General features: G+C 70.3%; 203 protein-coding genes, 7 pseudogenes and 1 riboswitch (2 of these 211 running past the window's edge). Of the genes and pseudogenes, 130 read left to right on the forward strand and 80 right to left on the reverse strand.

From position 1 onward, the window contains the following. Nucleotides 1-165: the 5' portion of an ATP-dependent helicase gene (locus tag AB5J53_RS35065; RefSeq protein ID WP_369249609.1), read on the reverse strand. It extends 4809 nt beyond the left edge of the window; the window shows 165 of its 4974 coding nt (coding positions 1-165); it begins with the start codon at nucleotides 163-165; its stop codon lies off the left edge, out of view. A 364-nt stretch (nucleotides 166-529) separates the two neighbouring features. Between AB5J53_RS35065 and AB5J53_RS35070 the strand changes: the two are divergent. The 3 genes and pseudogenes from AB5J53_RS35070 to AB5J53_RS35080 form a co-directional block, all read left to right on the forward strand. Continuing rightward, nucleotides 530-1426: pseudogene (locus AB5J53_RS35070) on the forward strand (AraC family transcriptional regulator); the annotation flags it as partial. Next, on the forward strand, nucleotides 1396-2232 hold the full coding sequence (locus tag AB5J53_RS35075) for an AzlC family ABC transporter permease (protein WP_369249610.1): 837 nt from the start codon (nucleotides 1396-1398) through the stop codon (nucleotides 2230-2232). The pseudogene AB5J53_RS35070 and the gene AB5J53_RS35075, both read left to right, overlap by 31 nt. Continuing rightward, nucleotides 2229-2537 carry an AzlD domain-containing protein gene (locus AB5J53_RS35080; RefSeq protein ID WP_369249611.1) on the forward strand — a complete coding sequence of 103 codons (309 nt, stop codon included), beginning with the start codon at nucleotides 2229-2231 and terminating at the stop codon, nucleotides 2535-2537. The genes AB5J53_RS35075 and AB5J53_RS35080 overlap by 4 nt, the downstream gene beginning before the upstream one ends. A 108-nt stretch (nucleotides 2538-2645) precedes the next feature. On the opposite strand, the gene AB5J53_RS35085 is transcribed toward AB5J53_RS35080, so the two are convergent. Next, nucleotides 2646-2969: a hypothetical protein gene (locus AB5J53_RS35085; protein WP_369249612.1), complete on the reverse strand. Its 324-nt coding sequence runs from the start codon at nucleotides 2967-2969 to the stop codon at nucleotides 2646-2648. Nucleotides 2970-3042: 73 nt separating this feature from the next. On the opposite strand from AB5J53_RS35085, the gene AB5J53_RS35090 reads away from it, so the two are divergent. After that, complete coding sequence (locus tag AB5J53_RS35090) at nucleotides 3043-3894, forward strand: PucR family transcriptional regulator (RefSeq protein ID WP_369249613.1); 852 nt, start codon at nucleotides 3043-3045, stop codon at nucleotides 3892-3894. 32 nt (nucleotides 3895-3926) lie between these two features. Here AB5J53_RS35090 and AB5J53_RS35095 read toward each other — a convergent pair whose 3' ends face one another. Then, nucleotides 3927-4880, reverse strand: coding sequence for a hypothetical protein (locus AB5J53_RS35095; RefSeq protein WP_369249614.1), 954 nt, complete (start codon nucleotides 4878-4880; stop codon nucleotides 3927-3929). 80 nt (nucleotides 4881-4960) lie between these two features. Between AB5J53_RS35095 and AB5J53_RS35100 the strand changes: the two genes are divergently transcribed. Then, nucleotides 4961-5155: a DUF3046 domain-containing protein gene (locus tag AB5J53_RS35100; protein WP_189188176.1), complete on the forward strand. Its 195-nt coding sequence runs from the start codon at nucleotides 4961-4963 to the stop codon at nucleotides 5153-5155. Nucleotides 5156-5215: 60 nt separating this feature from the next. After that, nucleotides 5216-6430 carry an AI-2E family transporter gene (locus AB5J53_RS35105; RefSeq protein ID WP_369249615.1) on the forward strand — a complete coding sequence of 405 codons (1215 nt, stop codon included), beginning with the start codon at nucleotides 5216-5218 and terminating at the stop codon, nucleotides 6428-6430. A 3-nt stretch (nucleotides 6431-6433) separates the two neighbouring features. Here the strand turns inward: AB5J53_RS35105 and AB5J53_RS35110 are convergent, their stop codons facing one another. Next, nucleotides 6434-7234 carry a hypothetical protein gene (locus tag AB5J53_RS35110; protein ID WP_369249616.1) on the reverse strand — a complete coding sequence of 267 codons (801 nt, stop codon included), beginning with the start codon at nucleotides 7232-7234 and terminating at the stop codon, nucleotides 6434-6436. A 347-nt stretch (nucleotides 7235-7581) separates the two neighbouring features. Between AB5J53_RS35110 and recA the strand changes: the two genes are divergently transcribed. The 4 genes from recA to AB5J53_RS35130 all read left to right on the forward strand — a co-directional run bounded on the left by recA (nucleotide 7582) and on the right by AB5J53_RS35130 (nucleotide 13111). Continuing rightward, a complete protein-coding gene (recA, locus tag AB5J53_RS35115) occupies nucleotides 7582-8706 on the forward strand; it encodes a recombinase RecA (protein ID WP_369249617.1) in 1125 nt (374 codons plus the stop codon). A gap of 3 nt (nucleotides 8707-8709) precedes the next feature. Beyond that, a complete protein-coding gene (gene recX, locus AB5J53_RS35120) occupies nucleotides 8710-9561 on the forward strand; it encodes a recombination regulator RecX (protein WP_369249618.1) in 852 nt (283 codons plus the stop codon). A 332-nt stretch (nucleotides 9562-9893) separates the two neighbouring features. Beyond that, the gene (locus AB5J53_RS35125) at nucleotides 9894-10580 is read left to right on the forward strand and encodes an ArsR/SmtB family transcription factor (RefSeq protein ID WP_369249619.1); all 687 of its coding nucleotides are present in this window, start codon (nucleotides 9894-9896) and stop codon (nucleotides 10578-10580) included. Further along, nucleotides 10577-13111 (forward strand): ABC transporter permease, encoded by a 2535-nt coding sequence (locus AB5J53_RS35130; protein ID WP_369249620.1) that lies wholly within the window; start codon nucleotides 10577-10579, stop codon nucleotides 13109-13111. The genes AB5J53_RS35125 and AB5J53_RS35130 overlap by 4 nt, the downstream gene beginning before the upstream one ends. 123 nt (nucleotides 13112-13234) lie before the next feature. Here the strand turns inward: AB5J53_RS35130 and AB5J53_RS35135 are convergent, their stop codons facing one another. From AB5J53_RS35135 to AB5J53_RS35170, 8 genes are all read right to left on the reverse strand, one after another. Continuing rightward, nucleotides 13235-13639 (reverse strand): rhodanese-like domain-containing protein, encoded by a 405-nt coding sequence (locus AB5J53_RS35135; RefSeq protein ID WP_369252650.1) that lies wholly within the window; start codon nucleotides 13637-13639, stop codon nucleotides 13235-13237. After that, the gene (locus AB5J53_RS35140) at nucleotides 13630-14157 is read right to left on the reverse strand and encodes a cysteine dioxygenase (protein ID WP_369249621.1); all 528 of its coding nucleotides are present in this window, start codon (nucleotides 14155-14157) and stop codon (nucleotides 13630-13632) included. Before AB5J53_RS35140 ends, AB5J53_RS35135 begins: the two co-directional genes overlap by 10 nt. Before the next feature lie 75 nt (nucleotides 14158-14232). After that, nucleotides 14233-14568: a putative leader peptide gene (locus AB5J53_RS35145; protein WP_369249622.1), complete on the reverse strand. Its 336-nt coding sequence runs from the start codon at nucleotides 14566-14568 to the stop codon at nucleotides 14233-14235. Between the two features lie 192 nt (nucleotides 14569-14760). Continuing rightward, the gene (locus AB5J53_RS35150; protein ID WP_369249623.1) at nucleotides 14761-16437 is read right to left on the reverse strand and encodes an FAD-dependent monooxygenase; all 1677 of its coding nucleotides are present in this window, start codon (nucleotides 16435-16437) and stop codon (nucleotides 14761-14763) included. A 175-nt stretch (nucleotides 16438-16612) separates the two neighbouring features. Further along, the gene (locus AB5J53_RS35155; protein WP_369249624.1) at nucleotides 16613-17521 is read right to left on the reverse strand and encodes an amino acid ABC transporter permease; all 909 of its coding nucleotides are present in this window, start codon (nucleotides 17519-17521) and stop codon (nucleotides 16613-16615) included. Beyond that, nucleotides 17518-18186: an amino acid ABC transporter permease gene (locus AB5J53_RS35160; protein ID WP_369249625.1), complete on the reverse strand. Its 669-nt coding sequence runs from the start codon at nucleotides 18184-18186 to the stop codon at nucleotides 17518-17520. The genes AB5J53_RS35155 and AB5J53_RS35160 overlap by 4 nt, the downstream gene beginning before the upstream one ends. 96 nt (nucleotides 18187-18282) lie before the next feature. Next, nucleotides 18283-19125: a glutamate ABC transporter substrate-binding protein gene (locus tag AB5J53_RS35165; protein WP_369249626.1), complete on the reverse strand. Its 843-nt coding sequence runs from the start codon at nucleotides 19123-19125 to the stop codon at nucleotides 18283-18285. A gap of 82 nt (nucleotides 19126-19207) precedes the next feature. Further along, on the reverse strand, nucleotides 19208-19984 hold the full coding sequence (locus AB5J53_RS35170; RefSeq protein WP_189188190.1) for an amino acid ABC transporter ATP-binding protein: 777 nt from the start codon (nucleotides 19982-19984) through the stop codon (nucleotides 19208-19210). A gap of 285 nt (nucleotides 19985-20269) precedes the next feature. On the opposite strand from AB5J53_RS35170, the gene AB5J53_RS35175 reads away from it, so the two are divergent. Then, nucleotides 20270-20956, forward strand: a complete 687-nt coding sequence (locus tag AB5J53_RS35175) for a response regulator transcription factor (protein ID WP_369249627.1) — start codon at nucleotides 20270-20272, stop codon at nucleotides 20954-20956. A 9-nt stretch (nucleotides 20957-20965) separates the two neighbouring features. Then, nucleotides 20966-22372, forward strand: a complete 1407-nt coding sequence (locus AB5J53_RS35180) for a sensor histidine kinase (RefSeq protein WP_369249628.1) — start codon at nucleotides 20966-20968, stop codon at nucleotides 22370-22372. Between the two features lie 83 nt (nucleotides 22373-22455). Here AB5J53_RS35180 and AB5J53_RS35185 read toward each other — a convergent pair whose 3' ends face one another. Then, nucleotides 22456-23451, reverse strand: a complete 996-nt coding sequence (locus tag AB5J53_RS35185) for a TAXI family TRAP transporter solute-binding subunit (RefSeq protein ID WP_369249629.1) — start codon at nucleotides 23449-23451, stop codon at nucleotides 22456-22458. Nucleotides 23452-23546: 95 nt separating this feature from the next. Here AB5J53_RS35185 and AB5J53_RS35190 point away from each other — a divergent pair, with 95 nt between their 5' ends. Genes AB5J53_RS35190 through AB5J53_RS35205 form a run of 4 tightly spaced genes read left to right on the forward strand, consistent with a single transcriptional unit; the run spans nucleotide 23547 to nucleotide 26581 of the window. Further along, the gene (locus AB5J53_RS35190; RefSeq protein WP_369249630.1) at nucleotides 23547-23951 is read left to right on the forward strand and encodes a MazG nucleotide pyrophosphohydrolase domain-containing protein; all 405 of its coding nucleotides are present in this window, start codon (nucleotides 23547-23549) and stop codon (nucleotides 23949-23951) included. 40 nt (nucleotides 23952-23991) lie between these two features. Next, nucleotides 23992-25515, forward strand: a complete 1524-nt coding sequence (miaB, locus tag AB5J53_RS35195) for a tRNA (N6-isopentenyl adenosine(37)-C2)-methylthiotransferase MiaB (RefSeq protein WP_369249631.1) — start codon at nucleotides 23992-23994, stop codon at nucleotides 25513-25515. A gap of 36 nt (nucleotides 25516-25551) precedes the next feature. Continuing rightward, nucleotides 25552-25821: a hypothetical protein gene (locus AB5J53_RS35200; protein WP_369249632.1), complete on the forward strand. Its 270-nt coding sequence runs from the start codon at nucleotides 25552-25554 to the stop codon at nucleotides 25819-25821. Nucleotides 25822-25855: 34 nt separating this feature from the next. Continuing rightward, a complete protein-coding gene (locus AB5J53_RS35205) occupies nucleotides 25856-26581 on the forward strand; it encodes a class III extradiol dioxygenase subunit B-like domain-containing protein (protein ID WP_369249633.1) in 726 nt (241 codons plus the stop codon). Between the two features lie 237 nt (nucleotides 26582-26818). Here the strand turns inward: AB5J53_RS35205 and AB5J53_RS35210 are convergent, their stop codons facing one another. Continuing rightward, nucleotides 26819-27082: an antitoxin gene (locus tag AB5J53_RS35210; RefSeq protein ID WP_369249634.1), complete on the reverse strand. Its 264-nt coding sequence runs from the start codon at nucleotides 27080-27082 to the stop codon at nucleotides 26819-26821. A gap of 24 nt (nucleotides 27083-27106) precedes the next feature. Continuing rightward, complete coding sequence (locus AB5J53_RS35215) at nucleotides 27107-27391, reverse strand: hypothetical protein (RefSeq protein WP_369249635.1); 285 nt, start codon at nucleotides 27389-27391, stop codon at nucleotides 27107-27109. A gap of 183 nt (nucleotides 27392-27574) precedes the next feature. Between AB5J53_RS35215 and miaA the strand changes: the two genes are divergently transcribed. The 6 genes from miaA to hflX all read left to right on the forward strand — a co-directional run bounded on the left by miaA (nucleotide 27575) and on the right by hflX (nucleotide 36389). Beyond that, entirely contained in the window at nucleotides 27575-28513 is a 939-nt protein-coding gene (miaA, locus tag AB5J53_RS35220; RefSeq protein WP_369249636.1) for a tRNA (adenosine(37)-N6)-dimethylallyltransferase MiaA, read from the forward strand. 107 nt (nucleotides 28514-28620) lie between these two features. Then, entirely contained in the window at nucleotides 28621-29148 is a 528-nt protein-coding gene (locus AB5J53_RS35225; protein WP_369252652.1) for a hypothetical protein, read from the forward strand. 443 nt (nucleotides 29149-29591) lie between these two features. Further along, complete coding sequence (dapF, locus tag AB5J53_RS35230) at nucleotides 29592-30461, forward strand: diaminopimelate epimerase (RefSeq protein ID WP_369249637.1); 870 nt, start codon at nucleotides 29592-29594, stop codon at nucleotides 30459-30461. 440 nt (nucleotides 30462-30901) lie between these two features. Then, nucleotides 30902-33079, forward strand: a complete 2178-nt coding sequence (locus AB5J53_RS35235; RefSeq protein ID WP_369249638.1) for a bifunctional (p)ppGpp synthetase/guanosine-3',5'-bis(diphosphate) 3'-pyrophosphohydrolase — start codon at nucleotides 30902-30904, stop codon at nucleotides 33077-33079. Between the two features lie 121 nt (nucleotides 33080-33200). Further along, nucleotides 33201-34697, forward strand: a complete 1497-nt coding sequence (locus AB5J53_RS35240) for a M1 family metallopeptidase (RefSeq protein ID WP_369249639.1) — start codon at nucleotides 33201-33203, stop codon at nucleotides 34695-34697. 195 nt (nucleotides 34698-34892) lie between these two features. Beyond that, nucleotides 34893-36389 carry a GTPase HflX gene (gene hflX, locus AB5J53_RS35245; RefSeq protein ID WP_369249640.1) on the forward strand — a complete coding sequence of 499 codons (1497 nt, stop codon included), beginning with the start codon at nucleotides 34893-34895 and terminating at the stop codon, nucleotides 36387-36389. A gap of 90 nt (nucleotides 36390-36479) precedes the next feature. Here the strand turns inward: hflX and AB5J53_RS35250 are convergent, their stop codons facing one another. Together AB5J53_RS35250 and AB5J53_RS35255 are read right to left on the reverse strand one after the other, a co-directional pair. Next, the gene (locus tag AB5J53_RS35250; protein ID WP_369249641.1) at nucleotides 36480-37664 is read right to left on the reverse strand and encodes a serine protease; all 1185 of its coding nucleotides are present in this window, start codon (nucleotides 37662-37664) and stop codon (nucleotides 36480-36482) included. 189 nt (nucleotides 37665-37853) lie between these two features. After that, nucleotides 37854-39083, reverse strand: coding sequence for a serine protease (locus AB5J53_RS35255; RefSeq protein ID WP_369249642.1), 1230 nt, complete (start codon nucleotides 39081-39083; stop codon nucleotides 37854-37856). Nucleotides 39084-39389: 306 nt separating this feature from the next. Between AB5J53_RS35255 and AB5J53_RS35260 the strand changes: the two genes are divergently transcribed. The 5 genes from AB5J53_RS35260 (at nucleotide 39390) to AB5J53_RS35280 (ending at nucleotide 48560) form a co-directional block, all read left to right on the forward strand. Further along, nucleotides 39390-40874, forward strand: coding sequence for a diaminobutyrate--2-oxoglutarate transaminase family protein (locus AB5J53_RS35260; RefSeq protein ID WP_369252654.1), 1485 nt, complete (start codon nucleotides 39390-39392; stop codon nucleotides 40872-40874). 365 nt (nucleotides 40875-41239) lie between these two features. Continuing rightward, nucleotides 41240-43567, forward strand: a complete 2328-nt coding sequence (locus tag AB5J53_RS35265; protein WP_369249643.1) for an IucA/IucC family protein — start codon at nucleotides 41240-41242, stop codon at nucleotides 43565-43567. A gap of 39 nt (nucleotides 43568-43606) precedes the next feature. Further along, nucleotides 43607-44470, forward strand: coding sequence for a GNAT family N-acetyltransferase (locus AB5J53_RS35270; RefSeq protein ID WP_369249644.1), 864 nt, complete (start codon nucleotides 43607-43609; stop codon nucleotides 44468-44470). A 57-nt stretch (nucleotides 44471-44527) separates the two neighbouring features. Continuing rightward, on the forward strand, nucleotides 44528-46495 hold the full coding sequence (locus AB5J53_RS35275) for an IucA/IucC family siderophore biosynthesis protein (protein ID WP_369249645.1): 1968 nt from the start codon (nucleotides 44528-44530) through the stop codon (nucleotides 46493-46495). Between the two features lie 88 nt (nucleotides 46496-46583). Next, nucleotides 46584-48560 (forward strand): ATP-dependent DNA helicase, encoded by a 1977-nt coding sequence (locus AB5J53_RS35280; protein ID WP_369249646.1) that lies wholly within the window; start codon nucleotides 46584-46586, stop codon nucleotides 48558-48560. A 588-nt stretch (nucleotides 48561-49148) separates the two neighbouring features. On the opposite strand, the gene lexA is transcribed toward AB5J53_RS35280, so the two are convergent. Next, on the reverse strand, nucleotides 49149-49925 hold the full coding sequence (lexA, locus tag AB5J53_RS35285) for a transcriptional repressor LexA (RefSeq protein WP_189188217.1): 777 nt from the start codon (nucleotides 49923-49925) through the stop codon (nucleotides 49149-49151). 518 nt (nucleotides 49926-50443) lie between these two features. Between lexA and nrdR the strand changes: the two genes are divergently transcribed. Beyond that, nucleotides 50444-51007 carry a transcriptional regulator NrdR gene (gene nrdR, locus AB5J53_RS35290; RefSeq protein WP_369249647.1) on the forward strand — a complete coding sequence of 188 codons (564 nt, stop codon included), beginning with the start codon at nucleotides 50444-50446 and terminating at the stop codon, nucleotides 51005-51007. A gap of 150 nt (nucleotides 51008-51157) precedes the next feature. Next, nucleotides 51158-54052 carry a vitamin B12-dependent ribonucleotide reductase gene (locus AB5J53_RS35295; protein WP_369249648.1) on the forward strand — a complete coding sequence of 965 codons (2895 nt, stop codon included), beginning with the start codon at nucleotides 51158-51160 and terminating at the stop codon, nucleotides 54050-54052. A 138-nt stretch (nucleotides 54053-54190) separates the two neighbouring features. Here the strand turns inward: AB5J53_RS35295 and AB5J53_RS35300 are convergent, their stop codons facing one another. Next, complete coding sequence (locus tag AB5J53_RS35300; protein ID WP_369249649.1) at nucleotides 54191-54724, reverse strand: TerD family protein; 534 nt, start codon at nucleotides 54722-54724, stop codon at nucleotides 54191-54193. Nucleotides 54725-54878: 154 nt separating this feature from the next. Here AB5J53_RS35300 and AB5J53_RS35305 point away from each other — a divergent pair, with 154 nt between their 5' ends. The 4 genes from AB5J53_RS35305 (at nucleotide 54879) to AB5J53_RS35320 (ending at nucleotide 59242) form a co-directional block, all read left to right on the forward strand. Further along, nucleotides 54879-55484: a DUF4937 domain-containing protein gene (locus AB5J53_RS35305; protein WP_369249650.1), complete on the forward strand. Its 606-nt coding sequence runs from the start codon at nucleotides 54879-54881 to the stop codon at nucleotides 55482-55484. Nucleotides 55485-55589: 105 nt separating this feature from the next. Next, nucleotides 55590-56249, forward strand: a complete 660-nt coding sequence (locus tag AB5J53_RS35310) for a histidine phosphatase family protein (RefSeq protein WP_369249651.1) — start codon at nucleotides 55590-55592, stop codon at nucleotides 56247-56249. 12 nt (nucleotides 56250-56261) lie between these two features. Further along, nucleotides 56262-57191, forward strand: coding sequence for an ADP-ribosylglycohydrolase family protein (locus AB5J53_RS35315; RefSeq protein ID WP_369249652.1), 930 nt, complete (start codon nucleotides 56262-56264; stop codon nucleotides 57189-57191). 278 nt (nucleotides 57192-57469) lie between these two features. Continuing rightward, on the forward strand, nucleotides 57470-59242 hold the full coding sequence (locus tag AB5J53_RS35320; RefSeq protein WP_369249653.1) for a DUF4153 domain-containing protein: 1773 nt from the start codon (nucleotides 57470-57472) through the stop codon (nucleotides 59240-59242). A 119-nt stretch (nucleotides 59243-59361) separates the two neighbouring features. Here the strand turns inward: AB5J53_RS35320 and AB5J53_RS35325 are convergent, their stop codons facing one another. Next, on the reverse strand, nucleotides 59362-60909 hold the full coding sequence (locus tag AB5J53_RS35325; protein WP_369249654.1) for an MFS transporter: 1548 nt from the start codon (nucleotides 60907-60909) through the stop codon (nucleotides 59362-59364). A 172-nt stretch (nucleotides 60910-61081) separates the two neighbouring features. On the opposite strand from AB5J53_RS35325, the gene AB5J53_RS35330 reads away from it, so the two are divergent. The 3 genes from AB5J53_RS35330 to AB5J53_RS35340 all read left to right on the forward strand — a co-directional run bounded on the left by AB5J53_RS35330 (nucleotide 61082) and on the right by AB5J53_RS35340 (nucleotide 63184). After that, complete coding sequence (locus AB5J53_RS35330; protein ID WP_369249655.1) at nucleotides 61082-61705, forward strand: TetR/AcrR family transcriptional regulator; 624 nt, start codon at nucleotides 61082-61084, stop codon at nucleotides 61703-61705. A gap of 82 nt (nucleotides 61706-61787) precedes the next feature. Next, the gene (locus AB5J53_RS35335; protein ID WP_369249656.1) at nucleotides 61788-62489 is read left to right on the forward strand and encodes a ribonuclease HII; all 702 of its coding nucleotides are present in this window, start codon (nucleotides 61788-61790) and stop codon (nucleotides 62487-62489) included. 68 nt (nucleotides 62490-62557) lie between these two features. Then, nucleotides 62558-63184, forward strand: coding sequence for a hypothetical protein (locus tag AB5J53_RS35340; RefSeq protein WP_369249657.1), 627 nt, complete (start codon nucleotides 62558-62560; stop codon nucleotides 63182-63184). A 334-nt stretch (nucleotides 63185-63518) separates the two neighbouring features. Here AB5J53_RS35340 and AB5J53_RS35345 read toward each other — a convergent pair whose 3' ends face one another. Both AB5J53_RS35345 and AB5J53_RS35350 read right to left on the reverse strand, forming a co-directional pair. Continuing rightward, nucleotides 63519-64154: a hypothetical protein gene (locus tag AB5J53_RS35345; protein ID WP_369249658.1), complete on the reverse strand. Its 636-nt coding sequence runs from the start codon at nucleotides 64152-64154 to the stop codon at nucleotides 63519-63521. Nucleotides 64155-64377: 223 nt separating this feature from the next. Continuing rightward, the gene (locus tag AB5J53_RS35350; RefSeq protein ID WP_369249659.1) at nucleotides 64378-66558 is read right to left on the reverse strand and encodes a RecQ family ATP-dependent DNA helicase; all 2181 of its coding nucleotides are present in this window, start codon (nucleotides 66556-66558) and stop codon (nucleotides 64378-64380) included. Between the two features lie 133 nt (nucleotides 66559-66691). On the opposite strand from AB5J53_RS35350, the gene AB5J53_RS35355 reads away from it, so the two are divergent. The 7 genes from AB5J53_RS35355 to AB5J53_RS35385 all read left to right on the forward strand — a co-directional run bounded on the left by AB5J53_RS35355 (nucleotide 66692) and on the right by AB5J53_RS35385 (nucleotide 77653). Then, nucleotides 66692-68452: a DUF4192 domain-containing protein gene (locus AB5J53_RS35355; protein ID WP_369249660.1), complete on the forward strand. Its 1761-nt coding sequence runs from the start codon at nucleotides 66692-66694 to the stop codon at nucleotides 68450-68452. Nucleotides 68453-68979: 527 nt separating this feature from the next. Then, nucleotides 68980-70941 (forward strand): glycogen debranching N-terminal domain-containing protein, encoded by a 1962-nt coding sequence (locus tag AB5J53_RS35360; RefSeq protein WP_369249661.1) that lies wholly within the window; start codon nucleotides 68980-68982, stop codon nucleotides 70939-70941. Nucleotides 70942-71072: 131 nt separating this feature from the next. Continuing rightward, entirely contained in the window at nucleotides 71073-71831 is a 759-nt protein-coding gene (locus AB5J53_RS35365; protein ID WP_369249662.1) for an NUDIX domain-containing protein, read from the forward strand. A 122-nt stretch (nucleotides 71832-71953) separates the two neighbouring features. Then, on the forward strand, nucleotides 71954-73714 hold the full coding sequence (locus tag AB5J53_RS35370) for an ATP-binding cassette domain-containing protein (RefSeq protein ID WP_369249663.1): 1761 nt from the start codon (nucleotides 71954-71956) through the stop codon (nucleotides 73712-73714). A gap of 162 nt (nucleotides 73715-73876) precedes the next feature. Next, a complete protein-coding gene (locus tag AB5J53_RS35375) occupies nucleotides 73877-74764 on the forward strand; it encodes a FadR/GntR family transcriptional regulator (RefSeq protein ID WP_369249664.1) in 888 nt (295 codons plus the stop codon). Nucleotides 74765-75167: 403 nt separating this feature from the next. Then, the gene (locus AB5J53_RS35380) at nucleotides 75168-76703 is read left to right on the forward strand and encodes an RNA polymerase sigma factor (protein ID WP_369249665.1); all 1536 of its coding nucleotides are present in this window, start codon (nucleotides 75168-75170) and stop codon (nucleotides 76701-76703) included. A gap of 131 nt (nucleotides 76704-76834) precedes the next feature. After that, nucleotides 76835-77653 (forward strand): serine protease, encoded by an 819-nt coding sequence (locus AB5J53_RS35385; RefSeq protein ID WP_369249666.1) that lies wholly within the window; start codon nucleotides 76835-76837, stop codon nucleotides 77651-77653. Between the two features lie 241 nt (nucleotides 77654-77894). Here AB5J53_RS35385 and AB5J53_RS35390 read toward each other — a convergent pair whose 3' ends face one another. Next, nucleotides 77895-78125, reverse strand: coding sequence for a hypothetical protein (locus tag AB5J53_RS35390; RefSeq protein ID WP_121406526.1), 231 nt, complete (start codon nucleotides 78123-78125; stop codon nucleotides 77895-77897). Between the two features lie 440 nt (nucleotides 78126-78565). On the opposite strand from AB5J53_RS35390, the gene AB5J53_RS35395 reads away from it, so the two are divergent. From AB5J53_RS35395 to AB5J53_RS35420, 6 genes are all read left to right on the forward strand, one after another. Beyond that, nucleotides 78566-80689, forward strand: coding sequence for a type IIA DNA topoisomerase subunit B (locus AB5J53_RS35395; protein ID WP_369249667.1), 2124 nt, complete (start codon nucleotides 78566-78568; stop codon nucleotides 80687-80689). A 688-nt stretch (nucleotides 80690-81377) separates the two neighbouring features. Then, a complete protein-coding gene (locus AB5J53_RS35400) occupies nucleotides 81378-81902 on the forward strand; it encodes a DUF1453 domain-containing protein (RefSeq protein WP_369249668.1) in 525 nt (174 codons plus the stop codon). Further along, nucleotides 81899-83050: a sensor histidine kinase gene (locus tag AB5J53_RS35405; RefSeq protein ID WP_369249669.1), complete on the forward strand. Its 1152-nt coding sequence runs from the start codon at nucleotides 81899-81901 to the stop codon at nucleotides 83048-83050. The genes AB5J53_RS35400 and AB5J53_RS35405 overlap by 4 nt, the downstream gene beginning before the upstream one ends. Further along, complete coding sequence (locus tag AB5J53_RS35410; RefSeq protein ID WP_369249670.1) at nucleotides 83047-83736, forward strand: response regulator; 690 nt, start codon at nucleotides 83047-83049, stop codon at nucleotides 83734-83736. Before AB5J53_RS35405 ends, AB5J53_RS35410 begins: the two co-directional genes overlap by 4 nt. Before the next feature lie 104 nt (nucleotides 83737-83840). Further along, nucleotides 83841-84329 carry a DUF485 domain-containing protein gene (locus AB5J53_RS35415; protein ID WP_369249671.1) on the forward strand — a complete coding sequence of 163 codons (489 nt, stop codon included), beginning with the start codon at nucleotides 83841-83843 and terminating at the stop codon, nucleotides 84327-84329. Then, entirely contained in the window at nucleotides 84326-85918 is a 1593-nt protein-coding gene (locus AB5J53_RS35420; protein WP_369249672.1) for a cation acetate symporter, read from the forward strand. Before AB5J53_RS35415 ends, AB5J53_RS35420 begins: the two co-directional genes overlap by 4 nt. 62 nt (nucleotides 85919-85980) lie before the next feature. On the opposite strand, the gene AB5J53_RS35425 is transcribed toward AB5J53_RS35420, so the two are convergent. After that, nucleotides 85981-86673 (reverse strand): response regulator, encoded by a 693-nt coding sequence (locus tag AB5J53_RS35425; protein WP_369249673.1) that lies wholly within the window; start codon nucleotides 86671-86673, stop codon nucleotides 85981-85983. A 161-nt stretch (nucleotides 86674-86834) separates the two neighbouring features. On the opposite strand from AB5J53_RS35425, the gene AB5J53_RS35430 reads away from it, so the two are divergent. Genes AB5J53_RS35430 through AB5J53_RS35440 form a run of 3 tightly spaced genes read left to right on the forward strand, consistent with a single transcriptional unit; the run spans nucleotide 86835 to nucleotide 89630 of the window. Continuing rightward, nucleotides 86835-87650 carry an ABC transporter ATP-binding protein gene (locus AB5J53_RS35430; RefSeq protein WP_369249674.1) on the forward strand — a complete coding sequence of 272 codons (816 nt, stop codon included), beginning with the start codon at nucleotides 86835-86837 and terminating at the stop codon, nucleotides 87648-87650. Next, the gene (locus AB5J53_RS35435; protein WP_369249675.1) at nucleotides 87640-88515 is read left to right on the forward strand and encodes an ABC transporter permease; all 876 of its coding nucleotides are present in this window, start codon (nucleotides 87640-87642) and stop codon (nucleotides 88513-88515) included. The genes AB5J53_RS35430 and AB5J53_RS35435 overlap by 11 nt, the downstream gene beginning before the upstream one ends. Nucleotides 88516-88565: 50 nt before the next feature. Continuing rightward, a complete protein-coding gene (locus tag AB5J53_RS35440) occupies nucleotides 88566-89630 on the forward strand; it encodes an ABC transporter substrate-binding protein (RefSeq protein WP_369249676.1) in 1065 nt (354 codons plus the stop codon). Nucleotides 89631-89751: 121 nt separating this feature from the next. On the opposite strand, the gene AB5J53_RS35445 is transcribed toward AB5J53_RS35440, so the two are convergent. The 4 genes from AB5J53_RS35445 to AB5J53_RS35460 all read right to left on the reverse strand — a co-directional run bounded on the left by AB5J53_RS35445 (nucleotide 89752) and on the right by AB5J53_RS35460 (nucleotide 94722). Next, entirely contained in the window at nucleotides 89752-90432 is a 681-nt protein-coding gene (locus AB5J53_RS35445; protein WP_369249677.1) for a response regulator, read from the reverse strand. Then, nucleotides 90429-92186 (reverse strand): ATP-binding protein, encoded by a 1758-nt coding sequence (locus tag AB5J53_RS35450; RefSeq protein WP_369249678.1) that lies wholly within the window; start codon nucleotides 92184-92186, stop codon nucleotides 90429-90431. Before AB5J53_RS35450 ends, AB5J53_RS35445 begins: the two co-directional genes overlap by 4 nt. Before the next feature lie 183 nt (nucleotides 92187-92369). After that, complete coding sequence (locus AB5J53_RS35455) at nucleotides 92370-93314, reverse strand: sucrase ferredoxin (protein WP_369249679.1); 945 nt, start codon at nucleotides 93312-93314, stop codon at nucleotides 92370-92372. Nucleotides 93315-93462: 148 nt separating this feature from the next. Beyond that, nucleotides 93463-94722: a citrate synthase gene (locus AB5J53_RS35460; RefSeq protein ID WP_369249680.1), complete on the reverse strand. Its 1260-nt coding sequence runs from the start codon at nucleotides 94720-94722 to the stop codon at nucleotides 93463-93465. 96 nt (nucleotides 94723-94818) lie between these two features. On the opposite strand from AB5J53_RS35460, the gene AB5J53_RS35465 reads away from it, so the two are divergent. After that, on the forward strand, nucleotides 94819-95985 hold the full coding sequence (locus AB5J53_RS35465) for a citrate synthase/methylcitrate synthase (protein ID WP_369249681.1): 1167 nt from the start codon (nucleotides 94819-94821) through the stop codon (nucleotides 95983-95985). Between the two features lie 244 nt (nucleotides 95986-96229). Here the strand turns inward: AB5J53_RS35465 and AB5J53_RS35470 are convergent, their stop codons facing one another. Continuing rightward, nucleotides 96230-96466: a hypothetical protein gene (locus AB5J53_RS35470; protein WP_369249682.1), complete on the reverse strand. Its 237-nt coding sequence runs from the start codon at nucleotides 96464-96466 to the stop codon at nucleotides 96230-96232. A 133-nt stretch (nucleotides 96467-96599) separates the two neighbouring features. Next, entirely contained in the window at nucleotides 96600-97127 is a 528-nt protein-coding gene (locus tag AB5J53_RS35475; protein ID WP_369249683.1) for a DUF6082 family protein, read from the reverse strand. Nucleotides 97128-97548: 421 nt separating this feature from the next. Here AB5J53_RS35475 and AB5J53_RS35480 point away from each other — a divergent pair, with 421 nt between their 5' ends. Beyond that, nucleotides 97549-98628, forward strand: a complete 1080-nt coding sequence (locus tag AB5J53_RS35480; RefSeq protein ID WP_369252656.1) for a GTP-binding protein — start codon at nucleotides 97549-97551, stop codon at nucleotides 98626-98628. A 1-nt stretch (nucleotide 98629) separates the two neighbouring features. Here AB5J53_RS35480 and AB5J53_RS35485 read toward each other — a convergent pair whose 3' ends face one another. After that, entirely contained in the window at nucleotides 98630-101089 is a 2460-nt protein-coding gene (locus AB5J53_RS35485; RefSeq protein ID WP_369249684.1) for a DNA topoisomerase (ATP-hydrolyzing) subunit A, read from the reverse strand. A gap of 264 nt (nucleotides 101090-101353) precedes the next feature. Here AB5J53_RS35485 and AB5J53_RS35490 point away from each other — a divergent pair, with 264 nt between their 5' ends. From AB5J53_RS35490 to AB5J53_RS35505, 4 genes are all read left to right on the forward strand, one after another. Next, on the forward strand, nucleotides 101354-102700 hold the full coding sequence (locus AB5J53_RS35490; protein ID WP_369252658.1) for a M16 family metallopeptidase: 1347 nt from the start codon (nucleotides 101354-101356) through the stop codon (nucleotides 102698-102700). Continuing rightward, nucleotides 102697-104085 (forward strand): M16 family metallopeptidase, encoded by a 1389-nt coding sequence (locus AB5J53_RS35495; protein WP_369249685.1) that lies wholly within the window; start codon nucleotides 102697-102699, stop codon nucleotides 104083-104085. Before AB5J53_RS35490 ends, AB5J53_RS35495 begins: the two co-directional genes overlap by 4 nt. Nucleotides 104086-104319: 234 nt before the next feature. Next, nucleotides 104320-104480: riboswitch (cyclic di-AMP (ydaO/yuaA leader) on the forward strand. A gap of 12 nt (nucleotides 104481-104492) precedes the next feature. Continuing rightward, the gene (locus AB5J53_RS35500) at nucleotides 104493-105257 is read left to right on the forward strand and encodes a M23 family metallopeptidase (protein WP_369249686.1); all 765 of its coding nucleotides are present in this window, start codon (nucleotides 104493-104495) and stop codon (nucleotides 105255-105257) included. A 197-nt stretch (nucleotides 105258-105454) separates the two neighbouring features. Next, the gene (locus AB5J53_RS35505; protein ID WP_369249687.1) at nucleotides 105455-106150 is read left to right on the forward strand and encodes a GntR family transcriptional regulator; all 696 of its coding nucleotides are present in this window, start codon (nucleotides 105455-105457) and stop codon (nucleotides 106148-106150) included. Between the two features lie 216 nt (nucleotides 106151-106366). Here the strand turns inward: AB5J53_RS35505 and AB5J53_RS35510 are convergent, their stop codons facing one another. Further along, nucleotides 106367-106648 carry an HPr family phosphocarrier protein gene (locus tag AB5J53_RS35510; RefSeq protein WP_028802270.1) on the reverse strand — a complete coding sequence of 94 codons (282 nt, stop codon included), beginning with the start codon at nucleotides 106646-106648 and terminating at the stop codon, nucleotides 106367-106369. 177 nt (nucleotides 106649-106825) lie between these two features. Between AB5J53_RS35510 and AB5J53_RS35515 the strand changes: the two genes are divergently transcribed. The 4 genes from AB5J53_RS35515 to AB5J53_RS35530 all read left to right on the forward strand — a co-directional run bounded on the left by AB5J53_RS35515 (nucleotide 106826) and on the right by AB5J53_RS35530 (nucleotide 112279). Next, nucleotides 106826-109687 carry a GNAT family N-acetyltransferase gene (locus AB5J53_RS35515; RefSeq protein WP_369249688.1) on the forward strand — a complete coding sequence of 954 codons (2862 nt, stop codon included), beginning with the start codon at nucleotides 106826-106828 and terminating at the stop codon, nucleotides 109685-109687. A 121-nt stretch (nucleotides 109688-109808) separates the two neighbouring features. Then, on the forward strand, nucleotides 109809-110396 hold the full coding sequence (locus AB5J53_RS35520) for a DUF5998 family protein (protein WP_369249689.1): 588 nt from the start codon (nucleotides 109809-109811) through the stop codon (nucleotides 110394-110396). Further along, nucleotides 110396-111583 carry an alkaline phosphatase family protein gene (locus AB5J53_RS35525; RefSeq protein ID WP_369249690.1) on the forward strand — a complete coding sequence of 396 codons (1188 nt, stop codon included), beginning with the start codon at nucleotides 110396-110398 and terminating at the stop codon, nucleotides 111581-111583. Before AB5J53_RS35520 ends, AB5J53_RS35525 begins: the two co-directional genes overlap by 1 nt. A 48-nt stretch (nucleotides 111584-111631) precedes the next feature. Then, nucleotides 111632-112279, forward strand: a complete 648-nt coding sequence (locus AB5J53_RS35530; protein WP_369249691.1) for a thymidine kinase — start codon at nucleotides 111632-111634, stop codon at nucleotides 112277-112279. Nucleotides 112280-112300: 21 nt separating this feature from the next. On the opposite strand, the gene AB5J53_RS35535 is transcribed toward AB5J53_RS35530, so the two are convergent. Beyond that, nucleotides 112301-113104, reverse strand: coding sequence for a VOC family protein (locus AB5J53_RS35535; protein WP_369249692.1), 804 nt, complete (start codon nucleotides 113102-113104; stop codon nucleotides 112301-112303). 324 nt (nucleotides 113105-113428) lie between these two features. Between AB5J53_RS35535 and AB5J53_RS35540 the strand changes: the two genes are divergently transcribed. Continuing rightward, a complete protein-coding gene (locus AB5J53_RS35540) occupies nucleotides 113429-114256 on the forward strand; it encodes a sulfurtransferase (RefSeq protein ID WP_369249693.1) in 828 nt (275 codons plus the stop codon). Between the two features lie 133 nt (nucleotides 114257-114389). Here the strand turns inward: AB5J53_RS35540 and sepH are convergent, their stop codons facing one another. Continuing rightward, nucleotides 114390-115478 carry a septation protein SepH gene (sepH, locus tag AB5J53_RS35545; protein ID WP_369249694.1) on the reverse strand — a complete coding sequence of 363 codons (1089 nt, stop codon included), beginning with the start codon at nucleotides 115476-115478 and terminating at the stop codon, nucleotides 114390-114392. Between the two features lie 457 nt (nucleotides 115479-115935). On the opposite strand from sepH, the gene AB5J53_RS35550 reads away from it, so the two are divergent. Then, nucleotides 115936-116676 (forward strand): hypothetical protein, encoded by a 741-nt coding sequence (locus tag AB5J53_RS35550; protein ID WP_369249695.1) that lies wholly within the window; start codon nucleotides 115936-115938, stop codon nucleotides 116674-116676. On the opposite strand, the gene AB5J53_RS35555 is transcribed toward AB5J53_RS35550, so the two are convergent. The 3 genes from AB5J53_RS35555 to AB5J53_RS35565 form a co-directional block, all read right to left on the reverse strand. Beyond that, on the reverse strand, nucleotides 116600-117919 hold the full coding sequence (locus tag AB5J53_RS35555; protein WP_369249696.1) for a D-arabinono-1,4-lactone oxidase: 1320 nt from the start codon (nucleotides 117917-117919) through the stop codon (nucleotides 116600-116602). The genes AB5J53_RS35550 and AB5J53_RS35555 overlap by 77 nt on opposite strands. Continuing rightward, nucleotides 117879-119117, reverse strand: a complete 1239-nt coding sequence (locus AB5J53_RS35560; RefSeq protein WP_369249697.1) for an MFS transporter — start codon at nucleotides 119115-119117, stop codon at nucleotides 117879-117881. Before AB5J53_RS35560 ends, AB5J53_RS35555 begins: the two co-directional genes overlap by 41 nt. Nucleotides 119118-119267: 150 nt before the next feature. Next, nucleotides 119268-119540 (reverse strand): hypothetical protein, encoded by a 273-nt coding sequence (locus AB5J53_RS35565; RefSeq protein WP_369249698.1) that lies wholly within the window; start codon nucleotides 119538-119540, stop codon nucleotides 119268-119270. Between the two features lie 89 nt (nucleotides 119541-119629). Here AB5J53_RS35565 and AB5J53_RS35570 point away from each other — a divergent pair, with 89 nt between their 5' ends. Together AB5J53_RS35570 and AB5J53_RS35575 are read left to right on the forward strand one after the other, a co-directional pair. Beyond that, a complete protein-coding gene (locus AB5J53_RS35570) occupies nucleotides 119630-120757 on the forward strand; it encodes a ferrochelatase (protein ID WP_369249699.1) in 1128 nt (375 codons plus the stop codon). 8 nt (nucleotides 120758-120765) lie between these two features. Next, nucleotides 120766-121581 (forward strand): inositol monophosphatase family protein, encoded by an 816-nt coding sequence (locus tag AB5J53_RS35575; RefSeq protein ID WP_369249700.1) that lies wholly within the window; start codon nucleotides 120766-120768, stop codon nucleotides 121579-121581. A 95-nt stretch (nucleotides 121582-121676) separates the two neighbouring features. On the opposite strand, the gene AB5J53_RS35580 is transcribed toward AB5J53_RS35575, so the two are convergent. Continuing rightward, the gene (locus AB5J53_RS35580; protein ID WP_167459062.1) at nucleotides 121677-121850 is read right to left on the reverse strand and encodes a hypothetical protein; all 174 of its coding nucleotides are present in this window, start codon (nucleotides 121848-121850) and stop codon (nucleotides 121677-121679) included. Between the two features lie 414 nt (nucleotides 121851-122264). Here AB5J53_RS35580 and AB5J53_RS35585 point away from each other — a divergent pair, with 414 nt between their 5' ends. The 4 genes from AB5J53_RS35585 (at nucleotide 122265) to AB5J53_RS35600 (ending at nucleotide 125802) form a co-directional block, all read left to right on the forward strand. After that, nucleotides 122265-122918, forward strand: a complete 654-nt coding sequence (locus AB5J53_RS35585; RefSeq protein ID WP_369249701.1) for a response regulator transcription factor — start codon at nucleotides 122265-122267, stop codon at nucleotides 122916-122918. 6 nt (nucleotides 122919-122924) lie between these two features. Next, complete coding sequence (locus AB5J53_RS35590; protein ID WP_369249702.1) at nucleotides 122925-124175, forward strand: sensor histidine kinase; 1251 nt, start codon at nucleotides 122925-122927, stop codon at nucleotides 124173-124175. A 393-nt stretch (nucleotides 124176-124568) separates the two neighbouring features. After that, nucleotides 124569-124865, forward strand: coding sequence for a DUF4193 domain-containing protein (locus AB5J53_RS35595; protein ID WP_003997302.1), 297 nt, complete (start codon nucleotides 124569-124571; stop codon nucleotides 124863-124865). 13 nt (nucleotides 124866-124878) lie between these two features. Continuing rightward, a complete protein-coding gene (locus tag AB5J53_RS35600) occupies nucleotides 124879-125802 on the forward strand; it encodes a hypothetical protein (RefSeq protein ID WP_369249703.1) in 924 nt (307 codons plus the stop codon). Nucleotides 125803-126058: 256 nt separating this feature from the next. On the opposite strand, the gene AB5J53_RS35605 is transcribed toward AB5J53_RS35600, so the two are convergent. After that, a complete protein-coding gene (locus tag AB5J53_RS35605) occupies nucleotides 126059-126520 on the reverse strand; it encodes a DUF3093 domain-containing protein (RefSeq protein WP_369249704.1) in 462 nt (153 codons plus the stop codon). A 58-nt stretch (nucleotides 126521-126578) separates the two neighbouring features. On the opposite strand from AB5J53_RS35605, the gene AB5J53_RS35610 reads away from it, so the two are divergent. The 9 genes from AB5J53_RS35610 to AB5J53_RS35650 all read left to right on the forward strand — a co-directional run bounded on the left by AB5J53_RS35610 (nucleotide 126579) and on the right by AB5J53_RS35650 (nucleotide 135423). Next, entirely contained in the window at nucleotides 126579-127163 is a 585-nt protein-coding gene (locus AB5J53_RS35610) for a PaaI family thioesterase (RefSeq protein ID WP_369249705.1), read from the forward strand. Beyond that, entirely contained in the window at nucleotides 127160-127684 is a 525-nt protein-coding gene (gene dut / locus AB5J53_RS35615; protein ID WP_369249706.1) for a dUTP diphosphatase, read from the forward strand. Before AB5J53_RS35610 ends, dut begins: the two co-directional genes overlap by 4 nt. A 1-nt stretch (nucleotide 127685) precedes the next feature. Further along, nucleotides 127686-128450, forward strand: a complete 765-nt coding sequence (locus AB5J53_RS35620; RefSeq protein WP_369249707.1) for a DUF3710 domain-containing protein — start codon at nucleotides 127686-127688, stop codon at nucleotides 128448-128450. Between the two features lie 325 nt (nucleotides 128451-128775). Then, nucleotides 128776-129996 carry an alginate lyase family protein gene (locus AB5J53_RS35625; protein WP_369249708.1) on the forward strand — a complete coding sequence of 407 codons (1221 nt, stop codon included), beginning with the start codon at nucleotides 128776-128778 and terminating at the stop codon, nucleotides 129994-129996. Between the two features lie 113 nt (nucleotides 129997-130109). Then, on the forward strand, nucleotides 130110-130802 hold the full coding sequence (locus AB5J53_RS35630) for an ABC transporter ATP-binding protein (protein WP_369249709.1): 693 nt from the start codon (nucleotides 130110-130112) through the stop codon (nucleotides 130800-130802). A 146-nt stretch (nucleotides 130803-130948) separates the two neighbouring features. Then, nucleotides 130949-133495, forward strand: coding sequence for an ATP-binding protein (locus tag AB5J53_RS35635; RefSeq protein WP_369249710.1), 2547 nt, complete (start codon nucleotides 130949-130951; stop codon nucleotides 133493-133495). Further along, on the forward strand, nucleotides 133492-134175 hold the full coding sequence (locus AB5J53_RS35640) for a response regulator (RefSeq protein ID WP_369249711.1): 684 nt from the start codon (nucleotides 133492-133494) through the stop codon (nucleotides 134173-134175). Before AB5J53_RS35635 ends, AB5J53_RS35640 begins: the two co-directional genes overlap by 4 nt. A 90-nt stretch (nucleotides 134176-134265) precedes the next feature. Then, nucleotides 134266-134664: an OB-fold nucleic acid binding domain-containing protein gene (locus AB5J53_RS35645; RefSeq protein WP_365155931.1), complete on the forward strand. Its 399-nt coding sequence runs from the start codon at nucleotides 134266-134268 to the stop codon at nucleotides 134662-134664. Between the two features lie 3 nt (nucleotides 134665-134667). Then, nucleotides 134668-135423, forward strand: a complete 756-nt coding sequence (locus AB5J53_RS35650) for a DUF3159 domain-containing protein (protein WP_369249713.1) — start codon at nucleotides 134668-134670, stop codon at nucleotides 135421-135423. Between the two features lie 157 nt (nucleotides 135424-135580). On the opposite strand, the gene AB5J53_RS35655 is transcribed toward AB5J53_RS35650, so the two are convergent. Then, entirely contained in the window at nucleotides 135581-136258 is a 678-nt protein-coding gene (locus AB5J53_RS35655; protein ID WP_099506151.1) for a TrkA family potassium uptake protein, read from the reverse strand. Continuing rightward, entirely contained in the window at nucleotides 136258-136929 is a 672-nt protein-coding gene (locus AB5J53_RS35660; RefSeq protein WP_369249714.1) for a TrkA family potassium uptake protein, read from the reverse strand. Before AB5J53_RS35660 ends, AB5J53_RS35655 begins: the two co-directional genes overlap by 1 nt. A gap of 426 nt (nucleotides 136930-137355) precedes the next feature. Between AB5J53_RS35660 and AB5J53_RS35665 the strand changes: the two genes are divergently transcribed. Together AB5J53_RS35665 and AB5J53_RS35670 are read left to right on the forward strand one after the other, a co-directional pair. Continuing rightward, nucleotides 137356-139449, forward strand: a complete 2094-nt coding sequence (locus AB5J53_RS35665) for an APC family permease (RefSeq protein WP_369249715.1) — start codon at nucleotides 137356-137358, stop codon at nucleotides 139447-139449. Nucleotides 139450-139592: 143 nt separating this feature from the next. Further along, the gene (locus tag AB5J53_RS35670) at nucleotides 139593-140921 is read left to right on the forward strand and encodes a class I SAM-dependent RNA methyltransferase (protein WP_369249716.1); all 1329 of its coding nucleotides are present in this window, start codon (nucleotides 139593-139595) and stop codon (nucleotides 140919-140921) included. A 585-nt stretch (nucleotides 140922-141506) separates the two neighbouring features. On the opposite strand, the gene AB5J53_RS35675 is transcribed toward AB5J53_RS35670, so the two are convergent. Then, a complete protein-coding gene (locus AB5J53_RS35675) occupies nucleotides 141507-141800 on the reverse strand; it encodes a hypothetical protein (RefSeq protein WP_369249717.1) in 294 nt (97 codons plus the stop codon). Between the two features lie 71 nt (nucleotides 141801-141871). Continuing rightward, nucleotides 141872-142006: a hypothetical protein gene (locus AB5J53_RS35680; protein WP_369249718.1), complete on the reverse strand. Its 135-nt coding sequence runs from the start codon at nucleotides 142004-142006 to the stop codon at nucleotides 141872-141874. Nucleotides 142007-142116: 110 nt separating this feature from the next. Between AB5J53_RS35680 and AB5J53_RS35685 the strand changes: the two are divergent. The 3 genes and pseudogenes from AB5J53_RS35685 to AB5J53_RS35695 form a co-directional block, all read left to right on the forward strand. Beyond that, a pseudogene (locus tag AB5J53_RS35685) lies at nucleotides 142117-142986 on the forward strand (aspartate aminotransferase family protein); the annotation flags it as partial. 76 nt (nucleotides 142987-143062) lie between these two features. Beyond that, nucleotides 143063-143317 carry an SDR family NAD(P)-dependent oxidoreductase gene (locus AB5J53_RS35690; RefSeq protein WP_369249719.1) on the forward strand — a complete coding sequence of 85 codons (255 nt, stop codon included), beginning with the start codon at nucleotides 143063-143065 and terminating at the stop codon, nucleotides 143315-143317. Nucleotides 143318-143336: 19 nt separating this feature from the next. After that, nucleotides 143337-143384: pseudogene (locus AB5J53_RS35695) on the forward strand (hypothetical protein); the annotation flags it as partial. Nucleotides 143385-143543: 159 nt separating this feature from the next. Here the strand turns inward: AB5J53_RS35695 and AB5J53_RS35700 are convergent. From AB5J53_RS35700 to AB5J53_RS35715, 4 genes and pseudogenes are all read right to left on the reverse strand, one after another. After that, nucleotides 143544-143606, reverse strand: a pseudogene (locus AB5J53_RS35700) (hypothetical protein); the annotation flags it as partial. A 26-nt stretch (nucleotides 143607-143632) separates the two neighbouring features. After that, nucleotides 143633-144244: a cation:proton antiporter gene (locus AB5J53_RS35705; protein ID WP_369249720.1), complete on the reverse strand. Its 612-nt coding sequence runs from the start codon at nucleotides 144242-144244 to the stop codon at nucleotides 143633-143635. A gap of 22 nt (nucleotides 144245-144266) precedes the next feature. Then, nucleotides 144267-144638 (reverse strand): DUF2255 family protein, encoded by a 372-nt coding sequence (locus AB5J53_RS35710; RefSeq protein WP_369249721.1) that lies wholly within the window; start codon nucleotides 144636-144638, stop codon nucleotides 144267-144269. Nucleotides 144639-144727: 89 nt separating this feature from the next. After that, nucleotides 144728-145744, reverse strand: coding sequence for a zinc-dependent alcohol dehydrogenase family protein (locus tag AB5J53_RS35715; RefSeq protein ID WP_369249722.1), 1017 nt, complete (start codon nucleotides 145742-145744; stop codon nucleotides 144728-144730). A gap of 240 nt (nucleotides 145745-145984) precedes the next feature. Here AB5J53_RS35715 and AB5J53_RS35720 point away from each other — a divergent pair. The 7 genes and pseudogenes from AB5J53_RS35720 (at nucleotide 145985) to AB5J53_RS35750 (ending at nucleotide 151739) form a co-directional block, all read left to right on the forward strand. Further along, nucleotides 145985-146843 (forward strand): annotated as a pseudogene (locus AB5J53_RS35720) (helix-turn-helix domain-containing protein). A 132-nt stretch (nucleotides 146844-146975) separates the two neighbouring features. Continuing rightward, on the forward strand, nucleotides 146976-147575 hold the full coding sequence (locus tag AB5J53_RS35725) for a flavodoxin family protein (RefSeq protein WP_369249723.1): 600 nt from the start codon (nucleotides 146976-146978) through the stop codon (nucleotides 147573-147575). A gap of 36 nt (nucleotides 147576-147611) precedes the next feature. Continuing rightward, nucleotides 147612-148001: a nuclear transport factor 2 family protein gene (locus AB5J53_RS35730; protein WP_369249724.1), complete on the forward strand. Its 390-nt coding sequence runs from the start codon at nucleotides 147612-147614 to the stop codon at nucleotides 147999-148001. A gap of 20 nt (nucleotides 148002-148021) precedes the next feature. Next, on the forward strand, nucleotides 148022-148723 hold the full coding sequence (locus AB5J53_RS35735) for a type 1 glutamine amidotransferase domain-containing protein (RefSeq protein WP_369249725.1): 702 nt from the start codon (nucleotides 148022-148024) through the stop codon (nucleotides 148721-148723). A 37-nt stretch (nucleotides 148724-148760) separates the two neighbouring features. Beyond that, entirely contained in the window at nucleotides 148761-149099 is a 339-nt protein-coding gene (locus tag AB5J53_RS35740) for a MoaF N-terminal domain-containing protein (RefSeq protein ID WP_210584642.1), read from the forward strand. Nucleotides 149100-149193: 94 nt separating this feature from the next. After that, nucleotides 149194-150063 (forward strand): helix-turn-helix transcriptional regulator, encoded by an 870-nt coding sequence (locus tag AB5J53_RS35745; protein WP_369249726.1) that lies wholly within the window; start codon nucleotides 149194-149196, stop codon nucleotides 150061-150063. A 254-nt stretch (nucleotides 150064-150317) separates the two neighbouring features. Then, entirely contained in the window at nucleotides 150318-151739 is a 1422-nt protein-coding gene (locus AB5J53_RS35750) for an MFS transporter (protein WP_369249727.1), read from the forward strand. A gap of 61 nt (nucleotides 151740-151800) precedes the next feature. Here the strand turns inward: AB5J53_RS35750 and AB5J53_RS35755 are convergent, their stop codons facing one another. After that, complete coding sequence (locus AB5J53_RS35755; protein WP_369249728.1) at nucleotides 151801-152349, reverse strand: alpha/beta hydrolase; 549 nt, start codon at nucleotides 152347-152349, stop codon at nucleotides 151801-151803. Nucleotides 152350-152811: 462 nt separating this feature from the next. After that, the gene (locus AB5J53_RS35760; protein ID WP_369249729.1) at nucleotides 152812-153855 is read right to left on the reverse strand and encodes an NAD(P)-dependent alcohol dehydrogenase; all 1044 of its coding nucleotides are present in this window, start codon (nucleotides 153853-153855) and stop codon (nucleotides 152812-152814) included. Between the two features lie 404 nt (nucleotides 153856-154259). On the opposite strand from AB5J53_RS35760, the gene AB5J53_RS35765 reads away from it, so the two are divergent. From AB5J53_RS35765 to AB5J53_RS35785, 5 genes are all read left to right on the forward strand, one after another. Beyond that, entirely contained in the window at nucleotides 154260-154898 is a 639-nt protein-coding gene (locus AB5J53_RS35765; protein ID WP_369249730.1) for a (2Fe-2S)-binding protein, read from the forward strand. An 11-nt stretch (nucleotides 154899-154909) separates the two neighbouring features. Continuing rightward, complete coding sequence (locus AB5J53_RS35770; RefSeq protein WP_369249731.1) at nucleotides 154910-155890, forward strand: xanthine dehydrogenase family protein subunit M; 981 nt, start codon at nucleotides 154910-154912, stop codon at nucleotides 155888-155890. Continuing rightward, the gene (locus AB5J53_RS35775) at nucleotides 155887-158079 is read left to right on the forward strand and encodes a xanthine dehydrogenase family protein molybdopterin-binding subunit (protein ID WP_369249732.1); all 2193 of its coding nucleotides are present in this window, start codon (nucleotides 155887-155889) and stop codon (nucleotides 158077-158079) included. The genes AB5J53_RS35770 and AB5J53_RS35775 overlap by 4 nt, the downstream gene beginning before the upstream one ends. A 150-nt stretch (nucleotides 158080-158229) precedes the next feature. Next, the gene (locus AB5J53_RS35780; RefSeq protein ID WP_369249733.1) at nucleotides 158230-159381 is read left to right on the forward strand and encodes an XdhC family protein; all 1152 of its coding nucleotides are present in this window, start codon (nucleotides 158230-158232) and stop codon (nucleotides 159379-159381) included. 15 nt (nucleotides 159382-159396) lie between these two features. Continuing rightward, a complete protein-coding gene (locus AB5J53_RS35785) occupies nucleotides 159397-159651 on the forward strand; it encodes a hypothetical protein (protein WP_369249734.1) in 255 nt (84 codons plus the stop codon). A 223-nt stretch (nucleotides 159652-159874) separates the two neighbouring features. Here the strand turns inward: AB5J53_RS35785 and AB5J53_RS35790 are convergent, their stop codons facing one another. After that, on the reverse strand, nucleotides 159875-160462 hold the full coding sequence (locus AB5J53_RS35790) for a TetR family transcriptional regulator (RefSeq protein WP_369249735.1): 588 nt from the start codon (nucleotides 160460-160462) through the stop codon (nucleotides 159875-159877). A gap of 99 nt (nucleotides 160463-160561) precedes the next feature. Between AB5J53_RS35790 and AB5J53_RS35795 the strand changes: the two genes are divergently transcribed. Beyond that, the gene (locus AB5J53_RS35795) at nucleotides 160562-161500 is read left to right on the forward strand and encodes an aldo/keto reductase (RefSeq protein WP_369249736.1); all 939 of its coding nucleotides are present in this window, start codon (nucleotides 160562-160564) and stop codon (nucleotides 161498-161500) included. A gap of 83 nt (nucleotides 161501-161583) precedes the next feature. Here the strand turns inward: AB5J53_RS35795 and AB5J53_RS35800 are convergent, their stop codons facing one another. Together AB5J53_RS35800 and AB5J53_RS35805 are read right to left on the reverse strand one after the other, a co-directional pair. Beyond that, a complete protein-coding gene (locus AB5J53_RS35800; protein WP_369249737.1) occupies nucleotides 161584-162237 on the reverse strand; it encodes an N-acetylmuramoyl-L-alanine amidase in 654 nt (217 codons plus the stop codon). Nucleotides 162238-162378: 141 nt separating this feature from the next. After that, nucleotides 162379-163260 carry a helix-turn-helix domain-containing protein gene (locus tag AB5J53_RS35805; RefSeq protein ID WP_369252660.1) on the reverse strand — a complete coding sequence of 294 codons (882 nt, stop codon included), beginning with the start codon at nucleotides 163258-163260 and terminating at the stop codon, nucleotides 162379-162381. Between the two features lie 197 nt (nucleotides 163261-163457). Here AB5J53_RS35805 and AB5J53_RS35810 point away from each other — a divergent pair. The 3 genes and pseudogenes from AB5J53_RS35810 to AB5J53_RS35820 all read left to right on the forward strand — a co-directional run bounded on the left by AB5J53_RS35810 (nucleotide 163458) and on the right by AB5J53_RS35820 (nucleotide 165460). Beyond that, nucleotides 163458-164124 (forward strand): annotated as a pseudogene (locus AB5J53_RS35810) (SDR family NAD(P)-dependent oxidoreductase). A gap of 190 nt (nucleotides 164125-164314) precedes the next feature. Further along, entirely contained in the window at nucleotides 164315-164662 is a 348-nt protein-coding gene (locus tag AB5J53_RS35815; protein ID WP_369249738.1) for a cyclophilin-like fold protein, read from the forward strand. Between the two features lie 30 nt (nucleotides 164663-164692). Beyond that, entirely contained in the window at nucleotides 164693-165460 is a 768-nt protein-coding gene (locus AB5J53_RS35820; RefSeq protein WP_369249739.1) for a glucose 1-dehydrogenase, read from the forward strand. A 103-nt stretch (nucleotides 165461-165563) separates the two neighbouring features. Here the strand turns inward: AB5J53_RS35820 and AB5J53_RS35825 are convergent. The 8 genes and pseudogenes from AB5J53_RS35825 to AB5J53_RS35860 all read right to left on the reverse strand — a co-directional run. Further along, nucleotides 165564-165709 (reverse strand): annotated as a pseudogene (locus AB5J53_RS35825) (IMP dehydrogenase); the annotation flags it as partial. 35 nt (nucleotides 165710-165744) lie between these two features. Then, nucleotides 165745-166158 (reverse strand): cupin domain-containing protein, encoded by a 414-nt coding sequence (locus AB5J53_RS35830; protein WP_369249740.1) that lies wholly within the window; start codon nucleotides 166156-166158, stop codon nucleotides 165745-165747. A gap of 220 nt (nucleotides 166159-166378) precedes the next feature. Continuing rightward, nucleotides 166379-167065, reverse strand: a complete 687-nt coding sequence (locus AB5J53_RS35835; RefSeq protein ID WP_369249741.1) for a response regulator — start codon at nucleotides 167063-167065, stop codon at nucleotides 166379-166381. A 77-nt stretch (nucleotides 167066-167142) separates the two neighbouring features. Next, entirely contained in the window at nucleotides 167143-168324 is a 1182-nt protein-coding gene (locus AB5J53_RS35840; RefSeq protein ID WP_369249742.1) for a sensor histidine kinase, read from the reverse strand. A 112-nt stretch (nucleotides 168325-168436) separates the two neighbouring features. Continuing rightward, nucleotides 168437-170647, reverse strand: a complete 2211-nt coding sequence (locus tag AB5J53_RS35845; protein ID WP_369249743.1) for an MMPL family transporter — start codon at nucleotides 170645-170647, stop codon at nucleotides 168437-168439. Between the two features lie 209 nt (nucleotides 170648-170856). Then, complete coding sequence (locus tag AB5J53_RS35850; RefSeq protein WP_369249744.1) at nucleotides 170857-171900, reverse strand: zinc-binding dehydrogenase; 1044 nt, start codon at nucleotides 171898-171900, stop codon at nucleotides 170857-170859. 44 nt (nucleotides 171901-171944) lie between these two features. Beyond that, nucleotides 171945-172709: an SDR family NAD(P)-dependent oxidoreductase gene (locus tag AB5J53_RS35855; RefSeq protein WP_369249745.1), complete on the reverse strand. Its 765-nt coding sequence runs from the start codon at nucleotides 172707-172709 to the stop codon at nucleotides 171945-171947. Between the two features lie 33 nt (nucleotides 172710-172742). Continuing rightward, nucleotides 172743-173693: an SGNH/GDSL hydrolase family protein gene (locus AB5J53_RS35860; protein ID WP_369249746.1), complete on the reverse strand. Its 951-nt coding sequence runs from the start codon at nucleotides 173691-173693 to the stop codon at nucleotides 172743-172745. 409 nt (nucleotides 173694-174102) lie between these two features. Here AB5J53_RS35860 and AB5J53_RS35865 point away from each other — a divergent pair, with 409 nt between their 5' ends. Then, entirely contained in the window at nucleotides 174103-174618 is a 516-nt protein-coding gene (locus AB5J53_RS35865) for a MarR family winged helix-turn-helix transcriptional regulator (protein WP_369249747.1), read from the forward strand. Between the two features lie 79 nt (nucleotides 174619-174697). On the opposite strand, the gene AB5J53_RS35870 is transcribed toward AB5J53_RS35865, so the two are convergent. The 3 genes from AB5J53_RS35870 to AB5J53_RS35880 all read right to left on the reverse strand — a co-directional run bounded on the left by AB5J53_RS35870 (nucleotide 174698) and on the right by AB5J53_RS35880 (nucleotide 177820). Then, the gene (locus AB5J53_RS35870; protein ID WP_369249748.1) at nucleotides 174698-175468 is read right to left on the reverse strand and encodes an SDR family NAD(P)-dependent oxidoreductase; all 771 of its coding nucleotides are present in this window, start codon (nucleotides 175466-175468) and stop codon (nucleotides 174698-174700) included. A gap of 91 nt (nucleotides 175469-175559) precedes the next feature. Further along, a complete protein-coding gene (locus AB5J53_RS35875) occupies nucleotides 175560-177302 on the reverse strand; it encodes a hypothetical protein (protein ID WP_369249749.1) in 1743 nt (580 codons plus the stop codon). Nucleotides 177303-177400: 98 nt separating this feature from the next. Next, entirely contained in the window at nucleotides 177401-177820 is a 420-nt protein-coding gene (locus AB5J53_RS35880) for a molybdopterin-binding protein (RefSeq protein ID WP_369249750.1), read from the reverse strand. Between the two features lie 215 nt (nucleotides 177821-178035). On the opposite strand from AB5J53_RS35880, the gene AB5J53_RS35885 reads away from it, so the two are divergent. The 4 genes from AB5J53_RS35885 to AB5J53_RS35900 all read left to right on the forward strand — a co-directional run bounded on the left by AB5J53_RS35885 (nucleotide 178036) and on the right by AB5J53_RS35900 (nucleotide 180777). Then, the gene (locus AB5J53_RS35885; protein WP_369249751.1) at nucleotides 178036-178437 is read left to right on the forward strand and encodes a cell division protein SepF; all 402 of its coding nucleotides are present in this window, start codon (nucleotides 178036-178038) and stop codon (nucleotides 178435-178437) included. 127 nt (nucleotides 178438-178564) lie between these two features. After that, nucleotides 178565-179722 carry an ATP-binding protein gene (locus AB5J53_RS35890; protein ID WP_369249752.1) on the forward strand — a complete coding sequence of 386 codons (1158 nt, stop codon included), beginning with the start codon at nucleotides 178565-178567 and terminating at the stop codon, nucleotides 179720-179722. Between the two features lie 29 nt (nucleotides 179723-179751). Then, nucleotides 179752-180084, forward strand: a complete 333-nt coding sequence (locus AB5J53_RS35895; RefSeq protein WP_369249753.1) for a nucleotide pyrophosphohydrolase — start codon at nucleotides 179752-179754, stop codon at nucleotides 180082-180084. 213 nt (nucleotides 180085-180297) lie between these two features. After that, nucleotides 180298-180777 (forward strand): DUF6099 family protein, encoded by a 480-nt coding sequence (locus AB5J53_RS35900; protein ID WP_369252662.1) that lies wholly within the window; start codon nucleotides 180298-180300, stop codon nucleotides 180775-180777. Between the two features lie 166 nt (nucleotides 180778-180943). On the opposite strand, the gene AB5J53_RS35905 is transcribed toward AB5J53_RS35900, so the two are convergent. From AB5J53_RS35905 to AB5J53_RS35915, 3 genes are all read right to left on the reverse strand, one after another. Continuing rightward, nucleotides 180944-181108: a hypothetical protein gene (locus AB5J53_RS35905; RefSeq protein ID WP_369249754.1), complete on the reverse strand. Its 165-nt coding sequence runs from the start codon at nucleotides 181106-181108 to the stop codon at nucleotides 180944-180946. A 232-nt stretch (nucleotides 181109-181340) separates the two neighbouring features. Continuing rightward, a complete protein-coding gene (locus AB5J53_RS35910; RefSeq protein WP_369249755.1) occupies nucleotides 181341-182264 on the reverse strand; it encodes an LLM class F420-dependent oxidoreductase in 924 nt (307 codons plus the stop codon). Between the two features lie 97 nt (nucleotides 182265-182361). After that, nucleotides 182362-182838 carry a DUF5990 family protein gene (locus AB5J53_RS35915; protein ID WP_369249756.1) on the reverse strand — a complete coding sequence of 159 codons (477 nt, stop codon included), beginning with the start codon at nucleotides 182836-182838 and terminating at the stop codon, nucleotides 182362-182364. 185 nt (nucleotides 182839-183023) lie between these two features. Between AB5J53_RS35915 and AB5J53_RS35920 the strand changes: the two genes are divergently transcribed. The 6 genes from AB5J53_RS35920 to AB5J53_RS35945 all read left to right on the forward strand — a co-directional run bounded on the left by AB5J53_RS35920 (nucleotide 183024) and on the right by AB5J53_RS35945 (nucleotide 191625). Continuing rightward, nucleotides 183024-184010 (forward strand): alpha/beta fold hydrolase, encoded by a 987-nt coding sequence (locus AB5J53_RS35920; protein ID WP_369249757.1) that lies wholly within the window; start codon nucleotides 183024-183026, stop codon nucleotides 184008-184010. Between the two features lie 238 nt (nucleotides 184011-184248). Next, on the forward strand, nucleotides 184249-184611 hold the full coding sequence (locus AB5J53_RS35925) for a rhodanese-like domain-containing protein (protein ID WP_369252664.1): 363 nt from the start codon (nucleotides 184249-184251) through the stop codon (nucleotides 184609-184611). Nucleotides 184612-184724: 113 nt separating this feature from the next. Continuing rightward, nucleotides 184725-186902, forward strand: a complete 2178-nt coding sequence (locus tag AB5J53_RS35930) for an MMPL family transporter (RefSeq protein ID WP_369249758.1) — start codon at nucleotides 184725-184727, stop codon at nucleotides 186900-186902. Nucleotides 186903-187018: 116 nt separating this feature from the next. Then, nucleotides 187019-187285 (forward strand): metal-sensitive transcriptional regulator, encoded by a 267-nt coding sequence (locus tag AB5J53_RS35935; RefSeq protein WP_369252666.1) that lies wholly within the window; start codon nucleotides 187019-187021, stop codon nucleotides 187283-187285. Between the two features lie 333 nt (nucleotides 187286-187618). Continuing rightward, entirely contained in the window at nucleotides 187619-189082 is a 1464-nt protein-coding gene (locus tag AB5J53_RS35940) for a 3' terminal RNA ribose 2'-O-methyltransferase Hen1 (RefSeq protein WP_369249759.1), read from the forward strand. After that, on the forward strand, nucleotides 189079-191625 hold the full coding sequence (locus AB5J53_RS35945; RefSeq protein ID WP_369249760.1) for a polynucleotide kinase-phosphatase: 2547 nt from the start codon (nucleotides 189079-189081) through the stop codon (nucleotides 191623-191625). Before AB5J53_RS35940 ends, AB5J53_RS35945 begins: the two co-directional genes overlap by 4 nt. Before the next feature lie 194 nt (nucleotides 191626-191819). Here the strand turns inward: AB5J53_RS35945 and AB5J53_RS35950 are convergent, their stop codons facing one another. Both AB5J53_RS35950 and AB5J53_RS35955 read right to left on the reverse strand, forming a co-directional pair. Then, nucleotides 191820-192713 (reverse strand): hypothetical protein, encoded by an 894-nt coding sequence (locus AB5J53_RS35950; RefSeq protein WP_369249761.1) that lies wholly within the window; start codon nucleotides 192711-192713, stop codon nucleotides 191820-191822. Continuing rightward, nucleotides 192710-193792, reverse strand: a complete 1083-nt coding sequence (locus AB5J53_RS35955) for an SPFH domain-containing protein (protein ID WP_369249762.1) — start codon at nucleotides 193790-193792, stop codon at nucleotides 192710-192712. The genes AB5J53_RS35950 and AB5J53_RS35955 overlap by 4 nt, the downstream gene beginning before the upstream one ends. 163 nt (nucleotides 193793-193955) lie before the next feature. On the opposite strand from AB5J53_RS35955, the gene AB5J53_RS35960 reads away from it, so the two are divergent. The 3 genes from AB5J53_RS35960 (at nucleotide 193956) to AB5J53_RS35970 (ending at nucleotide 197936) form a co-directional block, all read left to right on the forward strand. After that, nucleotides 193956-195179 carry an arginine deiminase gene (locus tag AB5J53_RS35960; RefSeq protein ID WP_369249763.1) on the forward strand — a complete coding sequence of 408 codons (1224 nt, stop codon included), beginning with the start codon at nucleotides 193956-193958 and terminating at the stop codon, nucleotides 195177-195179. 71 nt (nucleotides 195180-195250) lie between these two features. Beyond that, nucleotides 195251-196258 (forward strand): ornithine carbamoyltransferase, encoded by a 1008-nt coding sequence (argF, locus tag AB5J53_RS35965; protein WP_369249764.1) that lies wholly within the window; start codon nucleotides 195251-195253, stop codon nucleotides 196256-196258. Nucleotides 196259-196484: 226 nt separating this feature from the next. Next, complete coding sequence (locus tag AB5J53_RS35970) at nucleotides 196485-197936, forward strand: amino acid permease (RefSeq protein ID WP_369249765.1); 1452 nt, start codon at nucleotides 196485-196487, stop codon at nucleotides 197934-197936. Here the strand turns inward: AB5J53_RS35970 and AB5J53_RS35975 are convergent. Next, the gene (locus AB5J53_RS35975; protein WP_369249766.1) at nucleotides 197896-198348 is read right to left on the reverse strand and encodes an ATP-binding protein; all 453 of its coding nucleotides are present in this window, start codon (nucleotides 198346-198348) and stop codon (nucleotides 197896-197898) included. The two genes, AB5J53_RS35970 and AB5J53_RS35975, sit on opposite strands and share 41 nt — an antisense overlap. A 394-nt stretch (nucleotides 198349-198742) precedes the next feature. On the opposite strand from AB5J53_RS35975, the gene AB5J53_RS35980 reads away from it, so the two are divergent. Continuing rightward, nucleotides 198743-199570, forward strand: coding sequence for an enoyl-CoA hydratase family protein (locus AB5J53_RS35980; protein WP_369249767.1), 828 nt, complete (start codon nucleotides 198743-198745; stop codon nucleotides 199568-199570). 146 nt (nucleotides 199571-199716) lie between these two features. Beyond that, nucleotides 199717-201984 (forward strand): bifunctional salicylyl-CoA 5-hydroxylase/oxidoreductase, encoded by a 2268-nt coding sequence (locus tag AB5J53_RS35985; RefSeq protein ID WP_369252668.1) that lies wholly within the window; start codon nucleotides 199717-199719, stop codon nucleotides 201982-201984. A 14-nt stretch (nucleotides 201985-201998) separates the two neighbouring features. Here the strand turns inward: AB5J53_RS35985 and AB5J53_RS35990 are convergent, their stop codons facing one another. The 5 genes from AB5J53_RS35990 to AB5J53_RS36010 form a co-directional block, all read right to left on the reverse strand. After that, nucleotides 201999-203210 carry a sulfate adenylyltransferase subunit 1 gene (locus AB5J53_RS35990; RefSeq protein WP_369249768.1) on the reverse strand — a complete coding sequence of 404 codons (1212 nt, stop codon included), beginning with the start codon at nucleotides 203208-203210 and terminating at the stop codon, nucleotides 201999-202001. A 2-nt stretch (nucleotides 203211-203212) separates the two neighbouring features. Further along, nucleotides 203213-204133, reverse strand: coding sequence for a sulfate adenylyltransferase subunit CysD (gene cysD, locus AB5J53_RS35995; RefSeq protein WP_369249769.1), 921 nt, complete (start codon nucleotides 204131-204133; stop codon nucleotides 203213-203215). Further along, on the reverse strand, nucleotides 204130-204681 hold the full coding sequence (gene cysC / locus AB5J53_RS36000) for an adenylyl-sulfate kinase (RefSeq protein WP_369249770.1): 552 nt from the start codon (nucleotides 204679-204681) through the stop codon (nucleotides 204130-204132). The genes cysD and cysC overlap by 4 nt, the downstream gene beginning before the upstream one ends. 113 nt (nucleotides 204682-204794) lie before the next feature. After that, complete coding sequence (locus AB5J53_RS36005) at nucleotides 204795-205637, reverse strand: PaaX family transcriptional regulator C-terminal domain-containing protein (RefSeq protein ID WP_369249771.1); 843 nt, start codon at nucleotides 205635-205637, stop codon at nucleotides 204795-204797. Between the two features lie 15 nt (nucleotides 205638-205652). Further along, nucleotides 205653-207329: an AMP-binding protein gene (locus AB5J53_RS36010; protein ID WP_369249772.1), complete on the reverse strand. Its 1677-nt coding sequence runs from the start codon at nucleotides 207327-207329 to the stop codon at nucleotides 205653-205655. Nucleotides 207330-207468: 139 nt separating this feature from the next. Here AB5J53_RS36010 and AB5J53_RS36015 point away from each other — a divergent pair, with 139 nt between their 5' ends. Both AB5J53_RS36015 and AB5J53_RS36020 read left to right on the forward strand, forming a co-directional pair. Continuing rightward, nucleotides 207469-208938, forward strand: a complete 1470-nt coding sequence (locus tag AB5J53_RS36015; RefSeq protein WP_369249773.1) for an acyl-CoA dehydrogenase family protein — start codon at nucleotides 207469-207471, stop codon at nucleotides 208936-208938. 22 nt (nucleotides 208939-208960) lie between these two features. Beyond that, nucleotides 208961-209359 (forward strand): RidA family protein, encoded by a 399-nt coding sequence (locus AB5J53_RS36020; protein WP_369249774.1) that lies wholly within the window; start codon nucleotides 208961-208963, stop codon nucleotides 209357-209359. 7 nt (nucleotides 209360-209366) lie between these two features. Here AB5J53_RS36020 and AB5J53_RS36025 read toward each other — a convergent pair whose 3' ends face one another. Then, nucleotides 209367-209561, reverse strand: coding sequence for a DUF5999 family protein (locus AB5J53_RS36025; protein WP_369249775.1), 195 nt, complete (start codon nucleotides 209559-209561; stop codon nucleotides 209367-209369). A gap of 275 nt (nucleotides 209562-209836) precedes the next feature. Between AB5J53_RS36025 and AB5J53_RS36030 the strand changes: the two genes are divergently transcribed. After that, nucleotides 209837-210277, forward strand: a complete 441-nt coding sequence (locus AB5J53_RS36030) for a DUF6299 family protein (protein ID WP_369249776.1) — start codon at nucleotides 209837-209839, stop codon at nucleotides 210275-210277. Nucleotides 210278-210384: 107 nt separating this feature from the next. On the opposite strand, the gene AB5J53_RS36035 is transcribed toward AB5J53_RS36030, so the two are convergent. Beyond that, complete coding sequence (locus AB5J53_RS36035) at nucleotides 210385-210732, reverse strand: VOC family protein (protein ID WP_369249777.1); 348 nt, start codon at nucleotides 210730-210732, stop codon at nucleotides 210385-210387. 219 nt (nucleotides 210733-210951) lie between these two features. Here AB5J53_RS36035 and AB5J53_RS36040 point away from each other — a divergent pair, with 219 nt between their 5' ends. Beyond that, nucleotides 210952-212298: an FAD-binding oxidoreductase gene (locus AB5J53_RS36040; RefSeq protein ID WP_369249778.1), complete on the forward strand. Its 1347-nt coding sequence runs from the start codon at nucleotides 210952-210954 to the stop codon at nucleotides 212296-212298. A 65-nt stretch (nucleotides 212299-212363) separates the two neighbouring features. Here AB5J53_RS36040 and AB5J53_RS36045 read toward each other — a convergent pair whose 3' ends face one another. Continuing rightward, nucleotides 212364-213584, reverse strand: a complete 1221-nt coding sequence (locus tag AB5J53_RS36045) for a cytochrome P450 (RefSeq protein WP_369249779.1) — start codon at nucleotides 213582-213584, stop codon at nucleotides 212364-212366. A gap of 231 nt (nucleotides 213585-213815) precedes the next feature. On the opposite strand from AB5J53_RS36045, the gene AB5J53_RS36050 reads away from it, so the two are divergent. Both AB5J53_RS36050 and AB5J53_RS36055 read left to right on the forward strand, forming a co-directional pair. Then, the gene (locus AB5J53_RS36050; protein WP_369249780.1) at nucleotides 213816-214976 is read left to right on the forward strand and encodes a cytochrome P450; all 1161 of its coding nucleotides are present in this window, start codon (nucleotides 213816-213818) and stop codon (nucleotides 214974-214976) included. 648 nt (nucleotides 214977-215624) lie between these two features. Then, entirely contained in the window at nucleotides 215625-215999 is a 375-nt protein-coding gene (locus AB5J53_RS36055; protein WP_369249781.1) for a helix-turn-helix domain-containing protein, read from the forward strand. Here the strand turns inward: AB5J53_RS36055 and AB5J53_RS36060 are convergent. Together AB5J53_RS36060 and AB5J53_RS36065 are read right to left on the reverse strand one after the other, a co-directional pair. Beyond that, a complete protein-coding gene (locus AB5J53_RS36060; RefSeq protein WP_369249782.1) occupies nucleotides 215966-217069 on the reverse strand; it encodes a hypothetical protein in 1104 nt (367 codons plus the stop codon). The genes AB5J53_RS36055 and AB5J53_RS36060 overlap by 34 nt on opposite strands. 127 nt (nucleotides 217070-217196) lie before the next feature. Beyond that, a complete protein-coding gene (locus tag AB5J53_RS36065; RefSeq protein WP_369249783.1) occupies nucleotides 217197-218810 on the reverse strand; it encodes a (2,3-dihydroxybenzoyl)adenylate synthase in 1614 nt (537 codons plus the stop codon). A gap of 217 nt (nucleotides 218811-219027) precedes the next feature. On the opposite strand from AB5J53_RS36065, the gene AB5J53_RS36070 reads away from it, so the two are divergent. From AB5J53_RS36070 to AB5J53_RS36105, 8 genes are all read left to right on the forward strand, one after another. Continuing rightward, nucleotides 219028-220713 (forward strand): AMP-binding protein, encoded by a 1686-nt coding sequence (locus AB5J53_RS36070; RefSeq protein ID WP_369249784.1) that lies wholly within the window; start codon nucleotides 219028-219030, stop codon nucleotides 220711-220713. A gap of 7 nt (nucleotides 220714-220720) precedes the next feature. After that, the gene (locus tag AB5J53_RS36075; RefSeq protein ID WP_369249785.1) at nucleotides 220721-220999 is read left to right on the forward strand and encodes an acyl carrier protein; all 279 of its coding nucleotides are present in this window, start codon (nucleotides 220721-220723) and stop codon (nucleotides 220997-220999) included. 108 nt (nucleotides 221000-221107) lie between these two features. Beyond that, nucleotides 221108-222076, forward strand: coding sequence for an ATP-binding cassette domain-containing protein (locus AB5J53_RS36080; protein WP_369249786.1), 969 nt, complete (start codon nucleotides 221108-221110; stop codon nucleotides 222074-222076). Beyond that, complete coding sequence (locus AB5J53_RS36085; protein ID WP_369249787.1) at nucleotides 222073-222864, forward strand: ABC transporter permease; 792 nt, start codon at nucleotides 222073-222075, stop codon at nucleotides 222862-222864. The genes AB5J53_RS36080 and AB5J53_RS36085 overlap by 4 nt, the downstream gene beginning before the upstream one ends. Next, nucleotides 222861-223676 (forward strand): ABC transporter permease, encoded by an 816-nt coding sequence (locus AB5J53_RS36090; RefSeq protein WP_369249788.1) that lies wholly within the window; start codon nucleotides 222861-222863, stop codon nucleotides 223674-223676. Before AB5J53_RS36085 ends, AB5J53_RS36090 begins: the two co-directional genes overlap by 4 nt. Before the next feature lie 96 nt (nucleotides 223677-223772). Beyond that, nucleotides 223773-224984 (forward strand): FAD-dependent monooxygenase, encoded by a 1212-nt coding sequence (locus AB5J53_RS36095; protein WP_369249789.1) that lies wholly within the window; start codon nucleotides 223773-223775, stop codon nucleotides 224982-224984. A 6-nt stretch (nucleotides 224985-224990) separates the two neighbouring features. After that, entirely contained in the window at nucleotides 224991-226421 is a 1431-nt protein-coding gene (locus AB5J53_RS36100; protein ID WP_369249790.1) for an NAD(P)/FAD-dependent oxidoreductase, read from the forward strand. An 81-nt stretch (nucleotides 226422-226502) separates the two neighbouring features. Then, complete coding sequence (locus AB5J53_RS36105; RefSeq protein WP_369249791.1) at nucleotides 226503-227336, forward strand: alpha/beta fold hydrolase; 834 nt, start codon at nucleotides 226503-226505, stop codon at nucleotides 227334-227336. Nucleotides 227337-227504: 168 nt separating this feature from the next. On the opposite strand, the gene AB5J53_RS36110 is transcribed toward AB5J53_RS36105, so the two are convergent. Continuing rightward, nucleotides 227505-228489, reverse strand: the 3' portion of a protein-coding gene (locus tag AB5J53_RS36110) for a class I SAM-dependent methyltransferase (RefSeq protein WP_369249792.1). It continues 125 nt past the right edge of the window; 985 of the gene's 1110 nt are visible here — the last part of the coding sequence; its start codon lies beyond the right edge, outside the window; the stop codon is at nucleotides 227505-227507.

A 228489-nucleotide genomic window follows, 5' to 3' on the forward strand; every position in this document is an offset into this window, starting at 1 on the left:
GGTCTTGCCGGAGCCGGTCGGGGCGACGACCAGGACGTCCGAGCCCGCGCCGATGGCCGCCCATGCCCCGGCCTGGGCCGCGGTGGGCGCGGAGAATGCCCCCGTGAACCAGCCGCGGGTGGCGGGGGAGAAGCCGTCGAGGGCTCGGTGTGCGGAGCTGACCATGCGTACATCCTGCACCCGGCCACTGACAATGGCTCTGACCTGCGGGGATGCGTTCGCCGGCGTGAGCTGTTGCGCCCGCGGTCGGGCGTGGGTCGGGTACGGGCCGGGGATGTCCGTCCTCGGGCCGGCGCGGAATCGGGCCCTCGGGGGAAGGCGGCGGCGGTGACGCGCCGGATGCTGCCGGCGGACATCCCCGGCCCGTCTCCTTCTGCCGGCCGGCGGCTGCGGGCCGGTGGGGGTGTCGCCAGTAGCCGGCGGGGTGGCGGGGTGCGTCCAGCGGTTGTGCCGGACGCGGTGCGTCATCGGCCGCCGGCCGGTGGGGCTTCATCGGCCAGGCCCTGTCGTGGTGGCGGAGAATGAGGGCATGGCAGGTTCGGGGAAGGAGCGGGCTCGGCACTGGCAGTACGCGGAACTGCCCGGCGTCGATCTGCTGCGGGCCAGCTATGTCGAGAAGATCTTCGTCCGGCACACCCACGAGAACTTCGTCATCGCCGCCATCGCCGACGGTGTCGAGGTCTTCCACCACGGCGGCGCCGACCAGTACGCGGGCCCGGGCGCCCTGGCGCTCGTCAACCCGGACACTCCGCACACGGGCCGCGCCGGGGTCCCCGAAGGCTGGCGGTACGGTGCCGTGTACCCGTCGCCGGAGCTGGTTGCCGAGATCGCCGCCGAGACGACCGCAATCCGCGGCACCCCCGGATTCACCAGTCCGGTGCTCGACGACCCGTACGCGGCGGGCCTGGTCCACCAGGTGCTGCGGGCCGCGGAGGAGGGCAACGCGCTCGCCGCCGACACCCTGCTGCGCGTTGCCGTGACCCGGCTGCTGCGCCTGAACGGAGGCCCGCTGCCGCAGCGGGCCGTGCGCACCGCGGGTGCCCGCACCGCCGCACGCGCGCGTGCCGTGCTGGAGGAGCGGATGGCCGAGCCCCCGACCCTGGAGCGGCTCGCCGCCGACCTCGGCACCAGCCCGTTCGCGCTGCTGCGCGCGTTCCGGGACGCCTATGGCATGCCGCCCCACACCTGGCTGACCGACGCCCGCGTACGCCGGGCACGCCACCTCCTGGACGCCGGTGCCGCACCTGCCGAGGCGGCCGTCGCCGTCGGCTTCACCGACCAGCCGCACCTCAATCGGCACTTCACCCGGATCGTGGGCGTGCCCCCGGGCGCCTACCAGCGCGAGCGCAAGAACGTACAAGACGGTGACGGGGGACTGCTCGTACCGTCCAGGGCGTGGCAGAACAGACAGCTCTCGCAGACATACGAGGTGAAGACGGCGGACGCCGTGAAGGCGGCGGAGGCGGTGGAGACGCCGGTCGCGGTGAAGGCGGCGGACGCCATGGAGACGTCGGACGCAGTGGAGACGTCGGAAAACCCGACGCCGTCGTCGTCCGGGACGCCCTAGGGGTCGGGGTCGCCGTCGGGCTGTCCGGTTTCGCGTTCGGGGTGACCTCGGCCGGCAGCGGGCTCACGCTGCTGCAGACCTGCGCGCTCAGCCTCCTGGTGTTCACCGGTGCCTCGCAGTTCGCGCTCGTGGGCGCGCTCGCGGCCGGGGGCAACCCGCTCACGGCGGCCGCGGGCGCCTTCTTCCTCGGGGTGCGCAACGCCTTTTACGGGCTGCGCCTGTCGCAACTGCTCGCCCTCCCGCGCGCGGTGCGTCCGTTCGCCGCGCAGTGGGTCATCGACGAGACCACGGCGGTCGCGCTCGCCCAACCCACCCGCCGCAGCGTCCGCATCGGCTTCACCGTCACCGGGCTCTCCCTCTACGTGCTGTGGAACCTCACCACCTTGCTCGGCGCCGTCGGAGCCGAGGCCATCGGCGACACCGACGCGTGGGGGCTGGACGCCGCCGGGCCCGCCGTCTTCCTGGCGCTGCTCGCGCCCATGCTGAAGACCACCACGGAGCGCGCCGCCGCGGGGATCGCGGTCCTCCTGATGCTTGGTCTGCTGCCCGTGCTGCCCGCCGGAGTTCCCGTACTGGTGGCCGCGCTGGCCGCTCCCGCCGTCCTCTACGTAGAGGGGCGCCGCAGTGTGAAGACCGCCAATGACGCACCAAGGGAAGACCGTTGAACATCTGGATCGCCATCGGCGCGACCGCATTCGGCTGCTACGCCGTCAAACTCATCGGGCTGCTGGTCCCCGCCGGCGTACTGGAGCGGCCGCTCGTCCAGCGCCTCGCCGCTCTGCTGCCGGTCGCCCTCCTCGCCGCGCTCACGGCCCAGCAGACCTTCGCCGACGGGCGCGTCCTGGTCGTGGACGCGAAGGCCGCGGGACTGGCCGCGGCGGCCGTCGCACTGATCCTGCGGGCTCCCTTCCTGCTCGTGGTCGCCGCGGCGGTGGTGGTGACCGCGGGGGTTCGGGCGATGACCGGCTGACGTCGGTACGTATTCGGGCGGTACGCGTGCGTGCGTACGGACCGATCGCCACAGAGGACCGATTGCCCTGTCCGAGGGCAGCACAGAGAGCCTGGGTACTGTGACGCGTCACAAGCCGCCCGTACGCCCGCAGGAGCCCGCCGTGACCCTCTCCGCAGCCGCCGGGTGCTCGCGCTGCGCTGTGAGCCCCGGGTCGACGAGCTGGCCCGGCGAATGGCCCGCGATTCCTTCGAGGCGCTCCCCGGTTATGCGGAGCTCCCGGACGACGTGAAGGACCTGGAGATCGCCGCGACGGCCCGGCACGGCATCCGCCTGTTCCTGCGCCGCGCCGGCGATCCGCACCTCGCGCGCGCCAACCTGCGCCTGTTCCGCGAGCGGGCCGCCCAGCGCGCCGAGGAGGGCATGCCGCTGCACCTGCTGCTGCGCACGCACGCACTCGCTCGGCGCGTATGTGCTGTGGCGGGCGCTGCGCGAGACGGCACAGCCCGGCGAGTAAGCCGCCCTCGTGGAGCTGGTCGACCTCCTCCTGGAGTCGCACCACAGGGTCGTGGGCGCGGTCGCCGAGACGTACGTCGACGAGCGCACCGCTCTGGAGGCCGACGCCCGCGCCCAGCGCCGCTCCCTGGTACGCGGACTACTGGACGGAGTGCTCAAGCCCGGCCACATCCTCCTGGACGAGTTGCGCCTGGAAGGCCCAGCCCTGGTGCTCGCCCTCGACCTCGGAGCGTCCGCCGAGGGTTCCGTGGGCGAACGGCGGCGACAGCGCAGGGCGCAGACCGTCCTGGACCACACCTTCGGTACGGAGGTGGCGGCGCTCCTGGACACCCGCCCGGGCCGTGCCGTGGTACCCAAGGAGTGCGAGCCGCCGGACGACCTCGCGCAGCGGCTGAGCAAGGCCCTGAGGACGTCGGTCAGGGTCGCGCACGTACCGGCCGCCGGGCCCGATGACATCCCGGAGGCGGCCCGCACCGCGACGGAGATCCTGCGCGTCACGCGCGCGTGCGGGTTGCCGCCCGGACTGCACCGCCTGGAGGACGTCCTTCTGGAGTTCCATCTCTCGCGCCCAGATCCCAGCAGCCACAAGATCGCCGCACTGCTCGATCCCGTCGCCGACCGCCCCGAGCTCCTGGAGACCCTGCGGACCCACCTCGCCCGCCGGCAGGACCGCAGGGCCACCGCGACGGCGCTGGGACTGCACCCGAACACCGTCGACAACCGGCTCGCCAAGATCGGCGAACTGACCGGCATCGACCTGTCGTCACCCCGAGGAGCGGCCCTGGCGATCGCGGCGCTGCTCCTCAGGGACACGAGGGACACCAGGGACACTCCGAGCGACGGCCCGTACCAACGTCCCTGAACGCCGCTCCGCGTCCCCGAACGTCAGGAACGTCAGCCGATCGACCGTCCGTACGCCCGGAGCGTGCGCAGCGCCTCGATCGTCACCATGGGGCGGCATTCCAGGGCGATGCCCGGCGCCCACTGACGCCAGCGGATAGGCCATCCGCCGTCCGCCTCCTGCTCGTCCGCCAGGTGGTCGAGCGAGCGTGCCATCTCCTCGTCGGTGAACCACGCGCGCGCGAGTGAGCCGGGAGTCTTCGCGTAGTCGTGCGGGAAGTGGTGCTCGCCCGGCGCGTAACCGGGCGCGACCGGAAAGGCCTCAAGGCGCTCCGGGTCCAGCGCCGCGAGCCGGTGCTCGCGCACCAGGCGGCCCAGACGGTCGGCGGCAGCCTCCGCGCGCGGGCGGTCGGGCGCGGAGTCCAGGAAGGCGACGGCGGCCTCGATCTCGTACGGATGGGACTTCTCCAGGGACTCCACCGCCTGCCAGCAGAAGTCGGTGGCCCGGAACAGCCAGGCGTGCCACACCTCGTTGCGGTGCAGCAGGCCCACCACGGGCCCGGTGGCGAGGAGTTCGCTCGGCGGGTCGTCGACGATCGGCACGAAGGGGGCCGTCGGATAGCCGCGTTGGCTGGGATGGATCGCCGGCAGCGCGCCGTCCGCCGTCGACACGGAGGTCAGATAGCGGCACACGCGCTCCACGCGCTGTCCGCCGCAGCGCCCGATCGAGTCCAGCACGCGCAGCGCGTGCCCGGTGTGCAGCGGCTGGCTGACCGGGCCGCGCAGATCGGGTTCGAGCGCGTGACCGTACCCTTCGTCCTCGTTGCGGTAGGCGGTCAGCGCGGTCTCCACCGCGTCGGCGCCGCCGACGCCGCTGTTCAGGAAGTGATATGCGAACCGGCGCTGCTCCAGTACGCGCGCGGTGAGCCAGATGAAGTGCTCGGCGCGCGAGAGCGGGGTGTGCGCCGGGGGCGTCGGGGGGAGTGGGGATGCTCCTGTTTCGGCCATGCGTCAGACCGTAGGACGGAAAGCGGTCTCGGCGAGCGGTCACGGCTCGGGCCCACTCTCAGGGGCGGGATACTGGAGTCATGCGGTTGACGGTCTTCTGGCAGCGGATGGCGGATCACTTCGGTGCGGGGTACGCCGACACCTTCGCGCGCGATCACGTGATGACGGAGCTCGGCGGGCGCACCGTGCACGAGGCGCTCAACGCCGGCTGGGAGGCCAAGGACGTGTGGCGCGTGGTGTGCACGGCCATGAACGTTCCGTACGAAAACCGCTGACGGGTCACGAAGATCGGGGGGCGGGGGTCGATTGTCGGTGGCGTGGGTGAGACTTGCACCGTGGCCCCGACAGACGAGACCGCGCAGGTCGCCCAGCAGGCATCACCGTTCGGCACGACGCCGCCCAGCGGCCCCCCGGCCGGGGACGCGGCCGCCCCGAGCGGGCGCATGCCGCGCTGGCTGCCGCGCGCCATGGTGCTCGCCCTCGCGCTCGTCGCCGTCTTCCAGCTGGGCAGTTGGGCGTTCCACCAGCTCACCAGCCTGCTGATCAACATTCTCATCGCGTTCTTCCTGGCACTCGCGATAGAACCCGCGGTGAGCTGGATGGCCTCGCGCGGCATGCGCAGGGGACTGGCCACCTTCCTCGTCTTCTTCGGCGCGATGATCGCGATCGCCGGATTCATCACGCTGCTGGGCTCGATGCTCGCGGGCCAGATCATCAAGATGATCGAGGGCTTCCCCGACTACCTCGACTCGGTCATCAACTGGATCAACACCCACTTCCACACCGACTTGAGACGGGTGGACATCCAGGACAGCCTGGTCCACTCCGACTGGCTGCGGAAGTACGTGCAGAACAGCGCCACAGGCGTCCTGGACGTGTCCGCGCAGGTGCTGGGCGGCCTCTTCAAGCTGCTGACGATCGCGCTGTTCTCGTTCTACTTCGCCGCCGACGGACCGCGGCTGCGGCGCGCGCTGTGCTCGGTGCTGCCACCGGCCCGGCAGGCCGAGGTGCTGCGCGCGTGGGAGATCGCCGTCGACAAGACCGGCGGTTATCTGTACTCACGTGGTCTGATGGCGCTGATCTCCGGCATCGCGCACTACATCCTGCTGGAGTCCCTGGGTGTGCCCTACGCGCCCGTGCTCGGCGTCTGGGTGGGCCTGGTATCGCAGTTCATCCCCACCATCGGCACCTATCTCGCGGGCGCCCTGCCGATGCTGATCGCCTTCACGATCGACCCCTGGTACGCGCTGTGGGTGCTCATCTTCGTCGTCATCTACCAGCAGTTCGAGAACTATGTACTGCAGCCCAAGCTGACCGCCAAGACCGTCGACATCCACCCCGCCGTCGCCTTCGGGTCGGTCATCGCGGGCACCGCGCTCCTCGGTGCTGTCGGCGCACTGATAGCCATCCCCGCCGTCGCCACCCTGCAGGCCTTCCTGGGGGCGTATGTGAAGCGGTACGACGTCACGGACGACCCCCGGGTGCACGGGCACCGGACAAGTGGCCAAGGCCGTTTCTTCGCGCGCGTGCGGGGGCTGTTCAGCCGGTGATGTTCACCAGGTGAGCACGGCCCACACACCGGCGCCGACGACGGCCGCCGCGTAGCAGCCGACCGCCGCGTACATGACTCGCTGCCTGATCCGGTCGCTCCAGGATGTACGGGACAGCAGCCAAGCCAGCGCGGGCAGCACCAGCACGGCGTGCAGGCTCACTCCGTGCAGCGGCTTGAGCGGGGCCGTCGAATGGTAGGCCGCATCCTGGTGGCCGGTGCGCGTGAGGACCACCCCGCGCGCGATCATCGCGGCGCCCGACAGCAGCGCGACAAGCAGGATCGCGAACCCGGAGCGCAGCGCGAGTGGCATGCCCAGGGGGCCTGCGGGCCGGTTGCGGAACGAGGCGACCGCGAACACGGAGAGCAGCACGACGAGAACCCCGCCACCCACCGCGAGCGTCATGGACACCGCCGTGTCGAAGCCGGTCTCCATGTTGAGATGCGAGGGCACCCGACGCCACGCCTGCAGGGTGATCCCGCCGACCTCCACCACACAGTCGGCGGCGAACACGACGAGCAGCGCGGTGCGCAGTCGCGTTCCGACGCGCAGATACGACGTGACCCACGTGACCGCGATCAGTGTCAGCCCGAAGGAGAGCCCGAAGGTGATGGGCTTGCGCCAGGACACGGGCCCGTCCCAGGGCCCGCCGTCGACGGCGAAGACCACCAGGTGCAAGAGTCCCGAGACGATGAGCAGAGCGCCCGTCGCGTAGCAGAGCCGCTCGGCCGGACGGAGCGTGAGCTTCAGGGGCGTCAGCGTGAGCTTCAAGGGCGCCAGGGACCGGGACCTCGTGGTTTCCATGGCTCAAGCCTCGCGGGCAGGCCCCACGCCGTCGTCGTACGGCCGAAGGCACCGGCAGTACGCCCGGGAGAGTAGCCCGGTGTCTGGCCCGTGCCTGTGGGAAATCCGGGGCGGTGTCGGACCGCGGACGTACTCTCGGGGATGCCGTGTGGTGCGCTTGACACGAAAATCGAACATCCATTCTTATGGAGGTTCCGGCGGGGCTCTCGACGGGGATTTCGTCAGGGTTTTCATGGAGATGTGCCCGAGTTATCCACAGGCCGGACGGGCGTCGGGGCGCATTGTCAGTGGCAGGCGTTAGCGTCTTTGACGTGAAGCGATCGACTCAAGCAAACCGGGTGGAACCCATGGCAGGAACCGACCGCGAGAAGGCGCTCGACGCCGCGCTCGCACAGATTGAACGGCAATTCGGCAAGGGCGCAGTGATGCGCCTGGGCGAGCGGCCGAATGAGCCCATCGAGGTCATCCCCACCGGGTCGACCGCGCTCGACGTCGCCCTCGGTGTCGGCGGCCTGCCGCGCGGCCGAGTAGTGGAGGTGTACGGCCCGGAGTCCTCCGGTAAGACGACCCTGACCCTGCACGCGGTGGCGAATGCGCAGAAGGCCGGCGGCCAGGTGGCCTTCGTGGACGCCGAGCACGCCCTCGACCCCGAGTACGCGAAGAAGCTCGGCGTCGACATCGACAACCTGATCCTGTCGCAGCCGGACAACGGCGAGCAGGCTCTGGAAATCGTGGACATGCTGGTCCGCTCCGGCGCACTCGACCTCATCGTCATCGACTCCGTCGCCGCCCTGGTGCCGCGCGCGGAGATCGAGGGCGAGATGGGTGACTCGCACGTGGGTCTGCAGGCCCGCCTGATGAGCCAGGCCCTGCGGAAGATCACCAGCGCGCTCAACCAGTCGAAGACCACCGCGATCTTCATCAACCAGCTCCGCGAGAAGATCGGCGTGATGTTCGGCTCCCCGGAGACCACGACGGGTGGCCGGGCGCTGAAGTTCTACGCCTCGGTACGGCTCGACATCCGTCGCATCGAGACGTTGAAGGACGGCACCGACGCGGTCGGCAACCGCACCCGCGTCAAGGTCGTGAAGAACAAGGTCGCGCCGCCCTTCAAGCAGGCCGAGTTCGACATCCTCTACGGGCATGGCATCAGCCGCGAGGGCGGCCTGATCGACATGGGCGTGGAGCACGGCTTCGTCCGCAAGGCCGGCGCCTGGTACACGTACGAGGGCGACCAGCTCGGCCAGGGCAAGGAGAACGCGCGCAACTTCCTGAAGGACAACCCCGACCTCGCCAACGAGATCGAGAAGAAGATCAAGGAGAAGCTGGGCGTCGGCGTGAAGCCCGTGGAGCCCACCGCGGAGCCGGGCGCGGACGCGGCAGTCTCGGCCGCCCCGGACGACGCCGCGAAGACGGTGCCCGCTCCGGCGGCCAAGGCCGCCAAGTCCAAGGCCACGGCGGCCAAGAGCTAGCCCGTGACGCGACGAACCGACTGGGCCGAGTACGCCTCCCCTGTCGCCCCGGAGGGGCCAGGGCAGGGGTACGACGGGGGCAACGGCGGCTCGGCCGGAGAAGGTGACAGGGGATACGGCGACGACGCGTTCTACGGCGGGGATCCGGACGGCGAAGGTGCGCCGGGCGGAGGCCCGCGGCGCGGTGACGGCCCGCCGGGTGATGGCTCGCGCCGAGGCGGTGGTCGGCGTGGTGACGGCGGGCCGCGTGGTGGACGAGGGCGTCGGAGGCGTGCCGGTTTCGGCGAGCCGTCCGGCGACCCACAGGACGGAGGCGCCCCTTCCTCGTCGAGGGCCGAGAAGGGGGAGCCCCCAGGGGACCCGGCTGAGCGGGCGCGGGCGATCTGTCTGCGCCTGCTCACCGGGACCCCGCGCACGCGAAAGCAGCTCGCCGACGCACTGCGCAAGCGCGAGATCCCGGACGACGTGGCGGATGCGGTGCTGTCACGGTTCGAGGAGGTCGGCCTGATCAACGACAGTGCCTTCGCGGACGCCTGGGTGGAGTCCCGGCACCACGGCCGGGGTCTGGCCAGACGGGCGCTCGCGCAGGAGCTGCGGACCAAGGGCGTGGACTCGACGCTGATCGACGAGGCCGTTGGACAGCTCGACTCCGAGCAGGAAGAGGCGACCGCGCGCGAGCTGGTCGCCCGCAAGCTGCGCTCCACGCGCGGCCTCGACCGCGACAAGCGACTGCGGCGTCTTGCGGGCATGCTCGCCCGCAAGGGCTACGCAGAGGGCATGGCCCTGCGCGTGGTCCGCCAGGCGCTGGAGGAAGAGGGCGAGGACACGGAGGGGCTCGGGGACGAGGGTTTCTGACCCTCTCGGGGACGATGGATTTCTGAACTCCCTCGGGGACAAGAGGGTCCGACCCTATGAGGGCCGGAGGACGTCGGCCCAGAGTTCCCGGCGTGCCTTCGGAACCCGGGAGCCCGGACCGCGGTAACCCAGAACCGGCTCGGCCGGGGCGCCGTAGTCCGATCGCGGGCCCTGAACACGGTAGACGCGCGGGGGCGCCGATCGCGTTCAGGGCCCGGACGGATGCCCGGGGAGCGGCTTAACTCCCGGTCGCAGGGGTGGGGTTAACCCCCGTCTGAAGACGCCGGGCCGCCGCAATGCACAGACACATGTGCACAGACGACTGTGTACGCATGGCACAGGAACCCGGCGCGGAAGCGGAAGTACCCCCGAAGGCATCGCATGCCCCCATAGAGCTCTCCGACCTCGCCGCGCTCAAGGCCCTCGCGCAGCCCCGTCGGCAGCGCATGCTCCAGCACCTCACCGTGCACGGCCCCGCCACGTCGGCGACGCTGGCCCGAGCGCTGGGACTCAACACGGGTGCCACCAGCTACCACCTGCGCGAGCTCGCGCGGTACGGCTTCGTGGAGGAACAGGTCGAGGGCAACGGCCACGGTCGGCAGCGCTGGTGGCGGGCCGTCCCCGGTGACCGGCGCTTCCCGCCGCGCAGCCGTCAGAGCCCCGAGATGCGGCTCGTCATGGACGAGTTGAACCACCACGCGTACGCCGCCGACCTCGAACTCTTCGAGCAGCTGCAGCTCCAAGGAGACGCAGGTGATGACCCCTGGGCCGACGCCTTTCCGTACTCGCGCGGCAGCATCCGGCTGACGCTCCCCGAACTCCGCGCGTTCTTCGAGGAGTACATCGCGCTCCTCAACCGCTACAAGCGCCCGGAAGCCGACACTCCGCCCGACGCGCGCACGGTACTCACCCGGTTCCTTGCCTTCCCGGCCCCTGACGCCGAGCCCGAGAGCCGTCCGGCGTCCCGCGGCGGAGACCAGAACGCACGTCACAACAGGAAAGAGAGCGACCCCTCATGATGCTGCGCTACGCCCTGCAGACCGTCCGGGCCCGCAAAGGCGGCTTCCTCGGTGCCTTCCTCGCCCTGATGTGCGCGGCCGCCCTCATCACCGCCTGTGGCACCCTTCTCGAGACAGGCTTGCGCGGGACGATCCGCACCGAGCGGTATGCCGCGACCCCCGTCGTGGTGTCGGCCGACCAGAACGTCCACCAGACCACCGTCAAGCACAAGAAGGGCAAGACCAAGGTCAAGCACAAGGCCAAGCCCATCGCCGAACGGGCCTGGCTGTCCGGCGACCTGGCCGCACGGCTCCGCCGGGCCCCCGGGGTGGACCGAGTCATCCCCGAACTGACGTTCCTGACCCAGCCGTTGACCCGCACCGGGAGCGTCGACAAAAACCGGCCCGCCTACGGTCACGCCTGGGACTCCGCCGCGCTGACGCCGTACACGCTCACCACCGGAACCGCGCCCAAGACTGACGGCGACCTCGTCGTCGACCGTCACTTCGCGGAGCGGGCCCACCTCAAGCCCGGCGATCGCCTCACCGTCCAGTCGACGCAGTCCCCGCGCGCCTATCGGGTCACCGGAATCGCCGAGCCCGCCAAGGCCGTACTCCACCAGACGTCCCTCTTCTTCTCGGCCGCCGAGGCCCGGCGTCTGGCCGCGCACCCCGGGCAGGTCACCGCCTTCGGCGTGCTGCCCGCCAAGGGCACGGACGTCGCCACCCTCGAGCAGTCCGTGGCCCAGGCGCTGCATGGCACCACCGCGCAGGTCAGCGCGGGAGACGAGCGTGGCCCGGTCGAGTTCCGGGACGCGGCCGCCGCCCGGACGAAGCTGGTCAGCATGGGCGGTGCGATGGGCGGCACCTCGTTGCTCGTGGCCGTCCTGGTGGTCGTCGGCACCTTCGCGCTCTCCGTGCAGCAACGTCATCGCGAACTCGCCCTGCTGCGCGCCATCGCCGCCACGCCGGGCCAGATCCGCGCACTCCTCGGCAGGGAGGCCCTGATAGTCGGGGCGGCCGCCGGAGCGACCGGCGCGCTCGCGGGACTGCCGCTGGGCAGCTGGCTGCACAGTCGGTTCGTCGCCATGGGCGCCGTCCCGGCCACGCTTCAGCACACCGTCAGCGTCTTCCCGCTGTTCGCCGCGGTCAGTGCCACGCTTCTCGGCGCCTGGGCCGCCGCGCGTATCTCGTCCCGACGTATCACCCGGATCCGCCCGGCCGAGGCGCTCGCCGAAGCCCGGGTCGAGGGCACTCGCCCCGCATGGGGACGCGTCCTCGCCGGTCTCGCGCTGCTCGCCGGCGGCGCCGTCCTTGTCGCCGTGCTCAGCGTGCTGCGCACCGAGCCCGCCTCAACCCCCGTGACCTTCCTGGCCGTTGTCGTCCTCGCCTCCGCCGTGGCACTGCTCGGCCCGCTCCTGGTCAAGGCGGCCGCGGTCGTACTCGCGGGTCCACTGCGGCTGACCGGTCCCGGCGGCCGTCTCGCACGCGCCAACCTCCGCGGCAACGCGGCCCGCATGGCCTCCGTCGTCACTCCCCTCACCCTCCTCATCGGTATGACCTGCACAGTCCTCTTCGTCCAGCCGACCCTCGGCGACGCGGCCCGGGCCCAGGCACGCGAGGGCATCCGCGCCGACTGGGTGCTCGCCGCCCAGGGCCCCGGCGTCCCGGCCGAGGCCGCGCGGCAGCTGCGTACGCACCACGACGTCGTCACCGAAGTGGTCCGTACGACCGTCCGGGTGGGCCTGGACAAGTACGCGGCTCAGGGCGTCACACCGGCCGGTCTGACCCGAACATGGGACCCGGACGTCACCGGGGGCTCCCTGCACGACCTCAAGGACAGCACCGTCGCCGTCAGTGAACTCGCCGCGGACCAGCTTCACTTGAAGCCCGGCAGCACCCTGAAGCTCACTCTCGGCGACGGCACGCCCGTCACGCTCACCGTCGCCGCCGTCTACGCCAAGGGTCTCGGGTTCGGCGACCTCACCTTCGCCCATGACCTTGTCGCCCGACACGTGGACAACCCGCTCGCCACCTCCGTCCTCGTCAGCACCGCCCGTACACAGACACAACTCGCGACTACTCTCCGTGAGTTCCCGGCGGTCCACGTCCTCGCTCCGGCCGCCGCCGATTCGATCCAGGCCGCGCGTCAGCAGGCGAATGCGGAGGTCAACTACCTCGCCATGGGGCTGGTCCTGGCCTTCACCGCCATCGCCGTCGTCAACACGCTCGGCATGTCGGTCTCCGAGCGGGTCCGCGAGTTCGCGATGCTCCGCCTCGCCGGGGCGACGCGCCGGCAGGTGCTGCGGATGCTGCGGACCGAGACGCTGTCGGTGCTGCTGCTCGCCACCGCGCTCGGCAGCGGCATCGCGCTCGCCGTCCTGACCGCCTTCAGTGTCGGAATGACGGGCAGCGCGGCTCCGGCGGTCACGCCACTGGTGTACGTGACCGTCGTCGCGGTCGCCGGAGTGCTCGCCCTCGTCGCCACCGCGCTGCCGGGCCGGGTCGCGTTGCAGGTTCGCCCCGTCACGGTGGCCACGGCCAAGGAGTAAGGGGCAGTGCGCAGTGGTGGGCGCCCCTTACGCCAAGGGGCGCCCACCACTACGTAGGACCTGAAGAACCTTCTGTACGACTTGAAGGACCCTCCGAACGGCCTGAGGAATTCTCTGTGCGGGCTAGGCTGCGGTCACCGGCAACCCGGCCGACTTCCAGGCCTGGAATCCTCCGACCAGATCGGTGGCCCGGTGCAGGCCCAACTGCCGCAGGGACGCGGCCGCGAGGCTCGACGCGTAGCCCTCGTTGCAGAACACCACGACCCGCAGATCGTGGCTCGTGGCTTCCTGGGTGCGGTGGCTGCCCTGGGGGTCGAGCCGCCACTCCAGTTCGTTGCGCTCGACGACGAGGGCGCCGGGGATCAGCCCGTCGCGCTCGCGCAGGGCGGCGTAGCGAGTGTCGACCAGGAGCGCCTCGCCCGCCTGCGCGGCTTCGTAGGCTTCCTTGGCCTCCACACGATCCAGACCCTCGCGGACCTGCTCCAGCAACTCGTCGATGCCCACGGGGCGTTGCGAGATCACTGCCAGTCCTCCGGACGCTCGACATGTTCCAGGCGCAGCACCTGGCCGGTGCGGCTGTAGCGGCGGATCTGCGGGAGCGGCGGGTAGTAGGCGTGGACCGAGATCGCGTGCTCTTCGGTGGACTCGTTGAGTACCTCGTGCACATGGTGGCGGCCGAAGGAGCGGCCCTTGCCCGCCGGAAGTGTTCGCTGCTGGTCGATGCCTTCGGAGAGTTCCAGGGTCTTCCAGCCGTCGGCGGGCAACCGCGCGGTGAGCGAGTTCTCCTTCAGTTCGCCCGACGCGGTGAGGAAGGCGCCGACCGATTCGGCGTGGTCGTGCCAGCCGGTTCCGGTGCCGGGAGGCCAGCCGATGAGCCAGGCCTCACTGCCGCCCGGGCCTTCGAGGCGCACCCAGGTACGGCCCTCGGGGTCGAGCGGGAGCGAGGCGATCAGCTCGACGTCGGCGGCCGTACGGCGTACGAAGTCGAGCAGGTCGGCCTGGGTGGGAGTTTGTGGGGGTGCGGAGACAGAGGGGGACACAGACACTCGTACCGTCCTGAGGGTTCGCGTGGGAGCGCGCGGCAGCACACAGGCGGCGCGCGGAGGTTATGGGATGCGAATTCAGCAGGACGGGCGACACACGCAGCCCGCATAGCGGACGAGGTCCATATGGACCCTCCGCCACAGGCGCACACAGGTGTCGGTCACGATCCGGAGTACACCATGGCGGTGCAGACCGGTCAACTCGCCGTCGCCATGTGGACGCACGGTGACCGTGCGCCCGGCCGATGGCCTTGGGCCCGGCCGGGCGTCGGGCCTCGACGCCCCGGGTCGCAGGCGGTCCGGACGGCGGACCGGGGACTCGGACACGCCGGATTCCGGGCGGTCCGGACCGTCACCCGGGCTGGTAAGCCCCAGTCTCGGGCGGCCGCCCGCACCGTCACCCCGGGCTGGCACGGCTCCGGTCTCGGGCGGCGGCTCGTACCGTCACCCCGGGCTGGCACGACCCCGGCCTCGGGCTCCTCGGACGTCACGGACGACGGTGATCTCCAGCGCCGGCCCGGACAGTCACCGTGGGCTCGGACGCCCTCGATTCCCGATGGCCCGGACCGTCAGCGCCGGCTCCGCCTGTACTCCGTCAGGGCGGGCTCAGCCCGTCCCCGCCGTGGCCTCCGCCTTCGTGGGTCCGCCGAGCGTTGCCTCGGCCGCCGCGTACAGATCGGCCGGGCGGACCCCGCTGAGCGCGGTGACCAGATGGCCGTCGGGGCGGACGAGGAGCACAGTGTGCGCGGCCGCGCCCGGGTAACTCTCGGTGACCAGCAGCTCGGCGTGGTGCGGCAGCGCGGTCACGGCGGCCGCGAGCCGGGGCATAATCCCGGCGGTCACCCAGTGTTTGCGCTCCCACACACCCGTACCCGGTGCGATGAGCACCACGAGCAGGACCCCGCGCCCGAGCCGCTCCCGCAGTCGGACGAAGGAGCCGTCCTCCGCGGTCACCCGCACATCGGTGACCGGCGCGCCGGGCGGCGTATCCACCGGGGCGGCCGACTCGGCGTACGGAGGCGAGAGTGGCGAATCGGCGTACGCCCCCGGCGCGCCGAGCGGGCCACGCCCCAGATGGCCGTCCGTGAGCAACGCGTCGTGGCCGCGAGCCGATCCGGGCACGTACGAGCGCAGGCCCCCGCCGCCGCGCAGCAGCGGCAGCGCCTGGTCGGCGGCGCGCAGGCGGGCGGCGACGACGGCGCGCCGCTCCACCTGGTAGCTGTCCAGCAGCGTCTCGTGCGGCCCGTGGTGCCAGGCCAGCGCCAGCTTCCAGGCGAGGTTGTCGGCGTCCCGCAGGCCCTCGTCCAGGCCCTGGGTGCCGAGCGCGCCGAGCAGATGCGCGGCGTCCCCGGCCAGGAAGACCCGGCCGACCCGCCACCGGCGGGCGAGGCGGTGGTGGACGGTGTGGACTCCGGTGTCAAGCAGCTCGTACGGGGGTGTGGAGCCCCCGCTCCAGCCCGCGAGGGTCTCCCGGATGCGCGCCAGCAGCAGATCGGGCGTGACCAGGTCCTTGCCGGGCGGCAGCAGCCAGTCGAGGCGCCACGCGTCGTCGGCGAGGGGGCGCGCGGTCACCTCCCCGGCCGAGGGGCCCGACGTCCGCCACGGCGGCATCCGATGCAACAACGCCTCGCCGGGCCACGGAAGTTCCGCACGCAGGGCCGCCACGGCGTGTCGCTCGACGGCCGTACGTCCGGGGAAGCGGATGTCCTGGAGTTTGCGCACGGTCGAGCGCGGTCCGTCGCAGCCGACGAGGTAACTGCCGCGCCACCACGTGCCCTTGGGGCCACGGGTGTGTGCGGTCACGCCCGACGTCTCCTGCTCGATGGAGTCGAGGCGGCTGTTCACGGCGACCTTGATCAGCCGCTCGTGCACGATGGCGTCGCGCAGGGCACCGGTCAGCGCGTGCTGGGCGATGTGCAGCGGGGCGGGGACGTCGGCGCGTTCGGACTCCGGCGCGCCGCTTCCCGAGCCGTGCGCGCTGTCCCGGGCGCCGTGCGTGGCGCCCTCCGCGCCGACCGCATCGAAGTCGATCTCGCGCATCACCTGCTTGCGACGCATCGACCGCCATCCGGCCCAACGGAAACCGGCCTCGGAGAGGGGAAAATCCGTCAGCCGCTCGACGAGCGCGGCCGTGTCCTCGCGCAGCACCACCGTCCGCGCGAGCCGCTGTTCGTCCTTGCCCGGACCCTCGTCGAGGACCACGGAGGGGACCTCCTGGCGGGCCAGGGCCAGGGCGAGCGTGAGCCCCACGGGCCCCGCTCCGACGATGATCACCGGGTCCACGGCGCGCTGCCCCCTGCCCGGAGCGGTGTCCTGAGGGACATACGGGAACAGGCAGTTGGAGCGGGGTGCACGATCACAGAACGTATGCAACCCATTGCCGGTGCTTGCGTCAAGTGACGGGGGCAGTGGCGATCATGCCACTGCCCCCGTGCCGTTCATGCCACTTGACTGTTCATCAGATGGTGCCGCCGGCGCCGGTGCCGAAGGAGCCCCTGACCTCCGCGGGGTTGAGCTCCACCGCGTCATCGGCGGCGAGGACCGCGCCCGTGCTCTTCTTGCTGCGCCGCAGCCTGCCCTCCAGCCAGCTCGCGAAGCTGGTGAGGAGGAAGTTCAGCACGATGTAGATGACCGCCACCACGATGAAGCTGGGGATGACGTTGGCGTAATTGGCCGCCAGCGTGCTGCGTGCGTTGAGCAGCTCGGGGAACGTCAGCAGCGCGCCGCCCAGGGCGGTGTCCTTCACGATGACGACGAGCTGGCTGACGATGGCCGGCAGCATGGCGGTGACGGCCTGCGGGAGCAGAATGCTGGTCATCGTCTGGCCCTTGCGCAGACCGATGGCGTAGGCGGCCTCCGTCTGCCCCTTGGGCAGGGCGAGGATGCCCGCTCGGACGATCTCGGCGAGGACCGACGCGTTGTAGAGCACCAGCCCGGTGACGACGGCGTACAGGGGCCGCTCGTCGCTGCTGATGTCCGTGGAGCGGACGTAGAACTCGTTGGCGAAGAGCATCAGCAGGAGCACCGGGATCGACCGGAAGAACTCGACCACCACACCGGCCGGGACCCGGACCCACCGGTGGTCGGACATGCGGGCGATGCCGAAGAACGCGCCCAGCGGGAGCGCGATGACCATGGAGAGCGCCGCGGCCTTCAGGGTGTTGCGGAGGCCCGGGAGGAGATATGTAGTCCAGGCGTCCGACGTGGTGAACGGCTCCCACAGGGACCACTTCAGCTGGCCCTTGTCGTCCATCGTCCGCCATATCCACCACAGGAACAGGGCGAGCAGGACGAAGAAGATCACCGAGACGACCATATTGCGCCGCTTGGCGCGGGGGCCGGGGGCGTCGTAGAGAACGGAGGTCATCGCTTCACCGCCAGTCGCTTCCCCAGCCAGCCCAGGAAGAGGCCGGTGGGCAGGGTCAGTACCACGAAGCCGAACGCGAACACCGCGCCGATGGCCACCGTCTGGGCCTCGTTCTCCATCATCGTCTTCATCAGGCTGGCCGCCTCGGCGACGCCGATCGCGGCCGCCACGGTCGTGTTCTTGGTCAGCGCGATCAGCACATTGGCCAGCGGCGCAATCACCGAACGGAAGGCCTGCGGGAGAACGACGAGCCCCAGCACCTGACGGAAGTTCAGCCCGATGGCGCGTGCCGCCTCGGCCTGCCCGACGGGCACGGTGTTGATGCCCGAGCGGACTGCCTCGCAGACGAAGGCCGCGTGGTAGGCCACGAAACCGAGCACCGCCAGCCGGAAGCCCTGGAGTTTGAAGTCGTCCGACGCGCCCATCGTCACACCGAAGATGTCGGCGAGGCCGAGCGAGGAGAAGACGATGATGACGGTCAGGGGGATGTTCCGGACGATGTTCACATAGGCCGTGCCGAACCCGCGCATCAGCGGGACCGGGCTGACCCGCATCCCGGCGAGCACAGTGCCCAGGACAAGGGAGCCGACGGCGGAGAGGGCGGCGAGTTTCACCGTCATCCAGAACGCCCCGAGGACGTCATAACCTTGAAGAAAGTCGAACACGATCTCCCGCGCTTCCGGGTGTGTGGCGTACGTGGAGGGCGCGGCGCGCCGCCGCCGTGATCGCGGCGGGCGGCGGCGCGCCTGTCAATCCCTGGGTTACTTGACGATGACGCCGATCTTCGGGGCGGGCTCGTTCTTGTAGTTGGCCGGGCCGAAGTTCTTGTCGACCGCCTTCTGCCAGGAGCCGTCGCTGACCATCTTCTCCAGCGCGGAGTTGATCTTGTTCACCGTCGCGGTGTCGCCCTTCTTGACACCGACGCCGTAGTTCTCGTTGCTCAGCTTGAGGCCGGCGAGCTTGAACTGACCCTTGTACTTGTCCTGTGCGGCGAAGCCCGCGAGGATCGAGTCGTCGGTGGTCACCGCGTCCACGGCGCCGCTCTGCAGGCCCGCGATGCACTCCGAGTAGCCGCTGTACTCACGCAGGTTGGCCTTCGGGGCGATCGTGTCGTGGATGTTCTGCGCCGAGGTGGAGCCGGTCACGGAACACAGCTTCTTGCCGTTGAGGTCCGTGGCCTTGGAGATGTCCGAGTTGGCCTTGACCAGCAGGTCCTGGTGGGCCAGCAGGTAGGGGCCGGCGAAGTCGACCTTCTGCTTGCGCTCGTCCGTGATCGAGTACGTGGCCGCGATGAACTTGACGTCGCCGCGGGCGAGCGCGTTCTCACGGTCGGCGCTCTTGGTCTCGACGAACTCGATCTGGTCGGGCTTGTAGCCGAGCTGCTTGGCCACGTAGGTCGCCACGTCCACGTCGAAGCCGGAGTAGGAACCGTTCGGCTCCTTCAGGCCGAGGCCGGGCTGGTCGAACTTGATGCCGACCTTGATCTTGCCGCCCCCGCTGGAGCTCGAACCGGAGTCCTTGTTGTCGTCGCCCCCACACGCGGTCGCGGTCAGGGAGAGGACGAGAGCGGTGGCGGCGAAAGCGGTGACCTTGCGGAGCTTCATGGTGAACATCCTTTGGCTGGTGAAGAGATGCGCGCCCGTCGCGGGCGGGTGACGCAGGTCGTCAGGGACGCGATGGGGGCCGTCAGTGGTGCAGGATCTTCGACAGGAAATCCTTGGCCCGGTCGCTGCGGGGATTGCTGAAGAACTGGTCCGGCACAGCCTCTTCGACGATCCGACCGTCGGCCATGAAGACCACTCGGTTGGCAGCCGAACGAGCGAAGCCCATCTCGTGGGTGACGACGATCATGGTCATGCCGTCGCGCGCGAGCTGCTGCATGACCTCAAGGACCTCGTTGATCATCTCGGGGTCCAGTGCCGAGGTCGGCTCGTCGAAGAGCATGACCTTCGGGTCCATCGCCAGCGCCCGCGCGATCGCGACGCGCTGCTGCTGGCCGCCCGACAGTTGCGCGGGGTACTTGTCCGCCTGATTGGCGAGGCCGACGCGGTCGAGCAGCGCGCGGGCCTTCTCCTCGGCGGCCTTCTTGTCGGCCTTGCGGACCTTGATCTGGCCCAGCATCACGTTGTCGAGCACCGTCTTGTGCGCGAAGAGGTTGAAGGACTGGAAGACCATGCCCACGTCGGCCCGCAGCCGGGCGAGCGCCTTGCCCTCCGCGGGCAGCGGCTTGCCGTCGATCGAGATGTCGCCCGAATCGATCGTCTCCAGGCGGTTGATGGTGCGGCACAGGGTGGACTTCCCGGACCCGGAGGGTCCGATGACCACGACGACCTCGCCCCGGGCGATCGTCAGGTCGATGTCCTGGAGCACGTGCAACGCGCCGAAGTGCTTGTTGACGCTCTTCAGGACGACCAGTTCGTCGGTCGCGGCCACAGCGTCCTTGGCCACCGATACTTCGGTCATCGCTCTTTGGCTCCGTCCTCCTCGGTTTCGGAGGACAGTAGTAACCCCGTACGACCAGCGTCATTACATCTGAGGGGAACTTGAGCATCACGATCCGGTAGCAATCGGACACGTGTCGTAGCAGCCGGTGCGCGACCGCGTACCGGCTGGGTAACGGAAGCCCTCCGCAACCCGAAGGCCCTTGACGCCATCCTTATCCATCGGCGTGACTTCCATGGTGCACCCGCGTGTGCATCGCGTTCTACAAGCCGAGACCGTACGACCGATGAACCGGAGGGGGCCGGAATGAGACTGCTCCTCGTCGAGGACGACAACCATGTCGCCGCCGCCCTGTCCGCGGTGCTGGCGCGGCACGGCTTCGACGTCACGCACGCCCGCAGCGGCGAGGAGGCCCTGCAGGCGCTGGTCCCCGAGGGCGACGGGTTCGGCGTCGTCCTGCTCGACCTGGGCCTGCCCGACCAGGACGGCTACGAGGTCTGCGGCAAGATCCGCAAGCGGACCAGCACTCCGGTGATCATGGTCACGGCGCGCGCCGACGTACGCTCCCGGATCCACGGCCTCAACCTCGGCGCCGACGACTACGTAGTGAAGCCGTACGACACCGGGGAACTGCTCGCCCGTATCCACGCCGTCAGCCGGCGCAGTGTCCCCGACGACGCCTCGGCCCCCGGCGACAGCGCGCTGAAGCTCGGCCCCGTGCACATCGAACTCCCCAACCGTCAGGTCACCGTGGACGGTTTGGTTGTCCAACTGACCCGCAAGGAGTTCGACCTTCTCGCGCTGCTGGCCCAGCGGCCCGGAGTGGTGTTCCGCCGGGAACAGATCATCAGCGAGGTGTGGCGCACCAGTTGGGAGGGGACCGGGCGCACCCTGGAGGTGCATGTCGCGTCCCTGCGCTCCAAGCTGCGCATGCCGGCGCTGATCGAGACCGTGCGCGGCGTCGGGTACCGGCTCGTCGCCCCTGCGTCGTAGCGGGCACGGGTGCGCACTCGCCTTCTCCCGCTGCTCATCGTCCTGATGGCCGCCGTGCTGCTCGCGCTCGGCATTCCGCTCGCCGTGAGTGTCGCGGCCGCCCAGCAGCAGCGGGTGGTCGTCGACCGTATCGACGACACGGCGCGCTTCGCGGCCCTCGCGCAGTACGTCACCGATTCGCCGACCGGCTCCCAGACGAACAGCACGGACGAACGCAAGGAGACCCTGAACAAGGAGCTTGCCCGCTATTACGACGTGTACGGCATACGGGCCGGCGTCTTCTACCGCAACGCCAAGCCCATGGCCAATGCCCCGACGAACTGGTTCCTGCCCAGGACCGGCGAAGGGCGCGACGCCTTCAGCGAGGCGCTCTTCAGCCGCCGCAGCCACGACCCGGAGCAGGTCTGGCCGTGGCAGCGCCACCGTCTCGTCGTGGCCTCCCCGGTCATCAGGGACGGCGACGTCATCGCCGTCGTCGTCACCGACTCGCCCACCGGGCAGATGCGTTCGAAGACCCTGCGCGGCTGGCTGCTCATCGGCGCGGGCGAGGTCGCCGCGATGCTCATCGCCCTCGGTGCCGCGCTGCGCCTCACCGGCTGGGTGCTCAGACCCGTACGCGTCCTCGACGCCACCACCCACGACATCGCCACCGGACGCCTCAAGTCCCGGGTCGCGGCGGCCGGCGGTCCGCCGGAACTCCGGCGCCTGGCCCGGTCGTTCAACGAGATGGCGGACAATGTCGAGGATGTACTGGAGCAGCAGCGCGCCTTCGTCGCCGACGCCTCGCACCAGCTGCGCAACCCGCTTTCGGCGCTGCTGCTGCGGATCGAGCTGCTCGCGCTCGCACTGCCGGAGGGCAATGAGGAGATCGCTTCGGTCCGCACCGAGGGCAAGCGCCTCGCCCAGGTTCTCGACGACCTCCTCGACCTGGCGCTCGCCGAGCACGCCGAGGCGGATCTGCGGCTCACCGACATCGGCGCGCTGACGGCCGAGCGCGTGTCGTCCTGGCAGCCGCTCGCCGAGAACAAGGGCGTACGGCTGGCGGGGACCTGCCCGGCCACCACCGCCTGGGTCGATCCGGTCACACTGTCCAGCGCCCTGGACGCGGTCATCGACAACGCGCTGAAGTTCACGCCCGAGGGGGAGAGCGTCGAGGTGAAGGTCGCCTCGAACGGCGAGGTCTCGACGGTCGTGGTCACCGACGGCGGCCCCGGCCTCAGCGACGAGGACCTGGCCCGCATCGGCGACCGCTTCTGGCGCAGCGCGGGCCACCAGAACATCAAGGGCTCGGGTCTCGGCCTGTCCATCTCGCGGGCGCTGCTCGCGGCGGGCGGCGGCTCCATCGCGTACGCCCATCACGAGCCGCACGGCCTGCGGGTGACGGTGACGGTGCCGAGGTCAGGGCCGACCGCTTGAGACCGTGGTCGGCGTCCTGAGAGGTCGGTTCCGTAGCTCCCGCGGCCGGGCCGCGGCCTATCGGACCGCTGACCGCCGAGCGGCTACGGCTTGATCGACCGGTAGTAGCGTCGCGCGCCCTCGTGCAGCGGCAGCGGATCCGTGTAGATGGCCGTGCGCAGGTCCACCAGCTGCGCCGCGTGCACCACGGCCCCGATGTGGTCGCGGCTGGCGATCACCGTGCGGGTGAGCTCCTCGGTGAGCTTCGCGTCCGCGTCCTCCCGTGTGATCAGGAAGTTGGCGACGGCCAGCGTCTGCACGGACGAGCCGCGCTGCGCCCTGGGGTAGGCGTCGGCGGGCATCACGGCGGCCCGGTAGTAGCGCGAGGCGCCGCCCTGCTCGTGCAGCTTCTTGATGAGGTCGCCGCCGATCGGCACCAGCCTGATATCGGAGGTCTTGGAGAGCTCCAGCACCGCACTCGTCGGCAGGCCCCCCGACCAGAAGAAGGCGTCGATCTTGTGCTGCTTGAGCAGGCCGGGCATGGTCGCGATGCCGTCGGCCAGCGGCTTGATGTCCTTGTCGGGGTCGAGTCCGGCCGCCTGGAGCACATGGGTCGCTATCAGCCGTACGCCGGAACCACTCGGTCCTACGGCGACCGTCTTGCCCCGCAGGTCCGCCACGGACTTCACGGACGACGAGCGCGGGACGACGAGGTGCACATAGTCGTCGTAGAGCCGGGCGCAGCCGCGCAACCGGCCCGCTCCCGGCTTGTTCTCCAGTATGTACGTCTCCACCGCGTCGGCCGCCGCGATGGTGTAGTCGGCCTTCCCCGTCGCCACACGCAGGACGTTGTCCTGCGACCCGTCGCTGTTCTGCAGCCGTACGTCCACGCGCGGCATGTCCTTGGCGATGGCGCCCTGAAGGAGCATGCCGTACTTCTGGTAGACCCCGGTCGGCGTGCCCGTGCTGAACGTGATCGTCCCGCTCGGGGACTCCTCGCCCGGCAGCAGCCACCACAGCAGCAGCCCGAAGACCGCGAAAGCGGCCGCCGAGCCGAGCAGCGCGCGGCGCCGGCCGATGCGGGGGAGTGCCTGGAACATGCGCGCGATCCTGCCAGCCCGGGGGCTGTCCTGACCAGGCCGGGCTCAATGCTCTGCGTTGTCGGGGGAGCGCAGCGGATCGATAGGGTCGGCGGATGCAGCCCTCTCCCGTCTCCCTGGTCCGTGAATTCCACCTTGCTTTCGGCCTCGACGCCCGCACCGTGCCGACGGAGGTCTCCCCGGAGCTGGCGGCCCACCGCGGCGAACTGCTCGCCGAGGAGGCCGCCGAGGTCGCCGAGGTCTCGGTCACCGGCCCGCTCGACCGGCTGGCACACGAACTGGCCGACGTCGTGTACGTGGCGTACGGGACGGCGCTCGTCCATGGGATCGACCTCGACGCGGTGATCGCCGAGATCCACCGGTCCAACATGACGAAACTGGGCCCCGACGGCAGGGTCGCCCGCAGGGCCGACGGCAAGGTCCTCAAGGGGGACCACTACCGTGCCCCGGACGTCTCGGAGATCCTCCGCCGCCAGGGCTGGACGGCCGCGGAGGCGTAGGGGGACCGGAGGTACTCCGGGCACCGCCTACCCTTGTCACATGAGCAGCGGCGACCGGAGTCAGGCAGTGGACGTTCAGCAATCCAAGACGTACGAAGTGCGCACCTACGGGTGCCAGATGAACGTCCATGACTCCGAACGGCTCTCCGGGCTCCTCGAAGACGCCGGTTACGTGCGCGCCCCCGAGGGGTCGGACGGCGACGCGGACGTGGTCGTCTTCAACACCTGCGCCGTACGCGAGAACGCCGACAACCGGCTGTACGGCAACCTCGGCCGCCTCGCCCCGATGAAGACGAAGCGCCCCGGGATGCAGATCGCCGTCGGTGGCTGTCTCGCGCAGAAGGACCGCGACACCATCGTGAAGAAGGCGCCCTGGGTGGACGTCGTCTTCGGGACGCACAACATCGGCAAGCTGCCGGTCCTCCTGGAGCGCGCCCGCGTACAGGAAGAGGCGCAGGTCGAGATCGCCGAGTCGCTCGAGGCGTTCCCGTCGACGCTGCCGACCCGCCGCGAGAGCGCGTACGCCGCCTGGGTCTCCATCTCGGTCGGCTGCAACAACACCTGCACCTTCTGCATCGTCCCGGCGCTGCGCGGCAAGGAGAAGGACCGCAGGACCGGCGACATCCTGGCCGAGATCGAGGCCCTGGTCGGCGAAGGCGTCTCGGAGATCACGCTGCTCGGACAGAACGTAAACGCTTACGGGAGCGACATCGGCGACCGTGAGGCCTTCAGCAAGCTGCTGCGTGCCTGCGGCCAGATCGAGGGACTGGAGCGCGTGCGCTTCACCTCGCCGCACCCGCGCGACTTCACCGACGACGTGATCGCGGCCATGGCCGAGACGCCGAACGTGATGCCGCAGCTGCACATGCCGCTCCAGTCCGGTTCGGACACCGTGCTGAAGGCGATGCGCCGCTCGTACCGCCAGGATCGCTACCTGGGGATCATCGAGAAGGTGCGGGCCGCCATCCCGCACGCGGCGATCACCACCGACATCATCGTGGGCTTCCCCGGCGAGACCGAGGAGGACTTCGAGCAGACCCTGCAGGTGGTCCGCGAGGCACGCTTCGCGCAAGCGTTTACCTTCCAGTACTCCAAGCGCCCTGGAACCCCGGCGGCCACCATGGAGGGGCAGATCCCCAAGGAGGTCGTCCAGGCGCGCTACGAGCGTCTCGTCGCTCTCCAGGAGGAGATCTCCTGGGCCGAGAACAAGTCCCAGGTCGGCCGCACCCTGGAGCTCATGGTCGCCGAGGGCGAGGGCCGCAAGGACGGCGCCACGCACCGCCTCTCCGGCCGCGCTCCCGACAACCGCCTGGTCCACTTCACCAAGCCCGACGAAGAGGTGCGCCCCGGTGACGTGGTCACCGTCGAGATCACGTACGCCGCCCCGCACCACCTGCTCGCCGAGGGCGCCGTACTGAACGTGCGCCGCACGCGCGCGGGGGACGCCTGGGAGAAGCACAACGCCGCCGAGGCCGCGAAGCCGGCGGGCGTCATGCTGGGGCTGCCGAAGATCGGGGCTCCGGAGCCGCTGCCGGTGACCACGGGTGGATGCGGGTGCGACTGAGTTCCTGGCACACTGCGTGACGGGAGGGAGCGCCACATGTTGCCGCACAGCGTTGAGTTCACCGAGCGGGCTGCCCACGCGCGTGACAGTCTGCCCGCGGAGCGGCGGGACCTGCTGGAGCGAGGCCTCGCCATACTGGTGACCGACCCGCGGCACAAGCTCTCGCACCCCGTCGGCGGCGATGAGGCGACCCGCGAGATAGCCCTGTCGCGGAACCTGTTCATCGAGTACGTGATCAGCGACGGCAAGCTCGTGGTGCTCGTCCTCACGCTCGTCGATCTCACGGACGTGCTGATCGAGGAGTGACGCTCGGCCTTCGCTCGGGGTTACGCTGCCGATCATGCTTGTAGCCGCCGCAGTCTGCCCCTGTCCGCCGGTGCTCGTCCCCGATGTCGCCGCCGGTGCGGCGCCCGAGCTGGACGCCGCACGGGCGGCGAGCAAGGACGCGTTGGGCGTGCTCGCCGCCTCCCGCCCCGACCTGCTGGTCGTCGTGGGTCCCGCCGAGCAGAGCGGACGCGGACCGTACCCACAAGGCACACGGGGGTCATTCCGCGGATTCGGTGTCGATCTCGACGTACGCCTCGGCGGAGACAAGCCGGGCCCAGTGGCCGCCGAGCGTTCGGAACGTGAGCTTCCGCCCTCGCTCGCCGTCGCCGCGTGGCTGCTGGAACGCACGGGCTGGTCCGACGCCCCCGTCGAAGGTCTCGGGGTGGAACTTCTCGAGGCCGAGCGGTGCATCCAAGTCGGAGGGGAAATCGGCGGCCGGGCCAAGAGGGTGGCACTGCTGGTGATGGGCGACGCCAGCGCGTGCCGGACGCTCAAGGCGCCTGGCTATCTCGACGAGCGCGCGGCGGGCTTCGACGCGGAGATCGCGCGTGCGCTCGGCGCGGCGGACGTGGCGGCCCTCAAGGCGCTGGACACCGAGCTGGCCCACGAGCTGAAGGTCTCGGGGCGAGCCCCCTGGCAGGTCCTCGCGGGCGCGGCAGAGGGTGCGGGGCTGGGCGGCGCGCTGCTCTACGACGATGCGCCGTACGGGGTGGGTTATCTCGTCGCGGCCTGGTCGTAGCGGGCCTTCTCAAGAATATTGAGGCTCCTTGGGCCGTACCGGTCCGAACACGGCGGCACGGATGAGCAGGCTTGGCCGTCTTGGGCCGTACCGGTCCGAACGCGGCCCTGAGCGGACTGGGCCCTTGGGCCTGAGAGCGGCCCGGAGCGGACTCGGCCCTCTGGGCTGCGGGGGACCTGAACACGGCGGACGGCCGGAGCCCTGGGCGCCCCGCGGCCGTCCGCCGAAGTGTGTCGCTCAGGAAGCCGGAGGCGGTGATGGCGTGTCCGGCGGAGGTGTGGCGCCGCCACTGTCCTTGTGCGCGAGTCGGTCCATGGCGCCCTTGGCCTTGCCTGTGCCCGTCTGGATCTTGTCGCTGTACTTGTGCTTGGTCTTCTCGTCGACCACCTTCGCGGCCTTGTCGAGACCGTGGCTGACCTTGTCCTCGTACTGGTGCGCGAGGTGCGAGACCTTGTCCTTGGCAGGCGCCAGCTTGGCTTTCAAATCGTGCAGGAGACGCATGGTCCACCTTCCCTCGCGGGGCAGTTACTTGCGGGCGCCCTCGCCGGCCTCGTTGTCGGCGGCCTTCTCGGCGGTCTGCTGCTGGGGGATGTCGACGTCCTCTGTGGTGGCGGCCTCGGCGGTCTCCTCCGCCGTCGCCTCCCGCTCGATCGGGGACGAATCCGTCGCTTCCTCCGCCGCGTCCGCCTCGGTCTCGGCCGTCAGTGTGTCAGCCTGCGCCTCGGCCGTCAGTGTGTCAGCCTGCGCCTCGGCGGTTGACGCCTCCTCCGCAGCCTTCGACCTCCGGAGAAGTCGTGCAAAAACGCCCATATCCACTCCATACGTTACTCGTGAGGGCGAAATCCCGCGTCACCCGGTGCGTCCCATTGCGTCGCCCGGGTCACCGGTCCTCGAAAACCGGCGGCTGGAACCTCGCAACAGGCAACGACCCCGGACCCGTGGCGTCACGTAACTCGTTCGAGGAGAGGCTGTGGGGTTTGCGAGACTGGCACAGTGAGTAGCGCACCCCCCGCCCCCCGGGTCATCGCAGTCGTCGGACCAACCGCGGCAGGAAAGTCCGATCTGGGCGTTTTCCTCGCCCAGCGCCTCGGAGGGGAGGTCGTCAACGCCGACTCCATGCAGTTGTACCGAGGGATGGACATCGGCACCGCCAAGTTGACACCCGAGGAGCGCGGAGGGATCCCGCACCACCTCCTGGACATCTGGGACGTGACGGTCACGGCCAGCGTCGCCGAGTACCAGCGGCTCGCCCGTGCCCGCATCGACGCGCTGCTCGCCGAGGGCCGCTGGCCGATCCTGGTGGGCGGCTCCGGGCTGTATGTCCGCGGGGCCGTCGACAACCTGGAGTTCCCCGGCACTGACCCCGAGGTGCGGGCCCGGCTGGAGGAGGAGCTCACCCTGCGCGGCTCCGGCGCGCTGCACGCGCGTCTGGCGATGGCGGACCCCGAGGCCGCCCACGCGATCCTGCCGAGCAACGGCCGCCGCATTGTCCGCGCCCTCGAAGTCATCGAGATCACCGGCAAGCCCTTCACCGCCAACCTCCCGGGCCACGACTCGGTGTACGACACCCTCCAGATCGGCGTCGACGTCGCACGCCCCGAGCTCGACGAGCGCATCGCGCGCCGGGTCGACCGGATGTGGACGGCGGGGCTCGTTGACGAGGTGCGCGCCCTTGAGGCACAGGGTTTGCGCGAGGGGCGCACGGCATCGCGCGCGCTCGGGTATCAGCAGGTGCTCGCGGCGCTCGCGGGGGAGTGCACCGAGGAAGAGGCGCGTGCCGAGACCGTACGAGCCACCAAGCGCTTCGCGCGCCGTCAGGATTCGTGGTTCCGGCGCGACCCTCGGGTGCATTGGCTCAGTGGGGCTGCGGCGGATCTCACGGAACTCCCCGAGCTCGCAATGGCGTTGGTCGAGCGACCGGTTACAGCCTGATCACGTCATGGCATCGGGACGCTCCGGCCGTCATCCCGGCCTCCGGCGGCGTGCCATCATCGAGCTTCGATCGACCAGTGAAGTCCGAGTTGGGAGGGCGCGTGGCGATGGAGGCCGGCCCTCGCGACACTGCACGAGACGCTGAGCACGGTACCGATCCGGACGGAGATCGTCTGAGCATCGATCCGGGCGACGAGCCAGGTCTGGACGGAGATCGTCTGAGCTCCGACGGACCCGAGGACACCCCGGGCGGGGTGACCGCCGACGGGCCCGAGCCCGGCGAGATGTCCCAGGGGCCGGAGGTCGAGGTCGAACTGCGCCCGCAGCGTCGCCTGCGCATCTGGCAGCTCGCGCCCATCGTGACGCTGGCGGCGACCGGCTCGCTGATGTTCGCCTTCCCGCTGGCCTTCGAGTTCGGTGACGGCGGTGCCGTGGTCGCCATGCTCGGCCTGCTGATCTGCTCCTGCGCCGCGGGCTGGGGCATGATGGCCGCCCGCCGGGTGGGCTACACCTGGCCGGGCTTCCCGCAGCGCGGCTCCGGCCGCCGCCCGGACTGGCGCGTGGTGATCGCGTACGTCGTGGTGGTCGCGGCGGTGGCGGTGCTCGCCGTGTGGCGCGTGGCCCGGCTGCGCTGACTCGGAGGCACAGCCCGGCTGCGCCGACCCCGAGTCAGGGCCCGGCTGCGCCGACCCCGAGTCAGGGCCCGGCTGCGCCGACCCCGAGTCAGGGCCCGGCTGCGCCGACCCCGAGTCAGGGCCCGGCTGCGCCGACCCCGAGTCAGGGCCCGGCTGCGCCGACCCCGAGTCAGGGCCCGGCTGCGCCGACCCCGAGTCAGGGCCCGGCTGCGCCGACCCCGAGTCAGGGCCCGGCTGCGCCGACCCCGAGTCAGGGCCCGGCTGCGCCGACCCCGAGTCAGGGCCCGGCTGCGCCGACCCCGAGTCAGGGCCCGGCTGCGCCGACCCCGAGTCAGGGCCCGGCTGCGCCGACCCCAAGGCGTGGCCCGACCCGTTGTCCTGGCCGTGCTCCGCAGACCCCCCACGTGGGCCGCAGTGTCGTACCGACCCCGTACGATCGAGGAATGAGCAAGCGGATCGCCTTCCTCAAGGGCCACGGGACCGAGAACGACTTCGTGATCATCCCGGACCCGGAGAACGTCATCGACCTGCCTCCGGCCTCCGTCGTGGCCCTGTGCGACCGTCGCGCGGGCATCGGCGGTGACGGTCTGCTGCATGTCGTACGGTCCGCTGCGCACCCCGAAGCGCAGGAGATGGCGGCCGAAGCGGAGTGGTTCATGGACTACCGCAATGGCGACGGCTCGATCGCGGAGATGTGTGGCAACGGAGTCCGTGTGTTCGCGCACTATCTCCAGCGTGCCGGTCATGTGGCTGAAGGGGACATCGCGATCGCCACGCGCGGGGGCGTGAAGAGCGTGCACCTCGCCAAGGAAGGTGACGTGACCGTCGGCATGGGCAAGGCGCTCCTCCCCGAAGGGGACGTCACCGTGAGTGTCGGCGAGCGCAGCTGGCCCGCGCTCAACGTCAACATGGGCAACCCGCACGCCGTCGCCTTCGTGGACGACCTCGCGCACGCCGGCAACCTGTTCGCGCCGCCGCCGTTCAGCCCGTTGTCGGCGTACCCGGACGGGGTCAACGTCGAGTTCGTGGTCGACCGGGGTCCGCGGCATGTGGCTTTGCGCGTCCACGAGCGCGGCGCCGGAGAGACCCGCTCGTGCGGCACGGGCGCGTGCGCCGTGGCCGTCGCCGCGGCCCGCCGCGACGGCGCCGACCCGGCCGTGACCGGGACTCCGGCGACGTACACCGTCGACGTACCCGGCGGACGCCTGGTGATCACCGAGCGCCCGGACGGTGAGATCGAGATGACGGGCCCCGCTGTGATCGTCGCCGAGGGCGAGATCGACGCGGAGTGGCTCGACGCCGCGCACCGCTGAGCGTTCCCGAGTACGACGCCGCGCTCCGCTGAGCGTTCCCTGGGGACGGCGTCGCGCACTCCCGAGCGTTCCCGGCGTATGACCCGCGTACTCCAGAGCTCCGCGAGACTCGGCGCCGTACCTCCAAGCCCCTCGATGCCGGTCGCCCCTGAGCCCCGGGGTTTGACGTCGCGCACCCTTGAACCTCTGTGGCGCCGTGCCCCGCTGCGCCTCCCCGGAGCCCGGTCCCGCACCTCCCGCCCTTCCAAAAGTTCGAAATCGTAAACCCCTGAACCTTCGCTCGAATGGGTGATCCGTTTCACGCTCGGCGAGAGGCGGTCAGCCGGGCGTGGTGGGCTCGGTAGCATCAAGCACCGGCCCGGACGGGGGATCGACGCCATCCCCTGAGCCGTGTACGCCATGGGGCACCCGTCCGCCGGTCTACGCAGCCGGAGGTGCCCATGAGTGCGGAGGCGACGAATCCCGCGACGCCAGGCCCTGCAACGCCCTCACCCAAGCTCTCGGCTTCGCTGGAGCAGGGGGTATCGCCGTCGCACCGCAGGAAGGGCCTTCCGCGGATCGATCTGCGTCGCCTGGGCCGGGCCGCGTTGCTCGGCCCCGCGGGCCGCGACCGGCTGCCGGACGCGATCGGCCATGTCGTCGAAGCCCACCGCGCCCACCACCCCGACGCCGGCCTGGAACCTCTGCGCCGTGCGTACGTTCTGGCCGAGTCCTCGCACCGCGGGCAGATGCGCAAGAGCGGCGAGCCGTACATCACGCACCCGCTTGCCGTGACCCTGATCCTCGCCGAACTCGGCGCTGAGACCACGACGTTGACGGCCTCCCTGCTCCACGACACCGTCGAGGACACGGAAGTGACGCTCGATCAGGTGCGGGAGGAGTTCGGCGACGAGGTCTGCTACCTGGTCGACGGCGTCACCAAGCTGGAGAAGGTCGACTATGGGGCCGCCGCCGAGCCCGAGACGTTCCGCAAGATGCTGGTCGCCACCGGCAACGACGTCCGTGTGATGTCGATCAAACTCGCGGACCGGCTGCACAATATGCGGACCCTCGGCGTCATGCGCCCCGAGAAACAGGCGCGCATCGCCAAGGTGACCCGGGACGTCCTGATCCCCCTCGCCGAGCGGCTCGGCGTCCAGGCGCTCAAGACCGAGCTGGAAGACCTCGTCTTCGCGATCCTGCACCCCGAGGAGTACGAGCACACCAGGGAGCTGATCGCCGACAACGCGGCACGCGAGGACGATCCGCTCGCGGAGATCGCCGAGGAGGTGCGCACGGTCCTGCGCGACGCCGGGATCCAGGCCGAAGTCCTCATAAGGCCACGCCACTTCGTCTCCGTGCACCGCGTGTCGCGCAAGCGCGGCCCCATGCGCGGGGCCGACTTCGGGCGGCTCCTGGTGCTCGTGAACGAGGACGCCGACTGCTACGGAGTGCTCGGCGAACTGCACACCTGTCTGACTCCGGTGGTCTCGGAGTTCAAGGACTTCATCGCGGTCCCCAAGTTCAACCTGTACCAGTCGCTGCACACGGCCGTCGCGCGCGGCGACGGCGAGGTCGCCGAAGTCCTCATCCGTACCCACCAGATGCACAAGGTCGCCGAGGCCGGAGTCATCGCGCTCGGCAATCCCTACGCTCCTCCTTCGGAGGAGCAGACGGACGACGACGGGGAGCGCCCCTTCGACGGCGAGCGCGCCGACCCCACCCGTCCCGGCTGGCTCTCCAGGCTCCTCGACTGGCAGGAAGGCGCCCCGGACCCGGACACGTTCTGGTCCACACTGCGCGAAGACCTCGCCCAGGACCGCGAGATCACCGTCTTCCGCGCCGACGGCGGCTCATTGGGCCTCCCCGAGGGCGCCAGTTGTGTGGACGCGGCGTACGCGCAGTACGGCGAGGACGCGCACGCCTGCATCGGCGCCCGCGTCAACGGCCGCCTGGCGACGCTGAGTACGGTCCTGCGGGACGGCGACACCGTGCAACTCCTCATGGGCCAGGACCCGGCCTCCGAGCCCTCCAGGGAGTGGCTGGAGCACGCGCACACGCCCGCCGCGCGGATCGCCATCCAGCGCTGGATGGCAGCACACCCCTCACCCAGCGGCACGGAGACCCCGGAGGCCCCCGCCGCCACTCCTCGGCCGGCCGCCGACGTGCGCGCCTCACGGCCCGCCGCGAACGCTGTCGTCGACCAGCCCGGCGCGTCCGTACGGCTCGCGGGATGCTGTACGCCCGTACCGCCCGACGAGGTGACCGGCTTCGCCGTGCGCGGCGGAGTGGTCACCGTCCACCGCGTGGAGTGCGCCGGAGTGGCACGCATGAAGAGCGGGGGGCGCGCGGAGGTCGGCGTGCGCTGGGGGGACACCACCGAGTGCCGCGTCACGCTGGTCGCCGAGTCCTTCGGGCGTCCGCATCTGCTCGCCGACCTCACCGAAGCCATCGCCCTGGAGGGTGTCGCCATCGTCTCGGCGACCGTCGAGCCCCCCAGCCAGCAGCGGGTACGCCACACGTACACGCTCCAACTCCCGGACGCGGCGCACCTTCCCGGGCTGATGCGGGCCATGCGCAACGTGCCCGGGGTGTACGACGTGAGCCGGGCGCAGCATCAGGCGGCGGCCGCGCAATAGGTCTCCGGGGGCTTGCCCAAGTCTCCCTGTCGACCCGTTGGCCTCCCTACCGACGACCCGTTCGGGTGGGCCCGGCGCGAGTCGTCACCGCAGGACGGGCGCGCGCTGGTAGCGGTGGTCCATGCTGCTCATCCCCCGCCCAAGGCCCCCACGCCCCCGGAGCCGCCGTATCAAGGCGGCCCTCCTCGCCTCGGCCGTGTCCGTCTGCCTGATCGCCGCGAGCGCCCCCAACCCGGCCGCGCCCCTCGGCGTCGGTGACCGCCTCTTCCCGCACCTGGGGAACCCCGGATACGACGTCGAGTCGTACGACCTCGCCTTCACCTATCCCGGCACCAACAGCAAACCGCTCGCCGCCGTCACCATCATCGACGCCGTGACGTCCTCCCGGCTCGAACGCATCAATCTCGACTACGCGCGCGGAACGGTGGGATCGGTCGATGTCAACGGGGCACCCGCTGCCTTCACGCGCGTCGGCGAGGACCTGGTCGTGACGCCCGAGGAGCCGGTGCCGGCCGGCAGCTGGATGCGCATCACCGTGCGCCACACCAGCGACCCGGTGGCCGCCAAGGACCAGGACGGCGGATGGGTGCAGACCAAGGACGGGCTCGCGATGGCCAACCAGGCCGACGCCGCGCACCTGGTCTTCCCGTGCAACGACCACCCCTCCGACAAGGCGATGTTCACCATCCACGTCACGGCGCCCAACGGGTACACGGCCGTGGCCAACGGTCTGCCGGCCGGAGTGGAACGTGCCGACCGGTCCACCACCTGGACGTACCGCACTTGGCACCCCATGGCCACCGAGCTGGCCCAGGTGTCCGTCGGACGCTCCACCGTGCTCCACCGGACCGGGCCGCACGGTCTGCCCGTACGCGATGTCGTGCCCACCAAAGACCGCGAGAAGCTCGAACCGTGGCTCAAGAAGACGTCCGACCAGATCGCCTGGATGGAGGGGAAGGTCGGCCGGTACCCCTTCGAGACCTACGGGCTGCTCATGGCCCAGGCCCAAACCGGCTTCGAACTGGAGACACAAACGCTCTCTCTCTTCGAGAGAGAGCTCTTCACCGAGTCCGTGTACCCGAAGTGGTACGTCGAGTCGATCATGGTGCATGAGCTGTCGCACCAGTGGTTCGGCGACAGCGTGAGCCCGCGCACCTGGTCCGACCTGTGGCTCAACGAGGGGCACGCCACCTGGTACGAGGCTCTGTACGCCGAGGAGAAGGCGCACAAGCCCATGGAGGCGCGGATGCAGGCGGCCTACCGCGCGTCCGACTCCTGGCGGGCGGCAGGAGGACCGCCCGCGGCGCCGAAGGCCCCCGAGCGCGGCCAGAAGATCAGCATCTTCCGGCCGAATGTCTACGACGGCGCGGCGCTGGCCCTGTACGCGCTGCGCCAGGAGATCGGGCGCCCGGCCTTCGAGCGTCTGGAACGGACCTGGGTGAGCGTCCACCGCGACGGTGTCGCCTCGACGGCCGACTTCGTGGACCTCGCGTCCGCCGTCGCCGCTCGCGATCTGAGCGGGTTCTTCAAGGCGTGGCTGTACGGCGAGAAGACACCGCCGATGCCGGGGCACCCGGACTGGAAGAGCGACGCCCCGAAAGCGCGTAAGGGCTCCTGACGAGCCCGTACGGGCCTCGGATAACTCGCGTGACGAGACGGGCCGTGCCGTGCGACCATCTTCGAGTCGGCGGCGCGGCCCCTCGGAGGGTTGGCCCGGCGGAAACCGGGAATCTCCCGGAGGCCTCGGACGTTGTTTTTTGTGACGGGCGACGTCCGTCGCCGCATTGCTGTCCCCCATCGACGTAAGGATCCAATGACCTCCTCTTCTTCCCCTTCCCAGGACGCGCAGAGCTTCGCGCAGAACTACCCCGAAGGTCTTCGGGCCGATGCCCTGATGGAAGAGGACGTCGCCTGGAGCCACGAGATCGACGGAGATCGGGACGGCGAGCAGTTCGACCGCTCCGAGCGTGCCGCCCTGCGCCGTGTGGCGGGCCTCTCCACCGAGCTCGAGGACGTCACCGAGGTCGAGTACCGACAGCTCCGTCTGGAGCGAGTGGTTCTCGTCGGTGTCTGGACCACGGGAACCATTCAGGACGCGGACAACTCGCTCGCCGAGCTGGCGGCCCTCGCGGAGACCGCGGGCGCACTCGTCCTCGACGGCGTCGTACAGCGCCGCGACAAGCCCGACGCGGCCACCTACATCGGATCCGGCAAGGCCAATGAGCTGCGGGACATCGTCCTGGAGACCGGTGCCGACACCGTGATCTGTGACGGTGAGCTGAGCCCCGGCCAGCTGATCCACCTCGAAGACGTCGTCAAGGTCAAGGTCATCGACCGTACGGCCCTGATCCTCGACATCTTCGCCCAGCACGCCAAGTCCCGAGAGGGCAAGGCGCAGGTCGCGCTCGCGCAGATGCAGTACATGCTGCCGAGGCTGCGCGGCTGGGGTCAGTCGCTGTCCCGTCAGATGGGCGGCGGCAAGGGCGGCGGCCTCGCCACCCGTGGTCCCGGTGAGACCAAGATCGAGACGGACCGGCGCCGTATCCGCGAGAAGATGGCGAAGATGCGCCGGGAGATCGCGGACATGAAGACGGGCCGCGAGATCAAGCGCAAGGAGCGCCGACGCAACAAGGTGCCTTCGGTCGCCATCGCCGGTTACACCAACGCGGGCAAGTCGTCCCTGCTCAACCGCCTCACGGGCGCGGGCGTGCTGGTCGAGAACGCGCTGTTCGCGACCCTGGACCCGACCGTCCGCCGGGCCGAGACCCCGGGCGGGCGGCTGTACACGCTGGTCGACACGGTCGGGTTCGTACGCCACCTGCCGCACCATCTGGTCGAGGCGTTCCGCTCCACCATGGAGGAGGTCGGCGACTCCGACCTGATCCTGCACGTGGTGGACGGTTCGCACCCGGCGCCGGAGGAGCAGCTGGCCGCCGTGCGCGAGGTGATCAGGGGCGTCGGCGCCACCGGCGTGCCCGAGATCGTCGTGATCAACAAGGCGGACGCGGCGGACCCGCTGACGCTTCAGCGGCTCATGCGGATCGAGAAGCGCTCCATCGCGGTCTCGGCCCGTACCGGCCAGGGCATCAACGAGCTGCTCGCGCTCATCGACAACGAGCTGCCGCGCCCCTCGGTCGAGATCGAGGCGCTCGTGCCGTACACGCACGGCAAGCTGGTCGCCCGTGCCCACACCGAGGGCGAGGTGATCTCCGAGGAGCACACCCCGGAGGGCACGCTGCTCAAGGTGCGGGTGCACGAGGAACTGGCGGCGGACCTGGCGCCGTACGTTCCGGCGCCGGCGCTCCGGTAGCGGCACACGTAGGCGCTCGCACGAACGTATGAAGGCCCGCCCCCCCTGTCTCAGGGGGGCGGGCCTTCATCATGCGCACGCGGACGGTGCCTACTGGCCGCCGTACTCCTTGCTCATGTTCTCGTAGAGCGCTTCGGCTCCCTTACCCAGCTGCGGTCCCGCCAGCCAGCTGTTGTTGGACGGGCCGATCGACGTGTTCGAGACGAGCTTCGTCTCGCCGTCGACGACACGGAACCAGCCGCCGCCCGACGAACCGCCGGTCATGGTGCACCCGATGCGGTACATCGTCGGCAGGGTCGGGTCCAGCGAGAGACGGCCCGGCTTGTCGACGCACTTGAACATGCTCAGACCGCTGTACGGCGGTGCGGCCGGGTAGCCCCAGGCGCCCATCGCGCTGACGTCCTGGGCGGACGGCGCGGAGAAGTCCATGTCCAGCGCGTTGCCGACCGTCTCCTCGAGCGACTTGCTGCCCTGCTCCGGCTTCACGTGCAGCACGGCGTAGTCGTACGGAGCGCCCGCGCCGCCCGTCTCGTCGCCGCTCGAGATCCACTCGTTGGAGGTGGCGGCCCAGTCCGCCCACCACTGGCCGAAGGGGGCGATCTGCGACGCCGTGGCGTTGCCCAGCTCGGACTCGGACTTGCCGAGGTCGTTGTAGGACGGTACGAAGGCGATGTTGCGGTACCAGCCGCCGCTGCCGCCGGCGTGCACGCAGTGGCCCGCGGTCCACACGAGGTTGGACTTGCCGGGGTGGTTCACGTCCTTGATGACCGTGCCCGAACAGACCATCGAGCCCTCGGGGGAGTCGAAGAAGACCTTCCCGACCGGAGCGGCGTAGTCGTGGTACGGAGTCTTCTCGGCCTTGGCCTCGACCGGCGCCGGTTCCGGGTCGCTGACGCCCTGGTCGGCCGCCGCGTCCTTCGCCGAGATCGTCTTGTTGGGGTCCTTGGCGGACTTCATCCGCTCAGGCTTCCACAGCCCCTCGATCACCGGGTTGACGAAGTCCTTGGCCTCACTGAGCCACTTGTCTTTGTCCCAGTTCTTCCAGCCGCCGTTCTCCCACTGATCGACATCTATGCCGTGCTCTTTGAGCTTGTCCTTGATGTCGTCCGGGATCTTGATCTTGTCGTCGTCGCTCTGTGAGCTCTGCGACGAGGAGGCGGTCGAATCGCCGCTCGCCTTGTCGCCGCCTGAGTTGCAGGCGGTGGCGGTCAGTGCCAGAACTGCCACCAGGCCGGTGGCGGTGAGGAAGGTGCGCCGGCTACTTGAGGAACGCATGGTGCTGTAACCCCCGTTGGAACTTTGTGTCATGTCCTTGTCAGGCGTGGGGCGGTGCTCTCCGCGAAACCCGCCCGGACGCGACACCCCACTATGCCTGCGCAGTTGGGGACGAACGGCGCTGGGCCGGTGAAGGTTCCTGCGAGCAGGCCCACCGCCGTCTGTCCGAACCCTGTTACGTCGTGTGCATCACTGTCCGGCGAACTTCTTGCTCACCGAGTCGTACACACCCTTGGCCACATCACCCAGACGCGGGCCCGCCAGCCAGCCGAACTTGACCGGCCCGATCGAGGTGTTGGACACCAGCGCGGGCTTGCCGTCCGAACCCGTGGCCACCCAGCCGCCGCCCGACGAGCCACCCGTCATGGTGCACCCGATGCGGTACATCGTCGGGTCGGACTGCGCCACCGACAACCGCCCTGGCTTGTCCGCGCACTGGTACAGCTTCTGACCGTCGAACGGCGCCGCGGCCGGGTAGCCGGTCGCCGTGATGCTCGACACCTTGGGCACGGCCGGGGCGTTGAAGTTCACCGGAAGCGCCGAACCGACCGTCTCCTCCAGGGACTTGCCGCCGCTGCCCTTCTCCGGCGTCACATGCAGCACGGCGAAGTCGTACGGGGCTCCCTGGCCGCCCGTGGAACCGCCCTGTTCGATCCACTGGTCCGAGGTCTGCGCCCAGTCGCTCCACCAGACACCGTACGGAGCGACCTCCTGGCGGGTGGCCTTCTCCAACTGGGCGGCCGCCTTGCCGGAATCGTTGTACGAGGGCACGAAGGCGATGTTGCGGTACCAGCCACCCTTCTTGCCGGCATGCACACAGTGGCCCGCGGTCCACACGAGGTTGGACTTGCCCGGGTGCGCCGGATCCTCGACCACCGTCGCCGAGCAGACCATCGTGCCTTCGGGGGAGTCGAAGAACACCTTGCCGGCCTCGGGCACGTTGGCGTGGTACGCGGTCTTCACGGCCTGTGCGGTCACGGGAGCCGGCTCGGGGTCGGTGACGCCCTGGTCACCGGAGAGGTCGTTGTCGTCGACGCCCTTGTTCTTGTCCGGGTCGTCGGCGCCGCGCATCCGATCCGGGTCCCACAGCCCCTTGATGATCGGGTTGATGAAGTCGTCGGCCTCGCGCAGCCAGTCGTCCTTGTTCCAGTTCTTCCAGGCGCCGTTCTTCCACTTGTCGATGTCGATCCCGTGCTGCTTGAGCTTGTTCTTGATGTCGTCCGGGATCTTGATCTTGTCGTCGCCGCTCTGGGTGGCGGACGCGGTGGGCTCACCGCTCGCCTTGTCGTCGCCCGAGTTGCAGGCGGTGGCGGTCAGCGCCAGCGCCGCCGTGAGGCCGACGGCGGCCAGCACGGGGGAGGTTCTGCGGCGCGCGCTCCTCCCTCGGCGAGCGGCGAAGGGCGGGCGTATCGATCGCATGGTGTAACTCCCCCTGGACGTAAGAGAACTGTGCGCTGTGGGCGCCGATCGGCCTTGATCATTCGGTACGGCTGAACGGCACCAAAGACTATGCGGTCGCTGTGGGGGACATCCGACGGAACGGCAACGGTTCCGTCACGGCAAGGATCTTCGGCCCACCCGCTTCCCCGCGCGGTCCGCGTCGTTGGTACGTACGGGGGGCCTGCCGCCTGCGTTCAGCCCCTGCCAACTCGCCTCTGGACAGCAGGAGGACCTGAAGTCGTGGCCGTGACCGAGTCTGCGGTGGTGCCGGTGGGGGCGCCCGGGGTGTCCGAGGGCGCGCGGGAGGCTGTTCCCGGCGCGTCGGAAGGGACGCGCGCGGCGCACGAGGGGATTCTGCGGCGCCAGTCGGCGCGCGAGTCGGCGGCGCGCACCTACGCGCGTGCCCTTCCGATCGTTCCGGTGCGGGCGCGGGGGCTGACGATCGAGGGCGCCGACGGGCGCCGCTATCTCGACTGCCTCTCGGGCGCCGGAACTCTGGCCCTCGGGCACAACCATCCGGTGGTCCTGGAGGCGATCAGAAAGGTCCTCGATTCGGGGGCGCCGCTGCACGTCCTCGACCTCGCCACGCCCGTGAAGGACGCCTTCACCACCGAGTTGTTCCGTACGCTTCCGCCCGGGTTCGCCGATCGCGCGCGGGTCCAGTTCTGCGGACCGGCCGGGACGGACGCCGTCGAGGCCGCGTTCAAGCTGGTGCGCGCGGCGACCGGGCGCATGGGGATGCTTGCCTTCACCGGCGCGTACCACGGGATGACCGCGGGGGCGCTCGAAGCATCCGGGGGCGCGACCGACGTACGTGTCGCGCGCCTGCCCTATCCGCAGGACTTCCGCTGCCCGTTCGGTGTCGGCGGCGCGCGGGGCGCGGAACTCGCCGCGCGCTGGACCGAGTCGGTGCTCGACGACAGCAAGTCCGGTGTCCCGCACCCTGCCGGAATGATCCTCGAACCCGTGCAGGGCGAGGGCGGGGTGATCCCCGCGCCCGACGACTGGATGCGCCGGATGCGTGAGATCACCGCGGCACGGGACATCCCCCTGATCGCGGACGAGATCCAGACCGGAGTCGGCCGGACCGGCACCTTCTGGGCCGTGGAACACAGTGGGATCACGCCGGATGTGATGGTCCTTTCGAAGGCCATCGGCGGCAGCCTGCCGCTGGCCGTCGTCATCTACCGCGACGACCTCGACGTCTGGCAACCCGGCGCCCACGCGGGCACGTTCCGCGGCAACCAGCTCGCCATGGCGGCCGGCGCGGCGACCCTCGCGTACGTCCGCGAGAACCGTCTTGCCGAGCGTGCCGGGACTCTGGGTGCCCGGATGCTGGCCCAACTCCGCAAACTCGGCGACGAGTTTCCCTGCGTAGGCGACGTACGCGGCCGCGGACTGATGATCGGCGTCGAACTCATCGACCCCGAAGCGCCCCCGCATCCGGCGGTCGACAGCCCCCGACCCGCCGCCCCCGAACTCGCCGCCGCCGTACAACGGGAGTGCCTCCGCCGAGGCCTGATCGTGGAACTGGGCGGCCGCCAATCGAGCGTGGTGCGTCTCCTCCCTCCCTTGACCATCAGCGACGAACAGACAACCGCGGTGCTCGATCGGCTGGCGGACGCGGTGGGGGCGGTGGCGAGTGGGGACTTGGGACGCGGCGGAAATGGGCCTTGCGGTGTCGGTGAGCCTCGCCGTGCCGATGGGGGCGGCGCTGAGGGCGAGCTTCACGGTGACGGTCGGGAGCTGGGGCGCCGGCGGACGCCGTAGTGCCGGGGGACCGGTCGGTGAGCGCCGCGCTGAAAGCGTCAGCTGGGAGTCCGGATGGGGTGTCGGCTCCGCAGTCCCGCGGACGGCCTTGGGCCACGGGACTTCGCTCTTGCCCAGCGGAGACAGCTCAGCGGAGACCTCCCCGCCCGGCACGAACTGGCCCGTCCGACTCGCGCCGCCTCCGCCCGATCGTGCTCCATCCCGATCAGCGCCCCCACGCCCTGAAACCCAGCCCTCACACACAGACCACAACCTCCACCCGAAGCACCCCCGTTCCCACCCGAATCAACCAGGAACGCCGAAGGCCCCGCGTACCGCCCAGGTTCGTCGCCGCACGAGCCCGAACGACCCCACAAGGAACTCTCGTGAACGCCACACCCGCACCCGATGGCCGTCCCCACGCGCACGAGCGAGCTGCCCATGGCACGCAGACCCCGCTCGTGCCGGGGGCCGAATCGGTCCCCCGGCAGAAGGAAGGGGCCCGGGAGTCCGAGCGGCTGCGCGGCGCCACCGCCGACCTGCTGGAACACCCCGATCCGCAGACCGCGGCCCAGGCGGCGGCCGTCGAGAACCTGCTGCGCTGCTGGGTACGGGAGAACAACCTGCCCGCCCCCGACGACGGCACCCTCCGTATCCCCCTCCCCGCCAGTGGCACGGCCCTCCTGGCCCCCGTCCACTACTGGTCCGCCACCGGCTGGCACCGCTTCGGCCTCCCCTACCTCGCCGACGCTCCCGACGAGGCACCGCCCGCCGACGCGGTCACAGTGGCGGCCCTGTTCGCACGCCAAGCGGCGACCGGCACATCGGCAGCCCCGACTGTCGGACTGGCACCCGCCGCCGTCGACCCGGCTCCCGCTACCGTCGGCCAGGCTCCCGCCGTCGACCCGGCTCCCGCCGTCGACCCGGCTCCCGCCGTCGACCCGGCTCCCGCCGTCGACCCGGCTCCCGCTACCGTCGACCCGGCTCCCGCTACCGTCGACCCGGCTCCCGCTACCGTCGACCCGACTCCCGCCACTGTCGATCAGGTGCCTGCAGCCGTCGACCAGGCTCCCGCCGTCGACCAGGTACCTGCCGCCGTCGGCCTGGCTCCCGCCACTGCTCACCCGGCGCTCAGCACCGTCGACCCGGCTCCCACCACGCCCCACACAACCGAGCCCGGCGGAGCTCCCCTCGGCGCCGCCGCGACTCGCCCCGAACCTCAGGCGACGCAGTACAGCCCGGCCGGTGACGGCGCCGACCTCGTCGGACGCGTCGCCGATTCCGTTCGGCGCACCGCAGTGTTCATCAGCGACCGCAGGGAACGCCCCGCCGACGAGCCCGACCTCTTTCTCGCCGCCGAGCAGGCGCTCTTGCTGGGCCACCCGCTGCATCCCACGCCGAAGGGCCGCGAAGGCCTCTCCGAGGCCGAAGCCCGGCTGTACTCACCCGAGTTGCGCGGCTCCTTCCCCCTGCACTGGATGGCGGTCGCCCCCTCGGTGCTGGCAGCCGACTCGGCGTGGACGGAGCGCGGCCGCCCGGTCTCGGCGGAGCAGCTCACCACACGGCTGGCCGGCGCGGGGCTGTCGCTGCCCGACGGGTATGCCGCCCTGCCGCTGCACCCTTGGCAGATGCGCGAGGTTCGCCACCGTAGGGAGCCCGCGGCCCTGCTGGATGCGGGGCTGCTCCAGGACCTCGGTCCGCAGGGCGCGCCATGGCACCCCACGTCCTCGGTCCGCACCGTCTACCGCTCCGGTTCCCCCGCGATGCTCAAGCTCTCGCTGGGCCTGCGTATCACCAACTCCCGTCGTGAGAACCTCCGCAAGGAGCTCCACCGTGGCGTGGAGGTCCACCGCCTGCTGCGCAGCGGCCTGTTCAAGCAGTGGCAGGCCGCCCACCCGGGCTTCGACATCGTCCGAGACCCGGCCTGGCTCGCCGTCGACGGCCCGGACGGCAGCCCCCTGCCCGGGCTCGACGTGATGATCCGCCACAACCCGTTCAGCCCGACGGACGACGCCGGCTGCATCGCGGGACTGGTCTCGCCCCGGCCGCACGCCCAGCCCGGCGCACGGAACCCGGCACAGGGTCGGCCCCTCATGCGGTCCCGGCTCACCGAGGTCGTCACAGGTCTCGCCGGACGCACCGGCCGCTCGCGCGGCGCGGTCGCCACCGAGTGGTTCCTGCGCTACCTGGAGCAGGTCGTACGCCCCGTGCTCTGGCTGGACAGCGAGGCGGGCATCGCTCTGGAAGCGCACCAGCAGAACACCCTGCTCCTGCTGGACCCCGAGGGCTGGCCCAAGGGCGGCCGCTACCGCGACAACCAGGGCTACTACTTCCGCGAGTCACGGCGCGCGGAACTCGACGCCCGGCTGCCCGGCATCGGCGAACACAGCGACACCTTCGTCTCCGACGAGGTCACCGACGAGCGCTTCGCCTACTACCTGGCCATCAACAACGTGTTCGGCCTCATCGGCGCGTTCGGCTCCCAACGTCTGGCCGACGAACGGCTGTTGCTCGCCGCTTTCCGCCGCTTCCTCGCCGATGTGGCCACCGGCCCGGCTCGGCTGCGTACGTCTTTGCCCGCCCACCTGCTCGACTCACCCGTCCTGCGCTGCAAGGCCAACCTGCTGACCCGGCTGTACGGCCTCGACGAACTCGTCGGTCCCGTGGACACCCAGTCCGTCTACGTCACCATCTCCAACCCCCTTCATTCCTGAGGAACATGACCCACCCCGTCTCCTGAGAGGAGCGTCGCCGTGCCTCCCACCGATGCGAGCACCGACGCCGGTACCGCCCCCGCCACCGAACTCGCCACCGACACGGGGCCCCGCTCGGGTCCCGGTTCGAGCTCCGGCACGAGCACGGACAGCGAGGACACCCTTGACCTGCGCCTCCCGGACGAGCTCATCGCGCTCTTCGCCGGGGAAGCCGGGACACGCGGCGGGGCGACAGGCGACGCCACAGCGGAGGCCATGGGCGACGCTTCGGGAGGGGCCAGAGGAGAGCGTCGGGGCATGGCGGAGAATCCCGCCGCCACGCCGGCCGACGACGACCTGCTCGACCACGTCGGGGGCTGGGGGCCGACCGCCACGCCCGTCGGTGTCTTCCACCTCGTCCCCGTGCGCGTCGAGCGCGATCTCCCGCTCATCGCTCGCTGGATGAACGACCCTGCCGTCGCGGAGTTCTGGGAGCTGGCGGGACCCGAGTCCGTGGCCGAGGAGCATCTGCGCCTCCAGCTCGACGGGGATGGACGCAGCGTCCCGTGCCTCGGGGTGCTGGACGGCGCGCCGATGAGCTACTGGGAGATCTACCGCGCGGATCTCGATGTCCTGGCTCGGCACTACCCCGCCCGACCGCACGACACCGGAATTCACCTCCTCATCGGCGGTGTCGCCAACCGTGGGCGCGGCCTCGGCTCCACCCTGCTCAGAGCTGTCGCAGACCACGTACTGAACAAGCGCCCGTCGTGCGCTCGCGTCGTCGCGGAACCCGACCTTCGCAACACCCCCTCCGTCTCCGCTTTCCTGAGCGCCGGCTTCCGGTTCTCCGCCGAGGTCGATCTGCCTGACAAGCGGGCAGCCCTCATGGTCCGAGACCGGGCCCTGCGCGATCTGTTGTAGCGCTATCACTCTTAGTACACCGCTCGTCCCGATCCGGTTCCCTGTCGAGGAGTCCCCGTGCCGAATCCATCCGTCACCCCGGCATCCGGAGAGCCGCCCAGCCTGTACGACCCGCCTGAGCTGCGCAAAGAGCGATGGGATCGGGCCGGCCGCCGCCTGCTCGCCAAGATGATCGGCGAGTTCGCGTACGAGGGGATCATCGAGCCGGAGCCGGAGCCGGAGCCGGAGCCGGAGCCGGAGCCGGAGCCGGAGCCGGAGCCGGGGCGAGACGTCATTCGGGCCTCAGCGTCGGCAGCCCCAGGAACGGACCTGTCGTCGGTCCCCGTCGCGAACCCGGAGAGGAAACCGACGGCGGCCGACAGCCGCCGTGCCCACTACACCCTCCGCCTCGACGCCGGCGGCAGCCTCTCCTTCTGCGCCCGCCGTACGGCGTACGACAGTTGGCGCGTCGATCCCGACTCGCTCATCCTCACCGAGGGAGGGGCGGAGCCTCGGCCCTTCACCGACCCCGTCGGCTTCCTCACCCGTGCCCGAGGCACGCTGGGACTCGACGGAGCGACGCTAGGTCATTTCATTCGCGAGCTGAGCACCACGCTCGCCGCGGACGCGCGCCTCGACCGCAATGCCGTCTCGGCCGCCGAGCTGGCCGAGCTGGGATACGCGGAACTGGAGGGCCACCAGACCGGGCACCCCTGGATCGTGCTCAACAAGGGCCGCCTCGGCTTCTCCGCGAGGGACGCCGCCGACTGGGCGCCGGAGGCCCGCCGAGCGACAGCTCTTCCGTGGATCGCGGTGCACACCACGCTCGCCACCTACAGGGGTGTGCGGGGCCTCGACACAGCAGAACACCTTTACGCCCGCGAGCTCGCCCCCGCCACGAGGGAGTCCTTCGACGGGGCACTCCGCGCGCGTGGGCTCACGCCGGAGTCGTACCTCTATCTGCCCGTGCACCCCTGGCAGTGGGACGACGTGGTGTTGCCGCTCTTCGCGTCCCACGTCGCCGCGGACGCGATCGTGCCGCTGCACTCGGACGGTGATCTGCGCCTGCCTCAGCAGTCGATCCGTACGTTCCTCAATGTCTCGCGGCCGGACCGGCACACCGTGAAGCTGCCCCTGTCCGTCCTGAACACGCTGGTGTGGCGCGGTATCCCGACGGAACGGACGCTCGCGGCCCCCGCCGTCACCGCCTGGATGCACGGCCTGCGTGACGCCGACCCGTTCCTGCGCGACACCTGCGCGGTGATCATGCTCGGCGAGGTCGCGTCGGTGACGGTCGGACATCCGGTGTACGACGGCCTCCCCGAAGTGCCCTATCAGTACAAGGAGCTGCTCGGAGCGATCTGGCGCGAGCCGATCTCCCGGCATCTGGCCCCCGGCGAACGCGCCCGCACCCTGGCCGCGCTCCTGCATACCGACCCGGAGGGTCGTGCCTTCACGGCTCAGCTGGTCGCCCGCTCGGGGCTGACTCCGAAGGTCTGGCTGCGCCGTCTCTTCGCGGCGCTTCTGCCGCCCCTGCTGCACTGCCTCTATCGATACGGCACTGTGTTCAGCCCACATGGAGAGAACGCGATCGTCGTCTTCGACGACCATGACGTACCCGTGCGGCTCGCGGTGAAGGACTTCGTGGACGACATCAATGTGAGCGCGGAGCCACTGCCCGAGCACGCCTCCATGCCGGACGACGTACGGCGTGTGCTGCTCACCGAGCCACCCGCGTTCCTGACCCAGTTCATCCATTCCGGGCTCTTTGTGGGGGTGTTCCGCTACCTCGCACCGCTCTGCGAGGAGCAACTGGGCGTGCCGGAGGACGACTTCTGGTCTCTCGTACGAGCGGAGATCATCCGCCACCAGACACGCTTTCCCGAGCTCAAGGAGCGCTACGAGATGTTCGACCTGCTCACTCCCCGCATCGAGCGCCTGTGTCTGAACCGCAACCGGCTGCACCTCGACGGCTACCGCGACCGCCCCGATCGCCCGCACGCCGCCGTGCACGGCACCGTCCCGAACCCCCTTCACCAGCCTTGATCACGCGGCCCGTACTCGTCTTGATCACGTCCGTCGTCGCCACCTTGATCGCCCGATTGTCAGTGGTGCCCCGTAGGGTGGCAGAGCTATGACACAGCCCTCACTCCCCGAACTCCTGCATGCCGCCGTCACCGCCGTCGGCGGTACGGAGCGCCCTGGCCAGGTGACCATGGCCGAAGCCGTCGCGGACGCCATCGACGACAGCTCCCACCTACTGGTCCAGGCGGGCACCGGCACCGGTAAGTCGCTCGGCTATCTGGTGCCCGCGCTCGCGCACGGGGAGCGCGTGGTCGTGGCGACCGCCACCCTGGCGCTGCAGCGGCAGCTCGTGGAGCGTGACCTGCCGCGCACTGTCGACGCGCTGCACCCCCTGCTGCGCCGCCGCCCCGAGTTCGCGATGCTCAAGGGCCGGTCGAACTATCTGTGCCTGCACCGCCTGCACGAGGGTGTGCCGCAGGAAGAGGAGGAGGGCCTCTTCGACCAGTTCGAGGCGGCCGCGCCCACCAGCAAGCTGGGCCAGGATCTGCTGCGGCTGCGGGAGTGGTCGGACGAGACCGAGACCGGCGACCGCGACGATCTGACGCCCGGCGTCTCCGACCGTGCCTGGGGCCAGGTGTCCGTGTCGTCCCGGGAGTGCCTGGGCGCCACCAAATGCGCCTACGGAGCGGAGTGCTTCGCCGAGATGGCCCGCGAGCGCGCCAAGCTCGCCGAGGTCGTCGTCACCAATCACGCGCTGCTCGCGATCGACGCGATCGAGGGCGCGCCGGTCCTTCCGCAGCACGAAGTGCTGATCGTCGACGAGGCCCATGAGCTGGTCTCCCGGGTCACCGGCGTCGCGACCGGCGAGCTCACCCCCGGGCAGGTCAACCGCGCCGTACGACGCGCCGCGAAACTCGTCAACGAGAAGGCCGCCGACCAGCTCCAGACCGCCGCCGAGGGCTTCGAGCGCCTCATGGAGCTGGCGCTGCCGGGACGGCTGGAGGAGATCCCCGAGGACCTCGGGTACGCCCTGATGGCGCTGCGCGACGCCGCCCGTACGGTGATTTCGGCGCTCGGCTCCACGCGCGACAAGTCCGTCCAGGACGAGGACGCGGTACGCAAGCAGGCCCTGGCCTCCGTGGAGACCGTGCACGACGTGGCGGAGCGCATCACCAACGGCTCCGAGTGGGACGTCGTCTGGTACGAGCGCCACGACCGCTTCGGCGCATCGCTCCGCGTCGCTCCGATGAACGTGTCCGGGCTCCTCAGGGAGAAGCTTTTCGCAGACCGCTCCGTCGTCCTGACCTCCGCGACGCTGAAGCTCGGTGGCGACTTCAACGGCGTGGGAGCGTCGCTGGGGCTCGCCCCTGAGGGTACGGAGGGCGAGGAACTTCCGCAGTGGAAGGGCGTAGACGTCGGTTCGCCCTTCGACTACCCCAAGCAGGGCATTCTCTACGTCGCCAAGCACCTGTCGCGCCCCGCGCGGGACGGCGACCGTGGAGACATGCTGGACGAGCTCACCGAGCTGATCCGGGCCGCTGGTGGTCGCACGCTGGGACTGTTCTCATCGATGCGGGCCGCCCAGCTCGCGGCGGAGGAGCTGCGCACGCGCATTCCCGAGTACCCGATCCTGCTGCAGGGCGAGGAGACGCTCGGCGAGCTGATCAAGAACTTCGCGGCCGACCCCAAGACCTGCCTCTTCGGCACGCTCTCGCTCTGGCAGGGCGTGGACGTCCCGGGCTCCAGCTGCCAGCTGGTCGTCATGGACAAGATCCCCTTCCCGCGCCCCGACGACCCACTGATGAGCGCCCGCCAGAAGGCGGTCGAGGACAACGGCGGCAACGGCTTCATGGCGGTCGCCGCCACCCACGCCGCCCTTCTGATGGCCCAGGGCGCCGGCCGCCTCGTACGAGCCTCGGGTGACCGGGGCGTGGTCGCCGTACTCGACCAGCGCCTGGCCACGGCCCGCTACGGCAGTTACCTCAAGGCATCACTGCCCGACTTCTGGTACACGACGGATGGCAACCAGGTCCGTAGGTCACTCGCGGCGATCGATGAGGCGGCGAGGAAGGCGGAGGAGGCGTAGCCCCTGGGCGGCGGCCCGCGGGGGTGGCTTGGCCTGGGCCGCGGTGCGCCGGCCGCGTTTCGCCCGCAGTGCGCGGTCAGTCGTGCGCGGGCCGGGAGCGAGGTGTTGAGCCCCGGGCGACCGGGGCCAGGCGCGCCGCAAGCGAGCACGTAGGTAGGCCTGCACCGAAACGAACCGTAGCCCCGGGCAGTAGACCACCGCGCACCCAAATCTCCAGTCGGGTACCGCGCCGCCCGCCCGCCCGGCCGTCGACCGAAACGAACCGCAGCCTCCGGCCGAACAGCAGGCCGCCCGCCCAACCCCGTCTGGGAAGCGCACCGCAGGCCCAGATCGCCGACCCAGGAAGGACACGCCACGCGAGGCCCCAACCCGGGAAGCAAAACCCCACGCGAGGCCCCCAGCCCGGGAAGCGCACCTCCACGCAAAGCCCTGGCCCAGGAAATGCACGCCCACCCAGGGCCCCCGTCCCGGGAAGCCCACTTCCCCGCCAAGGCCCCCGGCCAGAAAAACGCAGGACCCCGGAACCGGCGCAGTTGGTCCCGGGGCCCGGTCAGGGGCGGGGCGGTGCGTCCCGCCCGTCGCAGGTTGTTATACCCGACGCAGCACTGCCACGACCTTGCCGAGGATGGTCGCCTCGTCGCCGGGAATCGGCTGGTACGCGGAGTTGTGCGGCAGTAGCCACACGTGCCCGTCCTCGCGCTTGAAGCGCTTCACCGTGGCTTCGCCGTCGAGCATCGCGGCCACGATGTCGCCGTTCTCCGCGACCGGCTGGCGGCGGACCGTCACCCAGTCCCCGTCGCAGATGGCGGCCTCGATCATCGAGTCGCCGACGACCTTCAGGACGAACAGCTCGCCGTCACCGACCAGCTGGCGGGGGAGGGGGAAGACGTCCTCGACGGACTCCTCGGCGAGGATCGGGCCACCGGCGGCGATTCGGCCGACGAGCGGGACGTACGACGCGGCCGGCTTGCCCGCCGTGTCGGTGGGCTGCACCGAGGACTGGTCGGAGCCCCGGACTTCGTACGCGCGCGGGCGGTGCGGGTCGCGGCGCAGGAAGCCCTTGCGCTCCAGCGCCATCAGCTGATGCGCGACCGAGGAGGTGCTGGAGAGGCCGACCGCCTGTCCGATCTCCCGCATCGACGGCGGGTAGCCGCGTCGCTGCACCGAGTCCCTGATCACCTCGATCACCCGGCGCTGCCGGTCCGTGAGTCCGGAGCTGTCCGCCCGGATGCCTGGAGGTCGGCCAGGCAGGGAGCGCTTGGGTCCCTCATGATTCACGGCTTCGTTCATCGCATGCACCGGCTCGAGTCGGCCCTGGGAGCGGTCCTGGGCAGTGATGGTGGCACTGTCTGCGGTGGTGGTCACGTCGGCCCCTCTCGATGGTCTCCCTGCTGGACAACGGTAGTTGCTTTCGAAAGGTTGCGCCAAACACACGTTCGAGTGAAAAAACGCGGATTGCCTGACGTGATCATGTGTCTGGGTGTATGGCTATCGCTGCACCTGGCGGACAAAAGGGCCTATTGCTGTACTCTTCACCGCCGGGGCGATGACCGTGCCGACAGATGTGGGCCGAGACCCAGTCTGCCATCCAGCACCCCGTCAACCGGGTACCGACCCCCTATCTGCACGGCCACCACGGTATCTCCGTGTGTCCGGGATCGGTATGGCCGTGCGGCACATGCCAATACGTGTGCGACACGCGCTTCGTGGGCCAATTTGCGCGCCGATCCCCACATCTAGTGGTTGGATTGCAGTAGCAGCCCAAGTGTTGTGGTCCCCCGGGTCTTCAGGCCCTCGGCCATCGCCTATGCTTGGGGCTGCTTCGAGGGGCCCAAGAGGTCTCGCGAGGCCTATGAGTCGTGCTGTGAAGGAGGGTTGGAGTCATGCACTGCCCCTTCTGCAGGCACCCCGACAGCCGCGTCGTCGACAGTCGTACGACCGATGACGGCACGTCGATCCGCAGGCGCCGCCAGTGCCCCGACTGCTCCCGTCGTTTCACGACCGTGGAGACGTGCTCGCTGATGGTGGTCAAGCGCTCCGGCGTGACCGAGCCCTTCAGTCGTATCAAGGTCATCAACGGCGTGCGCAAGGCATGTCAGGGGCGGCCTGTCACCGAGGACGCACTCGCCCAGCTCGGCCAGCGGGTCGAGGAGGCGGTGCGGGCCACCGGAAGCGCCGAACTGACCACCCACGACGTGGGGCTGGCCATACTCGGCCCGTTGCAGGAACTCGACCTCGTCGCCTATCTGCGGTTCGCGTCCGTGTACCGGGCGTTCGACTCGCTCGAGGACTTCGAGGCCGCCATCGCGGAACTCAGGGAAGAGACGAGGCAGCGGGCCACCGCGGATGATGCGGACGACGAAGACGCCGCCGCGGAGCGCCCGGAAAGCGACCGCGGGTCCGGAGAGGCCGTCCAGGTCCCCGTGCCCGCCAGCGCCGCCGACTGAGGGGAAGGCCGACTCGGGTCGGCTCATCGGCGGCGACCACAGACCTGCTGCGGGCGGCCGCGCATGCGACGCGCGCAGCACCAGACACACACCGTGCCACGGGAAGAACGGGGCACTTCAGGGCGTTTTAGCCCGATACAGGGAGGCGGCATGACAGAGACGGCGAGCGGTCCGGCACGAGGTTCCCGCGCCAAGGGCACCAAGGCCAGCAAGGGGTTGCGCATCGAGCGCATCCACACCACCCCCGGCGTGCACCCGTACGACGAGGTGGAGTGGGAACGCCGTGACGTCGTCATGACCAACTGGCGCGACGGCTCGGTCAACTTCGAGCAGCGTGGCGTCGAGTTCCCCGGCTTCTGGTCGGTGAACGCGGTCAACATCGTCACCAGCAAGTACTTCCGCGGTGCCGTCGGCACCCCGCAGCGCGAGGTGAGCCTCAAGCAGCTCATCGACCGGATTGTGAAGACGTACCGGAAGGCCGGTGAGGACTACAAGTACTTCGCCTCGCCCGCCGACGCCGAGATCTTCGAGCACGAGCTGGCGTACGCCCTCCTGCACCAGATCTTCAGCTTCAACTCCCCGGTGTGGTTCAACGTCGGCACGCCCCAGCCCCAGCAGGTCTCCGCCTGCTTCATCCTGTCCGTCGACGACTCCATGGAGTCGATCCTCGACTGGTACAAGGAAGAGGGCATGATCTTCAAGGGCGGCTCCGGCGCCGGCCTGAACCTCTCCCGCATCCGCTCCTCCAAGGAGCTCCTCTCCTCGGGCGGCAACGCCTCGGGTCCCGTCTCCTTCATGCGCGGTGCCGACGCCTCCGCAGGAACGATCAAGTCGGGTGGCGCCACGCGCCGCGCGGCCAAGATGGTCATCCTCGACGTCGACCACCCCGACATCGAGAACTTCATCGAGACCAAGGTCAAGGAGGAGGAGAAGATCCGCGCCCTGCGAGACGCGGGCTTCGACATGGACCTGGGCGGCGACGACATCACGTCCGTCCAGTACCAGAACGCCAACAACTCGGTCCGTGTGAACGACACGTTCATGAAGGCCGTCGAGTCGGGCGGCAAGTTCGGCCTGACGTCCCGCATGACCGGCGAGGTCATCGAGGAGGTCGACGCCAAGCAGCTCTTCCGCAAGATGGCCGAGGCCGCCTGGGCCTGCGCCGACCCGGGCATCCAGTACGACGACACGATCAACAACTGGCACACGTGCCCGGAGTCCGGTCGTATCAACGGCTCGAACCCGTGCAGCGAGTACATGCACCTGGACAACACGTCCTGCAACCTCGCCTCGCTGAACCTGATGAAGTTCCTCAAGGACGACAACAAGGGCCGCCAGTCCTTCGACGTCGAGCGCTTCTCGAAGGTCGTCGAGCTGGTCATCACCGCGATGGACATCTCCATCTGCTTCGCGGACTTCCCGACCCAGAAGATCGGCGAGAACACCCGCGCCTTCCGTCAGCTGGGCATCGGTTACGCCAACCTCGGCGCCCTCCTGATGGCGACCGGCCACGCGTACGACTCCGACGGCGGCCGTGCCCTGGCCGGTGCGATCACCTCGCTGATGACCGGCACCTCGTACAAGCGCTCCGCCGAGCTCGCCGCGGTGGTCGGCCCGTACGACGGCTACGCCCGCAACGCGCAGCCGCACCAGCGCGTCATGAAGCAGCACTCCGACGCCAACGCCGAGGCCGTCCGCATGGACGACCTGGACACGCCGATCTGGGCCGCCGCCACGGAGGCCTGGCAGGACGTGCTCCGCCTCGGCGAGAAGAACGGCTTCCGCAACGCGCAGGCTTCGGTCATCGCGCCCACCGGCACCATCGGTCTCGCGATGTCCTGCGACACCACCGGTCTTGAGCCCGACCTCGCGCTGGTCAAGTTCAAGAAGCTGGTCGGCGGCGGTTCGATGCAGATCGTCAACGGCACCGTTCCGCAGGCGCTGCGCCGCCTGGGCTACCAGGAGGAGCAGATCGAGGCGATCGTCGCCCACATCGCCGACAACGGCAATGTGATCGACGCTCCGGGCCTCAAGCACGAGCACTACGAGGTCTTCGACTGCGCCATGGGCGAGCGCTCCATCTCCGCGATGGGCCACGTCCGCATGATGGCCGCGATCCAGCCGTGGATCTCCGGCGCGCTCTCCAAGACGGTCAACCTGCCGGAGACGGCGACCGTCGAGGATGTCGAAGAGGTCTACTTCGAGGCGTGGAAGATGGGCGTCAAGGCGCTCGCGATCTACCGCGACAACTGCAAGGTCGGCCAGCCCCTCTCCGCGAAGACCAAGGAGAAGGAGAAGGTCGAGGTCACGGCCAAGGCCGAGGAGACCATCCGTACCGCGGTCGAGAAGGTCGTCGAGTACCGCCCGGTCCGCAAGCGCCTCCCCAAGGGCCGTCCCGGCATCACGACCTCCTTCACGGTCGGCGGCGCCGAGGGCTACATGACCGCCAACTCCTACCCGGACGACGGTCTCGGCGAGGTCTTCCTGAAGATGTCGAAGCAGGGCTCCACCCTCGCGGGCATGATGGACGCCTTCTCGATCGCCGTCTCCGTGGGCCTGCAGTACGGGGTGCCGCTGGAGACGTACGTCTCGAAGTTCACCAACATGCGCTTCGAGCCGGCCGGCATGACGGACGACCCGGACGTGCGGATGGCGCAGTCGATCGTCGACTACATCTTCCGCCGCCTGGCGCTGGACTTCCTGCCCTTCGAGACGCGCTCCGCACTCGGCATCCACTCCGCCGAGGAGCGCCAGCGTCACCTGGAGACGGGCTCCTACGAGCCCTCCGACGACGAGGTCGATGTCGAGGGCCTGGCCCAGTCCGCGCCCCGTGCGCAGGAGCTGAAGGCCGTCGCCACCCCGAAGGCCGAGGTCGAGGCGGCCAAGCCCGTCCCGAAGCAGGCCCACACCAGTGCTGAACTGGTGGAGATGCAGCTGGGCATCCAGGCGGACGCCCCTCTGTGCTTCTCCTGCGGTACGAAGATGCAGCGGGCCGGTTCCTGCTACATCTGCGAGGGCTGCGGTTCGACCAGCGGTTGCAGCTGATCCGAAGCCACGAAGGGCGGCACGGCCACCGGCCGTGCCGCCCTTCGGCGTTTTCATGGCCCTACGGAGAGCCGTTTTCGGGTGTCACGGATCTTCGGAGACGCCTGTTTCCGAAATGCGGTCCTCAGGGAGCGCGATTCAGGTGTTCTCAGGGCTGCCCATGACCCTGGCGAAGGTCGCCGGGTCCGTGTCGTAGCCGTGGATGCCCGGGTGGAAAGTCCACTCTCCGGAGTCGTCGCGTACGAACTCTCCGACGGTCGCGGCGGTTGCCCCCAGGACGTCGCCGAAGTCGTCCTCCGCGAGGACGGTGTAGCCCTCACGCATACGAAAGCCGGGATTGAGCACGCCCACGAACGTCTTGTGACCGGCGCGCTGTTGGATGAGGACCCCGACCACCACGCGCGCGTAGCGGCTGTCCAGACGGTTGAGCTCGAGCGTCATCACCTCGTCCCAGCCGAAGCCCTTGCCGTCCTTGCTGTCCCGGTTCAGATAGATGGTGCCGTCCGGCGAGCGGCTGTCGAAGTGCACTACGTAGGCCGGTTTTTCGCCCGGGGCGGCCGCCAGATACGTCGCCGCGATGATGTCGAGATCGGTCGCGGGCTGCCCCACGGGACTCGGATCCCACTTCACCGCCAGCTCGACCTTGCGGATGCCCTTGTTGAGACCGTTCACCAGATCTCCCCTCCCCGTTCCCCATCTGCTCCTGACCCAACTACCCTGTGGTCAGGGCCGGTTGTCCATCGTGCCACGCGCGCCGGGGCGCTCGCGCGGATGTACTCCGCCGGAGCGTGACCGGCGCCACGCTCCGTGGCCTTACGATGGCGCGGTGCTGGTCAAGTGGATTCGCTGCACCGTGGTGGACCGCCGCGGTTTCGAGCGGGGGCAGCGAAAGTGGGCGGGGCTTCTGGGGGAGCCGGGTTTCCGGGGACAGGGCGGGGGATGGAGCCGGGGGCGGTCCGGCGTCGCACACATCTTCGCCTTCTGGGAAAGCCGTGCCTTCTACGACTCCTTCATGGCCCGCTCCCACGACCGGCTCGCCGCCGCGCAGTCGGGTACCTTCAAGGATTCCCAGGTCAAGCTGTTCGATCACCGTTTCGACGTGAAGACCGGCTTCGAGCCCCGCTTCACGGACTCCGACCTGGTGCGCGTGGCCCACTGCCGGATCCACGAGGAGCGGGCCGAGCACTTCGCGCTGATGCAGGAGAAGGTCTGGAACCCCGCGATGGCCGGCTCGCCCGGCATGGTGCGGGGCCTGTTCGGCGAGGCGCCCGGCCATGAGTTCCTGATCCTGTCCATGTGGCAGTCGGCGGCCGAGCACGGCAAGTACCGCGCCGAGCGGGTGGAACGGCTCGCGCTGCGCGCCCAGATCGAGGCCGACGTCGCGGCCCTCGCGGGTGACATCGTGGAACTGGAGCCCAGCTGGACGGTCTGAGCGGGCCGCATCGTGTGGTTCCTGTGTGCGGGAGCCGTGTGACCTACACCGTATGGAGCCCGTACGAGTGCTCGATCGGCCGCGACACGATCTAGGGTCATTGGCATGGCACGACCACGGCGCATCGTTCTTGTCCGGCACGGCGAGTCGGTGGGCAATGCCGATGACACCGTGTACGAACGCGAGCCCGACCACGCTCTGGCGCTCACGGAGAAGGGGTGGCAGCAGGCGGAGGACACAGGCAAACAGCTGCGGGAGCTCTTCGGACGGGAGCGCGTAAGCGTTTACGTGTCCCCGTACCGCCGCACGCACGAGACATTCCGCGCCTTTCACCTCGACCCCGAGCTCGTACGGGTGCGCGAGGAGCCGCGCCTGCGCGAGCAGGACTGGGGCAACTGGCAGGACCGTGACGACGTACGTCTCCAGAAGGCGTACCGAGACGCGTACGGTCACTTCTTCTATCGCTTCGCGCAGGGCGAGTCCGGGGCCGATGTGTACGACCGGGTCGGCGGCTTCCTGGAGAGCCTGTACCGCAGCTTCGAGGCCCCCGACCACCCGCCGAACGTGCTCCTGGTGACCCATGGGCTGGCCATGCGGCTGTTCTGCATGCGCTGGTTCCACTGGACGGTCGCGGAATTCGAATCGCTGTCGAACCCGGGGAACGGGGAGACGCGGATGCTCGTTCTGGGGGAGGACGGCAGGTACACCCTTGACCGGCCTTTCGAGCAATGGCGTGATCCGGAATCGTACGGGGCCACCGGATAGAGTGGCAGGGCGATGACCGCTGACTCTTCTCCCGACGGGCGCCTGGGCCGCGCCTTGGCCAGCCTGCGCGGACTCGCGGTGGGGGACGCGCTGGGCTCGCAGTTCTTCGTGCCCGCGAACTACCCGCTGCTCAAGCGCCGTGAGCTGCCGCCCCGCCCCTGGCAGTGGACCGACGACACCGAAATGGCCTGCTCCGTAGTGGCCGTTTTGGCCGCGCACCACCGCATCGATCAGGACGAACTGGCCCGCTCCTTCGCCGAGCACCACGACTTCGACCGGGGCTACGGGCCCGCGGTCAACAGGCTGCTGCGGCTGATCCGGGAGGGCGGCGACTGGCGCGAGCTGGCATCCGCCCTCTTCAAGGGCCAGGGCTCGTGGGGCAACGGCGCCGCGATGCGGATCGCTCCCCTCGGGGCCTGGTACGCGGACGACCCGGAGCAGGCGACGCACCAGGCGGAGATCTCCGCGTACCCCACGCACCAGCACCGCGAGGCCGTGGTCGGCGCCATGGCCGTCGCCGCGGCCGCCGCGCTGGCGGCCGACCCGGCGGGCCCGCCGAGCGCCGAGGCGCTGCTCGACGGTGTCGTCGCGCTCGTGCCGCGCAGCGCCGTCGGCGCGGGGCTGCGGCGCGCCCGGGACATGCTCGACTACGGGGACGCCACGACTGTGGCCGCCGTACTGGGCTGCGGACGGCGTACGTCGGCGCACGACACCGTGCCGTTCGCGCTCTGGTCGGCGGCCCGGTCCCTCGGCGACTACGAAGAGGCCTTCTGGGTCACCGCCCAGGTAGGAGGCGACGTGGACACCACGTGCGCCATCGTGGGCGGGGTGGTCGCCGCGGGAAAGGCGGGAGCGCCACCGGCTGCCTGGGTGGAGCGCACGGAGGGGCTGCCGGACTGGGTGCCGGGTCCCGCGTACGGGCGTACGGCGAGCGGCGCGTAGGGCGGCCGTAGGGCGGCCGTGCGGAGCGCTCCATGCCCCGCGTCAAGTCCCGGAAGCCTGCCTCAGGAGCAGGCCGACCGTACGTGATGCCGATCGTCTCTGTCACAGGCTTGCTACAGCACGGCCGCCACGCCCTGAGGCGCCTTGCCTGTGCATACCCTGTCCGCCACGCCGCCTGTTGATCACTACAGGCGTGCTTCGACGAGACACCGGTCAGCAGCCTTCCGCGACAGCGGCGTGTTGAGGGCTGCCCAGGGGACCGGCTGGGAGGGGGTGCCATGTCCGACATACCGTCCGCGCCCGAGCCGAGAGGTCAGGGCCCGGCGAAGCCGAGGGATCCGGAGGCGAAGAAGCCAAGGGAGGGGGAGGAGCTGAAGGAGACCACGGGCCCGAAGGAGGCGACGGAGCCGACAGCTCCCACCGATCCGACAGCACCCACGGCCTCGGCAGATCCGGGGGAACCGGAACCGACTGGGCCGAGCCGCGAATCCAGCTCCCAGGGGGATGCCACCGAGGCGGCAGAGGCAGCGGAAGAGGAGTCCGACTGGGCCTACCCGTCGCCTACCCCCGCCCCCTGGTTGGCCGGGCTTCAGGTCAGGTCACCCGCCCCGGTGCGTACGGCGACGCTGTGGGCAGCGCTCGCCACCGGTGTGCTGAGCATGCTGCTCCTCGATGACGGCCTGGCGCTCAATCTCCTGCTGGTCGCGATACCGGCCGCGCTCGCCTCGTACTTCGCCGCGCAGGCCGCGGGACGACGCACGCGCGCGTGGACGCTGGTCTGGGGCATCGGTGGCATCGGTCTGCTCATCGTGCCTGCCCTGCGCGACGCGGACTGGCCCTCGTTCCTCGCCGTCGTCACCGCGGTCGCGCTGGGCTCGCTCGCGCTGCACGGCGGCCGTACCTGGCCCGCTGTCCTGCTCGGCCCCATCGGCGTGTTCAACGCCCTGGTCACCGGCCCCACCTGGGGCTGGCGCGGGCTGCGTGAGCGGTTCGGCGGCGCGCGCCGCGGCTTGGGTGCGGGGCTGCGTGCGCTCGCCGTGACCGCGGTCCTGCTGCTGGTCTTCGGAGCGCTGTTCGCGGGGGCCGACGCCGCCTTCGCGGATCTGCTCGGCGAACTGATGCCGGATGCGTCCGTCTCCGGCGGTCCCTGGCGCGTTGTGCTTCTGGTGCTCGGCCTGGTCGGAGCACTCGCGGCGGCCCACACGGCCGCCGCGCCCGTCCAGTGGGACAGGGTCGAAGTGCCCAAGGGCCGCCCGCGCGGCCGCTTGGAGTGGGCGCTGCCGCTGATCGTGCTCACCGTGCTCTTCGCGGCCTTCAACGCCGTCCAGCTCGCCGTGTTGTTCGGCGGCTACGACGCCGTACTGAAGAAGACCGGTCAGACGTACGCCGAATACGCGCGCCAGGGCTTCTGGCAGCTCCTGCTCGTCACGCTCCTGACCCTGCTCGTCATCGTGTTCGCGCTGCGCTGGGCGCCGCGCGACGAGGCGCGCGACCGGAAGCTGGTGCGGGGCGTGCTCGGAACTCTGTGCGGGCTGGCGCTCGTTGTCGTCGCATCGGCGGTGCGACGTATGGACATGTATGTGGAGGCCTATGGACTGACGCGGCTGAGGGTGTCGGTGGTGGCCGTGGAGCTCTGGCTCGGCCTGGTCATCGTGCTCATCATGGCGGCCGGGGTCTGGGGTGCCCGCTGGCTGCCGCGTGCCGTCGCGGCCAGTGCGGCGGCCGGTGTGCTCGCGTTCGGACTGATGTCGCCGGACGCTCTGATCGCCGAGCGCAACGTCCAGCGGTACGAGGACACGGGCAAGTTCGACCTCGAGTACGCGCGCGGTCTGTCCGCCGACGCCGTACCGGCCCTCGACAAGCTGAAGGAACCGCTGCGTTCCTGCGCGCTGAGCTCCGTCGCAGACGAACTGGGAGAGGACGAGGGCCTCTGGTATGCCACCAGTTGGGGCGAGGCACACGCCCGGGACATCCTTCGCGACCGGCCGCCGTCGAAGGACCCGGACTGGAGCGTGTGCAGCCGGGTGGCGGACGACCTGATGTACCGGTGAGCGCCCGCTCCCACCGTTCGGTCTAGGGGCGCGCCCTCGGTGTCGTACTGCGGATGGCCGGACCGGCGTCCTCGCCGTCGGGTCCCCCGGACCCCGGTCCGGCCTCCGCAGCGCCCTTGTCAGCCCCCGGCAGGTCCTGCCGTGCCGGCGAGGGCGTCCAGGTCGCTCTTGCGGACCCGGATCACCAATGCGGCCGTGATCAGGGCCAGCAGGGCCATCGCGGCCGCCGGTATGAAGGCGGTCGAGATGCCCTCGGCGAGCACGTCGTGCCCCCAAGGAGCGGGCAGCTGGTGGGTCTTGGCGAACTCCGCCTTCTGCTCCGGCGAGCCGTCCGTCAGGAACTTCGGCATCTGCTTCTCCGCCTCGTCACGGCTGGCCGAGCCGAAGACCGTGGTGAGGATGGAGAGGCCCAGCGAACCGCCCACCTGCTGTGTGACGTTGAGCAGACCGGAGGCCGCGCCCGCCTCGTGCTGGGCGACACCCGAGACCGAGGTGACCGTCAGCGTCACGAAGTTCAGGCCCATGCCGAAGCCGAACAGCAGCATCGGGCCGAGCACTCCGCCGACGTACGAACTGTCGGGGCTGATGAACGTCTGCCAGCCGAGCCCGAGCGCGACGAGCGTCGAGCCGACCAGCATGAACGGCTTGGGGCCGAGCACCGGCAGGAACCGCTGCGACAGACCCGCGCCGACCGCGATCGCGACCGTCACCGGCAGGAAGGCCACACCGGCCGAGATCGGGCTGTACCCCAGCACGTTCTGCACGAAGAGCACGATGTAGAAGAACATGCCGAACATCGCCGCGGCGAGACTCAGCATGATCACGTAGGTGCCCGAGCGATTGCGGTCGGCGAACATCTTCAGCGGGGTGATGGGATCCTTGGCCCGCGTCTCGATGACCCCGAAGGCCAGCAGCAGCACCACGGCCGCGCCGAACGACCCGATGGTGAGGCTGTCCCGCCAGCCTTCCTCCGCGGCGCGGATGAAGCCGTACACCAGGGACGCCATTCCGGCCGTCGAGGTGAGCGCACCCGCGACGTCGAAGCGCCCGGGGTGGCGTTCGGACTCGCTGATGTACATCGGCGTGAGGACGGCGATCAGGACGCCGATGGGTACGTTGACGAAGAGGACCCACCGCCAGTCGAGCCACTCCGTGAGCATGCCGCCGGTGAGGAGACCGATCGCGCCACCGCCGGCCGAGACCGTGGCGAAGACGGCGAACGCCCGGTTCCGCTCCGGGCCCTCGGGGAACGTGGTGGTGATGAGCGCCAGCGATGTGGGCGACGCGATCGCGCCACCGACGCCCTGCAGGGCACGCGCGGCCAGCAACTGCCACGGTTCCTGGGCGAGTCCGCCGAGCAGCGAGGCGAAGGTGAACAGCAGGATGCCGGTCATGAAGACCCGGCGCCGACCGAGGATGTCACCGGCCCGGGCGCCGAGAAGCAGCAGGCCACCGAAGGTGAGTGTGTACGCGCTGACCACCCATGTCAGGTCGGTCGTGCTGAACTTGAGCGCGTCTTGAATGTGCGGGAGCGCGATGTTCACAATCGTCGCGTCGAGTACCACCATGAGTTGGCAGGCCGCGATGACGGCGAGCGCGATGCCGGGGTGCCCCTCCCGGCGGGCCGCTCCTGGCTTTGGGTCTTGAATCAACTGAGAGGTTGTCACTATGGGTCCCCCACAAGTGCTTTAGTGAACGCTCGCGTTCACTGCCGCGTCAACGGTAGTGATTCCCCGACAGTGAACGCAAGCGTTCACTGAAGTCGCTGCCGCTGGACGCCAACTCGATCGCTCGCTCCTCCCCGAAATCCCGCTCCCCCTGCACAACGGAGACACTCAGATGGTTACTTCGCGTTGGACGGCCGCCCCCGCTCAGACGGCCTCCTCGCGCCGACGCGGTGCCGTACTCGAGCGCGCGATCCTGGAGGCCGCGCTGGAGCAGCTCGGCACGGTCGGCTGGAACGGTCTCACCATGGAGGGTGTCGCCGCGCGAGCCCAGACAGGCAAGGCCGCGGTCTACCGCCGCTGGCCGTCCAAGGAGGATCTCGTCGCGGACGCGCTCCAGGCCGGACTCCCTAGCCTGGCGGAGGCGCCCGACCTCGGGAGCGTCCGGGAGGACCTGCTGGAGCTGTGCCGGCGGGTGCGTGAGGCGATGTTCTCGCAGTCGGGATTCGCCCTGCGTTCGGTGCTTTACGAATGCGACGCTCTCCAGGCCGAACGCTTTCAGCGGGTGATCTTCGGCGGGGTCATCGAGCCGAACATGCGCCTGCTTCGAGAGGTCATCGGCCGTGGAATCGAGCGGGGAGAAGTGCGTCCCGACGCCGCGAACGCCTATGTCTTCGACGCCATTCCGGCGATGATGATGTACCGCTCCAAGGTGTGCGCGAGCGAATGGAGCGAGCGGGACCTCGAGGAGATGATCGACCAGCTGATGGTCCCGCTGCTGCGGGGACGGGCTGCCTGATCGACCCCCGTACGGACACCCTGGTTGCTCGGGGAAACCTGGGTGTCGCGGGGGGCTCCGGGCGGCGTAGGCTGAGGGCGCCATGCCGTACGAACCACCCACCCACACCGTCGAGCGCTCCCTCCGCGCCACGACCGGAGCGAAGATCATTGCCGGTGTCGACGAGGTGGGCCGCGGCGCGTGGGCCGGCCCGGTCACCGTCTGCGCCGCCGTCACGGGACTGCGCCGTCCGCCCGAAGGGCTCACCGACTCCAAGCTCCTGACCGTCAAGCGGCGTACCGCGCTCGCCGCGAAGTTGGAGAAGTGGGTGACGTCGTACGCCCTGGGGCATGCGTCTCCGGAGGAGATCGACGACCTGGGGATGACGGCCGCACTGCGCCTGGCGGCCGTACGCGCCCTGGAGGCCCTGCCGGTTCGCCCCGACGCGGTCATTCTCGACGGGAAGCACGACTATCTCGGCGCTCCCTGGCGGGTCCGTACGGTGATCAAGGGCGACCAGTCCTGCGTCGCCGTCGCGGCGGCTTCGGTGATCGCCAAGGTTCAGCGCGACAAAATGATGGCCGAACTGGGCATCGACCATGCAGACTTCGGTTTTGCGGCCAACGCCGGGTACCCGTCACCGGTCCACAAGGCCGCGCTGGCGGAGCGGGGCCCCACCCCGTACCACCGGTTGTCGTGGGCGTATCTTGATGCGCTGCCCCAGTGGCGGCACCTCAAGAAGGTCCGCAGCTGGGCGGACGGAAACGTTCCGGAGATCGAGGGTCAGCTCGGCTTCGATTTCTGACGATTCCGCTCGCACTCATGTGCCCCCCGCCGACGCGAGTCGCACCGGCGTTTGATAGATATCAGCTCATGCCTCTCATTCCCGAGGAGCCTCAGATTCACGAGAGTGCCCAGGGTCCCCGCGTCACTCCGGCCAGTGGCCGCACCGCGCCGACCCCCCGTCCCGTACCCGGCCCCCGTCCCGCGGCTCCGCCGCGTCCCGGTCGTCCGGGTCCTGTCCGGCCGATGCCGGCCCAACGCACCCCGCGCGAGCCGGTCGTGGCCTCGCCGGGAGCCTCCGCCCCGGCGGCCGCACCCGCTGCCGCCACCCCGCAGATCCAGCTGATCCCGGCCTCGGCCGAGGGTGCGCTGGACACCGCCGAAGAAGCCGTCGACCTGCTGCTGGAGTCGGGCCGTGCCCCTGGTGAGGTGCTGGTGATCACCACCGGCGAACCCCACCCGTGGGCCGCGCACGAACTCTCCTTCGGCGAGGCCGCGTACTGGGCGCAGCACGACGCGGGCGACGACGTCTTCTACGCCGACGCCTCCGTCGCGGGCCGGGCCGCGTCCCGTCCCGTGGTCGTGGTCGCCGTCAACGGCGGTCCCGGCGCTGCCGCCGCCTCCGCCCTGCCCCTGGCCCTCGGCCGGGCCGGCGCCCTGCTGATCGTCTGCGGTGACCCGCAGCAGATCAACTCGGTGCTGGGCGCGGGCGTCTGAGCGGGGTCCGGGCACCGTCCGGGATTCGTTCGGTGGAACGCTGAGGGTGCCGCTGCGGCGGCACCTGTACGGCGGTCATTTCGGCGTGCCTGCAGTGCGTCCGCGTGCGTGTTGCGCCTTTGTGTGTGCTTGCTGCTGAGTGCGCCTGCTGTCTGGGTCGTATGTCTGTCGTACGTCCTTGGAGTGGGCGTGTTGCGCGGGGTCGGCCCACCGATCGCTCGACCACCGCCGCGTCGTCTCACCCTTGCCCGTATTGGCTCTTCGACTGTTCCGCGAGAGGTGGCACCGCCGGTGGGCATGCCCGGGCCCGGGTCGGCGCCTTGGGACGGGCGCCTCAGCGGGCGGCTGCCCGTCGCAATACCTCCGACGCGGCGCCTCCGGTGCGCGGCATCGGTGGCAGCGCCTCGGCCGTGGCGAAGGGCTCCGGCGGTGAGTCCGAGTTGGGGCGGCGCCCACCGCGGCCCTCACCGAGGACCTGCCAGCCGTCACGCGTCAGGGTGATGTACGCCCCACAGCGCAGCCCGTGGAGGGTACAGGCGTCCCGCAAGCCCCACATCCACGCCCCGTCCTCCTCGGTCCAACGCGCGTCGCCGTCGCGGCAGTAGAGCAGCACTGCCGTACGCACCGGAGTGCGGCGTCGCAGGTCGTGCGGGATGACCCGGCGCAGCTGCGCGAGCAGCGCGTTGCGGAACATCCAGCCGTCGGCCGGAGCCGGACGCCGGATGAAGGAAGCGCTCGCCGCCAGCCGCTCGTCCGGGTCGAGGACGGCCACGACCGCGGTCGAGGGCCTGGGCCGGTGCCGTGCGTGCAGTCCGCTGACGACTTCCCGGGGATTGCGCAGCAGCGGAATCCCGGCGGAGGCCCACTCGGCGGGTTCGAGCATCCGGGCCAGTGGGTTGGCGGAAGCGGCGGACAGGTCGGCAGATGTCGACATGGATGCCGCCGAGGACGGAGCGAATCCGAAGGTCACGGTCCTCCCTTCGGCTACGCGCCCACACTGCGGGCGGGGTCGGACTTGGGGGAGCGCACGCCGCAGCAGAGCCCTACCGGATCACGGGCCAGCCGTGCGGGGAGCGGACTTCAATTCTTCCTGTCGAACTTCGTTGCGGCAACGAGCAATTGGGGCCACAGACCGTTTTCGGACGATGCGTCGGCTATATCCCTGCCCAGAGTTTCGCTCGGCGATGCGTGAGTCACGACTGTACGGCCAGGACCAGCGGCAACACCCCCTGCGCGCCGGCCCGGCGGAGCATGCGGGCGGCCACGGCGAGCGTCCAGCCTGTCTCGGTCGCGTCATCCACGAGCAGGACGGGACCGCCCGCTTCCTTCAAAGCGGTGGCCAGCTCAGGCGGGACGGTCAGTGCCCCGTCGAGCGCCTTCAGCCGCTGGGCGCTGTTGCTCCGGGACATGGGTGCCCCCTCACCGACGTACTCCACGGAACCCAGCAGCGGCAGCCGGCCGATCTCCGCGATCCGCGCGCCCAGCGACTGGATCAGCCGCGGCCGCGTACGGGAAGCCACGGTTACGACGCCGACCGGGCGCGGCTGCGCGTCGGGCTGTCCCGAGGCCCAGCCGCCGGGACCCCTCGCCCAATCGGTCAGTACGCCGACCACGGCCTTGGCGACATCGTCCGGTACGGGTCCGTCCGGGGCCTGGGGTGCGAGCATCGGTCGCAGCCGGTTGCCCCAGCCGATGTCCGAGAGTCGTCCCAAAGCGCGCCCCGTCGCGGCCTGTTCACCGGCCGGAATGCGTCCCTTCAGGTCGACGCCGACCGCCGGCAGACCCGTCGGCCACATCTTCCGGGGCTCGACCTCGACGCCCGCGCGGCCGAGCTCGCCGTTGGCCGCGTCCAGCGCCGCGGGGGACACGGACGCCTCGAAGCGTGCTCCCGCGCAGTTGTCACAGCGCCCGCACGGCGCGGCCCCCTCGTCGTCCAGCTGCCGCCGCAGGAACTCCATACGGCAGCCCGTCGTCGTGACGTAGTCCCGCATCGCCTGCTGCTCGGCGGCCCGCTGCTTGGCCACCCAGGCATAGCGCTCGGTGTCGTACGTCCACGGAGTGCCCGTGGAGATCCAGCCGCCCTGGACCCGGCGCACCGCCCCGTCCACGTCGAGCACCTTGAGCATGGTCTCCAGACGGGACCTGCGCAGCTCAACCAGTGGTTCGAGCGCGGGCAGCGAGAGCGGCCGGCCGGCCTGGGCCAGGACGTCCAGCGTGTGGCGCACCTGCTCCTCCGGAGGGAAGGCTATCGACGCGAAGTACTCCCAGATCGCCTGGTCCTCCTTGCCCGGCAGGAGCAGGACCTCGGCATGCTCCACACCGCGGCCCGCGCGCCCCACCTGCTGGTAGTAGGCGATGGGGGAGGACGGCGAGCCCAGGTGCACCACGAATCCGAGGTCGGGCTTGTCGAAGCCCATGCCCAGCGCGGACGTGGCGACCAGGGCCTTGACCCGGTTGGCGAGCAGGTCCTCCTCGGCCTGCTGGCGGTCTACATTCTCCGTCTTCCCGGTGTACGACGTCACCGTGTGCCCGCTCTGGCGCAGGAAGGCGGTGACCTCCTCGGCGGCAGCCACCGTGAGCGTGTAGATGATGCCCGAGCCCGGCAGGTCGTTCAGATGCTCGGCGAGCCAGGCCATCCGGTGGGCGGCGTCCGGCAGCCGCACCACGCCGAGGCTCAGGCTCTCCCGGTCCAGCGGCCCGCGCAGGACGAGCGCGTCCGTGCTGGCTCCCGTGCCCAGCTGCTCGGCCACATCGGCCGTCACGCGCGCGTTGGCCGTCGCGGTGGTGGCCAGGACGGGGACTCCCGGCGGGAGGTCGGCGAGCATGGTGCGCAGTCGGCGATAGTCCGGCCGGAAGTCGTGGCCCCAGTCCGAGATGCAGTGCGCCTCGTCGACCACGAGCAGACCGGTCGCCGCTGCCAGCTTGGGCAGCACCTGGTCGCGGAAGTCCGGATTATTGAGCCGCTCCGGGCTCACCAGGAGAACGTCGACCTCGCTCGCGGCGACCTCGGCCTGGATCGTCTCCCACTCCTCCGTATTGGAGGAGTTGATCGTCCGCGCGTGGATTCCGGCGCGGGCCGCCGCCTCCACCTGGTTGCGCATGAGCGCGAGCAGCGGCGAGACGATCACCGTGGGCCCGGCGCCCCGCTCGCGCAGCAGCGCGGTCGCGACGAAGTACACCGCGGACTTGCCCCAGCCGGTGCGCTGCACGACCAGGGCTCTGCGCTTGTCGGCCACCAGCGCCTCGATGGCGCGCCACTGGTCCTCGCGGAGCCGGGCCTGGCCGGCCTGGGCGCCGACGAGGCGGGCCAGTACGGCATCAGCCGCGGTACGGAGCTCTTCGGTGGCTGTGGGTCGCGGGTCTTCGTTGGTCATGGCCCCATGCAACCCGATGGGTCGGACATTGCGCGAACGAGCCCGTCGAACTGTGGACAACTTCTGTCGTGGTCATGGTCGTGGTTATCCACAGGTCGAAGCGGAATTCTGTGATCCGCGGGATGGTCGCGGCATGACGAATCACGACGAAGCGGCCGGCAGGTCCGGCGACGAGGACATCTGCGGGCTCGGTGGGCAGGACCGGCAGGGCGGACACGACGGCTATGGCGGAGGCGGTGAGCTCGACGGGTGGAGCGGGCCGGATGGTCGGTCCGGGCCCGCCGGGCAGGACCTGCCCGACGGGCCTGCCGGTCAGGGCGAGCACAGCGCGTGTGTGGGACGCGAGGCGCCTGCGGATCGGGCGGGACGGGGTGAGCTCATCGGGCAGGTGGGGCGTGGTGGCGACGGTCACGCGGGCCATGGCCGGTCCGAGAGGTACGTGGGTCACGGCGCTCCCGGTGCCCCCGGCGGCCCGGGCGTTCCCGGCGGCGAGCATCAGGTCACGCTGCGCACCCCGGCCGAACTGGCCGACGCTCTGCCCTACTTGCTCGGCTACCGGCCCGAGGACAGCATCGTGCTGGTAGCCCTGCACGACCGGGAGCGGCGCGGCCGGTTCGGCGGCCGTGCGCGGCTCGGTATCCCCGCCCACGCGGAGGACTGGCCGCCCGTGGCCGAGCAGCTGGCACAGGGGCTGGTGAGAGGGAGCGAGCGCCGAGGTACCCGGCCCGAGAGCATGGTCGCGTACCTCTGCCAGGAACCGCGGAGCGGTGAATCGGGGCGGGAGGTCATGGAGCGCCTGCGTCCGCTGGCGCAGTTGCTGCGCAGGGCGTGCGGTCGCCTCGACGTCCCCGTGATCGAGGCCCTCTGCATCTCTGACGGTCGCTTCTGGTCGTACACCTGTCCGGGCCAGGGGTGCTGTCCGCCCGAGGGTGAGTCGATGGGGCTGCCCGGGACGTCCGTCCTCGCCGCTGCCGCGACCTACGCGGGCCTCCAGGTGCGCGGATCTCTACGGGAATTGACGGCCAGGCTGCTTCCCTGGGAGACGGCGGTCGCCGTGGAGCAGGAGGTCGCGCTCGACACGGCGAGCATGTCTCTCGTCCCGAGGATCCTGGACGGCGAGAGCCGTGCCGAGGTGGCCGAGGAGGCTCTCGAACTGGCCCGGCGGATCATGGGACGCCTCGCCGACGCTTCACCGGTGTCCGGCACACGTCCGGCGGACCTGCGCGACGACGGACTCCTCGAACACGAGGAAGCCGCCATCCTGATCCTCGGCCTCCAGGACCGCACGACCCGCGACCGTGCCGCCGAATGGATGGAGGGCGACGAGGCCGGCCCGGCCCTGCGCCTGTGGCGAGCGCTGGCCCGCCGCTGCGTCGGCCCCTACCGCGAGCACGCCGCCGCGCCCCTCACCCTCGCGGGGTGGGTCGCCTGGTCCACGGGCGACGAACTGGAGGCCCGGGAGGCTCTCGCCATGGCGCTCGGCGCCGATCCCGACTATCTCTTCGCCCGCCTTCTGCACCAGGCGTGCAACGAGGGCCTGGACCCGGAGTCCATCCGTCGCTGCCTCCGCGCTGAGCGCAGCGGCCGTGTCCCGGCGGAAACGGACCAGCCCACCGATCTCGAGGCGCCGCTCTCATCGGCCGCACCGACGCCGGGACCCGGGCTGCCGGGCGCGGGAACCGCCACCCGGCGCCGACGCCGGACGCGCCCGGCGGGGAGCGGCGCAGCTCGTCCAAGCCGACGCAGCCCCGGGACAGCAAGCGTCCGCCGACGCCGGCCCACCGCCGAGGCCTCGCCCGCCGGCGACGGACCGGGACGCGCTGCCGAGGGCACGAGCCGTCGGCCACAGGCGCGCCGCGAAGGCGATCGGCATGGGGTGGGGGAGGAGACGTGAGCGTGAGGACCAGGCTGGTGCCGGGCGGATCGGTTTGGGTGAGGTGGGGCCTGGCCTTGGTGCGGGGTGGATCGGATTGGGCGGGGTGTGGCCTGGCCTTGGTGTGGGCTTTGGCTCCGGGGCGGTCGAGCGAGCGTGCGCCCCGGGTGATGGGGGCTCTGGCCGGACCGTCACCCCACCGCCATTCGGTCGGCTTCCCGGGCCGAGGGCGTGACCCCGGGCAGGGCCGCTCCGTTCACCTGAGTGGCGGAACCCGCGACCGGACCGCGCCGCCGCAACGCCCCCGACCTTACGGAGCCCCCCACCGGCGCCGAGCGCGCTCAAGGCGCACCGAGCGCGGAGGAACCTGCCTCATGCCCTTGCCCAGCCCGTCTTCCGCCCCCGATGGCAACCGTCCGCCCGTACGCGGGACCGCGCAGCCCATCACCCATCGGGGCGCCCCGTCGGCCCCCCTCTCGGGAATGGACAGCACCTCGCCCCCCTTCGCGGGAGCGGGCGGTCCCGCAGCTCCCCAGTCATTGCTTCCGATGCCGCGCCGGACCGTGAACCTGCCGCCCGCTCACACGGCCCTGATCTGCGTCGCCCTGCCGGGGCTGGCGATCTCCACGGAGCAGGGGCAGTTGACGGGCCAGGGGTTGGAGGGGTTCTACCGCGCGGGGCGACGCATGCTCTCCCGTTGCCAGGTGCGGGTCGCCGGCCGGGAACCGCTCGCCGTGCAGGCCCGTATGGTCGCGGCCGACCGAGCGCGCTTTGTGGGGACGCTGCGTGCGTCCCCCGACGCCGGCCCGGATCCGGACGTGGTCGTCGAACGGACGCGGTGCGCGGACGGCACCGAGCGGATCACCTTGCAGAGCGCGGCCCCTCGTACCCTGCGCCTGCCCGTCGAGGTCGCCCTCGGCACGGATCTCGCGGAACTGGGCGCGGTTGCCTCGGGCCGAGCCGGACCCGAATTGTCCGCCAGCGTCCACGACTCCGGCCTGCGGTGGTCCTGCCCCACAGGGCACTCGGCCGTCACCGCCGACCCACCGCCCAGCGACGCCCTGGCCTCCGCGGGACTGCTGCGTTGGGAGCTCGAACTGCCGCCGGGCGGTACCCGGAGCGTGGAGCTGCGCGTACGGCCGGACGCTGCCGGGCCCATCACAGTGGTGGGACGCGGCGCGGCGAGCCCGTTCGCTCCGGCCCGGGCGGTGGGCGACGACCCCAGGGCCGGGGCACTCCTGCGTACGTGCGTCGAGGATCTCCAGGCGCTGCTGTTGCGCGACCCCCGGCACCCGTCCGACACGCATCTCGCTGCGGGGGCTCCCTGGCGGTGTGGCCTGGCACCGGCGGAGGCCCTTGTCGCGGCGCGGATGACGCTGCCGCTCGGTACCCGTCTCGCCGCGAGCACCCTGCGGACTCTCGCCCGCACTCAGCTCGGCGGTCCGGGACCGCGGTCCGGCCTGATTCCCGGACCGCGCCGCGACGGGGGGCCGCATCTGCCGCCGGGCTGCACGGCGACCGAGGCGACTTTGCTCTTCCCCGTGCTGCTCGCGGAGGCCCGGCGCTGGGGGCTTGCGGAGCGGGAGGTCGAGGTGCTGCTGCCCACGGCCGAGCGGTGCCTCCAGTGGCTGCGGACCGCCGTCGGCGACGGCATCTATCTGCCCGATCCGCAGCCCGGCGGACCGCTCCGCTGCGAGACACAGGCGCACGCCCACCGGGCGGCACTGCTGGGCGCCGATCTGCTCGACGCATATGGCCGACCAGGCGGTGTGGGGTTGCGGCAGTGGGCCCAAGAGCTGCGGACGGCGTTCCACGACGACTTCTGGGTCGAAGACCGGGGAGGCGGCAGACCGGCGGCCGCCCGGGCTCCGGACGGGCGCTTCGTGCCGCACCTGGGCTCGGGCACCGCCCACCTCCTCGATACCGGCCTGCTGGGTTCCGGAGTGCTGGCTCCCGGCCTGCTCGACAAGGTGCAGACCGAGCAGTTGGCGCGGCTGTTCGGCGGCCCGGCCATGGACTCGGGCTGGGGGTTGCGCAGCCTGGAGGCGAAGGAGGCGGCGTACAACCCGTTCGGTCATCGCGGTGGCGCCGTGCGCGTTCAGGAGACGGTGGTTGCCGTCGCGGGGCTGGCCGCCGCGGGCTACGAGAAGGAGGCGAGCTCGCTGCTGCGTGGCGTACTCGCGGCGGCCGAGGCCTTCGGGCACCGGCTGCCCGAGATGTACGCGGGGGAACAGCGCACGGAGGGGAGCGCCCCGCTGCCCCATCCCGCGGCCTGCCGACCGGCGGCCGCGGCCGCGGCCGCCGGGGTGCTGCTGCTCACCTCCCTTGCCGGGATCCGCCCCGACGCCCCGGCCGGAACGGTGACGCTGCGCCCGGTCCGTGATGCGCCGCTGGGCGAGATCGGGCTGACGAGACTGCGGATCTCCGGCGCGCCCTTCTCCGTACGCGTCAGCAGGCTCGGCCTTGCCATGGTCGAGGAGGCGGCCGACGGACTGCAGTTGGGGGTGTGATCTTGCGGGACGCGTCCCCGGACGGCGACCCATGGCAGCCGGTGGGCGCCCTACCGGACGGAGGTGGATCAACCCTGGATGCGGACGACGAAGGGAGTGTTTATCGTCAGGCAGACGACTATGATCGCGGCATGCCCTACGACCCGTCGGCCTTTCCGCCCTTTGCCGTGACCGTGGACCTGGTCGTGCTGACCGTGCGTCGCCATGCCCTGTGTGCGCTGGCGGTGCGGAGGGGTGAGCAGCCGTTCCAGGGGCGGTGGGCGCTCCCGGGCGGCTTCGTACGGCCCGACGAGGATCTGGCGCAGGCGGCGGCGCGCGAGCTGGTCGAGGAGACCGGGCTGTGCGCCCACGACCCGTCCGCGCCCGCGCAGGACAACGGCGCGCATCTGGAGCAGCTCGCGACGTACGGCGACCCCAAGCGTGACCCGCGGATGCGGGTGGTCAGCGTCGCCCATCTCGCCCTGGCACCCGATCTGCCCGCGCCACGAGCGGGTGGCGACGCCAACAGCGCGCGCTGGGCGCCCGTCGAGGAGCTGCTGCAGCAGGGTGGTTACGGGCGCGACGGGGAGCAGGCGGCGCCGCTCGCCTTCGACCACGCGCAGATCCTCTCCGACGGTGTGGAGCGCGCTCGGTCCAAGATCGAGTACTCGTCGCTGGCCACCGCCTTCTGCCCGACCCAGTTCACCGTCGGCGAGTTGCGCCGCGTGTACGAGGCGGTGTGGGGCGTGGCGCTCGACCCGCGCAACTTCCACCGCAAGGTGACGGGCACGCCGGGCTTCCTGGTGCCCACGGGCGGCACGACCACACGCCAGGGCGGCCGCCCCGCCCAGCTCTTCCGCGCGGGCGGAGCCACGCTGCTCAACCCGCCGATGCTGCGCCCCGAGGTCTGACCGGGGCGGGAACACCGGTCTCGGCTGTGGCGGCCGGGATGTGCCCGCAGGAGGTGTGAGGCCTGCCCGAGACGGGCCTCAAGGTACCCGAAAACCGGAAATATCGCGCTATCTTGCTTCGAGTGATCCAGGCCATCGGACTGACCAGCAACCCTCGCAAGGAGCTTCCGCCCGCTGTCGACGACGTGTCCTTCGAGGCGCGCGCGGGCCACGTCACCGCAGTCCTCGGAGCCCGGGGCGCGGGCAAGACGACGGCGCTGAAGCTCATGCTCGAACTTCAACAGGGCCGCGGAATCACCTACTTCAGAGGCCGCCCACTGCACCGGATCGCCCATCCGTCGCGTGAAGTCGGCGTGCTCCTGGGCGAGGTGCCCGGTCACCCGGCGCGGACGGTCCGCGGCCAACTCCGCATGCTGTGCGCGGCCGCCGGCGTGCCCGTGCGACGCGCCGACGAAGTACTCGACGTGGTCGGGCTCGTCAGCCTCCGCGACGAACGCCTGGGCACGCTCTCGCGCGGTATGGATCGCCGCCTCGGCCTGGCGTGCGCACTCCTGTCCGACCCGCACACCCTCGTCCTCGACGCCCCCGTCGAGGGGCTCTCCGCCCACGAGGGCCGGTGGCTGCACGGAATTCTCCGCGCGCACGCGGCCCAGGGCGGCACCGTGCTGTTCACCACGGACGATCCCAAGGAGGCCGCGCGAAACTCCGACCGGGTCGTCACGCTGGAGGAGGGCCGGCTCGTCGCCGACCAGGAGGTCGCGGACTTCGCCCGCACCCGGCTCCGCCCCAGGGTCGCGGTCCGCAGTCCGCACGCCGTCCGGCTCAGCGCCCTGCTGGCCAAGGAGGCACGTACCGCCAAGCGCTCCATTGAGGTTGTCCGCGAGGACGGAAATCGGCTCTCGGTGTACGGCAGCACATGCGCCGACGTCGGCGAGACCGCCTTCCGGCACGGGATCCTCGTACATCAACTCGCCGACGAAATCGGCGATATGGGACCCGTCGCTTCGCCGTCCGCCGAGGGGGACGCTCACGAGACCGACGAGCCCCGCCCGACCGAGGAGCTGGCCTCGAACACTCTGCCTCCCCTCCCGCCCCCCATCGCCGTACGTCAGGCCCCGAGCCCGCTGCGTCCCCTGCGCTACGAGCTGCGCCGTGCCGCCGGTGTGGGCACCGGCTACCTCACGGCGGCCGCCGTTCTCGTCACCTCGGCCCTCCTGTCGGTCCTCCTGGCCAGAATCGGTCACACGCCCCAGCCCCGCCTGCTGGCCGCGTGGCCGCGGGAATTTCCGCTGCCGCCCGCCGCGCTCGGCGCGGGACTGCTCGGGGCCATCGCCTTCGGTGAAGAGTTCCGCCACCCCGCCCTGGCCGCGGACCGCGGGACCGTCCCCCGACGCATGGGACTGCTCGCCGCCAAACTCCTCGTCGCCTCCGCCACGGCGCTCACGCTGGCCTTCCTCACCGTGGGATGCGACCTCGAGGTGCTGTACCTCGTCTACGGACGGGAGCTCACCGGAGTTCCCGCGGACTGGCTTGCGCTGAGTGCGAGTTGGATCGGCCTCGTGGTGGGCTGCGCCTGGGCAGGTGTGCTGGCCGCGGGCACCTTCCGGTCCACGACCGCCGGGCTCGCCGCGGTGGTCGCGGTGCCGGTCCTCGTCGTACCCCTCGTACAAAAGACCTTGGAGGGGCCGTCTGTGCGGACTGCGGCCGGGTTCCCCATGAGGCTGCGCGAGCTGGTGCTGATGCAGTGGCCGTTCGGGGGCGAACGCTATCTGGCGGCCGGAGTGCGGGTCATCGTCCAACCCGTGGGCGGTGCACTGATGTTGTCGCTGACCGCCCTGCTCTGCGCATATCTGCTCACGACCCTGCGGAGCAGGGTCCGATGACGACCGTCCGGGCCCTTCCGTACCCGCCGTGCGCACAACTCCCCGAAGAAAGCCCATTTCTTTCCGATAAGGCGTCAATTGCGACGGGGTGAGCGATCACCCTTTCGTGTGCTTTTCACCAAAGACCTCAAGGGAGTTGGAGCCAGCGCCGACAAAGGATCCGTGAGTACCCTTGCGCAGACCATGATGACCGCCGCCCGCTCCTCAGACTCCGGCCTGGCCGGCCCGGGCGAACTCGACCGCTACCCCTATACCGAGGCCTCAGGTGCCGACCGCGTGGGCGCCCCCGCGTGGGAGAGCGCCGACCCGGAGCTCGGCCGTGTGGGCCGACGCGCCGCGGGCAGCCGCGGACGCGGGCTGCACGGCCAACTCGTCCAACAACTGGGCCAGATGATCGTCTCCGGCGACCTGGGTGCGGACCGCCCGCTCGTCCCCGAGGAGATCGGTCAGCGGTTCGAGGTGTCCCGCACCGTCGTCCGTGAGTCGCTCCGGGTCCTGGAGGCGAAGGGGCTGGTCAGCGCCAGGCCGAACGTCGGCACGCGCGTGCGGCCCGTCAGCGACTGGAACCTCCTCGACCCCGACATCATCGAATGGCGGGCCTTCGGTCCGCAGCGCGACGACCAGCGACGTGAGCTGAGCGAGCTGCGCTGGACCATCGAGCCGCTCGCCGCACGCCTCGCGGCCGGGCACGGTCGCGAGGAGGTCCAGCAGCGGCTCGGTGACATGGTCGAGATCATGGGCCATGCCATGGCGCAGGGTGACTCGCTCACCTTCTCGCGGGCCGACGCGGAGTTCCACTCACTGCTCATCCAGCTCGCGGGCAACCGGATGCTGGAGCACCTCTCCGGGATCGTGTCGGCGGCGCTCCAGGTCTCCGGCGGTCCCGTCACCGGCTGTGACCGGCCCAACGACGTCTCCCTGGGGCATCACGCGCGCATCGTCGACGCCCTCGGCGCGGCGGATGGTGCGGCGGCCGAGACAGCCATGCGTCAATTGCTCACCGTCCACCCCGAGGTGGAGCGCGTGGTGCCCGCGCCGCGCGAACACTGACCACGCACCGAGGGCGGCGCGGTCGAGGGCGTGTGCCCTCTCGTGGCATCGCTTGGCCGGCGAACCATCTCCCGTCGGACCCCGTCGGATCCTTCGTGGACCCGGCGGGGTCCGGCGCGAGGGGGCAGAGGGCACCGGCTGACCCCCTCTGACCGTATCTGGCAGCTTTTGAGCGCTTACGGGGTGTGACTCGGGCCACGCAGATTGGGCGTAACGCTCTGCGGAACAGCGCGATGACCTAAGAGGTGACAGCCGAGGAGGGAATACGGACGCCGTCTACGGCGCTGTGCATCTTCCCGGCCCCCGCTCGCGCCGTCGGCCCATCCCCAAGCCGGCGGTCGTCGGCTCCTGTCCACAGTGGACGGGGCCGGAAGCCGTTTTCCAACGTTCCGAGAGGTTGTTCGTGTCGGCCAGCACATCCCGTACGCTCCCGCCTGAGATCGCCGAGTCCGTCTCTGTCATGGCGCTCATTGAGCGGGGAAAGGCTGAGGGGCAGATCGCCGGCGATGACGTGCGTCGGGCCTTCGAAGCTGACCAGATTCCGGCCACTCAGTGGAAGAACGTACTGCGCAGCCTCAACCAGATCCTCGAGGAAGAGGGTGTGACGCTGATGGTCAGTGCCGCGGAGCCCAAGCGCACCCGAAAGAGCGTCGCAGCGAAGAGTCCGGCCAAGCGCACCGCCACCAAGACCGTGGCGGCGAAGACGGTGACTGCCAAGAAGGCCACCGCCACCGCCGCTCCGGCAGTGCCTGCCGCCGACGATCCGGCTGAGGATGCATCTGCCCAGAAGGCCCCTGCCAAGAAGGCGACCGCCAAGAAGGCCGTCGCAAAGAAGACGGTCGCCAAGAAGACGGCGGCCAAGAAGACCACCGCCAAGAAGGACGACGCCGAGCTGGTCGACGACGAGGCGGTCGAGGAGACCCCGGGGAAGCCCGGTGCCGAAGAGCCCGCCGAGGACGGCGCCCAGGGCTTTGTGCTGTCCGACGAGGACGAGGACGACGCGCCCGCACAGCAGGTCGCCGCTGCCGGTGCCACCGCCGACCCCGTCAAGGACTACCTCAAGCAGATCGGTAAGGTCCCGCTGCTCAACGCCGAGCAGGAGGTGGAGCTCGCCAAGCGCATCGAGGCCGGTCTGTTCGCCGAGGACAAGCTGGCCAACGCCGACAAGCTCGCCCCCAAGCTCAAGCGCGAGCTGGAGATCATCGCCGAGGACGGCCGCCGCGCCAAGAACCACCTCCTGGAGGCCAACCTCCGTCTGGTGGTCTCCCTGGCCAAGCGCTACACCGGCCGCGGCATGCTCTTCCTGGACCTCATCCAGGAGGGCAACCTCGGTCTGATCCGCGCGGTCGAGAAGTTCGACTACACCAAGGGCTACAAGTTCTCCACGTACGCCACCTGGTGGATCCGTCAGGCGATCACCCGCGCCATGGCCGACCAGGCCCGCACCATCCGTATCCCGGTGCACATGGTCGAGGTCATCAACAAGCTCGCGCGCGTGCAGCGCCAGATGCTCCAGGACCTGGGCCGCGAGCCCACCCCGGAGGAGCTGGCCAAGGAACTCGACATGACCCCGGAGAAGGTCATCGAGGTCCAGAAGTACGGCCGCGAGCCCATCTCCCTGCACACCCCGCTGGGCGAGGACGGCGACAGCGAGTTCGGTGACCTCATCGAGGACTCCGAGGCCGTCGTCCCGGCCGACGCGGTGAGCTTCACGCTCCTCCAGGAGCAGCTGCACTCCGTTCTCGACACCCTGTCCGAGCGCGAGGCGGGCGTCGTCTCGATGCGCTTCGGTCTCACCGACGGTCAGCCGAAGACCCTCGACGAGATCGGCAAGGTGTACGGCGTGACCCGTGAGCGGATCCGCCAGATCGAGTCCAAGACGATGTCGAAGCTGCGTCACCCGTCGCGCTCCCAGGTGCTGCGCGACTACCTCGACTAGGTCTCGGCCGTACGTCATCGAGGGCCCGACTCCCGTGGGGAGCCGGGCCCTCGGCGTGTGCGCGGGGTGCGCGCACACGCGTGCTGGATCACTCTGGGTGTTCCATGACCATCCCAGAGTGAGGAGCGCACATGCGCCGTCCCTTTGCCTCAGTGCTGGCCCTCGCGGCCACCGCAGCTGTGATACCGCTGGCGTCCCCCGCCCCGGCGGCTGCGGACAGTGTCGTCGTCGGAGGCTTTCCGGTCGAGATCTCCGAGAGCCCGTGGACAGTGGCGCTGTCCAGTCGTGACCGGTTCGGGGGTACGCGTGCCGGGCAGTTCTGCGGAGGAGTGGTGATCAGCCCGTCCCAGGTCTTGACCGCGGCCCACTGTCTGGGCTCGGATGCGCTGGGGACGCCGCCTCGACAGGTGCGTGACCTGAAGGTCATCGCGGGCCGCGGGGACCTGCTGTCGAGCGGCGGCAAGGAGATATCCGTACGCGACATCTGGGTCAACCCGCGTTACGACAGCTATACGAACGCGGGGGACTTCGGCGTGCTCACGCTCGCCGCCTCGCTTCCCGAGAGCTCGGTCATCCGTATGGCGCCGTCGGGAGACCCCGCGTACGAGCAGGGTACAGCCGCCATGGTCTACGGCTGGGGTGACACGACGGGCGGTGGTGACTACGCCGGCAGTCTCAGGGCCGCGCGCGTGAACGTACTCCCCGATGCCACCTGTGAGAAGGCCTATCCGGGCAACTCCGACGGTACGTACCAGGCTGCGTCCATGCTGTGCGCCGGCGAGAACGAAGGCGGGCGGGACGCCTGTCAGGGGGACAGCGGCGGGCCGCTGGTCGCTCAGGGGCGGCTCATAGGCCTGGTGTCCTGGGGGAGCGGCTGCGGACGGGCGGGGAGCCCGGGGGTCTATACGCGGGTCTCGGACGTGGCCCGGACGCTCGGCGGGAGGCGCTGAACGCCATGTCCGGAGGTGCGGTGGGGTCGCTGAACGGCGACATCCTGACGCGTGGTGGAAGCCGCTGGAGGCCAGTCCTGGCGCGTGAGGGGAGCCGCTGGGGGCAACGTCCCTGACGCGTAAGGGGCCACTGGGGCAAAGGGGGAGGCGGTACGAGTATGGGCGGTCACTCCCTGTGTCCAGGGAGTGACCGCCCACTCGCCGGCCTGTGCCGGCACTCGCTCGTCGTTGATGCGAAGTGTCAGCGTTCTTCGTCGTTGACGCTTTCGGGAACGGACGTCAGTCGCTCCGTCTCGTCCTGTATCTCAGCGGCGATCTTCTTGAGTTCCGGCTCGAACTTGCGACCGTGGTGGGCGCAGAAGAGCAGTTCTCCGCCGCTCAGGAGGACGACGCGCAGATATGCCTGGGCGCCGCAACGGTCGCAGCGGTCAGCGGCCGTCAGCGGGCTCGCGGGGGTCAGAACAGTAGTCACGTCGCCTCTTCTCTAGCTCGACGAGCTGTCGTACCAGGGTCAACATCCAACCAGGCCGAAAACGTTCCCGCTCGTGGCTTTTCCTCGAAAATTTCTCTCCGGGGCGGCTGTCTGCTGCCGGGTGGCGGCGAATGAGCCGTATTACGTGTCTTCGTGTCTTACGGGTTCGCGCAGTCTGTCAGGGTCAGTCCTCCCGGCTGGGTTGCCGGTTGTTCATGAGGACGTGCCCGGAGCCTAAATGGTTCATGCCTGGAAGGGAACGTGATATGTACTTCACTCCATCGAGGGATCGAACACCCATGCGACCCTGGACTAGTCTGAGTTCATGCGAGGGTGGCGTTACAACGGCTCTACCAGGCCTCGGTACCCTCTGAGCGGCGACCGAAGCCGGGCCCTTACCCAAAAGGGTCCCATCTGAAATTCAGCGAGGAGCGAACCGCGTGACCGCCGAGACGTCCGTGCCGTCCACAGCGCTGCTGACCGGAGCAGACCGGGACGGTTCCAACTACACCGCGCGGCACCTGCTCGTCCTCGAGGGGCTCGAGGCCGTGCGCAAGCGCCCGGGCATGTACATCGGGTCGACCGACAGCCGCGGTCTGATGCACTGCCTCTGGGAGATCATCGACAACTCCGTGGACGAGGCCCTTGGGGGCTACTGCGACCACATCGAGGTGATCCTGCACGACGACGCCTCGGTGGAGGTGCGGGACAACGGCCGCGGCATCCCGGTCGACGTGGAGCCCAAGACCGGCCTCTCCGGCGTCGAGGTCGTGATGACCAAGCTGCACGCCGGCGGCAAGTTCGGCGGCGGCTCGTATGCGGCCTCCGGCGGTCTGCACGGCGTGGGCGCCTCTGTGGTGAACGCGCTCTCCGCCCGCCTGGACATCGAGGTGGACCGCAGCGGCCAGACCCATGCGGTGAGCTTCCGGCGCGGTACTCCGGGGGTTTTCAAGGCGGACGGTCCCGACGCCGCCTTCGACGCGGCCAGCGGGCTGCGCAAGGTCAAGCGGATCCCCAAGACCCGCACCGGTACGCGCGTGCGTTACTGGGCCGACCGTCAGATCTTCCTCAAGGATGCCAAGCTCTCCCTGGAGAACCTGCACCAGCGCGCCCGTCAGACCGCTTTCCTGGTGCCCGGCCTGACCATCGTCGTCCGTGACGAGTACGGACTCGGCGAGGGCGGGAGCAAGGGCGAGGAGTCCTTCCGCTTCGACGGCGGCATCAGCGAATTCTGTGAGTATCTGGCCGCCGACAAGCCCGTCTGCGACGTCCTGCGCTTCTCCGGGCAGGGCACCTTCAAGGAGACCGTCCCGGTCCTCGACGACCACGGGCAGATGACGCCCACCGAGGTCACCCGTGAGCTCGGCGTCGATGTCGCGCTGCGCTGGGGCACCGGCTACGACACGACCCTGAAGTCGTTCGTGAACATCATCGCCACCCCGAAGGGCGGCACCCACGTCGCGGGCTTCGAGCAGGCCGTCGCCAAGACGATGAACGAGGTGTTGCGCGCCAAGAAGCTGCTGCGCGTCGCCGAGGACGACGTCGTCAAGGACGACGCTCTGGAGGGCCTGACGGCCGTCGTCACGGTGCGTCTCGCCGAGCCGCAGTTCGAGGGCCAGACCAAGGAGGTCCTCGGTACCTCGGCGGCCCGCCGCATCGTGACGAACGTGGTCTCCAAGGAGCTCAAGGCGTTCCTGACCTCGACGAAGCGGGATGCTGCCGCGCAGGCGCGCGTCGTCATGGAGAAGGCCGTCTCGGCCGCTCGTACGCGGATCGCGGCCCGCCAGCACAAGGATGCGCAGCGTCGGAAGACGGCTCTGGAGTCCTCCTCCCTGCCCGCCAAGCTCGCCGACTGCCGCAGCGACGACGTGGAGCGCAGTGAGCTCTTCATCGTCGAGGGCGACTCCGCGCTCGGTACGGCCAAGCTCGCCCGGAACTCCGAGTTCCAGGCGTTGCTGCCGATCCGCGGCAAGATCCTCAACGTTCAGAAGGCGTCCGTGACGGACATGCTGAAGAACGCCGAGTGCGGCGCGATCATCCAGGTCATAGGAGCCGGGTCGGGCCGGACCTTCGACATCGACGCGGCGCGCTACGGGAAGATCATTCTTCTCGTCGACGCGGACGTCGACGGCGCGCACATTCGCATTCTGCTGCTGACGCTGTTCCAGCGGTACATGCGGCCCATGGTCGAGGCGGGGCGGGTGTTCGCGGCCGTGCCGCCGCTGCACCGGATTGAGCTCAGCCAGCCCAAGAAGGGGCAGGACAAGTACATCTACACGTACTCGGACCGTGAGCTGCGGGAGACGCTGCTCGAGCTGCAGCGCAAGAACGTGCGGTACAAGGACTCGATCCAGCGTTACAAGGGTCTGGGTGAGATGGACGCCGATCAGCTGGCCGAGACGACGATGGATCCGCGGCACCGGACTCTGCGGCGGATCAACATCTCCGACCTTGAGGCGTCTGAGCAGGTGTTCGATCTGCTGATGGGGAACGATGTGGCGCCGCGCAAGGAGTTCATCTCCAGTTCGGCGGCTACGTTGGATCGGTCGCGGATCGACGCGTAGGCGCTGCCGCTGGGCTGCGCGGGTCGCGTTCCGTCGGTGGGTGGGGCGGGTTTGCGCCGGTGGGTGGCTGCGCCATTGCGCTTTTCCGCCGGTGGGTGGCTGCGCCATTCCGCCTTTGCGCCGGTGGGTGGGTCGGGGCCGTGCCGGTACATCCGCCCCGTCGCCGGTGGCAGATCGCTTGGCTTGCATGGCTCTGCCTGTTGGCAACCACGTAAGCGACGGGGCATGTGATGTACCGGCACGGCCCCTTCCGTGCGTGGGCGAGTGCGGGTGAGTGGGGGCGTGCGTCGGCGGGTGCGGGTGACTGGCCGGGGGCGTTGGCGGCTGCGGGTGCGTCGTGCGTGCGGCTGTATTCCACCCTGCCTGCTCGCCTGCTCCCGGGCGGCGCTTGATTTTTGCCCGTCCGGGGTTTGAGGACGAGGCCGTCAAGGCCGAAGCGGGGGTCTGGGGGCGGTAGCCCCCAGGTACGGGACGGGTAGGGGCGGAGGGGGCGAAAGACTCTCGGCCTCGCCACGCGGCGGCGGTGGTCGGAAGGGGGTCTCCACCCGTGGGTGGAGGCTCGGGGCGGTGGGGATCCACCCACGATCCACCCCGGCTCCGATCTGCTGACCAGCCGATTTCCGTAGCGTCGAAGGCGTCGACAGCTCCCGCTGCCGGTACCCGCTCTTCCTCGCCCACGGAGGCTGTGATGTCCGGGCTCGTCAATGCTTTGGTGATCTGCGCTGTTGTGGTTGTGGTGATCGCGCGCCAGTTCCGCACCCGCAGGATCAGCACGGACAGGCGCTTGTGGATCGTGCCCGCCGTCCTGGTCTTCATCGCTGTGCGGGAGCCTGGGGTGATCGACCCACACCACCGGACAGAGGCGATTCTCTTGCTCGGTACCGAACTGCTCATAGGCCTGGCCACCGGAGCCGGCTGGGCGTGGACCACACGGATCTGGGCGGAGCCGGACGGCTCGGTTTGGAGCAAGAGCACCAAGGCCAGCGTGGCCGTCTGGATCGTGGGCATAGGCCTGCGCCTGGGCCTGTTCGGCTTCGGAGCCCTGCTCGGCGTGCACCAGGACTCCTCCGCTCTGTTGCTCGCGCTCGCGACGACCCTGCTGGTGCGCTCCGGGCTCCTGGTCTGGAGGTCGCATTCCCTGAGCCCGGTGATCGGGCAGGGCACGGCGTACGGTGACGGCGTGCCCGAGGGCTCGTGGAAGGAGCGCGTGTGACCGACAACGCCTGGAAGCGCTGGCCCTCGCGCGAGGCACTCTCCCGAGCGGGAGTGCCCAGGGCGCGGCGGGCGCTCGCCTGGACCACGCGGGCCATCGCCCTCGGCGCGCTCATCGCGACGACCTTCGCGAACAGCCACCTGCGGGGCTGGGGGGTGGCTGCGGGCGTTGTGGGAATCCTCGTGTGCGCAAGCGCCGCGTGGGGCTTCTGGCGGACCACGCTCGAACACCGCCTGCTGCCCTCGCTGGGGCTCCTCGCGCTACTGCTCGCGATTGCGACGGTGGGGCAGGGTATGGGCCTGCGGGTACCGGCTCTGGTCCTGTGGTGCGGGTGCGCTATCAGCGCCATCGAACGGCTGCCTCTCGCGGCGGCACTGCCCGTCACCGCGGTGGCGCTGGGCGCGTACGCGGCGGTCGACAACGATGTGTGGCTGACCACCGCGGCCACGACGGCGGGGCTTGTCCTGGGCGGATACGTCTTGCGCCTGGACGCGGAGGCCCGCGGCAGTGCCCAGCGGCTGCTCGCCCAGGAGCGTGCGGCGCGTGTGGCGGAGGCGGAGTCGGCGGCGCTCGCCGAGCGGACCAGGATCGCGCGGGAGATCCACGATGTGCTGGCACACAGCCTCTCGGCGCAGCTGGTGCACCTGGAGGCGGCCCGGCTGCTCATCGAGCGGGGCGCAGACCGGCAGACGATCCTCGAACGGGTCGTGGCGGCACGCGGGATGGCCCGCGAGGGGCTCGCGGAGACCCGGCAGGCTCTCTCCGCCCTGCGCGGCGAGATGTCCCCGCTGGAGGACTTCCTCAGCGAACTCGTCGCCACGGCCGACGGCGCCGACGTCACCGTGACGGGCGCACGGCAGGCGCTCCCCGCCGAGGCCTCGCAGGCGGTCCGCAGAGTCGCGCAGGAGGCTCTGACGAACGCGCGCAAGCATGCTCCGGGCGCCAAGGTCCACGTACGGCTGGCCTACGGCGAGCACGAAGTGACGCTGGACGTACGGGACTCGGGCGGGCCGCCGGGCGAACTCAGCGGCTCGGGAGCCGGGTACGGTCTGCTGGGCATGCGGGAGCGTGCCGAGTTGCTGGGCGGCTCGTTGGACGCCGGGCCTGACGAGGAGGGGTTCGTGGTGACGCTGAAGGTGCCCGTATGACGGAGAGGGAGGAGGCGGGCAGGAAGCCGGCGCGGGTCGTGGTGGCGGACGACCAGACCGTGGTGCGCGAAGGCATTGTGATGCTGCTGGGGTTGTTGCCCGGGATCGAGGTCGTCGGAGCGGCGGGCGACGGGGACGAGGCCGTGGAGCTTGTCGCCGAACTCGCTCCGGACGTCGTGCTGATGGACCTGCGCATGCCCCGCTGCGACGGTGTTGAGGCGACTCGGCGCATCCGAGCCGAGCACCCTGGCACGCAGGTCGTCGTGCTCACGACGTACGCGGACGACGAGTCGTTGTTTCCCGCGCTCAGAGCGGGGGCCCGCGGCTATCTCACCAAGGACGCGGGAGGTGACGAGATCGTGCGGGCGGTGGAGAGCGTGCTGTCCGGGGACGCGGGTCTCTCGCCGAGCATCCAACGGCGGCTGCTGGAGAGGCTGTCGGAGCCGCAAGCGGAGCCGGCCCCGCTCACGGAGGCGCCGGACGGGCTCACCGCGCGCGAGACCGAGGTACTCCTGCTGATCGCGGAGGGGCTCAGCAACCAGGAGATCGCCCGCAAGCTGCATGTCTCCACGGCCACGGTGAAGACCCACATCAACAACCTCTTCGCCAAGACGGGACTCAAGGACCGAGCTCAGGCAGTCCGTTACGCCTATGGGAAAGGTCTCGTGCGGCCACCGGTGGACTGAGTCACCTGATGGGGTGAAGAGCACGGAGAGAAGAGTCCGGGATCTTCCCGATCTGCCCATCCTTGGGCACGCGGCCGAAACGGGTCGCGGACAAGGAGAGTTCGGTGGAGAAGCACGACGGCGGCGACACCGGGAAGGTTCGGTTCGACGACCCCTGGTACGACGCGCTCGCCTCCGGTTGGGGTGAGTTGGACGGCACGGGTGCGCCCGCTCCTGCCGTGCCGGCCGCGCGTCCGGAGCACGACGGGCGGACGGGCGGGACGGCCGACGTCTATCTGGAGGTGCAGCGCAGCGCGGCCTTCCAGGAAGTGCGCAGCCGGTACCGGAGGTTCGTGGTGCCGGGCGTCGCCCTGTTCTTCACCTGGTACGTGGGCTATGTGGTGACCGCGACGACGGCGCCCGGGGTCATGGCCAGGCCCGTCGCCGGTGCTGTGAACGTGGCGCTGCTCGCGGGCCTCGGGCAGTTCCTCACGACGTTCCTGTTCACCTGGGCGTACGCGCGGCATGCGCGGCTGCGCAGGGACCGGGCCGCGCTCGATCTGCGCTGGGACACCCAGGAGCTGACGCGGAACGCCAGAGGTGGTGAGCGGTGAGCGGCAACCATCAGACGCTGGCGCTGCTGCTGTTCAGCGCGTTTGTGGCGGTGACGCTGGCGATCACTACATGGGTGAGCCGTAACCGGCATGGTTCGGCGGAGGAGTTCTATGCCGGCGGGCGGCTGTTCTCGCCGATGGAGAATGGTTTTGCCATCTCCGGCGACTACATGTCGGCGGCCTCCTTCCTGGGCGTCACGGGGCTCATCTCGCTCTACGGCTACGACGGGTTGTTGTACGTCGTGGGGTTTCTCGTCGCCTGGCTCGTGGTTCTCTTCCTGGTGGCCGAACTGGTCCGCAACTGCGGACGGTTCACCCTCGCCGATGTGGTCGCGGCCCGGATGAGCGAGCGGCCGGTGCGGATCGCGGCGGGAACGTCCTCGGTGACCGTGTCCGTTCTGTATCTGGTGGCGCAGATGGTGGGAGCGGGCAGCCTGGTCGCGCTGCTTCTCGGGGGTACGAGCGAGGCAGCGCGGAATTGGACGGTGATCGGCGTCGGCGCGCTCATGGTGATCTATGTGTCGCTGGGAGGGATGCGGGCCACCACGTGGATTCAGATCGTCAAGGCCGTGCTGTTGCTGAGCGGGGCGATGGCGCTGACCGCGCTGGTCCTGGTGCGTTTTCACGGGGATCTGAACGAACTGCTGCGTTCGGCGGCGGAGCGCAGCGGGCACGGTGACGCGTTCCTCGCGCCCGGGCTGAAGTACGGCGGAAGCTGGACCGCGCGGTTCGACTTCATCAGCCTGGGCCTGGCCCTGGTGCTCGGCACGGGCGGGCTGCCGCACATCCTGTCCCGTTTCTACACGGTGCCGACGGCGCGGGCCGCGCGCCGCTCGGTGGTCTGGTCGGTCGGGCTCATCGGGGGCTTCTACCTGATGACGATCGTGCTGGGCTTCGGCGCCGCCGCGCTCGTCGGGCCGGAGACGGTGCGCGGGTCGAACGCGGCGGGAAACACGGCGGTTCCGCTGCTGGCGCTCGATCTGGGCGGCGGCGCGAATTCCACGGGAGGAACGGTTCTCTTCGCGATCGTCGCCGCCATCGCCTTCGCCACCATCCTTGCGGTCGTCGCCGGAATCACCCTCGCGTCCTCGGCGTCCGTGGCGCACGACCTGTACGCGTCGTTGCGTCGTCGGCATGCGAAGCCGCGCAGCGAGGTCGCCGTGGCACGTGCGGCCGCCGTCGGGATCGGTGTCGTCGCGATCGCCCTCGGGCTGCTCGCCCGGGATCTCAATGTGGCCTTTCTGGTGGGCCTCGCCTTCGCGGTCGCCGCGTCCGCGAACCTGCCGGTGCTGCTGTACTCACTGTTCTGGCGGTCCTTCACAACGCGCGGCGCGGTGTGGGCCGTATACGGCGGCCTGGTGCCCGCGCTGGTGCTCGTGCTGCTGTCGCCGGTGGTGTCGGGGAGCCCCGAATCGCTGTTCCCGAGTGTGGATTTCCAGTACTTCCCACTGCAGAACCCGGGTCTCGTCTCGATCCCCTTGGGCTTCCTCGCCGGCTGGCTCGGCACGGTTACGTCCGCGGAGCCTCCGGACGAGGCCAAGCACGCCGAGACCGAGGTGCGGGCGCTCACCGGAGCCGGGGCCGTCTGACGGCGCCTCCAGGGACATACGCGGCGAACCGGGGAAGCGCTGCCGTGCACGTACGGCTGGGCCTAAGGCGCCACCCACGCGTACCGATGCTCCGGACGCCCCGTGTCTCCGTACTTGAGGGAGAGCCGCAGGCGTCCGGCCTGTTCGAGGTGGCGCAGATACCGCTGGGCGGTGGACCGGCTGAGGCCGGTCTCTGCGGCCACTTCGTGGGCCGAGAGCGGCTGGCTCGCGCGGTGCAGTACGTCGCAGATGAGGTCCGTGGTCGGCTCCGAGTGGCCGCTGGGCAGTCCCGGTGACGAGGGCGCGGCCGCGGTGCGCAGAGCGCCGAAGATCCGGTCGACCTGCTCCTGGCCCGCCACGCCGCGTCCGCCCACCCGGTCGACGGTGCGGCGCAGGGCGGCGTACGAGTCGAGCCGGGTGCGCAGGGCTGCGAAGGTGAACGGCTTGACCAGATAGTGCAGGGCGCCCAGGCGCATCGCCGCCTGCACGGTGACCACGTCGCTGGCTGCGGTGATCATGATGACGTCGGTGCCATGGCCGCGTTCGCGCATCCGGTGGACCAGTTCGAGGCCCGTCTGATCGGGCAGATAGTGGTCGAGCAGCACCAGGTCGATGGGCGCGCGCTCGACGGCGGCCAGGGCCTGGGCAGCACTGTGCGCGCGGGCGGCCACCCGGAAGCCGGGAACCTTTCCCACGTACTTGGCGTTGATCTCGGCGACGCGGAAGTCGTCGTCCACGACCAGGACGTCAATCATCGGGCCTCTTTCCCTCAAGGCCTGGCGAGCGTTAAGCCCGTGTTTCGGCTCCGCTGTTGTAGCGCGAGCAAAACGAGCACAACAGGCTGTTGCAAGCAAAAGAACTCCATGCGCCCAGAAGACTGATGCTGTGGCCCGCGCCACATCTACCGTCCCGGGCCATGAGCGCAGACATCAGCCCCGCCATCGAGCTGCGGGGCGCGAGCAAGATCTTCAAGACCCCGTCAGGGGGTCTGCACACGGCGGTCAGGGAGTTGGATCTGACCATCGGCAGGGGCGAGTTCGTGGCCGTCGTAGGCCCCACCGGTTGCGGGAAGTCGACCACGCTGACCCTGGTGAGCGGTCTCGAAGAGCCCACCGAGGGCGACGTCCTGGTCGCCGGTGAGCCGGTCGCCGGCGTGGGCGACAAGGTCGGCTTCGTCTTCCAGCAGGACGCCACCTTCCCCTGGCGTACGGTCCTGTCCAATGTGATGGCGGGGCCCCGCTTCCGCGGCGTGCCCAAGGCCGAGGCGAAGCGGAAGGCGCGCGAGTGGCTGGCCAGGGTCGGGCTCGCGGCCTTCGAGGACCGCTATCCGCACCAGCTCTCCGGCGGCCAGCGCAAACGTGTCGCCCTCGCCGCGACCTTCGTCAACGACCCCGAGATCCTGCTGATGGACGAGCCCTTCTCGGCACTCGACGTACAGACCAGGGCTCTGATGTCGGACGAACTGCTCGAACTGTGGGAAGGCACGGGCGCCTCGGTCGTCTTCGTCACCCACGACCTGGAGGAGTCCATCGCGCTCGCCGACAAGGTCGTCGTGATGACCGCGGGCCCCGCGACCGTGAAGCAGGTCTTCGACATCGATCTGCCGCGGCCGCGCAAGGTCGAATCGGTGCGCCTGGAGCCGCGGTTCATCGAGATCTACCGCGAGATCTGGGAGTCCCTCGGCGAAGAGGTCCGCATCACCCGTGAGAGGGGCGCGGCCCATGTCGCCTGACATCATGCCCGAGGCCGTTGTCGCCCTGACGATGACCGAGCCCGACAAGCAGGGGCGCGCACACTCCCGCGCCCGTGCCGCCCGCAGACGCAAGGCCATCGTCGCCGCCGCCCGCGCACTGCTCCTGGTCGCCGTGCTCGGCCTGTGGGAGCTGCTCTCGCGAGCCAAGGTCATCGACCCGTTCAACTTCTCCATGCCGTCGAAGATCTGGGACCAGATCTACACGTGGGTGATGCACGGGACCGCGCTCGGATCCCTGGGCGAGCAGATCTGGTACACGCTCCACGAAGCGCTGCTCGGCTGGGTGATCGGTGTGGTCGCCGGTGTGGTGTTCGGCATCGCGTTGGGGCGGATCGCCTTCCTCGCCGATGTCTTTGGTCCATACATCAAGGTGCTCAACTCCATACCGCGGATCGTCCTCGCGCCCATCTTCGTCATCTGGTTCGGGCTCGGGCCGGCCTCCAAGGTCGCGTCGGCCGTGGTGCTCGTCTTCTTCCCCGTCTTCTTCAACGCCTTCCAGGGCGCCCGGGAAGTCGACCGCAACCTGGTGGCCAACGCCCGGATCCTCGGCGCCAGCGACCGCAGGGTGACGCTTCAGGTCGTCATCCCCTCCGCCACCTCGTGGATCTTCACGAGCCTCCACGTCAGCTTCGGCTTCGCGCTCATCGGCGCCATCGTCGGCGAGTACATCGGCGCCACCAAGGGCATCGGCCTGCTCGTCGCGCAGTCGCAGGGCACCTTCAACGCGGCCGGTGTGTACGCCGCGATGGTCATCCTCGCGGTCGTCGCCCTGCTGGCCGAAGGACTGCTGACCTTCGCCGAGAGCCGCATCTTCCGGTGGAAGCCGTCGGACTCCGACCGCTGACCCCCCGCCGCAGGCACCAACTCTCTTCTCTCACAAGGACGTGACCCACCATGCGCAAGACCGCCAGATACTCCGCACTGGCAGCCGCCGGTCTGCTCGCTCTCACCTCGCTCACCGCCTGCGCCAACGACGCGGCCAGTACGACGGCCGACTCCGGCAGCAATGGGGGTGGCGGCAAGGGCGAACACGTCAAGATCATGGTCGGCGGCCTGGACAAGGTCATCTACTTGCCCGCGATGCTCACGCAGCGACTCGGCTACTTCCAGGACGAGGGTTTGGATGTCCAACTCCTGAGCGAGCCGGCCGGGGTTCAGGCCGAGACGGCCCTTGTCTCCGGACAGGTGCAAGGAGCCGTCGGTTTCTACGACCACACCCTGGATCTGCAGACCAAGGGCAAGGCGGTCGAGTCCGTCGTGCAGTTCTCGCACGCACCTGGCGAGGTGGAGATCGTCTCCAACAAGCAGGCGGACGACATCACTTCGCCCAAGGACTTCAAGGGCAAGAAGCTCGGCATCACCGGGCTGGGCTCATCGACCGACTTCCTCACGAAGTACCTGGCGGTCAAGAACGGTGTGAAGGTCAGCGAGTTCACGCCGGTCGCCGTCGGCGCCGGCCCGACGTTCATTTCCGCCCTCCAGAAGGGGGCCATCGACGGCGGCATGACGACGGACCCGACCGTCGCCACGGTCATGCAGAAGAACCTCGGCAAGGTGCTCATCGACATGCGTACGCCGCAGGGGTCGCAGGAGGCGCTCGGCGGGCCGTACCCGTCGTCCAGCCTCTACATGCAGACGGACTGGGTGAACGGCCACAAGGAGACGGTCCAGAAGCTGGCCAACGCCTTCGTGAAGACGCTCAAGTGGATGTCCACGCACAGTGCTTCCGACATCGCCGCCAAGATGCCCGCCGACTACTCCCAGGGCAGCAAGACGCTCTACGCCGGGGCGATCCAGAGCACGCTGCCGATGTTCACCAAGGACGGAGTGATGCCCAAGGACGGCCCCGAGACCGTCGAGAAGGTCCTCAAGGCGTTCAACCCCAACATCAAGAACGCCGATGTGGATCTGAGCAAGACGTACACCACGGAGTTCGTGAAGAACGCCACCACGGGCTGAGTCCGTGAAGCTCGTGAAGAAGGCCACCGGCTGAGCCCCTAACGCGCGTACGGCTGTACTCCCCTGACAGCCGAACGCGCGGTGGGGTGCGGTCGCTTCCCCGGCACTGTGGGCCGTGCCCTCAGGCGCGGGTCGCCCAGACGTAGCGATGCTCCGGGCGGCCCGCGTCGCCGTATTTGAGGGTCAGCCTGGCCCTCCCCGTGCGCTCCAGGAGCTTCAGATAGCGCTGGGCGGTCTGCCGGCTCAGTCCGGTCTCCTCCGCGACCTCCTGGGCGGACAGCGGGCCCTCGGCGTTCACCAGGGCGCGGCGTACCAGCTCCGCGGTCGTGGGGGAGTGGCCTTTGGGCAGATTCGGCTCCGCGCTCGCCGACAGGGCGCCGAAGATCCGGTCCACCTCGGACTGTTCGGCCTCGCCGCCACCGTCGAGGGTGCGGCGCAGATCCGCGTACGCCTCCAGCTTGGCGCGCAGGCCCGCGAAGGCGAACGGCTTCACCAGGTACTGGAGCGCGCCCTGCCGCATCGCGGCCTGGACCGTCGAGATGTCTCGGGCCGCGGTCACCATGATCACGTCGGTCTGGTGGCCGCGCCGGCGCATCTCCTGGACGACCGCGAGGCCCGTCTCGTCCGGCAGATAGTGGTCCATGAGGACCAGATCCAGGTGGGGCAGCGCCTCCATTCGACTCAGCGCCTCGGCCGCGCTGTGCGCCTCGCCCGCGACATGGAAGCCCGGAACCTTCTCCACGTAGGCGGCGTTGACCCGCGCGACCCGGGTGTCGTCGTCCACGACCAGGACCTCGATCATCGCGACTCCTCCTTGGCGTCCGTGACGTCCACGGCGGTGGTGGTCTCCGCGGAGACGGACGGTCCCGGCACGAGGTGGGGTTCGGGCTTCGGCCCAAGGCCCGCATCGGGTGTCGTCGGACCCTCGGGCTCCGGTGCGAGCTCCGGCTCCGTGAGCGCCTCCGGCAGTACGATCGTGAACTCCGCGCCCCCGCCCTCCGCCTCGGTCACCTGGGCGCTGCCGCCCTGCCGCTCGGCGAGCCGGCGCACCAAGGAGAGGCCGATTCCGCGCTTTCCGTGCGCCGGGGGCTTCTTGGTGGTCCACCCGTCGGTGAAGATCAACTCCCGCCGCTCCTCCGGGATGCCGGGGCCGGTATCCCGTACCCGCAGAACGGCGGTACGCCCCACGGCGCGCAATTCGACCTCCACGCGCGCGTGGGGAGTGCCCGCGACGGCATCGAGCGCGTTGTCGACGAGATTCCCGACGACGGTGACCAGTCCTCTCGGGTCGATCAACCGATCCGGCAGCAGGGTCCGGTCCGAGATCCACAGGGCCACACCGCGCTCGGCCGCGACGGTCGCCTTGCCGACCAGCAGGGCGGCGAGCAGCGGGTCGTGGATCTTCTCGGTGACCTGTTCCGCGGTCACCCTGTGGTCGCCGACCACCTCTCCGACGAACTCCACGGCGTCGTCGTACATCTCCAGTTCGAGCAGTCCCAGGAGCGTGTGCATGCGGTTGGCGTGCTCGTGGTCCTGGGCGCGCAGGGCGTCGATCAGGCCGCGCGTGGAGTCGAGTTCGCGGCCGAGCTGCTCCAGCTCCGTACGGTCGCGCAGGGTGGCGACGGCGCCGCCGTCGTCGGTGGGCATGCGGTTGGCGACCAGGACGCGCTGGCCGCGGACGGTGAGCAGGTCGGTGCCGGTGACGCGTCCGGCCAGTACGTCGGTCGTACGTCCGGGACCGAGCACGTCGTCGAGCGGCTGCCCGATGGCCTCGGCGTCGAGGCCCAGCAGACGTTGCGCCTCGTCGTTGAGGAGGCGTACGCGGCCGCCGCGGTCCAGGGCGACGACGCCCTCCCGTATGCCGTGCAGCATCGCCTCGCGCTCCGCGAGCAGCGCGGAGATGTCGGAGAAGGCCAGATCGCGGGTCTGCCGCTGCACCCTTCGGGAGATCAGATACGCGGCCAGCGCACCGACGGCCATGGCTCCGCCCGCGTACCCGAAGAGCCCCGGGATGGCGTCGATCAGCCGGGCGCGCACACTGTCGTACTTGATGCCGACCGAGACCGCGCCGACGATGCGGCCGTCGGTGTCGCGCAGCGGCACCTTGCCGCGGGCCGAGCGGCCCAGCGTGCCGGTGTCGATCTGCATGACGTCCTTGCCGGCGAGGGCCTGCCTGGGGTCGGTCGAAACCTTCTTGCCGATCTGCGTCGGGTCGGTGTGCGACCAGCGCACGCCCTTCATGTTCATCACCACGACGTACTCGGCCTTGCTGGCCTTCCGGATCCGTTCCGCCTCGGCCTGCACCGGTCCGTCCACGGACGGCCGCGTCGTCCGGAGGTCCTCGGCGATCTGCGGCTGGACCGCCGTGGTCTGCGCGATCGCGAGTGCGCGGCGCATCGCCTGGTCGTCCAGCTGCGCACTGAGCGGCGCGAGGAACAGTCCGGTGGCGAGCACGGCGACTCCCGCGGCGATCGCCACCTGCATCAGCAGCACCTGCGAGAACACCCGCCGCGGCAGACCGAGGCGCAGTCGTCGTGCGGGGGGAGTGGGGCTCATACCTAGACGGTACGGGGGCGTGCGGGCTCCACCGTGGGTGTGTGGCGTGGATCTCTTGATCGTCGGGTGTGGAAGCCGTGGCAGAGCTCAGGGGGACGCTCAGGCATCGTGTCGGAGCTCAGCGGGACGTGCGGGCGTCGCATCGGCGGGACAGCGGGGAGCCGCCTGGTCCGGGATCCGCTGTCAGCAGGGCACGGCGAGCGCCCTCCGCGTGAGCTCCCGTACCGCCACCACGTCCATCCGGGCCGGCGACCCGAGCGCCGAACCGCAGCTCTCCGGGCGGGGCGGCAGCGAGGCACCCTGCGCGACGATGACGCGCCACAGACGGCCGTCGGTGTGGACGACGGTGACCTCCCAGCGCGGGGCGGCGCCATCCGTGCGGACCACGGTCAAGGCATCGGCGGCGTGCTCTCCCGTGGCCGTACGCACGGCCAGCTCGGCCGCCTGGCCCGGCCGCTCCCAGGCGGAGTTCCCGCGGCAGCCCTCGGTGATCACACGCCCCTCCTGGACGCCTTGGAGGATCTCCTTGACCGTGTGGGCCTCGACGCGTCCGTACGCGTATCCGAACGGCAGGACGAGCACCGTGGGCGAGAAGCGGTGACCGCCCAGGTGGGTGACCTCCCACGTGCCCTCCACCCCGGAGGTGGCGAGCTCGCCCGCGAGGGGGCGTCCGAGCAGGGCGCAGCAGCGGTCGCGCTTGCCGTTCGTGCAGACGAGGGCGAGTGGGCCACCTGTGTGGGGCCGACCCTGGAGAGCCGCGTCGAAGGTATGGGGGTCACCCATGCCGAGCGCGACGAAGTCGAGGTTGAGCACCTGCTCCGGGTCGGACGTTGTGGCGCTGTGCAGCCATGCGTTTCCCGGAGTGGTGTGGGCCGCATACACATGGCGCTCGGAGGGCGTACCGCAGTCGGCGTGCCGTCCGGGTCGGCGGATGAGTGCGATCCGTACGCCGGTGCCCTCCGCGGCCGCTTCGAGGGCGCGCCCGAGCACGGGGTCCAGGTGGCTCGATGTGAGCGCCTTGGCACCCCAGGGGCCGGGCTGCTCGATCAGCAGCCAGGTCCTCGCGGTGGCTGCGGTCCCCACGAGGGGCTCGTCGAGGTGCCGCGACGCGGTCGTGCACGTACTCACAGAGGTGAGCCTAACCTGACTTGAGCCAGGGTGACTTCCAGCCGCGCAGACGGGGGCGCGTTTGGGGCGCACTCGGCGCGCGACGGGGCGTGTGGGCGCTTACGTGGGGAGCGCCTACCGTGTCCGCGCCGCCCGCGGACAGACCGCCTCAGCCGGGCAGCGGCTGCGGTGGGCGCGCGCCCACGTACCGACCGCTGGGGCGCATGCGCAGCGGGCGCTCCTCGTACTCCTCCAAGGTGTGGGCGATCCAGCCCGCCGTACGGGCGATGGCGAAGACCGTCTCGCCCGCGGAGGCCGGCATGCCGGAGGAGACGGTGAGGACGGCCAGGGCCAGGTCGACGTTGGCGTGCAGGGGCGTGTGGCGGGCAGTGGTGGTGACGATGTCGTGGGCCGCCGCCAGGGCGGGCGCCGCGTCGGGTACCTCCTCCAGGAGGGCGAACAGGGCACGCGCGCGTGGATCCTCGCCGGGGTAGAGCCGGTGGCCGAGCCCTGGGACGCGGCGTCCGGCGCGCAGCTCGTCCGCGACCACGGGAGCCGCCGTGCCGCGGTCCAGCACGTCGAGGAGCAGCCGGTGCGCGAGGCCGCTGGCCGCGCCGTGCAGCGGGCCTTCGAGCACGCCGAGGCCCGCCGATACGGCGGCGTACGGGTGGGCCCGGGCCGACGCGGCGACCCGGACCGCGAGTGTCGAGGCGGCCAGGTCGTGGTCGACGAGCAGCCCAAGTGCCGTGTCCAGCACGCTCAGTGACGCGTCGTCGGGCGTACGGCCGGTGAGCCGTGCCCAGAGGCGGTGGGCCAGCGGGCCCTCGTCGCGGTGGTCGTGTCTCATGGGTGGCAGTGCGGCGACGAGCGTGGGGATGAGGGTGCGTCCGGTGCCGAGGACGGCGTCCTCGGAGAGGTCGAAGCGCAGCGGGTCGGCGGTCGCCGCGGCGATCGTGGCCACGCGCAGCCGGTCCGTCGGGCCGCTGTGCTCGGGCAGCGCGTCGACGGCGCGGCGCGCGACGGCGACGGACGCCTCCGGGGCGGTGAACGTGACGCCGGGGCGCAGCTCTCCGGTCCACAGCCATTCGGTGATCTCTTCGTAGGAGTACCGCGCGGCCAGCTCGGTCGCGTCGACGCCGCGGAAGTAGTACCGGTCCTTGTCGATCAGGGTGATGCCGGTACGGACCGAGAGTTCGCCGCCGGCGCTCGAACTCCCGCCGGTCTCCCGTCTGTTGTGCCGCGCGAGCGCCTCCACCTCCTTGGCGTCGAACGTGCTCCCACGCCCTCCGGGTTCGCGTCGGCTGCTGAGCTGGCCGCGGCTCACATACGCGTACACCGTCTCGGGCTTCACGCCGAGCAGCTCGGCGGTCTCCTTGGTGCTGAGCCGTCGCCCTTCGTGCCCTGGCGCTGCCGCTTCTCGATCCCTCATGACGTCACCGTATCCATGTATCGGCATATTGATTGAATCAATATTGACAGGAATCGAGTCAATCATGGACAGTCGGATCAAGTCCAGGGAGGAAACATGCCGATCAACCGGGCCGCGTCCACCTCTGTCGATGTACCGCGAGGACTCGCGGGCGTCGTCGTCACCGACACCGAAGTGGGTGACGTCAGGGGGCTGGAGGGCTTCTACCACTACCGGCAGTACTCGGCCGTCGAACTCGCGCAGACCCGCGGCTTCGAGGACGTCTGGCATCTGCTGGTCCATGGCGAACTGCCCGACGCGGCTCAGCGCGCCGCCTTCACCGCGCAGACCGCGGCGCTGCGCGGGCTGCCGGACGACGTGCGGGCCGCGCTGCCCGCGATCGCGGCGGCGACGGGGCTGTCGGGACCTCTGGCCGGACTGCGCACCGCGCTGTCCCTGCTCGGCGCCGCATTGGCGTTCCGGCCGGTGTACGACATCGACGCCGACCGGCGTCGAGCGGACACCCTCGCGGCGTCCGCGGCCGTACCGACGCTGCTCACCGCGCTGTACCGGCTCGGGCAGGGGCTGGAGCCGGTGGAGCCGCGTGACGACCTCGGATACGCGGCCAACTATCTGTACATGTTGACGGGTTCGGAGCCGGATGCCGCGCGCGCCCGGGCCGTCGAGCAATACTTGATATCGACTATTGACCACGGATTCAATGCATCAACGTTCACGGCGCGGGTGATCACGTCGACGGGGGCGGATGTGGCGGCGTGCCTCGTGGGCGCGGTCGGTGCCCTCTCGGGGCCTCTCCACGGCGGTGCTCCCAGTCGAGCCCTCGACACCCTCGATGCGATCGGCACCCCCGACCGCATCGACCCGTGGATCCGTGAACGTGTCCTCGCCGGCGATCGCATCATGGGCTTCGGTCACCCCATCTACCGCACGGAAGACCCCCGTTCGCGCATGCTCCGCGGTATCGCGCAACAGTTCGGTGGCCCACTGGTCGACTTCGCCGTCGAGGTCGAACACCAGGTGGAAGCGATCCTGGCCGAGCTCAAGCCCGGTCGCGAGCTGCACACGAACGTGGAGTTCTACGCCGGCGTGGTCATGGAACTCTGCGGCCTGCCCCGGGAGATGTTCACCCCCACCTTCGCCGCGGCCCGCGTCGTCGGCTGGAGCGCCAACATCCTGGAACAGGCGGAGGACCCGAAGATCATTCGGCCGGTGGCTCGGTATGTGGGGTCGGGAGCGCCGGTGGCGGTGCCGACGGTGGCCTAGTACGCGAGAGGTCCGGCACCGATCGGTGCCGGACCTCGGGAAGCTTGTCGAGTGGCGCCGTGCGTGGTGAGCGGCGGCGTTGCTCGGGCCCTCTGGCGTCTGGGGATGTGGCGCGGGGCGGGTGGGAAGGTGTGGGGCGGGCCGGGGAGGCACGTCGTTGACCGGAGAGGGGGTCGGGGTGACCGATGGATCTCGACGGACCACGGACGTGTCCTGCGTGTCCTGTCTCAGCCCTGCGGCCGCTTCACCTGTCAGGGATGTCCGACTTCGCGCGGAGGAGTGTTTCGCGGCTGATGACCACGATGCGTTCGTAGTCCGCGCGCGCGGCGTCGTGGGGGAGTTGACCGTCGAGCGTCGCTGTCGCCTCTGTGCCGATAACGGCGAAATTTCCGTCGCTGAGCTCAAAGATGTCCGGGCACGTCTCGCCCGAAAGACTGCCTCGTTCGCGGGGAGACGCGCCGATGCGGCGCACGATTTTCAAGTTGATCCCGGTCCTCAGGTTTAGACAGTGAAAACGGGGACAATGTAGCCGACAGGTTAGGCGCTTAAACCTCCGCCCCTCGTTAGGCCAACTGGCCTACTGCGATTGGCTGTTCGTTCCTCAAACACCAGCTCTACTCTGCTGACGGCTCGCCTACGACCCACCACTCCTCGGTGTCTGATTCGTCCAGATCGCGGATGAGCGCGTCCACCATTCGGCCCACTCGCGCCTCCTGCGACGCCTTCTTGAGGCTCGCGCGATGGTGGCGGGTGGCGTCCCAGTAGTCGCGAAAGATCGCACTCTGGCAGATCACTCGAAGATGGCCATGGAGCTCGTCCCAGTTGACGTCTCCCGCCCGGTAGGCACGAAGGATGTTGGTGTACATCGCGTTGGCGAAGAGGTACTGACGCCGCCGGGTCGGGTCCACCTCGTCGATGGTGCTCAGGACCTCGGCGAGATCCGGATCGTCCAGAGCCTTGTCGAGCAGGTACGTCTGAAAGCGCTGTTGCTCCGCGAGCCTCGCGTTCCGGTCGTCGGCCTGCTCCACTTGTACGACCCGCAGGCGGAGTGCCTCGAAACGTCGCTGTTGAGCGGCCAGGACCACGAGCACCCCGACTGCGAAGGCGAATCCCGCCGTTGCGGCGGAACTCAACCCCCGCACCCCAAAATTCTGTGTGACCATGTCAAAACCCCCGAATCAGGCGACCGTTCCGCCGGTCGTCGGATGTGGGGCGACAGGGAGCGGACCGGCGAGCGGTGGGCGGCGCGCTTGCCGTCTCCCAGTTTTGCCGAGCGGCTCTGATCGGCAGGGAGGCGGAGAGGAGGCGCACGGAGGGAAGTGCGGGTCGCGTATCCCGGCGCCATGTCCAACGTGTGCCCCGCGAGCGCCGCTAACAATCGTTCACTTCGCGGCGATTCCTCCCGCTCGTATCCTGGGTCGGCATTGATTCCTCGTAGGAGTGCCGGTGCGCGAGCCGCTCTCGTACGGGAGCCGGTCCGCGAACCGGCGTACGCACTGGTGTGAAAGAGGTCGCCCGTTGAGCCAGCCCAGTCCGCAGCCGATCCCGATCGACCAACTCCTGATCGAGCAGAGCGCGGCCAAGCAGATTCCGGTCGTTCTCCTCGCCGGATTCCTGGGCTCCGGCAAGACCACCTTGCTGAATCATCTGCTGCACCGCAGCGGCGGCAGCCGGATCGGGGCCATCGTCAACGACTTCGGCGCCATCGAGATCGACGCCATGGCGGTGGCGGGAGCGCTGGGGGATTCCACCGTTTCCCTGGGGAACGGGTGCCTGTGCTGTGCCGTCGACGCCAGTGAACTCGATGAGTATCTGGGGCGGCTTGCCCAGCCCTCGACCCGTATCGACGTCATCGTCATCGAGGCGAGCGGGCTCGCCGAGCCCCAGGAGCTCGTGCGGATGGTGCTCGCCAGTGAGCATCCGCGGATCGTCTACGGCGGGCTCGTCGAGGTGGTCGACGCGGCCGAGTTCGGCGGGACGCGCGAGAAGCACCCCGAGATCGACCGGCATCTCGCTCTCGCCGATCTCGTCGTCGTCAACAAGGTCGATCGGGCGGAGGACGGCGAGCAGGTGCTTCGCGTCGTCCGGGAACTCGCCGATCGCGCCGCCGTCGTGCCCGCCACCTACGGCCGTATCGACCCCGAGCTCCTCTTCGACTGCAGGCCGAGCGAGGAGCGCATCGGGCAGCTGTCCTTCGACGATCTGCACCGGCAGACGGAGGGCGATCACCAGGACCACCGCGACCATCTGCACTCCGCCTACGACACCCTCTCGTTCAGCTCCGGCGTGCCGCTCAGCCCCCGACGGCTGATGGACTTCCTCGACAGCAGGCCCGAGGGGCTCTACCGCATCAAGGGGTACGTCGATTTCGGCGTCCAGGACAGCGTCAATCGGTATGCCGTGCATGCCGTCGGGCGGTTCCTGCGCTTCTACCCGGAGCCCTGGGGCCGTGCCGAGGCGCGTCTCACCCAGCTCGTCCTGATCGGCTCCGGCATCGACACGGCGGCTCTGACCAAGGAACTGGAGGCGTGCACAGAGGACGCCCCACACGCCGACGAGCACAGCATGTGGGGCGTTCTCCGCTACGTGCAGGCCAGCCTCGTACAGGACGAGGAGCCCGAAGGCCTCGAAGAGGCCGGCTGAGCTACACCGGGCCCGCCACCACCGACACCGTCTTCGCCAGCGATACGCCCGAGCCGTCGCGGCGCGGGTCCATCTCCGGCAGTTCGGCGGGCGTGCCGTTCTTCTGCGCGGCCCGTGCCGGTGCCGCGCCGGCCCAGGCCAGCGACAGGCAGTCCTCGCCCTTCAGGAACCGCTGGCAGCGCACGCCACCCGTGGCGCGGCCCTTGCGCGGGTACTGGTCGAAGGGTGTCAGCTTGGCCGTGGTCTGGACCGAGTCGTCCAGCGTGCCGCGCGAGCCCGCCACCGTGAACACCACCGCGTCCACCGCCGGGTCGACCGCCGTGAAGGAGATCACCTTCGCGCCGTCGGTCAGTTTGATGCCCGCCATGCCGCCCGCCGCACGACCCTGCGGGCGCACCTGCGAGGCCTGGTAGCGCAGCAGCTGGGCGTCGTCCGTGATGAAGACCAGGTCCTCCTCGCCTGTGCGCAGCTCGACCGCGCCGACGATCCGGTCGCCGTCCTTGAGCGTGATGACCTCCAACTCCTCCTTGTTCGAGGGGTAGTCGGGTACCACGCGCTTGACGACACCCTGCTCCGTGCCGAGCGCCAGGCCGGGCGACGACTCGTCGAGCGTCGTCAGGCAGATCACCGTCTCGTCCGGCTCCAGGGAGGACAGGAACTCCGAAATCGGCGCGCCCCCGGAGAGGTTGGGCCGCGCCGCGGTCTCCGGCAGCTGCGGGAGGTCGACCACGTTCAGTCGCAGCAGGCGGCCCGAAGAGATCACCACGCCGATCTCGCCGCGCGCTGTCGCGGGCACCGCGGAGACGATCACGTCGTGCTTGGTGCGCTTGGCGTCCTCGGCGTCCTCGAAGGGGTCGCCGTTGGCCGTACGGGCGAGGAGACCCGTCGAGGACAGCAGCACCCGGCACGGGTCGTCCGCCACCTGGAGCGGGACCGTCGCGGCGGGGGTGCCGGCGGACTCCAGGAGTACCGTACGCCGGTCGGTGCCGAACTTCTTGGCCACCGATGCCAGTTCGCCCGAGACCAGCTTGCGCAGCTCCGCGTCCGACTCCAGGATGCCGGTCAGCTCGTCGATCTCGCCGTTGAGCCGGTCGCGCTCCGACTCCAGCTCGATGCGGTCGAACTTGGTGAGGCGGCGCAGCGGCGTGTCCAGGATGTACTGCGTCTGGATCTCGCTCAGCGAGAAGCGCTCGATCAGGCGCTCCTTGGCCTGCGCCGAGTTGTCGCTGGAGCGGATGAGTCGGATGACCTCGTCGATGTCCAGGAGGGCGACGAGCAGGCCCTCGACCAGGTGCAGCCGGTCGCGCTTCTTGCCGCGGCGGAACTCGCTGCGGCGGCGCACGACGTCGAAGCGGTGGTCGAGGTAGACCTCCAGGAGCTCCTTGAGGCCCAGGGTGAGCGGCTGGCCGTCCACCAGCGCCACGTTGTTGATACCGAAGGACTCCTCCATCGGCGTCAGCTTGTAGAGCTGCTCCAGGACCGCTTCCGGCACGAAGCCGTTCTTGATCTCGATCACCAGGCGCAGACCGTGCGCACGGTCGGTGAGGTCCTTCACATCGGCGATGCCCTGCAGCTTCTTGTTGCCGACGAGGTCCTTGATCTTCGCGATCACCTTCTCCGGGCCGACGGTGAAGGGCAGTTCGGTGACGACGAGGCCCTTGCGGCGCGCCGTCACGTTGTCCACCGACACCGTGGCGCGGATCTTGAAGGTGCCGCGGCCCGACTCGTACGCGTCCCTGATCCCGGAGAGTCCGACGATCCGGCCGCCGGTGGGCAGGTCGGGGCCCGGGATGTACTTCATCAGCGTTTCGAGGTCGGCGCCCGGGTAGCGGATCAGGTGGCGGGCGGCGGCGATGACCTCGCCGAGGTTGTGCGGCGGCATGTTGGTGGCCATGCCGACGGCGATGCCGGACGAGCCGTTGACCAGGAGATTCGGGTACGCCGCCGGGAGGACGTCGGGCTCCTGCTCCTGGCCGTCGTAGTTCGGCGTGAAGTCGACCGTGTTCTCGTCGATCGACTCGGTCATCAGTGACGTCGCGTCGGCCATCCGGCACTCGGTGTAACGCATGGCGGCCGGCGGGTCGTCGTTGCCGAGCGAGCCGAAGTTGCCGTGCCCGTCGACCAGCGGCAGGCGCATCGAGAAGGGCTGGGCCAGGCGCACGAGCGCGTCGTAGATCGACGCGTCTCCGTGCGGGTGGAGCTTACCCATGACCTCGCCGACGACGCGGGCGCACTTCACATAGCCGCGGTCGGGGCGCAGGCCCATCTCGTTCATCTGGTAGACGATGCGGCGGTGCACGGGCTTGAGGCCGTCGCGCGCGTCCGGCAGGGCTCGCGAGTAGATGACCGAGTACGCGTACTCGAGGAAGGAGCCCTGCATTTCGTCCACGACGTCGATGTCGAGGATCTTCTCCTCGTACGAGTCGTCGGGCGGCGGGGTCTTCGTGCTGCGGCGGGCCATCGCTGCTGCGGCTCCTTCACAGTCTCTGCCGGGGCATGAACGGGATCTGACGCGGTCCATTGTGGACCGCCCCACTGACAACGCCGACCGCGACCCGTTCGTAGCGGGCTCGGAGGGCCTCCAGGGACGCGGCTGCGACCCGCGAGAGTCTCGCTCTCGGCGTACGAGGTGCGGGAACTTCGCCAGCCGTCGGCGCGCTTGCATACAGTGGCAGGACCGACAGGAAATACGCAGTTTTCCGCGATCGAAGGGACGTACATGCCCATGGGTCACACGGCCACAGCTGAGGCAGACTCCGGCGGCCTGACAGCGACCGAGCACCGCCTGGCCAACGGCCTGCGCGTGGTGCTCTCCGAGGATCACCTGACCCCGGTCGCGGCGGTGTGCCTCTGGTACGACGTCGGCTCGCGCCACGAGGTCAAGGGCCGTACCGGTCTGGCTCACCTCTTCGAGCACCTGATGTTCCAGGGCTCGGGCCAGGTGAAGGGCAACGGCCACTTCGAACTGGTGCAGGGCGCGGGCGGTTCGCTCAACGGCACCACGAGCTTCGAGCGCACCAACTACTTCGAGACCATGCCCGCCCACCAGCTGGAGCTCGCCCTCTGGCTGGAGGCCGACCGCATGGGCTCGCTGCTCGCCGCGCTCGACGACGAGTCCATGGAGAACCAGCGGGACGTCGTCAAGAACGAGCGCCGGCAGCGCTACGACAACGTGCCCTACGGCACCGCGTTCGAGAAACTGACGGCGCTGGCGTACCCCGAGGGCCACCCGTACCACCACACCCCGATCGGGTCGATGGCGGACCTGGACGCGGCCACCCTGGAGGACGCCCGCGCGTTCTTCCGCACGTACTACGCGCCCAACAACGCGGTGCTGTCGGTGGTCGGAGACATCGACCCGCAGCAGACGCTCGCCTGGATCGAGAAGTACTTCGGCTCCATCCCCGGGCACGACGGCAAGCCCGCCCCGCGCGACGGCTCGCTGCCCGAGACCATCGGCGAGCAGCTGCGCGAGGTCGTCGAGGAGGAGGTCCCGGCGCGCGCCCTGATGGCCGCCTACCGGCTCCCGGAGGACGGCACGCGCGCGGCCGACGCGGCCGACGTGGCGCTCACCGTCCTCGGCGGCGGCGAGTCCTCCCGGCTCTACAACCGGCTCGTACGCCGCGACCGCACCGCCGTCGCGGCCGGGTTCGGCCTGCTGCGGCTCGCCGGAGCGCCCTCCCTGGGGTGGCTGGACGTCAAGACGTCCGGCGACGTCGAGGTCCCGGTCATCGAGGCCGCCGTGGACGAGGAGCTCGCCCGGTTCGCCGAGGAGGGCCCCACGGCCGAGGAAATGGAGCGCGCCCAGGCCCAGTTGGAGCGCGAGTGGCTGGACCGGCTCGGCACCGTCGCGGGCCGCGCCGACGAACTGTGCCGGTACGCCGTCCTGTTCGGCGACCCGCAGCTCGCCCTGACCGCCGTGCAGCGCGTCCTGGAGGTCACCGCAGAGGAGGTCCAGGAGGTCGCCAAGTCCCGCCTGCGCCCCGACAACCGCGCGGTGCTCGTCTACGAGCCGATCGCCCCCGAAGACACCGACGCCGCTGACGACACCGACGAGGAGGCGGCGAAGTGACCGAGCTCGCCACCATGGACTTCCACCCGCAGCCCCAGGCCGGCGAGGCCAAGCCGTGGGCCTTCCCGTCGCCCGAGCGCGGCACGCTCGACAACGGCCTCACGCTCCTGCGCTGCCACCGCCCCGGCCAGCAGGTCGTCGCCGTCGAGGTGATCCTCGCCGCGCCGCTGGAGGCCGAACCAGCGGGCCTCGACGGCATCGCCACGATCATGGCGCGTGCCTTCTCCGAGGGCACCGACAAGCACTCCGCCGAGGAGTTCGCCGCCGAGCTGGAGCGCTGCGGCGCCACCCTCGACTCGCACGCCGACCACCCCGGCGTACGCCTGTCGCTCGAAGTGCCCGTCTCGCGCCTCCCCAAGGCGCTGGGTCTGCTCGCCGACGCCCTGAGGGCACCGGCGTTCGCGGACAGCGAGGTCGAGCGACTGGTCCGCAACCGCCTGGACGAGATCCCGCACGAGACGGCCAACCCGGCCCGCCGCGCCGCCAAGGAGCTCTCCAAGGAGCTGTTCCCGGCGACCTCGCGCATGTCGCGCCCGCGCCAGGGCACCGAGGAGACCGTCCAGAAGATCGACGCGGCGGCCGTGCGCGCCTTCTACGACAAGCACGTACGCCCCGCGACGGCCACCGCCGTCATCGTCGGTGACCTGACCGATGTCGACCTCGACGCGCTGCTCGCGGACACGCTCGGCTCCTGGACCGGCTCGTCCGCCGAGCCGCGCCCCGTGCCGCCGGTGAGCGCCGACGACACCGGCCGCGTGATCATCGTGGACCGCCCCGGCGCCGTCCAGACGCAGCTGCTCATCGGCCGCGTCGGCGCCGACCGGCACGATCGCGTCTGGCCCGCCCAGGTGCTCGGCACGTACTGCCTCGGCGGCACCCTCACCTCGCGCCTGGACCGCGTCCTGCGCGAGGAGAAGGGTTATACCTACGGTGTGCGGGCGTTCGGCCAGGTGCTGCGCTCCGCGCCGGACGGCACGGGCGTCGCGATGCTCGCCATCAGCGGCTCGGTGGACACCCCGAACACCGGTCCGGCGCTCGACGACCTGTGGAAGGTGCTGCGTACCCTCGCCGCCGAGGGCCTGACGGACGCCGAGCGCGACATCGCCGTACAGAACCTGGTGGGTGTGGCGCCCCTCAAGTTCGAGACCGCGGCGGCCGTCGCGAGCACGCTCGCCGACCAGGTCGAGCAGTACCTGTCGGACGACTACCAGGCGACGCTCTATCAGCAGCTCGCCGCGACGGGCACCGTGGAGGCCACCGCGGCCGCCGTGAACGCCTTCCCGGTGGACCGTCTGGTGACCGTCCTGGTGGGCGACGCCGCGCAGATCGAGGAGCCCGTCAAGGAGCTCGGAATCGGTGAAGTGACCGTCGTCCGGGCCGAGTAGGACAGCGCGACTCCCTGAAGACCCAGGTGACTGAAGAGTCACCTGGGTCTCCTTTTGCCCGAACTTCGGCCTACTTCCCGGGCTTCGTCCCCAAGGTGTCCGTATTGATAGGGAGGTTGCCTGTCTGCCCTGTGGCATGCGCTACAAAGGCCGTGATCCGTTTGTTGTTTGAAAGATGCCCCGTTTAGCGTCGGTCGGGCTGTTCGTCAGGCAGTGCGCCGCGCCCGCGGCACCGGACAGCCATCGCCGAGTCCCCGTACGGCGCGAGCCAGGGGAGCCGGGGACCCACACGCAGTCCCTGGGGTGAATCGGACGCCCTCCCAGGAGGGAGTCCGTAGGAGACCTTCCTGCTCCGAACCCGTCAGCTAACCCGGTAGGCGAGAAGGAAGGAAAGGATCAGCCCCTACATGGCGTTCACCTGTGGCACAGGGAAGCACCGTCGTCCGAGCCGCGTGAAGCGCACGACCACGAACGCCGTCGGCGTCGCAGCGCTCGCCACCACCGGTGTCATCGGAACCCTGGCCGCCCCGGCACTCGCCGCGGACACCTCCGCCGAGCAGACCGGGCTGACCCCGATCATCACCATCGGCGACACCCTCGCCGAGAAGATCGACGCGCAGGCCGTCGCCCAGCAGCACGCCGCCGACGAGGCCGCCGCGCAGAAGAAGGCCGAGGAAGCCGCCCGCAAGGAGGCCGCGAAGAGGGCCAAGGAGGCGCGCGAGGCCAAGGAGCGCGCCGCCCGCGCAGCCGAGCGCAAGCGTCTCAACACCTTCGTCCTGCCGATCACCGGCTCGTACATCTCCACCGGCTACAAGGCCGGTGGCAGCCTCTGGTCCTCCGGCAGCCACACCGGCGTCGACTTCCACGCCGCGTCCGGCACCTCGGTGCACGCCGTCGGCTCCGGCACGGTCGTCACGGCCGGCTGGGGCGGCGCCTACGGCAACCAGGTCGTCATCAAGATGCACGACGGTACGTACACGATGTACGGGCACCTGTCGTCCATCGGCGTCTCCGTGGGCCAGACGGTGACTCCGGGCCAGCAGATAGCCCTCTCCGGGTCTACCGGCAACACCACCGGGCCGCACCTCCACTTCGAGGCCCGTACGACCGCGGAGTACGGCTCGGACATCGACCCGGTGGCGTACCTTCGTTCGCACGGTGTGAACGTCTGACAAGCGCATCACCGCTTCTTCGCCACTTCCGATGCCCCGGCTCGCCGAGCCGGGGCATCGTCGTTTCAGGCGGCCGTGTGTCCAAAAAATATCCCTGGATTCCGGCCTGCCATCGGAAATTCCGGCTCCCTGCAATAGAGTCACTGAACAAGCGTCAATCGATGGCGTTTCGCGGGGATTAAAGCGGAGGTCCGGTCATGCGTATTCCGGCGCACTCGGTATGCACGGCGATCCGTGACGACATCGTCGCGGGTGTCTACGAGCGAGGCAGCCGGCTCACCGAGGAACTGCTCGCGCGGCGCTACGGCGTCTCGCGCGTCCCCGTGCGCGAGGCCCTGCGCACGCTGGAGGCCGAGGGCTTCGTCGTCACCCGTCGGCACGCGGGCGCGTGCGTCGCGGAGCCCACCGAGCAGGAGGCCTCCGACCTGCTGGAGATGCGCATGCTGCTTGAGCCGCTGGGTGCCGCGCGGGCCGCGCAGCGCCGTACCGAGGCCCACCTCAAGGTGCTCCGAGGCCTGGTCAGGCTGGGTCAGGAGCGGGCCAGGAGGGGCCACAGCGAGGACCTGCGCTCGCTGGGCGGCTGGTTCCACGAGACCCTCGCGCAGGCTTCCGGAAGCCCCGCCCTCACCTCCACGCTCGCCCAGCTGCGGCACAAGATCGCATGGATGTACGCGGTGGAGGCGCCGGCCAACCCCGCCGAGTCCTGGGCGGAGCACGGCGGCATCGTGGACGCCGTGGCGCGCGGTGACAGCGAGCGGGCCCGGGCGATCACGGCCCTGCACACCGAGCGTGCCGCGGTCGCGCACCGGCTCCGATTTCCCGGCGGCGGAGATCGTCCGGACCGTGTGAGGACTTCGCAACCTCCCGTAAACATGACGGGCCTGCGGCATTAACACGGGCGCCGTATACAAAGAGGGATATTCGGCAGGGCCCTATTTCCGCTGCCCCTCTTTTCGCGTGCCGAGAATTCCGGTGCGTGTTATTTTCGTGGGTGCGACGCGGGGTGCGCGGGTGACATGCGCAGAATTCCTGGACGGTGTACGGAAAACGGCTGAGCCGCGCCGCCCGGGAATGGGTGACGCGGCTCAGCCGCATGGTGTCCGTAATGCTCAGACGGTCTCGGGGAGCTCCTCAAGCCCCTCGGCGACCAGCTTCGCCAGACGGTCGAGGGCAGCGTCCGCACCCTCGGCGTCGGACGCGAGGACGATCTCCTCGCCGCCCTGGGCGCCCAGCCCGAGGACAGCGAGCATGGAGGCCGCGTTGACGGGGTTGCCGTCGGCCTTGGCGATCGTCACGGGGATACCGGAGGCCGTCGCGGCCCGGACGAAGATGGAAGCGGGGCGGGCGTGGAGGCCCTCGGCCCAGCCGACGTTGACGCGGCGCTCAGCCATGTGATGCTGCCCTTCAGGTTTTCAGGGTTGTCTAGACCAGTGTCCCATATCGTGAAGCGTCTCCGGAGCGGTCCTTCGTCCCCTCCGGAGTGTCGTCGGATCGCGGCCTCGATCCGACTTCCGTTGCCCACAGACTGCCTCGCGCCGTTGTCGGACGCGAGCCGTACTCTGGGCCCCATGCAGACCTCGTCGGACCGGCACGAGTACCCCGCTCACTGGGAGGCGGACGTGGTGCTGCGTGACGGTGGTACCGCACGCATCAGGCCCATCACCGTTGATGACGCCGACCGCCTGGTCAGCTTCTACGAGCAGGTCTCGGCCGAGTCGAAGTACTACCGCTTCTTCGCGCCGTACCCGCGACTGTCCGCCAAGGATGTCCACCGCTTCACGCACCACGACTTTGTGGACCGGGTGGGTCTCGCGGCCACGGTGGGCGGCGAGTTCATCGCCACCGTACGCTATGACCGCATTAATGCCGACGGCCTGCCCGCCTCCGCGCCCGCCGACGAGGCCGAGGTCGCCTTCCTCGTGCAGGACGCCCACCAGGGCCGCGGGGTCGCCTCGGCCCTTCTGGAACACGTCGCGGCCGTGGCCCGTGAGCGCGGCATCCGCCGCTTCGCCGCCGAGGTGCTGCCCGCCAACACCAAGATGATCAAGGTCTTCACGGACGCCGGGTACCAACAGAAGAGGCACTTCGAGGACGGCGTCGTACGCCTGGAATTCGACCTCGAACCCACCGACCGGTCGCTCGCCGTGCAGCGCGCGCGGGAGCAGCGTGCCGAGGCCCGGTCCGTGCAGCGACTGCTCGCACCCGGCTCGGTCGCCGTCATCGGCGCGGGCCGCACACCCGGAGGTGTCGGCCGCAGTGTCCTCACCAACCTCCGTGACGCCGGATTCACCGGCCGCCTGTACGCGGTCAACAGGGCGCTTAAGGAGAAGGAACTCGACGGAGTCCCCGCGCACCGCTCCATCCGTGACATCCACGAGCCCGTCGACCTCGCCGTCGTCGCCGTGCCCGCGCCGCTCGTCCCCGAGGTCGTCGCCGAGTGCGGCGAGCACGGGGTGCAGGGGCTCGTCGTCGTCTCCGCCGGGTACGCCGAGAGCGGCCCCGAGGGGCGCGAGCGCCAGCGCGAACTCGTGCGCCAGGCGCGTACGTACGGGATGCGCATCATCGGGCCGAATGCCTTCGGGGTCATCAATACATCCCCCGACGTGCGCCTCAACGCCTCGCTCGCGCCCGAGATGCCGCGCCCCGGGCGGATAGGCCTGTTCGCCCAGTCCGGCGCCATCGGGATCGCCCTGCTGTCCCGGCTGCACCGGCGCGGCGGCGGCGTCACGGGGGTGACCGGTGTGTCGACGTTCGTCTCCTCCGGGAACCGGGCGGACGTGTCCGGCAACGACGTACTGCAGTACTGGTACGACGACCCGGACACCGACGTAGCCCTCATGTACCTCGAATCCATCGGCAACCCACGCAAGTTCACGCGCCTCGCGCGGCGGACGGCGGCGGCGAAGCCTCTGGTCGTCGTCCAGGGGGCGCGGCACGGCGGGGCGGCTCCCCAGGGGCATGCCGTACGGGCCACGCGGTTGCCGCACGCCACGGTGTCCGCGCTGCTGCGGCAGGCGGGGGTGATTCGGGTCGACACGATCACCGAGCTCGTCGATGCGGGGCTTCTGCTGGCACGCCAGCCGCTTCCTCCCGGGCCTCGGGTGGCGATCCTCGGGAACTCGGAGTCGCTCGGGCTGCTCACGTACGACGCGTGTCTTGCCGAAGGGCTTCGGCCGCTTCCTCCGCTGGATCTGACTACGGGGGCCTCCGCGGAGGACTTTCATGGGGCGCTGGTGCGGGCCTTGGCCGACGACAAGTGCGACGCCGTTGTCGTGACCGCCATACCGGCGGTGGGGGAGACGTCCGCTCAAGACGCAGCCTTGGCCGAGGCACTGCGCTCGGCGGCGGCCTCGCTTCCGGCGAAGCCGGTGCTGGTGGTGCATGTCGAGCTTGGTGGGCTCGCCGAGGCGTTGTCCGCGGCCGCCAGCACGGCACCACAGGCGGCTGAGTCGGCACCCGGCGCTGCGGGCGGTGCCCACCCTTCCCCACTCCCGGCCACGCTCGAGCGGGGGGACCCCCATCGCCCTGCGGAGCGGTTGCGCACCGAGGTCGAAGCACCTGAAGAGGCTCGTCTCATCCCCGCCTACCCCGCCGCCGAGCGTGCCGTCCGTGCGCTCGCGCAAGCCGTGAAGTACGCCCAGTGGCGGCGTGACGCCGCCGAGCCGGGCAAGGTGCCCGAGTACGAGGACATCGACGAGAAGGGGGCCGCCGAGCAGATCGACGGGCTGCTCGCGCGGGGGGAGGGGCTGACGCTCGGCGGGGAGGAGACCTGTGTGCTGCTCGGGCGGTACGGCATCGACGTACGCCGTGCCCTGCCGGCGCCCACGCCGGACGACGCCGTGGCGGCCGCGCGAACCCTCGGCTACCCCGTGGCCCTCAAGACCACCGCCCCGCACCTGCGGCACCGCGCCGACCTGGGCGGCGTACGGCTCGATCTGGCGGACGAGGAGCAACTGCGGCGGGCGTACGCGGAGTTGACGGAGCTGTTCGGGAAGCCGGAGGAGCTGCGGCCCGTCGTGCAGGGGATGGCGCCGCGCGGAGTCGACACCGTCGTACGGGCGGTGATCGACCCGGCGGCCGGGGCGGTGCTCTCGTTCGGGCTCGCCGGGGCCGCCTCGGAGCTGCTGGGGGACACGGCGCACCGGCTGATTCCGGTCACCGACCGGGACGCGACCTCGCTGGTCCGGTCGATCCGGACGGCGCCGCTCCTGTTCGGCTGGCGCGGTTCCGCGCCGGTGGACACGGCGGCCCTCGAAGAGCTGATGCTGCGCGTGTCCCGGCTTGTCGACGATCATCCGGAGGTCGTCGCGGTCTCGCTGGAGCCCGTGGTCGTCGCCCCGCGCGGTCTGAGTGTGCTGAGCGCCACTGTGCGGCTGGCGCGCGCTCCTGTCCGCGACGATCTCGGCCCGCGGACTCTCCCCGTCGTCTGAGCCGCCACCGATCCCCGCGCTCCGATCCCCACGCCCTGATCCATTCGCGTATCTGTTCCGTCCACGACAGACACCCGCGAGCGGTGCCTCGCAGTCAGTGGGCCCCCGTAGGATGGACGTCATGGCCAAGACCAGTACGACGACCCAGGGGCTGCGAGCGGCGATCGAGCGCAGCGGCTACTACCCGGCCCTCGTGGCCGAGGCGGTGGAGGCCGCGATCGGCGGCGAGGCCATCCGGTCGTACCTGGTCCACCAGGAGACGACGTTCGACGCGAACGAGGTGCGGCGGCACGTCACCGTGCTCGTCCTCACCGGCAACCGCTTCATCGTGAGCCACACCGACGAGCAGAACGCGGACACGACGTCGCCGACGCCGTACGCCACGACGTCTACCGAGTCGGTCAAGATCGGCCGGATCTCGTCGGTCGTCGTCAGCCGTGTCGTCGCCAACCCGGAGTCGTACACGCCGGGCACGCCGCCCCGCGAGGTCGTCCTGACCATCGGCTGGGGTGCGGTCTCCCGCATCGACCTGGAGCCCGCCGCCTGCGGCGACCCCAACTGCGAGGCGGACCACGGCTATACGGGCAATTCGACGGCGGACGACCTGAGCCTGCGCGTCAGCGAGGCCGGGGACGGCCCGGAGACCGTGCGCCAGGCCCTCGCCTTCGCGCAGTCCCTCTCCGAGGCGACCGCGGACATCACGCACTGATGGCACTGCCCACCTGGGACCACCCGGAACCCCTCGCCGTCGACTCCGCGCCCGTCCCCGAGTACGGCGCCGGTTCGCTGGCCGACCTGCTGCCCACGCTCGCAGCGGGCATGGCCGTACCCGGCATGACCGTCGCGATACCCGAGCTGACCGAGTCCGACCGGAACTGCGTCTTCCTGATCGACGGTCTCGGCTGGGAGCAGCTGAAGGCGCACCCCGACGAGGCCCCCTTCATGACGTCGCTCCTGGCGACCTCCCGCGGCGGTACCGGCCGCCCGATCACGGCGGGCTATCCGGCGACCACCGCGACCTCCCTCGCCTCCGTCGGCACCGGCCTGCCGCCCGGCGCGCACGGCCTGCCCGGCTACACCGCGCGCAACCCGGAGACCGGCGAGCTGATGAACCAGCTCCGCTGGAACCCATGGACGGAACCGCGCGCCTGGCAGCCCTACCCCACGGTCTTCCAGCTGGCCGACGCGGCGGGCGTGCACACCGCGCAGGTCTCGTCCCCCACCTTCCAGAACACCCCGCTCACCAAGATCGCACTGAGCGGCGGCACGTTCCACGGACGGCTGTCCGGCGAGGAGCGCATGGACCTCGCGGCCGAACAACTGGCCGCCGGGGACCGCTCGTTGATCTACACGTATTACGCGGAGGTGGACGGCAAGGGCCACCGCTTCGGCGTCGACTCGGACCCCTGGCGCGGCCAGCTCATGTATGTCGACCGCCTGGTCCAGCGCCTCGCGGAGCAGCTGCCGCCGCGCAGCGCCCTGTACGTCACCGCCGACCACGGCATGATCGACATCCCCTTCGACGAGCAGCACCGCATCGACTTCGACGAGGACTGGGAGCTGCGCGCCGGGGTCGCCCTGCTCGGTGGCGAGGGCCGCGCCCGGCACGTCTACGCGGTGCCGGGTGCCGAGGCGGACGTCCTGACCTGCTGGCGCGAGGTGCTCGGCGAGCAGTTCTGGGTGGCCTCGCGGGACGAGGCGATCGCCGCGGGCTGGTTCGGCCCGCACGTCGACGAACGGGTGTATGCCCGGATCGGCGACGTCGTAGCGGCGGCTCGCGACGACGTCCTGATCATCGCGACCGAGCGGGAGCCGAAGGAGTCGGCGATGGTCGGCAACCACGGCTCGATGACCCCCGTCGAGCAGCTCGTGCCCCTGTTGCAAGTACGCTCCTGAAGCCACACCCCTCCCGATCTTCTGTTGCCGAAAGGTGCTCAACTCCCCATGCCCGAGCTGGTGTTCTTCTCCGGAACGATGGACTGCGGGAAGTCGACGCTGGCTCTCCAGATCGAGCACAACCGCTCGGCGCGGGGCCTGCAGGGCATGATCTTCACGCGCGACGACCGCGCGGGCGAGGGCAAGCTCTCCTCTCGCCTCGGCCTGGTCACGGACGCGGTGGAGGTGGCGGACGACCAGGATCTGTACGCGTACCTCGTCGACCACCTCTCACAGGGCGGCCGGGCGGACTACGTGATCGCGGACGAGGCCCAGTTCCTGGCTCCCCGGCAGATCGACCAACTGGCCCGTGTGGTCGACGACCTGGGCATCGACGTCTTCGCCTTCGGCATCACCACCGACTTCCGCTCCAAGCTCTTCCCCGGCTCCCAGCGCCTCGTGGAGCTGGCCGACCGGGTCGAGGTCCTCCAGGTCGAGGCCCTGTGCTGGTGCGGCGCCCGCGCCACCCACAACGCCCGCACGATAGGCGGCGAGATGGTCGTCGAGGGCGCCCAGGTCGTCGTCGGCGACGTCAACCAGGCAGAGGACATCGGCTACGAGGTCCTGTGTCGCCGGCACCACCGCCGCCGTCTGACGGCCGCGACGGCTCGCGCGGGCGCCCTGTCGCCGGACGTGCTGCCGATCGCCTCGGCCTGACCTCAGGGGCATTCCAAGGCCTCAGCGGACGGCGTGGATCAGCGAGAACATCGCCCCTTCCGGATCCGCCACCGTCGCCACCCGCCCGTAGGGCGAGTCGTGGGCGGCCTTGAGGACGTGCCCGCCGAGCTCGACGACGCGCTCGACGGCATCGTCCACGTCCGCGGCCTCGAAATACGTCATCCAGTGCGGCCCTCGGTCGCGGGGCAGGCCGTGGCCGACGCCGTGGACGCCGGCCACCGGGCGGCCGTCGATGTACAGGGTCACGTAGTCGAAGTCGGCAGAGACGACCGGCTCCAGCTCGTAGCCGAAGACCCCCTGGTAGAACTTGACGACGCTCTCGGTGTCGCGGGTCACGAGCTCGTTCCAGGCGGGGGTGCCCGGCACACCGGTGATCCCCGTGCCCAGGTGGGCCGCCGCCTGCCAGATGCCGAAGACGGCACCCGTCGGGTCCGAGGCGATCGCCAGGCGCCCCGCCTCGGCGGCGTCCAGGGGACCGACGCCCACGGTGCCGCCGCTGTGCCGTACGGTCCCGGCCGTCAGGTCCACGTCGTCCGAGGCGAGATACGGCGTCCAGGCGACGGGCAGATGCCGGTCGGGCGGAAGCTGGCCGATCCCCGCCACCTCGTGGCCGTCGAGCAGCGCCCGCACGTATGGGCCGAGCTGCTGCGGTCCCGGCCGGAACTCCCAGCCGAACAGCGCTCCGTAGAACTCCTGGGTCGCGGCCATCCCGTGCACCATCAGGCTCACCCAGCAGGGTGTGCCGGGCGTGTGCCGAGCGTGCGTTGTGCCGTTCAGGCCGGCCGACCCCCGTGCCTCGGTCATCGTCACTCTCTTCTCGGCCCCTCGCGGTGGCCGGTCACCTTCCGCTTACGAACACGCGTACCGCGGTCGCGTACGTGCACGCCCCGTGCCGATGTTCGCACCACCGGTCGCACCGCGCGTCCCGGCCGCGCCGCCCTTCAGCGGCGCACGGCCGGAGGATGCCCGGTGTGCCGTTTCCCGTCCGTTTCGGCGTGATTGCCGCGTGGTGTCCATCGTCTGTACAGCATGTGCCCGATCCCATACGCCTCGTGATCGGACCTGTCCGGCCGAGCAGAGTAGCCGGACCTGGACGACGCGGCCACCCCGTGCGCAAGGATGGTGGCCATGAACGCCATCATCTCCGCGTCCGAACTCGCGAGCGACCTTGCCGGACCGACCCCTCCGGTCCTCCTCGACATCCGCTGGCAGCTGGGTGGCCCGAACCTGCGCTCCGACTACGAAAAGGCGCACATTCCAGGGGCCGTTTTTGTCGATTTGGATTCCGAACTTGCTGGTCCGGCCGGTTCGGGGGGCCGGCATCCGCTTCCCGATCTTGAGGTCTTCGGCGCGGCGATGCGGGCCGCGGGAGTCTCCGCCGACCGCGATGTCGTTGTGTACGACGGCGGGCAGGGCTGGGGTGCCGCGCGCGCGTGGTGGTTGCTGGGCTATACGGGTCATCCGTCGGTACGCGTGCTTGACGGCGGGCTCGCCGCTTGGAGCGGGCCGGTGTCCTCGGAGGCCCCCACGCCGGCCCCCGGAACCTTCGTACCGGTGCCCGGTGCCCGGCCGCTGCTCGACGCGGACGGGGCGGCGGCGCTCGCCCGCACGGGGCTGCTGCTGGACGCCCGGGCCGGTGAGCGGTACCGGGGCGAGGTCGAGCCGGTCGACCCCGTCGCCGGGCACATCCCCGGTGCGGTCTCCGCGCCGACCACGGAGAACGTCACCGACGACGGACAATTCCTGCCCGCCACCGAACTCGCCGACCGCTTCAAGTCCCTCGGCGCGAGGGGCACTTCCGAGGTCGGCGTCTACTGCGGCTCGGGTGTCTCCGGTGCCCACGAGGTGCTCGCGCTCGCCGTCGCGGGCATCCCCGCCGCTCTGTACGTGGGCTCCTGGTCGGAGTGGTCCCGGAACGGCAGCCGCCCGGTGGCGGTGGGGCCCGACCCGCAGTAACGGCGTTTCGGGTAGCGCCTCTTCGCGGTGGGACCCGGCCCGTAGGAGTGACCCTTCGCACTGGGGCCCGGCCCTCAGAAACAGCGATGGGGCTCGCGCCGAACCGGCGCGGGCCCCATCGTCGTACAACTGACTAGTCCTGCTTCTTTCGTCGCGTACCGAAGACGATCTCGTCCCAGCTCGGGACCGCCGCTCTGCGGCCCGGGCGGACCCCGTCGGCCTCGGCCTGGCGGTCGGTCGCCCCGACGAGACGGTCGCGGTGGCTGCCGACCGAGCGGGGCATGAGGACGTCCGCGTAGGCCGAACCGGCGCCGGCCGAGGCCGCGGGAGCCGGGGGCTCCTCAGACTCGGGCTCCGGGGCAGGTTCCTCCGCGGCGGGACGCTCCGTGGTGGCGGGCCGCTCGGGCACCACCATGTCGCCCCGGAAGCTGGGCACCGCTTCCAGGAGGCTGGTGAGCGAATCCCGGTCGTTGGTGGACTCCTCGACCGGCTCGGGGGACGGGGACGGGATGCTGGGCCGCTCCATCTGCCGGTCCAGGGCGCGGTCCAGCGGACGGTCGCGCGGCAGGCGTGCGATCCGCGGTACGAACGGGAAGCTCGGCTCGGGCGCCGCGAGATCGTCGGACTCGCCGATCAGCGAGCGCGCCTCGTCGTCGACGGCCTGGACGAGCCGCCGCGGCGGGTCGTACGTCCAGCTCGCCGAGTGCGGCTCGCCCGCGACCCGGTAGACCAACAGGACTTCCCAGGTGCCGTCGTCACGACGCCACGAGTCCCACTGGACGGTGTCCTTCTCGGCGCCGCGCAGCAGCAGTCGCTCCTGGACGGCCTCGCCGAGCTGGGGTCCGGCGTTCTCACCGGGGCGACGGACGGGAGTCTTCCTGGCGCGCTCGGCCATGAAGGCACGCTCGGCGAGCACGGGCCCCTCGAAGCGGCGCACGCGATCGACGGGGATTCCGGCGAGTTGGGCGACTTCCTCCGCGGAGGCGCCGGCACGTATACGCGCCTGGATGTCTCGGGGGCGGAGATGGCTCTCCACCTCGATCTCGATCTGGCCGAGGCGGGGACGGTCGCCGCGTACGGCGGCGCGCAGACGCTCGTCAATCGGAAGCGTGTATTCCGTGCTGTCCGCAGCCTTCAGCACCAGCCGTGTGCCGTCGTTAGAGACGGCCACGACACGCAGTTCGGGCATGGGGACCTCCCGGGTGGTGCCTGCCGACGTCACGTGCGTCGCTGCTTCCGCTAGTCGAGTGTGGCCTGCCCGGGTGCAGCCTGCCACAACCTTGCCGAGTTGCCCGGCGTGTCGGGCGCGGGCCCGGGATCGCCGTTATGGCACGGTTACCTATTCGCAACGCTAAGTGACGAACTCCATCACCCTGTGCAACGAGCCCCCTCCCGGCGGTCCTGCAAGGCCCCGGACACCCTGGCGGGAGTCCGGACCCAGGGCTCGCAACAGTACTCCATTCGGGCCACGTGCGTGGATCGGCGCGCCGCCCAACTTCTAGTGGGGGGTGGTAGTTGGCCGCCCGATGCGCCGTTTTCGTGACCATGAAACGTGGCGCACTTCACGTAATCGCCAGAAATGGAACGAATCGTTTCGCCTGTACGTCCCTTTCTCGTGCAGTCGGTCGATCAAGTACGGGAAGGTCGATCAAGTTCGGAAGGGCAGGCAAGGTCCGGGAATGCGTGAGAAGTCGGATGCCGAGGAGGAGCCGAAGAAGAAGCGGGTGGATCTGAGCGTTCCGCAAGTGGCGGGCAGCGCGGTGGCCGCGGTGGTGGCGGCCAAACTCGCCTCCTACTTCGGGGTGTACGGCACGATCCTCGGCGCCGGAGTGGTGAGTGCGATCGCCACTTGCGGAGGCACCGTCTTCCAGCACTTCTTCAAGCGCACCGGCGAGCAGATACGCGACGTGACCGTCCAGGCCAAACCGAAGAGCCAGCAGGCGCCCGCCCCGGGTGAGTTCACCGAAGGGACCGTCTACCGCGCGCGGGTCAAGAGCTGGAAGCGGCCCGTGGTCGCCGCGGCGCTCGTCTTCGGCGTCACGATGGCGGGCATCACCACCTACGAACTGGTGTCGGGGCAGAGCTTCAGCGGCGACGGCAGGAGCACGACCGTGGGCGACGCCTTCAAGGGCAGCGGTTCCAGCCCCAACTCGGAGCGTTCGGAGCCCAGTACGACGCCCTCGACCGGGTCCTCTTCCCAGGAGCAGTCCTCCTCCGACGGCAGTGCCGGTGCCACCCAGGACGACGGCGGCAGCGGTACGGCCCCCACGTCGACGCCGAGTTCCAGCGCGTCCTCGGACGCGGAGGCCGAAGACGCCACCCCGACCCCCACGCCCGGCGTGCCTACGAGCCCAGCACCCGACGCAAGTAGTCATTCGCAAAACGCCGATCCGGGTCGAGCCGATCCCTCAGACCAGTGAACTCGCCGAAGCGCGGATAGACCTTGGCGAAGTACTCCGCGTCGCGCGTGTGCACCTTGCCCCAGTGCGGCCGGCCCTCGTGCGCGGTGAAGATCCGCTCGGCGGCGGTGAAGTACGCCTGATAGGGGGTGCCTCTGAACATGTGGACGGCGATGTAGGCGGTGTCCCGGCCCGACGCCGTGGAGAGTGCGATGTCGTCGGCGGGGGCCGTGCGCACCTCGATGGGGAAGCTGACCCGCAGGGTCGAGCGGTCGACCATCGCCTTCAACTCGCGCAGCGCCTCGACCAGGGCCTCGCGCGGAACGGCGTACTCCATCTCCACGAAGCGCACCCGGCGCGGAGAAGTGAAGACCTTGTAGGGAATGTCGGTGTAGGTCCGCGCGGACAGCGCCCGGCTGGAGATCTTCGCGATCGTCGGGATGGTGGCGGGCACGGCGCGGCCGAGCAGATTGGCCGCGTGGAAGACGCCGTTGGAGAGGAACTCGTCCTCGATCCAGCCGCTCAACCGACCGACCGGCTTCTCGGGCCCTGCGCTGCGGTTGTTGCGCTTGGTGTTGCAGTTTCCGGTGTGCGGGAACCAGTAGAACTCGAAGTGCTCGTTCTCGGTGAAGAGTGCGTCGAAGTCGGCGGTGACCTTGTCGAAGGTCATCGGCTCCTCGCGGGCCGTGAGCAGAAAAATGGGCTCTACGGAGAAGGTGATCGCGGTGACGATCCCCAGGGCGCCTATTCCGATCCGGGCCGCCGCGAAGACCTCCGGGTTCTCCGTCTCGGAGCAGGTGAGAACCGAGCCGTCCGCCGTGACCAGCTCAAGTCCCTTGATCTGCGCGGCTATCGACGCCGAGTCACGCCCCGTGCCGTGCGTTCCGGTGCTGGTCGCCCCCGAGACCGTCTGCTCCATGATGTCGCCCATGTTCGTGAGCGACAGCCCCTCGCGCGCGAGAGCCACGTTGAGACGCTTGAGCGGGGTGCCCGCCTCAACGGTGACCGTGCCGGCCTCGCGATCAATCCTGCGGATGCCCGTCAACAGTTGAGGGCGGATCAATACGCCGTCGGTCGCGGCGGCGGCAGTGAAGGAGTGCCCGGTGCCGACGGCCTTCACCTTCAGACCGTCGTCGGCCGCCTTCCGTACGGCCGCGGAGAGTTCCTCCACGGAGGCGGGAACGACCTCCCGTACCGGACGGGCGGTGACGTTCCCCGCCCAGTTACGCCACGTGCCGCTCTTCCCGCTCACTGTGGTGCTCATGGGACCCTCCCCGCTGCGGAACCGGCCTGCTCAGCCGGCGATACCCGAGGAAACCGACCGCGACCGCGACGGCTCCGGACACCGCCGGAACCCCGTACCCGGCCTTCGCACCGGCGGCGTCGATCACCCAGCCGGCCACGGAGGAGCCGAGCGCGACCCCGACCGCGAGTCCGGTGCTCACCCAGGTCATGCCCTCGGTCAGTTTCGCGCGTGGTACGTGCTGTTCGATGAGGGACATCGTCGTGATCATCGTGGGAGCGATGGAGAGTCCCGCAACGAACAGCGCCACGGCCAGGAACGGCAAGTTTCCGACCAGTAGGAGGGGGATCATACTCACGGCCATCGCGCATATGCCCAGCAGCCACCGACGTTCGGGCGCCCCCTTGAAGTGCAGCAGTCCGAAGACGGCTCCGGCGGCACAGGAGCCCGCCGCGTACAGCGCGAGGACGATGCTCGCGGCGCCCTTGTGGCCCTGCTCCTCGGCGAAGGCCACGGTGACCACGTCAACGGCCCCGAAGATCGCACCGGTCGCCACGAACGTGGCCACCAGGACCTGGAGTCCGGCCGAGCGCAGCGCCGAACCGCTGGTGTGGTGCTCGCGCGGATGTGGCACGGGCTCGGTCGCGCGCTGGGAGGTCAGCCAGAAGACACCGGCCGCGAGGAAGCAGGCGGCGAGCAGCGGCCCGGCCTCCGGGAACCACACCGTGGACAGGCCGATGGAGATGATCGGCCCGAAGATGAAGCAGATCTCGTCGACCACGGACTCGAAGGAGTACGCGGTGTGCAGTTGCGGCGTGCCCCGGTAGAGGGCCGCCCAGCGGGCCCGGATCATCGCGCCGATGCTCGGGACGCAGCCGATGCCGGCCGAGCAGACGAACAGCACCCAGTCCGGCCACCCGAAGTGCGCGGTGAGCAGCAGCCCGGCGGCCGCGGCGAGCGCGAACAGTGTCACGGGGCGCAGCACCCGCCGCTGCCCGTACTGGTCCACCAGACGCGAGACCTGCGGGCCGAGGACCGCGGCGGCCAGCGCCATGGTCGCCGACAGCGCCCCCGCGAGCCCGTACCGTCCGGTGAGCTGGGAGATCATCGTGACCACGCCGATGCCCATCATCGACAGCGGCATCCTGCCGAGGAAGCCCGCGGCGGAGAAGCCCTTGGAGCCGGGGGCGGCGAACAGGGCGCGGTACGGGCTGGGCACGGGGGTCTCCGTCGGCTCGGCTCGGCCACCCGGTCACCACGGGCGGTTCGAACTCGGGTAAGGCGTGAAGCTGGCCGATACAGCTTACGGGTGAGGTGACCCTAACGCACGCCCCCTGCGGGCTCCCCGTGCGGCTGCGTGCCCTGCTCGCTACCCGCCTTGCCGTGCGGCTTCGTGCTTGCCGCCGGTCGCCTCGCGGTGCGGCTTCGCGCCCGCCTTGCCGTGCGCCTTCGCGCCCGCCTTGCCGTGCGCCTTCGCGCCCGCCTTGCCGTGCGCCTTCGCGCCCGCCTTGCCGTGCGCCTTCGCGCCCGCCTTGCCGTGCGCCTTCGCGCCCGCCTTGCCGTGCGCCTTCGCGCCCGCCTTGCCGTGCGCCGATCGCCCACCGCAGGCCTCGTCGTGCGGTCGCCCCGCCGCTCGTCCCACGCCTTCCTGCGTGCCAGGACGCCGACCCCCGCTCTTCCCGTCACCCCACCGTTTCCCGCGTGTCAGTGCCGGGTGGCAGGATCGGACGCATGCCAGATGCGCTCGATGCCACCCCCTACGATGCCCTGCTCCTGCTCTCGTTCGGCGGCCCCGAAGGCCCGGACGACGTGGTTCCGTTCCTGGAGAACGTGACGCGGGGGAGAGGCATCCCCAAGGAACGGCTCAAGGAAGTGGGCCGGCACTACTTCCTGTTCGGCGGGGTCAGCCCCATCAACGACCAGAACCGCGCCCTGCTCGACGCCCTCCGCAAGGACTTCGCCGACCACGGCCTCGACCTGCCCGTCTACTGGGGCAACCGCAACTGGGCGCCGTACCTGACCGACACCCTGCGCGAGATGGTCGCCGACGGCCGCCGCCGCATCCTCGTCCTCGCCACCAGCGCGTACGCCTCCTACTCGGGCTGCCGCCAGTACCGCGAGAACCTCGCCGAGTCCCTGGCCGCGCTCGAGGCCGAGGGCCTTGAGCTGCCGAAGATCGACAAGCTGCGCCACTACTTCAACCACCCCGGCTTCGTGCGGCCGATGGTCGACGGCGTCCTGAAGTCCCTCGCCGAACTGCCCGAGGGCGTACGCGAGGGCGCACACCTCGCCTTCACGACGCACTCCATCCCGGACGCGGCCGCCGACACCTCCGGGCCGGTCGAGGACCACGGCGACGGCGGTGCGTACGTCAAGCAGCACCTGGATGTCGCCCGGCTGATCGTCGACGCCGTGCGCGAGGAGACCGGGATCGAGCATCCCTGGCAACTCGTCTACCAGTCGCGCTCCGGAGCCCCGCACATCCCGTGGCTGGAGCCCGACATCTGCGACCACCTGGAGGAGCTGCACGGCGCCGGCGTCCCGGCCGTCGTGATGGCCCCCATCGGGTTCGTCTCTGACCACATGGAGGTCCTGTACGACCTCGACACGGAGGCGAAGGCCAAGGCCGAGGAGCTGGGTCTGCCGGTGCGCCGCTCGGCCACCGTGGGCGCCGACCCGCGGTTCGCCGCGGCGATCCGTGACCTGGTCCTGGAGCGCGCCGCGAAGGAGAGCGGGCAGCGGGTGACCCCCTGTGCCCTCGGCGCGCTCGGTGCGAGCCACGACCTGTGCCCGGTGGGCTGCTGCCCGGCCCGTGCCGCCAAGCCCGCCGCCGCCGGCGTCGACAGCCCGTACGCGTGAGGAGCCCCGTGACCCAGCCCCAGCACACCGAACTGCTCCAGCTCGCCGAGGAGGCCGCCCGGCGCGCCGGCGAGCTGCTGCGGGACGGCCGCCCGGCGGACCTCGCGGTCGCCGCGACCAAGTCCAGCCCGATCGACGTCGTCACCGAGATGGACATCGCCGCGGAGAAGCTGATCACCGACCTGATCTCCCAGCACCGCCCGGACGACGGCTTCCTCGGCGAGGAGGGCGCCGCCACGGAGGGCACCAGCGGCATCTGCTGGGTCATCGATCCGCTCGACGGCACGGTCAACTACCTCTATGGACTGCCGACCTGGGCCGTGTCCATCGCCGCCGAGCGGGACGGCGAGGCGATCGTCGGAGTCGTAGCGGCGCCGATGCGCGGCGAGACCTACCACGCGGTGCGCGGCGGCGGGGCCTGGGCCGTCGGGGCCTGGGACGGGGAGCGCCGGCTGACCTGTCGGCCGGCGCCGCCACTGGACCAGGCACTGGTGTCGACCGGCTTCAACTATGTGGCCGAGGTCAAGGCCCACCAGGCCGACGTCGCCCAACGCCTCATCCCGCTGCTGCGCGACATCCGGCGCAGCGGCTCGGCGGCGGTCGACCTGTGCGACGTAGCGGCGGGCCGCCTCGACGGCTACTACGAACGCGGCCTCAACCCCTGGGACCTCGCGGCGGGCGACCTGATCGCCCGTGAGGCGGGCGCCCTGACCGGTGGACGCCCCGGAGAGCGCCCCGCACGCGATCTGGCGGTCGCCGCCTCACCGGGGGTCTTCGAGCCCCTCCAGCGGCTCCTGGAGGAGTTCGGAGCCTGGCACGACTGACGGCGCCCGCGGTTGACGGCGCGCACAACAGGCGGCAAACGGAGCGGGGCCCCGGCACTGGATCGATACCGGGGCCCCGCTCTCGTACAAACTGATCAGACGCGCGTCGCGCCGACCTCCACACCGTGCTCGGCGGCGAGGCGGTGCAGGTCGTCGAGCTCGGCCTGCTCGACCTCCGCGAGGAAGTCGTCGCCTGTTTCGCGAGCCCGCGTCAGGTCGGACTCGGTCGCCCTTATGCGCTGCAGAAGTCCTGCGGTGAATGCGTCCATGCTGCGCCCCCTCGTCCTGGGTCGTGGGTCGGTGGCACGGGGGTGTGCCGTTCGGAAGGGGCGATCACGTCTCCAGATGGGTGCCCAGCGCTGCCCAGGCTGGGCGGCGACGGTGCCGGACACCCACGCCCGCTCTGCGGAAGCGGTTGGACGTACCACAAGGTGGCTTGCCACATGCAGAGCGTGATCGCGGGGTGTAAAGCCGTCCTCCCCCCGCTCCCTTCCGTGGAAACCTCAACCCGAAGAGAAAATCTCGCATTCCCGGGCGCCCGGACCGTCTTCTCGGGTGCCTCCCACCGCCTTACAGCCGGTTTATGGCCGAAAAGGGCAGGATGGAGGTCTCATCCGTGACAGACCTGCCCGTGGGGTGCCCTGAAGCGCGCTACGCGGGTGGACAGAGGAAGGACAAGCGACGTGCGCGTACTCGTCGTCGAGGACGAGCAACTGCTCGCCGATGCGGTGGCCACCGGACTGCGCCGGGAGGCCATGGCCGTCGACGTCGTGTACGACGGTGCGGCCGCCCTGGAGCGCATCGGCGTCAACGACTATGACGTGGTCGTCCTCGACCGCGACCTCCCGCTCGTGCACGGCGACGACGTCTGCCGCAAGATCGTCGAGCTCGGCATGCCCACGCGCGTACTGATGCTCACCGCCTCCGGCGACGTCAGCGACCGCGTCGAGGGCCTGGAGATCGGCGCCGACGACTACCTCCCCAAGCCGTTCGCGTTCAGCGAGCTGACGGCACGCGTGCGTGCCCTCGGACGCCGTACGAGTGTGCCGCTGCCGCCGGTCCTGGAGCGCGCCGGGATCAAGCTCGACCCCAACCGGCGCGAGGTCTTCCGCGACGGCAAGGAGGTCCAGCTCGCGCCGAAGGAGTTCGCCGTCCTGGAAGTGCTGCTGCGCAGCGAGGGCACGGTCGTCTCCGCCGAGCAGCTCCTGGAGAAGGCCTGGGACGAGAACACGGACCCGTTCACCAACGTCGTACGCGTGACGGTCATGACCCTGCGCCGCAAGCTCGGCGAGCCCCCGGTCATCGTCACCGTGCCCGGCTCCGGCTACCGGATCTGATACCCCGTGGCCGCGACCCCAGCGCCCCCCGCGGCGCCCCCCAAGCCCACCTGGGACCCAAGAAGGCCGGAGCCCCCGTTCCCCTGGCTGCGCCCGACCATCCGCATACGGCTCACGCTCCTCTACGGTGGCATGTTCCTGATCGCCGGCATCATGCTGCTGTCGATCATCTACTTGCTCGCGGCGCAGGCGCTGAACACGGGCAACGAGCCGCTGTTCAAGATCGTCGGCGGTAACGCGATCAAGGTCACCAGCACCATGTGCCCGGCGGTCGACGGTGGCAACAATGTGCCGCTCGACGAGTTCAACACCGCGATCAGCAACTGCATCGACCACCAGCGCCAGGTCGCCCTGGACAACCTGCTCAGCCGCTCGCTGCTCGCCCTGCTCGGCCTCGCCATCATCGCGTTCGCCTTCGGCTACGCGATGGCCGGCCGGGTGCTCTCGCCGCTCGGCCGGATCACCCGCACCGCGCGCGCGGTGGCGGGCTCGGACCTGTCCCGGCGGATCGAACTGGACGGCCCGGACGACGAGCTGAAGGAGCTGGCGGACACCTTCGACGACATGCTGGAGCGGCTGCAGCGAGCCTTCACCGCCCAGCAGCGGTTCGTCGGGAACGCCTCGCACGAACTGCGCACCCCGCTCGCGATCAACCGCACGCTTCTGGAAGTGCATCTGTCCGACCCGGGGGCGCCGATGGAGCTGCAGCAGCTCGGCAAGACGCTGCTCGCCACCAATGAGCGCAGTGAGCAGCTCGTCGAGGGCCTGCTGCTGCTCGCCCGCAGCGACAACCAGATCGTGGAGCGCAAGCCCGTGGACCTCGCCGAGGTCGCCTCGCAGGCCGTCGACCAGGTGCACGCCGAGGCCGAGGCCAAGGGCGTGGAGATCCGCGGGGAGCGCTCCGTGGCGGTCGTCCAGGGCAACGGCGTCCTGTTGGAGCGGATCGCCCTGAACCTCGTCCAGAACGCGGTCCGGTACAACGTGCCGGAGGACGGCTGGGTCGAGGTCACCACACAGGTCCAGCACGGTCAGGCGGTCCTGGTGGTGTCGAACACGGGTCCCGTGGTGCCCGCGTACGAGATCGACAATCTTTTCGAGCCCTTCCGGCGGCTGCGTACGGAGCGCACGGGCAGCGACAAGGGCGTGGGCCTCGGCCTTTCGATCGCCCGGTCGGTGGCCCGTGCCCACGGGGGCCATATCGTCGCGGAGCCGCGCGAGGGAGGTGGACTCGTGATGCGCGTCACCCTTCCCATCTGAGAGCATGTCGCCGACACGCGACGATGTTCGCTTTGCGCGGAATTTTCTGGTCACCCACCAGGGAGGCCCGTGTGTGATCGATCACAAGGGCGATTTTCCGGCCATCTACTCTCCGTGATCATGCAAGCTGTCGGAAAGCCGGGAAAATCCGGGTTTTCGGGGGTCTTGATCACGGGAAGTACACGGTGGGACGCCTTTGAAGTGCGGCCTTCGGACCGTGTACGGTCCGCATCGCCATCCAAGCCGATCACTCTTGAGGAGTCCGGTTGGGTGTCGATTGAGTAACAGACCTTGATGTGAGGCAAAATCTCCGCCTCGGGTCGGGCACAAGTCCGGCCTCTCACGCGTTACGTGCGCTGGAGACACCGAAGACACCCAGAGGGGGAGAGCGACATGGCAACGGATTACGACACCCCGCGCAAGACCGACGACGACGTCGATTCGGACAGCCTTGAAGAACTGAAGGCCCGCCGGAACGACAAGTCGACCTCGTCCGTCGACGTAGATGAGTTCGAGGCCGCAGAAGGCCTGGAGCTGCCCGGAGCCGACCTCTCGAACGAGGAGCTGGCCGTCCGGGTCCTGCCCAAGCAGCAGGATGAGTTCACTTGCATGAGCTGCTTCCTGGTGCACCACCGCAGCCAGCTGGCCCGCGAGAAGAACGGTCAGCCGATCTGCCGCGACTGCGACTGAGGCAGGGTCGGCCGTGACTGGCTCGACCCCTCCTTGGAAGCGCCGCTTCCCCCCGCGGGAGGCGGACGAAGGGCCGTCCGACGGCTCTGAAGGCGTGCGTGACGACGAGCGGGGCTCTTCCGAACCGGGATCAGCCTCGCTCGAGCCGGCGCCCGCCACCGGCGGCCTGCCGGCCTCCGCGGGCACTCCCGCGCCCGTCGCCAGGCGCCGCGCGGCAGTCTTTCGGGACGGGGTCAGGAAAGGCGTCCAGAAAGGCGTCCAGAAGGGCGGCAGCCGGGCCAGGGCAGGCTTGGCGTACCTCGCCGACCGGATCATCGACATCGCCCCGCGAATCCCCGTACGGGACCTCGCGACCCTCCGCAGGCAGTTCCCGGATCTCGGTCCCGAGCAGCTCGCGGACAAGCTCGTCGCGGGCGCGGCCGCCGCGACGTCCACGGTCGGAGCCGGGATCGGCGCGGCCGCGATGCTGCCGGTGCCGCCCGCCATGCCCACCGAGCTGGCCGCCGAGATCACCGGCGTCGCCGCGATCGAGCTGAAGCTGATCGCCGAGCTCCATGAGGTCTACGGCCTGCGGCCGCCGGGCACTCTCACACAGCGCAGTACCGCGTATCTGAACTCCTGGTCGGGAGAGCGCGGGATCGACGTGACCAGGCCGTCGACGATCAACGCCGCGTTGGGCGGCCAGATGAAGCGCGAGCTGCGTCAGCAGATCATGAAGCGAATGGTCCGGGATCTGCCCAACCTGATGCCGTTCATGGTCGGCGCCGCGGTCGGGGCGGTCATGAACCGCCGCGACACCAAGCGCCTCGCGGCGCGTATTCGCAAGGACCTGCGGAAAATGCAGGTGCCGTGGGACGCGCTTCCCGAGCTGCCACCGCTGGAGAAGCCGGCGGAGCCGCTGCGGATGGGGGAGATCCCCAAGGAGCTCGGGCGCTAGCCCGGAGTGTTTTCCCTCGCCTCGCGGGCGGACTCTCTCGGTGGTCGCGCCGATTTCGGCACCGCCGGGCAGCGCCGCTGTGGCAGATCACCGATGCGGAGGACAAAGACCTGGAGCGCCGCGCCCGCGTGCGCTTCCTGCGGAGGTGGGGCGTTCGCAGACATCCGCGCGATTTCGCCGGACGCGTCTGCGCGCGCATCCGTGGGTTCCCGCCGAATGCGGGCCTCCGCACTCCCGCCGAAGGCGGGCTGCCGGGCTACGCCGTCGCTCGTGCCGCCTCCAGCGCCGCCGCGAGGCGCTGCGGCTCCCGCGTCGACAGGTACAGGTACGGCGTCGGGTCCTCCGGGTCCGTGACCTGGACGCGCAGGGCCGTGGGGATGTAGGCGCGCAGGAGCATGAAGGCGCGGGGGTCGGCCTTGAATGTGCGCCAGGCGCGCGCCTCCTCCTGGTCCATGACCTCGGCGTCGCCGAGGGCCGCGACCGGGATCTTGGCCTCGCCGGCGATCAGGGAGTCGCCCACGACGCGGATGCGGATCGAGCCGTACGAACTGGCCACGACCGCCGAGACCGCGGTGCCGCCGACCAGGGCGCCCAGCAGCGGCAGTGTGCCGAACGGGAGGAAGATCAGGGCCATCGCGATCCCGACCAGGAAACAGATCGCCCACCAGGCGCGGGGCGCGGTGAGGCGTTCTTCGTACGGCGTGGCGGAGAGCTGCATGAAGTCAAGCTTGGCACGGTGCCAACGGATGGTGGACGCGCGGGTAAGGTCTGCGGCTGTGAGTGGTACTTCCGCAGCTCTGACGCCCCCCGCCGACGCCGTCGCGCCGATGCGGCACCCCGACGCGCCCGCCCCCGGCGAGCTCCTCGGGGCCCACTACGAACAGTGTTTCGGGTGTGGCGGAGAGCAGCCCCATGGACTGCACCTGGAGGCTCGCGCGGGGGAGGGGGTCCGGATCACCGCGGAGTTCACCGTGCGGCCCGCCCACCAGGGCGCCCCGGGTCTCGCGCACGGCGGCGTCCTCGCCACCGCGTTGGACGAGACGCTCGGCTCGCTGAACTGGCTGCTGCGCACGATCGCCGTGACCGGACGGCTGGAGACCGACTTCCGCCGCCCCGTGCCTGTCGGCAGCGTCCTCTACCTGGAGGCCGAGGTCACCGCGGTGGCCGGGCGGAAGATCTTCTCCACCGCCACCGGGCGGCTCGGCGGTCCCGAGGGGCCTGTCGCCGTCCGCGCCGACGCCCTCTTCATCGAGGTGAAGGTCGACCACTTCATCGACAACGGCCGCCCGGAGGAGATCCGGGCCGCCATGAGTGAACCGGACCAGATCCGGCGCGCCCGCGCTTTCGAGGTGAACCCGTGAGCCGTCAGCCCCGTCAGGAAATCGCCGTGCTGATCCGGCGCGTCGACCCGGACGTCCCGCTTCCCGAGTACGCGCACCCCGGTGACGCTGGAGCCGATCTGCGCACCACCGAGAGCCGCGAGCTGAAGCCGGGGGAACGGGCCGTTCTGCCCACGGGAGTGTCGATCGCGCTGCCCGAGGGGTACGCGGCCTTCGTGCACCCCCGTTCCGGGCTCGCCGCCCGCTGCGGTGTCGCCCTCGTGAATGCCCCGGGGACGGTGGATGCCGGGTACCGTGGGGAGATCAAGGTGATCGTGGTGAATCTCGACCCGCGCGAGTCCGTGCGGTTCGAGCGCTTCGACCGGATTGCCCAACTGGTCGTTCAGCAGGTCGAGAAGGTCCGCTTCCAGGAGGTCGCGGAGCTTCCCGACTCGGCGCGGGCCGCAGGGGGCTTCGGGTCCACTGGAGGTCATGCCGCCGTGGGCAGCACAACGGGTGGGAATCGATACGCTTCGGTCGTATCCGACCGGGAAGGACAGTGACGTGTTCGGACGTCGCAAGAAGGGCAGTGCCGCCGAGGACGCGGCGGGCGAGGCCGAGCAGGTCGTCGACGAGTTCGACACTGAGGCGGACGAAGAAGCCGGGCGTGAGCGCGTGCGGCTCGAGCCCGAGCCGCGGCCCGACGGGCCCTGGGACAGCTCCGAGGTCCGCGATCCGGCCGAGGGTCGGGTGGACCTGGGTGGTCTTTTCGTGCCCGGAGTCGACGGCATGGAGCTGCGGGTCGAGGTCGCGGGCGACGCGATCGTCGCGGCCACCGTCGTCCTGAAGGACAGCGCCATCCAGCTGCAGGCCTTCGCCGCTCCCAAGCGCGAGGGAATCTGGGGCGAGGTGCGCGAGGAGATCGCCTCCGGCATCACTCAGCAGGGCGGTGTCATCGACGAGGTCGAGGGCCCGCTGGGCTGGGAGCTGCGGGCGCAGGTGCCGGTGCAGCTGCCGGACGGCACGGGTGGTTTCCAGGTCGTGCGGTTCGTCGGTGTGGACGGCCCCCGCTGGTTCCTGCGCGGAGTGATCTCCGGGCAGGGCGCGGTGCAGCCGCAGGCCGCGGGTCTGCTGGAGCAGATCTTCCGGGACACGGTCGTCGTCCGCGGCGAGGGCCCGATGGCCCCCCGAGACCCGATCGTCCTGAAGCTGCCGGACGACGCGCAGATGGTGGCCGAGGGTGTCCAGCAGGAGGAGCAGAGCGGTTCCCGCTTCTCCGGCGGCATGGGGCAGCTGCAGCGCGGGCCGGAGATCACCGAGGTCCGCTGACGCGCGCGTGACACACGAGTGGGTTTTCACGCGTGCTTGCGTTGACACACGAGCTGCGTTGACGCACGAGTGAGGTTCACGCGTGCTGCATTGACACGCGAGTGGGGCCGCACCCCCTTCACCAAGGGGGTGCGGCCCCTTCGCATGCCCGGCGATGCCCCGTGATGCCCGGCGTCCGCCCAAGTTCTCATCCGTGAACGGCAGTTGAGCTGCGGGTCTTTCTTCAGGCCTTGACGGAAGTCTGGTCTGTACCTATGGTCACCGGCCAACGCGCGTGTTCAGTCCCCAGTGCGTCGTTCACATACGAGAACGGATGGCCCCCCACATGCCCGACACCCCCGCAGCCCACCGGCGCAGACGACGCCCGGCCCTCCTCGTCACCGTCGCCGCCGCGACCGCCGCCCTGGTCGCCGGATTCCTCTCCTGGCCGGGCGCACACCGGGCCGATGCCGCCCCCGCCACGTTCGTGCACCCCGGAGTCACCGTCTCCAAGAGCCAGTTGGACTTCGCCCGCAGCAAGGTCAACGCCGGCGCGCAGCCCTGGAAGGGCGCGTACGACCAGATGATGGCGAGCAAGTACGCCGCGCTGAGCCGCGCCGCCACGCCCCGCGCGACTGTCGAGTGCGGGTCGTACTCCAACCCCAACTACGGCTGCACCGACGAGCGTGAGGACGCGATAGCGGCGTACACCGACGCGCTCGCCTGGTACATCACCCGCGACGAGCGGTACGCGAAGAAGTCGATCGAGCTGATGGACGCGTGGTCGGCGGTGATCAAGGACCACACCAACAGCAACGCGCCGCTGCAGACCGGCTGGGCGGGCTCCTCGTGGCCCAAGGCCGCCGAGATCATCAAGTACACGTACACCGGGACGTGGGCCAACTCCGGCCGCTTCGCGACCATGCTGCGCAACGTCTACCTCCCCGAGATCATCAACGGCTCCAACTCCAACGGCAATTGGGAGCTGTCGATGATGGAGGCCGCCATCGGCATCTCCGTCTTCCTGGAGGACAAGACGTCGTACGACAAGGCGATGTCGAAGTTCCGCACGCGGACGGCCGCGTACATCTATCTGTCCTCCGACGGCTCCGTGCCGAAGACCGTGCCGAGCCAGAACCTCGACACCACGGCGAAGATCGTCAGTTACTGGCAGGGACAGTCCACCTTCGTCACCGGGCTCACCCAGGAGACCTGCCGCGACTTCACGCACACCGGGTACGGCATCTCCGCGATCTCGCACGTCGCCGAAACCAGCCGGATCCAGGGGCAGGACCTGTACGGCACGGACGTCGGCGAGCGGCTGCGGCAGGCGCTCGGCTTCCAGTCCAAGTACCAGCTGGGCGAGGCGGTGCCGAGCTGGCTGTGCGGAGGGTCCCTCAAACTCGGGCTCGGTCCGATCACCGAGGTCGGCTACAACGCCCTGCACAACCGTCTGGGCATCGCGATGACCAACACCCAGAAGCTGACCGAGCAGAACCGCCCGGCCGGCAGCAACAACCTCTTCGTGGCCTGGGAGACGCTGACCCACGGGGACAACCCCAGCTGAGACCCATGCGGTGACCCGAGCTGAGCCCCAAGGGGACAACCCGAGTCGAGCCGACCCATTGCCCGGCCGGGCGCCCGCTGGACATACTGGCGCCCGGCCTACGGGGGAGGGGCATGAGCCAGGTCGTCACGGACACCATGGTGCGCGTCGAGAACGTCCATCGCTCGTACGGCACCGGAGCCGCCGCCGTGCACGCGCTGCGGGGCGTCTCCTTCGACGTACCACGCGGGGAACTCGTCGCCCTCAAGGGCCGCTCCGGATCCGGCAAGACCACGCTCCTCAACCTCGTCGGCGGACTCGATGAGCCGGACGAGGGACGCGTCACCGTGGACGGCCTCGACCTCACGACGCTCGACGAGAACGGGCTCCTGGGGCTGCGCCGCGACCGGATCGGCTTCGTCTTCCAGTCCTTCGGGCTGATTCCCATCCTGACCGCCGCCGAGAACGTCGGCGTTCCGCTGCGGCTGCGCCGGGCCGATCCGCGCGAGCGTGAGGAGCGCGTCGAACTCCTGCTCTCCCTCGTCGGTCTCGCCGACCACGCGGCCCAGCGTCCAGGCGAGCTGTCCGGCGGCCAGCAGCAGCGCGTGGCCATCGCCCGTGCCCTCGCCAACAACCCCTCGCTCCTCATCGCCGACGAGCCCACCGGACAGCTCGACGCGGAAACCGGCATCGCCGTGATGGAGCTCCTGCGTGCCGTCGTCCGCAGCGAACACGTCACCGCCCTGGTCGCCACCCATGACGCGACTCTGCTGGGTTTGGCCGACCGTGTCCTCGAACTGAGCGACGGGGAGATCGTCGAGCACTGACGCGGTGCGGCGGCTCCGGCGACGGCACCGCGCATCAGGGTTGCGTCAAAGACGCCCCCGGCGACCCCTCCCATCCCTTTTGCCGGGATTCTTGGCCGTAAGGTCGACGCTGCGTACACAGTGGTGACAGGAAGACAATAGGGGTCATGGGACGCGGCAAGCTTCGGATCTACCTCGGTGCGGCACCGGGCGTCGGGAAGACGTACGCGATGCTCTCCGAGGCGCACCGGCGCGTCGAGCGGGGGACCGACTGTGTGGTCGCGTTCGTGGAGCACTACAACCGGCCGCGCACCGAGGTGATGCTGCACGGCCTGGAGCAGGTGCCGCGCAAGGAGCTGGAGTACCGGGGGTCCGTCTTCACCGAGATGGACGTGGACGCCGTACTGGAGCGCGCCCCGGCCGTCGCCCTGGTGGACGAACTCGCGCACACCAATGTCCCCGGTTCGCGCAACGACAAGCGCTGGCAGGACGTGGAGGAGCTGCTGGCGGCCGGTGTCGACGTCGTCTCCACGGTCAACATCCAGCACTTGGAGTCGCTGGGCGATGTCGTCGAGTCGATAACGGGCGTACGGCAGCGGGAGACCGTGCCGGACGAGGTGGTGCGCCGGGCGGACCAGATCGAGCTGGTCGACATGTCGCCCCAGGCGCTGCGGCGGCGGATGGCGCACGGCAACATCTACAAGTCCGACAAGGTCGACGCGGCCCTGTCGAACTACTTCAGGCCCGGCAACCTCACGGCGCTGCGCGAGCTGGCGCTGCTCTGGGTCGCCGACCGGGTCGACGAGTACCTCACCGAATACCGCAACGAGCACCGGGTGTCGAAGATCTGGGGCTCGCGGGAGCGGATCGTGGTGGGACTCACGGGCGGCCCGGAGGGACGCACGCTGATCCGCCGTGCCGCGCGGCTCGCGGAGAAGGGCGCGGGCGGCGAGGTGATGGCCGTCTACATCGCCCGCAGCGACGGGCTCACCTCGGCCTCGCCCAAGGAGCTGGCCGTCCAGCGCACGCTGGTCGAGGACCTGGGCGGAACGTTCCACCATGTCGTCGGGGACGACATACCGGCCTCCCTGCTGGACTTCGCGCGGGGCGTCAACGCCACCCAGATCGTGCTCGGCTCCTCGCGCCGCAAGACCTGGCAGTACGTCTTCGGGCCGGGCGTCGGCGCCACGGTCGCCCGGGAGTCGGGCCCCGACCTGGACGTCCACATCGTCACCCATGAAGAGGTCGCCAAGGGGCGCGGTCTGCCGGTCGCGCGCGGGGCGCGGCTCGGGCGCTCCCGGATCATCTGGGGCTGGCTGATCGGCGTGGGCGGCCCGGTGATCCTCGCGCTGCTGCTGAACACCGTCGACCTCGGCCTCGCCAACGACATGCTGCTCTTCCTGGCGCTGACGGTGGCCGCGGCCCTGCTCGGCGGCCTCTACCCGGCGCTGGCCTCGGCGGCCTTCGGCTCGCTGCTGCTGAACTACTACTACACGCCACCGCTGCACCGGTTGACGATCGCCGATCCCAAGAACATCGTCGCCATCGCGATCTTCGTCGGCGTCGCGGTCTCGGTCGCCTCGGTGGTGGATCTGGCGGCCCGCCGCACCCACCAGGCGGCGCATCTGCGCGCCGAGTCGGAGATCCTCTCGTTCCTGGCGGGCAGTGTGCTGCGCGGCGAGACCAGCCTGGAGGCCTTGCTGGAGCGGGTCCGGGAGACCTTCGGGATGGAGTCTGTCGCGCTGCTGGAGCGGGAGAGCGACGTCGACCCGTGGACGTGCGCGGGCAGTGTGGGTCCGGGGCCCTCCGTCCGTCCCGAGGACGCGGACGTGGACATGCCGGTCAGCGACCACATGGCGCTCGCCCTGTCCGGACGCGTGCTGCCCGCCTCGGACCGCCGTGTGCTCGCCGCCTTCGCCGCGCAGGCCGCGGTGGTCCTGGACCGTCAGCGCCTCCAGCAGGAGGCGGACCAGGCGCGCACGCTGGCCGAGGGCAACCGCATCCGCACCGCGCTGCTGGCCGCCGTCAGCCACGATCTGCGCACCCCGCTGGCCGGGATCAAGGCCGCCGTGTCCTCGCTGCGGTCCGACGACGTGGCCTGGTCCGAGGAGGACCGGGCGGAGCTCCTCGAAGGCATCGAGGACGGCGCCGACCGCCTCGACCACCTGGTGGGCAACCTGCTGGACATGTCCCGCCTCCAGACCGGCACGGTCGCCCCGCTGATCCGCGAGATCGACCTCGACGAGGTCGTCCCCATGGCGCTCGGCGGCGTACCCGAGGACAGCGTGGAGCTGGAGATCCCGGAGAGCCTGCCGATGGTCGCCGTCGACGCGGGGCTGCTGGAGCGCGCGGTCGCCAACCTCGTCGAGAACGCGGTCAAGTACAGCCCCGTCGACGAACCGGTCCTGGTGTCCGCGAGTGCCATCGCCGACCGGGTGGAGGTGCGGGTGGTGGACCGCGGCCCGGGCGTCCCGGACGAGGCCAAGGACCGTATATTCGCGCCCTTCCAGCGCTATGGCGACGCCCCGCGCGGCGCCGGAGTGGGCCTCGGCCTCGCGGTCGCCCGCGGCTTCGCCGAGTCGATGGGCGGCACCCTCAACGCCGAGGACACCCCCGGCGGCGGACTCACCATGGTGCTCACGGTGCGGGCGGTGGCCGGCCGGTCCGACCTGGCCACGGCAACAACAGCAGCAGCGGAAAGGCAGGTCTCATGACCCGGGTCCTCGTGGTCGACGACGAGCCGCAGATCACCCGAGCCCTCGTGATCAACCTGAAGGCACGCAAGTACGAGGTCGACGCGGCTCCCGACGGGGCCACCGCGCTTCAGCTCGCCGCCGCCCGGCACCCCGACGTCGTCGTGCTCGACCTGGGCCTGCCCGACATGGACGGCGTCGAGGTGATCAAGGGGCTGCGCGGCTGGACCCGGGTGCCGATCCTGGTGCTGTCCGCCCGGCACTCGTCCGACGAGAAGGTCGAGGCCCTCGACGCGGGCGCCGACGACTACGTCACCAAGCCCTTCGGCATGGACGAGCTGCTCGCCCGGCTGCGCGCCGCCGTCCGCCGCGCGGAGCCCACCGGGGGCGACGAGGACGACGCGATCGTCGAGACCGACGACTTCACCGTCGACCTGGCCGCCAAGAAGGTCAACCGCGCCGGACGCGACGTCCGCCTGACTCCCACGGAGTGGCACCTCCTGGAGGTCCTGGTGCGCAACACAGGCCGCCTGGTCAGCCAGAAGCAGCTGCTCCAGGAGGTGTGGGGCCCGTCGTACGGCACGGAGACGAACTACCTCCGGGTCTACATGGCACAGCTGCGCCGCAAGCTGGAGGTGGACCCCTCGCATCCGCGGCACTTCATCACGGAGCCCGGGATGGGATACCGGTTCGAGGGGTGACCCGTGCCTTCAAGGGCGAGGAGCGAGCGGTGGTTGAGGGGGCGGCGCCGCGGGTACGTCGCTGTCGGCGCACCCCGGTAGGCTTTCGGTATGAGTGCTGTTCCTCGTTCCGAAAAGCCGGCGGGCCGGTTCCGGCGCATGATAGACCGGCTCTCCTCGTCCCAGGAGGACCTGGAGTCCGAGGAGCTGCGGGAGGACGCCGAGACCGCGGGCTGCACGCGCATCGGTGACTGCCACGACCGACAGATCGTCACGGTTACTGGTACCTTGCGCACGGTCACTCTGCGGCCACGGGCCGGTGTCCCGGCCCTGGAAGCCGAGCTGTTCGACGGCTCGGCCGCCCTGGACGTGGTCTGGCTCGGCCGGCGCTCCATCGTCGGGATCGAGCCGGGGCGCAAGCTGATCGCATCGGGCCGCATTTCGATGAGCCGGGGCCGTAGGGTGCTGTTCAACCCGAAGTACGAACTCAGACCGCTTGGACGGGAGTAGCCGGTGACGTCGCTCGACAAGCCGACCGAAGACGCCCAGCAGGATTCGCGGGCGGTGACCGAGGCCGCGCTCTTCGAGGCGTTCGGCGGCGTGCGGGGCATGGTCGAGACGGTGGTGCCCGGCCTCCTCTTCGTCACCATCTTCACGATCAACAAGGACCTGCACTGGTCGGCGATCGCCGCCCTCGGGGTGTCCTTGCTGCTCGTCGTGGTGCGCCTCGTGATGCGCGGCACCGTCAAGCACGCCTTCAGCGGCGTCTTCGGCGTCGCCTTCGGCGTGGTCTTCGCGATGATGACGGGCAACGCGAAGGACTTCTACCTGCCGGGCATGCTCTACACGCTCGGCCTGGCCATCGCCTACATCGTCACGACTCTCGCGGGCGTCCCGCTGATCGGCCTGATCCTGGGCCCGGTCTTCAAGGAGAACCTCTCCTGGCGCACCCGCAACCCCGGCCGCAAGAAGGCGTACTCGAAGGCGAGTTGGGCCTGGGGCCTGATCCTGCTCGCCAAGTGCGCGGTGCTCTTCCCGCTCTACTGGTGGGCCGACACCACCAAGTTCGGCTGGATCCTGATCGCCCTCAAGATCCCGCCGTTCCTGCTCGCCGTCTGGCTGACCTGGGTCTTCCTGGCCAAGGCGCCCGCCCCCATCGACGTGTTCGCCGAGATGGAGGCCGAAGAGAAGGCGGAGAAAGAGCGGAAGGCCGCGCTCGCCGAGGAGCGCGGCGAGAGCGCACCGGCCCGGCACCGCCGCGAGGCGTAACCGCCGTCTTCGGTCGTACGGCGCCGGGAGGTGCCAGGCCTGGAGCTGTACGACGCGATGGGGGCGCCCGGAGATCTCCGGGCGCCCCCATCGTCGTATCGGAAGCGTCCAAGCGGGTGCGGGGGCGCGGGGGTGTGCCCGCACTTCCCGGGGTCGCTCAGCTCGTCGCGTCCTCGCGGCGTACCGACAGCAGGTCCTCCAGCTGCTCCTCGCGGGCCTGCGCGGCCACGAAGAGGAGTTCGTCGCCCGCCTCCAGGGAGTCCTCCCGGGAGGGGGTGAGGACGCGGGTGCCGCGGATGATGGTCACCAGGGAGGTGTCCTCGGGCCACTCGACGTCGCCCACCGTCGTACCGGCCAGGGCGGACTCCGGTGGCAGGGTCAGCTCGACGAGGTTGGCGTCGCCGTGGCTGAAGCGGAGCAGGCGGACCAGGTCGCCGACGCTGACGGCCTCCTCGACGAGGGCCGACATCAGGCGCGGGGTGGAGACGGCGACGTCGACGCCCCAGGCCTCGTTGAACAGCCACTCGTTCTTGGGATTGTTGACGCGGGCGACGACCCGCGGGACCCCGTACTCGGTCTTCGCGAGCAAGGAGACGACGAGGTTGACCTTGTCGTCACCCGTGGCCGCGATGACCACGTTGCAGCGCTGCAGCGCGGCCTCGTCCAGGGAGGTGATCTCGCAGGCGTCGGCGAGCAGCCACTCCGCCTGCGGGACGCGCTCGACCGAGATGGCGGTCGGCGCCTTGTCGATCAGCAGGACCTCGTGACCGTTCTCCAGGAGCTCGCCCGCGATCGAGCGGCCCACGGCGCCGGCACCGGCAATGGCGACCCTCATCAGTGACCGGCCTCCTCTTCAGGGCCTTTGGCGAACGCCGCCTCGACCTTGTCCACCTCGTCGGTGCGCATCATCACGTGCACCAGGTCGCCCTCCTGCAGCACCGTCTGGGAGGAAGGCAGGATCGCCTCGCCCAGCCGGGTGAGGAAGGCCACGCGCACGCCCGTCTCGTCCTGGAGCCGGCTGATCTTGTGGCCGACCCAGCCGGCGGAGGTGTGCACCTCGGCGAGCTGCACACCACCGGTGGGGTCGCGCCACAGCGGCTCCGCGCCCGAGGGCAGCAGCCGGCGCAGCATCTGGTCGGCCGTCCAGCGGACGGTGGCGACGGTCGGGATCCCGAGGCGCTGGTAGACCTCGGCGCGGCGGGGGTCGTAGATGCGCGCCGCGACGTTCTCGATGCCGAACATCTCGCGGGCCACCCGGGCGGCGATGATGTTCGAGTTGTCACCGCTGGAGACCGCGGCGAACGCGCCGGCCTCCTCGATGCCCGCCTCGCGCAGGGTGTCCTGGTCGAAGCCGACGCCGGTGACACGACGGCCGCCGAACCCGGAGCCCAGTCGTCGGAAGGCGGTGGGGTCCTGGTCGATCACGGCGACCGTGTGCCCCTGTTGCTCCAGGGTCTGGGCAAGAGCGGAACCTACTCTTCCGCAGCCCATGATGACGATGTGCACGACCGTCCTTCCGAATGTGAATGGTTACCGCTCAGGCTAAACAGGGTCTCAGACCGCCGCCCAAGCTACACAGGCGCGGTCCGTCGAGGGCACCCCTGTGCACGTTCGCCTGCGGGTTTTCGTCGGCCGGCCAAGAGCGGGGGAGATCAGCGGCGTGTGATGCTGCGAACGCTCGCGAGAGTCAGGATTCCGAGGCCGATGAGTCCTGCGGTGGCGCCGATGAGTTCAGCGGTGGCGTGCATGGAACCTCCAGAAGCGGGCAAGGACGGGGACTTTTGTCATATAGGCATGCGGATGTCCGCGGCCACGGAATCCGCAGCGGAAGCCGTCCCTGTTTTCACTCGGAGGGCAGATCCGGAGCAGATACGGAGGCTATGTCGGACGGTGGGTGGGCGACCCCCCGTTCGAACGCTTACGATCCTCTGCGTGTCCAAACTGACCGACGTGCCCAAACGGATCCTGATCGGGCGCGCACTGCGCAGTGACCGGCTCGGAGAAACGCTCCTGCCGAAGCGCATCGCACTCCCCGTCTTCGCTTCCGACCCGCTCTCCTCCGTGGCCTACGCTCCCGGAGAAGTGCTGCTGGTCCTCTCCATTGCGGGCGTGTCGGCCTACCACTTCAGCCCCTGGATCGCGCTCGCGGTCGTCGTGCTGATGTTCACGGTGGTCGCCTCCTACCGACAGAACGTGCACGCGTACCCGAGCGGCGGCGGCGACTACGAGGTGGCCAACACCAACCTCGGCCCCAAGGCAGGACTCACCGTCGCCAGCGCCCTGCTCGTCGACTACGTCCTCACCGTCGCCGTCTCCATCGCCTCCGGCATCGAGAACCTCGGCTCGGCGGTCCCCTTCGTGGTCGAGCACAAGGTGGCCTGCGCGGTGGCCGTCATCGTGCTGCTCACGCTGATGAACCTGCGCGGAGTCAAGGAGTCCGGAAAGCTCTTCGCGATTCCGACGTACGTCTTCGTGGCGGGCGTCTTCATCATGATCGCGTGGGGCGCCTTCCGCGGACTCGTCCTCGACGACACCATGCGGGCGCCCACCGCCGACTACCACATCAAGGCCGAGCACCAGGGCCTCGCGGGCTTCGCCCTCGTCTTCCTGCTGCTTCGCGCCTTCTCCTCCGGCTGTGCCGCGCTCACCGGCGTCGAGGCGATCTCCAACGGTGTCCCCGCTTTCCGCAAGCCGAAGTCGAAGAACGCCGCGACCACGCTCGCGATGATGGGCCTGCTGGCCGTCACCATGTTCTGCGGCATCATCGCGCTGGCCATGACGACCAAGGTCCGGATGGCCGAGAACCCGGGCACCGACCTGATCCACAACGGCGTCGCGGTCGGCGCGGACTATGTCCAGAACCCGGTGATCTCGCAGGTCGCCGAGGCCGTGTTCGGCAAGGGCAGCTTCCTGTTCATCGTGCTGGCCGCCGCCACCGCGCTGGTCCTGTTCCTGGCCGCCAACACCGCGTACAACGGCTTCCCGCTGCTCGGCTCGATCCTCGCCCAGGACCGCTACCTCCCGCGTCAGCTGCACACCCGCGGCGACCGCCTCGCCTTCTCGAACGGCATCGTGCTGCTCGCGGGCGCGGCCATGCTCCTGGTGGTCATCTACGGGGCGGACTCGACGCGCCTCATCCAGCTGTACATCGTCGGTGTGTTCGTCTCCTTCACGCTCAGCCAGACCGGCATGGTGCGGCACTGGAACCGCCACCTCGCCACCGAGAAGGACCAGGCCAAGCGGCGCCACATGGTCCGCTCCCGGGCGATCAACGCCTTCGGTGCCTTCTTCACCGGCCTGGTGCTGGTCGTCGTCCTGGTCACCAAGTTCACGCACGGCGCCTGGGTCGCGCTGCTCGGCATGGTGATCTTCTACGCGACGATGAGCGCGATCCGTAAGCACTACGACCGGGTCGCCGAGGAGATCGCCGCGCCCGAGGGCCCCTCCGACGACAGCGTCCGCCCCTCCCGCGTCCACTCCGTCGTCCTGATCTCCAAGATCCACCGTCCGACGCTGCGCGCCCTCGCCTACGCCAAGCTGATGCGCTCCGACACCCTCGAAGCGCTCAGCGTCAACGTCGACCCGGCCGAGACCAAGGCATTGCGCGAGGAGTGGGAGCGGCGCGGCATCGACGTACCGCTGAAGGTCCTCGACTCGCCGTACCGCGAGATCACGCGGCCGATCATCGAGTACGTGAAGGGCCTGCGCAAGGAGTCGCCGCGCGACGCGGTCTCCGTGATCATCCCCGAGTACGTGGTCGGCCACTGGTACGAGCATCTGCTGCACAACCAGAGCGCCCTGCGCCTCAAGGGCCGGCTGCTGTTCACACCGGGCGTCATGGTGACCTCCGTGCCCTACCAGCTGGAGTCCTCCGAGGCTGCGAAGCTGCGGGCCCGCAAGCGGCAGGACTGGAACGCGCCGGGTGCGGTGCGCCGGGGTCCGGCGGAGGAGCGGCCGAAGGAGCCTTCGGCGTCTTCGTCTTCCTCCGGCTCGTCCTCGGGGGCCTCGGGCTCCTCGAAGAGCTGACGGATCCGGGTCCGTCGAAGCGCTGACGGATCCGGGTTCTGCGAAGAGCAGCCGGACTCGTGTCGATCGGCGGGGCGGCGTCCACGTAGACTGGTGGGCTGTTGTCCGGCCGTTCCCCCTTTCGCATCTGGAGTCACCCCACCATGCAGGCAGAACCGAAGAAGTCGCTGGTGGGGGAGGAGTACCAGGTCGAGATCGGTCCCGTCGCGCACGGCGGGCACTGCATCGCCCGTACGAGCGAGGGTCAGGTCCTGTTCGTCCGGCACGCCCTGCCCGGAGAGCGCGTCGTCGTACGCGTCACCGAGGGCGAGGAGGGCGCGCGCTTCCTGCGCGCGGACGCCGTGCGGATCCTGGACGCCTCGAAGGACCGCGTCGAGGCCCCCTGCCCGTACGCGGGCCCCGGCCGCTGCGGTGGCTGCGACTGGCAGCACGCCAAGCCGGGCGCGCAGCGCCGCCTCAAGGGCGAGGTCATCGCCGAGCAGCTGCAGCACCTCGCGGGGCTCACGCCCGAGGAGGCGGGCTGGGACGGCACGGTGATGCCAGCCGAGGGCGACAAGCTGCCGGCGGGCGAGGTCCCGGCCTGGCGTACGCGCGTGCAGTACGCGGTGGACGCCGACGGCAACGCCGGGCTGCGCCGCCACCGCTCGCACGAGGTCGAGCCCATCGAGCACTGCATGATCGCGGCGCCCGGCGTCAGCGAGCTGGGCATCGAGCAGCGCGACTGGTCCAGGATGGAGTCGATCGAGGCGATCGCGGCGACGGGATCCCAGGACCGCATGGTGATCCTGGAGCCCAAGCCCGGCGCCCGCCTCCCCCTCGTCGAACTCGACCGTCCCGTCTCCGTCATGCGTGTCGAGGAGAAGGACGGCGGCATCCACCGCGTCCACGGCCGCGCCTTCGTGCGCGAGCGCGCCGACGGCCGTACGTACCGCGTCGGCAGCGGCGGCTTCTGGCAGGTCCACCCGAAGGCCGCCGACACCCTGGTGCTCGCCGTGATGCAGGGCCTGCTGCCGCGCAAGGGCGAGATGGCGCTCGACCTGTACTGCGGCGTCGGCCTGTTCGCGGGTGCCCTGGCCGACCGCCTCGGCGACAAGGGCGCGGTCCTCGGCATCGAGTCCGGCAAGCGCGCGGTGGAGGACGCCCGCCACAACCTCGCCGGCTTCGACCGTGTCCGCATCGAACAGGGCAAGGTCGACACGGTCCTCCCGCGCACCGGCATCACCGAGGTCGACCTCATCGTCCTCGACCCGCCCCGGGCCGGCGCCGGCAAGAAGACGGTCGAGCACCTGTCGTCCCTGGGCGCCCGCCGCATCGCGTACGTCGCCTGCGACCCGGCGGCCCTCGCCCGTGACCTGGCGTACTTCCGCGACGGTGGCTACAAGGTGCGGACGCTGCGGGCGTTCGACCTGTTTCCGATGACGCACCATGTGGAGTGCGTGGCGATTCTGGAGCCTGCGGCGAAGGGTTCCTGAGCTGTGGCCTTGTGCGTGCGCGTTATGTGCGGTGTGGGCGTTACGGGCGATATCTTGACGCTGAAATGACGCTCGCGACGCTCATGTGACACTCGTTCTGATGGGGCGTCAGGCGTGTTCTTGGGCTGGTCAGGGCACTCGCATGGGTGGCCGTAGAGGGACGGTGCTGTACTGAAGGGGCAGTACTTTACGAATCCCTCGTCAGCGGTGGCCATGCCGAGGCCGTCCTGTTCCCGCCCAACGACAAGTGCCGGCCAGTGATTTCCCAAGCTGAGGACACCGCCCGCCAAACCGTTGCCGGCCTGCGGGCGGCCTGTCCGGAGACGACCGAGCCCTCGGCACCGGACACGCCCGCATGTCCCGATCTGCCTGACGGGCCTCCCGCGGGCGTCCCCGACGTGGATTGCTCGGACCTTCCCGGTTCCGTGTGGGTCGGCCCCGAGGACCCACACCGACTCGACCGAGACGGGGCCGGCATCGGCTGCGACCCCAACTGAACAAGAGTCGGCGGCTGCGTCCCCCGCGCGCGACGTGCACTTCGGCGCGGACGCGCCCCTGGACGAGTGGGGAAGCCGTGTCGTTCGGTCATGCACGCGGGGCGGGCCAGGAGTTGAGGGGTAGCGGGCCGCGGTCGATGACGGTGCGGATACAGAAGGTGCTGCGGGCGTCGCGCACTGGACCGATGGCCAGGATCTGGTCGGTGAGCACTCTCTCGAAGCGGCCCGTCCCGCGACCACCCCCCTGTCGCCGCGGGCCGAGGCCGACCTGGTGGAGTCCTTCCTGGCGCCGCCGCCCGACCGGGGCGGTGACCTGAAGGCCCTGCTCGCGCGCCTGGACGAGGCCGCCGACTGCGCTCTGGAGACGGCCGGGCCCGGCCATCTGGCCTACATCCCGGGCAGCGGTCTGTTCTCGGCCGCGCTCGCCGAGTTCTACAACCGTGCCGTCAACCGCTACGGCGGCCTGGCCTCGGTGGCCCCGGCCTTCGCCGCGCTGGAGGAGAGCGTGATCCGCTGGATGGCCCGCGAGGTGTGCGGCCTCCCGGAGGGCAGCGGCGGCCTGCTGACCAGCGGCGGCTCGATGGCCACCTTCTCCGCGACGGGTCGCCGCCCGCCACGACCGGCTCGGCGAGGATCTCGCCGGCGGCACCGTCTACACCACCGCCTTCGCCCACCACTCCGTCGCCAAGGCCGCCCGCCTCGCCGGCATCCGCGCGGCTCACATACGGACCGTGCCGCACACCCCGGACCTGCGGATGGACCCGGAGGCCGCTGCCGCGATGATCCGCGCCGACCGGGACGCCGGGCTGCGGCCGTTCCTGCTGGTGGCCACCGCCGGCACCACCGACACCGGCACCATCGACCCGCTGCCCCAGCTGGCCGACCTGGCCCGCCGCGAGGACGTGTGGTTCCACATCGACGCGGCCTACGGAGGTTTCTTCCGGCTCACCGCACGCGGCGCCCGGCGCCTCGCCGGTTTCGAGGAGGCCGACTCGATCACCCTGGACCCGCACAAGACGCTGTTCATGCCGTTCGGCACCGGCGCCCTGGTCGTCCGCGACCTCGCCGCCCTGCACGCCGCGCACGAGGGCACCGGCAGCTACCTCCAGGACATGGGGGCGGCGGGAAGCGTCCCGGACTCCGGCCGGCTCGGGCCCGAGCTGACCCACGAGATCCGCGGCCTGCGGGCCTGGCTTCCCCTGCACCTGCACGGGGTGGACGCCTTCCGCGAGGCGCTGGACGAGAAGCTCGACCTGGCCGAACACGTCCACGACACGCTGTCCGGCGTCGCGGAGCTGGAGGTCCCGCAGCGCCCGGACCTGTCCACCGTGATCTTCCGCGTCCGCCCCGCCGACGGCAGTCGGGCCGCCGCCGAGCGGGCCGATGAGGCGAGTCGCCGCCTGCTGGAGCGGATCAACGGCCACCGGCGCATCGTGCTCTCCAGCACGGTGGTCGACCGCCGCTACACCCTGCGCGTGTGCGTGGTCTCCCACCGCACCCACCACGACCGCATCACCGAGGCGCTGCAGATCATCACTGCCGAGGTCACGCGCCACACCACCGCGTAGCCGGAGACGGCCCTGGACCCGGTTGGTGGCCATCTGAGGGACGCCTCCGTCGAATCACGAAGGCAAGGAGGACTTCATGACTATCCATCCCGAATCCCTTCCCGCCAGCGGAACAGCCATCGTGACCGGTGCCTCCTCGGGCATCGGTGCGGCCTACGCACGTCGGCTCGCTGCGGATGGTCACGATCTGGTGCTGGTGGCGCGTCGCGCAGAGCGTCTCCGCGCACTTGCCGCGGAGCTGACCGGGCAGCACGACGTACGAGTGGAAACCGTCGTCGCGGATCTGGGCGACGCCGGTGACCTGGACCGGGTTGCCCCGGCGAACCGCTGAGGACGACGTCGAGCTGCTGGTGAACAACGCGGGCATCAACGGCTACGGCCCCTTCGCCGAGACCGATACAGCACTGCTGGAGAAGGTGATGGCCGTGAACGTGGTGGCGCTCACCCGGCTCGCTGAAGGTGGCAAGCGGCCAGAACGCCAGTGCCTGCGTGCGGTGTTCGGCCTGGATGATGCGCGGGGCGACCTGGGACATGATCAGGCCGCTGACGACCACTGCGAGGACACCGGAAGCCTCGACCAGTTCGGCCAGTAGATACGCGGTGAAGGGCGCCAGGATCATGACCAGGTTGCCGAGCAGCGGATCGGTCAGGCGGCGCCGCAGGTCAAGTTGACCCACGCGGCCGCCACCCCGACCAGGGCTCCGCCGCCGTAGGCAAGCAGGAACAGCCCGCCGACGTGCGGCATGCTCAGGTGCTCCCCGCCGACCGTGATGCCGACGGCGAGACCGTACACGACCAGGGCCGTGCCGTCGTTGATCAGGCTCTCGGCCCGCAGGATGGTGACCTGGCGGCGTGGCAGGGCGCGGGCGAGGACGCCGACCGCGGTCGCGTCGGTGAGCGCCATGGCCGCGCCGAGCACCCAGGCCGGCCCCCACGGCAGCCCGAGGGCGTGCCCGGTTGCGGCGACGGCCCAGGCGGTGAGGATGACGAGGGCGGTGCTCAGCTGCAGGATGCCGCGCAGATTGGTGCGGATCTCCCGCAGGGAGGTGGTCAGGCTCTCCCAGTACAGCAGCACCGGAAGGAAGAGCAACAGCACTACCTCCGGTGGCAGTTGCGCCTCCCGTACTGCCGGGATGAATCCCAGCAGCACACCCGTCACGAGCAGGACGACGGGCGGGGCGATGCCGAGGCGCTGTCCCACGACGTTGCCCACCAGCACGGCCACGCCCAGGACCACGACGAGTTCAAGACCGAGCACAGTGGTTCTTGTCTCCTGTAGGTCAGCGCGGTACGAGCTTCAGGGTCGTGTCCCGCGAGGCCACCATGGGATCGATGTAACTCGCGCCGTACCGGCCGTACTTGGTGCGGTAGGCGGCGTCGATCCGGTCATTGACGCCGGGGTCCGTGACCTGGACGAGGGTGACGTCCTTGTCGACGCCGCCGGAGCGGACGTGGCCCTCGTGGCTGGCCCGGGCCGCCCGGTACCAGGCGCCGTCGCTGCCGCGGAAGGAGCGGACGTAGAGATCGTCGCCGTCGCGGACCACCCAGATCGGCACGGGTGTGCGTGGTGTTCCGTCGCTGCGCGCGGGGGCCATCTGAAGTTCCTCGGCGTGCTCGATCCGGGTCAGTTCGTCGTTCGTCCAGGTCGTCATGGGTTTGCCTCCTTCACGATCGTGCGGCGGGGGGTGCTCTCGTGGGCGTGAGTGCGGCCGGCGCAGCTCACGCCCACGAGGCGATCGGGTCAGGGCTTGAGGAGGGCCTTGATGGCGCGGCGTTCGTCCATCGCCTTGTAGCCCTCGGCGACCTGCTCCAGCGGCAGCGTGAGGTCGAAGACCTTGCCCGGGTTGATGTGACCGGACAGCACGCGGTCGATCAGGTCGGGCAGGTAGCGGCGAACGGGAGCCGGGCCGCCGCGCAGGCCGACCTGGGAGAAGAACAGCTCCTGGCCGTCGACGGCGACCTCGTGCGGGACGCCGACGAAGCCGACGTTGCCGCCCGGGCGGGCGGAGTGCAGGGCCTGGCTCATGGACTGGGAGGTGCCGACGCACTCCAGGACGGAGTCGGCGCCGATGCCGCCGGTGAGGTCCTTGATGCGGGCGACGCCTTCGTCGCCGCGCTCGCTGACGATGTCGGTGGCGCCGAACTCCAGGGCGAGCTTCTGCCGGGACTCGTGCCGGGACATGGCGATGATCCGCTCCGCGCCGAGCTCCTTCGCGGCGATGACCCCGCACAGGCCGACCGCGCCGTCACCGACCACGACGGCCGTCGAGCCCGGCTTGACCTCGGCGGCGAGGGCCGCGTACCAGCCGGTGCCCATCACGTCGGACACGGCCAGCAGGCTCGGCACCAAGTCGCCGGAGGGGTGCTCGTCGGTGGCCACGAGGGTGCCGTGGGCGTTGGGAATGCGCACGTACTCGGCCTGGCAGGTGCCCATGAACTCGCGGTTCAGGCAGGAGGATTGCCAGCCCTTCTGGCAGTTCGCGCAGGTGTTGTCCGACGTGGCGAAGGAGCCGACCACGAACTGGCCGGGCTTGACGTTGCCGACCTCGCTGCCGACTTCCTCGACGATGCCGACGTACTCGTGGCCCATCGGGTGCGGGTCGCCGACCGGCTCCAGGCCGCGGTACGGCCACAGGTCCGAGCCGCACACACAGGTGGCGACCGTGCGGATGATCGCGTCCGTCGGGTTGACGATCTTGGGCTCGGGGGCGTCCTCCACCCGGATGTCACCGGGGGCGTGGATCACGGTTGCGCGCATGACTTTTCTCCTGATGCGTTTCTCGGGCAGCGGGGCACCCGGACGTGCCGGATTCGTCGACGATGGTCAAAAGGGAAAGGGTGTACAGAAGCGCCGACGGCCCGTGAAAATAATTGCCGGTCTCTGACTCTGTCACCGCCCGCAGGGCCCGTACAGAGGAGAATTTCACCCCCGGAGAGATGTATCCAGGGATAAAACCTTCCTACCCAGCCGAGTGGCGGACAGCGCAGACTGGCCAGTATGAACAGCAGTGCGCACCATAAGGAGCTGGGTCAATTCCTGAAGGCCCGTCGGGCCGAGCTCAGCCCCCGCACGGTCGGGCTGCCCGAAACCGACCGGCGCCGACGCGTGGCCGGACTGCGCCGGGACGAGGTGGCCGTGCTGGCCGCCATCAGCACCGACTACTACACCCGCCTGGAGCAGGGCCGTATGGACCCCCTCCGCGTCCGTGTTGTCTGAACTCGTCCGGGTCCTGCACCTCAGTGACGACCAGCGGGACCATCTGTTCGAGCTGGCCGGAAAGGAGGCCGGTTGGGCACGGCGGCGGGCCCAGCAGAAGGCGCACCCCCGGCTGCGCAGCGTGCTGAACGAGCTCAGCGTGGCCCCCGGCGTGATCCTGGGCCGGCACCTGGACATCCTGGCGTGGAACCCGATGGCCGCCGCCCTGTTCGGCACCGATTTCGCGAAGGTCCCCCAGCAACAGCGCAACTACGTCCGGCAGCTCTTCACCGGCCCGGCCATGAGAACGCTGTACGCAGACTGGGAGGACTCCGCCCGCAACGCCGTGGCCGTGCTGCGGCAGCAGGCCGCGCCCTGCCCCGACGACCGGAGACTGGCCGACCTCGTCGGTGAGCTGTCGGTGCAGGACGACCAGTTCCGCCAGTGGTGGGGAGGCCGCCCAGTGGTGCCCCGGACCGGCGGCACCAAGGTGTTCGACCACCCGGTCGCCGGTGAACTCTCCCTCGCCTGGGACGCCCTCACCTGCGTGGCCGACCCCAATCAGCAGCTGATCGTGTGGAGCGCCGAACCCGACTCGCGTACGTACGAGGGCCTGCGCTTCCTTTCCTCCTGGGCGGCGACCCCCGCCATGAATTCGTAAAATCAGCAGGCGATTCCCGGCGTAAAGCCAGGGACAAATCCTTCCTGCCTTCGCTGTTGAATTCCGTGCCATGCTTCCAGAGCACGATTCATGCAATCCCTTTCGAGATCCTTTTCGAGGAGCAATACCCCCATGTCCTCCACCTCCCGCCCCACGGTCGCCGTCGCATTCCATTCCGGCTACGGCCACACCGCCGTCATAGCCGAGGCCGTGGCGCGCGGTGCCTCGGAAGCCGGTGCCGAGGTGATCTCCATCCCCGTGGACACGATCACCGACGAGCAGTGGGCGCAGCTGGACGCCGCCGACGCCATCATCTTCGGTGCCCCCACCTACATGGGCACCGCCTCCGCCGCCTTCCACACCTTCGCCGAGGCGAGCAGCAAGCGCTGGTTCACCCAGACCTGGGTCGACAAGATCGCCGCCGGTTTCACCAACTCCGGTGCCAAGAACGGCGACAAGTCCTCGACCCTGGGCTACTTCTTCACCATGGCCGCCCAGCACGGCATGCACTGGGTCAGCCTCGGCGTCCAGCCGGGCTGGGCCTCCACCGAGGGCAGCGAGGACGACATCAACCGTCTGGGCTACTTCGTCGGGGCAGGTGCCCAGACCCCGACCGATGCCGGCCCGGAGGCCGTCCACAAGTCGGACATCGCCACCGCCGAGGGCCTCGGCGCCCGCGTCGCGCAGCAGACCGCCTTCTTCCGCGCCGGCCGCGCCGCTCTCGCCGCTTGAGACAAGTCCCCCTGTAGATCCCCAAGGAGCACTCTCATGTCCGACTCCCCGAATCTCGCTCTCGTTCGCCGCCTCTACGACTCCGGCATGGCCCCGGACGTGGTCGCCGAGGTCATCGACCCCGAGATCGTCTGGGACATCACTCCCGGCTTCCCCTACGGCGGCGTCTACAAGACCTGGGCGAGCGCGGGCGGCGACTTCTTCGGCCGGCTCGCGCCGCGCTTCACCTCCTTCGGCGCGGTGGCCGAGGAGTTCTACGACGCCGGCGAGCACGTGTTCGTGCGTGGCCACTACCACGCGGTGTCCAAGTCCGGCGAGGAGTCGGACGCTCGCTTCATCCACCTGTGGACGGTCGGCGACGGCAAGCTCACCCACCTTGTGCAGGCCGCCGACAGCCACGTCGTCCAGCTGGCCGCGACCAGCTGACCGCCCTCAGGGAGAAACCCATGACGAAGATCCTCTTCCTCATCACCGCCGCCGACCACTGGACCCTGGCCGACGGGTTCGAGCAGCCGGCCGGCTTCTGGGCCGAGGAGGCCATCGGCCCGTACGGCGTCTTCAAGGAGGCCGGCTACGAGATCGCCGCGGCCACCCCGGGCGGCGTCCCGCCGACCCCCGACGCACTCAGCCTCACCCCGGACTTCAACGGCGGCGAGGAGGGTGCCGAGCAGATGCGGACCGCCCTCAAGGAGGCCACCGAACTGGCGAACCCCGTCCGCATCGAGGACGTGGACATCGACGACTACGACGCCGTGTTCGTGCCCGGCGGCTGGGGCCCGATGGAGGACCACTCCGACGACCCCGCGGCCGGCAAGCTGCTCAGCGACTGGCTCGCCTCCGGCAAGCTCGTGACGCTGGTCTGCCACGGCCCGGCCGCGCTGCTGTCCACCGTGGACGCCGACGGCAAGTCCCCGTTCTCCGGCTACCGCCTGACCGGCCTGTCCAACTCCGAGGAGATCCAGAACGGCCTCGCCGACCGGGCGAAGTGGCTGCCTGAGGACCGTCTCGTCTCGGACGTGGGCGCGGACTACCACAAGGGTGAGGAGAACTTCGCCCCTCACCTCGAGGTGGACCGCAACCTTGTCACCGGCCAGAACCCCGCCTCGGCCGTCCCGCTGGCCCAGGAAGTCGTCAAGACCCTCGGCTGATGACACCACCCCCGTACGACAGAAAGAGGTAGTACCGATGGACAGCAACGCGACTCTCCCCAGCGTCGGCCAGACCTGGCTCGCGGACCTCGGCCCCGACACCCCGCTCGGCCACTTCACGGTGGAGATCACCTTCGACTCGGCGACCCAGGTCAGCTTCGAGGTGACGGGCGGCGCCATCAAGGGCCGTAAGCAGACGATGGAGTACACCACCACCCAGCTCCGCGACGGCCTGTTCGTCGTCCGCTGGACCGAGCCCGACGCCGGTGACCACGTCACTCACATCGAGGACTACACCGAGGGCACGTGCATGGCCAGCTCGGTCATCGGTGGCGAGTTCGTCCAGCTCCACGGGAAGTGGAGCCGCGTCCGCTGATCCTGCAGGGCAGCGCGGCTTCTCGACGGTGAGGACTTCCAGGGACAAATCTCTCCCCCTGACAACACCGCTTTCCGATGCCAAGGTGAATGGCATGAACCGCGATCCTCACCGCCACGATCTGGGGGAATTCCTCAAGGCGCGCCGCGCCGAGCTCGACCCGGCCGCCGTCGGTCTGCCCGACGGCGGCTCGCGTCGTGTCGCGGGCCTGCGCCGTGAGGAGGTCGCCGTACTGGCGGCCATCAGCACCGACTACTACGCCCGCCTCGAACAGGGCCGGATCCAGCCGTCGCCGTCCGTGCTGGAGTCCCTGGCCCGGGTGCTGCGCCTGGACGAGGACCAGCGCGCCTACCTGTACGAGCTCGCGGCCAAGGACGAATTCCGCCCGCCGCGTCGGCAGCCGCGCCTCAAGGCGCAGCCGCAGCTGCAGCGCATGCTCGACGACATGGCGCACACCCCCGCGTTCGTGATCGGTCCGCGCACCGAGATCGTCGCCTGGAACGCCATGGGCGCCGCTCTGATCACGGACTTCGGGAAGATCCCCGAGAAGCAGCGCTACTACATAAGGCTGCTCATCACCGACCCCAGGATGCGCGAGCTGTACGCGGACTGGGAGGGCGTCACTCGGCTGGCCATCGCCCAGATGCGGATGCATAACGCCAACAACCCCGGTGACACGCAGCTCGCCGCCCTGGTGGGTGAACTCTCGGTCCGGGACGAGCAGTTCCGCCAGTGGTGGGGCTCCCACCACGTCGCCGTCCGGGACACCGGGACCAAGCACCTGCGCCACCCCGTCGTCGGTGACCTGCACCTCGACTGGAACGCCGTCACCTGGGCCGCCGACCCCGACCTGGCGATCATCGTCTGGACCGCCGAATCCGGCACCCCGACCCACGACAGCCTGCGCATGCTGGCGTCCTGGGCAGCGGACCCCAGCCACTCGACCAGCGACAGCTCCGCCTGACCGTCGCCCAGGCATTCCCTTCGTCGCCCAGGTATTCCCTTCAAAGGGGGAGCCTTTCCTCCTACGCGCCCCGCGCCTAGGAAGAGGTTCTCCCTTTTTCGTGTACGGCTCTCCTGGCACGCTCATCACGAGGCCCACCGCGCCGCGCGTCCCCGCCCCCGGTCCGGCCTTCTCCCCACCGACAGAACCGGTTTCCTCAGCGCCGAGGCGTCCGACCTGCCTGCTCATCCGCCAGGAAAGAGACCCCTTTCCCCATGTCCCTGACCCAGTCCCGCCCCGGGACGCTGCCCTCGGCCGCCCCCGAACCGCGCTGGACCGCCCGCCTCTGGGCCGTCCTGGCCGTCCTGTGCCTCGTGCTGTTCCTCGACGGCCTAGACGTCTCCATGGTCGGCGTCGCCCTGCCCTCCATCGGCCACGACCTCGGCATGGCCACCGGCTCACTGCAGTGGATCATCAATGGCTACGTCCTCGGCTACGGCGGCCTGATGCTACTCGGCGGCCGCACCGCCGACCTGCTCGGACGCCGCCGCGTCTTCCTCGTCGCGCTGGCCGTCTTCGCCGCCGCCTCGCTGCTCGGCGGCCTCGTCGACAGCGGCTCGCTGCTGATCGCCACCCGCTTCGTCAAGGGCGTGGCCGCCGCCTTCACCGCGCCCGCCGGCCTGTCGATCCTCACCACGACGTTCCCGGAGGGCCCGCAGCGCAACCGGGCGCTGTCGGTCTTCAGCCTCTTCGGCGCCCTGGGCTACTCCTCGGGCCTGATCCTGGGCGGTCTGCTCACCGGGATCGGCTGGCGCTGGACCTTCCTGATGCCGGTACCGCTCGCCCTGCTCGCACTCGTCGTCGGCCTGATCCTGATCCCGCGCGACCGCCGCACCGAGACCGGCGGTCAGGACCCGGCCGGAGCGGTCACCCTCACCGCAGGCATGCTGCTCGCCGTCTACGCCGTGGTCACCGCCCCTCAGACGGGCTGGACCTCCGCGGCGACGCTCGCCGCCTTCGGCGTCGCCGCCCTGCTGCTGCTCGCCTTCGTCCTGATCGAGCAGCGGGTCCGGCATCCGCTGGTCCGCTTCGGCATCCTGCGCAAGGCCACCACGGTCCGGGCCAACCTCAGCATCGTCGCGCTGATGGGCTCCTACCTCAGCTTCCAGTTCATGATGACGCTGTACCTGCAGGACGGGCTCGGCTGGTCCCCCCTGCGCATGGCCTTCGCGCTGCTGCCCGTCGGCCTGATCGTCGCCGTCGGCTCGCCCCTCACCGGCCGACTCGTCAACCGCTTCGGCACCGCGCCGCTGATCATCACCTCGATGACCTCGCTGACCCTCGGCTACGTGTGGTTCCTGGCGACGGCCGGCTCCTCACCCGACTACGTCACCGCCATGCTCCCGTCCCTGCTGCTTCTCGGCGGCGGCTTCGCGTTCGGCTACAGCGCCATCATGGCCCAGGCCACCGAAGGCATCGCCGACTCCGAACAGGGCCTCGCCTCCGGCCTGGTGCAGACCTCCGGCCAGGTCGGCGCCGCCCTGGTCCTCGCCGTCCTCACCGCCGTGATCACCCAAGCAGGCGACAGCGGCGCCGACTTCACCGCCTACCACCCCGGCCTGAACCTGGTCACCGGAGTCGCCGCGGTCGGGCTGCTCTTGAACCTGGTCCCCGTGCTGCGTCTGCGGCGGCGCTGAGCCCCGACAGACCGAAAGCCGACCCGGGGCTGGCCCCGGGTCGGCTTTCCGCGAGCACCGCTCACGCGAGGTTCTTGGTGAAGAACTCCTCCAGCTTGTCGAACGGGATCAGGTCCGTCCTGTCGTACAGGTCCACGTGGTTGGCGCCCGGGACGACGTACAACTCCTTCGGCTCCGCGGCGAGTTCGCAGGCATCCTCGCTGAAGTAGCGCGACTGCGCGTGCTCACCCACGACGAACAGCAGGGCCCCCGGCGAGATCGACGCGACCTCGACGGGGATGGCGTCGTGGACGGCCTGCACGGCTTCGGGGATGGTCATGACGTCGTCGTGCTCCTGCGCCACCAGCGTGGGCATGGTGATGGCGGAGGCGTACTTCGCAGGTGACTGCTCTGCCAGATGGAAGCCGGTGCGCTCCAGCACGGCCTGGTCGAGGCGGTCGTAGCCGCCCTCGAAGCCGAGGGCCTTGGAGAACTGTTCGCCGATGGAACGGCCCTCCAGCGGCTGGAGCATGACATTTGCCTGGATCTCGGCGAACTCCTCGGGGTGCTTGGTCCAGGCGACGGCGGTGGAGTTGGCGCCCAGGCACACCGACAGCAGGGCCTTCTTCATGTTCTTGGTGTCGGGGCGTGCTGCGGCGTAGCGCCTCGAAGCCGCCGAAGCGGTCCCAGCCGGGCAGGTGTCCGGGGTAGCCGTAGCGGTTGCCGGGGGAGAAGTGGTTGTGGGTGATCAGCCGGTCGGAGTCGGCCGGGATGAACCACCCTTCGAGAGGAACGCCGTCCATCGACGGGAACGTCACGTCCTCGTAGGCCAGGCCCAGTTCGGAGGGGCGGCGCAGCAGAGGCGCGCGCCGGCCGTCGGTGGTGCCTTCCGTCCACGGCCCGACGAATCAGTTGAATGCCGGCTCGGCCATGTCGAGTTCGGTCATGGTGCGCTCCTGATTTCCCGGCAAGGGTGCTTGATGTGTGAACGGATTTCCCGCATCTTGAGCTCTGCCTGGATAGAGAAAGAGGGGGGAGGGATTCTCCCGGGGAAGAATTCCTCCCCCCTCTGGGGGGCGGGGTGAATCCGGGGTCAGATCGTCGCGGTGTCGATAACGAACCGGTACCGGACGTCGCTCGCCAGCACCCGCTCGTACGCCTCGTTGATCTCGGACGCGGCGATGACCTCGATCTCGGCGCCGAAGCCGTGCTCGGCGCAGAAGTCCAGCATCTCCTGGGTCTCGGCGATGCTGCCGATGGCGGAGCCGGCGATCGACCTGCGGCCCATGATCAGAGGGAAGACGTTGACGGAGATCGGCTCCTCTGGGGCGCCGACGTTGACCAGGGCTCCGTCGATCTTCAGCAGGTTCACGTACCCGCTGAAGTCCAGCGGGGCCGAGACCGTGGAGACGATCAGGTCGAAGGTGCCGGCCAGCTCCTCGAAGGTCTTCGGGTCGCTGGTGGCGTAGTAGTGGTCGGCGCCCAGTTTGAGGCCGTCGCCTTGCTTGCGCAGGGACTGGGAGAGGACGGTGACCTCGGCGCCGAGCGCGTGGGCGATCTTGACGCCCATGTGGCCGAGGCCGCCCAGACCGACGATCGCGACCTTCTTGCCGGGGCCCGCACCCCAGTGCTTGAGCGGGGAGTACAGGGTGATGCCCGCGCACAGCAGCGGGGCGGCCACGTCGAGGGCGAGGCCGTCGGAGATGCGGACGGCGTAGTTCTCGTCGACGACGATCTTCTCGGAGTAGCCGCCGTAGGTGGGCTGACCGTCCTTGTCGAGATAGTTGTACGTCTGGATCATGCCGCCGCCGGTGCAGTACTGCTCCAGGCCGGCCTTGCAGTGGTCGCACTCGCGGCAGGAGTCGACGAAGCAGCCGACGCCCACCCGGTCGCCGACCTGGTACTTCGTGACGCCAGGGCCGACCTCGGAGACGACACCGGCGATCTCGTGACCGGGGACCATCGGGAAGATGGCGGTGCCCCAGCCCTCCTGGACCTGGTGGATGTCGGAGTGACAGATACCGGCGAACTTGATGTCGATCAGCACGTCGAATTCGCCGACCGGGCGCCGCTCGATGGTGGTGCGCTCCAGCGGAGCCTTGGCGGCGGGAGCGGCGTAAGCAGCAACGGTGGTCATGTGGGGGATCTCCTAGCAGTGCTCTCGCGCCCGGCTGCCTTCCGACCAGGCACGGTGACGAGCATGCCTCGCCGCCGGGAAATCACCCAGGGCAGGAATGTGCCTACGTTCGCGGTTCCTACCACTGTCAGAGTCAGGCTCTTGCCCATCGGCATGCGAATTGCGTCGTGCCCTCAAGAATTCAGTTCGCTCACCGTCTCCTTCTCATGGACAAGACCACGAGAAGGCAAAGGGGGGATAAAAGTCTCCCTGCCGCGAGTGTCGCCGGTGATGCAAGACTTCCGGCGTGATCGGCCGCCGCTGCCAAGGCGCGCGGTCGCCCTCTCCTCGCGGCGGCGTTGATCCCGCGCCTGCTGCCCCGCTGTTGTTCACGACTGTCCCGTCCGTGATGCGAAGGCGTACGTATGTCTGCTGACCTCTCTGAATCCGCAGTTCCACCCTCGACCGAATCGGGTGAGTCCCCCTCGGGGCCCAGCCGACGTACCGTCATCGCCACCGGTGTCGTGGTGGGCGGTGCCGTGGTGGCCGGAGGGACGTTCCTCGCCGGCTCGGAGGAGGCCACCGCCGCGGAGGCGGCGCCCTCCAGCCGGGTCTCCCTCACGGTCAACGGCACCCGCCGCACCGTGACGGTGGACAACCGCACCTCGCTCCTCGACCTGCTGCGCGAGCACCTCGACCTGACCGGCTCCAAGAAGGGCTGCAACGCCGGGGCCTGCGGGGCTTGCACGGTGCTGGTCGACGGTCAGCGGGTCAACTCCTGTCTGACGCTGGCCGTTCGGCTGGAGGGCGCCGACGTCACCACGATCGAGGGCCTGGCCAAGGGCGACCAACTCCACCCGCTGCAGCAGGCGTTCATCGACGAGGACGCCTTCCAGTGCGGGTACTGCACCCCGGGCCAGATCATGTCCGGCGTCGCGTGCATCCAGGAGGGCCACACCAACTCGCCGGAGGAGATCCGGGAGTACATGAGCGGCAACGTCTGCCGCTGTGGCTGCTACGTCAAGATCGTGCGCGCGGTCGAACAGACCGCGGGCCGGAAGTAAGGCGGCCCACCATGCATCCCTTCTCCTACACCCGCGTCTCCGACACCCGTGAAGCCCTCAAGGCCGGTGGCGCAGGTGGTCGTTACATCGCTGGGGGGACCACGCTGGTAGACCTGATGCGGGAGACCGTCGAGCGACCCGAGGCGCTGGTCGACATCTCCGGCCTGCCGCTCCGCGAAGTCACCGTCACCGAGCGCGGGGGTTTGCGCATCGGAGCGCTGGTGCAGATGGCCGAGGCCGCCGCGCACCCCAAGGTGCGCACGCTGTATCCCGTCATTTCCCAGGCCCTGGAACTGAGCGCGTCCGCCCAGCTGCGGAACATGGCCACCATCGGCGGCAACATCATGCAGCGCACCCGGTGCACCTACTTCCGTGATGTGACCGCTGCCTGCAACAAGCGTGAGCCCGGCTCGGGTTGCGCGGCGCGGGAGGGCTTCAACCGGATGCACGCGATCCTCGGCACCTCCGACGCCTGCGTGGCCACCCACCCTTCCGACGTGGCCGTGGCCTTCGCTGCCCTGGAGGCAACGGTGCATCTCCTCGGCCCAGAGGGCGCGCGCACCCTGCCGTTCGCCGACTTCCTGCTACGGCCCGGCACGACCCCCAACCGTGAACAAGCCCTCAGAAAGGGCGAGTTGATCACGGCTGTGGAGATCCCGACGCTTCCGCGTCCGCTCAAGTCCGGATACCTGAAGGTGCGCGACCGGCAGTCCTACGAGTTCGCCCTGACCTCGGCGGCGGTCGCGTTGCACGTCCGGGACGGGGTGATCCAGGAGGCGAAGGTCGCCGCCGGTGGGGTGGGGACCGTGCCGTGGAAACTGCCCGCCGTCGAGCAGCACCTCGTCGGCGAGCGTCCCTCGGAGTCCCTGTGGACGTCCGCTGCTGCGCAGGCGGCGGACGGCGCCCGTCCCCTTCAGCACAACGGCTTCAAGGTCGAGCTCCTGAAGCGGACCGTCGAACGCCAGCTGCGCATCGTAGGAGGTACGAAGTGAGCCCCCAGCCGCAGGCAGCCGTGGGCGCGCCGCTGTCCCGGGTGGACGGCCGGCTCAAGGTCACCGGCAAGGCCCTGTACGCCGCCGAGCACGACGCCGAAGGTGTGATGCACGCCGTCATCGTCGACGCGAGCATCGGACGTGGCCGCATCAGGTCCATCGACACACGCGCCGCCGAGAAACACGCGGGCGTGCTGCGGGTGATTCACCACGGCAACGCCCCGAAACTGCCCTACCGCGACAACGCCGGGTCCAACAACCCGGCCGGGCGCAGACTTCGGGTCTTCCAGGACGACCAGGTGCTCTTCCACGGCCAGCCGGTCGCCGTCGTGGTGGCCACCACCCTGGAGGCCGCCCAGCACGGCGCCAGCCTGGTCAAGGTCCGCTACGACGCCGAGAAGCCCTCGACCGACATCACCAAGGCCGAGCCGGGCGAGCCGACGCCCTATGCGCGCGGGGATGCGGAAGCAGGGCTGCGCTCCTCGGCCGTACGGCTGGACCTGAAGTACGAAATGGCCCGAAACCATCACAACCCGATGGAGCCGCACGCCACCGTCGCCCGCTGGGAGGGCAACCGGCTGGCGGTGTGGGACAAGACGCAGTGGGTGATGGGCACGCACGACGAGATCGCCGCGGTCTTCGACCTCCCGGCGGACGCGGTGCGGGTCATCAACCCGTTCGTCGGCGGCGGCTTCGGCAGTGGACTGCGCTGCTGGCCACACACCATCGTCGCCGCGCTGGCCGCGCGGGTGACGCGGCGCCCGGTGAAGCTGGTGCTGTCGCGCAAGCAGATGTACTTCGGCACCGGTTTCCGGCCGGCCTACGAGTACCGGCTGCGCCTCGGCAGCGACCGGCGCGGCCGGCTGAACGCCGCGATCCACGACATCGACCACGAGACCTCGTCGTACGAGACGTTCTTCGAGGCCGTCCTGGGCACGGGCCAGATGATGTACAGCATGCCCAACGTCCGCCAGGCGTACCGGCAGGTGCCGTTGGACGTGAACACCCCGATCTGGATGCGCGGGCCCGGCTTCGCCCCCGCGTCGTTCGTGATCGAGTCGGCCATGGACGAGCTCGCGCACGAACTCGGCATCGATCCGATCGAGCTGCGCCGGCGCAACGAACCGGCCGAGGACGAGTCGACGAACGAGCCTTTCTCCTCCCGACGGCTGAGCGAGTGCTACACGGTCGGCGCCCGCGAGTTCGGCTGGGACCGCCGCAACCCCAAGCCGCGCTCCACACGGGACGGGAACCTGCTGATCGGCCTGGGCATGGCCGCCGGGGCCTACGACTGCGGGCGGTATCCGGGGCAGGCCAGGGCGCGGCTGGATGCCGACGGCACGGCGGTCGTGGAGGCGGCCACCACCGACATGGGGCCGGGCACGTACACGTCCCAGACCCAAGTCGCCGCGGACGCCCTCGGGTTGACCATGCGCGCGGTCACGTTCCGGCTGGGGGACTCGGAGTATCCGTTCACCTCGCCGCACGGCGGTTCGTCGACCATGGCCAGTGTCGGCTCGGCCGTCGTCGACGCCTGCAACAAGGTGCGGCAGCAGGCGATCAAGCTGGCCGTGGAGGACCGCGAGTCGCCGCTGTACGGGGTGAACGCGGACGACGTGGTCGTGCGCAACGGCCGACTGCACGACCGGAACAACACGGCGCGCGGAGAGACGTACAAGAGCCTGCTGGCCCGCAATGACCGCTCCCACCTGGAGGCGAACGGTTCTTACGAAGGGCCTGGCTCCGAGCGCTCCGCCTACTTCGCCTACAGCGCGACCTTCGCCGAGGTCTCGGTGGACGCGGACCTGGGGCTGGTGCGGGTGCGCAAGATGCTCGGCGTATACGACGCGGGGCGGATCATCAGCCCCAAGCTCGCCGAGAGCCAGGCGTTCGGCGGGATCGTGGGCGGCATCGGCCAGGCGCTGTTGGAGCACACGGTCACCGACCACCACGACGGGCGGATCGTGAACTCCAGCCTTGCCGACTACCTCGTGCCCGTGAACGCCGACGTCCCCGAGATCAGGTCGATCTACCTGGAGGGCGAGGACAACGCCGGCAACCTGCTGGGCGTCAAGGGACTCGGCGAGGTCGTCCAGGTCGGTGTGGCGGCCGCGATCGGCAACGCGGTCTTCAACGCCACCGGCCGACGGATCCGTCAACTGCCCATCACCGCCGAGGCGTTGCTCTGACGACACCGCCTCCATAGACGGGTCCGGCAGCCGAACCCCCCCGTACGGCTGCCGGACCTCCCAGGGTCGTCGCCGCGTATGCGCCCCCGTGGACGCGGCGGCGACCCGACCCACCTTCTGCGACAGCGACCGTCTGTTCTGGAGACCCTCATGCTGAACATCGCGGACACACTGCACCGCTGGTGCCGCGAGGAACGCCCCTTCGCGCTCGCCACCGTCGTCGACGTCACCGGCAGCGCACCCTTGCCCATCGGTACGTCGGTGGCGGTGGACGAGGATGGCAACGCCATCGGCAGCATCTCCGGTGGCTGTGTCGAGGGGGCGGTATACGAGCTGTGTCGGCAGGTGCTGCGGGACCGAGGCATCCCCCAGCGCGCGTGGTTTGGCTACTCCGACGACGACGCTTTCGCCGTGGGCCTGACCTGCGGCGGGGAACTCGACGTACTTGTGCAGCGTGTCGACCCGGCCGCCCAGCCGCATCTCGGCGCGGCGCTTGCCGAGGCGGTCGAGGGACGGCCCGCCGCAGTCGCCCAGGTCGTGGACGGGCCCGGGGGATTGCTCGGCGCCACTTTGAGCGTCCTCGGCGACAGCTGGATCGCCGACCGCGCGCTCGGCGACGGGCCGACCGGCCGGGCCGTGGGAGACCGCGCCACCGCCCAACTCCGCAGCGGAAGCACCGGACTTGTCTCTCTCGGCGGAGACGCCGACACCTGCCCCGAGCAGCTCACTGTCCTCGTCCACGCGGCCACCACCCGTCCCCGCATGCTCATCTTCGGCGCCATCGACTTCGCCGCCGCCCTCGCCCAGGCCGGCCGCTTCCTCGGCTACCACGTCACCGTGTGCGACGCCCGCCCCGTCTTCGCCACCGAAGCCCGTTTCCCGTACGCCGACGAGGTGGTCGTCGACTGGCCCCACCGCTATCTGGCACAGACGACCGTGGACGCCCGGACCGCCGTCTGCGTCCTGACCCACGACGCCAAGTTCGACATCCCCCTGCTCCAGCTCGCCCTCGAACTGCCCGTCGGCTACGTCGGCGCGATGGGCTCCCGCCGCACCCACGACGAACGTCTGCGCCGTCTGCGTGAAGTAGGGGTCACGGACGGGCAGTTGGCCCAGCTGCGCTCCCCGATCGGCCTCGACCTCGGTGCCCGCACCCCCGAGGAGACGGCCATCTCCATCACCGCCGAGATCATCGCCCACGCCAACCGGAGGACCGGCCTGCCCTTGGCTCGGGTCAGCGGCCCGATCCACCGCGTTTCCGGCGCTGCTTCAGACATTCATGAGGTGTGCGATTTTCTGTGACCTTCCTTTGAAGGCGTGAGCGGAACGGGAAGCTTCTACGACGAGTCCACTGTCACACGGGACGTCCACCAGTTCCGCGCCACCGCCCGCCCCGGCAACTCGGGCGAACCGGTGCTGACCACTGACGGGCAGGTGTACGGGATGGTCTTCGCCCGTTCCTCCGCCCACCCGGAAACGGGGTACGCGCTCGCTGCCGACGAGCTGCGCGGCCTCGCCGAGCAGGGCGCCCGGGCTGACGGGCCCGTCGGGACACGGGCTGTTTCCTCGTAGCAGCCGGCGCGGCCCGGCACGTACGCGTCCCCGTCCCCGCGGGTGACACCGGTGGGGACGGACGCGGCGCCACTATGCTGCGAAGGGGCCTCGAACGAGCTGCGGGGAACGGGCGGCAGCATCGGCCGGGTTGCGGCACGGCGAGGGCGTCACCCTGGCTGACGAAGAGGACACCCTGGCCGGCGAATCCGTGGCCCAGCACCGTCGGGTCGCTCCTGCTGGTTCATGCCGTCGCAGGGAAGAGGCGCTGGACGGCGGCGACGATGGCTGCCCGGCGGGTCGCCAGGAAGGCGTCGCGTTTCTCGCCGAGGGGGGCGAGGTCGGTCTGGCCGGCCCACGACAGAGCCAGCTGACTGACGAACACCAGGATGTCCTCGGGCTCCCATGCGGGATCGAGGTGGCCGGCGTCCTGTGCTTTGCGCAGCTGCTCGATCTTGCGGCGCAGGGACTCCTGGAACGGGTCATCGGGGGGAGTCTCCCCGGCCGGAAGTTCCAGTTGGCCCCACATCATCAGCCGGTGGCGTTCGGGGTGGCGGATGGCGTGGTCATGCATGCGGCCGGCGTAGCCCGGAAGGTCGGCGGGATCCAGGGGAACGGCTTCGGCCATGGCCGCGAGCTCCCGGCCGACGACGAACCGGTAGAGCGCCTCCTTGCTGCGGAAGTACGCATAGACGCGTTCTTTGCTGGTACGCGCTGCCTTGGCGATCCGCTCGACCCGCGCTCCCGCGATGCCGTGGCGGGCGAATTCGGCGGTGGCCGCGGAAATGATGCGGTCACTGGTGGCGTCGGTGACGCTGCTACGGGAGGCCATGGCGCCCAGTTTAACCAACCGAACCGTTCGGTTTGGCAGCGGCGACTGATAGCTGTATGTTCGAACCGAACAGTTTGGTTTGACATGCAGGAGTAGATCATGCAGCAGCGCAATCTGGGCCGTCAGGGCCTGACCGTCTCCGAGATCGGCTACGGCGCGATGGGCACCGCAGTCGGCTACGGCCCCTCGGACGACACCGGGTCGATCGCCGCGATCCGCCGCGCTCACGAGCTCGGCGTGACCCACTTCGACACCGCGGAGATGTACGGCTGGGGAGAGGGCGAGAAGCTGCTTGGCAACGCTCTGGCCCCGATCCGCGACGAGGTGACGATCGCGACCAAGTTCGGCCTCACCCCGACCTTCGCTCCGAACTCGAAGCCGGAGCACATCCGGGAGGTCGTCGAGAACAGCCTCCGCAACCTGAACGTCGACGTGATCGACGTGCTCTACCAGCACGGCCCCGACCCGAGCGTCCCGATCGAGGACGTGGTCGGTGTGATGAAGGAGTTCGTCGACGCGGGCAAGGTCAAGTACCTCGGTTTGTCCAACACCGACAGCGACGCCATCCGTCGCGCCCACGCGGTGCACCCGATCTCGGTCCTGCAGCACGAGTACTCGATCTTCGCCCACGACTCCGAGCAGTTCTTCCCCGTACTGGAGGAGCTCGGCATCGGCCTGGTCGCCTACTCCCCGCTCGCCCGCGGTTTCCTCAGTGGCGCGGTCAAGTCCCGTGAGCACTACGACGCGAGCGACTTCCGCCAGATGATTCCCTGGTGGGCTCCGGAGAACTTCGACCAGAACCTCTCCATCGTCAGTGAGCTGACCAAGCTCGCGGAGAGCAAGGGCGTCAGCCTGTCCCAGCTCGCCCTGGTCTGGCTGCTGGCGAAGAAGGACTACATCGTCCCGATCCCCGGCTCGCGCAACCCCGAGCGCGTCGCGCAGAACGTCGCGGCCGCCGACCTCAAGCTGACCGCCGACGACCTCGCCCGCATCGACGAGATCGCACCCGACGGCGGCATCGGCGGACGAGGTATGTGACGCCCCTGCCCGCCGGCGCCTGGCTGACTGCTACGGGCAGGCAACCCGCACTCATCGTTCAACTCGTGTGTAACGGGCGCCTGTTACCTGGCGGCGCGTACCAGGCGCAGGTAGCGGTCCCAGTCCCAGTACGGGCCCGGGTCGGTGTGCGTGGCACCGGGGACCTCGTGGTGGCCGACGATGTGCTCGCGGTCGACGGGGATGTCGTAGCGGGCGCTGATGTCGGCCGCCAACTCGGCGGAGGCTTGGTAGGCGAAATGGGTGAACCAGCGGTCCGGTGCGTCGACGAAGCCCTCGTGCTCGATGCCGATGCTGCGTTCGTTCCACTCCCGGTTGCCCGCGTGGTACGCCACGTCCGCCTCCCGGACCAGCTGTGCAACGTGTCCGTCGGAGGCGCGAACCAGGTAGTGGGCAGCGGCACGGTGCCCCGGGTCCTGGAAGGCCCGGGCGGCGGCGGTGAAGCGGGACTGGGTGACGTGGATGACGATGCGGTCGACGGTGTAGTCGTCGGGCCGGTCGGCGTACCGGTAGTTGGCGGCCGACGCGGCGATCCACTGGGCGGAGGAGTGGTCGACAGTTCCGTTCCGGAGCGCCGCACGCTGCCCCTGGAGCGCGCCGGCGCTGACCGCCGCCCCGCCCAGGCCGACGACGAGTGCGGCCCCCGCGCCCAGGAGGACGGCTCGGCGGGTGGGAGTGGGACAGGCCGATGGCGGCTGGGCGGGGTGTCTGTCGTTCATGGCGTTGCTGTCCTTGAGGCGGGAAAGGTGCGCGCCGGCCTTCTGCCGGGATTGCGGCAGAGAGCCGATCACGACGGCTTCGTGCCCTGGCAGGGCACATCGCGCCGTCCGTCTGCCGCTCGGCAGGCGTGGTTCCCGTGGTCAGGCGAGAGGAGGAGAGGCCGTCAGGTTCTGGTCGGCGGCCCATGAGGCGAGGATGCGCAGCCGCTCGTGGGTGGGGGAGCCGGGTGCGGCCGTCCAGACGGTGAGGTGCTGGTCGGGGTCGGTGTTGGCGGTCAGGGTGTCCCAGTCCAGGACGAGTTCGCCGACCACCGGGTGGTTGAGGGTCTTCGTGCCCACCGTGCGGGCCGCGACACGGTGGTCGCCCCACCACTGGGCGAACTGCTTGTCGCGCAGGGACAGTTCACCGACCAGCTCCATGAGGCGGGGGTCCTCGGGATACTTCGCGGCTTCCATCCGCAGCTGTGCCACGGCGAGCCGCGCCGAGGTCTCCCAGTCGGCGTACAGGGTGCGCATGGCCGGATCCGTGAAGCTGATCCGCGGGTAGTTGCGGTGCTTCTCCGGGATCCGGGAGAAGTCGGTGACCAGCGCTGCCGCCAGCGCGTTCCAGGCCAGGATGTCCCCGCGCCGGCCCTGCACGATGGCCGGGGTGGCGGTGAGATCGTCCAGCACGCGCTGCAACTGCGGCTGGACCTTCTGCCGCCCCCGGCTGCGGGCGCGGGTGGTGGTCTTGCCGGCGAGCTGGAAGAGATAGCCGCGTTCGTCGTCATCGAGATGGAGCACCCGGGCGAGCGTGTCCAGCACGGGTGCGGACGCCTGCATACGGCCCTGTTCGAGACGCGTGTAGTAGTCGGTGCTGATGCTGGCGAGCTGGGCGACCTCTTCGCGGCGCAGCCCGGCGACCCGGCGGGGGCCACCGTTGTCGGGCAGGCCGACGGTGCGCGGGCTCAGCTCGGCGCGGCGCTTCTTGAGGAATTCTCCCAGCTCGTTGAGGGGAACATTGCCGGTCATGCCGCCCAGCATGACACCGAACGCATCAGTGGAAGGAGGGAGAGTTTCCACCCAGGATGTCTCCCTCCCCGGATGTCCTTCTCCGCTTTTCGCTCCTGCCTTGGCATGTGAGGCTCGACGTAGAGCAGCAGACACGGCCATCCCGAGCGCCGTGCAGGCAAGGTCCTCCCCAACCCTGAGCGAAGCCCCTCCACCCACAAGGACTCACCATGACGACCTTCGCCCTCGTCGGCGCCGGCCCCGGCCTGGGGGCTCGCCACCGCCCGCCGCTTCGGAACCGCCGGACACACCGTCGCCCTCATCTCCCGCAGCGCCGAGAAGCTGGACGGGCTGACCGCCGAGCTGGCCCGCGACGGCATCCGGGCGCGGGGCTTCACCGCCGACGTACTCGACCTCGCGTCACTGCACGCGGCCCTGTACGCGGCGGCAGCCGCCCTGGGGCCCATCGAGATCCTGCAGTACAGCCCCGTACCCCGCGCCGACTTCATGAAGCCGGTCCTGGAGACGACCGCCGACGACCTCGACGCGCTCCTCGCCTTCTCCGTCAAGGGCCCAGTCGCCGCGGTGAACGCCGTCCTGCCCGGCATGCGCCAACTCGGCCGCGGCACCCTGCTGTTCGTCAACGGCGGCAGCGCCGTACGCCCCAACCCGAAGGTCGCCGGCACCTCGGTCGCCTTCGCCGCCGAGAGCGCCTACGCCCGCATGCTGCACGACGCCCTCGCTCCGGAGAACATCCACGCCGCCCAGTTGATCATCCCGGGAGCCATCCGCCCCGACGCTGAGCAGAGCAGCCCTGAGGCGCTGGCCCACCGCCTGTACGACATCCACCTCAAGCGCGACGGCTTCCGCCACTACGCCGAGCCCCTGCCCTACTGACGCCCCGGAGGATGCCGTGAGCCCGACCACCCGTTCCAGCCTTGCCCGCGCCGTCCCGACCGCCTTGCTGCTTGCAGTGACCGCCTGTACCGACGAGGCGCCCCCGTCCCCGTCTTCCTCGCCCTTCGCGGCACAGCGAACGCCGACCGCCACGGCACCAGCCTCACCGTCCGATGACAAGGGCACCGTTATGCACATCCGGCTCACCATCGACGGCCACCGGGTCGACGCCACCTTGAACGACAGCGCCACGGCCCGCGACTTCGCCGCCCTCCTCCCGCTCACGCTGAACCTGAGCGACTTCCACGGGACCGAGAAGATCGCCGACCTACCCCGTCGGCTGTCCACCTCCGGCGCCCCGGACGCCGCCGAAGCCAAGCCCGGTGACCTGGCGTACTACGCGCCCTGGGGCAACCTGGCCCTCTTCTGCCGAGGCAGCGGCTCCAGCGACGCCGGCCTGATCATCCTCGGCAGCGTGCACGGTGACACCGAACGCCTCGCCACCGCCACCGAGGTCACCATCGAAGCAGCTTCCTGACCCGGCGCACTCTCAACGGGAGAAACGCACGTGAACCCCACCTACGACTTCACCGGCCAGGTCGCCCTCGTCACCGGCGCCGGATCCGGCATGGGCCTGGCGACCGCCCGCGCCTTCGCCGCATCCGGGGCCGCTGTCGCCCTGACCGACATCGACGAAGCCGCCCTGGACGCGGCCGTCAAGGAACTCACCGACTCCGGCCACCGAGCACTCGCCCTCACCTGCGACGTCAGCGACGAGGACCAGGTGGCTGCCGCGGTCGACCGGACCGTCGAGACGTTCGGTCGCCTGGACATGGCCTACAACAACGCCGGCATCCAGATCCCGCCCAGCGACGCCGCCGACGAACCTGCCGAGAGGTTCGACCGGGTCAACGCGATCAACCTCCGCGGCGTGTGGGCCTGCATGAAGCACGAGCTGCGGCACATGCGCGCCCAGGGCAGCGGCGCCATCGTCAACTGCTCCTCCCTCGGCGGCCTGGTCGGCCTCCCCGGCCGCGCCTCCTACCACGCCTCCAAGCACGGCGTGATCGGCCTGACCACCAGCGCGGCCCTGGAGTACGCCCCGCGCGGCATCCGCATCAACGCCGTCTGCCCCGGCACCATCGACACCCCGATGGTCAGCGACATGATCGCCAAAGGGGAGCTGGATCGAGCCGAGGCCGAGGCCAACCAGCCCATCAATCGCCTCGGTACGGCCGAGGAGATCGCCCAGACGGTCCTGTGGCTGTGCAGCCCGGGAGCCGGTTTCGTCGTAGGTGTCGCCCTCCCCGTCGACGGCGGCTACGTCGCCCGATAGCAGCGTGGGAGCCGCCGTCATGCAACCGACGACGGCTCCCACGGCAGCATCAGACATCAGCAGACGGCAAAAGGCCGGCCAGTGCGGCAGTGCCCGGGTCGCACCTCTCGGCGCCCAGCCGCCTGGCGGCGAGCACCGCCGAGAGGCCGACCGCGCCGTCGCCGACGACCGTGACAGTCGTACGTTCGTTGATGCCCGCGGTGACCGCGCAGGATGGCCGGTGCAGAACACGTCGGCCCCGTACATGACTTTCGCTCGCACGGTCCCGCTCTCCTTGAGGTGGTTCAGCGGGTGCTGTTGCGCGGCGCGTTGTAGGTCGCGTCGTCGACCTTCTCCAGCCAGGTCGTTTCCGGGCTTCCGTCACCGGCGCCCTCCCACAGGGCCAGGTGCTCCATGAAGTGCTCGGGAGCGGCGCCGTGCCAGTGCTCCTCGCCGGGCGGGGTGTGGACGGTGTCGCCCGGGTGGGCCTCGAACACGGTGCCGTCACGCGTGCCGATCAGGGCGACGCCGGAGACGATGTGCAGGGCCTGGCCCAGCGCGTGGGAGTGCCAGTCGGTGCGGGCGCAGGGCGCGAACCGCACCAGGTTGGCACGCATCCGGGACGGCTCCTGACCCGCGTAGATCACGTCGAACCAGACATCGCCGGTGAACCAGTCGGCCGGAGCCTTGACGGTGGGCTGCTTCTTGAGGAGTTCCATGGTGCCGTTCCGTGAAGAGGGGGTCAGGCCGAGGCGTTGCCTTCGACGATGTCCTTGAGCCGGGTGATGGTGCTCATGGCGCTGGGCCATCCGGCGTAGAAGCCGGATCACCCCATCGGCGCCGTCGCCCTCTGGTTCGTGCTGGGCGTGCCGCCGCCCTGGCCCTCGTCGAGTTCGTCGACGACCGGGCACCGCACCTCGCGAGCACCATCGGGAGCGGTCAGCGCGGCGCGGGCGGCGGTGTGGGGCGTACGAGCCCTGACTGATAGGCGATCACGACCAGTTGGGCGCGGTCGCGGGCGTTGAGCTTCGTCATGGCGCGGTGGATGTGGGTGCGTACGGTCAAGGGGCTGACGACGAGCTGCTCGGCGATCTCGGTGTTGGACAGGCCCTCCGCGGCCAGGGCCATCACCTCTCGTTCGCGGGCGGTGAGCGCGTCGAGGGACTCGGGGAGCGCCAGCGGATCGGCGGGGGCCGGAGCGGTGAGGAAGCGGGCGATGAGGGCGCGGGTGGCGACAGGGGAGAGCAGGGCGTCGCCGGAGGCCACGGTGCGGAGGCCGTCCAGGAGGGCGTCGGCGCCCACGTCCTTGCCGAGAAAGCCGCTCGCACCGGCGCGCACGGCCTGCGCGACGTACTCGTCGATCTCGAACGTGGTCAGGATGAGGACCCGCGTGGTCGACAGGTCCGGGTCGGCACAGATGGCGGCGGTGGCGGTGAGACCGTCCGTGCCGGGCATACGGATGTCCATGAGAACGACGTCGGGGTGGTGCACGCGCGCGAGTTCGACCGCTTCCTTGCCGTCGGTGGCCTCGGCGACCACCTCCAGATCGTCGCAGGAGTCGATCAGGATCCGGAAGGTGGCCCGCAGCAGGGCCTGGTCGTCGGCGAGCAGTACGCGGATGGTCATCTGGGGCGGTCTTCTTCCGAGGTCGGGGGCTGGGGAGGACTGAGGGATCCTCGGCCGAGGGCCAGGGATGCTCGGTTCTACGTGCGGATCGGCAGTTCGGTGGTGACGGTGAAGCCGCCCTCGGGGCGGTGCCCCGCCTGAAGCCGGCCGCCGACCGACTGGGCGCGCTCCCGCATGCCCATGAGACCGAAGCCGCCGCTCGGAGAAGGGGCGGCGGGGGCCGGGGCGTCGCCGTCGTCGCTGACCGTGATGGTCATGTGGTCGTGGGTGTAGGCCAGCTTGACGTGCGCCGTCTTCGCGGCGGCGTGCTTGGCGACGTTGGTGAGCGCCTCCTGCACGATCCGGTACGCCGTCAGGTCCACGCCCGGTGACAGCGGCTGCTCCTGCCCATCGGTGGAGACGGTGACCGTGAGCCCGGCGGCCGCGAACGCGGTGGTGAGATCGGTGAGCTGCCCGAGACCGGGCGCCGGTTCCAGGGGCGCGTCGAGGTCGTTCGCCTGGCGCAGCAGGCCGACGGTGGCCTTGAGTTCGCGCAGTGCCGAGGACGTGGTGCCGGCCAGGTCGTCGAGGATCCGCTGGACCTGGTCGGGATGGGTGCGCGTGAGATGTGCGGCGGTGCCCGCGAGGGCGTTGGCCAGCGCCATGTGGTGGGCGACGACGTCGTGCAGTTCGCGGGCGATGCGCATGCGCTCCTCGGCGACCCGGTGCCGTGCCTCTTCCTCACGGGTGCGCTCGGCGTACTCGGCGCGGGCGTGCGCGGCCTCCAGGTAGGCGCCCCGGAGCCGGGTCGCGGTGCCCATGGCGACCGGTGTCACCACCCAGAAGGCGGGGCCGATCGTCTTGAGGGCCCAGGGGTGGCCGTAGTGGTCGCTGGTCATCGCCGTGGTCACCAGCAGGACGACGGCGCCGAAGAGGGCGATTCGTGCCGTCCTGCGGTCGGTGCACTTGGCGAGCGTGTAGAGCGCGAGCATGAGCGGCGCGAGCAGCAGGGGGGTGATCAGATAGCCCAAGGCGCTGGCGGTGTTGGCGCAGACGGCCGTCACGGCCACGACGGTGCGCGGGTGGCTACTACGCCACCACAGGGCCACGCAGCCGACGCCGCCCAGAATCGCGCCCGGCCACCAGGGGATCTGGTCGCCGGACGGTGCCCTCAGGCTCGTCGCACTGCCGAGGGCGGTGACGAGGAACACCTGCACGATGACCATCACGTCGACGAAGCGCGGATGGTCCTCCACGTATCGCTTCAAGCTGGTGATCATCGGGTCTCCCGGTCGGGTGAGCTGCGTCCATCGTGGGCGCGTTGGTGCGGAATGGGCCGGTGAGGGCCGCCCGTGCTGCCACGGGCGGCCCTCGGCGCGGGCGGGGGAGTGGTCAGACGCGAGCCGATTCCAGTTCGGCCGCGTCGTCCCGCGCCGGGACGGTGGAGGACTGGTGACTGAGCCCCTCGCCCTCCACGTCGACCTTGGGCAGCAGCTTGTCCAGCCACCGTGGCATCCACCACGCCGCCTTGCCGAGCAGGGCGAGCACCGCGGGCACGAGCGCCATGCGGACGACGAAGGCGTCGAAGAGTACGGCGATGGCGAGCCCGAAGCCGATCATCTTGATCATGGATTCGCCGGCGCCGATGAAGCCGGAGAACACCGCCATCATGATCAGCGCGGCGGCCACCACGACGCGGGCGCTGTAGCGGAACCCGGAGACGATCGCCTGCCCCGGCCGGTCCCCGTGGACGTACGCCTCCCGCATGCGGGCGACGAGGAACACCTCGTAGTCCATCGCGAGGCCGAAGACGATGCCCACCAGGAAGATCGGCATCATGCTCATGATCGGCCCGGTCGTCTCGACGCCGAGGAGATCGGCGCCCCAGCCCCACTGGAAGACCGCGACGACGGAGCCGAGGGCCGCGAGCACCGAGAGGAGGAAGCCGAAGGCTGCCTTGATCGGTACGAGGACGGAGCGGAAGACCACCATCAGGAGCAGGATGGCCAGGCCCACCACGACGACGAGGTACGGGATCAGCGCGTCCTGCATCTTCTGGGCGACGTCGATGTTCAGCGCGGTGGTGCCGGTGACCTCGAACTCCGCCCCGGTGGAGGCCTCGGTCGCGGGACGCGCGTCGCGGATGGTGTGGACGAGGTCCTTCGTCTTCTCACTGGTGGGCGCCTCGGCCGGGACCGCGGAGAAGACCGCGGTGTCGCCCGAGCTGTTGAACCGGGCGGCCGAGACGGAGACGACTCCCTCGGTGGCGTCGATCTTCTGCTCGATCGTCTGCACGGCGGCCTTCGCGTCCTCGGCTCCCTCGGCGTCCACGACGATGGTCAGCGGGCCGTTGAAGCCGGGGCCGAAGCCCTCGGCCAGGTCGTCGTAGGCGCGGCGCTCGGTGGTGGAGGTGGGCTTGGCCTCGTCTCCGGTCATGCCCAGCTGCAGGTCCATCACGGGTATGGCGAGCACACCCAGGCCCACGACCGAGGCGAGGAGTACGGGGAGGGGGCGGCGCAGAACGAAACGGGCCCAGCGGGTTCCCCCGTTGTTCTCGCCGGCTTCCTTGATCCGGCCGCGCTTGCGGGAGGAGCGGGACAGTACGGCGTTCGGCCAGAAGCCGAGCACGGCAGGGACCAGTGTCAGCGCGATGGCGACGCCGATGGCGACCGCTCCGGCGGCGGCCAGGCCCATCTTGGTCAGCATCGGCACGCCGACGACCGAGAGGCCGGCCAGCGCGATGACGACGGTGAGTCCGGCGAAGACGACCGCGGATCCCGCGGTGCCGACGGCGAGCCCGACTGCCTCCTGCGGTGTGTGACCCTTGGCGCGCTCCTCGCGGTACCGGGAGACGATGAAGACGGCGTAGTCGATGCCGCACGCGAGGCCGAGCATCGTGGCGAGCGTGCCGGTGGTCGAGGACAGGCCCAGGGCACTGGCCAGAGCCGTGATCGAGGCCATGCTGACGCCGACGCCGATGATCGCGGTCAGCAGCGGAAGCCCGGCGGCGGCCAGCGAACCGAAGGTGATCAGCAGCACGAGGGCCGCGATGGCGATTCCGATCGCCTCCGCCGACCCGCCCGCGGCGGGCTGGGTCGCCAGCGCGGTGCCGCCGACCTCGACGGTCAGGTCCGAACCCTGGGCCTGCTTGATGGCGTCCTTGAGGTGGTCCTTGCTGATGTCGGTGAGGTCGTCGGCGTTCACCTTGTAGGTGACGGTCGCGTACGCCGTGGAGGCGTCCTTGCTGACCGCCTTCGCCCGGAAGGGGCTGACCGCACTGGCGACCTGCGATCCGTCGGCCGCCTCGGACACGAACTTCTCGATGGCCGCCCGGTTCTCGGACGCGGTGACCTTCTGCCCGTCGGGAGCGACGAAGACGACGCGGGCGCTCGCCCCGTCGGCCTTCGCCCCGGGGAAGCGCTGCTCCATCAGGTCGAACGCCTTCTGCGACTCGATGCCGGGCATCGAGTTGCTCGAGTCGGGGGCGGCAGGCGCCGTGGCCGCGCCGAAACCGGCGGCGGACAGCACCGCCACCCACAGGAGGGCGACGAACCAGCGCCGCCGGAAGGCCAGTTGGCCCAGTCGATAGAGGAAAGTAGCCACGAGCAGGGGTCTCCACATCTGATCTCGGATACGTCCCCAGGATCCCGGGGGCGAGGGTGTCCTGTCGTCGTGCGCCTGCCGACAATCCGGACTACTGAGAACGCAGTACACGCGGCGGCGCGTATGGTCCCCGAGCACGACGGGGCCCGCCCCACGGGCATGCGGTGCGCGCGGGGCGGGCCGGGTGGAACGGCTACGGCGCGGGCGGCCTACGACGCGTCGTCGAAGGTGACGACCACCTTCTCGGCCGCCCCCGGCGTCAGCGTGAGCTCGAAGGCGTGCTCGGCCTCGGCGAAGGGGACCCGGTGGCTGATCAGCTTGGCGAAGCGCTCGTGGTGCTCGGCGATCTCCTGGGTGACCTCGAAGATCTCCGTGGGGTAGCCCTGGGAGGCGATGAGGGTCAGTTCGCTGCGCAGCATGCCGCCGAGGTCGATCGCGTCGGACTTCTTCTGTACGGCGACCGTGACCATCTTGGCGCCCCACTTGGCGGCGGCGATGGTGGCGTCGAAGACGGCGGGGGCACCGGCGGCGTCGATGTAGATGTCGGTTCCGGCGCGGGGCTGGCCGAGCGCGTTGGCGGCCCGGCCGTGCAGTTCGGTCAGCCGGGCGGTGACGTCTTCGGCGGCGGAGTCGATGACGGCGTCCGCGCCGACGGCCAGCGCCGTCTCCAGCCGCTCGGGGATGACGTCGGCGACGACCACGTGCTCGACCCCGCGCAGCTTCAGCCAGATGGTGGCGCCCAGACCGATGGGCCCGGCCCCGAAGACCACGACCTTGTCGGACGGCTTGGCCTCGGAGCGGTTGACGCAGTGCCGGGCGACGGCCATGGGCTCGTTGAGCGCGGCGACGTGGAAGGGAACGGTGTCGGGGAAGACCGCCACGCTCTTGCCCAGGACGGCGTCCTCGATGAGCAGATACTCGCTCATGCCGCCGTATTTGTCGCCGCAACCGATGATGCCGGAGGGGGCGCCCTGCGGATTGACGACCACGCGGTCGCCCACCTTCAGGTCCGCGACCTCGGCGCCCACCTCGACGATCTCACCGGCCGGCTCGTGGCCGAGGGGGAGCGCGACCATCGACCCGCCGGGACCGAAGGGGGCGCCGCCCAGGTGGAGGAAGTGGGTGTCGGTGCCGCAGATGCCGCAGGCGCGGATCCGCATCAGGGCGTCCTTGGGGCCGGGCACCGGGCGCTCGATCTCGACGACGTCGATCTTGCCGACGCCACCGGTCTGTACGGACTTCATCGTGGCCATGGATAGCTCGTTTCTCGTGACGGAGTGCTGTTCTTGACGGGTGGTCAGACGGCTGCCCAGCCGAAGTCGACGGGCAGGACGGCGCCGTTGATGTTGCTGGCGGCGTCGGAGGCGAGGAAGACGATGGCGGCGGCCGGCTCCTCGGCCTCGGCGACCTTTCCGGAGAGGCCGATGTAGGGGCCGATCAGGCCGGGGCCGTGGGCCTTCGGCCGGGAGTCGACCTGGATGTTGGTCGCCGTGGGGCCGGGCGCGATGGCGTTGGTACGGATCCCCTGGCTCCGGTACATCACGGCGAGGGACTTCGTCAGGCCCACGATGCCGTGCTTGGAAGCGGTGTACGCGGCACCGGCCGCGCTGCCCCGCAGGCTCGCCTCGGACGCGGTGAACACGATCGAGCCGCGGCCCGCCGCCAGCATGTGCGGCAGCGCGGCACGGGTGAGCAGGAAGGGCGCGGTCAGATTGACGCGTAGGACGCGCTCCCGCTCGTCGTCGCCGGTGTCGCCGAGGGCCGACATGTGGTCCATGACCCCGGCGTTGTTCACCAGCACGTCCAGGCCGCCGAAGGTGTCCACGGCCGTGGTGACGACCTCGTCCACCACCCGCGGATCGCTGAGGTCGCCGACGACCGCGCGGGCGACGCCTCCCGCGTACTCGATCGTCTTGACGACCTGCTCGGCGGCGTCCTTGTTCAGATCGGCGACCAGGACCTTCGCGCCCTCCTCGGCGAACTCCAGGGCGGCGGCCCGGCCGATGCCCGATCCGGCTCCGGTGACGACGACGCCGCGCCCTTCAAGACCTGTGCTGCCCATGGCGTACCTCTTTCTTGTCCGGGTGGGAGTTCTCTACGAGCCCTTGAGCGTGTGCAGGACGGCGTCGGCCATGCCGCGCTCACCGCGCTCGTTGGGGTGGACGGGGGCGGCCTGGGCCGCCGGGAGCAGGGGTTCCACCCAGCGGGTCGCGCTCGCCGAGCAGGCGTCGCGCCCCGCGGAGGGGGTGTACGTGTCGACGTATCCGGCCCCGGCGGCCCCCGCCCGCTGCCGCAGCACGCTGTTGAGCTGCCGCTCCTTGTCGTTGAGGAACGTCGCGTCGTCGGGTGCGAGGGTCATGTAGTCGTCGCAGCCCTCGCCCTTGTCCGGCAGGATCGACGGGTATCCCACGACGTACACCCGTGCCTTCGGGGCTCGCTGCTCGACCTTGCTGAGTGTGTCGGCCAGACGCTCTCCCGCCGTCTGGATCCTCCGCCGCACCTCGTCGGTGTCGCCGGAGACGTACGTGGCCCGGCACGGCGCGTCGTTCCCGGTGTACTTGCCGCTGCCCGTCGCGACGTAGAGGGCGCCCTGCTTGACGCAGTTCTCGACCAGCGAGCCGAAGCCGATGTCGTTGCCGCCGATGCCGATGGTGACCAGCCGCGTCGAGGCGGACAGCGCCGACAGCTGGGCCGGGTTGACGCCGTTGTCGGTGGTCTGCGGCGCCGACAGGTCCGCGATGGTGGCGCCGCTGCAGCTCACGTCGCGGAAGTCGGCCGACTTGATCTCCAGCTCCCGGGCGATCAGTGCGGGGTAGTTGTGGTCGGAGCGGTCGCAGCCCGCGGGCTTGCCGGTCCGGTCGGGGATCTTCGGTCCCGCGGTGTAGGAGTCGCCGAGTGCGACGTACGGGCCCTTCAGCGACGCGGCGGCGGCCGGTGCCTTGTCGTTCCCGTCGTTCCCGTCGTCGTGCGCGACGCTGACGGCGAGGAGCAGCACGCCGAACGTGACGCCCACGCCGGCCAGTCCTGCTCGTGTGTAGGTTCCCATCGGTGTGTCCTGTCTTCCGTCTCGGGTGGTCCCGTGCGGTGTGTTCGCGTGATGCCAAGTGGCGTGCGGGGAGCTGCACTTCGCTGTGGACACCAGGCCGGTGATCGGCGTACGGAGGGCCGATGAGCAGTGACACAGGCGCTGAGCCGACGTCGGCCCCGGTGAAGAGGGGAGAGGTGTGGTCGGCCGGTGTCCTCGAGCCCGGCGGCGGACAGCGGGTGTCCGGCCGCCGGGCCCGAGGACTGCGTCGCTCCCCGTCCCCACGGGTGCGGCGCTGGGGCCACGTCCGCTCTGTGCGGCCCCGGTCCAATGGCTTGCTTGAGTTAGGCAAGCATGTGGGAGTTACTTGAGTCAAGCAAACTAATGATTAATTTACTTGAGTCAGGCAAGTAGATGCTAAACTGGACGCATGCCCACCACACCGCAGACAGACGCCCCATCCTCGACCGACATCGCGGAGATCGAGGGCGCTCTCAACCGCATCTCCTATCTGACCGGTCGGGTCCGGCAGCACGACCGTCTGATGGCCTTGGCCGGAGTGCAGCTGGACCGTGCCGGTGTCGCGCTGCTGCGGCAGATCGCCGATTCCGAGCCGATGCGTCTGGGGGAGCTGGCGAATCTGCTGGCCGTGGAGGCGTCGCACGTCACCCGGCAGGTGCAGCAACTGCAGAAGTCCGGTTACGTGACCCGCGTCCCGGACCCCGACGACCGCCGTGCCCAGCGCATTCAGATCACCCCGACCGGCCAGGAGGTGATCAACCGCGTCCGCGAGGCGAGCTGCCGGGGTATGGAGGTCGCCCTGAAGGCGTGGTCCCCACAGGAGCTGCGGCAGCTCGCCACCCTGTTCCACCGGATGGTCGACGACTTCTACTCCGCGGAGGACGATGATGTCGCGATCGAGGCCGTCCGGGGGGCACGCGCCTGACGGCGCCGACGCGATGCTTTCCGGGGTGCGCGCGGGTGGACCCCGTTCGTCGGCGGACGCCGGATCGCCCCGTGAACCGTCAAACGCTGTAACCCCCATCGACCCCCAGCGCCTGCCCGGTGATGAAGCCCGCGCGGTCCGAGGCCAGGAACGCGACGGCTTCCGCGATGTCCGTCGCGTCGCCGAAGCGGCGCAGCGGGATATTGCGCCGGGTGATGTCCAGCGCCGCCTCGTCCAACTCCCCGGACGTGATCAGGCGTGCGGCGATGCCGTCGGTCAGCATGCCGGGGCCGACGCAGTTCACGCGGACCCCGTACCGGCCTTCTTCCGCGGCCAGCGCTCGCGCGACCGCCTCGACCGCCCCCTTCGTGCCCGAGGAGAGCCCGTCGCGGACCGGGAAGCGCCGGGTGGCCACGGTGGTGACGGCGACGATGCTGCCCCGGCTCTCCCGCAGCCGGGGCAGCGTGGGATGGACCAGGTTGAAGAACGCTCCCGCGTCGGCGTCGAGTTGGGCGCGGTACTGGCTCGGAGTGACCTTGCTCAGATGCACCATCGGCACATGCGGGCCCGCCGCGTACACGAGGGTGTGGATACCGCCGAACGTCGAGTCGGCCTCCGCCACGGCCTCCGCCGTGGCCTGATCGTCGCTCAAGTCGAGCCGTAGAGCCAGGACTTGACGCCCGCACTCCTTGACCTCACCGGCGAGCGAGTCGGCCGCGGCCTGATGGGCGCGATAGGTGAACGCCACGTCGCTGCCCCGCTCGGCCAGCATCCGCACGATCGCCGCGCCGATGCCGCCCGTGCCACCCGCGACGAACGCGGCCCCTGCCCTGCCGGAGAAGTCAGCCATCGAAGTGCCTCACAGTCCCGGGGAGTTGGCGACAGTCGTGCGATGGGGTATTCCAGCATGCACCCCTGCCCGCGGCTCGACCACCGCACCGTCAGGGACGGAGGTCCGACAGGTGGACGTCGGTGCTCGAGAGGGTCATCGGTGTCGCCGAGACGGCTCGCACCCGGATGCGGGTGCCCGCTTTCGGGAGGGTGAACTTGCCGTCGGGCGGCCGAAGTCGGTAGCTGGCCGAGCCATGGCCCGGGAGCGTGGCGGGGCCGGCCACGATGGACCAGTAGCGGCTCATGCCCTGGCCCGTGGTCAGAGTGAAGTGGGGAGTCAGGGCCGCGCCGCCGAGGTTGGTGACGCGGACGGTGAGTTCGCTGACCGCTCCGGTGGCGCGGCGGGCGCCGACGACGTCCATACGAAGGGGCGGTGACCCCGTGACCGCCAGGGTCACCGCCGCCGCGGTCGGGGCCAGCAGGAGCGCGGCCGCGGCCACCCGGGCGCCCCGCTTGTGCGGGCCGCGCAGGAAGGCGGGGCGGGGCTGCCACGCGGTGGTGAAGGACTGCCAGGGTGCGGTGACGGCCGCGGCCAGCCACAGCGGGGTCATCAGCAGGTAGTAGCCGTCCTGCGAGCGCGTCGCCACATAGAACGCGCACCAGGGCAGCACCGTCGCCGCCGGTCCCAGCCGCCGGACGAACAGGACGAAGAGGCCCAGCAGCCCCGCGGCCAGCAGCAGACTCGCGCGGGAATACCAGGACAGCCGGTCGCTGCCGTCGGTGAAGTAGAGCGCGAGGCCGACCAGGCCCTGGCCGTGGATGTTCGCCTTCTGGGTGAGCGGGAGCGCGATGCCGGAGATCCACGAGCGGGGCTCGCTCACGATGAAGTACGCGTTGATCAGCAGCCAGGTCGTGGCGGCCACGCCGACGATCCGGCCCACGGCGACCGCGGCGGCGCGCGGGCCCAGCTCACCGCGGCGCAGCGCGTAGACCCCGGCCAGCAGGAACGGTGTGAGGAACCAGGGCAGTTGCTGGGCCGCGCAGGCCGCTCCCAGGCATGCCGCCCGCACCCAGTCGCCCCGGCCGCCGCCGCCCATCCGCGGCCAGCCCGTCACCACCGGGATGAGCAGGGCGCAGGCGACGATCGCCGGATAGCCGAGCCGGGCGTACGCGGGCAGCAGACCGAAGCCGAGGCAGACCAGAGTGGCGGCGGAACGCCACTGCACCGGCAGCATCCGCCACATCACGATCGCGCCCAGGATCAGCGCCCCGGTGCTGACCATGATCGCCGCGGCCGAGCCGGGGCCGATCCAGAGCAGCGGCGCGGTGAGCATCAGGGTCAGCGGCGGGTAGCCGTACGTGTAGTCGTAGCCGCCGTTCATCGTCGCGGTGAGGGCGACGCCGTGACCGAAGAGCCACGGCCACGGCCGCCCGTAGACCTGGTGCCCGGCGAGGAACTCGTGGGCGGCCTGCGTGGTGAGGACCGACTCGTCACTGCCGCTGTGGTACATGGCGTACCCGCACACGGCGAGCGTCACCGCGGTCACCAGGACGCACAGGTCGAGCCGGGCCAGCGAACGGCCCCGGCGTACGACCAGGGTCAGGACGCCCGTCACGAGGATCGAGGCGTAGCAGAGCGAGACGATCGCGGCCACGACGAGACGATGGCTCGCGGCCTGCGCCCACAAGGGGCGGGTGCCGATGAAGAGGCTGATGTCGGCGAGCAGGGTCAGGACACGGTGCCACTGAGCGGGCGCCTCGTCCGGGTGCCACTGCGCGGGCGCCCCGTCGGGCGAGGCCTTCGAGGGGGCCTGCCGACCGCTGGGCGACAGCCTGGTTTCTGCCAAGTACACGGCTCCAGACGCTAATTCGTGCAGGTGAGCGGCGCGCGGCAGGACGTGAAGAGTCCGGTGTGAGGCAGGTAAGAAGCGCGACCGTCCATCCCCGCGTCTCACGCGTTGGACAGGGACACCTCGGTGGACTTGACGAGCGCCACGACCTGGGAACCGGCGGCCAGTCCGAGCTCCACGGCCGCGTCCTTGGTGATCGCGGAGGTCAGCTCACCGCCCGCGACCTCGACCTTGACGCGGGCCATGGCTCCGCCGGTGGTGACGTCGGTGACCGTGCCCGGCAGCTGGTTGCGGATGCTCACCCCGTCCACCGGGCCGGTGGCCAGGGACACCTCCGTCGACTTGACCAGGGCGCGGACGGTGGACCCCGTAGTCAGACCCAGGTCCTCCACGGCCTCCACGGTGACGGCCGCGGTGATCTCCTGGCCGCCGCCGAGACGGACCTTCACCGTCGCCATCACCTCGCCCGGAGTGACGGAGGTGACGGTGCCGGGGAGCTGGTTACGGATGCTCAGGCTCATGGGGGAGGCCTCGATTGCGGTGAGGGGTGGCCAGTTTGATCGACTATGTGCAGTTTGCCGTAGTCGGCGCTCCCACGACCGCGTCGCGGACCGTGTCGCTGTTGGGCCGAACGGGTGACCATGCGTAAGAATTGCCCGGTGCAGACAACGAGTGCGAGCCAGCAACAAGAGGTGTGGCGCGGAGCGCCTCGTTCAAGGGTGGCGGTGGGCGGCAGATGGGACGTCCAGTGAACAGTCGCGACGTCACCGACGAACAGTGGGAGGGACTCGCCCAGGTCGTTCCGTTGCGGGGCCGGGACGCGTGGCCGTCGGCGGTCGACCACCGGTCGATACCCGAGGCCGCGACCGAGGCCCGCCGCCGCTTCGTGGTCCTGCGGGTCAATGTCTTCGCGGACGCCCGCGAGGTCGCCGAGACGCTGATGGCGGGCATCCCCGTGCTGCTCGACCTGACCGGCGCGGAGACCGAGGTCGCCAAGCGGGTCCTGGACTTCAGCACGGGTGTGGTCTTCGGACTGGCGAGCGGCATGCACCGGGTCGACCGGAACGTGTTCCTGCTGACGCCGCCGGGGACCGAGGTGCGGGGGCTGATGGAGGGGGCCGGGGTTCCCGGGGTCTGATCGCGTGACCGAGCCGGCGGCCGTACGACGGGTTCCGGACCCGTGGGCGGGCGGCGCGGTCCCTCGATCGTAGGAAGGTCTCCCAGGTGGAACGGTTCGCCTGGCGACGGAGGCCTACCGTCCGGATATGACCCTGTCATCCCCGGAGGCCCCCGCGGCGGCGCATGCGCGCCCCGATCGCCCGGGCGTCACCGAGCTGCGGCTCGCCGCCTTCGCCACGCACCGCCGCGTCCGGTTCCCGCTCGGACCGCTCACCCTCATCACCGGACCGAGCGGCAGCGGCAAGACCGTCGCACTGCGGGCGTACGAGGCCCTGGCGCGGCTCGGCAGCGGCGCCGAGCTCGAAGAGGTGTTCCCGGACCCGGTCAGCTGCGTGCCGGAACGGGCCCGGCCCGACGCCCAGCACCGGCGCGGGTTCCGCATCGGCTGCACGGTCGACGGTCCCGAGGGCCCCGTGCGGCTCGACATCGCCGTACAGGCCGAGCCCGAACTGCGCATCGTGGGCGAGCGGTTGACGGCGGGCGGGCAGACCCTGCTGGAGACGGCGTTGCGCGATCCGGGCCGCCCCGTCGTGCAGGCGGCCTGGCACACGGCGGGCCCGTCCGCGGTGACCCGTGGCCCGCTCCCCGACGACCGCCTCGGCACCGCCCTGCTGCCCCTGCGCGTCGCGGGCCGCACGGACGGCGAACGCCAAGTCCTCGCCGCCGCCGAGCAGATGGTCCTCGCGCTGCGCTCCGTCTACGCCTGCGACCCGGGCCCGCGCCACATGCGCGCGCCCGCCCCGGTCGGCTCGGGCCGCCTGCTGCGCGGCTGCGACAACCTGGCCGAAGTGCTCTGGCGTACGAGGTCGGAGTGCGGGCACCGCTACGCGCACCTGGTCGCGGCGGCAGGGGCCGGATGCGCGGGCCCGGTCGCGGACGTACTGGCCGAGCCGCTCGGCGACGGCACGATCCGCGCGGTCCTCGACCGCGGCGACGGCGTGCGTACGCACCTCGGGCTGCTCGGAGACGGCGAGTTGCGGTATCTCGCGCTGGCCCTGGTACTGCTCACCGGGCCCGGCGTGCTGGAGGTCGACCAGGCGGGAGAGGTCCCCGCGGCGCTCCAGTCGCTGACCGTCCTTGCCGACGGCTTCGACCGCTGCCTGGACGCACGGCAGGCGGGGGAGTTGGTGCGGCTGGCGGCGCGGATGTGCGAGCGCGGGCACATCCGGCTGGTGGGTGCGGTGAGCGATGCCTCCTGGGCCTGCGGGGTGGCCGGGGTCACGGCGGTAGATCTTCAGCCGTGACAGAACTGGGCGGTGGTAGACCTTTAGCCGTGACAGAACTGGACGTAGCGAAGCTGCAGCGCAGACTGGCCGAGTTCGCGGCCGCGCGGAACTGGCAGCCGTACCACACCCCCAAGAACCTGGTCGCCGCGCTGAGCGTGGAGGCGTCCGAACTGGTCGAGATCTTCCAGTGGTTGACGCCGGAGGAGTCCGCCCGGGTCATGGACGACGCGGACACCGCCCACCGCGTCACCGACGAGGTCGCGGACGTCCTGGCGTATCTGCTCCAGCTGTGCGAGGTGCTCGGCATCGACCCGCTCGCCGCGCTCGACGCGAAGATCGACCGGAACGAGCGGAGGTTTCCGCCGCCGGAGGGGCCTTGAGAGGCCATGAGGGGTCGTAAGGGGCCCGCCACCGGTTGAGGAGCGGCCAGGTTCGTCACTCTATGGAGTCAGTGAGTTGTCCACGTCCAATTCCGTGTCCACAGATTTCGGGCTTCCTCTGGCTTTTCGTCCCATCGGCCTTCACTCTGGGTAGTGGACAAGGGAGTTCGGGCGGACGTGCGGCGAGCGCGTCGGGACAGACGGGGGCAGCGCATGGAGGCGGTGCGGCTCATCGTGGCGAGCAGGCGTGCCCTGGCGGAGAGCGGTGACACCCCGGAGGTGATGGCGGAAGCGTGGCAGGCACAGTCCCTGGCCCAGGCGATAGGCAGCCGCTTCGCCGTCTCCGGACCCCCTGAACTCCGGGGCGAGGCCCTCGGCCTGACCGAGCTGGCGGGCCGGGGCTGCGGAGTCCTCGACACCCCCGCCCTCGGTGTCGGTGCCTTACGCGCCGCCCAGCTCACCGAGTTGGGCGACGCCCGTGAGGCGCTGCTGTGCCTCGGCGGTCTCCTCGGCGAGGTCGGCATCGCCCTCGTCGGGATCGCCTGCGCGGCGGACGACGAGGGGACGTACTGGCAGTGCATGGAGGCCATCGACGCTGCGGACGAATCCCGGGACCGGGTGCTGGAGATGCTGAGACGGCTGGCGGTGCGAGACCAGAAGAGGGTGGTGGAACGGGATTCGGCGGCGGGATAGCTGTTTGTACAGCGTTGCGCGCTCGTGACTGCGCCCGTCAGGGGCGAGGGGAACTGCGCGACCAGGTCCCCGCCCACTCGCAGCAGAAGATCCACCGAGGTGTCCGGGGCGGAGCCCCAGGTACGGGACGGGTAGGGGCGGAGGAGGCGGGAACCCCTCGTGGACCTCAGCCGTGGTCCGCCTCGTCCGACGCCCGGGGCCGACCGCCCGAAAGATCCGCGTCCAACTGGGACAGATCCGCGTTGAGCGCAGCCATCAGCTCCTCCATCTGCTGGAGCAACCCCTTCGGCGGTGCGGACGAGCCCTGCTGCGGCACGGCTTCCTGGGACACGACGGCCTCCTCGGCCCCCCCCACGAAGGGAGCCACTGACGAGGGTGACGCCCCGGCGACCGCCGGCGACGGGTGCCGGGCGGTCCGGCTCCGCCCGAGCCAACGATCACCACCGACCCGAGTCACTGGCGCGGACCGGCCCCACACACCGGGTTGACGGATTTTCACCCGACCGGGGACCCAAGGGCCCAAGTCCCCGGCGGGACGACGGAGTTGAGCGGGGGTCGGGCCCTTATCCGAGCTGGGGCATCACTTCGGACGCGATCAACTCCAGGTGGTCCAGGTCGTCGAGGTCCAGCATCTGGAGATACATGCGCTGCGATCCAACGGCCTCGTACTGAGCGATCCGCTCGACGACTTCCGCGGGCGAGCCCGCGAGCCCGTTCGCCTTCAACTCCTCGACGTCACGCCCGATGGCATCGGCCCGACGCTTCACATCGGCATCGGTCTTCCCGACACAGACGACCAGCGCGTTGGAGTACACCAGCTCGTCCCCCTTGCGCCCTGCCTGCTCGGCCGCCGCGCGCACCCGGGCGAACTGCTGCTCCGTGTCCGCGATGGACGCGAAGGGGATGTTGAACTCGTCGGCGTACCGCGCCGCGAGCGCCGGGGTCCGCTTGGCTCCATGTCCGCCGATGAGGACGGGCACCTTCGACTGCGCGGGCTTCGGCAGCGCGGGCGAGTCCTTGAGCTGGTAGTACTTCCCGTCGAAGGTGAACCGCTCGCCGACGGGCGTGGTCCACAGACCGGTGACGACGGCGAGCTGTTCTTCCAGCCGGCCGAACTTCTCCTTCGGGAACGGAATGCCGTACGCCTCGTGTTCGGTCTCGTACCAGCCGGACCCGAGACCGAGCTCCACGCGCCCGCCCGACATCTGGTCGACCTGCGCGACCTGGATCGCGAGGACACCTGGCAGCCGGAAGGTCCCGGCGGTCATCAGGGTGCCGAGGCGGATCCGGCGGGTCTCACGGGCGAGGCCGGCAAGTGTGATCCATGCGTCGGTGGGCCCGGGGAGGCCGCTGACGGATCCCATGTGCAAGTAATGGTCCGAGCGGAAAAAGGCTCCGTAGTTGAGGTCTTCAGCGGCCTTGGCGACGCGGAGCAGCGTCTCGTAGGTCGCGCCTTGCTGCGGTTCTGTGAAGACTCGAAGATCCATGTATCCATCATGCACCGGTCACAACTGCCGCCCCACCTTGAACCGCTGGCACATCCGCAACCATGGCCCGACTTCGGGTCGGGGTACGCGAGGCGCCTTAGGCGGCGGGCTCGGCAGGCTCGGCGGTCCAGGTGATCCGTGGGGGATCGACCCGCGCGCAGAGCGGGTTGCCGCATGCGTCGGTCAGGCCGAGGCGTCCGACCAGCAGGCCGTCGCGTGCCGCCGCGGCGAGCACCTCGTCGGGGACGGAGTCGAGCATGAGCTTGGCACGGCGGAACATCGTGAAGGTGCCGGACTCGTCGACCGTGCCCCACGACAGGTAGATGAACCGGCGGCCCAGACGGTCCTGTACGTAGGGGCCTTTCACATCGGTACCGGACGGCGTGGTGGTCGCGGTGCACTCCAGGGTCCAGGAGGCGGACGCGGCGTCGCCGGGTTGTGGTTCGAGGAGTTCGGCCGGACGGTCGCGGCGTTGGACGGCGACGTGGACGTTGTCGTACGCGGGGACGTTGCCGTCGGCGGGGGCCGGGCAGGTGAGTCCGGGCAGGTCGACGGCGTCGATACGGATGCGCATACCGGCCATCATCCTCGGGGCGGGCGTCGTCCTCGTACCAGGGCACTTCACCTGTCCTCGTATGCGGGCCGGTCACCACGGAGCCGATTTGCCGAACCGGCAACAAGTCTCGCGAGGACCGCGCGAGTGTCACAGGATCGGGAATCGATCTCGGCCCAGGACAGTCAGCGAACCGTGGAGGTTTCATGTCGCAGCAGACCGCGGACGTCACCCACCGGCTGGTCTCCGCGCCCGCGGGCCGGATCCACCTCGTGGAGCAGGGCACGGGGCCGCTGGTGCTGCTCGTGCACGGGTTCCCGGAGTCCTGGTACTCCTGGCGCCATCAGCTGCCGGCACTGGCCGCGGCCGGGTACCGCGCGGTCGCCGTCGACGTGCGCGGTTACGGCCGTTCGTCCAAGCCCGATGCCACGGACGCGTACCGCATGCTCGAACTGGTCGAGGACAACGCGGCGGTGGTGCGGGCCCTCGGCGAGCGACAGGCGGTGATCGTCGGGCACGACTGGGGGTCGACCATCGCCGCCCACTCGGCCCTGGTCCGACCGGACGTCTTCCGCGCCGTGGGACTGCTCAGCGTGCCCTACGCCCCGCGTGGTGGACCGCGGCCCAGCGAGGTCTTCGCGCGGATGAGCGGGGGCGGGGGAGACGAGTTCTACGTCTCCTACTTCCAGCAGCCCGGCCGCGCCGAGGCCGAGATCGAGCCCGACGTGCGCGGCTGGATCGCCGGCTTCTACGCCGCCCTCTCCGCCGACACGATGCCCCAACCCGGCGCGCCCGACCCGCACTTCGTCGGCCGGGGCGGGACGCTCCGCGACCGGTTCCCCGCCGGCCCGTTGCCCGCCTGGCTCAGTGAGAAGGATCTCGACGTCTACGCCGAGGAGTTCGAGCGGACCGGCATGACCGGGCCGCTCAACCGCTACCGGAACATGGACCGGGACTGGGCAGACCTCGCCGACTTCGACGGCGCGCCCATCACCCAGCCGTCCCTCTTCATCGGCGGCGGCCTGGACGCCTCCACCACATGGATGGCCGACGCGATCAAGGCCTACCCCACCACCCTCCCCGGCCTGGTCTCCTCCCACGTCCTGGACGCCTGCGGCCACTGGATCCAGCAGGAGCGTCCGGCGGAGATCAACCGGCTCCTGACCGACTGGCTCGCGTCCCTGTCGTCCTGAGGGCTCCTTCCCTCCGTGGCCCCAGGTCTCCGTTTCCGGAGGCCTGGGGCTCTGTCGCTGTGGCCCCGACCATGGGGCCGGGTCGGCTTGGCGTAATACGGGTGGGGGTATACGCTGCTTCAGTGAATGGATACCCCCCCTGGTATCTGACCTGGAGAGGAAAGCGCATCTACTTCGCTCCCTCTTCCTCGCTGTTCCCCGACCCGGTTCCCCGACCCCAGTAGTGGAGTGCTGCGTGATGTTCGGTTTCCTGCGCGGCGGCCCCGGCCGCCTGTCCCCCGCCGGGGCCCATGCCCGTACGAACGAGAGTGACGCGGTCCTGCTCGACGTACGAGAGAAGTCGGAGTGGCAGGCCGGGCATGCTCCGGCCGCCGTCCATCTGCCGCTGGGCAGCCTGCTGGCCGGGGCCTCGCTGCCGAGGGCGGCGCAGGGCAGGCCGGTCGTGGCGATCTGTCGCGGTGGGCACCGTTCCCGCCAGGCGGCCAAGGCGCTGGCCGGGCGTGGGGTGGACGTCGTCGACGTCAGGGGCGGAATGACTGCCTGGCGGCAGGCCGGGCTGCCGGTGGTGGACGGGCGCGGCATGCCCGGCACCGTCGCCTGACGCCTCACCCGCCTGGCTTCCGCGTACCCCCACCTATACGGGCGGGGGTATCTCTTCGCATGACTTCATCAATACCCCCAGGGGTATATCAGGGATCCATGAAGGAGTCCTCCATGACCAGCACCGACAGGGTCGCCGCCCCGCGCGCGGCCACGGAACCCACCGCCTCCGGGGGCTCCCCGCCCGGCCTCCTCGGCCGTCTGGGCCTGTGGTCCGCCGCCCATCTACGGCTGGTCGCGGTGATCTGGCTGGCCCTGGTCGCGGGGCTCGGCGCGCTCGCCCCCTCGGCGACCTCCGCGCTGGCGGGGGCGGGCTGGCAGGCCGACGGGTCCGACTCCGTCGCCGTACGCGAGCTCGCGCGGAAGCACTTCGGCGGCAACTCTTCCGCCGCCCTGCAGGTCGTCGTCAAGGCCGACCGGCCGGTCACCGATTCGGCCGTGCAGGACGTCATCGGCGAGGCGACCGCGCTGCTGAAGGCCGATCCGGACATCTCCGAAGTCGTCGCCCCGCAGCCCGGGTCCACCATCAGCCGCGACGGCAGGACGGCGATCATCCTGGGCGGCGCGGGTGCCGGCACCAACGAGATGGTCAAGGCCGCCGAAGCCCTCAAGGACCCGCTGACCGCACTGTCGACCGACGACATCCAGGTGAGCGCCACGGGCTCCTCCATGATGTGGAGCGACTTCAACACCGCCAGCCATGACGCGATGATGAAGTCCGAGATGCTGTCCTGGCCGGTCACGCTCGGCATCCTCGTGCTGGCCTTCGGCACACTGGTCGCCGCCGGACTCCCGCTCCTGCTCACCGTGGCGGGACTCGCCGCCTCCGCCGGGACTCTCGTCCTGCTCGATCACGTCACGCCCGTGTCGATCTGGGCGATGAACTTCGCGATGATGTTCGCCCTCGCGCTGGGCATCGACTACGCGCTGTTCCTCGTCGTACGTTTCCGGGCTGCCCTCGCCCGGCACGGCGACGCCCGGCGGGCGGTGGGCGAGACGATGGACACCGCGGGCAAGGCCGTCCTGCTCTCCGGGGTCACGGTCGTGGCCAGTCTCGGGGTCGTCCTGCTCGTGCCCTCGCCGGCCTTCCGGACCATGGCGCTGGGCATCATGCTCGCCGTCGCCTTCGTCCTGGCCGCCACCCTCACCCTGCTGCCCGCCGTGCTCGGCAAGCTCGGCACCAAGGTCAACTCCGGTGCTTTGCCCTGGCGTCGGGGCAAGACCGAACCCGTCGGCGGGTCACCGCGCTTCGGCTCCTGGGGCGAACGGCTGTGGGCCCACCCGCTGCGGTACGGCATCCCCGCCCTGGTCGTGCTCGTGACGCTGGCCGTGCCGATCGTCGGCCTGAAGGTCGCCATGCCGTCCATCGACGTCGTACCGGACGACTCCTCCTCGCACGCCGGCTACACCGCCGTACAGGAGGCGTTCGGCGACGGCGCGGCCGGCACGCTGCAGATCATCGCCCCCGCCTCCGAGAGCGAGTCCACCACCGCCGTACTGAAGGACAACCCCGGCATCGCTGCCGTGATGCCCGCCCAGAGCGCGACGGACGACTCCGGGCTCGTCCTCATCCAGGCGATCCCCACGGTGGACCCCTCGGACGCCGCCCTCTCCACCACCGTCGAGCAACTCCGCGACGACCTGCCGGACCGGGCCCTGGTCGGTGGTGCCGCGGTGGAGAACCTCGACCTGCAGAGTGTTCTGGACGAGAAGACCCCTCTCGTCATCGGCACGATTCTCGCTCTGGGGTTCCTGCTGCTGCTCGTCGCGCTGCAGGCCCCTCTGGTCGCACTGCTCGGGACCGTCACCAACCTGCTCGCGACGGGGGCCGCCTTCGGTGCCGCCCGGCTGATCTTCCAGGACGGGCACGGCGCGAGCCTGCTCGGTTTCACCCCGCAGGGGTTCATGGACGGCTGGGGACCGGTCTTCTTCTTCGCCATGATCTTCGCGATCGCCATGGACTACACGGTCTTCCTGCTGTCCTCGGCGAAGGAGCAGTACGAAAGGACCGGCGACCCACGCAAGGCCATGGTGGGCGCGCTGGCCCACTCCGGGCGCGTCATCTTCGCCGCGGCGGCCGTCATGGTCGCCGTCTTCTTCACCTTCGCGCTGTCGGGGCCGCTGCCGCCCAAGGAGATGGGCATCATCCTCGGCCTGGTGGTGCTCCTGGACGCCGCCCTGGTACGGCTCGTGCTGCTGCCCGTCCTGCTCCGTCTGACCGGGCGCGCCGCCTGGTGGACCCCCGCGTGGCTGCACAAGGTGCTGCCCGACATCACGTTCTCGCACGACTGACCCGGCTCCACGGATCACCCCGATGATCGGTGGCCCCGGGCTCGGCTCGGGGCCACCGATACCCCAGGGGGTACCATGACGCAAGGAAGAACCCACCAGGAGGACCACTCATGGCCATGTCCGTCGACGAGGAAGCCAGCACCGCCATCCTCAACCGCCTGCGCCGTGCCCAGGGGCAGCTCGCCGGCGTCATCGCCATGATCGAGGCCGGCCGCGACTGCAAGGACGTGGTCACCCAACTCGCCGCCGTGTCCCGGGCCCTGGACCGGGCCGGCTTCAAGATCGTCGCCAGCGGTATGCGCCAATGCATGGCGACCGCCGATGAGGACACTCCCCCCATGACCGAGGCGGAACTCGAGAAGCTCTTCCTCGCCCTCGCCTGAGAGCCTGCGCCTGTCGGCCGAAGTACGACCTCGTCCAACCCGGCGCCGACTGAGGCGAGCGCGAGCCGCGGTGGAAAAAATGCCTGAGTATGCCCAGGGTGTTCGCTGTACGTTGTGCAGGCGCGCCGAAGAAGGGGCGCCGCGCGGGGGGCTGACCGCGGCGCGGCGTACGCACCGCTACGAGGGCGAGGAAGCGCCTGGAGCAGTGATCGCCCGGGCGCGTTCTCCCTTCGCTGTGGTTCACCGGTTCCCGGTGTGTGTGCACGCGATGTGCACGGCGTTGCCGCACGGCATGTATCCACAGCTCAGAAGACGTTTCGAGGCAGACCCACTGTGTTCCTGACGATCAGTACCACCGGTACCCCGGAGCGCCCCGCGACCGACCTCGGCTTTCTGCTGCACAAGCACCCCGACAAGGCGCAGGCGTTCTCGACCTCCTACGGTACGGCGCACGTCCTCTACCCAGAGGCGTCCGTCGAGCGGTGCACGGCCGCGCTGCTGCTCGAGGTCGACGCGGTGGCGCTGGTCCGGCGCGGCAAGGGCAAGGGCCGCGGCGGGGCGCCCGACGCCGCGCTCGCGCAGTACGTCAACGACCGGCCGTACGCGGCCTCCTCCCTGCTCGCCGTGGCGCTGAGCGCCGTGTTCTCCAGCGCGATGAAGGGCCAGTGCACCGCGAGGCCCGAACTGCCGGAGCGGACCAGGCCGCTGCGGATCGAGGTGCCCGCGCTGCCCGCCCGCGGCGGCGCCGACCTCGTGCGGGCGCTGTTCGAACCGCTCGGATGGACGGTGACGGCCGAGGCAGTGGCGCTGGACAGCGAGTTCCCGGAGTGGGGCGACTCGCGCTACGTGCGCCTCGTGCTGGAGTCCGCGGACCGCACGCTCGCCGAGGCCCTGCGCCACCTCTACGTGCTCCTCCCGGTGCTCGACGACGCCAAGCACTACTGGGTGTCGTCCGACGAGGTCGACAAGCTGCTGCGGGCCGGTGAGGGCTGGCTGCCGGACCACCCGGAGCAGAAGCTGATCACCAGCCGGTATCTCTCGCGCCGCTGGTCGCTGACCCGCGAGGCGATGGAGCGACTGGAGCTCGTACGGCTGGCCGAGGCCGACGACACCGAGGTCGAGGAGATCGACAACGCGGTCGACGAGGAGACGGACACCGAGGAGAAGCCGGTGCCGCTCGCCGTGCAGCGGCGGGACGCGATCCTCGCCGCGCTGCAGGCGTCCGGCGCGGGCCGTGTCCTCGATCTCGGCTGCGGACAGGGCCAGTTGGTGCAGGCGCTGCTCAAGGACACGAGGTTCACCGAGATCGTCGGTGTCGACGTGTCGATGCGCGCGCTCACCATCGCTTCGCGGCGGCTCAAGCTGGACCGCATGGGCGAGCGGCAGGCATCGCGCGTACAGCTCTTCCAGGGCTCGCTCGCCTACACCGACAAGCGCCTCAAGGGGTACGACGCCGCCGTGCTCAGCGAGGTCGTCGAGCACCTCGACCTGCCCCGGCTGCCGGCCCTGGAGTACGCGGTGTTCGGCTCCGCCCGCCCCAGGACGGTCCTCGTGACGACGCCGAACGTCGAGTACAACGTCCGCTGGGAGACCCTCCCGGCCGGACACTCCCGGCACGGCGACCACCGCTTCGAATGGACGCGGGAGGAGTTCCGGAGCTGGGCGGGGACGGTCGCCGAACGGCACGGGTACGACGTGGAGTTCACGCCCGTCGGACCCGAAGACCCCGAGGTGGGCCCGCCCACGCAGATGGCCACTTTCACACTCACCACCCCGAAGGAGGAGAAGGCCGCATGACGAACGAGACGCACGCCAAGGCGCGCACCCTGCCCGTGACCGACCTTTCCCTCGTGGTGCTGATCGGCGCGTCCGGCTCGGGCAAGTCCACCTTCGCCCGCAAGCACTTCAAGCCGACCGAGGTGATCTCGTCCGACTTCTGCCGCGGCCTGGTCGCCGACGACGAGAACGACCAGAGCGTCAGCAAAGACGCCTTCGACGTACTGCACTACATCGCGGGCAAGCGGCTCGCGGCGGGCCGGCGAACGGTCGTGGATGCCACCAGCGTTCAGCAGGAGAGCCGCCGCCAGCTGATCGAACTCGCCAAGAAGTACGACGTGTTGCCCATCGCGATCGTGCTGGACGTGCCGGAGGAGGTGTGCGCCGAGCGCAACGCCGCCCGCACCGACCGCGCCGACATGCCGCGCCGCGTCATCCAGCGCCACATCCGCGAACTCCGCCGCTCCCTGCGGCACTTGGAGCGCGAGGGGTTCAGAAAGGTGCACGTCCTGCGGGGCGTGGAGGAGATCGAGAGCGCCGAGGTCAGGACCGAGAAGCGGTTCAACGACCTGACGCACCTCACCGGTCCCTTCGACATCATCGGCGACATCCACGGCTGCGCCTCGGAGCTGGAGACCCTGCTCGGCAAGCTCGGTTACGTGGACGGGGCGCACCCGCAGGGCCGTACGGCCGTCTTCGTCGGCGACCTCGTCGACCGCGGCCCGGACACCCCGGGCGTACTGCGCCGGGTGATGTCCATGGTCGGCTCGGGCAACGCCCTGTGCGTGCCGGGCAACCACGAGAACAAGTACGGGCGTTACCTCAAGGGCCGCAAGGTCCAGCACACGCACGGCCTCGCCGAGACGATCGAGCAGATGGACGGGGAGAGCGAGGAGTTCAAGCAGCAGGTGCGGGAGTTCCTCGACGGACTCGTCAGTCACTACGTGCTCGACGGGGGCAAGCTCGTCGTCTGCCACGCCGGTCTGCCCGAGAAGTACCACGGGCGGACCTCAGGGCGGGTGCGCTCGCACGCGCTGTACGGCGACACGACCGGCGAGACGGACGAGTTCGGGCTGCCGGTGCGCTATCCGTGGGCGGAGGAGTACCGGGGCCGCGCGGCCGTCGTCTACGGTCACACCCCGGTCCCGACGGCCACCTGGCTGAACAACACCATCTGCCTCGACACCGGTGCCGTCTTCGGCGGCAAGCTCACCGCGCTGCGCTGGCCGGAGCGCGAGCTCGTCGACGTACCGGCCGAGCAGGTCTGGTACGAGCCGACGAAGCCGCTCGCCTCCGAGGCGCCCGGCGGCCACGAGGGGCGGCCGCTCGACCTCGCGGACGTGCACGGCCGGCGGGTCGTCGAGACGCGGCACGCCGGACGCGTGTCCGTCCGCGAGGAGAACGCGGCGGCGGCCCTGGAGGTCATGAGCCGCTTCGCCGTGGACCCGCGGCTGCTGCCGTACCTGCCGCCGACCATGGCACCGACCGCGACCTCGCACATCGAGGGCTACTTGGAGCACCCCGCCGAAGCCTTCGCGCAGTACAAGGAGGACGGGGTCGCCCGGGTCGTGTGCGAGGAGAAGCACATGGGCTCGCGGGCGGTGGCGCTGGTCTGCCGGGACGCGGGAGTGGCGCGCGAGCGCTTCGGTGTGGACGGTCCCACGGGGTCGCTCTACACCCGCACCGGCCGTCCCTTCTTCGACGACGCCGCCGTCACCGAGGAGATCCTCGGCCGGCTGCGCGCCGCCGCGACCGAGGCGGGACTGTGGAAGGAACTCGAGACCGACTGGCTGCTGCTGGACGCCGAGTTGCTGCCGTGGTCGCTGAAGGCGTCCGGGCTGCTGCGCAGTCAGTACGCGGCGGTCGGTGCCGCGTCCGGAGCCGTGTTCCCGGGGGCGCTCGCCGCGCTCGAAGGGGCGGCGGAGCGCGGGGTCGACGTACGGGACCTGCTGGCGCGGCAGCGTGAACGCGCCGCGGACGCCGAGGCGTTCACGGACGCCTACCGGCGCTACTGCTGGACCACGGAGGGCCTGGACGGTGTCCGACTGGCACCTTTCCAGATCCTCGCCGTCCAGGGCCGGAGCCTCGCCGCCCTTCCGCACGACGAACAGCTCGCGCTGATCGACCGGCTCGTGGAGCACGACGGGAGCGGCCTGCTGCAGACCACCCGGCGGCTCTTCGTCGACATCGGTGACCCCGAGTCGGTGCGGGCCGGCGTCGACTGGTGGCTGGAGATGACGGGCCGCGGGGGCGAGGGCATGGTCGTCAAGCCGGTCGGCGCGGTGGTGCGCGGTCCGCAGGGGCGTCTTGTGCAGCCCGGCATCAAGTGCCGGGGGCGTGAGTACCTGCGGATCATCTACGGCCCGGAATACACGCGTCCCGAGAACCTCGCGCGGCTGCGGGGGCGGTTCCTGAACCACAAGCGGTCGCTTGCGATTCGGGAGTACGCGCTGGGGCTCGAAGCGCTGGACCGGCTCGCGGAGGGCGAGCCGTTGTGGCGGGTGCACGAGGCCGTGTTCGGGGTACTGGCGCTGGAATCGGAGCCGGTGGACCCGAGGCTGTGAGTTTTTTCGCCCCCTCCGCCCCTACCCGTCCCGTCCCTGGGGGCTGCGCCCCCAGACCCCCGCTCAAAAGAGATTGCGCAGTTCCCCGCGCCCCTAAAGGGGCGCGGGGAACTGCGCGAGCAACCCCCACGCAGCCGCAGCCGAAAGGCTGGTCGGGACGGGTAGGGGCGGAGGGGGCGAAAAACCCACCCCCGTCACCCCACCAACCGCAACCGCACCCCCCCCACCCCCACCCGCACCGTCTGCCCCCACACCAGCTCCACCGCGTCCCCCTCCATCCCGTCCCCGAAGGCGATGAGCCGGTCCGACTCGACGGTGAGGGACAGCCGGGCGGAGGAGGCGAGTACGCCGGCCACGAGGGACGTTCCGGTGGCAGGCGACGGCCAGGCCTCGCGGACGAACCAGAGGAGGCGTTCGTCCGTGGGACCCGGCAGCGGCAGTGCGGCTCCCCGCTCCTGCCACACGGAGCGGAGCCAGCCGCTGGCCCCCGTCCCGGTGCCGACCAGGACCCCGGAGGAGGCCTGGGGCTCGACGGCACCCCCGTACTCGTCGAGCCCCAGCCGATAGCGGGCCGTCTGATGGCCCGCGGCTCCGAGGTAGATCTCGTTGAGCGCGACCAGCCGTTGCGTGTCGTCCGCGACCGCCTCGACCATGGTCAGCTCGTCGGCCCGGCCCCCGTGCGCCGCGGCGAGCAGCGCGCCCGCGTCCTTGGGGCGGTGCCGCACCAGCACCCCCGGGTTGCGCCCGGGATCGGTGTCGATGCCCACCACCGGCTGCCCCGTCAGGTACTTGGCCACGTTCGCGACCAGCCCGTCCTGCCCGACCACGACCACGACGTCCTCCGGCGCGAACAGGAAACGGTCCAAATCCGCGCGCTCCACCCGTGCCTGACGCCAGGTCAGCGGCACCGCCGACACCACCTCGGCCAGTGCCTCCCGCGCCCGCCGGTGCCGCTCGGCCACCTCCTCGATGTCCCGCCCCCGGGAGGAGAGGAAGAACGCCGCCTGTCCGTGCGTGCCGTGCCGGGCCACCAACTCCTCGTACTCCGTGGTGCGATGGACGAGGACGACCCGCGGGGCGAGACTCACGCCGGTTCCCCGGAGGCAGCTCCATTGCCCAGCTTGGCGAGCAGGCCCGTCAGGACGTCCGGCGACACCGTCACGCTCTCGATCCGCGGCAGGTTCTCCGCCAGCCGCGTGCCCGTCAGGGCGTGCAGTGTGGTGACGTCCACGTCCCCGTGGACCCGTAGCCAGGCGGCCTGCGCCTCGGCCCGCGCCGCACCCACCTCGCGCGCGGCCTGCGCCTTTGCCCCGGCGAGCCGCACCTTGCTGGTGGCCTCCGCCTCGGCGAGGCGCAGCGACCGGGTGGCCTCCGCCTCCGCGAGGCGGACCGTGCGCGCCGCCTCCGCCCCGGCGCGCACGGCGTCCGCCGCCGCGTGCTCCTCCGCCTCGCGCCGAGCGTTCGTGCCGCGCTGGTCGACCAACTGCTCCTCGCGCCGGGCCAGTTCGATCTGACTGGCGAGTTCGTTCTCGGCGATGGCGCGCTCCCGCTCGACGGCGACGGCACGGCGCTCGTACGTCGCCTTGTCCGCGTCCTGCTGGATCTGCTCGCGGGCGGGGGTGCGCAGCGCCCGCTCCACCTCGGGCTCCGGGCGCAGCGCGACGACCCGTACGGCCACCATCTCGATCCCCGTCGCGGGCAGCCGGGGCTCGGCGGCGAGCCCGCCCGCGATCCGTTCCCGTACCGCCGCGACCCCGTCGACCAGGGCGGCCGCCAGCGACGTACGGGCCAGGACGTCCAGTGCGTGCTGCTGGGCCGTCTCGGTCAGCAGGGTCGAGAGCTGCTCCAGGGGAGCGCCGCGCCAGGCGCCCGTGTCGGGGTCGATGGAGAAGTCCAGGCGCGCGGCCGCGATCGCCGGATCGCTGATGCGGTACGTGACCGTCGCCTGCACCGCGACGTCCTGGAAGTCGGACGTACGGGCGTGGAACGTCATCGCCAACTCGCGGTCGTCGACCGGGACTTCGGACAGCGCGGCGGTAAGAGAGCGGTACCAGAAGCTGAGTCCGGGGCCGTCGTGCACCAGGCGGCCGGAGCGATGGTGCCGGACGTGGGCGGTCGGCGCCCCGCGTAGATGGCGCCAGCCGAGACGCCGGGTGATGTCGGCCATGAGTACCCCCTCGTCGCCGGGCGGCCCCGGCGACCCCTCGTTCATCCTTGTCGTCAGTAAGACGATAATGGCGAGCCCACTTATCGTCAAGGGGACGAAATGAAAGCGGTGCAGGTCCGGCGATCCGCGGGTGAACAGGCGTCCGGATGGTCAGGATGGAGGCATGGGATTCCACGTCGACTCCGAGGCCGGGCGGCTGCGCCGCGTCATCCTGCACCGGCCGGATCTTGAGCTCAAAAGGCTCACCCCCAGCAACAAGGACGCCCTGCTCTTCGACGACGTGCTGTGGGTGCGCCGGGCGCGCGCGGAGCACGACGGGTTCGCCGACGTACTGCGCGACCGTGGGGTCACCGTCCATCTTTTCGGAGACCTGCTCACCGAGGCCCTGGAGATCCCGGCGGCCAGATCGCTCGTCCTGGACCGGGTCTTCGACGAGAAGGAGTACGGGCCGCTCGCCACCGACCATCTGCGGGCCGCCTTCGAGACGCTGCCCGCTGTGGAACTGGCGTCCGTGCTCGTCGGCGGCATGACCAAGCGGGAGTTCCTGGACGCCCACCCGGAGCCGACCTCCGTGCGCTTCCACGTCATGGACCTCGACGACTTCCTGCTCCGGCCGCTGCCCAACCACCTCTTCACCCGGGACACCTCCGCCTGGATCTACGACGGGGTCTCCATCAACGCCATGCGCTGGCCTGCCCGGCAGCGCGAGACCGTGCACTTCGAGGCGATCTACCGGCACCACCCGCTCTTTCGCGACGAGACCTTCAACCTCTGGTCGGAGGGGCAGGCGGACTACCCGTCCACCATCGAGGGCGGTGACGTGCTCGTCATCGGCAATGGCGCGGTGCTCATCGGCATGAGTGAGCGGACGACGCCCCAGGCCGTCGAGATGCTCGCGCACAAGCTGTTCGCGGCGGGTTCGGCGCGCACGATCGTGGCGCTCGACATGCCCAAGCGGCGGGCCCTCATGCACCTCGACACCGTGATGACGATGGTCGACGGCGACATCTTCACCCAGTACGCGGGGCTCGGCATGCTCCGCTCGTACACCATCGAACCGGGCGCGGGGGAGAAGGAGTTGAAGGTCACCGACCACCCCCCGGAGCACATGCACCGCGCGATCGCCGCGGCGCTGGGCCTGAGTGAGATCCGTGTCCTCACCGCCACCCAGGATGTGCACGCGGCGGAGCGCGAGCAGTGGGACGACGGGTGCAACGTCCTCGCCGTCGAGCCGGGAGTGGTGGTCGCGTACGAGCGGAACTCCACCACCAATACGCATCTGCGCAAGCAGGGCATCGAGGTCATCGAGATTCCGGGCAGCGAGCTGGGGCGGGGGCGGGGCGGGCCGCGCTGTATGAGCTGTCCGGTCGAACGCGAGGCCGTATAGTCTCCGTATAGAAATGCCGAGGATCGTATAGAATTCCAAGGTCCCCGTCTTCGTAACCCTGGAGCGCCCCCATGGCGACAGTCCCGACCGCCCTCGCCGGACGCCACTTCCTCAAGGAGCTGGACTTCACGGAAGAGGAGTTCCGCGGTTTGATCGAGCTGGCCGCCGAGCTCAAGGCGGCCAAGAAGGCCGGGACCGAGACCCCGTACCTGCGCGGCAAGAACATCGCGCTGATCTTCGAGAAGACCTCCACGCGTACGCGCTGCGCGTTCGAGGTCGCGGCGGCGGACCAGGGTGCCTCGACGACGTATCTGGACCCGTCCGGCTCGCAGATAGGCCACAAGGAGTCCGTGAGGGACACCGCGCGCGTCCTCGGCCGGATGTTCGACGGGATCGAGTACCGGGGCGACAGTCAGGCCTCCGTCGAGGAGCTGGCCGCGTACGCCGGTGTGCCCGTCTTCAACGGTCTGACCGACGACTGGCACCCGACCCAGATGCTCGCCGACGTGCTCACGATGACCGAGCACTGCGACAAGCCGCTCGGTGAGATCGCCTTCGCCTACCTCGGCGACGCCCGCTTCAACATGGGCAACTCGTATCTGATCACCGGTGCGCTGCTCGGCATGGACGTCCGCATCGTCGCCCCGCAGGCGTACTGGCCCGCCGACGACATCGTCGCGCAGGCCCGCGAACTCGCCGAGAAGAGCGGCGGCCGCATCACGCTCACCGAGCAGGTCGCCGAGGGCGTCCTCGGCGCCGACTTCGTCGCGACCGACGTCTGGGTCTCCATGGGTGAGCCCAAGGAGGTGTGGGACGAGCGCATCGGTGCGCTCTCCCCGTACGCCGTGACGATGGACGTGCTGCGTGCCACCGGCAACCCCGACGTGAAATTCCTGCACTGCCTCCCGGCCTTCCACGACCTGGGCACGAAGGTCGGCCGGGAGATCCACGAGACCCACGGCCTGGACTCCCTCGAGGTCACCGACGAGGTCTTCGAGTCGGCGCACTCGGTCGTCTTCGACGAGGCCGAGAACCGGCTGCACACCATCAAGGCGATGCTGGTCGCCACGCTGGCCTGACCGGCGTCCCGGCAAGCCTTGCCGGTCGGACCGGCGCAAGCCTTGCGGGTCTGACCGGCGTCCCAGCAGGCCCTTGCCGGCCTGACCCACGGACCGGCACGCCTTGCCGGTCCGACCCGCCTCCCAGCAGGCCTTATCCTGACCGGCGGCCCGGAACCACCCCTTCCGTGGCCGCCGCGCGACCTACCCAGTCGCACTCGCACCACCAGAAACGAGCACCACCCGCATGCCCGCTCCACGCAGTCCTCGTATCAAGTCCCCCGAGCTCCTCATCGCCGAATCCGGCACGGACCTCGAAGGCCATGGCCTCAAGCGCACCATGGGCCTGTTCCAGCTCGTCTGTTTCGGCGTCGGCGCGATCGTCGGCACCGGAATCTTCGTCGGTCTGTCCGACTCCGTCGCCCAGGCCGGACCCGCCGTGGTCGTCTCCTTCATCCTCGCGGCGATCACCTGCGTCTTCACCGCGTTCGCGTTCGCGGAGCTCGGGGGCGCGATCCCGGTCTCGGGATCCTCGTACTCCTTCGCCTACGCCGGACTCGGCGAGAGCACGGCCTTCCTGGTCGGCTGGTGTCTGCTCCTGGAATACGGCGTCTCCGTGTCGGCCGTCGCGGTCGGCTGGAGCCAGTACGTGAACGAGCTGCTCGACAGCCTCACCGGCTGGCAGCTGCCCGCCGCGCTCTCCTCGGGACCGGCCGACGGCGGAGTCGTCAACGTCCCCGCGGTCATCGTGATCGCGCTCGCCTCGGTCCTGCTCATGCGCGGGGTGCGCGAGAGCGCCCGGGCGACCGCCGCCATGGCCGTACTGAAGCTGGCGATCCTCGTGCTCTTCTGCGCGATCGGGTTCAGCGCCTTCAAGGACGGCAACCTCACGCCGTTCTCGCCGGCCGGACTCGGCGGCATCGGCGCGGGCACCACGGCCGCGTTCTTCTCGTACATCGGCTTCGACGCGATCACCACGGCCGGCGAGGAGGCCAAGAACCCGCGCCGCAACATCCCGATCGCCATCATGATCTGCCTCGGCCTGGTCACGCTGCTGTACTGCGCCGTGGCTCTTGCCGCGATCGGCGCCATCGGCGGGGACAAGGTCGGCGGTCAGCCGGCCGCGCTGTCGTACGTCGTCAACGAGGTCACCGGCTCCACCGTCGGGGGCGGAGTCATCGCCTTCGGCGCGGTCGTCGCCATCGCCTCGGTCGTCCTCGCGGTGATGTACGGGCAGACCCGCATCCTCATGTCGATGTCCCGTGACGGACTCATCCCGCGCGTCTTCGAGAAGATCTCGCCGAAGACCTCGACGCCGGTGGCGGGAACCTTGATCGTCGCGGTCGTCTTCGCCGTCCCTGCGGCCTTCGCCTCGCTCGACGCCGCGGTCAACCTGTGCACCATCGGCACGCTCGCCACCATGGCCGCGGTCAATGTCGCGGTGATCGCGCTGCGCCGCCGGGAGCCGGGCCTCGCCCGCACCTTCCGGGTGCCGCTCTACCCCGTCGTACCGCTGCTCGGCGTGGGCTTCTGCCTGTATCTGATGTACGAGACGGGCTGGACGACCTGGATCCAGTTCGCCCTGTTCCTGGTGGCCGGATTCCTGGTGTACGTCCTCTACGGGCGCCGCCATTCCCGGCTGGCCGCGCGGGCGGCAGCTACATCGGCCGTCGCTGAGCGGGAACCACAGGCAGTCTGAACCAGACCGCCTTGCCGGAGTCGGTGGGGCGGTGGCCGCAGGACGAGCTGAGGGTGCGGATCAGCAGGAGGCCGCGCCCGTGCTCCTGCCAGGGGTCGGGCTCGCCGGCCGGGTGGGGGACCGTGAGATTGCCGGGCGGCGCGGGGTCCGGGTCGTGCACCTCGACCTGGCAGCCGCTCGGCATCAGCTCCACGACCAGCTCTATGGGACCGTCCCCGGCGGTGTGCTCCACGGCGTTGGCGACCAGCTCCGCGGTGAGCAGCTCAGCGGTGTCGCTGTCGGCCGCGTGCTCCAGCTCGGCCAGCGCGGTGCGGACCAGAGCACGGGCGACGGGCACGGCCGCGGCGGTGTGCGGCAGTGCGATGCGCCAGGAGGCGGGGGCTGGGGTGTTGTGCAAGGCGGGTCCGTTCATGGAGCAGGCTGTCCTGCTTTCAACTTTACGAATGGTACGGGGCCGCCATGCAGAGGCGCTCGGCGGGCTATTTCGGGACATCGGTGGGTGTTCTCTCGGGACGTTCGGCCCGGCGTTCGGCCCGACATACGGCTGCGTACCCAGACGAACGGCCCACCTCGCACGGTCTGCTCCCACCGTTACGGAGCTATCGATGATCCGTGACTCGGTGACGGTTGTCGGTGACTCGGTGACTCGGTGACGCGGTGACGCGGTGACTCGGTGACGCGCTCGTGACTCCGCAGCAGGCTCTGTCGCCCTGGCTTATCGCGCTCTCATGACGACAGTCACAGAGAAGTGATAACTTCATGGAGCAGCCGCAGAGCGCCGCCCCCACCCGAGGAGGCCGCACGTCATGAGTCCCTTCACCGGCTCCGCCGCCCGCACCCCCGACTGGCAGCACCTGAGGTGCGAGGTCGCCGACGGGGTCGCCACGGTCACCCTGGCCCGCCCCGAGAAACTCAACGCGCTCACCTTCGGTGCCTACGCCGACCTGCGCGACCTGCTCGCCGAGCTGTCCCGCGAGCGATCCGTACGCGCCCTGGTGCTGGCCGGCGAAGGACGCGGCTTCTGCTCTGGAGGCGACGTCGACGAGATCATCGGCGCGACCCTCTCCATGGACACCGCCCAGCTCCTCGACTTCAACCGGATGACCGGGCAGGTCGTACGGGCGGTACGGGAATGCCCGTTCCCGGTGATCGCGGCGGTGCACGGCGTGGCGGCGGGCGCCGGAGCCGTGCTGGCGCTGGCGGCCGACTTCCGGGTCGCCGACCCTTCGGCCCGCTTCGCCTTCCTCTTCACCCGCGTCGGGCTGTCCGGCGGCGACATGGGCGCGGCCTATCTGCTGCCCCGGGTCGTCGGGCTCGGTCACGCGACCCGGCTGCTGATGCTCGGTGAGCCCGTGCGCGCGCCCGAGGCCGAGCGGATCGGCCTGATCAGCGAGCTCACCGACGAGGGCAGCGCCGACGAGGCCGCACAGCGGCTGGCCCACCGCCTCGCCGAGGGCCCGGCCCTCGCCTACGCCCAGACCAAGGCCCTGCTCACCGCCGAGCTGGACATGCCGCTCGCCGCCTCCGTCGAACTCGACGCCTCGACCCAGGCCCTGCTGATGAACGGGGAGGACTACGCCGAGTTCCATGCGGCGTTCACGGAGAAGCGGCCTCCGAAGTGGCGGGGGCGATAGCCGTGGCGGCGGTGGGCGGCGCGGCAGCGGCGATGGGCGATGGCTCGGTTCCGGCGGGTGGGCACGGGTGGCAGGCGGCAGCGGGCGCGCCGCCGTCCGAGGACGCGCGCGTGCCGGAGGCTGCGGGCGCCGACCCGCGGGCACCCCTGCGCGTCGCTGTCATCGGCGGCGGCCCCGGTGGCCTCTACGCCGCCGCCCTCCTCAAGCGGCTCGACCCCTCTCGCGAGGTCACCGTCTGGGAGCGCAACGCCCCCGACGACACCTTCGGCTTCGGCGTCGTGCTCTCCGACGAGACGCTCGGCGGCATCGAGCACGCCGACCCGGTCGTGTACGCGGCGCTCCAGGACGAGTTCGTGCGCTGGGACGACATCGACATCGTGCACCGGGGAGTGCGCCACACCTCCGGTGGCCACGGCTTCGCGGCCCTCGGCAGGCGCAGGCTCCTTGAGATCCTGCACGAACGCTGCCGCTCGCTCGGCGTCGAGCTGCGCTTCCGGGCGGAGGCCCCGCCGGTGGGCGAGCTGATGACGGCGTACGACCTCGTCGTCGCGGCCGACGGGGTGCACAGCCTTACGCGCGCGGCGTACGCGGAGGTGTTCGGGCCGTCTGTCGAAGAACATCGCTGCCGCTACATCTGGCTCGCCGCCGACTTCGCCTTCGACGCGTTCCGCTTCGAGATCGCCGAGACCGAGCACGGCGTGATGCAGCTGCACGGCTACCCGTACGCGGCAGGCTCTTCGACCGTCATCGTCGAGATGCGCGAAGAGGTCTGGCGGACGGCCGGGTTCGCGGAGCTCGACGAGCAGGAGTCCGTCGAGCGGTGCGCGAAGATCTTCGCGGACGCGCTGGGCGGACGGCCGCTGCGGTCCAACAAGTCGGCGTGGACCACCTTCCGGACGGTCGTCAACGATCGCTGGGCGCACCGGAATCTGGTCCTCCTCGGCGACGCCGCGCACACCGCCCACTTCTCCATCGGCTCCGGCACGAAGCTGGCGGTCGAGGACGCGCTCGCGCTGGTCGCCTGTCTGGAGGAGCAAGCCGATCTGACTCAGGCCCTCAGGGCCTACGAGGAGGAGCGGCGCCCGGTCGTCGCGTCCACACAGCGGGCGGCGCGCGCCAGCCTGGAGTGGTTCGAGCACCTGGACCGCTACCTCGACCAGCCCTCACGCCAGTTCGCCTTCAACCTCCTCACCCGCAGCCGCCGCGTCACCCACGACAACCTGCGGCTGCGCGACGCGCACTTCACCGAGTCCGTGGAGCGCGAGTTCGGGTGTCCGGCGGGTACACCCCCGATGTTCACGCCGTTCCGGCTGCGTGGCCTCACCCTGCGCAACCGGGTCGTCGTCTCGCCCATGGACATGTACTCGGCCGTGGACGGCGTCCCCGGCGACTTCCACCTCGTCCACCTGGGCGCGCGGGCACTCGGCGGCGCCGGACTGGTGATGACCGAGATGGTGTGCGTGAGCGCCGAGGGCCGCATCACACCCGGCTGCGCGGGGCTCTACACCGGGCGCCAGGCCGAGGCCTGGCGGCGGATCACCGACTTCGTCCACGCGCAGGCGCCGGGCACCGCGATCGGCGTGCAGCTCGGCCACTCCGGCCGCAAGGGATCGACCAAGCTGATGTGGGAGGGCATCGACGAGCCGCTGGAGGACGGCAACTGGCCCCTCGTGGCCGCGTCCCCGATCCCGTACAAGGCGCGGAACCAGACACCCCGTGAGCTGTCGCGTGCCCAACTCACCGACATCCGCGAACAGTTCACGGCCGCCGCCTGGCGCGCCGCGCGCAGCGGCTTCGATCTGCTCGAACTGCACTGCGCCCACGGCTACTTGCTCTCCGGCTTCCTGTCGCCGCTGACCAACCGGCGCACCGACGCGTACGGCGGCTCGCTCGCCCGCAGACTCCGCTTCCCGCTCGAAGTCTTCGACGCCGTACGGGCCATGTGGCCCGAGGAGCGGCCCATGACCGTCCGTATCTCCGCCACCGACTGGGCCGACGGCGGCACCAGTGGGGACGACGCCGTCGAGATCGCGCGGGCCTTCGCCGCGCACGGCGCCGACGCGGTCGACGTGTCGACGGGCCAGGTGGTGGCGGACGAGCGCCCCGAGTACGGGCGGTCGTACCAGACGCCGTACGCCGACCGGATCCGCCACGAGACCGGCATCCCCGTGATCGCCGTCGGCGCGATCTCCTCCTGGGACGACGTCAACTCCCTGATCCTGGCCGGGCGTACGGACCTGTGCGCGCTCGCCAGGCCCCATCTGTACGACCCGCACTGGACGCTGCACGCGGCGGCCGAGCAGGGGTACGAGGGTCCGGGTGTCGCCTGGCCGATGCCCTACCGGGCGGGCAGCAGGCGCCCGCAGACCGGACGCACCGATGCCCCCAAACCTCGGCTCACACTGGGGACTTGAGGGCATTCGCGCACCTACGAGAGGTCGGCCATCCCCGCCGTCAGCGTCGCACCGTCCGCCGGGTCGACCAGGATGAACGCGCCGGTGCGACGGGAGTCGGCGTAGTCGTCGAGCGCGAGCGGCTCGGCGGTGCGCAGGGTGATCCGGCCGAGGTCGTTCGCGGTCAGCTCCGCCGCGCCGCCCAGGTCCTTGACGATCGCCTTCACGGTCCGCGTGGTGTGCCTGACCAGCACCCGGTCGCCGACCCGCAGCGCGCGGTCGGCCAGATGGCAGACGGCCGCCCGGACGTCCTGCGTGAGCGCGGGCGCGTCGGGCCCGGCCGTGATCATGTCGCCGCGCGAGACATCACGCTCGTCGGCCAGGCGCAGCGTCAACGACTGGGGCGCGTACGCCACGTCGGCGTCCTTGCCGAGTACGTCGATGGCGACGATCTCGGAGGTCTCGCCGGACGGGTGGACCGTGACGCGGTTGCCGACGCGCAGCTCTCCTGACACCAACTGGCCCGCGTAGTGGCGGACTTCGTCGTGCCGGATGACGTACTGCACCGGGAAGCGCGCCGGAGCGGCCGACACGTCGGAGCCCACCGGCACGGTCTCCAGGAACTCAAGGAGCGCCGGACCCTCGTACCAGCCCATGTGCGCCGAACGCTCCACCACATTGTCACCGCACAGCGCGGACACCGGGATCGGCGTGAAGCCCGGCAGGTCCAACTCGGCCGCGTGGCCGGCGAAGTCTTCGGCGATGTGTTCGAAGTCCTTCTCCTCGTGCCCGACGAGGTCCATCTTGTTCACGGCGAGGACGACGTGGGGGACGCGCAGCAGCGCGGCGACGGCGGCGTGCCGATGGGTCTGCTCGACCACGCCGTGACGGGCGTCGACCAGGATGATCGCCAGCTCGGCGGTCGAGGCGCCGGTGACCATGTTCCGTGTGTACTGCACATGGCCTGGGGTGTCGGCGAGGATGAAGCGGCGGCGCGCGGTGGCGAAGTAGCGGTAGGCGACGTCGATGGTGATGCCCTGTTCGCGCTCGGCGCGCAGGCCGTCGGTGAGGAGGGCGAGGTCGGGGGCGTCCTGGCCGCGGCTGGCCGAGACGCGCTCGACGGCCTCGAGCTGGTCCGTCAGGACGGACTTGGAGTCGTGCAGCAGACGTCCGACGAGCGTGGATTTGCCGTCGTCGACGGAGCCCGCCGTGGCAAACCTCAGGGTGTCGATGGTGGTGCTGGTCATGTCTAGAAGTACCCCTCGCGCTTGCGGTCTTCCATCGCGGCCTCGGACATCTTGTCGTCGGCGCGGGTGGCGCCGCGCTCGGTGAGGCGGGAGGCGGCGATCTCGGCGATGACGGCGTCCAGCGTGGTCGCGTCGGAGTCGACGGCTCCCGTGCAGGACATGTCACCGACGGTGCGGTAGCGGACGAGCCGCTTCTCGACCGTCTCGCCGTTCTCGGGGCCGCCCCAGTCACCGGCGGTCAGCCACATGCCGGACCGCTTGAAGACCTCACGCTGGTGCGCGAAGTAGATCTCGGGCAGTTCGATGCCCTCGCGGGCGATGTACTGCCACACGTCGAGCTCGGTCCAGTTGGACAGCGGGAAGACGCGGACGTGTTCGCCGGGGGCGTGGCGGCCGTTGTAGAGCTGCCACAGTTCGGGGCGCTGGCGGCGTGGGTCCCACTGGGAGAACTCGTCGCGCAGCGAGAAGACGCGTTCCTTGGCGCGGGCTTTTTCCTCGTCGCGGCGTCCGCCGCCGAAGACGGCGTCGAAGCGTTCGGACTGGATCTTCTCGGTGAGTGGCACGGTCTGCAGCGGGTTGCGGGTGCCGTCGGGGCGCTCGCGGAGCACACCGCGGTCGATGTAGTCCTGTACGGAGGCGACATGGAGGCGCAGGCCGTGCTTTTTGACCGTGCGGTCGCGGTATTCGAGGACTTCGGGGAAGTTGTGTCCGGTGTCCACGTGCAGCAGTGAGAAGGGGACCGCCGCGGGGGCGAAGGCCTTCAGCGCCAGGTGCAGCATGACGATGGAGTCCTTGCCGCCGGAGAAGAGGATCACCGGCCGCTCGAACTCGCCCGCGACCTCGCGGAAGATATGAACGGCCTCGGACTCCAGCGCATCCAGGTGCGACAGCGTAAAGGCACGCTCAGCCGTGGAAGCGGTCACACGAGCCCCCGCGCCGCGAGCACCGCGTACACACAGGCCGCGGACTCCTCGGGCGTCTGCAGGTGCGTCTCCAGCGTGAGCGCCGGGTCGAGGGGCGGCTCGTACGGATCGTCGACACCGGTCAGCCCGCTGAGCCGGCCCGCGGCCTGCCGGGCGTACAGCCCCTTCACATCGCGCTCGCTGCACACCTCGACCGGGGTGGCGACATGCACCTCGACGTAGGGCGTCCCGCTCGCCTCGTGGCGCCCCCGGACGGCCTCGCGGCTGTCGGCGTACGGGGCGATGACGGGCACCACGGCAAGGACGCCGTTGCGTGCGAGGACCTCGGCGACCAGGCCGATGCGCTGCACGTTGGTGTTGCGGTCCTCACGGGAGAAGCCGAGGCCGGCGGAGAGGAAGCGGCGGATCTCGTCCCCGTCGAGGACCTCCACGCGGTGCCCCTCGGCCCTCAGGCGGCTGCCCAGAAGGCGTGCGATGGTCGTCTTGCCCGCGCTCGGCAGGCCCGTGAGCCAGACGGTGGCTCCCTGAGCCCTTGCCGTGGTGGTCATACGTGCTGTCCTCTTCCTGTCCTGGCGTGCGGCTCACGACGCTAGGTAAGAAACATGAGAAGAGGGACGGAGGAGCCTGAGGGTTCCCTTAGCGCCTCATGATGTAAGCGAGGTCATACGCCATCAGAGTGCCGGAAGTGCCCGGGCACGCCCGCGAAGACTGCCCCCGCGTCCCGCAGCCGCTCGTGCAGCGCCCGGAAGACGGTGGCCGAGCGGGCGCCCGGCCAGTCCTGGGGCAGCAGCGCGGCGGGCAGTCCCGGGTCGGTGTACGGGAGGTGGCGCCAGGAGTCGAGGGCGAGCAGATAGTCGCGGTACGCCTCCTCCGGCGGGGTGTCCGCTCGCCGCTCCCAGGCGTGCAGCACGGGCGCGTGCTGGTCGAGGAACTCCTCGTGTTCCTTGGCGATCGCAGCCAGGTCCCACCAGCGGGCGACCGCGTCGGCCGTCGCCGCGAAGCCCAGGTGCTCCCCGCGGAACAGCTCCACGTAAGGGTCGAGCCGCAGCCGCTCCAGGGTGTGCCGGGTCTCCTCGTAGAGCCGCGCCGGGGCGAGCCACACTCCGGGGGCCGCTGTCCCGAAGCCGAGACCGGCGAGCCGCGAGCGCAGGACGTGCCGCTTCTGGCGCTCGGACTCGGGCACGGAGAAGACGGCGAGCACCCAGCCGTCGTCCTCGGGAGGCGCCGTCGCGTACACCCGCCGGTCGCCGTCGTCGAGCAGCTGTCGCGCGTCCGTCGACAGCGCGTACCCGGCCGCGCCCGCCGCCGTGCGTGCCGGCTCGAGGAGGCCGCGGCGCTTGAGCCGTGACACCGACGACCGTACGGAGGGCGCGTCGACGCCGACCGCGGCGAGGAGCCGGATCAGCTCGGCCACCGGCACGGGGCCGGGCATGAAACGGCCGTACGCGCCGTAGAACGTGACGATGAGGGACCGGGGGGCGTGCTGCTCTGACACGTTGATCACTCTAGTGCGCGAAGATCACTTGGGACCGCCGCCCGTGGACAAGTCACCTTCCGGGGCGGGCGGCGACATGAGGTCCGGACCGGCGTCTTTGCGCAGCCGGAACCGCTGGAGCTTTCCCGTCGCGGTGCGCGGCAGCGCGTCCAGGAAGACGATCTCGCGGGGGCATTTGTACGGAGCCAGCTCGGACTTGAGGAAGGCGCGCAGCGCCTCCGGGTCCTTGCGCGCGCCCTCCCTGAGGACCGCGTACGCCACGACGACCTGCCCGCGCGCCTCGTCGGACTGCCCCACGACCGCCGTCTCGACCACGTCCGGGTGACGCAGCAGCGCGTCCTCCACCTCCGGGCCCGCGATGTTGTACCCCGCCGAGATGATCATGTCGTCGGCGCGGGCCACATAGCGGAAGTAGCCGTCGGGGTCGCGCACATAGGTGTCGCCGGTGATGTTCCAGCCGCCGCGTACGTACTCCCGTTGCCGTGGGTCGGCGAGATAGCGGCAGCCGACCGGGCCGCGCACGGCGAGCAGCCCGGGCTCGCCGTCCGGCACGGGTTCGCCGAAATCGTCGACCACGCGCGCGTGCCACCCCGGTACCGGGATGCCCGTGGTGCCGGGGCGGATGTGCTCGTCGGCCGCCGAGATGAAAATGTGCAGCAGTTCGGTGGCGCCGATGCCGTTGATGATGCGCAGGCCGGTGCGGGTGTGCCAGTCCCGCCAGGTCGCGGCGGGCAGGTTCTCGCCCGCGGACACACAGCGCCGCAGCGACCCGGTGTCGTGCTCCTCCAGCTCCGCGAGCATCGCCCGGTACGCGGTCGGCGCGGTGAACAGCACGGAGACGCGGTGCTCGGCGATGGCGGGCAACAGCTGCTTGGGGCCCGCCTGTTCGAGCAGCAGGGAGCAGGCGCCGACGCGCATCGGGAAGACGACGAGACCGCCGAGCCCGAACGTGAAACCCAGTGGGGGACTGCCCGCGAAGACATCGTCCTCATGTGGCTGCAACACATGCTTCGAGAAGGTGTCCGCTATCGCCAGCACATCGCGGTGGAAGTGCATACAGCCTTTGGGGCGACCGGTCGTGCCCGATGTGAACGCGATCAGCGCGACGTCGTCGGCGGCGGTGTCGACGGCGGCGAACGGCTCGTCGGGCGCGCCCGTGATCCGCAGCAGCAGGTCATCGGGTGCGTCACCGCCGTACGTGGTGACCCGCAGCCCCCGGATCTCCGCCTTGACCAGGTCGTCGACCGACCGTACGTCGCACAGCGCGTGCGTCACCCGGGCGATCTCGCACATGGTGGTCAGCTCGTGCGGGCGCTGTTGCGCCAGCACGGTGACGGCGACCGCGCCGGCCTTCAGCACCGCCAGCCAGCACGCGGCCAGCCACGGTGTGGTGGGGCCGCGCAGCAGCACCCGGTTGCCGGGGACGACGCCCAGTTCGGTGGTCAGCACATGGGCGATGCGGTCGACACGGGCGCTGAGCTGTCCGTACGTCCAGACGTCGCCGGAGGCCGTACGGAAGACGGGGCGGTCGGGGCGGGCGTGGTCGAGGAGCTCGGCGGCGCAGTTCAGCCGGTCGGGGTAGCGCAGCTCAGGCAGATCGAAGTGGAGCTCGGGCCAGTGTTCGGGGAGCGGGAGGTGGTCGCGCGGGAAGGTGTCGACGTGGGCCGAGGTCGTCGGCTCCGCGGTGTCCCTGGGGTCCATGGTGGTTCGCCCCCTTGTCGTGGTGGGCTCGCACCAGGAGCGTATCGTGTTGGTGACGACAGTCAACGGTTCGCGATAACGTGGAAGGGTGACCCGGCGGGCCCCGAGGTGTGGCCCGGCGGGGGAGAGGGGACCGGCAATGACCGCATTCTCGCTCGATCCGGCGCGAACCGCCTGGTGTGCCGAGCTGCGCACACTCGCCGCGGAGCAACTGCGCCCACTGGCGGAGAAAGGCGAGCCGGGCCACGTCAACCGCCCCCTCGTCGCCGAACTCGGCCGACTCGGTCTGCTCGCCCGTCTGTTCACCTCGGGCGCGCTCGACCTGTGCCTGATGCGCGAGTCCCTGGCCCAGGCCTGCACCGAGGCCGAGACCGCGCTCGCCCTGCAGGGCCTGGGCGCCCATCCGGTGCACGCGTACGGCACGGCGGCCCAGCGCGACCGCTGGCTGCCCGGCGTCCGCGACGGCACCGTCGTCGCCGCCTTCGCCCTCAGCGAGCCGGGCGCGGGCTCGGACGCGGCGGCGCTGGCGCTGCGGGCGGAACCGGTCGGCCGGGCGGGTGGCGGCTCGCGGGTCGCCGAGCGGCACGGCCCGGAGGCCGGCGGCTCGCCGGTCATTGAAGCGGACCGTTCGCCGGTCGCTGCATCGGGCGGCTCGTATGGCGCCGGACCCGACGGCCCGGAGTCGGGAGACCCGCCGATCACCGAACCGCACGGCTCGCCGATCGTCGGAGCCACCGGCCCGGAAGCCGCAGGACTCGACGGCCTCGCCGAGCCGCACGGCCCGGCGGTCGCGGGCCCCGGCGGCCCGGAGGCGGGAGACTCCCCGGTCGCTGTGCCTGGCGCGGCGACCGTCGCCGACGCCGACGGTTCGGGGCGCTGGCGGCTCACCGGTGAGAAGTGCTGGATCTCCAACGCGCCCGAGGCCGACTTCTACACCGTCTTCGCGCGGACCGCTCCCGACGCCGGAGCCCGCGGAGTCACCGCCTTCCTCGTGCCCGCCGACCGGCCGGGCCTCACCGGCACCCCGCTCGACATGCTCTCGCCCCACCCCATCGGCGCCCTCACCTTCGACGCCGTACCGGTGACGGCGGACGACGTGCTCGGGGAGCCGGACCGCGGCTTCCGGGTCGCCATGCACACCCTCAATCTCTTCCGGCCGAGCGTGGGCGCGTTCGCGGTCGGTATGGCGCAGGCGGCGCTGGACGCGACCCTCGCGCACACGGCTGGGCGGGACGCGTTCGGCGGCAAGCTGAAGGACCTTCAGACGGTGGCCCACCAGGTCGCCGAGATGGCGCTGCGTACGGAGGCGGCCCGCCTGATGGTGTACGCGGCCGCGGCGGCGTACGACGAAGGGGCCCCCGACGTACCCAAACGCGCGGCGATGGCGAAGCTGCTGGCCACCGAGACGGCCCAGTACGTCGTCGACGCCGCGGTCCAACTGCACGGCGCCCGTGCCCTGAGCCGAGGTCATCTCCTCGAACACCTCTACCGTGAGGTCCGCGCACCCCGGATCTACGAGGGCGCGAGCGAGGTCCAACGGGCGGTCATCGCCAAGGAGTTGTACAGGAAGACGCCCACGGATCCGAACGCCGCCATGAAGGCTCCGTGAGCATCGAGACCGTGGAGGCCCAGTGAGCACCGAGCGCGTCAACCCGCCCGATCTCTCCCCGCCCACCGGCTTCTCCCATGCCGTCGTCGCCACCGGCACCCGCCTCGTCTTCCTGGCGGGCCAGACCGCGCTCGACACGGACGGGAAGGTGGTCGGCGAGACGCTGCCGGAGCAGTTCGAGGTGGCGCTGACGAATCTGCTGACCGCGCTGCGGGCCGCGGGCGGAGCCCCGGCCGACCTCGCACGGGTCACGGTCTACGCCACCGACGTCGCCGACTATCGTGCCCAGGCCCCCGAACTCGGGCGTATCTGGCGGGAGTTGGCGGGCCGCGACTACCCCGCGATGGCCGTCATCGGCGCCGCCCGCCTCTGGGACGAACAGGCCCTGGTGGAACTCGACGGCTTCGCGGTGCTGAGCTAGCGAAGGGTCAGGCGGCGACGGCCAGCTGCCCGACGAACACCCGGTGAGGAGCGACCACGCTGCCGTCGGGCAGCAGCTCGCCGCTGTCGTCGAAGACGATCGCGCCGTTGCACAGGAGGTTCCAGCCCTGCTCGGGGTGGGCCACCACGATGTGCGGGGCGTTGGAGTCCGCGGACGGGCACGAAGACTGGTGTGAACACATGGCGCACCTCCACGTCGGATGCGACGGGTTTCGGCGGCGGTGTCGCCGCCCTCGCATGCTTAGACCATGCGCGCGCGGCGAACTCATCGGAACAGCCGGCCGTGAAGCGTGACAACACGAGGACAACTCTCGGACCTCCCCAAGACGGACGGTGCCAACTCGCCACCAAAGGACGGTGCCAACTCGCCACCAAAGGGTGACGATCACAGCTCTCGGTACGCCGGACAGGTACCCATGGAGCGCCCCTTCCAGGCCCCGTTCCAGGAGGTACTTCCATGTCCTTGCGCCAGGTCATCACCGCGGCGGCCACCGGCGCCGCCCTGCTTGTGACGGTCGCCCCGACCGCCGCGGCCGTGTCACCCTCGCACGAAGCGCACGAGCAGGTGAGCGTCGACCCGACCGGTCATGTGGCGGCCGACGGAACCATCACCCTCTCCGGCACCTACCGCTGTCTGAACGCTACTGGGCCCGTGTTCGTCTCCTCCTCGGTGTCACAGGGCGATTCCCGTGTGCGCCAGGGCGTCGGCGGCACCTCGGCCGTCTGCGACGGCGCGGAACACCGCTGGACCAACTCGGAGAAGCGCGAGCTCGGCACCCTCACGGCGGGCAACGCCCACGTCGAGGCCACGCTGATGGAACTGAGCACCGAGTCGGGCCTCCTGCTGCCGAAGTTCCACGCGATCCGGGAGCGGGACATCACCCTGATCAAGGGATGAGCACCGACATGACGAGGGAGCCGTCACCCCGGGAAGGGGTGGCGGCTCCCATGATGTCCGGCGGAGGGGGGAGAGACCCCGCCTCCAAGGAGGACGTGCGCGCGGAGTCAGCTGTGGCTGAGGACGTTGACCACGCGGCCGTTGGGGTCCCGGACGAAGAAACGGCGTACGCCCCACTCCTCGTCGGTCAGCGGGTGCACGATCTCGGCACCGCTCCTGCGCACCTCGGCGTAGACCGCGTCTACGTCCTCGACCTCGATGCTCATGTCCGGTGCCACGGGGGCGGTCGCGTCGTCGGTCATCAGGCTGACCTGGACGGCGGGGTTCTCGGCGGAGGCCAGGGTCACGATCCAGCCGTGGTTCATGACTTCCTCGAAGCCAAGCAGGCCGTAGAACTCGGAACTTTCCTTCAGGGCGACTGACTGGATGTTGGGTACGACCCGTCGTGCGTACATCTCGCGGCTCCGGTGGTCAGGTCGGATGCGTCTGAGGACCGAGTCAGCGTATCGGAGCGCCCTGCCGGCCGCAGCCGGGGCGGACGTCCGGCGTGGATCTTTCGACGGTCTGTCCGGGGACGCCGACGGGGCGCCGCACGGGAGTTTGATGGTCCCGGAACCGAGACCCCCAGGCGTACGGGAGGCGCGATGCGGTTGACCACATCCCAGGGCGAGAGCGTGCCAGAGCGTGCTGTCACTGAGCTGCGGCAGCGGCTGCGTGGCCCCGTCATCACCGAGGAGGATCAGGAGTACGCGGCCGCGAAGGCCATCTGGAACGCCTACTTCGAACGCCGTCCCGGAGCGATAGTCCGGGTCCAGGGCGCGGCGGACGTCATCACCGCCGTGCGGTTCGCGAAGGAGCACGGTGTGCTGCTCGCGGTGACAGGAGGCGGGCACTGCTTCGCGGGCACCGGCAGCTGCGAGGGCGGACTGGTCGTCGACACCTCCGCGCTGCGCGGCATCAGGGTCGACCCGGGCCGGCGCACGGCACAGGCCCAACCCGGACTCCTCCAGGGCGACTTCGACGCCGAGACCATGCACTTCGGGCTGGCGGTGACCGGCTCCCAGGAGTCGTACATCGGCATCGGTGGCATGACGCTGGGCGGCGGTCTCGGGTGGCTGGGCCGGTACCGCGGACTGCTCGTCGACAACCTGCTCTGTGCCGACATCGTCCTCGCCGACGGCGAGATCCGCAGGGCGAGTCCGCAGGACGACCCCGACCTGTTCTGGGCGATCCGGGGCGGCGGCGGCAACTTCGGTGTGGCCACCTCCTTCGAGTACAAGCTCCATCCGCAGGGCGACTGCGTGGCCGGACTGCTGGCCTTCCCCGTCGCCGAGACGGGTGCCGTGGCCCGCGGGCTGAGCGAGTTCAACGAGACCGCGCCGGACGCGCTCACCACCTCGTTCGCCTTCCTCACCGTGGAGGGCGAACCGGCTGTCGGCCTGGGCTATGTGCACGCCGACCCGTCGGCCGGCGCGGAGGAGGCGGTGGCGCCGCTCGCGGGCCTCGGCAGGAAGCCCCTGCTCAACCATGTCGGAGCCATGCCCTATCTCGCCGTGCAGCGGATGCTGGACGACAACACCGTGGCAGGGCGACGGCTGTATGCCCGCTCCTTCCACATGGACGAACTCCATCCGGAAGCCCTCGACATCCTGGGCGACGGCTATGCGAGCAATCCCTCTCCGCTTTCTCTCGTCGGCGGCGGGCTCATGGGCGGAGTGATGGCCCAACTTCCCCCGGACGCAACGGCTTTTCCGCATCGCGACGGATATCTGGTCAGCGTTCTCAGTCAATGGGAGGACGAGAGCGAGGATCAGCAGAACATCGACTGGACCCAGAACGTATACGAGCGGATCCTGCCGTACACCACGGGCGGGGTGTATGTGAATCATCTCGGGGACGACGGTCCCGAACGAGTGGCCGATGCCTACGGAGTGAACTATCCGCGGCTCAGGGCACTCAAGACCAAGTACGACCCCGAGAACCTCTTCCGCGTGAACCACAACATCCTTCCGGCCGGCTGAGGACCGGCCGAGGGCGGACCGAGCGCCGCGCGCAGCCCGGAACGGGAGGCTGAGCGCGGCGCTTTTCAGCGGATCCGCACAGGGATGGATCGATAGGCGCAGTAGGGGAAGCGGAATCCGCCCCCGCTCGGCTGCCAGTCCTCCTCGCCCGCCGGTTCCAGTGCGGTGAACCGGTCCAGCAGCCGGTCGAAGACGGCCGTCGCCTCCACCCGGGCCAGCATCGCGCCGAGACAGTGGTGCACACCGCCGCCGAAGCTGAGATGGGCATTGGGCCGCCGGCCCACGTCGAGTCCGCCCGGGTCGGCGAACTGCCGCTCGTCGTGGTTGGCCGAGGCCAGCAGCAGGACCACGACCCGGCCCCTGCGCAGGGTGCGGCCTGCGACCTCGACGGGTTCCAGGGTGAGCCGGGTCGTCGTGTGGATCGGGGCGTCCCAGCGCAGGAACTCCTCCAGCGCGGTGGGCAGCAGCGTGCGGTCGGCGCGCAGCCTGCGCTGTTCGCCGGGGTGGTGCAGCAGCGCCGCACAGCCGGTCGCGATCAGGTTCGTCGTCGTCTCGAAGCCGGCGTAGTAGAGGAAGAGCGCGTTGTCGACGGCCTCCTCCTCGGACAGTGACCAGTCACCGTCTCGCACGGTGGCGAGGGCGGTGAGCAGGTCGTTCCCGGGCGCCGACCGCCGTCGGCGCAGCAGGGTGCGGAAGTACCCGCGCAGCCAGACGACCGCTTCGTGCGCCGCGGCACGCTCCTGTTCCGGAATGAAGACGGCGAAAGCCTTGGAGACGTCGATCGACCGCTCCATGACGTCGGCGTGGTCCTGCGGGGGTATCCCCAGCAGGGTGCTCATCACCAGCACGGGCAGCGGCTGCGCGAGGTCGGTCACCGCGTCGAAGCTCCCGCGCTCGACGGCGTCGTCCAGCAGGCCGTCCACCATCGCGGCCATCGGCGCGGCCAGCGCCCGCACGGTCGCCGGGGTGAGCGCCCTGGTGAGCAGGCGGCGCAGCCGGGTGTGTTCCTGCGGGTCACGGTCGATGACGATGCGCCGCAGAAAGTCCACCGCGGGACCGGGACCGACCGAGATGTTCTGGAACTCCTCGGGGAATTCCCTGCCGAGTCTCCGGTCGCGCAGCAGGGCGGACACCTCCGCATGGCGCGTCACGACCCACTGGGCCGGACCGCCCCGGCACAGCGGTCCCCGTTCCCGTAGTTCCCGGTAGACCGGATAAGGGTCGCGAAGGAATTCGGGATCGTCCAGAACGAATCGGGGCAGTCGTGTGTCCATGGCATCGGTCACAGGGGTGAGGATGCCTTGCGACGGGCTGGTGCGGGGGAATTCTGAAAGGACCCTGACAGGAAATACGCGTACTGCCGAAGCGGGGCTCCATTTCGAGTGTGACAGCTGTCGGGGGTGGCTGTCGAAATGGTACGCTGCGGGGCGGCGCATTTTCTTGGCTCAATTTCCTCGCCTGGGGGAGTGGAAGTGAATTCCGAGCTGCCTCTTAAATTCGATTCCAGGGATCCCGCGGTGCTTTCCGACCCGTATCCGATCTATGCGGAGCTGCGTTCCTCCGGGCGGCTGAGCCGGGGCGGTCCCGGACAGTGGGTGGTGAGCCGGTACGACGATGTCGCGCCACTGCTGCGTGACCGGCGGCTCAGTCACGAATATCCACCGGAATACCATGAATTCAGCATCGGGGACGGACCCGCCAACTCCTTCTTCCAGCGCATCATTCTCGATCGCGACGCACCGGACCACACGCGGCTGCGCCGGCTCATGGCCAAGGCGTTCAGTCCGCGTCTGGTGCAGCGGATGCACGACTACATAGAGCGGCAGGTCGACGCGCTGCTCGCCCCCGCACTCGAGCGAGGGTCGTTCGACGCGGTGACCGGGCTCGCCTTTCCGCTTCCGGTCACCGTCGTGTGCGAACTGGTGGGCATCCCCTCGGTCGACCGGGACCTCGTACGGCCGCGGGCGATCGATCTCGCCAAGGCCTTCGCCCTGTACGTGGCGAAGGAGGACCGGGAAGCGGCGCACGAGGCCGTGGCCTGGCTGCGCGCATACATCGGAGGCCTGCTGGCCGAGCGCCGCGCCGCGCTCGGCGACGATCTGCTCTCGCAGATGATCACGGCCGAGGTCGCCGAGGAGCCGGGGGCGCGGCTGAGCAGCGAGGAGATCGTCGACAACGTCATCTTCCTCTTCTTCGCCGGCTTCGAGACCACCACCAATCTGATCGCCACCAGCGTCGCGGCCCTGCTGCGCCACCCGGCGGAGCTGGCCCGGCTGCGCCACGATCCGGGGCTGCTGCCGACGGCCGTCGACGAGTTCCTCCGCTACGACGCGCCGATCCAGGCGACCGCGCGCCTGGTCAAGGAACCGGTGCGGGTCGGGGGGCGTACCGTGCGGCCCGGGCGGGTGCTGGTCCTGCTGCTGGGTTCGGCCAATCACGACGAGCGGCGTTTCCCCGACCCGGAGCGTCTCGATGTCGGCCGTACCCCCAACGCCCACCTCAGCTTCGGCGGGGGCGCCCACCACTGCCTGGGGGCATCTCTGGCCAGGATCGAGGGGCAGGCGGCGCTCGGCTGGCTGCTGCGCCACGCGCCCGTCCTGGAGGCGGCCGGAAATGTCGTGCGCAGGCCAAGCGTAACGTTCCGCTCCTACCGCAGTGTGCCCGTGTCACTACGCTGAACCTGGCCGAAACATAGCTGACAGATTTGACCGTGATCGCGCGCTCGGAACCGTACATTGGAGCTGCGGATTTCCGGGGGACTGAGAGGCGCGAACCGCGCACCGCCGGCCAGGGCGGTCCGGTCCAGGAATTCGAAAAGGACGAGGTAATCGTCTGCTGTTTACGGGGGAGTGATGGCTGTGCACGCGTTGTCGCGTGATCGCGAAGTCAAGACTTCAACGAGGGCGTGGGTACCACGAAGCGGGAGAGCTGCAGGCCGGTTCGATTTCATTCGAAAATCAACCAGTGCCCCGTGATCAGTGCCCCGGTGAAGTGATCGTCCGACCCATATGTGCACGTCGGACGCCCGCTGCAAGAGTTCACCGGAAGCCCCGCGCCAATCGGTTGCGGCGAAAAAGTTGTGCATGCCAATCTGATGTGTGCTCGAAGCTCGCCGATGGGACATGCGCGGCATCCGGTGGCAGGAGTACGGGGGCCGGCACGGCGTAGAACTTCAGGCGCGTGGAGGGAGCGCGTAGTTGTCACGTGAAGAAGTCCGGCTCCTGCGGTGGCCGGCACAGCGGGAATTGCGTGATCGATGTCGATCGACGGGCCAACCGAGAATCCTGGTCGTCGAAGCGGGTGCGGAAGCACCCATCTGTGAGGACGTGTGCGAGGACTGGGTGCGGGCGCCGATACCCCCGCACGACCTCCAGGCCCGGGTGGACGCCCTCAGTCGTCGCTACCACATGAATCGACTGCCGTATCTGGACGAGAGCGGCGTCCTGCGCTTCTGCTCGCGCTCCGTCACCGTGTCACCGACTCAGGCGGAACTCCTTGAACTGCTCGTCCCGCGCTATCGCGAGGTCGTACCCCGCGAGGCACTCCGCTTCCGCCTCGGCCAGGTCAACGGGTCGAGGACACGGAACGCCCTCGATCTGCACATGATGCGGATCAGGGATCGAATTCAGCCACTCGGGCTGTCCATCCGCACCGTCTGGGGTCGCGGCTATGTGCTCGAAACCCACGCCGATCCACTCTGAAGCCGCTCCGCGGCCCCGTGCACGATCAGCGCGGAGGAGATCAGCAGCCCCGCGCCGGCGCGCCAACTGCCGTACAGGTGATCTCCGTTGCACAGGGCGAAGCCGCGCGGCACGCGCACGGTGAAGGTTCCCGACAGAGCCGGCCGGGCGTGAGCCACCGCCGCCCTGTCCGGCAGCGCGGACACCACGCGCAGCTCGCGCAACGGCGGTGGCCGGTCGGCGTACGACGACCACGCCTTGTACGCCGCCTCCTTGGCGCTGAAGAGCAGCCGGTCGACGGGAAAGCCGGGCAGCCGTCGAGCCAAGTCGGCGGCGAACGCGTCCTCTTCGTCCCTGGATTCGTCGCCGGAATCGGCCCCAGTTTCGGCCCCTGCTTCGACTCTTGCTTGGGTCCTGAAGAGACCGGCGCGCACCCGCGCCGGGAGTGGCGCCGCCGGCTCCGCGTCGATCCCCAGTGCCCGGGCGTCCCCACCGCGGCAGACGGCGGCAGCCCGGTAACCCTCGCAGTGGGTGATGCTGCCGACGACACCGTCCGGCCAGACCGGCATGCCTCGCGCCCCGCGCGGCACGGCCACCCGCCCCGCGCCCAGCGCGGCGAGCGCCCGGTGGGCGCACCAGCGGCCGGCGGTGAACTCCGCCCGCCGGCGCGGGCCGGCCTCCGCGCAGACCGCGGCCTCCTCGGGGAACAGCTCCGCGGACGGGACGACGTCCGCGGCGCGGGCCGCGCCGTACGCCCAGGACGGGAGTACGGCTCGCAGCAGTGCCCCGTATACCGAGGAGGGGAGCGGGGCCCGCAGCAGCGCGTCGTCCGGCTTCGCGACGGGCGGCAGTGGTCGGTCCGGCTTGGCGACGGGCGGCAGTGGTCGGTCAGGCCCCGCGACGGGCGGCCGTGCTCGGTCCGGCTCCGCGACGGGCGGCCGTGCTCGGTCCGGCTCCGCGATGCGCGGCGGTGGTCGGTCAGGCCCCGCGATGCGTGGCAGTGGTCGGTCCGGCTCCGCGACGGGCGGCCGTGCTCGGTCCGGCTCCGCGATGCGCGGCCGTGCACGGTCAGGCCCCGCGATGCGCGGCAATGTTCCGTCAGGCCTCGCGACAGGCGGAAATGTTCGCTCAGGCTCCGCCACGCGCGGCCGTGCTCGGTCAGGACGCGCCACGCCCGGCAATGCTCGGTCCGGCCCCGCCACGCGCGGCGACGCTCCGTCAGCTGCCGCCACGCGCGCGCAGCACCTTCTTGTCGACCTTGCCCACCGGGGTCTTGGGAAAGGAGTCGACGAGTTCCAGCTGGTCCGGGAGCTTGTAGGCGGCCAGACCGCGCTCCTTGAGGAACGCCTTCAGGCGGCCGAGCCGCAGCCGCTCCCCGGGCGCGGCGTCCGGGTCCGACTCGGCGATGACATACGCGCAGACCCGCTCTCCGAGGGAGTCGTCGGCCAGGCCGACCACCGCCACGTCACGCACCGCCGGATGGGCCAGCAGATGGTTCTCGACCTCCTCGGCCGACACCTTGTCCCCGCCGCGGTGAATGATGTCCTTGACCCGCCCGGACACCACCAGGTTCCGCTCGGGCGTCAGCCGGACCAGATCGCCGGTGCGGAAGAACCCGTCCGGGGTGAAGGCCTTCGCGTTCTGCTCGGCGGCCCGGTAGTACCCGCGGATCGTGTACGGGCCCCGGGCCAGCAACTCGCCCACCTCGCCCGGCGATACGTCCCTTCCGGCGTCGTCCACCACGCGGATCTCGTCGGCCCCGCTGAGCGGGCGGCCCTCGGTCGTGAGGACCACGTCGTCCGGGTCGTCCAGCCGGGTGTGGGTGAGCAGCCCCTCGCCGATGCCGTACCACTGGGTGAGCCGGCAGCCGAGCGTGGCGCGCACCTGACGGGCCACCTCCGGCTGGAACTTGGAGCTGCCGACCTGCAACAGCAGTCCGGACAGATCCGCCTTGGCGACCTCGGGGTCCGCCAGCCACATCATCACCAGCGGCGGCACCAGCGTGGTGAGCGTGACCCCCTCGCGCAGCACCAGTGGCAGGGCCTCCTCCGGGCTCGGGTTCGCGGCGAGTACGGCCTTGCCGCCGACGAAGAGCGTGCCCAGCACGCCGGGGCAGCCGAGCGCCGCGTTGTGGGCCACGGGGGTGGCCGCGAGATAGGCGCTGTGCCGGTCGACGTCCAGGGCCCGGGCGCAGGCCAGCGCGTTGTACGCGTAGTCGTCGTGCGTGCGGGGGATCAGCTTGGGCAACCCCGTGGTCCCGCCGGACAGCAGCAGCAGCGCGACCTCACCGGGGTCCACCGGCGGCAGTTGCACCGGCGCCGCCCGCAGCCCGGCCAGCGGGGTGAACTCGCCCGCGTCACCGGCGACCAGGACGTGGCGCAGCCCCGGCACCTCGGCGCGGACCTCGCGGGCCAGCGCGCGGTAGTCGTAGCCCTGGAAGCGGTCCGGCACCACATAGGCGACGGCGTCCGCGTGGCGGCACAGATGGACGATCTCGTTGCGGCGGTGCCCCGGCAGCGCCATCACGGGTACGGCGCCGAGCCGGAACAGCGCGAAGCACAGGACGACGAAGGTGTCCTGGTTCGGCAGCTGGACTACCACCCGGTCCCGTGCGCGTACCCCCGAGTCGTACAGGCCCGCCGCCAACTCATCGGCCTCTGCGAGAAGTCGGGTGAAGGTCAGGCGCCGCGCGCCGGACACCACCGCGGTCCGGTCGCCGTGCTCGCGCTCGGCGGCCCGCAACAGGTCGTGCAGGGTACGGCCCTGCCAGTAGCCCTCCCTCCGATAGCGCTCGGCGAACTCGGTGGGCCACGGAACACAGCCTTCCAGCATGGATCGCCTCCCTGTCGGTGCGGTGCGGTCCCCTGCGCGGGGCCGGTGCCCGCTGTGGGCGTCGAGCCGCGCGAGGTGCCCGCGCCGCGGGGCCACCAGGATCCACCGGGCGGCAGGGGCGCGAGGGGCGGGTGAAAGACACTCAACAGCATCATCCGGCCCCGCCCACCCGGCGCCTAGGCTCCCCGATGACCACGCGGCTGGAGGTGAACGGACCGTGAGCGCCCCTTCGTTGGTGAGCTGGCTCGACGCGCCGAGCGTTGACACCGGAGTCAACTTCCGCCTGCAGGAGGCCGGTTGGGAGCGGCACACCTACGCCGAGCTGGCGCAGCTCAGTCACGGTGCCGCCCGGACCTTGACCGCGGCAGGGGTCGGCCACGACGACATCGTCGCCCTCGTCCTGCCCTCGGGCCCGGCCTTCCTCGCCGCCTTCTTCGGCACCCTCCTGGCTGGGGCCACCCCAGCGCCCCTGGCACCCCCGATCGCCGGCGCGCCCGCCACACCCGGCTACGACGACCGGATGACCGGCCTGCTGACCGCGGCCCGACCCCGGGCGGTCGTCGCCGACGCACCGCTGTCCGGCCCGCTGCCGCGGGATGTGGCGCTGGTGCCGGGCGCGGAGTTGCTGGCCCCGACGGGCCGCGGCGGAGGGCACACGGCGGATCCGGGTCGCCCGGAGACCACTGCCCCACCCCACCCAGCCGTACGAGGCCTTGTGCAGTTCACCTCGGGGTCGAGTGGGCGTGCCCGAGGGGTGTATCTCGACAGTGCGGCCCTCGCCGCCCATGTCGCGGCGATCCGCGGCTGGCTCGACGCGTCGCCCGGGTGCGTCTGGGCCAGTTGGCTGCCCGTTCACCACGACATGGGGCTCGTCGGCTGTCTGCTCGGGGCGGTGCTCGGGCAGGACGAGCTCTGGTTGACACGGCCCGAGGCGTTCGTACGGCGGCCGCTCGAGTATCTGGAGTGCTTCGGCCGGCACGGTGCCTCGATCAGTGCCACGCCCGCCTTCGGCCTCGACCACATTCTGCGGAAGGTCCGGCCCGAGGACCTGTCCGGGCTGGACTTCTCCGGCTGGCGGTCGCTGGTCGTGGGAGCGGAGCGCATTCCGCCCGGCACGCTGCAGGGGTTCCACGCGCTGCTCGGCCCACGCGGCCTGAGCCGCCGCGCGCTGCTGCCCGCGTACGGGCTCGCCGAGGCCGCGCTCGCGGTCACCGGGCTGCGCCACGGGCAGAGCTGGGCGGAGGAGAAGTCGGTCGTCGGATGCGGTACCCCGTTGCCCGGCATCACGGTGCGGATCGTCGACGACCATGGCAACGAACTCCCGGACCGCGGCGTGGGCGAGATCGCCGTACGCAGTCCGTATCTCGCGGTCGACCACCTCGGTGACGGCGCCGGCGGCACCCGTACCGAGAACGGTGAACTGCGCACCGGCGACGCCGGGTTCGTCGCGGACGGGCAGCTGTTCGTGCGCGGCCGGATCGGTGACAGCCTGAAGCTGCGGGGGCTGCGGATCTTCGCCGAGGACGTGGAGCAGAACCTCCGACGTGCCGGCGGTCTGCCCCCACGGGCGGCCGTGGTGCTCGGAGAGGACGTGACGGGCGCCGTCGCCGCCGCCGTCATCGAGGACGGGGCTCCTGCCACTGGCGGGCCTCAAGACGCCGACGTACTACGAATGTTGCGCCACGCGGTCCCCGGTGCCGAAGCCGTCGTACGCAGGGTGCCGCGTGGCGCCCTGCCCCGCACCCCGAGCGGCAAGCCGCGCAGGCGGATGATCTGGCGCGCCTTCGTCGAGAGCTCGCGTGAAGTCGATGGCGCGCATCTCGGCGCGAGCTCACGTGAAGTCGATGGCGCACATCTCGTCGAGAGCTCGCGTCAAGTCGTGGCTCCACACCCCGAGTCCTAGGAGAGACATGGCCCACACCGAAAGCGCGGTCCGGGAGACCATACTGTCGCTCATCCGCCAACTCGCCCCGGACCCCGAGGGCTTCCCCGCCGAAGGGGCCGCCCACTTGGTGAACCATCTGGGCTTCCACTCGCTCGCCCTCCTGGAACTCGCCTTCGCGATCGAGGACGACTTCGATCTGCCGCCCATCGACGAGGAGACGGGCCGGGGGATCACCACCTCGGACGACGTAGTCGCCTACGTGGTGGGCCAGTTGCGCGAGCAGAACCAGCTGGTGTCGCACTGAAAGATCTCTGACAGGAGACGGGTGCGGACATGCGCGCCTGGCTACCGTCGGAGTGCTCCGCGCTCTCTTTCCGAGAGCGAACGTCCCCACCGAAGAGAGGGGCCTCCTGTGGCCGACGCGGTGATCGAGATCGATCGGCTCCGCAAATGCTTCGGGCCCAAGACAGCGGTCGACGACGTCTCGTTCAGCGTCGCCCCAGGCTCCGTTGTCGGACTGCTCGGGCCCAATGGAGCCGGAAAGACCACCCTGATCAACTGCCTGACCACACTGCTCGGTCCCGATGGCGGCAGCGCCACCGTGGCGGGCCACGACATCGTCGCCGATCCGCGCGGGGTACGCGCCAGCATCGCGGTGACCGGGCAGTTCGCGGCCGTCGACGAATCCCTCAGCGGTCGGGAGAACCTCGTGTTCTTCGCCCGGCTGCTCGGTCTGTCCAAGACCGGCGCCCGCGCCCGGGCCGCTGAGCTCCTCGACCAGTTCGGGCTCACGGAGAGCGCCGACCGGCCCGCGGGACAGTACTCCGGCGGCATGCGGCGCAAGCTCGACCTGGCCGCCAGCCTGGTCGTACCGCGCCCGGTCCTGGTGCTCGACGAGCCGACCACCGGACTCGACCCGCGCAGCCGCGAGACCCTGTGGGACGCGGTGCGCAGGCTCGCGGCCGACGGCATGGCGATCCTGCTCACCACCCAGTACCTGGACGAGGCCGACGCGCTCGCCGGCCGGATCGTCGTCATCGACGAGGGACGGGTCATCGCCGAGGGCACACCCCGCGAGCTCAAGAAACAGACCGGCGGCTCCGTCTGCGAGGTCACGATCGGGGACACGGCCACCCGGACCCGCGCCGCCGCTCTGCTCGCCGGCTTCGCCGGGGTGAACGTCCGCGACGACGCGGTCGTGGTGCCGGTGCGCGGCACCGACGACCTCGCCGGCATCATCCGCGACCTGCGCGCCGAAGGCGTCCATGCCGACGACGTCGCGGTGCACCCGCCCACCCTGAACGACGTCTTCTTCGCGCTCACCGAGAACCGCCCGGTCCCGGACGGTTCGGCCGCGCCGGTCCCGGAGGCCCGTTCATGACGACGGTCTCGCATGCCGCTCCGCCTGCCGGTCCCGGCCTCGTTCACGACGTACAGGTGCTCGCCGAGCGCGACTTCCGGCGCTCCTTCAGCAGGGGCGCGCTCGTCGGCACCGTGGTCCAGCCGCTGATGTTCTTCGGCATCTTCTACGCGACGTTCAGCCGGATGCTGGACGCCAAGGGCATCGACTACGGCCGTTTCGTCACACCGACCCTGGTCGTCCAGGCCCTGATGTTCGTGGCGATCGCGTCCGCGATGTCACTCGCGGCGGACCGCGGCAGCGGGCTGTTCAACCGGCTGCGCACCATGCCCATCGGCAGTTCCGCGCTGGGCACGGCCCGGCTGCTGGTCGTGGCCGCCGAGGCGCTGACGTCGACGGTCGTGATCAGTCTGGTGGCCCATCTCGCCGGTTTCCGGTTCGACGCCGGACCGGCCGCCGCCGTCGGGTTCCTGCTCGTGGCGATGGCCTTCACGGTGGCGCTGGCAGCCGCCACGGCCACCCTCGGTCTGACCCTGCGCAGCCAGGAGGCGCTGGCGGCCGCCCTCTATCTGCCGTATCTGCCCCTGCTGGTGGTCTCCACCGGCTTCGTCCCGGCCTCCCTGTTCCCAGGCTGGCTGCAGCCCATTGTGCGTGCCTCGCCCGTGTCCGCGGTGGTGGACGCCCTGCGGGCGCTGTCCACCGGCACCCCCTCGGCCGGCGAAGTCGTACCGGCCGTGCTGTGGTGCCTGGGGCTGACCCTGCTCTTCGGATGGACCACCGCTCGCGCATTCCGGAAGGTGACCCAGTGACGGCCGCAACGACCCAGGCGAGTGGAGCCACTCAGGCGAGCGGTACGACCGGTCTGTGGGCGCAGTCCACGCTGATCGGCGGCCGGGTCCTCAAGCACTTCGTCCGCAGCCCGATGATGCTGCTGGCCACCTTCGGCTTTCCGCTGCTGCAGCTGTTCATGCTGCTGGCCACCTTCCGCATCCTGGTCCGCGACACCCTGGGCGAGAGCTATGTGGTGCGGCTCGCGCCCCTGATCATCCTCGTCACCGCCTTCTCGGCGATCGGATCCAGCGCGATCGCCTTCTGGGTCGACATCCGCAGCGGGGTCTTCAGCCGGCTGCGCGCCATGCCGATCAACGCCCTGTCCATCCTGTTCGGCCGGATGCTCGGCGACCTCGTCCGGATCATGGGCATCGCCGTGCTCGTGTCGCTGATCGCCTACCTTCCCGGCTTCCGCTTCGAGCAGGGCGTCGGCGCCGCCCTCGGATTCTTCGTCCTCGTCGCGCTGTTCGGCCTCATGTGCACGTCGATCGCGGTGGTCGCCGCCCTGTCCGCGCCCTATCCGCCGGTCATCATGCGCTGGGTGCAGATGCCGACGCTCGCCCTGACCATGATGTCGTCCGGCTATATGCCGCTCGACGCGTTCCCGGACGCGGTGCGACCCGTGGTGGCAGCCAACCCGGTGTCCACGGCCGTCGAGGCGCTGGTCGGCCTCTCGCACGGCGGCCCGCTGCTGGTCCCCGTACTGGCCACCCTCGCCTGGACCGTGGGCGTGAGCGTGCTGTGCGCGGTCGTCATGGTGCGCAAGTTCCGGAGCTTCGTGGCCGGCTGAGTCCGCCTCGCCCGCCCGTCAACTCCCTTGTGGAGCATCCCGTAGCTCCTTAGTGGAGCACCCCGTGGCAACAGTGGAGAAATGAGGAACTGCGTCATGCGTGAAACACCCCCCACAGGCATGCCCGGCGGACGGCGCGTGCTCATCGCCGGTTGCGGCATCACGGGCCCGGTGCTCGCGATGTTCCTCCGCCAGTGCGGCTTCGAACCCGTACTGTACGAGTCCCGGCCCGAACCCGGCGACCACGCCGGCGCCTTCCTCAACCTCGGTCCCAACGGCAGGGCCGTCCTGGAGACCCTCGGCATCGCCGACGAGGTGCTCCGGTACGGCGCCGTGACCACCCGGCTGGTCTTCGCCAACCACCGCAACAAGACCATCGGCAGCAATCCGGAGCGCACCACCGTCATCAAACGCGGCCTGCTCAACAAGGGCCTGCGGGAAGCCGCCCAACAGGCTGGAATACCCGTGGAGTTCGGCAAGCGGGTGACCGGCGTGAACACCGAAGGACCGGACGGGGTGACCGTCCGCTTCACCGACGGCTCCACCGCCGAGGGCCGGCTGCTCATCGGCAGCGACGGCATCAACTCCGCCACCCGCGCCGCGGTGTTCTCCGAGGCCCCCCGCCCGAGGTTCACCCAGGGCATCGGCTCCGGCGGCTTCGCGCGGACCACCGCCCTGGGGCGACCGGACGGCGTCCTGCGGATGATGTTCGGACTGCGCGGCTTCTTCGGCCACCAGGTGCTGCCGGACGGCGAGGTCTACTGGTTCGAGAACCACACCGAGACCCGGGAACCCGCCCGTGGCTGGGCCGAGTCGATCACCGACGCACAGTGGCGCGACCAATTGCTGCAGCGCCACGTGGGCGACCACCAGGTCGTCGGCGAGATCCTCAAGGCCACCGACGGGCCGATCGGCCGCTGGCCGCTGTACGACCTCCCGTCCGTCCCCACCTGGCACCGCGGCAACGTCTGCCTGATCGGCGACGCGGCGCACGCCATCTCGCCGCACATGGGCCAGGGCGCGGCACTCGGTCTGGAGGACGCCGTCGTCCTCGCCAAGTGCCTGCGCGACCTGCCCGAACCCCGGTCGGCCTTCGCGGCGTTCGAGCGCATACGCCGCGCTCGGGTGGAGGGGCTGATCCGCCAGGCGCGCCGCACCGGCGGCCACATGACTCCCGCGGGCCCCGTCGGCCGTGCGCTGCGCGACCTGATGCTGCCCTTCTTCCTCAGGCTCAGCCTCAAGAACGCCGAATCCGTCTACGGCTACCGCGTCGACTGGTCCTCCCCGGTCACCGCGGCGGCCCGGTGACCGGCCATGGCACGCGTCCTGGTGATCGGGGCCGGACTCGCCGGCTCGGCCGTGGCGCTCTTCTGCGCCCGCCGTGGCCACGAGGTCACCGTGCTGGACGGCGGCAGCCCGCCCCCGCCGGGTGCCACGCCCGATGAGGAGGTACGCGCCTGGTCCCGCAAGGAGGTGCCGCACGCCCGGCAGGGGCACGCGTTCCTCGCCCTGTCCACGCGCGTCCTGCGCGAGGAGGCCCCCGACGTCCTGACCGCCTTCACCGCGCGCGGCGCCCTGGTCACCCCGCTGGAGCCGGGCTCCGAGGACGCCACCGTGCTCAGCCGCCGACTCGTCTACGAGGGTGTGGTGCGCCGGGCCGCGGAGGCCGAGGGGAGCGTCACGGTCTCAACCGGCGCCCGGGTGACGGAACTTGTGACGGACAAAGAGGCGAGCGATGTGCCCCGGGTGATCGGTGCGCGGACCGCGGACGGCACCGAGCACAGCGCGGACCTCGTCGTCGACGCCAGTGGCCGCCGCTCGCGGGTCGCCCACTGGCTGGCCGCGGCCGGACTGCCCGCGCCCCGGGAGACCGCGCAGCCGTGCGGCTTCTTCTACCTGACCCGGCACTACGAACTCCGTCAGGGCCACGCCTTCCCGTCGACGACCGTTCCGATCGTCGCCGAGCTGGACTACGGAACCGCCCTGGTCTTTCCCGGGGACAACGACACCTTCCAGCTCTCCACGACCCTGGCCGTGGACGACCCGCTCAAGCACCGGCTGCGGGACCCGGACGCGTACGGCCGCTTCCTGGCGTCGGTGCCCCGCACGGCCGAGTGGACCGACCGCGGCATTCCGCTCGACGACCCGAGCCCCATGGGCCACATCGAGAACCGTCGCCGCACCCTGCGCGACGACCTGGGGAGGCCGGTGGCCGCCGGACTGGTCCTGGTGGGCGACGCGGCCCTGCAGACCAACCCGACCTTCGGCCGCGGTGTCTCGCTCGCCCTCACCCACGCCCAGCACCTCGCCCGCACCGCCGAGGAGGCGGCCGCCGATCCGGCCGCGTACACGGCAGGGTTCGAGGAGTGGACCGACGGCCGGCTCGGGGTGTGGTTCGAGATCCAACTGGCCACCGACCGGGCCCGGTTCGCCCAGCTCAAGGCGGGGCTGCGGGGCGAGCACGCACCGCCCGCGGACGACCTGCCCAACCGTTTCGTACGGGCGATGGCCGTGCTCCGGGAGGACGACCCGGAGATCAGGACCGCGGCCCTGCGCCTCTACAACATGCTGATGACGCCCCAGGAACTGATGGCCGACCGCACCGTGGCGCGGCGCATCCTCGCCTTTCTGCGTGAGCATCCCCTGCCCGAGGTACGCACCCCGGGTCCTGACCGGGCCACCTTCGAGGCCGTGGTCGCCGGAGATTCCGTCCGGGACCTGTCAGCTCCAACGGCACATCCGTAGACCGCGGTTAGCGTGAAATGCCGGGGCGGCAGCCCCCTCATCGCGCGAAGGCCCCATCGTCACCCGAAGAAGGACGGCAGCGTGGACATCGCATTGAAGACGGGCGTGACCCTGAGCTACGACATCTTCGGGGATCCGGAAGGCAGCCCGGTGATTCTGGTCCCCGGACAGCACCAGGCCAACCTCTTCAACCAGATGCAGGTCCCCTATCTGACCAAGCGCGGCCACCGGGTCATCACCTTCGACCACCGGGGCGTACCGCCGTCCGAGGAGACCCCGCCGCCGTACACGATGGAGGGCCTGGCCGAGGACGTCGCCGCGCTGATCGAGCAGCTGGGGGTGGGCCCCTGTGCCATCGTCGGCTACTCCCTGGGCGCCACGATCATTCTGGAACTCGCCGTCGAGCGGCCGGAGTTGCTCACCCGCGCCGTCCTGGTGGGCGTGCCGTGGAAGCCGAGCGCGCTGCACCGGGCGATCCGTGAGGACGCCCTGGAGCGGCTGCGGGCGGGTGTGGTGATGCCGCCCGTGATGGAGGGCATCTACCGGGCGATGTATCTGTTCGGCCCGCGGGCGCTGAACCGGAACGCCTTCATCGAGCCCTACCTCGAAGGCCTGCGCGGGCTCGCCGCCGCCGGGGGCCACGGTGCCCTCGGCCACGCGGAGGCGTCTGCGGCGTACGACCCCGATCCCGCGCGGATCGCCGGGATCACCGTCCCGTGCCTGGTCGTGGGCATGGAGCACGACATCATGGCGCCCTATCCGATGGCCCGGGAACTGGCCAAGCTGATCCCCGGGGCCGAGTACCGGGAGATCAAGAACAGCGGTCACGCGGCCCTGCTGGAGAAGCCGACCGAGGTGAACACGCTGCTTGCCGAATACCTCGGGGTGGAGGCGCAGGCGCCGACCGTGCGTTGAGAGCCTCGGTCTCCGAGAGCCCGAGGGCCTGACTGTCCGAGCCCCCGGCCAAGCGGCCGGGGGCTCAGCGCACCCGCAGGGAGGGGCCGGGCGCTTCAGCGCGCGCAGCCGCACAGGCGGCGGGCCGTGGGTTTCACCGCAGCCGATACAGGCGGCGGGCCGCCGGCCTCACCGCAACCGGTACAGGCGGTGAAACGTATGCCGCACCGGCAGCACCTTGACCTGCCGGAACCCCGCCTCGGCCGCGTACGCCCGCACCGTCGCGGGCCGCATCACCGTGCCCGTGGCCGCCGACTCCTCCTCGGCCAGGCCGACGGGGAGGCAGTGCAGCAGGCTCACCGCGTACTGGAAGCGCTCGGTCTCCGGGGCCGGCGCGGTGAAGCGCTCGCCGACATTGGGCTCCATCAGCAGTACGGTGCCGTCCGGGGCCAGCAGCGAGCGGCAGGCCCGGAGCACCTCCACCGGGCGGGCCATGTCGTGCAGCGCGTCGAAGACGCACACCAGGTCGTAGCGGCCCGCCAGGTCCGGATCGGCCGCGTCCCGCACCTCGAACTCCACCCGGTCCGCGACCCCGGCCTCCGCCGCGTTGTGCCGCGCGTCCGCCACCGACCGCTCGTCCAGGTCGAGGCCGTGCACCCGGGCCCGCGGATAGGCCTGGGCCAGCGCGATCGACGACCAGCCCGATCCGCAGGCGACGTCGGCGATCCGGCCGCCCGCGCCGCCGAGCGCGGCATGCACGTCCGGCAGCGTCGCCGCGATCCAGCCGGCCAGCTGGTGCCGGAAGACCGGCTTGTTCAAACCGGCCTGCCCGCCCCGGAGTTCGGCGCCGTACTCGGCGTACGGAATGCCCTGCCCGGTGCGGAACGCGTCGGCGACCCGGGGGAGCACCGATGCCATCCCGCCGATCGGCAGGAGGACGAGCGGGGCGATGGAGAAGGGGCTGTCCAGGTCGGTGAGGGCCTCGGCATGCCCGGAGGGCAGTGTGAAGACCCGCCGCTGCGGGTTCTCCTCGGACTGATCTGTCGTCAGAATGCCTGCCGCCGCCTGCTGTTCCAGCCACTCGCGGGCGTATCGCCGGTCGATGCCTGCCCGCAGCGCGAACTCACCCGCGGTCGCGGGCGCCTTGGCGAGCTCCACGTACAGGCCGAGGCGG

It is taken from the genome of Streptomyces sp. R41, assembly GCF_041053055.1.
In the GTDB taxonomy this organism is placed as follows: domain Bacteria; phylum Actinomycetota; class Actinomycetes; order Streptomycetales; family Streptomycetaceae; genus Streptomyces.

Coding starts and splice junctions, on each gene's coding strand:
- AB5J53_RS35095 (WP_369249614.1), bottom strand. CDS start 4,880: ATGGCCGAAACAGGAGCATCCCCACTCCCCCCGACGCCCCCGGCGCAC.
- AB5J53_RS35100 (WP_189188176.1), top strand. CDS start 4,961: ATGCGGTTGACGGTCTTCTGGCAGCGGATGGCGGATCACTTCGGTGCG.
- AB5J53_RS35110 (WP_369249616.1), bottom strand. CDS start 7,234: ATGGAAACCACGAGGTCCCGGTCCCTGGCGCCCTTGAAGCTCACGCTG.
- recA (WP_369249617.1), top strand. CDS start 7,582: ATGGCAGGAACCGACCGCGAGAAGGCGCTCGACGCCGCGCTCGCACAG.
- AB5J53_RS35125 (WP_369249619.1), top strand. CDS start 9,894: ATGGCACAGGAACCCGGCGCGGAAGCGGAAGTACCCCCGAAGGCATCG.
- AB5J53_RS35130 (WP_369249620.1), top strand. CDS start 10,577: ATGATGCTGCGCTACGCCCTGCAGACCGTCCGGGCCCGCAAAGGCGGC.
- AB5J53_RS35155 (WP_369249624.1), bottom strand. CDS start 17,521: ATGACCTCCGTTCTCTACGACGCCCCCGGCCCCCGCGCCAAGCGGCGC.
- AB5J53_RS35165 (WP_369249626.1), bottom strand. CDS start 19,125: ATGAAGCTCCGCAAGGTCACCGCTTTCGCCGCCACCGCTCTCGTCCTC.
- AB5J53_RS35170 (WP_189188190.1), bottom strand. CDS start 19,984: ATGACCGAAGTATCGGTGGCCAAGGACGCTGTGGCCGCGACCGACGAA.
- AB5J53_RS35175 (WP_369249627.1), top strand. CDS start 20,270: ATGAGACTGCTCCTCGTCGAGGACGACAACCATGTCGCCGCCGCCCTG.
- AB5J53_RS35185 (WP_369249629.1), bottom strand. CDS start 23,451: ATGTTCCAGGCACTCCCCCGCATCGGCCGGCGCCGCGCGCTGCTCGGC.
- AB5J53_RS35190 (WP_369249630.1), top strand. CDS start 23,547: ATGCAGCCCTCTCCCGTCTCCCTGGTCCGTGAATTCCACCTTGCTTTC.
- miaB (WP_369249631.1), top strand. CDS start 23,992: ATGAGCAGCGGCGACCGGAGTCAGGCAGTGGACGTTCAGCAATCCAAG.
- AB5J53_RS35200 (WP_369249632.1), top strand. CDS start 25,552: ATGTTGCCGCACAGCGTTGAGTTCACCGAGCGGGCTGCCCACGCGCGT.
- AB5J53_RS35205 (WP_369249633.1), top strand. CDS start 25,856: ATGCTTGTAGCCGCCGCAGTCTGCCCCTGTCCGCCGGTGCTCGTCCCC.
- AB5J53_RS35210 (WP_369249634.1), bottom strand. CDS start 27,082: ATGCGTCTCCTGCACGATTTGAAAGCCAAGCTGGCGCCTGCCAAGGAC.
- AB5J53_RS35215 (WP_369249635.1), bottom strand. CDS start 27,391: ATGGGCGTTTTTGCACGACTTCTCCGGAGGTCGAAGGCTGCGGAGGAG.
- AB5J53_RS35225 (WP_369252652.1), top strand. CDS start 28,621: ATGGAGGCCGGCCCTCGCGACACTGCACGAGACGCTGAGCACGGTACC.
- dapF (WP_369249637.1), top strand. CDS start 29,592: ATGAGCAAGCGGATCGCCTTCCTCAAGGGCCACGGGACCGAGAACGAC.
- AB5J53_RS35235 (WP_369249638.1), top strand. CDS start 30,902: ATGAGTGCGGAGGCGACGAATCCCGCGACGCCAGGCCCTGCAACGCCC.
- AB5J53_RS35240 (WP_369249639.1), top strand. CDS start 33,201: ATGCTGCTCATCCCCCGCCCAAGGCCCCCACGCCCCCGGAGCCGCCGT.
- hflX (WP_369249640.1), top strand. CDS start 34,893: ATGACCTCCTCTTCTTCCCCTTCCCAGGACGCGCAGAGCTTCGCGCAG.
- AB5J53_RS35250 (WP_369249641.1), bottom strand. CDS start 37,664: ATGCGTTCCTCAAGTAGCCGGCGCACCTTCCTCACCGCCACCGGCCTG.
- AB5J53_RS35255 (WP_369249642.1), bottom strand. CDS start 39,083: ATGCGATCGATACGCCCGCCCTTCGCCGCTCGCCGAGGGAGGAGCGCG.
- AB5J53_RS35280 (WP_369249646.1), top strand. CDS start 46,584: ATGACACAGCCCTCACTCCCCGAACTCCTGCATGCCGCCGTCACCGCC.
- nrdR (WP_369249647.1), top strand. CDS start 50,444: ATGCACTGCCCCTTCTGCAGGCACCCCGACAGCCGCGTCGTCGACAGT.
- AB5J53_RS35295 (WP_369249648.1), top strand. CDS start 51,158: ATGACAGAGACGGCGAGCGGTCCGGCACGAGGTTCCCGCGCCAAGGGC.
- AB5J53_RS35310 (WP_369249651.1), top strand. CDS start 55,590: ATGGCACGACCACGGCGCATCGTTCTTGTCCGGCACGGCGAGTCGGTG.
- AB5J53_RS35315 (WP_369249652.1), top strand. CDS start 56,262: ATGACCGCTGACTCTTCTCCCGACGGGCGCCTGGGCCGCGCCTTGGCC.
- AB5J53_RS35320 (WP_369249653.1), top strand. CDS start 57,470: ATGTCCGACATACCGTCCGCGCCCGAGCCGAGAGGTCAGGGCCCGGCG.
- AB5J53_RS35330 (WP_369249655.1), top strand. CDS start 61,082: ATGGTTACTTCGCGTTGGACGGCCGCCCCCGCTCAGACGGCCTCCTCG.
- AB5J53_RS35335 (WP_369249656.1), top strand. CDS start 61,788: ATGCCGTACGAACCACCCACCCACACCGTCGAGCGCTCCCTCCGCGCC.
- AB5J53_RS35340 (WP_369249657.1), top strand. CDS start 62,558: ATGCCTCTCATTCCCGAGGAGCCTCAGATTCACGAGAGTGCCCAGGGT.
- AB5J53_RS35350 (WP_369249659.1), bottom strand. CDS start 66,558: ATGACCAACGAAGACCCGCGACCCACAGCCACCGAAGAGCTCCGTACC.
- AB5J53_RS35355 (WP_369249660.1), top strand. CDS start 66,692: ATGACGAATCACGACGAAGCGGCCGGCAGGTCCGGCGACGAGGACATC.
- AB5J53_RS35360 (WP_369249661.1), top strand. CDS start 68,980: ATGCCGCGCCGGACCGTGAACCTGCCGCCCGCTCACACGGCCCTGATC.
- AB5J53_RS35365 (WP_369249662.1), top strand. CDS start 71,073: ATGCCCTACGACCCGTCGGCCTTTCCGCCCTTTGCCGTGACCGTGGAC.
- AB5J53_RS35385 (WP_369249666.1), top strand. CDS start 76,835: ATGCGCCGTCCCTTTGCCTCAGTGCTGGCCCTCGCGGCCACCGCAGCT.
- AB5J53_RS35400 (WP_369249668.1), top strand. CDS start 81,378: ATGTCCGGGCTCGTCAATGCTTTGGTGATCTGCGCTGTTGTGGTTGTG.
- AB5J53_RS35410 (WP_369249670.1), top strand. CDS start 83,047: ATGACGGAGAGGGAGGAGGCGGGCAGGAAGCCGGCGCGGGTCGTGGTG.
- AB5J53_RS35425 (WP_369249673.1), bottom strand. CDS start 86,673: ATGATTGACGTCCTGGTCGTGGACGACGACTTCCGCGTCGCCGAGATC.
- AB5J53_RS35430 (WP_369249674.1), top strand. CDS start 86,835: ATGAGCGCAGACATCAGCCCCGCCATCGAGCTGCGGGGCGCGAGCAAG.
- AB5J53_RS35435 (WP_369249675.1), top strand. CDS start 87,640: ATGTCGCCTGACATCATGCCCGAGGCCGTTGTCGCCCTGACGATGACC.
- AB5J53_RS35440 (WP_369249676.1), top strand. CDS start 88,566: ATGCGCAAGACCGCCAGATACTCCGCACTGGCAGCCGCCGGTCTGCTC.
- AB5J53_RS35445 (WP_369249677.1), bottom strand. CDS start 90,432: ATGATCGAGGTCCTGGTCGTGGACGACGACACCCGGGTCGCGCGGGTC.
- AB5J53_RS35450 (WP_369249678.1), bottom strand. CDS start 92,186: ATGAGCCCCACTCCCCCCGCACGACGACTGCGCCTCGGTCTGCCGCGG.
- AB5J53_RS35460 (WP_369249680.1), bottom strand. CDS start 94,722: ATGAGGGATCGAGAAGCGGCAGCGCCAGGGCACGAAGGGCGACGGCTC.
- AB5J53_RS35465 (WP_369249681.1), top strand. CDS start 94,819: ATGCCGATCAACCGGGCCGCGTCCACCTCTGTCGATGTACCGCGAGGA.
- AB5J53_RS35485 (WP_369249684.1), bottom strand. CDS start 101,089: ATGGCCCGCCGCAGCACGAAGACCCCGCCGCCCGACGACTCGTACGAG.
- AB5J53_RS35490 (WP_369252658.1), top strand. CDS start 101,354: ATGGGTCACACGGCCACAGCTGAGGCAGACTCCGGCGGCCTGACAGCG.
- AB5J53_RS35500 (WP_369249686.1), top strand. CDS start 104,493: ATGGCGTTCACCTGTGGCACAGGGAAGCACCGTCGTCCGAGCCGCGTG.
- AB5J53_RS35505 (WP_369249687.1), top strand. CDS start 105,455: ATGCGTATTCCGGCGCACTCGGTATGCACGGCGATCCGTGACGACATC.
- AB5J53_RS35510 (WP_028802270.1), bottom strand. CDS start 106,648: ATGGCTGAGCGCCGCGTCAACGTCGGCTGGGCCGAGGGCCTCCACGCC.
- AB5J53_RS35515 (WP_369249688.1), top strand. CDS start 106,826: ATGCAGACCTCGTCGGACCGGCACGAGTACCCCGCTCACTGGGAGGCG.
- AB5J53_RS35520 (WP_369249689.1), top strand. CDS start 109,809: ATGGCCAAGACCAGTACGACGACCCAGGGGCTGCGAGCGGCGATCGAG.
- AB5J53_RS35525 (WP_369249690.1), top strand. CDS start 110,396: ATGGCACTGCCCACCTGGGACCACCCGGAACCCCTCGCCGTCGACTCC.
- AB5J53_RS35530 (WP_369249691.1), top strand. CDS start 111,632: ATGCCCGAGCTGGTGTTCTTCTCCGGAACGATGGACTGCGGGAAGTCG.
- AB5J53_RS35535 (WP_369249692.1), bottom strand. CDS start 113,104: ATGACCGAGGCACGGGGGTCGGCCGGCCTGAACGGCACAACGCACGCT.
- AB5J53_RS35540 (WP_369249693.1), top strand. CDS start 113,429: ATGAACGCCATCATCTCCGCGTCCGAACTCGCGAGCGACCTTGCCGGA.
- AB5J53_RS35550 (WP_369249695.1), top strand. CDS start 115,936: ATGCGTGAGAAGTCGGATGCCGAGGAGGAGCCGAAGAAGAAGCGGGTG.
- AB5J53_RS35555 (WP_369249696.1), bottom strand. CDS start 117,919: ATGAGCACCACAGTGAGCGGGAAGAGCGGCACGTGGCGTAACTGGGCG.
- AB5J53_RS35570 (WP_369249699.1), top strand. CDS start 119,630: ATGCCAGATGCGCTCGATGCCACCCCCTACGATGCCCTGCTCCTGCTC.
- AB5J53_RS35580 (WP_167459062.1), bottom strand. CDS start 121,850: ATGGACGCATTCACCGCAGGACTTCTGCAGCGCATAAGGGCGACCGAG.
- AB5J53_RS35595 (WP_003997302.1), top strand. CDS start 124,569: ATGGCAACGGATTACGACACCCCGCGCAAGACCGACGACGACGTCGAT.
- AB5J53_RS35605 (WP_369249704.1), bottom strand. CDS start 126,520: ATGCAGCTCTCCGCCACGCCGTACGAAGAACGCCTCACCGCGCCCCGC.
- AB5J53_RS35625 (WP_369249708.1), top strand. CDS start 128,776: ATGCCCGACACCCCCGCAGCCCACCGGCGCAGACGACGCCCGGCCCTC.
- AB5J53_RS35630 (WP_369249709.1), top strand. CDS start 130,110: ATGAGCCAGGTCGTCACGGACACCATGGTGCGCGTCGAGAACGTCCAT.
- AB5J53_RS35635 (WP_369249710.1), top strand. CDS start 130,949: ATGGGACGCGGCAAGCTTCGGATCTACCTCGGTGCGGCACCGGGCGTC.
- AB5J53_RS35640 (WP_369249711.1), top strand. CDS start 133,492: ATGACCCGGGTCCTCGTGGTCGACGACGAGCCGCAGATCACCCGAGCC.
- AB5J53_RS35645 (WP_365155931.1), top strand. CDS start 134,266: ATGAGTGCTGTTCCTCGTTCCGAAAAGCCGGCGGGCCGGTTCCGGCGC.
- AB5J53_RS35655 (WP_099506151.1), bottom strand. CDS start 136,258: ATGAGGGTCGCCATTGCCGGTGCCGGCGCCGTGGGCCGCTCGATCGCG.
- AB5J53_RS35670 (WP_369249716.1), top strand. CDS start 139,593: ATGCAGGCAGAACCGAAGAAGTCGCTGGTGGGGGAGGAGTACCAGGTC.
- AB5J53_RS35675 (WP_369249717.1), bottom strand. CDS start 141,800: ATGGCCGGGCCCGGCCGTCTCCAGAGCGCAGTCGGCGGCCTCGTCCAG.
- AB5J53_RS35690 (WP_369249719.1), top strand. CDS start 143,063: ATGACTATCCATCCCGAATCCCTTCCCGCCAGCGGAACAGCCATCGTG.
- AB5J53_RS35710 (WP_369249721.1), bottom strand. CDS start 144,638: ATGACGACCTGGACGAACGACGAACTGACCCGGATCGAGCACGCCGAG.
- AB5J53_RS35715 (WP_369249722.1), bottom strand. CDS start 145,744: ATGCGCGCAACCGTGATCCACGCCCCCGGTGACATCCGGGTGGAGGAC.
- AB5J53_RS35725 (WP_369249723.1), top strand. CDS start 146,976: ATGTCCTCCACCTCCCGCCCCACGGTCGCCGTCGCATTCCATTCCGGC.
- AB5J53_RS35730 (WP_369249724.1), top strand. CDS start 147,612: ATGTCCGACTCCCCGAATCTCGCTCTCGTTCGCCGCCTCTACGACTCC.
- AB5J53_RS35735 (WP_369249725.1), top strand. CDS start 148,022: ATGACGAAGATCCTCTTCCTCATCACCGCCGCCGACCACTGGACCCTG.
- AB5J53_RS35740 (WP_210584642.1), top strand. CDS start 148,761: ATGGACAGCAACGCGACTCTCCCCAGCGTCGGCCAGACCTGGCTCGCG.
- AB5J53_RS35745 (WP_369249726.1), top strand. CDS start 149,194: ATGAACCGCGATCCTCACCGCCACGATCTGGGGGAATTCCTCAAGGCG.
- AB5J53_RS35750 (WP_369249727.1), top strand. CDS start 150,318: ATGTCCCTGACCCAGTCCCGCCCCGGGACGCTGCCCTCGGCCGCCCCC.
- AB5J53_RS35755 (WP_369249728.1), bottom strand. CDS start 152,349: ATGAAGAAGGCCCTGCTGTCGGTGTGCCTGGGCGCCAACTCCACCGCC.
- AB5J53_RS35760 (WP_369249729.1), bottom strand. CDS start 153,855: ATGACCACCGTTGCTGCTTACGCCGCTCCCGCCGCCAAGGCTCCGCTG.
- AB5J53_RS35765 (WP_369249730.1), top strand. CDS start 154,260: ATGTCTGCTGACCTCTCTGAATCCGCAGTTCCACCCTCGACCGAATCG.
- AB5J53_RS35770 (WP_369249731.1), top strand. CDS start 154,910: ATGCATCCCTTCTCCTACACCCGCGTCTCCGACACCCGTGAAGCCCTC.
- AB5J53_RS35780 (WP_369249733.1), top strand. CDS start 158,230: ATGCTGAACATCGCGGACACACTGCACCGCTGGTGCCGCGAGGAACGC.
- AB5J53_RS35790 (WP_369249735.1), bottom strand. CDS start 160,462: ATGGCCTCCCGTAGCAGCGTCACCGACGCCACCAGTGACCGCATCATT.
- AB5J53_RS35795 (WP_369249736.1), top strand. CDS start 160,562: ATGCAGCAGCGCAATCTGGGCCGTCAGGGCCTGACCGTCTCCGAGATC.
- AB5J53_RS35800 (WP_369249737.1), bottom strand. CDS start 162,237: ATGAACGACAGACACCCCGCCCAGCCGCCATCGGCCTGTCCCACTCCC.
- AB5J53_RS35805 (WP_369252660.1), bottom strand. CDS start 163,260: ATGCTGGGCGGCATGACCGGCAATGTTCCCCTCAACGAGCTGGGAGAA.
- AB5J53_RS35815 (WP_369249738.1), top strand. CDS start 164,315: ATGCACATCCGGCTCACCATCGACGGCCACCGGGTCGACGCCACCTTG.
- AB5J53_RS35830 (WP_369249740.1), bottom strand. CDS start 166,158: ATGGAACTCCTCAAGAAGCAGCCCACCGTCAAGGCTCCGGCCGACTGG.
- AB5J53_RS35835 (WP_369249741.1), bottom strand. CDS start 167,065: ATGACCATCCGCGTACTGCTCGCCGACGACCAGGCCCTGCTGCGGGCC.
- AB5J53_RS35840 (WP_369249742.1), bottom strand. CDS start 168,324: ATGATCACCAGCTTGAAGCGATACGTGGAGGACCATCCGCGCTTCGTC.
- AB5J53_RS35850 (WP_369249744.1), bottom strand. CDS start 171,900: ATGGCCACGATGAAGTCCGTACAGACCGGTGGCGTCGGCAAGATCGAC.
- AB5J53_RS35855 (WP_369249745.1), bottom strand. CDS start 172,709: ATGGGCAGCACAGGTCTTGAAGGGCGCGGCGTCGTCGTCACCGGAGCC.
- AB5J53_RS35860 (WP_369249746.1), bottom strand. CDS start 173,693: ATGGGAACCTACACACGAGCAGGACTGGCCGGCGTGGGCGTCACGTTC.
- AB5J53_RS35865 (WP_369249747.1), top strand. CDS start 174,103: ATGCCCACCACACCGCAGACAGACGCCCCATCCTCGACCGACATCGCG.
- AB5J53_RS35870 (WP_369249748.1), bottom strand. CDS start 175,468: ATGGCTGACTTCTCCGGCAGGGCAGGGGCCGCGTTCGTCGCGGGTGGC.
- AB5J53_RS35880 (WP_369249750.1), bottom strand. CDS start 177,820: ATGAGCCTGAGCATCCGTAACCAGCTCCCCGGCACCGTCACCTCCGTC.
- AB5J53_RS35885 (WP_369249751.1), top strand. CDS start 178,036: ATGGGACGTCCAGTGAACAGTCGCGACGTCACCGACGAACAGTGGGAG.
- AB5J53_RS35890 (WP_369249752.1), top strand. CDS start 178,565: ATGACCCTGTCATCCCCGGAGGCCCCCGCGGCGGCGCATGCGCGCCCC.
- AB5J53_RS35900 (WP_369252662.1), top strand. CDS start 180,298: ATGGAGGCGGTGCGGCTCATCGTGGCGAGCAGGCGTGCCCTGGCGGAG.
- AB5J53_RS35910 (WP_369249755.1), bottom strand. CDS start 182,264: ATGGATCTTCGAGTCTTCACAGAACCGCAGCAAGGCGCGACCTACGAG.
- AB5J53_RS35915 (WP_369249756.1), bottom strand. CDS start 182,838: ATGCGCATCCGTATCGACGCCGTCGACCTGCCCGGACTCACCTGCCCG.
- AB5J53_RS35920 (WP_369249757.1), top strand. CDS start 183,024: ATGTCGCAGCAGACCGCGGACGTCACCCACCGGCTGGTCTCCGCGCCC.
- AB5J53_RS35925 (WP_369252664.1), top strand. CDS start 184,249: ATGTTCGGTTTCCTGCGCGGCGGCCCCGGCCGCCTGTCCCCCGCCGGG.
- AB5J53_RS35930 (WP_369249758.1), top strand. CDS start 184,725: ATGACCAGCACCGACAGGGTCGCCGCCCCGCGCGCGGCCACGGAACCC.
- AB5J53_RS35935 (WP_369252666.1), top strand. CDS start 187,019: ATGTCCGTCGACGAGGAAGCCAGCACCGCCATCCTCAACCGCCTGCGC.
- AB5J53_RS35945 (WP_369249760.1), top strand. CDS start 189,079: ATGACGAACGAGACGCACGCCAAGGCGCGCACCCTGCCCGTGACCGAC.
- AB5J53_RS35955 (WP_369249762.1), bottom strand. CDS start 193,792: ATGGCCGACATCACCCGGCGTCTCGGCTGGCGCCATCTACGCGGGGCG.
- AB5J53_RS35960 (WP_369249763.1), top strand. CDS start 193,956: ATGGGATTCCACGTCGACTCCGAGGCCGGGCGGCTGCGCCGCGTCATC.
- argF (WP_369249764.1), top strand. CDS start 195,251: ATGGCGACAGTCCCGACCGCCCTCGCCGGACGCCACTTCCTCAAGGAG.
- AB5J53_RS35970 (WP_369249765.1), top strand. CDS start 196,485: ATGCCCGCTCCACGCAGTCCTCGTATCAAGTCCCCCGAGCTCCTCATC.
- AB5J53_RS35975 (WP_369249766.1), bottom strand. CDS start 198,348: ATGAACGGACCCGCCTTGCACAACACCCCAGCCCCCGCCTCCTGGCGC.
- AB5J53_RS35980 (WP_369249767.1), top strand. CDS start 198,743: ATGAGTCCCTTCACCGGCTCCGCCGCCCGCACCCCCGACTGGCAGCAC.
- AB5J53_RS35990 (WP_369249768.1), bottom strand. CDS start 203,210: ATGACCAGCACCACCATCGACACCCTGAGGTTTGCCACGGCGGGCTCC.
- cysC (WP_369249770.1), bottom strand. CDS start 204,681: ATGACCACCACGGCAAGGGCTCAGGGAGCCACCGTCTGGCTCACGGGC.
- AB5J53_RS36010 (WP_369249772.1), bottom strand. CDS start 207,329: ATGGACCCCAGGGACACCGCGGAGCCGACGACCTCGGCCCACGTCGAC.
- AB5J53_RS36015 (WP_369249773.1), top strand. CDS start 207,469: ATGACCGCATTCTCGCTCGATCCGGCGCGAACCGCCTGGTGTGCCGAG.
- AB5J53_RS36025 (WP_369249775.1), bottom strand. CDS start 209,561: ATGTGTTCACACCAGTCTTCGTGCCCGTCCGCGGACTCCAACGCCCCG.
- AB5J53_RS36030 (WP_369249776.1), top strand. CDS start 209,837: ATGTCCTTGCGCCAGGTCATCACCGCGGCGGCCACCGGCGCCGCCCTG.
- AB5J53_RS36035 (WP_369249777.1), bottom strand. CDS start 210,732: ATGTACGCACGACGGGTCGTACCCAACATCCAGTCAGTCGCCCTGAAG.
- AB5J53_RS36065 (WP_369249783.1), bottom strand. CDS start 218,810: ATGCTGGAAGGCTGTGTTCCGTGGCCCACCGAGTTCGCCGAGCGCTAT.
- AB5J53_RS36075 (WP_369249785.1), top strand. CDS start 220,721: ATGGCCCACACCGAAAGCGCGGTCCGGGAGACCATACTGTCGCTCATC.
- AB5J53_RS36085 (WP_369249787.1), top strand. CDS start 222,073: ATGACGACGGTCTCGCATGCCGCTCCGCCTGCCGGTCCCGGCCTCGTT.
- AB5J53_RS36095 (WP_369249789.1), top strand. CDS start 223,773: ATGCGTGAAACACCCCCCACAGGCATGCCCGGCGGACGGCGCGTGCTC.
- AB5J53_RS36100 (WP_369249790.1), top strand. CDS start 224,991: ATGGCACGCGTCCTGGTGATCGGGGCCGGACTCGCCGGCTCGGCCGTG.